218 protein-coding genes, 1 tRNA gene, 2 other RNA genes, 4 pseudogenes and 1 riboswitch (1 of these 226 running past the window's edge) are annotated in these 225,381 nt (G+C 62.7%); of the genes and pseudogenes, 83 read left to right on the top strand and 142 right to left on the bottom strand.

What is annotated here, in order from left to right; all coding sequences use genetic code 11:
* Positions 1-19 precede the first annotated feature (19 nt).
* The 6 genes from GA829_RS18285 to mce form a co-directional block, all read right to left on the bottom strand.
* A complete protein-coding gene (locus GA829_RS18285; RefSeq protein WP_195174102.1) occupies positions 20-1,270 on the bottom strand; it encodes a site-2 protease family protein in 1,251 nt (416 codons plus the stop codon).
* 406 nt (positions 1,271-1,676) lie between these two features.
* Entirely contained in the window at positions 1,677-2,360 is a 684-nt protein-coding gene (locus tag GA829_RS18280; protein ID WP_195174101.1) for an ABC transporter ATP-binding protein, read from the bottom strand.
* The gene (locus GA829_RS18275; protein ID WP_195174100.1) at positions 2,357-3,658 is read right to left on the bottom strand and encodes a lipoprotein-releasing ABC transporter permease subunit; all 1,302 of its coding nucleotides are present in this window, start codon (positions 3,656-3,658) and stop codon (positions 2,357-2,359) included. The genes GA829_RS18280 and GA829_RS18275 overlap by 4 nt, the downstream gene beginning before the upstream one ends.
* Positions 3,655-4,983 carry a proline--tRNA ligase gene (proS, locus tag GA829_RS18270; RefSeq protein ID WP_195174099.1) on the bottom strand — a complete coding sequence of 443 codons (1,329 nt, stop codon included), beginning with the start codon at positions 4,981-4,983 and terminating at the stop codon, positions 3,655-3,657. Before proS ends, GA829_RS18275 begins: the two co-directional genes overlap by 4 nt.
* 682 nt (positions 4,984-5,665) lie before the next feature.
* A complete protein-coding gene (locus GA829_RS18265) occupies positions 5,666-5,950 on the bottom strand; it encodes a DUF1467 family protein (RefSeq protein WP_195174098.1) in 285 nt (94 codons plus the stop codon).
* A complete protein-coding gene (mce, locus tag GA829_RS18260; RefSeq protein WP_195174097.1) occupies positions 5,947-6,351 on the bottom strand; it encodes a methylmalonyl-CoA epimerase in 405 nt (134 codons plus the stop codon). Before mce ends, GA829_RS18265 begins: the two co-directional genes overlap by 4 nt.
* Before the next feature lie 95 nt (positions 6,352-6,446).
* On the opposite strand from mce, the gene GA829_RS18255 reads away from it, so the two are divergent.
* A complete protein-coding gene (locus GA829_RS18255; protein WP_258052345.1) occupies positions 6,447-7,274 on the top strand; it encodes an MBL fold metallo-hydrolase in 828 nt (275 codons plus the stop codon).
* Positions 7,275-7,420: 146 nt separating this feature from the next.
* Here the strand turns inward: GA829_RS18255 and GA829_RS18250 are convergent, their stop codons facing one another.
* From GA829_RS18250 to GA829_RS18165, 18 genes are all read right to left on the bottom strand, one after another.
* Positions 7,421-9,091 carry a ribonuclease J gene (locus GA829_RS18250; protein ID WP_195174096.1) on the bottom strand — a complete coding sequence of 557 codons (1,671 nt, stop codon included), beginning with the start codon at positions 9,089-9,091 and terminating at the stop codon, positions 7,421-7,423.
* 21 nt (positions 9,092-9,112) lie between these two features.
* A complete protein-coding gene (locus GA829_RS18245) occupies positions 9,113-9,934 on the bottom strand; it encodes a biotin--[acetyl-CoA-carboxylase] ligase (RefSeq protein ID WP_195174095.1) in 822 nt (273 codons plus the stop codon).
* Between the two features lie 5 nt (positions 9,935-9,939).
* Complete coding sequence (gene nuoN, locus GA829_RS18240) at positions 9,940-11,376, bottom strand: NADH-quinone oxidoreductase subunit NuoN (protein WP_195174094.1); 1,437 nt, start codon at positions 11,374-11,376, stop codon at positions 9,940-9,942.
* 18 nt (positions 11,377-11,394) lie between these two features.
* Complete coding sequence (locus GA829_RS18235; protein ID WP_195174093.1) at positions 11,395-12,900, bottom strand: NADH-quinone oxidoreductase subunit M; 1,506 nt, start codon at positions 12,898-12,900, stop codon at positions 11,395-11,397.
* Positions 12,900-14,873, bottom strand: coding sequence for an NADH-quinone oxidoreductase subunit L (nuoL, locus tag GA829_RS18230; protein WP_195174092.1), 1,974 nt, complete (start codon positions 14,871-14,873; stop codon positions 12,900-12,902). Before nuoL ends, GA829_RS18235 begins: the two co-directional genes overlap by 1 nt.
* A gap of 11 nt (positions 14,874-14,884) precedes the next feature.
* Positions 14,885-15,193 (bottom strand): NADH-quinone oxidoreductase subunit NuoK, encoded by a 309-nt coding sequence (nuoK, locus tag GA829_RS18225; protein ID WP_019858930.1) that lies wholly within the window; start codon positions 15,191-15,193, stop codon positions 14,885-14,887.
* 1 nt (position 15,194) lies between these two features.
* Positions 15,195-15,815 carry an NADH-quinone oxidoreductase subunit J gene (locus GA829_RS18220; RefSeq protein WP_195174091.1) on the bottom strand — a complete coding sequence of 207 codons (621 nt, stop codon included), beginning with the start codon at positions 15,813-15,815 and terminating at the stop codon, positions 15,195-15,197.
* A 124-nt stretch (positions 15,816-15,939) separates the two neighbouring features.
* Entirely contained in the window at positions 15,940-16,431 is a 492-nt protein-coding gene (nuoI, locus tag GA829_RS18215) for an NADH-quinone oxidoreductase subunit NuoI (RefSeq protein ID WP_013531098.1), read from the bottom strand.
* Complete coding sequence (gene nuoH / locus GA829_RS18210) at positions 16,431-17,474, bottom strand: NADH-quinone oxidoreductase subunit NuoH (protein ID WP_195174090.1); 1,044 nt, start codon at positions 17,472-17,474, stop codon at positions 16,431-16,433. The genes nuoI and nuoH overlap by 1 nt, the downstream gene beginning before the upstream one ends.
* A 2-nt stretch (positions 17,475-17,476) precedes the next feature.
* Entirely contained in the window at positions 17,477-19,558 is a 2,082-nt protein-coding gene (nuoG, locus tag GA829_RS18205; RefSeq protein ID WP_195174089.1) for an NADH-quinone oxidoreductase subunit NuoG, read from the bottom strand.
* Entirely contained in the window at positions 19,558-19,836 is a 279-nt protein-coding gene (locus GA829_RS18200) for a pentapeptide repeat-containing protein (RefSeq protein ID WP_258051670.1), read from the bottom strand. The genes nuoG and GA829_RS18200 overlap by 1 nt, the downstream gene beginning before the upstream one ends.
* A gap of 42 nt (positions 19,837-19,878) precedes the next feature.
* Positions 19,879-20,580: an NADH-ubiquinone dehydrogenase gene (locus tag GA829_RS18195; RefSeq protein WP_195174087.1), complete on the bottom strand. Its 702-nt coding sequence runs from the start codon at positions 20,578-20,580 to the stop codon at positions 19,879-19,881.
* Between the two features lie 74 nt (positions 20,581-20,654).
* On the bottom strand, positions 20,655-21,959 hold the full coding sequence (gene nuoF / locus GA829_RS18190) for an NADH-quinone oxidoreductase subunit NuoF (RefSeq protein ID WP_195174086.1): 1,305 nt from the start codon (positions 21,957-21,959) through the stop codon (positions 20,655-20,657).
* An 11-nt stretch (positions 21,960-21,970) separates the two neighbouring features.
* Positions 21,971-23,095 carry an NADH-quinone oxidoreductase subunit E gene (locus GA829_RS18185; RefSeq protein WP_195174085.1) on the bottom strand — a complete coding sequence of 375 codons (1,125 nt, stop codon included), beginning with the start codon at positions 23,093-23,095 and terminating at the stop codon, positions 21,971-21,973.
* Positions 23,096-24,286, bottom strand: coding sequence for an NADH-quinone oxidoreductase subunit D (locus GA829_RS18180; RefSeq protein ID WP_195174084.1), 1,191 nt, complete (start codon positions 24,284-24,286; stop codon positions 23,096-23,098).
* A 9-nt stretch (positions 24,287-24,295) separates the two neighbouring features.
* Positions 24,296-24,901, bottom strand: a complete 606-nt coding sequence (locus GA829_RS18175; RefSeq protein ID WP_195174083.1) for an NADH-quinone oxidoreductase subunit C — start codon at positions 24,899-24,901, stop codon at positions 24,296-24,298.
* Positions 24,902-24,906: 5 nt separating this feature from the next.
* Positions 24,907-25,488, bottom strand: coding sequence for a NuoB/complex I 20 kDa subunit family protein (locus tag GA829_RS18170; protein WP_195174082.1), 582 nt, complete (start codon positions 25,486-25,488; stop codon positions 24,907-24,909).
* Entirely contained in the window at positions 25,479-25,844 is a 366-nt protein-coding gene (locus GA829_RS18165) for an NADH-quinone oxidoreductase subunit A (protein ID WP_010910112.1), read from the bottom strand. Before GA829_RS18165 ends, GA829_RS18170 begins: the two co-directional genes overlap by 10 nt.
* Positions 25,845-26,176: 332 nt before the next feature.
* Between GA829_RS18165 and GA829_RS18160 the strand changes: the two genes are divergently transcribed.
* The 8 genes from GA829_RS18160 to GA829_RS18125 all read left to right on the top strand — a co-directional run bounded on the left by GA829_RS18160 (position 26,177) and on the right by GA829_RS18125 (position 36,266).
* Positions 26,177-27,376 (top strand): winged helix-turn-helix domain-containing protein, encoded by a 1,200-nt coding sequence (locus GA829_RS18160; protein WP_195174081.1) that lies wholly within the window; start codon positions 26,177-26,179, stop codon positions 27,374-27,376.
* A gap of 29 nt (positions 27,377-27,405) precedes the next feature.
* A riboswitch (cobalamin riboswitch) is annotated at positions 27,406-27,610 on the top strand.
* A gap of 39 nt (positions 27,611-27,649) precedes the next feature.
* A complete protein-coding gene (locus GA829_RS18155; RefSeq protein ID WP_195174080.1) occupies positions 27,650-28,078 on the top strand; it encodes a DUF1636 family protein in 429 nt (142 codons plus the stop codon).
* Positions 28,079-28,080: 2 nt separating this feature from the next.
* Positions 28,081-29,118 carry a cobalamin biosynthesis protein CobW gene (gene cobW, locus GA829_RS18150; protein ID WP_195174079.1) on the top strand — a complete coding sequence of 346 codons (1,038 nt, stop codon included), beginning with the start codon at positions 28,081-28,083 and terminating at the stop codon, positions 29,116-29,118.
* An 18-nt stretch (positions 29,119-29,136) separates the two neighbouring features.
* Positions 29,137-32,619 (top strand): cobaltochelatase subunit CobN, encoded by a 3,483-nt coding sequence (gene cobN / locus GA829_RS18145; protein WP_195174078.1) that lies wholly within the window; start codon positions 29,137-29,139, stop codon positions 32,617-32,619.
* The gene (gene cobG, locus GA829_RS18140) at positions 32,616-34,115 is read left to right on the top strand and encodes a precorrin-3B synthase (RefSeq protein WP_195174077.1); all 1,500 of its coding nucleotides are present in this window, start codon (positions 32,616-32,618) and stop codon (positions 34,113-34,115) included. Before cobN ends, cobG begins: the two co-directional genes overlap by 4 nt.
* Before the next feature lie 2 nt (positions 34,116-34,117).
* Positions 34,118-34,750 carry a precorrin-8X methylmutase gene (locus GA829_RS18135; protein WP_195174076.1) on the top strand — a complete coding sequence of 211 codons (633 nt, stop codon included), beginning with the start codon at positions 34,118-34,120 and terminating at the stop codon, positions 34,748-34,750.
* Positions 34,751-34,752: 2 nt separating this feature from the next.
* Positions 34,753-35,505, top strand: coding sequence for a precorrin-2 C(20)-methyltransferase (locus GA829_RS18130; protein WP_195174075.1), 753 nt, complete (start codon positions 34,753-34,755; stop codon positions 35,503-35,505).
* Positions 35,502-36,266, top strand: coding sequence for a precorrin-3B C(17)-methyltransferase (locus GA829_RS18125; protein WP_195174074.1), 765 nt, complete (start codon positions 35,502-35,504; stop codon positions 36,264-36,266). Before GA829_RS18130 ends, GA829_RS18125 begins: the two co-directional genes overlap by 4 nt.
* Here GA829_RS18125 and GA829_RS18120 read toward each other — a convergent pair.
* Entirely contained in the window at positions 36,230-36,997 is a 768-nt protein-coding gene (locus tag GA829_RS18120; RefSeq protein WP_195174073.1) for a cobalt-precorrin-6A reductase, read from the bottom strand. The two genes, GA829_RS18125 and GA829_RS18120, sit on opposite strands and share 37 nt — an antisense overlap.
* A gap of 1 nt (position 36,998) precedes the next feature.
* Between GA829_RS18120 and cbiE the strand changes: the two genes are divergently transcribed.
* The 8 genes from cbiE (at position 36,999) to GA829_RS18080 (ending at position 43,976) form a co-directional block, all read left to right on the top strand.
* Complete coding sequence (cbiE, locus tag GA829_RS18115) at positions 36,999-38,240, top strand: precorrin-6y C5,15-methyltransferase (decarboxylating) subunit CbiE (RefSeq protein ID WP_195174072.1); 1,242 nt, start codon at positions 36,999-37,001, stop codon at positions 38,238-38,240.
* Positions 38,237-38,623: a cobalamin biosynthesis protein gene (locus GA829_RS18110; protein WP_195174071.1), complete on the top strand. Its 387-nt coding sequence runs from the start codon at positions 38,237-38,239 to the stop codon at positions 38,621-38,623. Before cbiE ends, GA829_RS18110 begins: the two co-directional genes overlap by 4 nt.
* Complete coding sequence (cobM, locus tag GA829_RS18105; protein WP_195174070.1) at positions 38,620-39,384, top strand: precorrin-4 C(11)-methyltransferase; 765 nt, start codon at positions 38,620-38,622, stop codon at positions 39,382-39,384. Before GA829_RS18110 ends, cobM begins: the two co-directional genes overlap by 4 nt.
* Positions 39,381-40,199 (top strand): uroporphyrinogen-III C-methyltransferase, encoded by an 819-nt coding sequence (cobA, locus tag GA829_RS18100; protein ID WP_195174069.1) that lies wholly within the window; start codon positions 39,381-39,383, stop codon positions 40,197-40,199. The genes cobM and cobA overlap by 4 nt, the downstream gene beginning before the upstream one ends.
* Positions 40,196-41,512 (top strand): cobyrinate a,c-diamide synthase, encoded by a 1,317-nt coding sequence (locus GA829_RS18095; RefSeq protein ID WP_195174068.1) that lies wholly within the window; start codon positions 40,196-40,198, stop codon positions 41,510-41,512. The genes cobA and GA829_RS18095 overlap by 4 nt, the downstream gene beginning before the upstream one ends.
* Positions 41,509-42,276 (top strand): adenosylcobinamide-GDP ribazoletransferase, encoded by a 768-nt coding sequence (locus GA829_RS18090; RefSeq protein ID WP_195174067.1) that lies wholly within the window; start codon positions 41,509-41,511, stop codon positions 42,274-42,276. Before GA829_RS18095 ends, GA829_RS18090 begins: the two co-directional genes overlap by 4 nt.
* Before the next feature lie 24 nt (positions 42,277-42,300).
* Positions 42,301-43,311, top strand: coding sequence for a nicotinate-nucleotide--dimethylbenzimidazole phosphoribosyltransferase (cobT, locus tag GA829_RS18085; protein ID WP_195174066.1), 1,011 nt, complete (start codon positions 42,301-42,303; stop codon positions 43,309-43,311).
* A gap of 176 nt (positions 43,312-43,487) precedes the next feature.
* Entirely contained in the window at positions 43,488-43,976 is a 489-nt protein-coding gene (locus tag GA829_RS18080; protein WP_195174065.1) for a DUF417 family protein, read from the top strand.
* 207 nt (positions 43,977-44,183) lie between these two features.
* On the opposite strand, the gene GA829_RS18075 is transcribed toward GA829_RS18080, so the two are convergent.
* Both GA829_RS18075 and GA829_RS18070 read right to left on the bottom strand, forming a co-directional pair.
* Positions 44,184-44,259: transfer RNA gene (locus GA829_RS18075), tRNA-Lys, on the bottom strand.
* Between the two features lie 106 nt (positions 44,260-44,365).
* Positions 44,366-45,274 (bottom strand): PhzF family phenazine biosynthesis protein, encoded by a 909-nt coding sequence (locus tag GA829_RS18070; protein ID WP_195174064.1) that lies wholly within the window; start codon positions 45,272-45,274, stop codon positions 44,366-44,368.
* A gap of 117 nt (positions 45,275-45,391) precedes the next feature.
* Here GA829_RS18070 and GA829_RS18065 point away from each other — a divergent pair, with 117 nt between their 5' ends.
* Genes GA829_RS18065 through GA829_RS18055 form a run of 3 tightly spaced genes read left to right on the top strand, consistent with a single transcriptional unit; the run spans position 45,392 to position 48,604 of the window.
* Positions 45,392-46,678 carry an efflux RND transporter periplasmic adaptor subunit gene (locus GA829_RS18065; RefSeq protein ID WP_195174063.1) on the top strand — a complete coding sequence of 429 codons (1,287 nt, stop codon included), beginning with the start codon at positions 45,392-45,394 and terminating at the stop codon, positions 46,676-46,678.
* 4 nt (positions 46,679-46,682) lie between these two features.
* Entirely contained in the window at positions 46,683-47,387 is a 705-nt protein-coding gene (locus GA829_RS18060) for an ABC transporter ATP-binding protein (RefSeq protein ID WP_195174062.1), read from the top strand.
* Entirely contained in the window at positions 47,387-48,604 is a 1,218-nt protein-coding gene (locus GA829_RS18055; RefSeq protein WP_195174061.1) for an ABC transporter permease, read from the top strand. Before GA829_RS18060 ends, GA829_RS18055 begins: the two co-directional genes overlap by 1 nt.
* A 10-nt stretch (positions 48,605-48,614) precedes the next feature.
* On the opposite strand, the gene GA829_RS18050 is transcribed toward GA829_RS18055, so the two are convergent.
* The 3 genes from GA829_RS18050 to GA829_RS18040 form a co-directional block, all read right to left on the bottom strand.
* The gene (locus GA829_RS18050) at positions 48,615-49,877 is read right to left on the bottom strand and encodes a cation:proton antiporter (RefSeq protein WP_195174060.1); all 1,263 of its coding nucleotides are present in this window, start codon (positions 49,875-49,877) and stop codon (positions 48,615-48,617) included.
* Positions 49,878-49,940: 63 nt separating this feature from the next.
* Positions 49,941-50,684: a hypothetical protein gene (locus GA829_RS18045; protein WP_195174059.1), complete on the bottom strand. Its 744-nt coding sequence runs from the start codon at positions 50,682-50,684 to the stop codon at positions 49,941-49,943.
* Between the two features lie 7 nt (positions 50,685-50,691).
* The gene (locus tag GA829_RS18040; protein WP_195174058.1) at positions 50,692-51,819 is read right to left on the bottom strand and encodes an endonuclease/exonuclease/phosphatase family protein; all 1,128 of its coding nucleotides are present in this window, start codon (positions 51,817-51,819) and stop codon (positions 50,692-50,694) included.
* Between the two features lie 160 nt (positions 51,820-51,979).
* Here GA829_RS18040 and GA829_RS18035 point away from each other — a divergent pair, with 160 nt between their 5' ends.
* Positions 51,980-52,537 (top strand): BA14K family protein, encoded by a 558-nt coding sequence (locus GA829_RS18035; protein ID WP_195174057.1) that lies wholly within the window; start codon positions 51,980-51,982, stop codon positions 52,535-52,537.
* 140 nt (positions 52,538-52,677) lie between these two features.
* Here GA829_RS18035 and ilvC read toward each other — a convergent pair whose 3' ends face one another.
* Both ilvC and GA829_RS18025 read right to left on the bottom strand, forming a co-directional pair.
* Entirely contained in the window at positions 52,678-53,697 is a 1,020-nt protein-coding gene (ilvC, locus tag GA829_RS18030) for a ketol-acid reductoisomerase (protein ID WP_195174056.1), read from the bottom strand.
* 25 nt (positions 53,698-53,722) lie between these two features.
* A complete protein-coding gene (locus tag GA829_RS18025; protein WP_195174055.1) occupies positions 53,723-54,391 on the bottom strand; it encodes a TetR/AcrR family transcriptional regulator in 669 nt (222 codons plus the stop codon).
* 157 nt (positions 54,392-54,548) lie between these two features.
* Here GA829_RS18025 and GA829_RS18020 point away from each other — a divergent pair, with 157 nt between their 5' ends.
* Positions 54,549-54,980, top strand: coding sequence for an anthrone oxygenase family protein (locus GA829_RS18020; protein WP_195179718.1), 432 nt, complete (start codon positions 54,549-54,551; stop codon positions 54,978-54,980).
* 40 nt (positions 54,981-55,020) lie between these two features.
* On the opposite strand, the gene GA829_RS18015 is transcribed toward GA829_RS18020, so the two are convergent.
* The gene (locus GA829_RS18015; protein WP_195174054.1) at positions 55,021-55,476 is read right to left on the bottom strand and encodes a MarR family winged helix-turn-helix transcriptional regulator; all 456 of its coding nucleotides are present in this window, start codon (positions 55,474-55,476) and stop codon (positions 55,021-55,023) included.
* Between the two features lie 100 nt (positions 55,477-55,576).
* On the opposite strand from GA829_RS18015, the gene GA829_RS18010 reads away from it, so the two are divergent.
* Entirely contained in the window at positions 55,577-55,882 is a 306-nt protein-coding gene (locus GA829_RS18010) for a Rieske (2Fe-2S) protein (protein WP_195174053.1), read from the top strand.
* Position 55,883: 1 nt separating this feature from the next.
* Complete coding sequence (locus GA829_RS18005; protein ID WP_195174052.1) at positions 55,884-56,612, top strand: glutathione S-transferase family protein; 729 nt, start codon at positions 55,884-55,886, stop codon at positions 56,610-56,612.
* A gap of 10 nt (positions 56,613-56,622) precedes the next feature.
* Here the strand turns inward: GA829_RS18005 and GA829_RS18000 are convergent, their stop codons facing one another.
* From GA829_RS18000 to GA829_RS17990, 3 genes are all read right to left on the bottom strand, one after another.
* The gene (locus GA829_RS18000; protein WP_195174051.1) at positions 56,623-59,376 is read right to left on the bottom strand and encodes a CHAT domain-containing protein; all 2,754 of its coding nucleotides are present in this window, start codon (positions 59,374-59,376) and stop codon (positions 56,623-56,625) included.
* 87 nt (positions 59,377-59,463) lie between these two features.
* The gene (locus tag GA829_RS17995; protein ID WP_195174050.1) at positions 59,464-60,723 is read right to left on the bottom strand and encodes an FAD-dependent oxidoreductase; all 1,260 of its coding nucleotides are present in this window, start codon (positions 60,721-60,723) and stop codon (positions 59,464-59,466) included.
* Between the two features lie 76 nt (positions 60,724-60,799).
* Complete coding sequence (locus tag GA829_RS17990) at positions 60,800-61,210, bottom strand: winged helix-turn-helix transcriptional regulator (RefSeq protein ID WP_195174049.1); 411 nt, start codon at positions 61,208-61,210, stop codon at positions 60,800-60,802.
* Between the two features lie 136 nt (positions 61,211-61,346).
* Between GA829_RS17990 and GA829_RS17985 the strand changes: the two genes are divergently transcribed.
* Positions 61,347-62,237 carry an SDR family oxidoreductase gene (locus GA829_RS17985; protein WP_195174048.1) on the top strand — a complete coding sequence of 297 codons (891 nt, stop codon included), beginning with the start codon at positions 61,347-61,349 and terminating at the stop codon, positions 62,235-62,237.
* Between the two features lie 65 nt (positions 62,238-62,302).
* Here the strand turns inward: GA829_RS17985 and GA829_RS17980 are convergent, their stop codons facing one another.
* The 4 genes from GA829_RS17980 to GA829_RS17965 all read right to left on the bottom strand — a co-directional run bounded on the left by GA829_RS17980 (position 62,303) and on the right by GA829_RS17965 (position 68,182).
* Complete coding sequence (locus GA829_RS17980; RefSeq protein ID WP_195174047.1) at positions 62,303-63,337, bottom strand: SDR family oxidoreductase; 1,035 nt, start codon at positions 63,335-63,337, stop codon at positions 62,303-62,305.
* Positions 63,338-63,372: 35 nt separating this feature from the next.
* Entirely contained in the window at positions 63,373-65,292 is a 1,920-nt protein-coding gene (locus GA829_RS17975; RefSeq protein WP_195174046.1) for a potassium transporter Kup, read from the bottom strand.
* Between the two features lie 145 nt (positions 65,293-65,437).
* Positions 65,438-67,351, bottom strand: a complete 1,914-nt coding sequence (locus GA829_RS17970) for a potassium transporter Kup (RefSeq protein ID WP_195174045.1) — start codon at positions 67,349-67,351, stop codon at positions 65,438-65,440.
* Between the two features lie 90 nt (positions 67,352-67,441).
* Complete coding sequence (locus tag GA829_RS17965) at positions 67,442-68,182, bottom strand: pyridoxine 5'-phosphate synthase (RefSeq protein WP_195174044.1); 741 nt, start codon at positions 68,180-68,182, stop codon at positions 67,442-67,444.
* Positions 68,183-68,294: 112 nt separating this feature from the next.
* Here GA829_RS17965 and GA829_RS17960 point away from each other — a divergent pair, with 112 nt between their 5' ends.
* Complete coding sequence (locus tag GA829_RS17960) at positions 68,295-68,693, top strand: SpoIIAA family protein (RefSeq protein ID WP_195174043.1); 399 nt, start codon at positions 68,295-68,297, stop codon at positions 68,691-68,693.
* Here the strand turns inward: GA829_RS17960 and GA829_RS17955 are convergent, their stop codons facing one another.
* The 10 genes from GA829_RS17955 to GA829_RS17910 all read right to left on the bottom strand — a co-directional run bounded on the left by GA829_RS17955 (position 68,694) and on the right by GA829_RS17910 (position 81,424).
* A complete protein-coding gene (locus GA829_RS17955; RefSeq protein WP_195179717.1) occupies positions 68,694-69,821 on the bottom strand; it encodes an ATP-dependent DNA helicase in 1,128 nt (375 codons plus the stop codon). It abuts the gene before it with no gap.
* Between the two features lie 509 nt (positions 69,822-70,330).
* Positions 70,331-70,687 carry a nitrile hydratase accessory protein gene (locus tag GA829_RS17950; RefSeq protein ID WP_195179716.1) on the bottom strand — a complete coding sequence of 119 codons (357 nt, stop codon included), beginning with the start codon at positions 70,685-70,687 and terminating at the stop codon, positions 70,331-70,333.
* A gap of 1 nt (position 70,688) precedes the next feature.
* Complete coding sequence (nthB, locus tag GA829_RS17945) at positions 70,689-71,348, bottom strand: nitrile hydratase subunit beta (RefSeq protein ID WP_195174042.1); 660 nt, start codon at positions 71,346-71,348, stop codon at positions 70,689-70,691.
* Positions 71,345-71,956, bottom strand: coding sequence for a nitrile hydratase subunit alpha (gene nthA / locus GA829_RS17940; protein WP_195174041.1), 612 nt, complete (start codon positions 71,954-71,956; stop codon positions 71,345-71,347). The genes nthB and nthA overlap by 4 nt, the downstream gene beginning before the upstream one ends.
* A 76-nt stretch (positions 71,957-72,032) precedes the next feature.
* Entirely contained in the window at positions 72,033-75,197 is a 3,165-nt protein-coding gene (locus GA829_RS17935) for an efflux RND transporter permease subunit (protein WP_195174040.1), read from the bottom strand.
* The gene (locus GA829_RS17930) at positions 75,194-76,477 is read right to left on the bottom strand and encodes an efflux RND transporter periplasmic adaptor subunit (RefSeq protein ID WP_195174039.1); all 1,284 of its coding nucleotides are present in this window, start codon (positions 76,475-76,477) and stop codon (positions 75,194-75,196) included. The genes GA829_RS17935 and GA829_RS17930 overlap by 4 nt, the downstream gene beginning before the upstream one ends.
* Before the next feature lie 248 nt (positions 76,478-76,725).
* Complete coding sequence (locus GA829_RS17925; RefSeq protein ID WP_195174038.1) at positions 76,726-77,322, bottom strand: LysE family translocator; 597 nt, start codon at positions 77,320-77,322, stop codon at positions 76,726-76,728.
* 138 nt (positions 77,323-77,460) lie between these two features.
* Positions 77,461-78,033 (bottom strand): acetolactate synthase small subunit, encoded by a 573-nt coding sequence (ilvN, locus tag GA829_RS17920; RefSeq protein ID WP_195174037.1) that lies wholly within the window; start codon positions 78,031-78,033, stop codon positions 77,461-77,463.
* An 83-nt stretch (positions 78,034-78,116) separates the two neighbouring features.
* Positions 78,117-79,898 carry an acetolactate synthase 3 large subunit gene (locus tag GA829_RS17915; protein WP_195174036.1) on the bottom strand — a complete coding sequence of 594 codons (1,782 nt, stop codon included), beginning with the start codon at positions 79,896-79,898 and terminating at the stop codon, positions 78,117-78,119.
* Between the two features lie 317 nt (positions 79,899-80,215).
* Complete coding sequence (locus GA829_RS17910; protein ID WP_195174035.1) at positions 80,216-81,424, bottom strand: DUF6600 domain-containing protein; 1,209 nt, start codon at positions 81,422-81,424, stop codon at positions 80,216-80,218.
* A gap of 370 nt (positions 81,425-81,794) precedes the next feature.
* On the opposite strand from GA829_RS17910, the gene GA829_RS17905 reads away from it, so the two are divergent.
* Positions 81,795-83,597 carry an NAD(P)/FAD-dependent oxidoreductase gene (locus GA829_RS17905; protein WP_195174034.1) on the top strand — a complete coding sequence of 601 codons (1,803 nt, stop codon included), beginning with the start codon at positions 81,795-81,797 and terminating at the stop codon, positions 83,595-83,597.
* A gap of 41 nt (positions 83,598-83,638) precedes the next feature.
* Here GA829_RS17905 and GA829_RS17900 read toward each other — a convergent pair whose 3' ends face one another.
* From GA829_RS17900 to tmpA, 3 genes are read right to left on the bottom strand one after another with little or no spacing between them, the layout of a single operon-like run.
* Entirely contained in the window at positions 83,639-83,851 is a 213-nt protein-coding gene (locus tag GA829_RS17900; RefSeq protein ID WP_195174033.1) for a hypothetical protein, read from the bottom strand.
* A 23-nt stretch (positions 83,852-83,874) separates the two neighbouring features.
* Positions 83,875-84,465: a (R)-1-hydroxy-2-trimethylaminoethylphosphonate oxygenase gene (gene tmpB / locus GA829_RS17895; protein WP_195174032.1), complete on the bottom strand. Its 591-nt coding sequence runs from the start codon at positions 84,463-84,465 to the stop codon at positions 83,875-83,877.
* On the bottom strand, positions 84,462-85,613 hold the full coding sequence (gene tmpA / locus GA829_RS17890) for a 2-trimethylaminoethylphosphonate dioxygenase (RefSeq protein ID WP_195174031.1): 1,152 nt from the start codon (positions 85,611-85,613) through the stop codon (positions 84,462-84,464). Before tmpA ends, tmpB begins: the two co-directional genes overlap by 4 nt.
* Positions 85,614-85,733: 120 nt before the next feature.
* On the opposite strand from tmpA, the gene GA829_RS17885 reads away from it, so the two are divergent.
* The gene (locus GA829_RS17885) at positions 85,734-86,621 is read left to right on the top strand and encodes a LysR family transcriptional regulator (RefSeq protein WP_195174030.1); all 888 of its coding nucleotides are present in this window, start codon (positions 85,734-85,736) and stop codon (positions 86,619-86,621) included.
* 5 nt (positions 86,622-86,626) lie between these two features.
* On the opposite strand, the gene GA829_RS17880 is transcribed toward GA829_RS17885, so the two are convergent.
* From GA829_RS17880 to GA829_RS17870, 3 genes are read right to left on the bottom strand one after another with little or no spacing between them, the layout of a single operon-like run.
* Complete coding sequence (locus tag GA829_RS17880) at positions 86,627-87,145, bottom strand: GNAT family N-acetyltransferase (RefSeq protein ID WP_195174029.1); 519 nt, start codon at positions 87,143-87,145, stop codon at positions 86,627-86,629.
* A 51-nt stretch (positions 87,146-87,196) separates the two neighbouring features.
* Complete coding sequence (locus GA829_RS17875) at positions 87,197-87,505, bottom strand: hypothetical protein (RefSeq protein WP_195174028.1); 309 nt, start codon at positions 87,503-87,505, stop codon at positions 87,197-87,199.
* A 5-nt stretch (positions 87,506-87,510) separates the two neighbouring features.
* Positions 87,511-88,074, bottom strand: coding sequence for a helix-turn-helix domain-containing protein (locus GA829_RS17870; RefSeq protein ID WP_195174027.1), 564 nt, complete (start codon positions 88,072-88,074; stop codon positions 87,511-87,513).
* Positions 88,075-88,229: 155 nt separating this feature from the next.
* On the opposite strand from GA829_RS17870, the gene GA829_RS17865 reads away from it, so the two are divergent.
* Positions 88,230-90,059 carry an ATP-binding protein gene (locus GA829_RS17865; RefSeq protein ID WP_195174026.1) on the top strand — a complete coding sequence of 610 codons (1,830 nt, stop codon included), beginning with the start codon at positions 88,230-88,232 and terminating at the stop codon, positions 90,057-90,059.
* A gap of 212 nt (positions 90,060-90,271) precedes the next feature.
* Here the strand turns inward: GA829_RS17865 and GA829_RS17860 are convergent, their stop codons facing one another.
* Both GA829_RS17860 and miaA read right to left on the bottom strand, forming a co-directional pair.
* Positions 90,272-91,063, bottom strand: coding sequence for a GGDEF domain-containing protein (locus tag GA829_RS17860; RefSeq protein WP_195174025.1), 792 nt, complete (start codon positions 91,061-91,063; stop codon positions 90,272-90,274).
* 105 nt (positions 91,064-91,168) lie between these two features.
* Complete coding sequence (gene miaA, locus GA829_RS17855) at positions 91,169-92,137, bottom strand: tRNA (adenosine(37)-N6)-dimethylallyltransferase MiaA (RefSeq protein ID WP_195179715.1); 969 nt, start codon at positions 92,135-92,137, stop codon at positions 91,169-91,171.
* Between miaA and serB the strand changes: the two genes are divergently transcribed.
* Positions 92,127-93,014 (top strand): phosphoserine phosphatase SerB, encoded by an 888-nt coding sequence (gene serB / locus GA829_RS17850; RefSeq protein ID WP_195174024.1) that lies wholly within the window; start codon positions 92,127-92,129, stop codon positions 93,012-93,014. The genes miaA and serB overlap by 11 nt on opposite strands.
* Complete coding sequence (locus GA829_RS17845) at positions 93,011-93,583, top strand: GNAT family N-acetyltransferase (protein ID WP_195174023.1); 573 nt, start codon at positions 93,011-93,013, stop codon at positions 93,581-93,583. The genes serB and GA829_RS17845 overlap by 4 nt, the downstream gene beginning before the upstream one ends.
* Before the next feature lie 47 nt (positions 93,584-93,630).
* Here the strand turns inward: GA829_RS17845 and GA829_RS17840 are convergent, their stop codons facing one another.
* The 6 genes from GA829_RS17840 to GA829_RS17815 form a co-directional block, all read right to left on the bottom strand.
* Entirely contained in the window at positions 93,631-95,145 is a 1,515-nt protein-coding gene (locus GA829_RS17840) for a DegQ family serine endoprotease (protein ID WP_195174022.1), read from the bottom strand.
* A 243-nt stretch (positions 95,146-95,388) separates the two neighbouring features.
* Positions 95,389-95,577 (bottom strand): DUF2065 domain-containing protein, encoded by a 189-nt coding sequence (locus GA829_RS17835; RefSeq protein ID WP_195174021.1) that lies wholly within the window; start codon positions 95,575-95,577, stop codon positions 95,389-95,391.
* 6 nt (positions 95,578-95,583) lie between these two features.
* Positions 95,584-96,528: a protease modulator HflC gene (gene hflC, locus GA829_RS17830; RefSeq protein WP_195174020.1), complete on the bottom strand. Its 945-nt coding sequence runs from the start codon at positions 96,526-96,528 to the stop codon at positions 95,584-95,586.
* Entirely contained in the window at positions 96,528-97,646 is a 1,119-nt protein-coding gene (hflK, locus tag GA829_RS17825; protein WP_195174019.1) for an FtsH protease activity modulator HflK, read from the bottom strand. The genes hflC and hflK overlap by 1 nt, the downstream gene beginning before the upstream one ends.
* A 120-nt stretch (positions 97,647-97,766) precedes the next feature.
* Complete coding sequence (locus tag GA829_RS37550) at positions 97,767-98,417, bottom strand: dihydrofolate reductase (RefSeq protein WP_195174018.1); 651 nt, start codon at positions 98,415-98,417, stop codon at positions 97,767-97,769.
* A 195-nt stretch (positions 98,418-98,612) separates the two neighbouring features.
* Positions 98,613-99,614: a DUF4424 domain-containing protein gene (locus tag GA829_RS17815; protein ID WP_195174017.1), complete on the bottom strand. Its 1,002-nt coding sequence runs from the start codon at positions 99,612-99,614 to the stop codon at positions 98,613-98,615.
* Between the two features lie 152 nt (positions 99,615-99,766).
* On the opposite strand from GA829_RS17815, the gene cobF reads away from it, so the two are divergent.
* Positions 99,767-100,543, top strand: a complete 777-nt coding sequence (gene cobF / locus GA829_RS17810; protein WP_195174016.1) for a precorrin-6A synthase (deacetylating) — start codon at positions 99,767-99,769, stop codon at positions 100,541-100,543.
* A 34-nt stretch (positions 100,544-100,577) separates the two neighbouring features.
* On the opposite strand, the gene GA829_RS17805 is transcribed toward cobF, so the two are convergent.
* The 5 genes from GA829_RS17805 to modA form a co-directional block, all read right to left on the bottom strand.
* Positions 100,578-101,510, bottom strand: coding sequence for a phosphatase PAP2 family protein (locus GA829_RS17805; protein WP_195174015.1), 933 nt, complete (start codon positions 101,508-101,510; stop codon positions 100,578-100,580).
* Between the two features lie 179 nt (positions 101,511-101,689).
* Entirely contained in the window at positions 101,690-102,031 is a 342-nt protein-coding gene (locus GA829_RS17800) for a winged helix-turn-helix domain-containing protein (RefSeq protein ID WP_195174014.1), read from the bottom strand.
* Positions 102,032-102,118: 87 nt separating this feature from the next.
* Positions 102,119-103,231, bottom strand: coding sequence for a molybdenum ABC transporter ATP-binding protein (gene modC, locus GA829_RS17795; protein WP_195174013.1), 1,113 nt, complete (start codon positions 103,229-103,231; stop codon positions 102,119-102,121).
* Positions 103,228-103,932 (bottom strand): molybdate ABC transporter permease subunit, encoded by a 705-nt coding sequence (gene modB / locus GA829_RS17790; RefSeq protein WP_195174012.1) that lies wholly within the window; start codon positions 103,930-103,932, stop codon positions 103,228-103,230. Before modB ends, modC begins: the two co-directional genes overlap by 4 nt.
* Before the next feature lie 17 nt (positions 103,933-103,949).
* Complete coding sequence (modA, locus tag GA829_RS17785; RefSeq protein ID WP_195174011.1) at positions 103,950-104,744, bottom strand: molybdate ABC transporter substrate-binding protein; 795 nt, start codon at positions 104,742-104,744, stop codon at positions 103,950-103,952.
* A 189-nt stretch (positions 104,745-104,933) separates the two neighbouring features.
* On the opposite strand from modA, the gene GA829_RS17780 reads away from it, so the two are divergent.
* Positions 104,934-105,143, top strand: coding sequence for a TOBE domain-containing protein (locus tag GA829_RS17780; protein ID WP_195174010.1), 210 nt, complete (start codon positions 104,934-104,936; stop codon positions 105,141-105,143).
* Between the two features lie 17 nt (positions 105,144-105,160).
* Positions 105,161-105,652 (top strand): tRNA (N6-threonylcarbamoyladenosine(37)-N6)-methyltransferase TrmO, encoded by a 492-nt coding sequence (gene tsaA, locus GA829_RS17775; RefSeq protein ID WP_195179714.1) that lies wholly within the window; start codon positions 105,161-105,163, stop codon positions 105,650-105,652.
* A gap of 151 nt (positions 105,653-105,803) precedes the next feature.
* Here tsaA (GA829_RS17775) and GA829_RS17770 read toward each other — a convergent pair whose 3' ends face one another.
* Positions 105,804-106,598 carry a thymidylate synthase gene (locus GA829_RS17770; RefSeq protein ID WP_195179713.1) on the bottom strand — a complete coding sequence of 265 codons (795 nt, stop codon included), beginning with the start codon at positions 106,596-106,598 and terminating at the stop codon, positions 105,804-105,806.
* A 158-nt stretch (positions 106,599-106,756) separates the two neighbouring features.
* Positions 106,757-107,068, bottom strand: a complete 312-nt coding sequence (locus GA829_RS17765; RefSeq protein ID WP_195174009.1) for a DUF2853 family protein — start codon at positions 107,066-107,068, stop codon at positions 106,757-106,759.
* 169 nt (positions 107,069-107,237) lie between these two features.
* Here GA829_RS17765 and ssrA point away from each other — a divergent pair.
* Together ssrA and GA829_RS17755 are read left to right on the top strand one after the other, a co-directional pair.
* Positions 107,238-107,597: a transfer-messenger RNA gene (gene ssrA, locus GA829_RS17760) on the top strand.
* 111 nt (positions 107,598-107,708) lie between these two features.
* Positions 107,709-108,219 (top strand): annotated as a pseudogene (locus tag GA829_RS17755) (AAA family ATPase).
* Positions 108,220-108,317: 98 nt separating this feature from the next.
* On the opposite strand, the gene GA829_RS17750 reads toward GA829_RS17755, so the two are convergent.
* Positions 108,318-109,523 carry a multidrug effflux MFS transporter gene (locus tag GA829_RS17750; protein WP_195174008.1) on the bottom strand — a complete coding sequence of 402 codons (1,206 nt, stop codon included), beginning with the start codon at positions 109,521-109,523 and terminating at the stop codon, positions 108,318-108,320.
* Positions 109,524-109,708: 185 nt separating this feature from the next.
* Here GA829_RS17750 and GA829_RS17745 point away from each other — a divergent pair, with 185 nt between their 5' ends.
* From GA829_RS17745 to GA829_RS17730, 4 genes are all read left to right on the top strand, one after another.
* Complete coding sequence (locus tag GA829_RS17745) at positions 109,709-110,398, top strand: TetR/AcrR family transcriptional regulator (RefSeq protein WP_195174007.1); 690 nt, start codon at positions 109,709-109,711, stop codon at positions 110,396-110,398.
* Between the two features lie 138 nt (positions 110,399-110,536).
* Positions 110,537-111,079, top strand: a complete 543-nt coding sequence (locus GA829_RS17740) for an SspB family protein (protein ID WP_195174006.1) — start codon at positions 110,537-110,539, stop codon at positions 111,077-111,079.
* Between the two features lie 17 nt (positions 111,080-111,096).
* Complete coding sequence (locus tag GA829_RS17735; protein WP_195174005.1) at positions 111,097-111,285, top strand: DUF4169 family protein; 189 nt, start codon at positions 111,097-111,099, stop codon at positions 111,283-111,285.
* Between the two features lie 10 nt (positions 111,286-111,295).
* A complete protein-coding gene (locus GA829_RS17730; RefSeq protein ID WP_195174004.1) occupies positions 111,296-111,520 on the top strand; it encodes a ribbon-helix-helix domain-containing protein in 225 nt (74 codons plus the stop codon).
* 98 nt (positions 111,521-111,618) lie between these two features.
* Here GA829_RS17730 and GA829_RS17725 read toward each other — a convergent pair whose 3' ends face one another.
* Entirely contained in the window at positions 111,619-113,418 is a 1,800-nt protein-coding gene (locus GA829_RS17725) for a chloride channel protein (RefSeq protein ID WP_195174003.1), read from the bottom strand.
* A 156-nt stretch (positions 113,419-113,574) separates the two neighbouring features.
* Between GA829_RS17725 and GA829_RS17720 the strand changes: the two genes are divergently transcribed.
* Positions 113,575-114,012: a MarR family winged helix-turn-helix transcriptional regulator gene (locus GA829_RS17720; protein WP_258051642.1), complete on the top strand. Its 438-nt coding sequence runs from the start codon at positions 113,575-113,577 to the stop codon at positions 114,010-114,012.
* 50 nt (positions 114,013-114,062) lie between these two features.
* Here the strand turns inward: GA829_RS17720 and GA829_RS17715 are convergent, their stop codons facing one another.
* Positions 114,063-118,022, bottom strand: coding sequence for an AsmA family protein (locus tag GA829_RS17715; RefSeq protein ID WP_195174001.1), 3,960 nt, complete (start codon positions 118,020-118,022; stop codon positions 114,063-114,065).
* Between the two features lie 221 nt (positions 118,023-118,243).
* Between GA829_RS17715 and GA829_RS17710 the strand changes: the two genes are divergently transcribed.
* Positions 118,244-119,206, top strand: a complete 963-nt coding sequence (locus GA829_RS17710; protein ID WP_195174000.1) for a Dyp-type peroxidase — start codon at positions 118,244-118,246, stop codon at positions 119,204-119,206.
* Between the two features lie 4 nt (positions 119,207-119,210).
* Here the strand turns inward: GA829_RS17710 and GA829_RS17705 are convergent, their stop codons facing one another.
* From GA829_RS17705 to GA829_RS17690, 6 genes and pseudogenes are all read right to left on the bottom strand, one after another.
* Entirely contained in the window at positions 119,211-119,732 is a 522-nt protein-coding gene (locus tag GA829_RS17705; protein ID WP_195173999.1) for a hypothetical protein, read from the bottom strand.
* Positions 119,733-119,867: 135 nt separating this feature from the next.
* Positions 119,868-120,053, bottom strand: a pseudogene (locus tag GA829_RS37795) (glutathione S-transferase family protein); the annotation flags it as partial.
* Positions 120,050-120,574: an IS5 family transposase gene (locus tag GA829_RS37545; protein ID WP_195179712.1), complete on the bottom strand. Its 525-nt coding sequence runs from the start codon at positions 120,572-120,574 to the stop codon at positions 120,050-120,052. The pseudogene GA829_RS37795 and the gene GA829_RS37545, both read right to left, overlap by 4 nt.
* 86 nt (positions 120,575-120,660) lie before the next feature.
* Positions 120,661-120,819: pseudogene (locus GA829_RS37540) on the bottom strand (hypothetical protein); the annotation flags it as partial.
* 107 nt (positions 120,820-120,926) lie between these two features.
* A pseudogene (locus tag GA829_RS17695) lies at positions 120,927-121,373 on the bottom strand (glutathione S-transferase family protein); the annotation flags it as partial.
* Between the two features lie 85 nt (positions 121,374-121,458).
* Entirely contained in the window at positions 121,459-122,088 is a 630-nt protein-coding gene (locus tag GA829_RS17690; RefSeq protein ID WP_195173997.1) for a TetR/AcrR family transcriptional regulator, read from the bottom strand.
* An 83-nt stretch (positions 122,089-122,171) separates the two neighbouring features.
* Between GA829_RS17690 and GA829_RS17685 the strand changes: the two genes are divergently transcribed.
* Positions 122,172-122,684, top strand: coding sequence for a DinB family protein (locus GA829_RS17685; protein ID WP_195173996.1), 513 nt, complete (start codon positions 122,172-122,174; stop codon positions 122,682-122,684).
* Positions 122,685-122,720: 36 nt separating this feature from the next.
* Here GA829_RS17685 and GA829_RS17680 read toward each other — a convergent pair whose 3' ends face one another.
* Positions 122,721-124,136 carry an FAD-binding oxidoreductase gene (locus tag GA829_RS17680; protein WP_195173995.1) on the bottom strand — a complete coding sequence of 472 codons (1,416 nt, stop codon included), beginning with the start codon at positions 124,134-124,136 and terminating at the stop codon, positions 122,721-122,723.
* A gap of 115 nt (positions 124,137-124,251) precedes the next feature.
* On the opposite strand from GA829_RS17680, the gene GA829_RS17675 reads away from it, so the two are divergent.
* From GA829_RS17675 to GA829_RS17660, 4 genes are all read left to right on the top strand, one after another.
* Positions 124,252-124,731, top strand: a complete 480-nt coding sequence (locus GA829_RS17675; RefSeq protein ID WP_195173994.1) for a thioesterase family protein — start codon at positions 124,252-124,254, stop codon at positions 124,729-124,731.
* Positions 124,732-124,991: 260 nt separating this feature from the next.
* Positions 124,992-125,189, top strand: coding sequence for a hypothetical protein (locus GA829_RS17670; RefSeq protein ID WP_195173993.1), 198 nt, complete (start codon positions 124,992-124,994; stop codon positions 125,187-125,189).
* Positions 125,190-125,530: 341 nt separating this feature from the next.
* Complete coding sequence (locus tag GA829_RS17665) at positions 125,531-126,679, top strand: histidine kinase dimerization/phosphoacceptor domain -containing protein (RefSeq protein WP_195173992.1); 1,149 nt, start codon at positions 125,531-125,533, stop codon at positions 126,677-126,679.
* Positions 126,676-127,125 (top strand): response regulator, encoded by a 450-nt coding sequence (locus GA829_RS17660; RefSeq protein WP_195173991.1) that lies wholly within the window; start codon positions 126,676-126,678, stop codon positions 127,123-127,125. The genes GA829_RS17665 and GA829_RS17660 overlap by 4 nt, the downstream gene beginning before the upstream one ends.
* On the opposite strand, the gene GA829_RS17655 is transcribed toward GA829_RS17660, so the two are convergent.
* A complete protein-coding gene (locus tag GA829_RS17655; RefSeq protein ID WP_195173990.1) occupies positions 127,122-128,015 on the bottom strand; it encodes a dienelactone hydrolase family protein in 894 nt (297 codons plus the stop codon). The genes GA829_RS17660 and GA829_RS17655 overlap by 4 nt on opposite strands.
* Before the next feature lie 85 nt (positions 128,016-128,100).
* Positions 128,101-129,006 (bottom strand): LysR family transcriptional regulator, encoded by a 906-nt coding sequence (locus GA829_RS17650; protein ID WP_195173989.1) that lies wholly within the window; start codon positions 129,004-129,006, stop codon positions 128,101-128,103.
* Between the two features lie 129 nt (positions 129,007-129,135).
* Here GA829_RS17650 and GA829_RS17645 point away from each other — a divergent pair, with 129 nt between their 5' ends.
* The 4 genes from GA829_RS17645 to GA829_RS17630 all read left to right on the top strand — a co-directional run bounded on the left by GA829_RS17645 (position 129,136) and on the right by GA829_RS17630 (position 131,317).
* Positions 129,136-129,513 carry a hypothetical protein gene (locus GA829_RS17645; protein ID WP_195173988.1) on the top strand — a complete coding sequence of 126 codons (378 nt, stop codon included), beginning with the start codon at positions 129,136-129,138 and terminating at the stop codon, positions 129,511-129,513.
* A gap of 47 nt (positions 129,514-129,560) precedes the next feature.
* Positions 129,561-130,571 (top strand): zinc-dependent alcohol dehydrogenase family protein, encoded by a 1,011-nt coding sequence (locus tag GA829_RS17640; protein ID WP_195173987.1) that lies wholly within the window; start codon positions 129,561-129,563, stop codon positions 130,569-130,571.
* Between the two features lie 143 nt (positions 130,572-130,714).
* On the top strand, positions 130,715-130,870 hold the full coding sequence (locus GA829_RS17635; protein WP_195173986.1) for a hypothetical protein: 156 nt from the start codon (positions 130,715-130,717) through the stop codon (positions 130,868-130,870).
* 9 nt (positions 130,871-130,879) lie between these two features.
* Positions 130,880-131,317: a hypothetical protein gene (locus tag GA829_RS17630; RefSeq protein WP_195173985.1), complete on the top strand. Its 438-nt coding sequence runs from the start codon at positions 130,880-130,882 to the stop codon at positions 131,315-131,317.
* 32 nt (positions 131,318-131,349) lie between these two features.
* Here the strand turns inward: GA829_RS17630 and GA829_RS17625 are convergent, their stop codons facing one another.
* Positions 131,350-133,665: a glucose/quinate/shikimate family membrane-bound PQQ-dependent dehydrogenase gene (locus GA829_RS17625; RefSeq protein ID WP_195173984.1), complete on the bottom strand. Its 2,316-nt coding sequence runs from the start codon at positions 133,663-133,665 to the stop codon at positions 131,350-131,352.
* Between the two features lie 183 nt (positions 133,666-133,848).
* Here GA829_RS17625 and GA829_RS17620 point away from each other — a divergent pair, with 183 nt between their 5' ends.
* The gene (locus GA829_RS17620; protein WP_195173983.1) at positions 133,849-136,515 is read left to right on the top strand and encodes an ATP-dependent helicase; all 2,667 of its coding nucleotides are present in this window, start codon (positions 133,849-133,851) and stop codon (positions 136,513-136,515) included.
* A 4-nt stretch (positions 136,516-136,519) separates the two neighbouring features.
* Here GA829_RS17620 and GA829_RS17615 read toward each other — a convergent pair whose 3' ends face one another.
* On the bottom strand, positions 136,520-136,834 hold the full coding sequence (locus tag GA829_RS17615) for a ferritin family protein (protein WP_195179711.1): 315 nt from the start codon (positions 136,832-136,834) through the stop codon (positions 136,520-136,522).
* Positions 136,835-137,129: 295 nt separating this feature from the next.
* Positions 137,130-137,975: a LysR family transcriptional regulator gene (locus GA829_RS17610; protein ID WP_195173982.1), complete on the bottom strand. Its 846-nt coding sequence runs from the start codon at positions 137,973-137,975 to the stop codon at positions 137,130-137,132.
* A 176-nt stretch (positions 137,976-138,151) separates the two neighbouring features.
* Here GA829_RS17610 and GA829_RS17605 point away from each other — a divergent pair, with 176 nt between their 5' ends.
* Genes GA829_RS17605 through GA829_RS17595 form a run of 3 tightly spaced genes read left to right on the top strand, consistent with a single transcriptional unit; the run spans position 138,152 to position 140,261 of the window.
* On the top strand, positions 138,152-139,237 hold the full coding sequence (locus GA829_RS17605; RefSeq protein WP_195173981.1) for an amidohydrolase family protein: 1,086 nt from the start codon (positions 138,152-138,154) through the stop codon (positions 139,235-139,237).
* Positions 139,234-139,614: a Rieske (2Fe-2S) protein gene (locus GA829_RS17600; protein WP_258051639.1), complete on the top strand. Its 381-nt coding sequence runs from the start codon at positions 139,234-139,236 to the stop codon at positions 139,612-139,614. Before GA829_RS17605 ends, GA829_RS17600 begins: the two co-directional genes overlap by 4 nt.
* Before the next feature lie 29 nt (positions 139,615-139,643).
* Positions 139,644-140,261, top strand: a complete 618-nt coding sequence (locus tag GA829_RS17595; RefSeq protein ID WP_195173980.1) for an HD domain-containing protein — start codon at positions 139,644-139,646, stop codon at positions 140,259-140,261.
* Between the two features lie 37 nt (positions 140,262-140,298).
* Here GA829_RS17595 and GA829_RS17590 read toward each other — a convergent pair whose 3' ends face one another.
* Together GA829_RS17590 and GA829_RS17585 are read right to left on the bottom strand one after the other, a co-directional pair.
* Positions 140,299-141,852, bottom strand: coding sequence for a trimethylamine methyltransferase family protein (locus tag GA829_RS17590; protein WP_195173979.1), 1,554 nt, complete (start codon positions 141,850-141,852; stop codon positions 140,299-140,301).
* 13 nt (positions 141,853-141,865) lie between these two features.
* Positions 141,866-144,274, bottom strand: coding sequence for a GcvT family protein (locus GA829_RS17585; RefSeq protein WP_195173978.1), 2,409 nt, complete (start codon positions 144,272-144,274; stop codon positions 141,866-141,868).
* Between the two features lie 272 nt (positions 144,275-144,546).
* Here GA829_RS17585 and GA829_RS17580 point away from each other — a divergent pair, with 272 nt between their 5' ends.
* Complete coding sequence (locus tag GA829_RS17580; RefSeq protein ID WP_195173977.1) at positions 144,547-146,037, top strand: esterase-like activity of phytase family protein; 1,491 nt, start codon at positions 144,547-144,549, stop codon at positions 146,035-146,037.
* A gap of 53 nt (positions 146,038-146,090) precedes the next feature.
* On the opposite strand, the gene GA829_RS17575 is transcribed toward GA829_RS17580, so the two are convergent.
* The gene (locus GA829_RS17575; RefSeq protein ID WP_195173976.1) at positions 146,091-146,882 is read right to left on the bottom strand and encodes a L,D-transpeptidase; all 792 of its coding nucleotides are present in this window, start codon (positions 146,880-146,882) and stop codon (positions 146,091-146,093) included.
* A gap of 251 nt (positions 146,883-147,133) precedes the next feature.
* Between GA829_RS17575 and GA829_RS17570 the strand changes: the two genes are divergently transcribed.
* Complete coding sequence (locus GA829_RS17570; protein WP_195173975.1) at positions 147,134-148,606, top strand: MATE family efflux transporter; 1,473 nt, start codon at positions 147,134-147,136, stop codon at positions 148,604-148,606.
* Between the two features lie 134 nt (positions 148,607-148,740).
* Positions 148,741-149,316: a TMEM175 family protein gene (locus GA829_RS17565; RefSeq protein WP_195173974.1), complete on the top strand. Its 576-nt coding sequence runs from the start codon at positions 148,741-148,743 to the stop codon at positions 149,314-149,316.
* A gap of 6 nt (positions 149,317-149,322) precedes the next feature.
* Here the strand turns inward: GA829_RS17565 and GA829_RS17560 are convergent, their stop codons facing one another.
* Positions 149,323-149,604, bottom strand: coding sequence for a hypothetical protein (locus tag GA829_RS17560; protein WP_195173973.1), 282 nt, complete (start codon positions 149,602-149,604; stop codon positions 149,323-149,325).
* 136 nt (positions 149,605-149,740) lie between these two features.
* On the opposite strand from GA829_RS17560, the gene GA829_RS17555 reads away from it, so the two are divergent.
* The gene (locus tag GA829_RS17555; protein WP_195173972.1) at positions 149,741-150,607 is read left to right on the top strand and encodes an SDR family NAD(P)-dependent oxidoreductase; all 867 of its coding nucleotides are present in this window, start codon (positions 149,741-149,743) and stop codon (positions 150,605-150,607) included.
* Between the two features lie 4 nt (positions 150,608-150,611).
* Here the strand turns inward: GA829_RS17555 and GA829_RS17550 are convergent, their stop codons facing one another.
* The 3 genes from GA829_RS17550 to GA829_RS17540 form a co-directional block, all read right to left on the bottom strand.
* Positions 150,612-151,040, bottom strand: coding sequence for a low affinity iron permease family protein (locus GA829_RS17550; RefSeq protein ID WP_195173971.1), 429 nt, complete (start codon positions 151,038-151,040; stop codon positions 150,612-150,614).
* A 478-nt stretch (positions 151,041-151,518) separates the two neighbouring features.
* Positions 151,519-152,157: a DapH/DapD/GlmU-related protein gene (locus GA829_RS17545; protein WP_195173970.1), complete on the bottom strand. Its 639-nt coding sequence runs from the start codon at positions 152,155-152,157 to the stop codon at positions 151,519-151,521.
* A gap of 42 nt (positions 152,158-152,199) precedes the next feature.
* Positions 152,200-152,688, bottom strand: a complete 489-nt coding sequence (locus GA829_RS17540; RefSeq protein WP_195173969.1) for a CreA family protein — start codon at positions 152,686-152,688, stop codon at positions 152,200-152,202.
* 202 nt (positions 152,689-152,890) lie between these two features.
* Between GA829_RS17540 and GA829_RS17535 the strand changes: the two genes are divergently transcribed.
* The 3 genes from GA829_RS17535 to GA829_RS17525 all read left to right on the top strand — a co-directional run bounded on the left by GA829_RS17535 (position 152,891) and on the right by GA829_RS17525 (position 156,311).
* Positions 152,891-153,469 carry an SCO family protein gene (locus GA829_RS17535; protein WP_308462343.1) on the top strand — a complete coding sequence of 193 codons (579 nt, stop codon included), beginning with the start codon at positions 152,891-152,893 and terminating at the stop codon, positions 153,467-153,469.
* Positions 153,470-153,479: 10 nt separating this feature from the next.
* Entirely contained in the window at positions 153,480-154,352 is an 873-nt protein-coding gene (locus GA829_RS17530; RefSeq protein ID WP_195173968.1) for a 50S ribosomal protein L11 methyltransferase, read from the top strand.
* Between the two features lie 114 nt (positions 154,353-154,466).
* The gene (locus GA829_RS17525) at positions 154,467-156,311 is read left to right on the top strand and encodes an aminopeptidase P family protein (RefSeq protein WP_195179708.1); all 1,845 of its coding nucleotides are present in this window, start codon (positions 154,467-154,469) and stop codon (positions 156,309-156,311) included.
* Positions 156,312-156,445: 134 nt separating this feature from the next.
* On the opposite strand, the gene GA829_RS17520 is transcribed toward GA829_RS17525, so the two are convergent.
* Both GA829_RS17520 and GA829_RS17515 read right to left on the bottom strand, forming a co-directional pair.
* Complete coding sequence (locus GA829_RS17520) at positions 156,446-156,742, bottom strand: AzlD family protein (protein ID WP_195173967.1); 297 nt, start codon at positions 156,740-156,742, stop codon at positions 156,446-156,448.
* A complete protein-coding gene (locus tag GA829_RS17515; RefSeq protein ID WP_195173966.1) occupies positions 156,739-157,467 on the bottom strand; it encodes an AzlC family ABC transporter permease in 729 nt (242 codons plus the stop codon). The genes GA829_RS17520 and GA829_RS17515 overlap by 4 nt, the downstream gene beginning before the upstream one ends.
* Positions 157,468-157,624: 157 nt before the next feature.
* On the opposite strand from GA829_RS17515, the gene GA829_RS17510 reads away from it, so the two are divergent.
* Positions 157,625-158,020 carry a VOC family protein gene (locus GA829_RS17510; RefSeq protein ID WP_195173965.1) on the top strand — a complete coding sequence of 132 codons (396 nt, stop codon included), beginning with the start codon at positions 157,625-157,627 and terminating at the stop codon, positions 158,018-158,020.
* Between the two features lie 6 nt (positions 158,021-158,026).
* Here GA829_RS17510 and GA829_RS17505 read toward each other — a convergent pair whose 3' ends face one another.
* The 21 genes from GA829_RS17505 to mraZ all read right to left on the bottom strand — a co-directional run bounded on the left by GA829_RS17505 (position 158,027) and on the right by mraZ (position 184,337).
* Positions 158,027-158,728 carry a DUF2461 domain-containing protein gene (locus tag GA829_RS17505; protein ID WP_195179707.1) on the bottom strand — a complete coding sequence of 234 codons (702 nt, stop codon included), beginning with the start codon at positions 158,726-158,728 and terminating at the stop codon, positions 158,027-158,029.
* Positions 158,725-160,929, bottom strand: coding sequence for an NAD-dependent DNA ligase LigA (ligA, locus tag GA829_RS17500; protein WP_195173964.1), 2,205 nt, complete (start codon positions 160,927-160,929; stop codon positions 158,725-158,727). Before ligA ends, GA829_RS17505 begins: the two co-directional genes overlap by 4 nt.
* A 254-nt stretch (positions 160,930-161,183) precedes the next feature.
* Positions 161,184-162,854, bottom strand: a complete 1,671-nt coding sequence (gene recN, locus GA829_RS17495; RefSeq protein ID WP_195173963.1) for a DNA repair protein RecN — start codon at positions 162,852-162,854, stop codon at positions 161,184-161,186.
* 186 nt (positions 162,855-163,040) lie between these two features.
* On the bottom strand, positions 163,041-163,910 hold the full coding sequence (locus GA829_RS17490) for an outer membrane protein assembly factor BamD (RefSeq protein ID WP_195173962.1): 870 nt from the start codon (positions 163,908-163,910) through the stop codon (positions 163,041-163,043).
* Between the two features lie 260 nt (positions 163,911-164,170).
* A complete protein-coding gene (lpxC, locus tag GA829_RS17485) occupies positions 164,171-165,121 on the bottom strand; it encodes a UDP-3-O-acyl-N-acetylglucosamine deacetylase (RefSeq protein ID WP_195173961.1) in 951 nt (316 codons plus the stop codon).
* Positions 165,122-165,397: 276 nt separating this feature from the next.
* The gene (ftsZ, locus tag GA829_RS17480; RefSeq protein ID WP_195173960.1) at positions 165,398-167,089 is read right to left on the bottom strand and encodes a cell division protein FtsZ; all 1,692 of its coding nucleotides are present in this window, start codon (positions 167,087-167,089) and stop codon (positions 165,398-165,400) included.
* Between the two features lie 68 nt (positions 167,090-167,157).
* A complete protein-coding gene (gene ftsA / locus GA829_RS17475) occupies positions 167,158-168,465 on the bottom strand; it encodes a cell division protein FtsA (RefSeq protein WP_195173959.1) in 1,308 nt (435 codons plus the stop codon).
* Complete coding sequence (locus tag GA829_RS17470; RefSeq protein WP_195173958.1) at positions 168,462-169,403, bottom strand: cell division protein FtsQ/DivIB; 942 nt, start codon at positions 169,401-169,403, stop codon at positions 168,462-168,464. Before GA829_RS17470 ends, ftsA begins: the two co-directional genes overlap by 4 nt.
* Positions 169,391-170,317 carry a D-alanine--D-alanine ligase gene (locus GA829_RS17465; protein WP_195173957.1) on the bottom strand — a complete coding sequence of 309 codons (927 nt, stop codon included), beginning with the start codon at positions 170,315-170,317 and terminating at the stop codon, positions 169,391-169,393. Before GA829_RS17465 ends, GA829_RS17470 begins: the two co-directional genes overlap by 13 nt.
* Before the next feature lie 300 nt (positions 170,318-170,617).
* Positions 170,618-171,583 (bottom strand): UDP-N-acetylmuramate dehydrogenase, encoded by a 966-nt coding sequence (gene murB, locus GA829_RS17460; protein ID WP_195173956.1) that lies wholly within the window; start codon positions 171,581-171,583, stop codon positions 170,618-170,620.
* On the bottom strand, positions 171,580-172,980 hold the full coding sequence (gene murC / locus GA829_RS17455; protein WP_195173955.1) for a UDP-N-acetylmuramate--L-alanine ligase: 1,401 nt from the start codon (positions 172,978-172,980) through the stop codon (positions 171,580-171,582). Before murC ends, murB begins: the two co-directional genes overlap by 4 nt.
* Positions 172,977-174,104, bottom strand: coding sequence for an undecaprenyldiphospho-muramoylpentapeptide beta-N-acetylglucosaminyltransferase (gene murG, locus GA829_RS17450; RefSeq protein ID WP_195173954.1), 1,128 nt, complete (start codon positions 174,102-174,104; stop codon positions 172,977-172,979). The genes murC and murG overlap by 4 nt, the downstream gene beginning before the upstream one ends.
* Positions 174,105-174,110: 6 nt before the next feature.
* Complete coding sequence (gene ftsW, locus GA829_RS17445; RefSeq protein ID WP_195173953.1) at positions 174,111-175,262, bottom strand: putative lipid II flippase FtsW; 1,152 nt, start codon at positions 175,260-175,262, stop codon at positions 174,111-174,113.
* Positions 175,262-176,662, bottom strand: a complete 1,401-nt coding sequence (gene murD, locus GA829_RS17440) for a UDP-N-acetylmuramoyl-L-alanine--D-glutamate ligase (RefSeq protein WP_195173952.1) — start codon at positions 176,660-176,662, stop codon at positions 175,262-175,264. Before murD ends, ftsW begins: the two co-directional genes overlap by 1 nt.
* An 8-nt stretch (positions 176,663-176,670) precedes the next feature.
* Positions 176,671-177,753: a phospho-N-acetylmuramoyl-pentapeptide-transferase gene (mraY, locus tag GA829_RS17435; protein ID WP_195173951.1), complete on the bottom strand. Its 1,083-nt coding sequence runs from the start codon at positions 177,751-177,753 to the stop codon at positions 176,671-176,673.
* An 18-nt stretch (positions 177,754-177,771) separates the two neighbouring features.
* Complete coding sequence (locus tag GA829_RS17430; RefSeq protein WP_195173950.1) at positions 177,772-179,205, bottom strand: UDP-N-acetylmuramoylalanyl-D-glutamyl-2,6-diaminopimelate--D-alanyl-D-alanine ligase; 1,434 nt, start codon at positions 179,203-179,205, stop codon at positions 177,772-177,774.
* A complete protein-coding gene (locus tag GA829_RS17425) occupies positions 179,202-180,656 on the bottom strand; it encodes a UDP-N-acetylmuramoyl-L-alanyl-D-glutamate--2,6-diaminopimelate ligase (RefSeq protein WP_195173949.1) in 1,455 nt (484 codons plus the stop codon). The genes GA829_RS17430 and GA829_RS17425 overlap by 4 nt, the downstream gene beginning before the upstream one ends.
* A 55-nt stretch (positions 180,657-180,711) precedes the next feature.
* On the bottom strand, positions 180,712-182,439 hold the full coding sequence (locus GA829_RS17420) for a peptidoglycan D,D-transpeptidase FtsI family protein (RefSeq protein ID WP_195173948.1): 1,728 nt from the start codon (positions 182,437-182,439) through the stop codon (positions 180,712-180,714).
* The gene (gene ftsL, locus GA829_RS17415) at positions 182,436-182,834 is read right to left on the bottom strand and encodes a cell division protein FtsL (protein WP_195173947.1); all 399 of its coding nucleotides are present in this window, start codon (positions 182,832-182,834) and stop codon (positions 182,436-182,438) included. The genes GA829_RS17420 and ftsL overlap by 4 nt, the downstream gene beginning before the upstream one ends.
* Before the next feature lie 4 nt (positions 182,835-182,838).
* Positions 182,839-183,867 carry a 16S rRNA (cytosine(1402)-N(4))-methyltransferase RsmH gene (rsmH, locus tag GA829_RS17410; RefSeq protein ID WP_195173946.1) on the bottom strand — a complete coding sequence of 343 codons (1,029 nt, stop codon included), beginning with the start codon at positions 183,865-183,867 and terminating at the stop codon, positions 182,839-182,841.
* Positions 183,864-184,337 (bottom strand): division/cell wall cluster transcriptional repressor MraZ, encoded by a 474-nt coding sequence (mraZ, locus tag GA829_RS17405; protein ID WP_195173945.1) that lies wholly within the window; start codon positions 184,335-184,337, stop codon positions 183,864-183,866. The genes rsmH and mraZ overlap by 4 nt, the downstream gene beginning before the upstream one ends.
* A 409-nt stretch (positions 184,338-184,746) precedes the next feature.
* Between mraZ and GA829_RS17400 the strand changes: the two genes are divergently transcribed.
* Positions 184,747-185,862: a cystathionine gamma-lyase gene (locus tag GA829_RS17400; RefSeq protein WP_195173944.1), complete on the top strand. Its 1,116-nt coding sequence runs from the start codon at positions 184,747-184,749 to the stop codon at positions 185,860-185,862.
* Here the strand turns inward: GA829_RS17400 and GA829_RS17395 are convergent, their stop codons facing one another.
* From GA829_RS17395 to GA829_RS17365, 7 genes are all read right to left on the bottom strand, one after another.
* On the bottom strand, positions 185,863-186,156 hold the full coding sequence (locus tag GA829_RS17395; protein WP_195173943.1) for a type II toxin-antitoxin system RelE/ParE family toxin: 294 nt from the start codon (positions 186,154-186,156) through the stop codon (positions 185,863-185,865).
* Positions 186,153-186,437: a type II toxin-antitoxin system ParD family antitoxin gene (locus tag GA829_RS17390; protein ID WP_195173942.1), complete on the bottom strand. Its 285-nt coding sequence runs from the start codon at positions 186,435-186,437 to the stop codon at positions 186,153-186,155. The genes GA829_RS17395 and GA829_RS17390 overlap by 4 nt, the downstream gene beginning before the upstream one ends.
* 168 nt (positions 186,438-186,605) lie before the next feature.
* An RNA gene (gene rnpB, locus GA829_RS17385) (RNase P RNA component class A) lies at positions 186,606-187,003 on the bottom strand.
* 79 nt (positions 187,004-187,082) lie between these two features.
* Entirely contained in the window at positions 187,083-187,790 is a 708-nt protein-coding gene (locus tag GA829_RS17380; protein WP_195173941.1) for a lytic transglycosylase domain-containing protein, read from the bottom strand.
* Positions 187,791-188,001: 211 nt separating this feature from the next.
* Positions 188,002-188,757, bottom strand: coding sequence for an N-acetylmuramoyl-L-alanine amidase (locus tag GA829_RS17375; RefSeq protein ID WP_195173940.1), 756 nt, complete (start codon positions 188,755-188,757; stop codon positions 188,002-188,004).
* Positions 188,754-189,473: a J domain-containing protein gene (locus tag GA829_RS17370; RefSeq protein WP_195173939.1), complete on the bottom strand. Its 720-nt coding sequence runs from the start codon at positions 189,471-189,473 to the stop codon at positions 188,754-188,756. Before GA829_RS17370 ends, GA829_RS17375 begins: the two co-directional genes overlap by 4 nt.
* A 152-nt stretch (positions 189,474-189,625) precedes the next feature.
* A complete protein-coding gene (locus tag GA829_RS17365) occupies positions 189,626-189,880 on the bottom strand; it encodes a hypothetical protein (RefSeq protein ID WP_195173938.1) in 255 nt (84 codons plus the stop codon).
* A 241-nt stretch (positions 189,881-190,121) separates the two neighbouring features.
* Here GA829_RS17365 and GA829_RS17360 point away from each other — a divergent pair, with 241 nt between their 5' ends.
* Together GA829_RS17360 and GA829_RS17355 are read left to right on the top strand one after the other, a co-directional pair.
* Complete coding sequence (locus GA829_RS17360) at positions 190,122-191,369, top strand: BtaA family protein (protein ID WP_258051636.1); 1,248 nt, start codon at positions 190,122-190,124, stop codon at positions 191,367-191,369.
* Entirely contained in the window at positions 191,366-192,031 is a 666-nt protein-coding gene (locus tag GA829_RS17355; protein ID WP_195173937.1) for a class I SAM-dependent methyltransferase, read from the top strand. Before GA829_RS17360 ends, GA829_RS17355 begins: the two co-directional genes overlap by 4 nt.
* 7 nt (positions 192,032-192,038) lie before the next feature.
* Here the strand turns inward: GA829_RS17355 and GA829_RS17350 are convergent, their stop codons facing one another.
* Positions 192,039-192,980 carry an NAD(P)-dependent oxidoreductase gene (locus GA829_RS17350; protein WP_195173936.1) on the bottom strand — a complete coding sequence of 314 codons (942 nt, stop codon included), beginning with the start codon at positions 192,978-192,980 and terminating at the stop codon, positions 192,039-192,041.
* A 341-nt stretch (positions 192,981-193,321) separates the two neighbouring features.
* Between GA829_RS17350 and GA829_RS17345 the strand changes: the two genes are divergently transcribed.
* Entirely contained in the window at positions 193,322-193,579 is a 258-nt protein-coding gene (locus tag GA829_RS17345; RefSeq protein ID WP_195173935.1) for a hypothetical protein, read from the top strand.
* A gap of 497 nt (positions 193,580-194,076) precedes the next feature.
* On the opposite strand, the gene GA829_RS17340 is transcribed toward GA829_RS17345, so the two are convergent.
* Positions 194,077-195,456 carry a serine hydrolase domain-containing protein gene (locus GA829_RS17340; RefSeq protein ID WP_195173934.1) on the bottom strand — a complete coding sequence of 460 codons (1,380 nt, stop codon included), beginning with the start codon at positions 195,454-195,456 and terminating at the stop codon, positions 194,077-194,079.
* Positions 195,457-195,731: 275 nt separating this feature from the next.
* Here GA829_RS17340 and GA829_RS17335 point away from each other — a divergent pair, with 275 nt between their 5' ends.
* The 3 genes from GA829_RS17335 (at position 195,732) to GA829_RS17325 (ending at position 199,076) form a co-directional block, all read left to right on the top strand.
* Complete coding sequence (locus GA829_RS17335; RefSeq protein ID WP_195173933.1) at positions 195,732-196,526, top strand: glycoside hydrolase family 25 protein; 795 nt, start codon at positions 195,732-195,734, stop codon at positions 196,524-196,526.
* Between the two features lie 119 nt (positions 196,527-196,645).
* Complete coding sequence (locus GA829_RS17330) at positions 196,646-197,827, top strand: lytic murein transglycosylase (protein ID WP_195173932.1); 1,182 nt, start codon at positions 196,646-196,648, stop codon at positions 197,825-197,827.
* A 277-nt stretch (positions 197,828-198,104) separates the two neighbouring features.
* Positions 198,105-199,076, top strand: a complete 972-nt coding sequence (locus tag GA829_RS17325; RefSeq protein WP_195173796.1) for an IS110 family RNA-guided transposase — start codon at positions 198,105-198,107, stop codon at positions 199,074-199,076.
* A gap of 76 nt (positions 199,077-199,152) precedes the next feature.
* On the opposite strand, the gene GA829_RS17320 is transcribed toward GA829_RS17325, so the two are convergent.
* On the bottom strand, positions 199,153-200,373 hold the full coding sequence (locus tag GA829_RS17320) for an alanine racemase (RefSeq protein ID WP_195173931.1): 1,221 nt from the start codon (positions 200,371-200,373) through the stop codon (positions 199,153-199,155).
* Positions 200,374-200,578: 205 nt separating this feature from the next.
* Between GA829_RS17320 and GA829_RS17315 the strand changes: the two genes are divergently transcribed.
* Complete coding sequence (locus GA829_RS17315; protein WP_195173930.1) at positions 200,579-201,496, top strand: DMT family transporter; 918 nt, start codon at positions 200,579-200,581, stop codon at positions 201,494-201,496.
* 402 nt (positions 201,497-201,898) lie between these two features.
* On the opposite strand, the gene metF is transcribed toward GA829_RS17315, so the two are convergent.
* Positions 201,899-202,816, bottom strand: a complete 918-nt coding sequence (metF, locus tag GA829_RS17310) for a methylenetetrahydrofolate reductase [NAD(P)H] (RefSeq protein WP_195173929.1) — start codon at positions 202,814-202,816, stop codon at positions 201,899-201,901.
* Positions 202,816-203,823, bottom strand: coding sequence for an ArsR/SmtB family transcription factor (locus GA829_RS17305; RefSeq protein ID WP_195173928.1), 1,008 nt, complete (start codon positions 203,821-203,823; stop codon positions 202,816-202,818). Before GA829_RS17305 ends, metF begins: the two co-directional genes overlap by 1 nt.
* Before the next feature lie 179 nt (positions 203,824-204,002).
* Here GA829_RS17305 and tsaA (GA829_RS17300) point away from each other — a divergent pair, with 179 nt between their 5' ends.
* Positions 204,003-204,539 (top strand): tRNA (N6-threonylcarbamoyladenosine(37)-N6)-methyltransferase TrmO, encoded by a 537-nt coding sequence (tsaA, locus tag GA829_RS17300; RefSeq protein ID WP_195173927.1) that lies wholly within the window; start codon positions 204,003-204,005, stop codon positions 204,537-204,539.
* Positions 204,536-204,850: a DUF2293 domain-containing protein gene (locus GA829_RS17295; RefSeq protein WP_195173926.1), complete on the top strand. Its 315-nt coding sequence runs from the start codon at positions 204,536-204,538 to the stop codon at positions 204,848-204,850. The genes tsaA (GA829_RS17300) and GA829_RS17295 overlap by 4 nt, the downstream gene beginning before the upstream one ends.
* Positions 204,851-204,856: 6 nt before the next feature.
* On the opposite strand, the gene GA829_RS17290 is transcribed toward GA829_RS17295, so the two are convergent.
* Positions 204,857-205,363 carry a hypothetical protein gene (locus GA829_RS17290; RefSeq protein ID WP_195173925.1) on the bottom strand — a complete coding sequence of 169 codons (507 nt, stop codon included), beginning with the start codon at positions 205,361-205,363 and terminating at the stop codon, positions 204,857-204,859.
* Between the two features lie 147 nt (positions 205,364-205,510).
* Here GA829_RS17290 and GA829_RS17285 point away from each other — a divergent pair, with 147 nt between their 5' ends.
* The gene (locus tag GA829_RS17285; protein WP_195173924.1) at positions 205,511-206,473 is read left to right on the top strand and encodes a D-amino acid aminotransferase; all 963 of its coding nucleotides are present in this window, start codon (positions 205,511-205,513) and stop codon (positions 206,471-206,473) included.
* 140 nt (positions 206,474-206,613) lie between these two features.
* Entirely contained in the window at positions 206,614-207,453 is an 840-nt protein-coding gene (locus tag GA829_RS17280) for an SDR family oxidoreductase (RefSeq protein ID WP_195173923.1), read from the top strand.
* Positions 207,454-207,493: 40 nt separating this feature from the next.
* Here the strand turns inward: GA829_RS17280 and GA829_RS17275 are convergent, their stop codons facing one another.
* A complete protein-coding gene (locus GA829_RS17275; RefSeq protein WP_195173922.1) occupies positions 207,494-208,111 on the bottom strand; it encodes an MOSC domain-containing protein in 618 nt (205 codons plus the stop codon).
* A gap of 4 nt (positions 208,112-208,115) precedes the next feature.
* The gene (locus tag GA829_RS17270) at positions 208,116-208,835 is read right to left on the bottom strand and encodes a TetR/AcrR family transcriptional regulator (RefSeq protein WP_258051635.1); all 720 of its coding nucleotides are present in this window, start codon (positions 208,833-208,835) and stop codon (positions 208,116-208,118) included.
* Between the two features lie 32 nt (positions 208,836-208,867).
* Between GA829_RS17270 and GA829_RS17265 the strand changes: the two genes are divergently transcribed.
* From GA829_RS17265 to GA829_RS17255, 3 genes are all read left to right on the top strand, one after another.
* A complete protein-coding gene (locus GA829_RS17265; protein WP_195173921.1) occupies positions 208,868-209,290 on the top strand; it encodes a tautomerase family protein in 423 nt (140 codons plus the stop codon).
* Between the two features lie 21 nt (positions 209,291-209,311).
* The gene (locus GA829_RS17260) at positions 209,312-209,710 is read left to right on the top strand and encodes a VOC family protein (RefSeq protein ID WP_195173920.1); all 399 of its coding nucleotides are present in this window, start codon (positions 209,312-209,314) and stop codon (positions 209,708-209,710) included.
* Between the two features lie 157 nt (positions 209,711-209,867).
* Complete coding sequence (locus GA829_RS17255) at positions 209,868-210,233, top strand: VanZ family protein (RefSeq protein ID WP_195173919.1); 366 nt, start codon at positions 209,868-209,870, stop codon at positions 210,231-210,233.
* A 25-nt stretch (positions 210,234-210,258) separates the two neighbouring features.
* On the opposite strand, the gene GA829_RS17250 is transcribed toward GA829_RS17255, so the two are convergent.
* Genes GA829_RS17250 through GA829_RS17240 form a run of 3 tightly spaced genes read right to left on the bottom strand, consistent with a single transcriptional unit; the run spans position 210,259 to position 211,493 of the window.
* Entirely contained in the window at positions 210,259-210,474 is a 216-nt protein-coding gene (locus GA829_RS17250) for a DUF4287 domain-containing protein (RefSeq protein WP_195173918.1), read from the bottom strand.
* 45 nt (positions 210,475-210,519) lie between these two features.
* Positions 210,520-210,915, bottom strand: coding sequence for a VOC family protein (locus GA829_RS17245; RefSeq protein WP_195173917.1), 396 nt, complete (start codon positions 210,913-210,915; stop codon positions 210,520-210,522).
* Positions 210,915-211,493, bottom strand: a complete 579-nt coding sequence (locus GA829_RS17240) for a TetR/AcrR family transcriptional regulator (RefSeq protein WP_195173916.1) — start codon at positions 211,491-211,493, stop codon at positions 210,915-210,917. The genes GA829_RS17245 and GA829_RS17240 overlap by 1 nt, the downstream gene beginning before the upstream one ends.
* Positions 211,494-211,666: 173 nt before the next feature.
* Between GA829_RS17240 and GA829_RS17235 the strand changes: the two genes are divergently transcribed.
* The gene (locus tag GA829_RS17235; RefSeq protein ID WP_195173915.1) at positions 211,667-212,233 is read left to right on the top strand and encodes a methyltransferase family protein; all 567 of its coding nucleotides are present in this window, start codon (positions 211,667-211,669) and stop codon (positions 212,231-212,233) included.
* Between the two features lie 17 nt (positions 212,234-212,250).
* Here GA829_RS17235 and GA829_RS17230 read toward each other — a convergent pair whose 3' ends face one another.
* The 4 genes from GA829_RS17230 to ettA form a co-directional block, all read right to left on the bottom strand.
* Positions 212,251-213,372: a beta-ketoacyl-ACP synthase III gene (locus tag GA829_RS17230; RefSeq protein WP_195173914.1), complete on the bottom strand. Its 1,122-nt coding sequence runs from the start codon at positions 213,370-213,372 to the stop codon at positions 212,251-212,253.
* Positions 213,373-213,502: 130 nt separating this feature from the next.
* Positions 213,503-213,841: a hypothetical protein gene (locus GA829_RS17225; protein WP_258051634.1), complete on the bottom strand. Its 339-nt coding sequence runs from the start codon at positions 213,839-213,841 to the stop codon at positions 213,503-213,505.
* A 104-nt stretch (positions 213,842-213,945) separates the two neighbouring features.
* Entirely contained in the window at positions 213,946-214,713 is a 768-nt protein-coding gene (tam, locus tag GA829_RS17220; RefSeq protein ID WP_195173913.1) for a trans-aconitate 2-methyltransferase, read from the bottom strand.
* Between the two features lie 45 nt (positions 214,714-214,758).
* Positions 214,759-216,408: an energy-dependent translational throttle protein EttA gene (gene ettA, locus GA829_RS17215; RefSeq protein WP_195173912.1), complete on the bottom strand. Its 1,650-nt coding sequence runs from the start codon at positions 216,406-216,408 to the stop codon at positions 214,759-214,761.
* A gap of 243 nt (positions 216,409-216,651) precedes the next feature.
* Between ettA and GA829_RS17210 the strand changes: the two genes are divergently transcribed.
* Positions 216,652-217,938 carry a GGDEF domain-containing protein gene (locus tag GA829_RS17210; protein ID WP_195173911.1) on the top strand — a complete coding sequence of 429 codons (1,287 nt, stop codon included), beginning with the start codon at positions 216,652-216,654 and terminating at the stop codon, positions 217,936-217,938.
* Between the two features lie 52 nt (positions 217,939-217,990).
* Here the strand turns inward: GA829_RS17210 and GA829_RS17205 are convergent, their stop codons facing one another.
* Both GA829_RS17205 and GA829_RS17200 read right to left on the bottom strand, forming a co-directional pair.
* Positions 217,991-218,602, bottom strand: coding sequence for a hypothetical protein (locus GA829_RS17205; RefSeq protein WP_195173910.1), 612 nt, complete (start codon positions 218,600-218,602; stop codon positions 217,991-217,993).
* Positions 218,603-218,673: 71 nt separating this feature from the next.
* A complete protein-coding gene (locus GA829_RS17200) occupies positions 218,674-219,687 on the bottom strand; it encodes a ribonuclease T2 family protein (RefSeq protein WP_195173909.1) in 1,014 nt (337 codons plus the stop codon).
* A 190-nt stretch (positions 219,688-219,877) separates the two neighbouring features.
* Between GA829_RS17200 and GA829_RS17195 the strand changes: the two genes are divergently transcribed.
* From GA829_RS17195 to GA829_RS17185, 3 genes are all read left to right on the top strand, one after another.
* Positions 219,878-220,810, top strand: coding sequence for an alpha/beta fold hydrolase (locus GA829_RS17195; protein ID WP_195173908.1), 933 nt, complete (start codon positions 219,878-219,880; stop codon positions 220,808-220,810).
* Between the two features lie 109 nt (positions 220,811-220,919).
* A complete protein-coding gene (locus GA829_RS17190; protein WP_195179703.1) occupies positions 220,920-222,095 on the top strand; it encodes a CaiB/BaiF CoA transferase family protein in 1,176 nt (391 codons plus the stop codon).
* Entirely contained in the window at positions 222,092-223,741 is a 1,650-nt protein-coding gene (locus GA829_RS17185; RefSeq protein WP_195173907.1) for a thiamine pyrophosphate-binding protein, read from the top strand. Before GA829_RS17190 ends, GA829_RS17185 begins: the two co-directional genes overlap by 4 nt.
* A gap of 53 nt (positions 223,742-223,794) precedes the next feature.
* On the opposite strand, the gene GA829_RS17180 is transcribed toward GA829_RS17185, so the two are convergent.
* Positions 223,795-224,238: a CHRD domain-containing protein gene (locus GA829_RS17180; protein ID WP_195173906.1), complete on the bottom strand. Its 444-nt coding sequence runs from the start codon at positions 224,236-224,238 to the stop codon at positions 223,795-223,797.
* Between the two features lie 170 nt (positions 224,239-224,408).
* Positions 224,409-225,381: the 3' portion of a cystathionine gamma-synthase family protein gene (locus tag GA829_RS17175; protein WP_195173905.1), read on the bottom strand. Its footprint extends 311 nt past the window's final position; only the last 973 of its 1,284 coding nucleotides appear in the window; its start codon lies beyond the right edge, outside the window; its stop codon occupies positions 224,409-224,411.

The raw sequence follows: 225,381 nt of genomic DNA, 5'->3' as shown, positions 1-225,381 counted from the left end.
GATAATTTCGCGCGGTGGCTCAGATCAATTGCGCGGATGCCCACAGGACGCCATAGCCATGAATGGCGAATACGGCCAGCAGCGCTCCGGCGATGACAAAACGGTCGACAGTGCGGATCGGCTTCAACTCATGGCGCGGTTTCACGCCGCTCCTCATTGTCAACAAACTGAGAATTGAAAAGACCGCCCCGGCTGCTAGCAGAAAGCCGGAGGAAAAGCCGGCCTGCCAGCCGAGCCCTAGGAATACGGACAACAGGAAGAATGACGCCAGGGCCAGCACGATAGGGCCCGGGCAAATCTGGCGCAGCACCTGGCCGCCGTCGAATTTCCACACCGGCACCAGGTTGCCGATGTTGAACAGAGCGAGAAAGCCAGCCAGCGTCGCCAGCAGAGCTGCGGCGGCCTTATGGCCCTCCCCGCCGGCAAACGTACTGGCGGCGATCGCCATCGGCACCAGGAAGGCGGAAAAGCCGGCGCCCATCAGCGCCACGAAAGCCACTTCGAATCGGCTGTCATAAGGCCGCCCGCCAATCGCGATGCCACCGAGCAGCGGAATGAAGATCATCCGCGCCTTGCGGTGTCCCATCAGGCGAAATGCCGCCATGTGGCCGAGCTCATGCAAGGCCACTACCGAGGTCAGGATCGCGGCCAGCGCCAGCCCGCCTAGATGCAGGCCGAAGAAGGGCCACAGAATCAGCGCCGAAAGTGCGGCGAAACCAACCTGGCTGAGCGGATGCTCAAACCAGCCGCCCTTGCGATACTGCCCGGTTCTCGCCCAGTGCTGCAGCTTGCCGAGTTCACGGCGCATGGCGAAATAGCGGAACACCAGGAAGGCAATCCCGCGATAACGATCCGTCTGGCTCAGCGTCACCCGCGTGCCACGGCCCTCGGACACGAGTTCAGTGGTTTCGCGATAGTCCTTCCAGAACGAGGCATCGAGCGCTGTATCCTCAATGACGCGCATCGAGAACCGACTGCCCTCGACAACCCCTTCAAAGCGAGAGATGCGCTCGATCGGCTGACCGTCGCGGCCTTCCCAGGACAGCACGACGCGGGCCATGCCGTCCCCATCCAGCGCTTCGGCGGACAGAATCTCACCGGACCAGCCGGCGTCGCTTCCAAGCGGCCACAGCGCCTGCCACAGGCGTTGACGGTCCATCACAACCACGCGGCTGAGCCTGACCATGCGCAACCCGAGCGGCGCGGTCATCAGCAGGAAAATCAGCCCGAGATTGGAGGCCACGAGGATGACCGTGACGATGGGCGACACGCGACGCTACTCCCTGTCTTCAGGGCACCCTAACGTCACGGCGGCAAGAAAGACTTAACGGCGCCATCCTGTGCTGGCCACAAAATCGCAGCAGCATGGCGCCGCTGCCTCACATCGCTCCGATCCAGATAGCCATGGAAATCAGAAACGTACTCATGCACACCAACGAGACGACATCCTGAACAAGATCGGTCATAACGCTCTCCTGTTGTTAGTATGTTCGCAATTTGTTCTAATTTTGTTCGATTGTCAACGACCGGAATCCGGCCCGGCCCGGAATCTTCGGGGGGTCAATCCGGCAGGGTTAAGGAAAGGTTGACGAGCCCGTCGGCCGGCATTGGGTGCTGGCCGCCGCTGGCGCGACGGCTGCCGTCCCTCCGCACGGAAGGCCGGCAATAAGCAGGCGCTAAAGAGGTACGACCTTGCCGTCGGCGAGCGTAACGCGACGATCCATGCGCGACGCCAGTTCGTGATTGTGAGTGGCGATCAGCGCCGCAAGCCCCGACTGCTTGACCAGCGCGCCCAGCGCTTCGAACACATAGGAAGCGGTGACCGGATCGAGGTTTCCGGTCGGCTCGTCGGCCAGCAGCACCAGCGGTGCGTTGGCGACGGCGCGCGCGATCGCGACACGTTGCTGCTCACCGCCGGAGAGTTCCGACGGACGGTGCGACGCCCGCTTGCCGATCTGCATGTAGTCGAGCAGTTGCGCTGCCCGCTCGGCGGCATCCTTGCGCGACAGCCCCTTGATGAGCTGCGGCATCATGATGTTTTCGAGCGCCGAGAATTCCGGCAGCAGATGATGGAACTGGTAGACGAAGCCGACATCGTTGCGGCGGATCGCCGTGCGCTCATCATCGGAAAGCCGGCCGCAGGCACGACCTGCCAGGATTACATCACCAGCGTCCGGGCGCTCCAGCAGTCCGGCGGTGTGCAGCAGCGTCGACTTGCCGGTGCCCGACGGCGCCACAAGCGCCACCATCTCGCCGCGCTTCAGCGAGAAATCGGCGCCGTTGAGAATGGTGAGCTTGCGCGGGCCCTGGACATAGTGCCGCTCAACGCTCTTCAGCTCGATAATGGCCTCGGCCATCATTCGTACCTCAGCGCTTCAACAGGATCGAGACGTGCGGCCCGCCACGCTGGAAACAGCGTCGCCAGGAACGACAGCACCAGCGCCATCATGACCACGGAAATCGTCTCGCTGACATCCATGCGGGCCGGCAACTGGCTGAGGAAATAGAGCTCGGGATTGAACAGCACCGTACCTGAAACCCACGAGAAGAACTCGCGGATGCGCTCGATGTTGAGGCAGATCACAACGCCGAGCAGCACGCCGGCCAATGTGCCGACAACACCGATGGCGGCACCTGTCATCAGGAAGATGCGCAGGATCGCCCCTCGCGACGCACCCATGGTGCGCAGGATGGCGATGTCATGCCCCTTGTCCTTCACCAGCATGATGAGGCCCGAGATGATGTTGAGCGCCGCCACCAGCACGATCAGCGTCAGGATCATGAACATCACATTGCGCTCGACCTGCAGTGCCGAGAAGAAGGTCTGGTTGCGCTGGCGCCAATCGACCATATCGATTGGCCGCTGCGCCGCCGTTTCGACCTGCGTTTTCAGCGCGTCGACATCATCAGGATTGTCGACATAGATTTCGATCGTCTGCGCCCGCCCATCCATGTTGAAATAGAGTTGGGCTTCGGAAAACGGCATGTAGACGATGGAACTGTCATATTCGGACATGCCGACTTCGAAGATCGCCGCGACCTTGTAGCCCTTCAGGCGGGGCGTGGTGCCCAGCGGCGTCACATCGCCATCCGGCGAGATGAGGCTGATGGTGTCGCCGAGTGTCAGGCCAAGGTTCTCGGCCATGCGCTTGCCGATAGCGACGCTCTCGCCGGTGTCAAAGCCGTCGAGCGTGCCTTGCTTGATGTTGTCGGCAACGATGGCGATCTTGCTAAGATCCTCGCCGCGTATGCCCCGCACCAGCGCCCCGGTGCCGCCACCGACATTGCCTTGTGCCAGCACCTGGCCGTCGATCAGCGGAATGGCGTATTTGACGCCGGGCACACCGTTGATGCGGGCGGCAACCTGCGCGTAATCCTCAAGCGGCGAATCCAGCGGCTGCACGATCAGATGGCCGTTGACGCCGAGGATGCGGGTCAAGAGTTCGGCGCGAAATCCGTTCATCACCGCCATGACGACGATCAGCGTTGCGACACCCAGCATGATGCCGAGGAACGAGATCGAGGCAATGACCGAGATCACCGTTTCCTTGCGCCGTGAGCGCAGGTAGCGCCAGGCCACCATGCGCTCGAAGACGGAAAATGGACCGGCGCCCGAGGGTCTTGCAGTCGCCGCTGATGGTGCCGCCGCCTGGCTCATGCAGCGGCACCGAAGCGCTTCTTCGCCTCCGCGATCGGCAGCGTCTCACGCTCACCGGTCTTGCGGTTCTTGATCTCGATCTCGCCGGCGGCAACGCCGCGCGGCCCCACGATCACTTGCCACGGCAGGCCGATCAGGTCGGCGGTGGCGAACTTGCCGCCCGGCCGCTGGTCTGTGTCGTCGTAAAGCACATCCTTGCCGGCGGCGACAAACGCCGCATTCAGCTCTTCGCAGACGCGGTCGCAATCGGCGTCGCCCACCTTCATGTTGATCAGGCCAATGTCGAAGGGCGCAACCGATTCCGGCCAGATGATACCGTTGTCGTCGTGGCTGGCCTCGATGATCGCCGCGATCAGCCGCGTCGGTCCAATCCCGTAGGAGCCGCCCGAGACGAAATGATCCTTGCCGTCCGGCCCGGTCACCTTGGCGCCCATCGGCTTGGAATACTTGTCACCGAAGTGGAAGATGTGGCCGACCTCGATGCCGCGCGCCGAAACCCGATCAGCGTCGCCGATCTTGTCCCAGGCCGCTTCGTCATGCATCTCGTCGGTCGCGGCGTAGGGCGTCGTCCACTGCTTGACGATGCCGCCGATCTCGGTGTCGTTGGCGAAATCGGTCTTCTCTCCCGGCACATCCAGCGAAAGATAGTCGCGATGGCAATAGACCTGGCTCTCGCCGGTTTCCGCCAGGATGATGAACTCGTGGCTGAGGTCGCCGCCGATGGGGCCGGTATCGGCCCGCATCGGGATCGCCTTCAGCCCCATGCGCGTAAACGTCCTGAGATAAGAGACGAACATGCGGTTGTACGCCGCCCTGGCGCCTTCAAAATTGAGGTCGAAGGAATAGGCGTCCTTCATCAGGAATTCTCGGCTGCGCATGACACCGAAACGCGGCCGCACCTCGTCGCGGAACTTCCACTGGATGTGGTAAAGGTTGAGCGGCAGATCCTTGTAGGATTTCACATAGGCACGGATGATCTCGGTGACCACTTCCTCATTGGTCGGCCCGTAGAGCATGTCGCGATCCTGCCGGTCCTTGATGCGCAGCATCTCCTTGCCGTAGTCGTCATAGCGCCCGCTTTCGCGCCACAGCTCGGCGGACTGTATGGTCGGCATCAGGATTTCAAGCGCGCCGGCGCGGTCCTGCTCCTCGCGAATGATCTGGCAAACCTTGTCCAGAACCCGCTTGCCCAATGGCAGCCAGGAAAAGCTGCCCTGCCCCTGCTGGCGGATCATGCCGGCACGCAGCATCAACCGGTGCGAGACGATTTCGGCTTCGCGGGGATTTTCTTTGAGGATGGGCAGGAAGTAGCGCGACAAACGCATGGACTGTTCCGTGAGAGAGGATGGCCGCAGCGGAATCAGCGCGGCGCAGGCTTGCTTGCCCCGGCTTCATAGCCATTTCATGGCGGAATGGAAACCCGGACGGGGCGCCGCGGGCCTTGGGGCCATTCCGGCCCGAATTGACAGTTCTCGCGCCTCGGCAATGAAACGGCCCCCGAAATGCAAGCGATCGACAGCAATGGCTATGAATGCCCGACCTCCGGCTCCAATTCTCATCGATAGAACGATTTATTCCTGACCTGGAAGGCTCTCCCCAACCTTATTGTTCGTTTCGAAAGCAAAGCCTGCCATTCTATTGTGCACTGCAGCACGAGAATGCCCGTTTAAGGGCAAAATTCTTCGTGACATTTTAATCCGCCTTAGGCTAGTGTGCCCCGATAACCGAGAGGGTAGAGAAAAATCTGCTCTCCTACGCGGTCAAAGTCTTGGGAGGATGCGATCTAGGCGCGGTTACTCGCTGCCGCCGGAAACCGGAAACAGATCGGACGCGTTTAAATTGCAAGGCCTTGTGCCTTGCATTTTTTTTGCCCAAACATCTGGTTAGCGCGACAAATTCACGAATTGCATGACCAACGGCCAATCCAGGTGAAGCGTGAATCCTCACGGTTCCTCGGGTGGTGCCACGATGACATCCAAGGCGCTGAAACGCGGCCTTTGAAAGCGGCTATTTCGTCGGCGGCTGACCGAATTCCGGCACGATATGCGGGATGTCATTCAGGCTGAGACCAAGCTGGTGCGTCAAGCCGTAGAAAATGCCCATGAGTACGGCCGTGACGATCGTTGTGCGCAGCACCGCACGCAGCATATGCGGGCCGCGCGGCGCGCTCGGAACGGTGCCAAGCGTCACGTCATGATCGTCGTCCTGCGTCTTGACGCTGAACGGCAACACCGCAAACAGCACCACCCACCAGGTGGCGAAGAAAAGCGCGGTGAACGATACCCAGCTCATGACTGCTCCAGTTCAATCAGCGTGCCGAAGAAATCCTTGGGATGCAGAAACAGCACCAGCTTGCCATGCGCCCCGATCTTCGGATTGCCGTCGCCCAGCACGCGCGCGCCGCTGGCCTTCAAACTGTCCCGCGCCGCCAGGATATCGTCGACCTCGTAGCAAAGATGATGCATGCCGCCGGAGGGATTCTTCTCAAGGAAGGCGGCGATCGGCGAGCCCTCGCCCAGCGGCTCCAGCAACTCGATCTTGGTGTTGCCGACGTTGATGAAGACAACAGTCACACCTTGTTCGGGCAGCGGCTGCGGCGCGGTCACCTCGGCGCCAAGCGTATTGCTGTAGGCAGCAATGGCCGCAGCCAGGTCCGGCACGGCAAGCGCAACATGGTTCAGGCGTCCGAGCATATCCGAGCTTTCCCCTCCCAGTTCAGTCAACGGCGTCATACGTCAAATCATGGGACATCAACAGCCTTTGAGGAGGAGCGCACTGTCGCACCTTGATGAACCGCCTTCGGAATCCTTCGAACGGGCAAGAAAATCAAAATTGCGAGCAGGCTATTCCAATCGGCGACGGCAAAGTACAAGCAGCAATGTTTGACGCTCAGCCTGCTCGCGCCCGTGTTTTCACCTTCGGCCTTGGGTCATTCAAGATCGCTGCTTTGCTTGATGCGGTTGATGTTCGCGACAACCTCGTGTCGGCGCTGGCGCCTGGACAATCGCCAATCGCAATGCAGGAACTCGCGGCCTCGAACTTTATCGACCGTGACCGATACGAGCACTGTTTCATCCCAACGCTGGTCGATACGGGTTCAGAAAAAGTCCTGTTCGACACAGGGTTCGGAGACACGGGCAGTTCGCTGCTGGGGTGTTTGCAGGACCTTGGGCTCGGGCCGAACGACATTGATGTTGTGATTATCACCCACGGGCACCCAGATCATATCGGGGGACTTGTGAAGAATGGCGAACCTGTTTTCGGGCGGGCGCGATATGTGTTCGGCGCGGCGGAATTCACCTTCTGGACCGAGGCAAGCACGGTTCGCGAGGCCAGACTGGAAAACCGCGATCTATTCAGGCGAATTTGCACCGGCTTGGCCAGCCAGGCAACATTCATAGCGCCGGGATGCGAGGTTCTGCCGGGTATTACCGCCATCGACGCAGCAGGCCATTCTCCCGGACTCCTGGCATTCCTCGTCGAAAGCGACGGGCACAACTGCTCGTCTGGTCGGACGCCTTCCTGCACTATGCCGTGTCCGTCCAGCATCCAGAGTGGCACGCCGATCTTGATGATGACAAAGAGCAAGCCGTCGAGACCCGCCTGCGCCTCCTGAAGATGGCGGCGGAGCGTCGCCTGCTGGTCGCTGGCCATCACATGCCGTTTCCGGGTCTGGGCCACATCGAATCGGTGAACGGCACTTATCGCTGGGTTCCCGTCAGCTATCAGTTGAACCTCTAGCGATCAGCTTCGCTCCGCTCCCTATCGCGTGACGAACACCGTCACCAGCGGCTTCTTGCCCCAGGCTTCGTTGGCGGCGCCACGCACCGCGCGGCGCACCGCTTCCTGCACCAGGTCGAGATCTTTCCGGCGTTGGCGGGGAATCGAGTCCACCGCACCGACCGCCGCATCGATCATCAGGTCTTCCAGCGTCTCGCCGCTGCCGTCGGCCTCGGCGACGCCGATGGCGACCAGATCAGGGTCGCCGGCAAGTTCGTACTTGTCGTCCAGCACGACGTTGACCGCGACATGCCCGGCAAAGGACAGCTTGCGCCTGTCTCGAATGCCCATTGCCTGGTCGGTGCCGATCAGCCTGCCATCCTTGTAGACGCGGCCGAACGGCACCTGGTCGATGATCGTCGCCGCACCCGGCCACAACCGCAGCATGTCGCCATCACGCACCTGCGCCACCTGGCCAATGCCCGAGGTCGACATCAACGAGCCCTGTGCCACCAGGTGCGCCGCTTCGCCATGCACCGGCACGCCGATCTGCGGCCGCACCCACTCATACATCTTGCGCAATTCGTTGCGGCGCGGATGGCCGGAGACATGCACCAGCGCATCGCCATCCTCGATGATCTTGATGCCGAGATCGATCAGCCGGTTCTTGATCTCGAGGATCGCCCTTTCGTTGCCGGGAATGGTGCGTGACGAAAACACCACCGTATCGCCTGCCGTGAACGACACCGATTTCATCTCGTCGCGCGACAGCTTGGCCAGTGCGGCCAAGGGCTCGCCCTGGCTGCCGGTGCAGATGATGACTAGGTTTTCGCGCGGAATGAAGCCGAAATCCTCTTCGGCGATGAATTCCGGCAAGCCGTCCATATAGCCGAGTTCACCAGCGACATCGATGACGCGCTTCAGCGAACGGCCAAGCACCAGGCACTGGCGGCCGGCGTCGCGCGCCGCCTTGGCGATCGAAACAATGCGCCCGACATTGGAGGAAAATGTCGTGACCGCAACGCGGCCCTTGGCGTTCTGGATGACGCCCTTGAGGCCTTCGCCGACGGCGACTTCCGAGGGGGACTCCCCTTCGCGCATCGCATTGGTGGAATCGCAGACCAGCGCCAGCACGCCCTTGTCGCCATAGGCACGGAAGCGCGCCTCATCGGTTTTGGGCCCGATCGTCGGCTGCGGATCGATCTTCCAGTCACCGGTGTGGATGACGGTGCCGGCCGGCGTGGTGATGGCCAGCGACATCGGCTCGGGAATCGAGTGCGCCACCGGAATGGCCTCGATCTCGAACGGACCGACGGTGAATTTCTCACCGGCGCGGTAGATCGTCACCGGAATCTTCGGCGCGCCCTGCTCGCCTTGCCGCTTGGCGTCCAGCAGGCCGGCGCTGAACGGCGTCATCCAGACCGGCGCCTTCAGCTTCGGCCAGGTGTCGAGCAGCGCGCCATAGTGGTCTTCATGCGCATGGGTGATGATGATCCCGCGCAGATTGGCGAGGTTCTCCTCGATGAAGCGCGTGTCGGGCAGAACCAGGTCGACGCCAGGCAGGCTGGCATCGGGAAACGTTACGCCGACATCGATGACGATCCATTCGCGCGCGCTGGGCGGCCCGTAACCATAGAGGGCGAAGTTCATACCGATCTCGCCGACGCCGCCGAGCGGCACGAACACGAGTTCGGCGTTTTCCGCTTTCGCCATGATATTCCCTTTCCTGGCCGGTCAGACCCTGGCGGATGCGACCGCGCCGAAATGCACATCGCCCGCGGCGATCGTCAGAACCGAACCTTCATCGTCGCGGATCACGAAACGGCAGTCCTCGTCAATGGTTTCAAACACTCCACGCACCACATTACCGTCAATTCTGACAGCAACCTCGCCGCCAAGCCCCGCGGCGCGTGCTAGCCAGCGTTTCCGGATGGCGCCAAGTCCCCGGCCATCATCCCACAGCCGCGCATTTTCGCTCCAGGCATCCGACAATGCCAGGAACAGTGTTTCGGCATCACATGTCGCTCCCAGCGCATGCAAGGATGTCGCCGGATAAGGCAAATCCTCGGGATAAGCCACAACATTGACGCCGATGCCAACGGCCACGCCAAAGCGGCCGCCATCAAGCATCGCCGATTCCAGCAGGATGCCGGCGAGCTTGGCGCCGGAGGCAAGCACGTCATTTGGCCATTTCAGTTCGAAACGGTTGCGCCCTTCGCTGCCGCCATCGAGGCCGATCGCAATCTTGCCCTTCGGCACCACGGCGTCGAGCGCATCGGCCAGTGCCAGGCCGGCGACGAAGCCGAGCGTCGCCGCCAGCCGCAGCTCGGCGCCGGTGATGACGAGCAATGTCGCGGCAAGGTTGCCTTCGGGCGACACCCAGACACGGCCGCGACGGCCGCGCCCGCTTTCTTGCTTTTTAGAGACGACCCACAACTTGCCGGAATCACCGGCCCGCGCATGGTCCAGTGCGACAGCGTTGGTGGAGCCGACCGTGTCATGTGCCTCGAGCCGGAACCCTTCCGCCTCAGAGGTTGGAGCCAGCCGAAATGCCATGCCGTTTAGAAGAATGTCTTCGCGGCGGCTTCGGCATAGGTGCCGATCGGACCACCGATCAGCACATAGAACAGCACGAAGGCGCCGGAGACGCCGAGCACGAGGCGCAATTCGCTGGCCATCGGCACGAAACCGCCGACCGGCTCATCGAACCACATGATCTTGATAATGCGCAGATAATAGAAGGCACCCACCACGGAGGCCAGCACGCCGATGATCGCCAGCGCGTAGAGCCCGGCGTTGATGGCGGCGAGGAACACGTACCACTTCCCCCAGAACCCGGCGAGCGGCGGGATGCCGGCCAGCGAGAACATCAGGATGGTCAGGATCGTCGCCATGATCGGATTGGTCGACGACAGGCCGGCCAGGTCGCTGATCTGCTCGACATTGCCTTCCTTGCGCCGCATGGCGAGGATGAAGGCGAATGTGCCAAGCGTCATCACCAGATAGATCAGCATATAGATGGCAACGCCCCGCACGCCAGCCTGGCTGTTGGCGGCAAGGCCAACCAGCGCATAGCCCATATGGCCAATGGACGAATAGGCCATCAGGCGCTTGATGTTGGTCTGGCCGATGGCGGCGAAAGCGCCAAGCGCCATCGAGGCGATCGAGATGAAGACGATGATCTGCTGCCAGTCGGCGGCGATCGGCTTGAAGGCGCCCATGGTGACGCGCACGATCAGTGCCATCGCCGCCATCTTGGGCGCGGCCGCCAGGAATGCCGTCACCGGTGTCGGCGCACCTTCATAGACGTCTGGCGTCCACATGTGGAACGGCACCGCCGAGATCTTGAACGCCAGGCCGGCAAGCACGAAGACGAGACCGAAGACGAGGCCGAGCTGACGCTCGCCGCTGCCGAGCGCAGATGCGATCTCCTGGAAGCCGGTGTTGCCGGTATAGCCGTAGACCAGGCTGATGCCATAGAGCAGCATGCCGGAGGACAGCGCGCCGAGGACGAAATATTTCAGGCCGGCCTCGGTCGAACGCAGGTTATCGCGGTTGATCGCCGCCAGCACGTAGATCGCCAGCGATTGCAGTTCGAGGCCGAGATAGAGCCCGATCATGCTGTTGGCGGAGATCATCAGCATCATGCCGAGCGTGCACAGAAGGATCAGCACCGGATATTCGAACTTGTCGAAATGCTCTGCCTTGGCGAAACGTCCCGACATGACCAGCGTCACCGCCGAACCAACCAGCGCCAGCACCTTCATGAAGCGGGCGAAAGAATCCTGGACGAAGGCGTGGCCATAGGCGCTGCCCTGCCCGGTGTAGAAGATCATCCAGGCGCCGGCGGCCACCAGCACGGCGACGGCAAGGCCGGTCACCAGGGTGCTGGTGTTTGCGCGCGAATAGGCGCCGACCATCAGCAGCGCCAGGGCGCCGATGGCAAGGATCAGCTCTGGCGTCGAGAGCGACAGGCTGGAGAGAAGGTCCGGCGTCATGATTCGCAAAACCCTTGGTTAATTCGCCGCCGCGGTCTGCGCGGCGCCGATGGATGCAGTGACATTGGTGACGAGCGACTTGACCGATTCGGCCGTCGCATCGAAGACCGGGGCGGGATAGACGCCGAAGAAGATGACCAGAACCACCAGCGGGTAGATGATGACCTTCTCGCGCGGCGACAGATCCAGCAGGCCCTTCAGGCTTTCCTTGGTCAGCGCCCCGAAGATCACCCGGCGGTAGAGCCAGAGCGCGTAGGCGGCCGACAGGATGACGCCGGTGGCGGCGAAGAACGCCACCCAGGTATTGACCCTGAATACGCCGAGCATGGTCAGGAACTCGCCGACGAACCCGCTGGTGCCGGGCAAGCCGACATTGGCCATGGTGAAGATCAGGAACACGGTGGCGTATTTCGGCATGTTGTTGACGAGGCCGCCATAGGCCGCGATCTCACGTGTGTGCATGCGGTCGTAGATGACACCGACGCACAGGAACAGCGCGCCGGAGACGAGGCCGTGGCTGAGCATCTGGAAGATGGCGCCCTGCACGCCTTCCTGGTTCATCGCGAAAATGCCCATGGTGACGAAGCCCATGTGAGCGACCGACGAATAGGCGATCAGCTTCTTCATGTCCTCCTGCATCAGCGCCACCAGCGAGGTGTAGATGATGGCGACGACGGAGAGCGCGAAGACCAGCGGCGCGAACATTTCCGACGCCAGCGGGAACATCGGCAGCGAGAAGCGCAGGAAGCCGTATCCGCCCATTTTCAACAGGATGCCGGCCAGGATGACCGAGCCTGCCGTCGGCGCCTCGACGTGCGCATCGGGCAGCCAGGTGTGCACCGGCCACATCGGCATCTTCACCGCGAAGGAAGCGAAGAATGCCAGCCATAACCAGGTCTGCATGTTGGCAGGGAAATTATGCGTCAGAAGCGTCGGGATGTCCGTGGTGCCGGACTGGTAGAACATCGCCATGATGGCGAGCAGCATCAGCACCGAGCCGGCGAGCGTATAGAGGAAGAACTTGAACGAGGCATAGACGCGCCGCTTGCCGCCCCAGACGCCGATGATGATGAACATCGGGATCAGGCCGGCTTCGAAGAAGACGTAGAACAGCACGATATCCAGCGCGCAGAACACGCCGATCATCAGCGTTTCCAGCAGCAGGAAGGCGATCATGTAGGCTTTGACGCGCTTCTCGATCGATTCCCACGACGCCAGGATGCAGAGCGGCATCAGGAATGTCGTCAGGATCACGAACAGCATCGAAATGCCGTCGACGCCCATATGGTAGGAAATGCCGGAGTCGAGCCAGGCGAATTTCTCGACGAACTGGAAGCCGGCCTGCGAATTGTCGAAGCCGGTCCAGATGAACAGCGAGATGATGAAGGTGACCGTCGTCGTCAACAGCGCGATGGCGCGGATGTTGCGGCGGGCGTTATCGCTGTCATCGTTGATGAACAGGATGAGCAGCACACCAACCAGCGGCAGGAAGGTGACCAGCGACAGAATGGGCCAGGCGGTCATCAGAGCATCATCCAGGTGACGAGTGCGGCAACGCCGATCAGCATCGCGAAGGCATAATGGTAGAGGTAGCCAGTCTGCAGCTTGACGACGCGGTTGGTGACATCGACGACGCGCGCCGAAATGCCGTCAGGGCCAAGGCCGTCAATGATGGTGCCGTCGCCTGTCTTCCACAGGAAGCTGCCAAGGCGCTTGGCCGGCCCCACGAACAGGAAGTCGTAAAGCTCGTCGAAATACCACTTGTTGAGCAGGAAGGCATAGAGCCCGCGATGCCGCGCGGCGAGATTGACGGGCATTTCCGGCGAGCGGATGTAGAACTTCCAGGCCAGCGCGAAGCCGAGCACCATGGCGATGAAGGGTGACAGCTCGACCCACAGCGGCAGTTCGTGGATCTCGTGCAGGATGTGATTGTCCGGCAGCGTGAACAGCGATGCCTTCCAGAATTCCGCATAGCCTTCGCCTATGAACGAGCCGTGGAACATCACGCCGGCAAACAGCGCGCCCGCTGCCAGGATGAACAGCGGCACCAGCATGACCGGCGGCGATTCATGGACGTGATGCATGACATCATGGCTCGCCCTTGGCTTGCCGTGGAAAGTCATGAAGATCAGCCGCCATGAATAGAAGGAGGTGAAGCAGGCGGCAATGACCAGCATCACGAAGGCGAAACCCGCCATCGAATTGTGGCCGGCAAAAGCGCTCTCGATGATCGCATCCTTGGAGAAGAAGCCGGCGGTGCCGATGATGGTTGCCGGAATGCCGAGACCGGTCAGCGCCACCGTGCCGATCACCATCATCCAGTAGGTGGTGGGGATCAGCTTGCGCAGGCCGCCCATCTTGCGCATGTCCTGCTCGTCGGACACGGCATGGATGACCGAGCCCGAGCCGAGGAACAGCAGCGCCTTGAAGAAGGCATGCGTGAACAGGTGGAAGATCGCCGCGCCATAGGCGCCGACGCCGAGCGCCACGAACATGTAGCCGAGCTGCGAACAGGTCGAATAGGCGATGACGCGCTTGATGTCGTTCTGGACCAGGCCGACCGTTGCCGCGAAGAAGGCGGTGAAGGCGCCGATAAAAGTGACCACGGTCAGTGCCGAATGCGACAGCTCGAACAGCGGCGACAGACGCGCCAGCATGAACACGCCAGCCGTCACCATGGTAGCGGCATGGATGAGCGCGGAAACCGGTGTCGGGCCTTCCATGGCATCCGGCAGCCAGGTGTGCAGCGGCACCTGCGCCGACTTGCCCATGGCGCCCATGAACAGCAGCAGGCAGACGATGGTCATTGCCGCCTGCTTGTCGAGCGCATGGCCGAGGAAGGTCAGCACGGCGGCGCCCTGCGGCGCGCCTTCAGCTGGAATGTAGGTCGCCGCGTTGGCGAAGATGGTGCCGAGGTTGACCGAACCGAACAGCACGAAGACGCCGAAGATGCCGAGCGCGAAGCCGAAATCGCCGACGCGGTTGACGACGAAGGCCTTGATGGCCGCGGCATTGGCCGACGGCTTCTTGTACCAGAAACCGATCAGCAGGTAGGACGCGAGGCCCACCCCTTCCCAGCCGAAGAACATCTGCACTAGGTTGTCCGCCGTCACCAGCATCAGCATGGCGAAGGTGAACAGCGACAGATAGGCAAAGAAGCGCGGCCGGTTCGGATCGTGGTGCATGTAGCCGATCGAATAGATGTGAACCAAAGCCGACACGGTGTTGACCACCACCAGCATCACCACCGTCAGCGTGTCGATCCTGAGCGCCCAGGATGCCTCCAGCCCGCCGGACTGAATCCAGCGCAGCACCGGCACGGTGAACACTTCACCATGGCCGAAGCCGATAGTGAAGAAAGCGACCCACGACAGCACGGCCGAAATCACCAGGAAACCCGAGGTGATGTATTCGGACGCCTTGGCGCCGAGCGACGTGCCGAACAGGCCGACGATCAGGAAGCCGAGCAGTGGAAGGAAGACGATGGCCTGATACATGGTGGTTCCCGTCAACCCTTCATCATGTTCACGTCTTCGACCGCGATCGAGCCGCGGTTGCGGAAGAAGACGACGAGGATGGCAAGTCCGATGGCGGCTTCAGCCGCCGCGACCGTCAGCACGAACAGTGCGAACACCTGGCCGACCAGATCGCCGAGCGCCGCCGAGAAGGCGACGAAATTGATGTTGACCGCAAGCAGGATCAGCTCGACCGACATCAGGATGACGATGACGTTCTTGCGGTTCAGGAAGATGCCGAACACGCCGAGCGTGAACAGGATTGCCGATACGGTCAGGTAGTGCGCGATGCCGACGACCATTTCAGAGACCCTCGCCCGATTTGACCTTGCGGATTTCCATGCCTGTCGCCGGCGTGCGGCCGACCTGGGCTGCGATCGACTGCCGCTTGACCCCTTCCTTGTGGCGCAGCGTCAGCACGATGGCGCCGATCATGGCGACCAGCAGGATGAGGCCCGAAATCTGGAAGTAGTAGAGGTAGTCGGTATAGAGGATGTCGCCGAGTGCAGCCGTATTTGTCCGCGTGGCGAGATCCGGAATTGGCTTGGAGACCGTGGAGGCCAGCCGCGGCGCGAATGTATAGCCGCCGAGCACGACGATCAGCTCCGCCGCAAGGATCAGCCCGACCAGCGCGCCGATCGGCGCGTATTGCAGAGCGCCGCTCTTCAGTTCGGCGAAATCGACGTCGAGCATCATGACGACGAACAGGAACAGCACCATGACCGCGCCGACATAGACGACGAGCAGGATCATCGCCAGGAACTCGGCCCCGGTCAGCATGAACAGGCCGGCGGCGTTGAAGAAGGTCAGAATCAGGAACAGCACCGAATGCACGGGGTTGCGCGACGAAATGACCATGAACGCCGATGCCACGGCGACAAAGGCGAAGAGGTAGAAAAAGGCCGCCTCTAGTCCACTCAACATGGGGTTCCCCCGGGTTCCTGTCGGACCGACATTCGTCTGTCCGTTCTCTGGCTTCGTTCCGCCTCCGGTGCCGAAGCCGCGTTGTCCTTAGACGAGGCCCCTCGCCCCGTCCATGCGTCAAATATCAGCGATAGGGCGAGTCCAGCGAGATGTTGCGCGCCAGTTCGCGCTCCCACCGGTCGCCATTCGCCAACAGCCTGTCCTTGTCGTAGTAAAGTTCCTCGCGCGTCTCCGTCGCGAACTCGAAATTCGGCCCCTCGACGATGGCGTCGACCGGGCAGGCTTCCTGGCAGAAGCCGCAATAGATGCACTTCACCATATCGATGTCGTAGCGCACGGTGCGGCGCGTGCCGTCATTGCGGCGCGGTCCAGCCTCGATGGTGATCGCCTGTGCCGGGCAGATCGCTTCGCACAGCTTGCAGGCGATGCAGCGCTCTTCGCCATTGGGATAGCGGCGCAGCGCGTGCTCGCCACGGAAACGCGGGCTGGTCGGCCCTTTCTCGTGCGGATAGTTGATCGTCTCCTTCGGCGCGAAGAACTGGCGCATCGACAGGAAGAAGGCGCTGACGAAATCCTGCAGCAGTAGCGACTTGGCGGCTTGAGAAAGAGCGGACATCACGCAAACCCCGTGATTTTGAGGACGGCGGCGGTGGCCACCACCATGAACAGCGAGATCGGCAGGAACACTTTCCAGCCAAGACGCATCAACTGGTCGTAGCGGTAGCGCGGCACGAATGCCTTCACTATGGAAATGCCGAAGAACATGACACAGACCTTGAGCACGAACCAGATCACGCCGGGCACCCAGGTGAACGGCGCGAAGTCGAACGGAGGCAGCCAGCCGCCAAGGAACAGGATGGTCGCCAGCGCGCACATCAGGACGATGGCGACATATTCACCGAGGAAGAACAGCAGGAATGCCGTCGACGAATATTCGACCATGTGGCCGGCGACGAGTTCCGATTCGGCCTCGACCAGATCGAACGGCGGACGGTTGGTTTCAGCCAGCGCCGAGATGAAGAAGATGACGAACATCGGGAACAGGCATAGCCAATTCCAGTCGAGGAAAGTATTTGGCAGGCCAAGCCGGGTTCCGATCCCGCCCTGCTGCGACAGCACGATATCGGTCAGATTGAGCGAGCCGGCGGTGAGCAGCACGGTGACGATGACGAAGCCGATCGAGACTTCATAGGACACCATCTGCGCCGCCGAACGCAGCGCGCCGAGGAACGGATATTTCGAATTGGACGCCCAGCCGCCCATGATCACGCCGTAAACCTCGAGCGAGGAAATGGCGAAGACATAGAGGATGCCGACATTGACGTTGGCGACGGCCCAGCCATTGTCGACGGGGATCACCGCCCAGGCCGAGATCGCCAGCACCGCCGACACCAGCGGCGCAAGGAGGAACACGGCTTTGTTGGCGCCGGACGGAATGACCGGCTCCTTGAAGACGAATTTCAGCAGATCGGCGAAGGACTGCAGCAAGCCGAACGGGCCGACCACGTTCGGGCCGCGCCGCAACTGCACCGCCGCCCAGATCTTGCGGTCGGCATAGAGAATATAGGCGACGAAGAGCAGCAGCACGACGATCAGCACGACCGACTTCAAAAGAATGATCAGCGCCGGCAGCACGTAGAAGGAGAAGAAGGTTTCCATGCTTATTCCGCCGCCTGCTTGAAGCCGCTCTTGGCCAGCGCCGAGCATTCCGCCATCACGGCCGATGCCCGCGCGATCGGGTTGGTCAGGTAGAAGTCCTTGACCGGCGACGTGAACGTACCCTTGTTCAGCCTGCCACCGAGCTTCGCCACCTTGGCGACATCATCGGCATTGCCGGCCGCAACCTGGTCGATGCGGGCGAGATGCGGATATTCCCCGTAGAGCTTGGCGCGCAGCTGCGGCAGCGAATCGAACGGCAGCTTCTTGCCCAGCACATCCGACAGCGCCCGCAGGATCGCCCAGTCCTCGCGCGCATCGCCCGGCGCGAAGCCGGCGCGGTTGGTCTGCTGCACGCGCCCTTCGGTGTTGACATAGGTGCCCGACTTCTCGGTGTAGGCGGCCGCCGGCAGGATGACGTTGGCGCGGTGTGCGCCATGGTCGCCATGCGTGCCGATATAAACGACGAAAGCGCCGCCGGTCTTGCCCATGTCGATCTCGTCGGCACCGAGCAGGAACAGCACGTCCGTCTCGCCCAGCATGCCGGCAACGTTCTTGCCGCCATCGCCCGGCACGAAGCCGACATCGAGGCCGCCGACGCGTCCAGCTGCATTGTGCAGCACCGCAAAGCCGTTCCAGTCGGCACGGGCGGCGTTGACGGCAGCGGCGAGCTTCGCCGCCTGGCCGAGGATCGCCGCGCCATCCGAGCGCGCCAGCGCGCCCTGGCCAACGATGATCAGCGGATGCGTCGCCTTCTTCAGCGCCTGGAAGAACTTGCCATTGCCATCCGCCAGATCCTTCAGAGATTCCGGACCGGCACCCAGCTGCTCGTAGTCGTAGCGCGTGTCGCCGATATCGCCGATTACACCGACCGGCAGATTGCCGAGCCGCCAGCGCTTGCGGATGCGGGTGTTGAGCACCGAGGCTTCGAAGCGCGGATTGGCGCCGATGATCAGCACCGCGTCTGCCTGCTCGATACCCTCGATGGTCGGGTTGAAGATATAGCTGGCCCGGCCAAGCGACGGATCAAGCGCCGCGCCATCCTGGCGGCAGTCGACGTTCTTGGAACCGAGCGAAGCCATCAAAAGCTTCAGCGCGTAGATTTCCTCGACGGCGGCGAGATCGCCGGCAACAGCACCGATCTTCTCGGGTGCTGCCTTCGACACCGCGTCCTTGATCGCGGCAAAGGCTTCGGCCCAGGTCGCGGGCGCCAGCTTGCCGTCCTTGCGTACGTAGGGGCGATCGAGGCGCTGCGTGCGCAATCCGTCCCAGATGAAGCGGGTCTTGTCGGAAATCCACTCCTCGTTCACCGCTTCGTTGACGCGCGGCAGGATGCGCATGACTTCGCGGCCTCTGCTATCGACGCGGATCGCTGAGCCGACGGCGTCCATCACGTCGATGGATTCGGTCTTGGTCAATTCCCAAGGCCGCGCCTGGAAGGCGAATGGCTTCGAGGTCAGCGCGCCAACCGGGCACAGGTCAATGACATTGCCCTGCAGCTCCGAGGTCATCGCGCTTTCGAGATAGGTGGTGATCTCGGCGTCTTCGCCACGGCCGATCAGGCCAAGCTCGGAAATGCCGGCTACCTCGGTGGTGAAGCGGACGCAGCGCGTGCAGTGAATGCAGCGATTCATCACCGTCTTGACCAGCGGGCCGATATACTTGTCTTCAACCGCGCGCTTGTTCTCATGGTAGCGCGAGGAATCGACGCCGAACGCCATCGCCTGGTCCTGCAGGTCGCATTCGCCGCCCTGGTCGCAGATCGGGCAATCCAGCGGATGGTTGATCAGCAGGAATTCCATCACGCCTTCGCGGGCCTTCTTGACCATCGGCGTGTTGGTGAAGATTTCCGGCGGCTCGCCATTCGGGCCGGGACGCAGGTCGCGCACGCCCATGGCGCAGGATGCCTGCGGCTTCGGCGGTCCGCCTTTGACCTCGATCAGGCACATGCGGCAGTTGCCGGCGATCGACAACCGCTCGTGGAAGCAGAAACGCGGCACTTCCGCACCCGCATCTTCCGCCGCCTGCAGCAGCGTATAGTGGTCGGGTACAGTAATTTCTTTCCCGTCGACCTTGAGCTTTGCCATCAATTGCCCCCGGCGGTCTTCGCCGTCTCATATGCCTTCAAAAGATCATCGAGCCTGATACCATTGATCATCATGCCCGCGACCTCAGCGTTTTCTATCTTCACATTGCTCATGTTCACGTCTGTGAAGTGCGCGTTCGAAAGGTTCGCGTCTTCCACCTTGGCGTTGCTCAGATTGGCGTTCAGGATGGTCGCCCCCGACAGCTTCACGTTGTGAAACCGCGTCTTCGACAGGTCCACATCGTCAAAATTCGAGTTGGCGACCACGGCGCGGCGCACGTCAAGAACATCGCGTTTGTCGTGAACCTCCATCCCGGCCCCCTACTTCCTTGCCTTGGCGGCCAGCGCAAGCACTGCTGCCTGGCGCGCCCAGTCGTCACGCCCGATGCGGCCATTGAACGACAGGTAGTCGTCAACCCAGGCGATCTCTTCCACCGTCCAAGCCGCGATCTGGCCGAAGGTCCAGATGCCGAGACCGTTCAGCACCGTCTCCAGCTTGGGGCCAACGCCCGAAATAGCCTTGAGGTCGGACGGCGCCTCGGGCCGGTCGACGGCCTTGGGCTGCCTGAAATCCTCCGGCATCAAGCCTGTCACGGTCTGGGTCTTTGGCTTGCGCTTTGCCGTCACCGGCTGCACCGCATCCCCGGTGGCAATGTCCGTCACATCCCGGGCAAAAGACTGCGCTTCGGCGATCAGGGTTTTGGTCGCGGCGCGCGCCTTGGTCGAGGAACTTGCCGTGTCTTCAAGGCGCTCGATGCGCGCCTCGAACTCATCTGATATCGGCTGGAAAAGCCGCTCCGAGGCCTCGGCCGCGCCGGAAAGCGCGCCCATCCACACGCCAAAGGCGTGGTTGGCCAGCCCGATGCCGAGTGCCGACATCGCGGCGGCACCCGCCACAGGGTGCGCCAAGAGGTTGACGGCGCTCGCCATCTCCTTCGGCATCATCCTGGTCAGGTCCTGGTTCATCTTCTCGAGCTGGTCCATGTCCGGCATCAGTGGGTAGGGTATCGAATACAGCGCCATTGGTATCTCCTGGTCGTTTCTTCGTATGCCCCGCGCCCGTTATCCCCGTTTGGGCTTTCGCCCGTATGTCTGTTCTATTCCGCCGCCACCATCACTGGCTCGGCTCGATGCGCATTGCGCGAAAACTCGTCGATGCGCCGTTCCACCTCGCCGCGGAAATGCCGCATCAGGCCCTGGATCGGCCATGCCGCGGCGTCGCCCAGCGCGCAGATCGTGTGGCCTTCGATCTGCTTGGTGACGTCGAGCAGCATGTCGATCTCGCGCTTCTGCGCTTCGCCGCGCACCAGACGCTCCATCACCCGCCACATCCAGCCGGTGCCTTCGCGGCACGGCGTGCACTGGCCGCAGCTCTCGTGCTTGTAGAAGTAGGAAAGCCGCGCGATCGCCTTCACGATATCGGTCGACTTGTCCATGACGATGACAGCCGCCGTACCGAGGCCCGACTTCAGGTCGCGCAGCGCGTCAAAATCCATCGGCGCGTCGATGATCTGTTCGGCCGGCACCAGAGGCACCGAAGCGCCGCCCGGAATAACCGCCAGCAGATTGTCCCAGCCGCCACGAATGCCGCCGCAATGCGTCTCGATCAGTTCGCGGAACGGGATCGACATCGCCTCTTCGACGGTGCACGGGTTGTTGACGTGGCCCGAGATGCAAAACAGCTTGGTGCCAACATTGTTTGGCCGGCCAAAGGACGAGAACCAAGCCGCACCCCGGCGCAGGATCGTCGGCGCAACCGCGATCGACTCGACATTGTTGACCGTGGTCGGGCAGCCATAAAGACCGACATTGGCCGGGAATGGCGGCTTCAGGCGCGGCTGGCCCTTCTTGCCTTCCAGGCTTTCGAGCAGCGCCGTCTCCTCGCCGCAGATATAGGCGCCGGCGCCGTGATGCATGTAGATTTCGAAATCATAGCCGGACGTGTTGTTCTTGCCGATCAGCTTGGCTTCGTAGCATTCGTCGATGGCGCGCTGCAGCGCCTCGCGCTCGCGGATGAACTCGCCGCGCACATAGATGTAGGCCGCGATCGCGCCCATGGCGAAACCGGCGATCAGCGCGCCCTCGACCAGCGTGTGCGGGTCGTGGCGCAGGATGTCGCGGTCCTTGCACGTGCCTGGCTCGGATTCGTCGGCGTTGATGACGAGGTAGCTCGGCCGGCCGTCGCTCTGCTTGGGCATGAACGACCATTTCAGGCCGGTCGGGAAGCCGGCGCCGCCGCGCCCGCGCAGACCGCTGGCCTTCATCTCGTTGACGATCCACTCACGGCCCTTGGCGATGATGCCGGGCGTGTTGTCCCAGGCGCCGCGCGACATGGCGCCAGCCAGCGACTTGTCGAAGCGGCCGTAGATGTTGTTGAAGATACGGTCTTTGTCCTGAAGCATTTTTCTGATCCTCAGACCGGCTTCTTGCCGAAGACGCGGATATATTCGGCGACACCGCCCTTGGCGAGCGCCTTGGCCTGCTTGACCCAATCGTCGCGGTCGATGCGGCCGTGGAAGGACAGATAGCCGTCCACCCACTCGCGCTCGGCCTTCTTCCACGATGCGACCTGCGCGAAGGTGAAGATGCCAAGCGAATGCAGCGTGCCCTCGATCTTCGGGCCGACGCCCGAAATCAGCTTGAGATCGTCGACCAGTGCCGGCTTGTCGATGCCGGCCGGGCGGTTCTTGTCTTCAAGCGACGGTTTGGCTGGCTTGGCTTCGGACTTGGCAACAGCTTTCGCTGGTGCCGCCTCTGCAACCGGTGCCGGGGAGGCCTTCGCTGCTGGCGCGGCCATGACAGGTGCCGGCGCGGCCGGCGCAGCTGCAGGCGGAGCAGATGGCACGGAAGCGACTGCAGGGGCCGCCGCCTGAGCGGCTTTGGTCGCCGCCTTGGCTTCCTTGTCGCGGGTCGTCTTCAGGATTGCCTTTTCGCTCTTAAGCGTCGTCAGGCCGCCGACCGGCTCGGATGTGGTGCGGCCGTTCTGCGGGCCGGGCGTCACCGAAGCGCCCTTGCCGTCGCCATAGAGGTCGATGATCTCGGCCAGCCGTTCGGGTGTCAGGTCTTCAAACGTATCCTTGAAGATCATGACCATCGGCGCGTTGACGCAGGCGCCAAGGCACTCGACCTCTTCCCACGACAGCGTACCCTTGTCGTTGGTGTGGAACTGGTCGTGATGGATCTTCGATCGGCACACATCCATCAGCGCTTCCGAGCCGCGCAACATGCAAGGGGTGGTGCCGCAAACCTGGATATGCGCGCGGGTACCGACCGGATTGAGCTGGTACTGGGTGTAGAAGGTCGCGACTTCCAGGCCTCTGATATAGGGCATGTCGAGCATGTCGGAGATCGTCTCGATCGCCGCCTTGGTGACCCAGCCCTCCTGGTCCTGCGCCAGCATCAGCAGCGGAATGATCGCCGACTGTTCGCGGCCCTTGGGGTATTTCTTGATCCATTGCTTCGCCGCAGCCGCATTCGCCCTGTTGAAGGCGAAGGATGCTGGCTGGACGCTTGCTTCTGCGAGACGGCGGACTGACATTTAGCGATCGACCTCACCAAACACGATGTCGAGGGAGCCGAGGACGGCGGTGACGTCGGCCAGCATGTGGCCACGGCAGAGGAAATCCATGGCTTGCAGATGCGCGAAGCCAGGTGCACGCAGCTTGCAGCGGTAGGGTTTGTTGGAACCATCAGAGACCAGATAGACGCCGAACTCGCCCTTCGGCGCTTCGACGGCCGCATAGACCTCGCCTGCCGGCACGCGATAGCCCTCGGTGTAGAGCTTGAAGTGATGGATCAGCGCTTCCATCGAGCGCTTCATCGCCTGGCGTTTCGGTGGCACCACCTTGCCATCAAGGTTCGACACCGGACCGGTGCTTTCCTTGCCGAGCAGAAGGTCGATGCACTGGCGCATGATCCTGGCCGACTGGCGCATTTCTTCCATACGCACGAGGTAGCGGTCGTAGCAGTCGCCGTTCTTGCCGATCGGAATGTCGAAATCCATTTCCGAATAGCATTCATAGGGTTGCGACTTGCGCAGGTCCCAGGGCGCACCCGAGCCGCGCACCATGACCCCGGAAAAACCCCAGGCCCAGGCGTCTTCCAGCGAGACGATGCCGATGTCGACGTTGCGCTGCTTGAAGATGCGGTTGCCGGTGAGCAGCTTGTCAAGGTCGTCGATGGACTTCAGGAATGGGTCGATCCATTTGCCGATGTCCTCGACGAGCTGCCGTGGCAGGTCTTGGTGGACGCCGCCCGGCCGGAAATAGGCAGCGTGCATGCGCGAACCCGAGGCGCGCTCATAGAACACCATGAGCTTTTCGCGTTCGACGAAGCCCCACAGCGGCGGCGTCAGCGCGCCCACGTCCATCGCCTGTGTCGTCACATTGAGAATGTGCGACATGATGCGGCCGATTTCGCAGTAGAGCACACGGATCAGCTGGCCGCGCTTCGGCACCTCGATGCCGAGCAGACGTTCGACGGCGATCGCGAAGGCATGTTCCTGGTTCATCGGCGCGCAATAGTCGAGCCGATCGAGATAAGGCACTGCCTGCAAATAGGTTTTCGCCTCGATCAGCTTTTCCGTGCCGCGATGCAGCAGCCCGATATGCGGATCGACCCGATCAACGACTTCGCCATCCAGTTCCAGCACAAGGCGCAAAACGCCGTGGGCCGCAGGATGCTGCGGTCCGAAATTGATGTTGAAATTGCGGACGGAGGTTTCAGCCATGGTGGCGCCTCAATTCGTCTTGGCTTTTTCGTCGCCCGGCAGCACGTAATCCGTGCCCTCCCACGGGGACAAAAAGTCGAAATTGCGGAATTCCTGCTTCAATTCCACGGGCTCGTAGACGACGCGCTTGGCCTCGTCGTCGTAGCGCACCTCGACGAAACCGGTCAGCGGGAAATCCTTGCGCAGCGGATGGCCGTCAAAACCGTAATCGGTCAAAAGGCGGCGCAGATCGGGGTGCCCGGAGAACAGCACGCCGTAGAGATCGTAGGTTTCGCGCTCGAACCAGTCGGCGCCGGGGAACACGCCGGTAACCGACGGCACCATCGTCTCCTCGTCGGCCTTCACCTTGACGCGGATGCGGACATTCTGCTTCGGCGACAGCAGGTGATAGACAACATCGAAACGCTTGGCCCGAGACGGATAATCGGCGCCGCAGACATCGATGATCGAGATGAACTGGCACTGCGCATCGTCGCGCAGAAAGGTCATCACCTCGACCAGGTCGCCCGGTTCGACATGGACGGTAAGCTCGCCATAGGCGATCGCCGCGTCGCTGACGCGACCGGTCAGCTTTTCACTTAGGTAGGCCGATAGTTCGCTCAGGGATTGAGGCATGCCGCTCACCGCTCGATCGTGCCGGTACGGCGGATTTTCTTCTGCAGCAGAAGAATGCCATAGAGCAGCGCTTCAGCGCTCGGCGGACAGCCGGGCACATAGATATCGACCGGCACGATGCGATCGCAGCCGCGCACCACCGAATAGGAATAGTGATAGTAGCCGCCGCCATTGGCGCAGGAGCCCATCGAGATGACGTAGCGTGGCTCGGGCATCTGGTCGTAGACCTTGCGCAGTGCCGGCGCCATCTTGTTGGTCAGCGTGCCGGCGACAATCATGATGTCGGACTGGCGTGGTGACGCGCGCGGCGCGACACCAAACCGCTCCGAGTCATAGCGCGGCATCGAGGTGTGGATCATCTCGACGGCGCAGCATGCCAGGCCAAAGGTCATGAACATCAGCGAGCCGCTGCGCGCCCAGGTGACCAGCGCCTCGGTCGATGTGACGAGAAAGCCCTTGTCAGCCAGCTCATTGTTGATTTCGAGGAAGAACGGATCGTCGGACCCCACCGGCCTGCCGGTGTTGGGGTCAATGATACCCTTGGGCTTCGGCGCGACGAGTGTGCCGGAACTGTCGTTCAATCCCATTCCAGCGCTCCTTTTTTCCATTCATAGGCAAAGCCGATGGTCAGCACCGCCAAAAACACCATCATCGACCAGAAGCCGAGCATGCCGATTTTCGAGAACGACACTGCCCACGGAAACAGGAAGGCTACTTCCAGATCGAAGATGATGAACAGGATCGATACCAGGTAGAAGCGGATGTCGAATTTCATGCGGGCGTCGTCGAACGAGTTGAAACCGCACTCGTAAGCGGAAAGCTTTTCAGGATCGGGATTGCGGTAGGCCACCAGGAAGGGTGCGGCCAGCAGCGCCAGGCCGACTACCAGCGCCACGCCGATGAACAGGACGATGGGCAGGTACGAACTTAGAAGTGCGTTCATGCTGCGGCTTTCCGTTGGCGCCAATCCACTTTGATTACAGCACCGGACCCTAATGCGGAAGCGTGACAGTTTAACCGCTGAACCGTTTTAGGGGGCCTATGCTGCAACGCGGCGAGGGTTAGCGCAGCGCTTTCGGCGAAGCAAGTCAAACCTTGTTCAAAATGCGGTGCTGGACGGCATTCCGGGGGAAACTGGTCTGATCCGCTCCTGTTTGATTTCTTTCACTTTTTACTCCACTTTTCTCTCCTGACATGGTTGCCGCCAAAACCCTGCTAGCATGGCCTGGAATCAGCCACCCAGACCCCGGTCAACTGCCCCAGAGTGATGCTTGCATGAAGGAAAAGATCTCACTGCCGATGGCCCGGCGCATCGCGCTTGCCGCTCAGGGCTTTCTCGATCCCCGGCCGAGCGCCACTCCTGATCGCCGCCACTTTGCCCGCGTGCTCTCCCGCACAGGGCTGCTGCAGATCGATTCCGTCAGCGCCGTGGTACGCGCTCATTATATGCCGCTCTATTCACGCCTTGGCCCCTACCCGCTCACCCTGCTCGACAATGCTGCCGTCACACGCAAGCGCACGGTCTTCGAGTACTGGGCTCATGAGGCGTCCTTCCTGCCGGTCGAAACCTATCCGCTGATGCGCTGGCGCATGGAGCGGGCCGAGCGTGGCGAAGAAATGTATCTGGGCCTCGCCAAATGGGGACGTGAACACGCGGCCTATGTCGAAGAGATCTATCGCGCCGTCGTCGACCGCGGCCCGATCGCAGCTTCAGCGCTCGAAGGCCAGAAAGGCTCCGGCGGCTGGTGGGGCTGGAGCCACGCCAAGCACGCCTTCGAATGGCTGTTCTGGGCGGGCCGGATCACCACGGCATCGCGTCGCGGCTTCGAACGCTTCTACGATCTGCCCGAGCGCGTGCTGCCACAAGCGATCATCGACCTGCCGGTGCCCTCCGCCAAGGACGCGCACCGCGAGCTGCTCAATATATCGGCCCGCGCCCACGGCGTGGCGACAGCCAGCGACCTGCGCGATTATTTCCGCCTGTCGCCGGCCGATATGAAGGGCCGTATCGAGGAACTGGTCGAGACCGGCGAACTGCTGCCGGTGCGCGTCGAGGGCTGGGATAAGCCGGCTTACCTTCACAAGGACGCCCGCCTGCCTCGAAAAATCGAGGCGCGCGCCTTGCTGGCGCCGTTCGATCCGGTGGTGTTCGAGCGGACACGCGCGGAAAAGCTGTTCGACTTCCGCTATCGCATCGAAATCTACACACCCGCCGAAAAACGCCAGTACGGCTATTATGTTCTGCCGTTCCTGCTTGGCGACCGGATTGTCGCCCGCGTCGATCTCAAGGCCGACCGGCCAAACAGCGTTCTGCGCGTCCATGCCGCCTACGCCGAGCCCTGCGCGCCCGCCGAGACTGCCGCCGAGCTCTTCGAGGAGTTGAAGCAGATGCAGGGATGGCTTGGCCTTGAGCGCATGGAAGTGACGCCTGCCGGCGATTTGGGCCCGGCGCTGGCCGACATCGCCATGTCGTAGCCGTGCGTTGACACAACTCCCCGCAAAAGCCTAAATCCAGTCCAGACGGTCCCCTGCCCGCAACGGCAAGGGCTAAGAGGGAATGCGGTGCGAGATCAAAAATCTCAAATCCGTGGCTGTCCCCGCAACTGTAAGCGAAGAGCCAAGGCCGAAAACCACTGGGACGGTCCCGGGAAGGCGGCACGAAGGCGATGACCCGCGAGCCAGGAGACCTGCCGTCTGCGACATGAAGTATCCGATCGCCCGGCGGGTTTTCCGGGCAAGGAGCATGATTTGGAACGCGACAGCGGTTTTCCGGCTGAAACAACGGATATTTTGCCTGGCCAGGATGATGCCTTGGCCGGCGTCACGATCATCGTCTGCGCTTCCTGCCGCAACGAGACCGGCTCCGACGCCCATCCCCGCGCCGGCGAATTGCTGGCCGACGACACGCGCCGCGCGGCAGCATCTGAAAGCATCAGCGTCCGCAGCGTCGAATGCCTCGGCAATTGCAAGCGCCGCCTCAGCGCCGCCATCCTGCGCGACGGCTGCTGGAGCTATGTCTTCGGTGACCTGACCGAGACAAGCGGCGCCGATCTCGTCAGCGGCGCAAAACTCTTTGCCACCTCTTCCGACGGCCTCATCCCATGGCGCGGCCGGCCTGATTCTCTCAAGCGCGGCCTTGTCGCCCGCATCCCTCCCCTCGACATGCTGAAGGACTGATCATGACCGCCTCCGTTTCCCGTGTTCCCTGTACCGTTGTCACCGGCTTCCTCGGCGCCGGCAAGACGACGCTTGTGCGCCATCTCCTGGAAAACGCTGGCGGCAAGCGTATTGCGATCATTGTGAACGAGTTCGGCGACATCGGCATCGATGGCGAAATCCTCAAGGGTTGCGGCATCGACACCTGCCCTGAGGAAAATATCGTCGAACTGGCCAATGGCTGCATCTGCTGCACCGTCGCCGATGATTTCGTGCCGGCGCTCGACCAGATCCTGGCGCTGACGCCGAAAGTCGACCATATCCTGATCGAGACGTCCGGCCTGGCACTGCCCAAGCCGCTGGTCCAGGCTTTCCAATGGCCGACGGTGAAGAGCCGCGTTACGGTCGACGGCGTGATCGCCGTGGTCGATGGGCCGGCACTTGCCGAGGGCCGCGTCGCCAACGACATGGATGCCTTGCAGGCGCAGCGCGCGCAGGACGAGACGCTCGACCATGACGACCCGGTCGAGGAAGTGTTCGAGGACCAGATCGCCTGCGCCGACCTGATCATCCTTTCGAAGAGCGACCTGATGGACGCGGCCGGTTCGGCGCGCGCCAATGCCATCATCAACGAGCATTCCGCCCGTGCCGTGAAGATCGTGCCGACCTCGCATGGCAAGGTCGATCCTTCCGTGCTGCTGGGGCTCGGTCTCGCGGTCGAGGACGACATCGAGAACCGCAAGTCGCATCATGACGGTGCATTCGACCACGAGCACGACGACTTCGATACGTTCATCGTCGACATTCCCTCGATCGCCAATCCGGACGATCTGGCAAAGCGCGTCGCCACCGCCGCCGAACAGGAAAACGTACTGCGGGTGAAGGGCTTCGTCGAAGTCGGCGGCAAGCCGATGCGGCTTCTGCTGCAGGCGGTCGGACCGCGCGTCAATCATTACTACGACCGCGCCTGGACGGCCCAGGACGACCGCCGCTCGCGCCTTGTCGTCATTGGCCTGAAGGGGCTGAACCGGCCGGCCATCGAGCGTATACTCGCCGGCTGACGCAAACCACGGACCCCGATGCATATCCTCACCACCACCTCCGCCTCGCTCGACGATCTCGCCGAGCCGGTCGATCTGCGGCAGACGCCGGCGGATGTGGTGGCGCTGTCCTTTACCGACAGTGATCTCGCCGGACTGGCGGCAGCGTGGAAGGCCGACGCCAGCCGATTGCCCACCATGCGGCTGGCGGCGCTGCGCGACCTGCGCCATCCCATGTCCGTCGACCTCTGGATCGACAGCGTCGCCCGTCACGCCAAGGTCATCCTAGTCCGCATCCTCGGCGGCTACGATTGGTGGCGCTACGGCTGCGACCAGCTTGCCTCGACCGCCAGGGAACGCGGCATAAAGCTGGCGCTGCTGCCCGGTGAATGCCGCGACGAGGATTTCAGGCTGATCGAAGCCTCGACGCTGCCGCGCGCGGAACTCGACGGCCTGCTCGACTATTTCCGCGAAGGCGGCCCGGCGAACATGACGGCGCTGGTGCATCGGCTGGCAGGGCTTGCCGGGTCGGATGTGGCAATTACCGAGCCCGTCGCGGTGCCGAAAGCAGGCTACTACGAACCCGGTCGTGGCGTCGTCCCCCTCCCCCTCGAGGGGAGGGTCCGGCCGCAGGCCGGGGGTGGGGTCGCTCGTGAAGTGCGCCGACTTCAAGAAGCGCCGCATCCAGCCGCACCGACGCCACCCGGCCCTGCGGGCCACCCTCCCCTCAAGGGGGAGGGATACGCCGCGCCCATCATCCCAATTCTCTTCTATCGCTCGATGCTGCTTGCCGCCGATGTCGCCCCGATTGATGCGCTTTATGAGGCATTGCGGCAGCGCGGCATGACCCCGCTCCCCATCTTCGTCTCCAGCCTCAAGGACCCGACATCCCTCGCCTTTGTCGAAACCGCACTTGCCAAGCTGAAACCCGCCGCCATCATCACAGCGACCGCGTTTGCTTCCGGCGCGGAACCCGGCATTGAAACGCTGTTTGACCGCGCCGGCGTGCCGGTCTTCCAGGTCATCGTGGCGACGACCCGCCGCGACATCTGGCAAAACAATCAGCGCGGCCTGGCGCCCGCTGACCTTGCCATGCATGTCGTGCTTCCCGAATTGGATGGCCGCATCCTCGCAGGCGCCATTTCCTTCAAGGGCGAAACCGATATCGATCCAGCGCTTGGCCATCGCGCACTGGCCAACCGGCCCGAGCCTGATCGCGTCGCGCAAGTGGCAAACCGCGTTGAAGCCTTCATCCGGCTGCAACAGACGGCACATGCCGAGCGCAAGCTCGCCATCCTGATCCCCGATTATCCGAGCGCGCCCGGCCGCACCGGCTACGCCGTCGGCCTCGACGTGCCTTCCAGCGTGCTGGCCATGCTGCATGACTTGAGGGAGCAGGGCTACGCCATTGAGGGGATTCCGCAATCGCCGCGCGAGCTGCTGGATTTGCTTGAGCTTGGCGAACAGGGCTTGGGGCTGGATGATTATCTCGACCTTTCAGCCGCCCTGCCAGCGGACGCACTTGCTGCGGTAGAGGCGGCTTGGGGAAAGGCGGAAGATGAAACGGGTTTGCGCGAGGCGCCCCCCTCGGCAAGATTCCCCTTTCGCGCCGCCACCTTCGGCAACGTCACCGTCGCCCTCGCCCCGGATCGTGGCCGCTCCGCCGACCGCCGCGCCGATTACCACGACCCCACACTCCCGCCGCGCCATGCCTTGCTCGCCTTTGGCCTCTGGCTCCAGAAATCGCTCGGCGTCCACGCCCTCATCCATGTCGGCGCGCATGGCACGCTGGAGTGGCTTCCGGGCAAGACGGTCGCGCTGTCGCAGAACTGCTTCCCCGAGATCGTCACCGGCCCCTTGCCCGTCATCTATCCCTTCATCGTCTCCAATCCCGGTGAGGCGGCACAGGCCAAGCGGCGCATCGCCGCCGTCACGCTCGGCCACTTGCCGCCACCGCTGGCCGGCGCCGGACTCGATGAAGAACAGCACAGGCTGGAGCGCCTGGTCGATGAATATGCCCAGGCCGACGGCCTCGACCGCCGCCGCCGCGACCGGCTGGCAAAGCTGATCGTCGAGAGCGCGCAAAAGACCGGCCTCGCAGCCGAAGCCGGTGTCGCCAAGACAGATGCACCGGACGAAGCCCTGCGCCGCATTGACGCCTGGCTCTGCGATCTCAAGGATTTCGCCATCAAGGACGGGCTGCATATCTATGGCCGCTCGCCTGGGGACGAACCTGACACGATACGCCGCCAAAGCGCCGAGGCCGAGAAGACAGCGTTGCTCGCGGCACTTGACGGCCGTCATATCAAGGCCGGTCCGGCGGGCGCGCCCGCGCGCGGCCGTTCCGATGTGCTGCCCACCGGCCGCAACCTGTTCACGTCAGACCCACGCACCATGCCGACACCAACGGCCTATGATCTGGGCCGAGCCGCGGCAGAGGAAGTCGTGCGCGCCTACATGCAGTCGCATGGCGACTGGCCGCGTTCACTGGTCATCGATCTCTGGGGCTCGGCGTCGCTGCGCACTGGCGGCGAGGAAATCGCGCAAGGCCTGGCGCTGATGGGCTGCCGTCCGCAATGGGATGCCGCGACCGGGCGCATCACCGGCATCGAGGTGCTGCCGCCTGCCGCCCTTGGCCGCCCGCGCGTCGATGTCACCTGGCGCATATCAGGCCTGTTCCGCGACATGTTCCCAACCCAGATCGCGCTGATCGACGCTGCCGCCAACGCCGTTGCCGCGCGCGACGAGGACGCTTCGGAAAATCCGCTCGCCGCCCGCACAAGAACGGACGGCAAGATCAGCCCACGCATTTTCGGCACATCGCCCGGCACCTACGGCGCGGGCGTCGAGGATCTGCTGTCCAGCGGCGACTGGGCCGCGCGCGAAGAGATTGGCCGCGCCTACCTTGACGCCACCTCACACGCCTATGGCGGCGCCGAAGGCGAAGGCATTTCCGCGCCGGGCGCTTTCGAAACCCGTATCGCCGAGGCCGACCTGCTCGTTCACACCGGCGACGACCCCGGCCGCGACATTCTGGAAGGTTCCGCCGATGTCGCCTTCATCGGCGGCTTTTCAGCCGCATTGGCGGCGCTCGGCAGGAATGCCGACGTCATTGTGCTGGACACCACGGATCCGCAGCAGCCCAAGCCGCGTTCGGTTGGCGAGGCGGTGTCGCGCGTCGTCCGCGCCCGCGCTGTCAATGCCCGCTTCATATCCGGCCAGATGCGTCATGGTCCGCGCGGCGCATCGGAATTCGCCGAGACGGTGGACCGCCTCGTCGGCTTCGCCGAGACCACCCATGCGATTTCAGGCGCGCTGATCGAGGCCGTGCACGACGCCTATCTCGGTGATCCCCTGGTGCGCGCCTTCATCCTGCGCGAGAACCCGGCTGCGGCAAAGGTTATCGCCGAGCGTTTCCTGTCGGCGCGCCGGCGGGGCCTCTGGCACCCCTTGCGCAATTCCATCGATGACGACCTTACCGCACTGATCGCCGAAGCCCAGGCCCTTGGGGTCGCGGCATGAACGCCTTCTCGCGCCGTGGCGCTTGCCCGGCTTTGTCGGCGCCGATGCAGACCGGCGACGGGCTTCTTGTCCGGCTCAATCCGGTTGCTGGAGGCCCATCTTCTGGAGGCCGATCTTCTGGAGGATTGCCGCCAAAGCTGTTGATCGGACTCGGTGAATCCGCGCTGCGGCATGGGAACGGCATCATGGAAGTCACCGCGCGCGGCAGCCTGCAGATACGCGGCCTGACCTCGGAGAGCGCACGGCTGCTTGCAACGGAAGTCGACACACTCGGCATCGCGGTGCGCATTGGCGTACCAGTCGAGACCGGACCGCTGGCCGGCATCGACCCACAAGAGATCGCCGACCCGCACCCGCTGGCCGAGCGAATCCAGGCAGCGGTTGACGAAGCCGGTTTGACGCAGCGGCTGGGGCCGAAGGTGTCGGTGGTCGTCGATGGCGGCGGGCAGCTGACGATGGATGCGATAACGGCTGATGTCAGGCTGAAGGCTGTGCGGACGGAGGGTGGGATTCAGTGGCAGCTGTCTGTCGCTGGCGATGGACAGATTGCGAGGCCACTCGTTGTGATCGAGGAAGATATCGCCCGCGATATCGCGGTCGCTGCTTTGAGAATGGTCGCCGAAAAAGGCCGCGAAGCCCACGCAAGGGATTTGTCGGAGAGGCAGCTAGCGTCCCTCGCAGGCTGGCATTCCTTCGCGCCCCCCTCTGTCCTGCCGGACATCTCCCCCGCTAGGGGGGAGATCGGCAGCTCCATTGACGGCGCATACGTAGCAGTGTTGGCGGTTAGCGAAGGCCGCGATGGAAAGCCAATATCCCCACCTGTGGGGGAGATGTCCGGCAGGACAGAGGGGGGCGCGAAGGATCGCCGGCCTATTGGCATTTTCGACCTGACCGCAGCCGGCTTCGCCCTGGGCATCGGCCTTCCCTACGGCAGCATCCCGGCGGAAAAACTCATCGACCTCACCCAAACCGCCCTCACCCTCGGCACAACCGAAATTCGCCTCGCGCCTGGGCGCGCCCTGCTTTTCCTCGGTCAGGCGGCAGCCGCCAACCAGTCCCTTCAGCACGCTGCCGCCACCCTCGGCTTCGTCACCGACCCCGCCGACCCGCGCACACGCATCGCCGCCTGCCCTGGTACACCGGCCTGCGCCTCGGGCCAGATCGCCACGCGCGACATCGCCGACGCAATCGCCTCGGGAAACGCCGACGTGCTCGATCCCTCCGTCACCTTGCACATTTCTGGCTGTGCCAAGGGCTGCGCCCACCCCGGCAAAGCAGCACTGACGTTGGTCGGGGGCGAAAATGGAGCCGGACTTGTCGTGAACGCGACGGCAAAGGCTCTTCCTGACAGCTACAGGCCGGGCTATGACGCCGCGCGCGGCATTGCCCGCGTCGCGGCCAGACTCCGCCGCGAACGATTTTCAGGTGAAACCACCGCCGCCTGCCTGGCAAGACTTGGCGCGGCCGGCATCACCGAGACATACCGACAGGAATGAGCATGGCCGCCTACGACTACATCCATGACGGCAACGCGATCTACGAGCGCTCCTTCGCCATCATCCGCGCCGAAGCCGACCTGTCCCGGTTTTCCGAGGCCGAGGCCGATGTCGCCATCCGCATGATTCATGCTTGCGGCCAGGTCGAGGCTACCAGGCACTTTGTCTTCTCGCCGGATTTTGTCGCCACCGCACGCGCGGCACTTTCAGCCGGCGCACCGATTTTCTGCGATGCGGAAATGGTTTCGCACGGCGTTACCCGTGCCCGGCTGCCCGCCGGCAACGAGGTGATCTGCACGTTGCGCGACCCGCGAACCCATGAGATCGCCAAGGAAATCGGCAACACCCGCTCGGCTGCCGCGATCGACCTGTGGGGCGAGCGCATGGCCGGTTCGGTGGTCGCCATCGGCAACGCGCCAACGGCACTTTTCTACCTGCTGGAAAAATTGCGCGACGGCGCGCCGAAGCCGGCGGCCATCATCGGCATGCCGGTCGGCTTTGTCGGCGCCGCCGAATCGAAGGATGCGCTGGCCGAGAATTCCTACGGCGTGCCCTACGCCATCGTGCGCGGACGGCTCGGCGGCAGTGCCATGACCGCCGCAGCGCTCAACGCCCTGGCAAGGCCGGGCCTGTGACCATGTTGGCAAAAGGACGGCTTGTCGGCGTCGGCACCGGTCCCGGCGATCCCGAACTGTTGACGCTGAAGGCGGCCCGGGCGCTGGCGGAAGCCGATGTCGTGGCCTATTTCGCCAAGCGCGGCAACAACAGCAACGCGCGCGCCATCGTCGAAGCGCGCTTTCGCCCTGACATGATGGAACTGCCGCTGCTCTATCCCGTCACCACCGAAATCGACAAGGATCACGACGACTACCGGTCGCAGATCACCGGCTTCTACGAAGAGTCCGCCGAAAGGGTCGCCGAACATCTCGATGCCGGGCGCATGGTTGCCGTCCTGTCGGAAGGCGACCCGCTGTTTTACGGTTCCTACATGCACCTGCATGTGCGCCTGGCGCACCGTTTTCCGACCGAGGTTATCCCAGGCGTCACCGCCATGTCGGGCTGCTGGTCGCAGACCGGACTGCCGATCGTCCAGGGCGACGATGTGCTGACGGTGCTGCCCGGCACGATGAGCGAATTCGAACTGACGCGCCGGCTTGCCGACACCGATGCCGCCGTCATCATGAAGGTTGGCCGGAACCTGCCCAAGATCAGGCGGGCGCTTGAGGCCACCGGCAAACTGACGCGCGCCGTCTATGTCGAACGCGGCACCATGGCTGGAAGCGTCTCGATGAAGCTAACCGACAAGCAGGACGACAAGGCGCCCTATTTCGCCATCGTGCTGGTCGCCGGCTGGTCCGGCCGGCCTGGCGCATCGGGAGCACAAGCATGAGCGGCCGTCTCACCGTCATCGGCCTTGGGCCAGGCAACGCCGATCAGGTGACGCCGGAGGCCAGCCACGCCGTGGAGCAGGCGAAATTCTTCTACGGCTACAAGCCCTATCTCGACCGGCTCGAATTGCGCGCCGACCAGACCCGCGTTGCCTCGGACAATCGCGAAGAACTTGCCCGCTCCAAGGATGCGCTGGTGAAGGCCGCCGAAGGCCATGATGTCGCCGTCGTCTCCGGCGGCGACCCAGGCGTCTTCGCGATGGCTGCGGCTGTCTGCGAGGCGATCGAGGCCGGCCCGGCCAAATGGCGCGCGGTCGACGTCGCTGTGGTGCCCGGCATCACCGCGATGCTGGCCGTTGCCGCCCGCATCGGCGCGCCGCTCGGCCATGATTTCTGCGCCATCTCGCTGTCCGACAATCTGAAGCCGTGGGAGTTGATCGAGCTGCGCCTGCTGGCGGCGGCTGGCGCCGGTTTCGTCATCGCGCTCTACAACCCGATCAGCAAGGCTCGGCCGTGGCAGTTGGGCCGCGCCTTCGAGTGCCTGACCGCCATCCTGCCGGGCACCACGCCGGTGATTTTCGGCCGCGCCGCAGGCCGGCCGGATGAGCGTATCGAGGTCTATCTGCTGGCCGATGTCGACGCGCAAAAGGCCGATATGGCCACCTGCATCATCATCGGCTCGCCGGAAACCCGGATCATCCGGCGCGGCGACATGCCGTCACTGGTCTACACGCCGCGTTCGATCTCAGGCTCCAGAACATGATCGACCATGGCGGCGAGCGCTTCGATGGTTTCAGCCGAGGGAACGTCCGGCAGGGTCGGCCTGCGGACCATGACCACCTCGATGCCGAGCGCCCGCGCCACCGCGATCTTCCCGTAAGTAGCCTCGCCGCCACTGTTCTTGGACACGACGACGTCGATGCCCCGGTGTTCGAGCAAAACGCGTTCATCAGCTTCCCGGAACGGGCCGCGCGCCAACAGATATTCGGCGTCAGCAACCCTAAGCTTCGGCTCGACCGGATCGACACTGCGGATGAGATAGTGGTGCTGGGGCGCGGCTTCGAAAGCCGCGACCTCTTGCCGGCCCAGCGCCAGGAAGGCGTGGCGCGCCGTTGCTCCGAGAGCCCGAACCGCATCGGCCACGCTATCGACCACTGTCCAGCGATCGCCTTCGACAGGCTCCCAGCCCGGACGGCGCAACGCAAGCATCGCAACGCCTGCCTGATGCGCCGCTTGCGACGCGTTGGCGGAAATCCGCGCCGCGTAGGGATGGGTGGCGTCTATCAGCAGATCGGTGCCGTTTTCCTTGAGATAGACGGCGAGCCCGTCCGCGCCGCCAAAACCGCCCGAGCGGATCGGCACGCCTTGCGCAACCGGATTTTCAGTGCGGCCGGCCAGCGAGAGCGTGACCGACAGATCGGCGCGAGCATCAAGCTTACCCGCCAGTTGCCGGGCTTCGGTGGTTCCGCCAAGGATCAGAATTCGGTGGGTCATCATGCCTGCTGAGGGTCCGCGCAGCGCCAGACACACGTCGAAATGGCTGACGGTTATCGGCATCGGCGAAGACGGTTTAGCCGGTCTCGGCGACGAGGCCAAGCAGCTGATCACCAGCGCTGAATTCATCTTCGGCGGCAAGCGTCACCTCGCCCTTGTAGCGGCCTTCGCCAAGGGTGAGGCCCGTGCCTGGCCGGTTCCCTTCGATGCCGAGATGAATGACGTGCTGGCGCTGGCTGGCCGGCGCGTCTGCGTGCTCGCCTCTGGCGATCCCTTCTTCCATGGTGTCGGCGCCACCCTCGCCCGCAAGGTTTCGGTCGACGACATGCATGTCATCCCATCGCCCTCGGCCTTCTCGTTGGCGGCATCGCGCCTCGGCTGGCCGCTGCAGGATGTCGAGGCGATCTCCTTGCATGGTCGTCCGCTCGACCTGATCCGGCCGCTGCTGCATCCCTCGACCCGCATCCTCGCGCTGACGTCCGATGCGCAAGCACCCGCGGCAATCGCGCGCCTGCTGAGCGAAACCGGCTTCGGCGCTTCGCGGCTGACCGTTCTGGAAGCACTGGGCGGTCCGAGTGAAGACCTTCGCTCGACTGAAGCCAATGCCTTCGACCTCGAAAACATCAATCCACTCAATGTGGTGGCGATCGAAGTTGATTCCGTGCCCGATGCCCGCGTCCTGCCCTTGGCATCAGGTATCGCCGACCATCTGTTCGAGCATGACGGCCAGATCACCAAGCGCGAAATCCGCGCCGTCACCTTGTCGGCGCTGGCGCCAAAGCGCGGCGAACTGTTGTGGGATATCGGCGCCGGCTCTGGTTCCATCGGCATCGAATGGATGCTGGCCCACCCGTCGATGCGTGCGATCGCCATTGAGCCGGATGCAACGCGCGCTGCCCGCATCCATCGCAACGCAACCGCCGGCGGCGTTCCGGGCCTGATTATTGTCGAAGGATCCGCCCCTGAGGCCCTTGCCGGGCTGGACCCGCCCAACGCGATCTTCATCGGTGGCGGCGGCAGTGACGACGGCGTGCTCGACGCTGCCATCAATGCTTTGCCAGCCGGTGGCAGGCTGGTCGCCAATGCGGTGACGCTTGAGATGGAAGTGCTGCTTCTCGCCCGCCACGCATCGCTCGGCGGCGACCTCACCCGCATCGCCATATCCCGCGCCTCCCCGGTCGGTTCGATGCAGGCGTGGCGCCCGGCGATGCCGGTTACGCAATGGTCGTGGGTAAAGCCATGATGGTCGCGGGCATCGGCAGCCGCAAAGGCGTCAGCGTCGAGGACGTACTTGCCGCGATCGAGACCACGCTCGAAGCGCATGGCCTCGCGATGACAGCGCTTTCTGCCCTCGCCACGGTGACACTGAAGCAGGACGAAGAGGCGATCCTGGCGGCTGGGCGCGCCCTGAACCTTCCGGTCATTGTCGCCGACGAAGCCGCGCTCAAGTCGGTCTCGGACGAGACATTCAGCCAGTCCGATCTGTCGCAGGCACTGGCCGGGACGCCGTCGGCTTCCGAAGCGGCCGCTCTCGCCGTTGCCGGCAAAGGGGCGACACTGCTCGGCCCTCGCACCGTGCTCGGCGCGGTCACCTGCGCCATCGCCATCAGCGGAGATGCCGAATGACCGTCCATTTCATCGGCGCCGGTCCGGGCGCCGCCGATCTCATCACGCTGCGCGGCAGCCGGCTGCTGGCAAGCTGCCCGGTGTGCCTCCACGCCGGCTCGATCGTCGCGCCTGAGCTTTTGCAGCACTGCGCACCGGGAACGAAACTCATCGACACCGCACCGATGTCGCTCGACGAGATCGAGGCCGAATATGTCGCCGCTCACAAGGCCGGCCAAGACGTCGCCCGCCTGCATTCCGGCGACTTGTCGGTATGGAGCGCCGTTGCCGAGCAGATCCGCCGGCTGGACAAGCATGGCATCCCCTACACGCTGACGCCGGGCGTGCCCTCTTTCGCCGCCGCGGCGGCAGCACTTCGCCGCGAGTTGACCATTCCTGAGGTGGCCCAGAGCCTGGTGCTGACCCGCATCTCAGGCCGCGCCTCGAAGATGCCGCCCGGTGAAACGCTGGGCGGCTTCGGCCGCACCGGTGCGACACTCGCCATCCATCTTGCCATCCACGCCATCGACCGTGTCGTCGCGGAACTGACGCCCTGCTACGGCGGCGATTGTCCGGTCGCGGTCGTCTTCCGCGCCTCATGGCCGGATGAGCGCGTGCTGACCGGCACGCTGGCGACGATCGAGGCGCTGCTCGCCGCCGATCCGATGGAGCGCACCGCGATCATCTTTGTCGGCCGTTCGCTGGCGGCGGAGGATTTCGGCGAGAGTTCACTTTACGACGCCCACTATCAGCGGCGTTTTCGCGGACGGGATGGATTGTGAGCGGCAACGCCAAAAACAACAGCGGCAACACCGCGCTCGAACAGGCGCTGGCGCGGCTGAATTTCAAGCCCCAGACGCTTGAGCCCGGCCATGTCTGGCTGGCCGGCGCCGGCCCAGGCGATCCCGGCTGCCTGACGCTGGAAGTGCTGGCGGCGCTGACCGAGGCCGATGCTTTGGTCTACGATGCGCTGGTTTCGCCTGATGTCGTCGCGGTGGCTGCCGATGCCGAGCTGTTCTACGCCGGCAAGCGCGGCGGAAAGCCGTCGATGAAGCAGGACGATATCACCGCGTTGCTGGTTCGGCTGGCGCGTGAAGGCCGCCGTGTGGTCAGGCTGAAGGGCGGCGATCCCTATATGTTTGGCCGTGGAGGCGAAGAAGCGCTGGCGCTGGCGCGCGAAACCATCCCGTTCCGCGTCCTGCCGGGCCTGACGTCCGGCCTCAGTGCGCTGGCCGCCACCGGCATTCCCGCCACCATGCGCGGCATCAACAAGGCGGTGATCCTGGCCACCGGTCATGCCGCCGGCACCGATGATGATTTGGATTGGGCGGCGATCGCCCGCACCGGGCAACCGGTCGTCATCTACATGGGCATGGCCAATCTGCCCTTGATCGCCGGCTCGCTGCTTGAAGGCGGGCTCGCGCCATCAACGCCAGCAGCGGTGATTGTTGCCGCGACAACGCCGCAGGAGCGCATCGTTGTCGCGACACTCGCCACCATTGCCGAAGAAGCAGCGGCGGCAGGGCTGGCGTCGCCGGCGCTGATCGTCGTCGGCGGCATCGTCGCCATGCGCGCGGCGTTGGCAGGCAATTCATGACCGCCCGCGCCATCATCATCGGCGCGCCGCGCTCCGGCTCCGGCAAGACCAGCGTCACCATCGGCATCCTGCGCGCGCTGACCCGGCGCGGCCTGAAGGTGCGCGGCGCCAAGTCCGGCCCCGACTATATCGATCCCGGCTTTCACACGGCAGCCACCGGCCTCTCCGGCGTCAATCTCGACAGCTGGGCGATGCCGCCGTCGCTGCTCAACGCGTTGGCCGCGCAAGCCGCCGACGATACCGACTTCGTCATCCTCGAAAGCGCCATGGGCCTGTTCGACGGGATACCGGCAGCACCCGGCCGAACAGGCTCAGCCGCCGATCTCGCCCGGCTCTACGGCCTCCCGGTCCTGCTGGTGCTCGACGTCTCCGGCCAATCGACCACGGCAGCCGCTGTTGCCAAGGGCTTTGCCACCTATGATCCTGACGTGCGCATGGCCGGCGTGGTGCTCAACCGGCTCGGTAGCGAACGCCATCGCCGCCTGTCGGGCGACGCCATCGAGGCGATCGGCCTGCCAGTGGTCGGCGCGATCCTGCGCGATCCCAGTTTGAACCTGCCTGAACGCCATCTCGGCCTGGTCCAGGCCGGCGAATATGATGACCTGATGGCGCATCTCGACCGGCTGGCCGACATGGCCGAAAAATCGCTCGATCTCGACGCGATCATCCGGCTGGCAACGCCTCTCACCCCTGCAGCGGGCGATTTCACTGACGCCTTGCCGCCACCCGGCCAGCGCATCGCGCTGGCCGAGGATGCGGCGTTCACCTTCCTCTATCCGCATGTCGCCGCCTATTGGCGCAAGGCTGGCGCGGACATCGTTGCCTTCTCGCCGCTTGCCGATGAAGCACCTAATGAGAGTTGCGACGTCTGCTGGCTGCCGGGCGGCTATCCCGAGCTTCATGCCGGCCGCCTTGCCGCGGCCAGGAATTTCCAAGCAGGCATGGCGCGTTTCGCCGCCAAAAAACCCATCCATGGTGAGTGCGGGGGCTTCATGGTGCTTGGCGAAGCGCTGGAAGATGCAGCCGGCGAGACGCACAGGATGCTCGGCCTGCTTGGTCACTCAACCAGCTTTGCCCGGCGCAAGATGAACCTCGGCTATCGCGAGGCGCGACTACGCGCCGATTGCCCATTGGGTTCGCAAGGCGCGCTGATCCGTGGCCACGAATTCCACTATGCGCAAATGACAGCAAGCGGCAATGACGAGCCATTGGCCGATCTCGCCGATGGCCAGGGCACGCCCATCGGCGCTTCCGGCTACCGGCGCGGCCACGTCAGCGGCACCTTCTTCCACGCCATCGCGAGGGGCGAATGAACACCCTCCCTTCCCCGCGCCAGCTGCTCGACGACATCGCGCTGTGCCTTGTCTTCTTCACCCGGTTGCCGCTGCCGATCTTTGATTTTCGCGGCAGAACCCTTGCCGAGGCGATCTGGGCCGCTCCGGTCGTTGGCCTTGCGGTCGGTTTGATCGGCGCGATCGTCTTTGCCACGGCGGAACGATTTGGCGTCGCCATGGCGCCGGCGGCGGCACTTGCGCTGGCCGCAACCATGCTCGTCACCGGTTGCCTGCATGAGGATGGGCTTTCCGACGTCGCCGACGGCTTTGGCGGCGGCAAGAACAGGGGCCGCAAACTCGAAATCATGCGCGACAGCCGCATCGGCGCCTATGGCGCCGCCGCACTCGGCCTGTCGCTGCTGTTGCGCTGGAGTGTCATTTCGCAATTCACCGAGCCGACGCAGGCGCTGTTCGGCCTTGTCGCCGCGCATGCCGCCTCGCGCGGCCTGCTCGGCGCTTTCATGCATCTGCTGCCATCAGCTCGCATTGACGGCCTCTCGGCCGATGCCGGCACAGTCTCAAAACGGACCGCGATTGCCGGCGCGGCAATTGGCGCTGTGTCGCTGCTCCTGCTGGGACCGGGCGGCGCTGTCTGCGCCGCCATCCTGATCGGCCTTGTCTTCGTCGGCTTCCGTGCGCTTTGCCTCAATCAGATCGACGGCCAGACCGGGGATACGATCGGCGCCTTGCAGCAACTGGCCGAAATCACAGTGCTTCTCGTCGCTTCCGTTGCCCTTTCCTGACTCTGTCTCGGAGAAACCCTTCCCATGCCATTCAAATCGCTCGATGAATTGCGCGCCGCCTGCCTCGATTTGCCCACAGGCAGCGACACCGCCGCCAATGCGGTCGCCCGCCGTCAGGACACGCTGACCAAGCCGCAAGGCAGCCTCGGCCGGCTGGAAACCATCGCCGCATGGCTGGCGCGCTGGCAGGGCCGCGACATGCCAAAACTCGACCGCGTGAAAGTCTTCGTCTTTGCCGGCAACCACGGCGTTACCGCGCAAGGCGTGTCGGCCTTCCCGTCGGAAGTCACGGTGCAGATGGTGGCGAATTTCGCCGGCGGTGGCGCCGCCATCAACCAGCTTGCCCGCATTGCCGGCGCCGAACTCGACGTCATCCCGCTCGACCTCGATCATCCCACAGGCGACTTCACGCAAGTGCCGGCGATGGACGACGAGGCGTTCCTGACAGCCGTCTCAGCCGGCTACGACGCGGTGACGAAAGACCTCGATCTCATCTGCTTCGGCGAAATGGGCATTGGCAACACGACGCCGGCGGCGGCCATATCGGCCGCCTTGTTTGGCGGCGGAGCGGAAAAATGGACTGGACGCGGCACAGGCGTCGACGACGCCGGCCTGAAGCGCAAGGTGGTCGCAATCGAGGCAGGCCTAAAGCGCCACGCGCAGGCTCTCGCCGATCCGCTTGCTATCGCCGCCGCGCTTGGCGGACGCGAACTCGCCGCCATCTTCGGCGCGACGCTGGCCGCGCGCCACCATGGCATACCGGTGCTGCTCGACGGCTTCGTCTGCACAGCGGCTGCCGCCCCACTGGCCAAGCTGCACCCGACCGGCCTCGCCCACACGATCGCGGCGCACGTCTCCGCCGAATCGGGGCATCGTGGCCTGCTCGAAGCCCTCGGCATGCCACCGCTGCTCGACCTCGGCATGCGTCTCGGCGAAGGCTCCGGCGCCTGCCTCGCCGTCAATGTCGTGCGCTCCGCGCTGGAGTGCCACGCCCACATGGCGAGCTTTGCCGAGGCCGGCGTTTCGGAGAAGTAGGGCTGTGATGCCGATCAGGGCACACCGATTTTTTTCAATTTGAGGATGTAACGAAATCTCTCCGCCGACGAAGTTAGTTGTGTGGCCCTCAAGAGCCCTACAGCTGGCAAAAACCACCGCCGCTGCGGCTCCGTGGTGTGACATATCCCCTCCCAATTGTCGGCAAAGGACGTTGCATGCTTAGAGAGTTCAATATCGCTGAGAAAGGCGTCGGCTCCTATTGGTCGCTAGCCATTCTCAGGTGGGTAATGGTGCTGATTTTCGTGTCGTTCGGGATCCAGAAATTCACACCGCAGTCAGCGCAAGGAATCGCTCTGTTCATCTCCAACAGTCCGTTCGTTTCCTGGCTCCAGATTTTTGGAATTAGGGGCGAGGCCTATCTTCTGGGCTGCGTCGAGTTGGTGACGGCCGCTCTTTTGGCTTTCGGTTCTTTTGTGCCCATCCTGTCTGCCTTGGGCGCATTGATCGGGGTCGGTACGTTTCTGATCACCTGGTCGTTTTTCTTTACGACCCCTGGGGTCGTAGTATGGAGCATTTCCACCGATCCCATTGCGTGGACTCTGGCTGGAGAGTTTCTATACAAGGACATAGTGCTTCTCTGTGTTTGCCTGGTTTTGTTTCTCAACTCTCTTCCAACGGCCTTGATTCGCCTTCGAGAGAAATAGCAGCGCGAGGCGCGCCTTGCTGGGCCGGCCGCAATCCGGTCACGGCTTTCTTCCAGAGCCTTCAGCTTGCGCGCATCGCCATCCAGGCCTGACTTCGGCTGCGCCGTTGCGGAGACACAGAAAAGTCCATGGAACCGGACGGCGCATGCCGCAGACGCGTCAACGCGTCCCGGGCTCGAAGGGTCTTCCACCAATTTTTTGAAAATTTGGTGGGTGCGCACAGGATTGAACTGTGGACCCGCTGATTAAGAGTCAGCTGCTCTACCAACTGAGCTACGCACCCACTCGGCCGGCAAAAACCGGCGTTGGCGGCGATATAGCCGCCACCATCGGTCCTGTCCAGCCCTGCTGGAGTCATTTCCCGACAAATCGCTTTCAGCCCATCGCGATCAAACGAAAAGCTTGCCTTCGGCCACCTTCACGGCGTTGCCGCCGATGCGCGCGGAGGCCAGTTTTCCGGCTTCAGCGGTCAATTCGAGGCGGATTCGCGACGGCCGGCCCATCTCCAACCCCTGCTCGATCCAAAGCTGCGACACACCGTCCATGGGGCGATCGAAATGCATGATCGCGCCGGCAAAGGCCGCCGCCGCCGAACCGGTGGCCGGATCTTCATAGGAAGGGGTGCCCGGCACGATCATGCGCACGTGGAAGGCGCTCTCGTGATTCACCGTCTGGCGGCAATAGACATAGGGGCTGGCGAAGGCCCATTCGCTCTTGCGCGGCGCAAGTTCCGACCACGCCTGGTTGTCCAGCTTGATGCGCGCGGCAACCTCGAGGTCGGCAACGGGTATGGTCACATAGGGTACGCCGGCCGACCAGAACGATACCTGATGATTCTCGAAACCGATCTCGTGCGGCGCGAGCCCGAGCGCAGCGCCGATTCGCACCGGGTCGGCGGCCAGTTCCAGTTGCTCCGGCAGTTTCGCCAGGTCGAATTCGGCAAAGGTCGCGCCATCGTGCTTGCTGACAGCGCAACGCACCGGCCCGATGTTCTCCTCTAGCACGAATATCCCTGCATCGCCCTCCTGCGCCAGTTCGGCGAGTGCGACCGCCGAGCCGACAGTCGGATGGCCGGCGAACGGCATCTCGTAATCGGGCGTGAAGATCCGGATTCTTGCGCGGTGCTTGGGATTGTCCGGCGGCAGCACGAACACCGATTCGGACAGGTTGAACTCGCGTGCGATTGCCTGCATCGCGGCCGTGTCCAGGCCCTTGCTGTCCAGCACGACAGCCAGCGGATTGCCGGCCAGCCGGTCGCGGGTAAACACGTCGTAGAGCAAATAATTGCGTGGCTGCATTTCAAAAAGTCCTCTGCCTCAATCCCAACATGAGCGAAATTTAATTTGATATTCGAACCATTAAGCCTGATCTGTGCACTCATAGGGACATCATTTTCGCTGCTTAAGGGGTCCAGCGTGGACCAGATTGTCAATCTGCCAAATGCGGAATCCACTTCCGCCATCGAGACCGCACTTGGGCTCGACAAGACAGGGCTGCGCAAGAAGCGCCGTCGCGGCTGGTCCTATGTGCTGCTGGCGCTGATCGTCGTTGTCGCGGGCCTGGCCGCCTACCAGTGGTATGTCGGCTCGCCCGCCAAGATCGACTACACGACGACACCCGCCGCGATTGCCGATCTCACCATCCAGGTGTCGGCGACCGGCACGCTGCAGCCCCTCACCCAGGTCGACATTTCCAGCCAGCTGTCCGGCATCATCCGCTCGGTCTCGGCGGAAGAAAACCAGCAGGTCAAGAAGGGCGACGTGCTGGCCGCGCTCGACACGACGAAGCTCCAGGTGCAGATCGAACGCGCCGAGGCTTCGGCCAAGGCGGCCGCCGCCAATGTCGAGGATGCCAAGGTCACCCTGGACGAAAACGAAAAGGCGCTGGTGCGCGCGGCGGCCCTCACCAAGCGCGGCATGGCAACGGACCAGTCGCTTGAAGCCGCTACCGCGACCCGCGACCGCTCCAAGGCAGCGATCGACAGCGCCGAGGCCAATCTCGCCATCGCCAATGCCGATCTCAAGTCGCAGCAGACCGACCTCGCCAACAGCACCATCTATGCGCCGATCGACGGCATCATCCTGACGCGCTCGGTCGATCCCGGCCAGACGGTTGCCTCCTCGCTGCAGGCGCCGGTGCTGTTCATCATCGCCGCCGATCTCAGGAACATGGAATTGAAGGCGGCGGTCGACGAGGCCGATATCGGCGCGGTCAAGACCGGCCAGCATGCCCGCTTCACGGTCGATGCCTTCCCTGAACGGCCGTTCGATGCCGAGATCCGCGACATCTCGTTTGCCTCGGTCACCACCGATGGCGTCGTCACCTACAATGCGCGGCTCGAGGTCGACAACAAAGAGCTTCTGCTGCGCCCCGGCATGACCGCCACCGTTTCTGTCGTCACCAGACAGGCCAAGGGTGTGCTGACTGTGCCAGCCGCCGCCTTCCGCTATCGCCCCGTGCAACAGGCAGCGCGTGGATGGAGCCTCAGCGACCTGTTCACCGGTCGCATGGGCCGTCCCAACCGCCAGCGCCCGGCAACACCGCCGCCGACCGATGGCTCGCGCACACTCTACGTGCTGCAGAACGGCCGGCCGCACGCGGTCAACGTCAAGATCGGCTCCACCGACGGCGAACTCACCGAGATTACGTCGGGTCTGGATGAAGGCGCTGAGGTCATCACGGCGTCGCAGTTGCGGAGCTGACGTCATGTCGGGCTCCGCGCTTATCACCTTCGACAAGGTCTGGAAAAGCTATGGCCAGGGCGAAGCCCAGGTGCATGCGCTGGCCGGCGTCAGCCTTGCCATCCGGCGCGGCGAGTTCGTTGCCATCATGGGTCCGTCCGGGTCCGGCAAATCGACGGCGATGAACATCATCGGCTGTCTCGACACGCCAACCGCGGGCACATACGCCTTCATGGGCATCGATGCGGGCCGGCTCGACCGCAACCGCCGCGCGGTGCTGCGCAATCTCTATGTCGGCTTCGTCTTCCAGGGCTACAACCTCCTGCCCCGCACCACGGCGGCGGAGAATGTCGAACTGCCGCTGATCTATCGCGGTGTTGCCGCCCGCGAACGCCGCAATCTCGCCATGCAGGCGCTGGCGCAGGTCGGCCTCGTTGGCCGCGAGCATCACACGCCGGCCGAACTGTCCGGCGGCCAGCAACAGCGCGTGGCCATTGCGCGTGCCATCGTCACCCGGCCGACGCTGCTCGTTGCCGATGAACCGACCGGCAACCTCGACACCGCGCGCACGCACGAGATCATGGAACTGCTGACGCAGCTCAACACCGAACTTGGCTTGACCATCGCCATGGTCACCCACGAGGCCGATGTCGCTGAATATGCCGAGCGTACGATCCGCTTCCTCGATGGCCACGTGGCTTCCGACACCATGAAACTCGAGGTGGCGTGATGCTTTGGGAAACCGTCCGCCTCTCCTTGCTGTCGGTGCGCCGCAACGTGCTGCGTTCATTCCTCACGCTGCTTGGCATCGTCATTGGGGTTGCCGCCGTCATCGCCATGCTGACCATCGGCTCGGGCACCACGGAGAAGGTCAAGGCCGACATTTCCAAGCTCGGCAGCAATCTGCTCGTCATCCGCTCCGGCCGGCCAGCCGGTCCCGGCGGACCGGGCGGGCTCGATCAGGTCGTCCGGCCGCTTGGCGACAAGGATGTAGCGGCCCTGGTCGCGCATCTCACCGGCGCGCGGGCCATTTCACCGGCCTCGCAGAAGCAGGTTCGCGTCATTTTCGGCACGGAAAGCCTGACCTCCGGCATCACCGGCACCGACAGCGCCTATCTCGAAGCGCGCGACTGGAAGCTGGTTTCAGGCCGCCCGTTCAGCGATTCCGAGACCCGCAGCGGCACCGGCGTCTGCCTGATTGGCGAGACCGTGCGCCAGCAATTCTTCGGCGCCGGCGACCCGGAAGGCGAGATCATCCGCGTCAACCGCACCTCCTGCAAGATCATCGGTCTGCTAGAGCCGAAGGGCTATACCGGCTTCGGCCAGGACCAGGACAATGTCGTGCTGATGCCGCTCGCCGCCTACCAGCGCCGCGTCGCCGGCAACCGCGACATCGACAACATCTATGTCGCCGCCGACGACAGGACGCCAACGACCGAACTCTCACCGCGCGTCGAGGATATCTTGCGCGACGCCCGCCGTTTGACGCCCGACCGTGAGAGCGATTTCTCGATCCGCGACATGACCCAGATCGCCGACGCCATGGCCAGCGCCACCACGACAATGACCGGCATGCTGGGCGCGGTCGCCGGTGTCAGCCTTCTGGTCGGCGGCATCGGCATCATGAACATCATGCTGGTCTCGGTCACCGAACGCACCCGCGAGATCGGCATCCGGCTGGCCATCGGCGCGCATGAAAAGCACATCCTCATCCAGTTCCTGGTCGAGGCAACGGTGCTGTCGCTGCTTGGCGGCATCATCGGCATCCTGATCGGCCTCGGGCTGGCCGGCCTCGCCTCGGCGACGCTGTCGATCCCCTTCGCGCCGAGCCCGGCGGTCATCCTGCTCGCCGTCGGCTTCTCGGCGCTGATCGGCATGGTGTTCGGCTTCTTCCCGGCCCTGCGCGGCGCCCGCCTCGACCCGATCGACGCGCTGCGGCACGAGTGAACAGCTAGGCTCAGATGGCTTCAGGGTCGGTTGTCTTGCCGATCACCCACTTCATCGTCAGCCCCTGCACAATGATCGAGAAGATCACCACCGCATAGGTCGCGGTCAAGAGCACGGGCTTGGCCACGCTGTCGGGCAGTGACAGTGCCAGCGCCACAGAAACGCCGCCGCGCAGGCCGCCCCAGGTCAGCACCGGGATAGAGCCGGGGGAGAAGGTCTGACGCACGGCCAGCAGCGAAATCGGGATCCACACCGAGGCGAAGCGGCCGGCAAGCACGATCGGGATGGCGATCAGCACGATCCAGCCATGCGACGGGTTGAAGGACAGCACCAGAACCTCCAGTCCGAGCAACAGGAACAGGATCGAGTTCAGCATCTCGTCGACCACCTCCCAGAACGCGAAGAGATAGTCCTCCACCGTCTCGCTCATCGCGTGTTCGGCGCCGTGGTTGCCGATCAGAAGGCCGGTCACAACCACGGCGATCGGTCCCGAAAGATGTAGCCGGTGGCAGAGCGTGTAGGTGCCGACACACACGGCCAGCGAAATCAGAATCTCGACGATATGATCGTCGACCGCCAGCATGGCGCGGTAGGCAATCCAGCCCGTGATGAAGCCGAACAGCGCGCCGCCGAGACCCTCATAGACCAGCAACTCCCCGATATCCCAAAGGTCAGGCCGGTGCTGGCCGGCGGTCGCCAGCGCCACCGTCACCAGCACGCCGAAGGCGACAACGGCGACGCCATCGTTGAACAGCGATTCGCCCGCGATCTTGGCCTTGATCGATGCCGGCACGTTGATGGATTTGAGCAGGCCAAGCACGGCCACCGGATCCGTCGGCGATATCAGCGCCCCGAACACCAGCGCCCAGGGCAAGGGAACATTGAAGCCGAGAGCGCCGGCGGCGAACCACAAGGCGACGCCTACGACGGCCGTGGAGATGACGACGCCAATGCTGGCCATCAATGTGATGGCCCATTTTTGTCCTTTGAGCAGGTTGAAATCGACATGCAGCGCGCCGGCGAACAACAGCAGTGACAGCATGCCGTTCATGATCGCCGAGGTGAAATCGATCTCTTCCATGACGGCCTGCAGCGTCGCGGTGATGCCAAGGCCTGGCGCGATTTTCTGCAGCGCCAAAAGCAGCAACGACGCCGCCAGCGCCATGATCAGCAGGCCGATCGTGTGCGGCAGTTTGAGGAAACGCAGGTTCAGCCAGCCGAACAGGGCCGACAGGGTCAAAAGCAGTGCGGCGATTTCGAAGACTGACAGCATGCGGCCCCCGCCGATTCGTCAAACCCGGTGTGAGTGTAAAGGCCGATGCGTCCGGACGGCAACCTACGCCTCTGGGCCGAGATCAGAGGTGCCATCCGCCGCTGCGAAATGCCACTCGATCAGCGGTTTCATATGCGGCATCAGCCCGTCAGGCAGGTCACCGGCATGGCGAATGATGACCGGTCCTTCAATCTCCGGCTCGGCCTCGGTCGCAACGAAGGCACGGATGCGCCGCGCGAGCTCGTCGGCGGATGCGGTCTCGCGGTAGCGGCGGAAGATCACCGTGCCCCTTGGCGTCGACAAGGCGTGATAATGGGTGTCGCGTGTGATACCTGAAAAGTCGAGGCCGGTTTCCTCCCGCACTTCACGGATCATGTTGAAATCGACATCGACCAGGCCGTCGCGGAAATCCATCGGCTCGAAGGAGCCGGCGGCGAAGTAGACGCGGCCGGCATTGACGGTGTGGGCGCCCATGCGGATCGCCACCAGCGCGTTGTCGCCGGCGACCAGCATGGCATGGCCATAGGCGTGCTCGGCGCCTGAACCAGCCCGGCGCTGGCGCCACAGCGTGAAGGTCGAATAGTTGACCGCATGGCAACGACCGACCAAGCGGCGGTCATGCAAGGCAAGCTCCGACAGCAACACCACCGTGCCATCGAACAACGCCGGATTGGCCGCGATCTCGCGTTGCCAATTCTCGGAGATGGCCTGGCCATTGTCGCGTTCGAACGGATGCGGACCCGGGTCGAGCCTGACATCGATTGCATCGACAGGCAAAATGACATTGCGCGGCAGGTCGAAACTCACGCGTGCCTCAAGCCATGTCCAGGGAAATCGCGACCGGGCAATGATCCGAGGCTTTCGGCCGGTCCCAGCCGGCCCGAGGAAAGCGATCGACCTCCTGGCCGGGCGGGAAGATGGTGCGCCAGGGCTGGCCATTTCGGATGATGTCGGGAACCGCCGTCGCATTCCTGGCAGCGAGGCCTTTCGACAACAGGATATAGTCGAGCTGGCAAAGATGCCGCTCGCCGGGGCCGCGTGTATGGTAGAAGCTCCAGCGGTTCATTTCCGGCCGCCGCTCGACCACGTTTTCGCAGAAACCTCCAGCGGTCAGCACATCGATGCAGGACTGGCTCTCGTTGATCACCTCGAAGCGGTAGCCATCGATATTGTCGCCGGCAATCTTCACGCGCTGCCGGTAGTCGTTCATGTCGCCGCAGATCGCCCAGCGCTTGTCGGCGGCCCCATTTTTGTCAGGAGTGTCCTTGCCGAAACGCTCCTCGATGATGCGGCGCACCGCCTGCGCCTCCGCGATGCGCACCGGTATCGTCGCCTCACGGCCATCAAGCCCGTTTCGCGGCGAGCCCATCGACTTGAAATGCACGAGGTAGAGTGTCAGCGGCGCACCGCCGACGGTGACATCGACCTCAAGGCAATCGCGCCTGAAAATGCGCTCGTTGGCCTCGTGCCCGAGTGCCGCCAGTTCCGGCGTATGCAGGCCGAACTGATCGAAGGTGACATAGGCATGGCTGGTCATGCGCACGAATTCAATCGGCTGGCCCTGCGCGGTCTCGGTGCGCATCATCACGGCGACATCGATACCGCGTGAATCATTGCCTGATGTGGTGTATTTCTGCCGGTAGCCCTGCCCCACCATCTTGAACAGATAGCCATATTCGAAGGCCTTCAGCGCCTCGATATTGTCCACCTCCTGCATGCAGATGATGTCGGCCCGGGTCGCCGCGATCGCCAATGCGGTCAGCTGCCGCGTGTCGTCGGATTGCGCGATTGCCCGTGCCTGCTCCAGCATCCTGTATTCGGCCTCGCTCTGGATATCGAACAGTGCCAGCGTGCGGTCTTCGTTCAGCTGGTTGCGATATCCGGAGAAATCGAACCTGTTCATCAGGTTTTCGACATTGAACGTGGCGAGGCGCAGCGACATGCCATGACCTTTGCCCGCAAGCGCATCCGAAGACAAGGCCGCCGCATCGCCGTCATGGTTGATGGAACCTTTCCATTCATCCGCCGTTCAGACGAAAAGCTCCATGAATGCGCTTCTCCCTTTGGGGTATGGCGTGGGGCCTGTTTCTTTGGAGAGTGTTATGAACTCGCTCTTTTCTACCTCGGTAAAATCCGGTCTGATCGCCCTCGGCCTCATATCAGGCCTGACTGCACCTTCTGCCGCGGGTCCGATGTTCCAGCCGGATCTGTCCATTCCCGCAAGCACCGCGGCGCCGACCATCACGCCGGTTCGCGATAGCTGGGCCGGCGGCAACGACCGGCAACTGAACAACGACTGGAGATGGCGCCGGTCGGGCAACTGGAACCGTGGCAACTGGAACGGCGGCAACTGGGACCGTGGCGACAACTGGCGCTGGCGTCACTCCGGCCGCCACTATCGCGGTCGCTACGATGACGGTGCTGGTGCTGCTGCAATTCTGGGCTTGGGTCTCGGACTTGGCCTGGGCAGCGTATACGGAAACAACTATAATTATTACGAGCCGGCGCCTCGCCGCTACTACCGGACTTACAGGACGCAACGCGTTTCCAGCGCGCATGTCCAGTGGTGCTACAACCGCTACCGCTCGTACCGCGCCTTTGACAACACGTTCCAGCCTTACAATGGCCCGCGCCAGCAGTGCTGGTCGCCTTATAGCTGAGCGGGTTGATCCTGAAGATTTTAACGGCGCCGCATTGCGGCGCCGTTTTCATTTTGGCGGTATTTCAGGGCGGCACCATACGTAAGAAAGCCGGCGGATTGCTCCGCCGGCTTGTCTTTAGACAAACTGATTTTGCGAGATCAGTTTTTGGCCTTGTCGACCAGCTTGTTCTTCGAGATCCACGGCATCATCGCACGCAGCTTGGCGCCGACTTCCTCGATCTGGTGGCTGTCGTTATTGCGGCGGATGCCCTTGAAGCGCGACATGCCGGCGCGGTATTCCTGCATCCATTCCGAGGTGAACTTGCCGGTCTGGATGTCCTTCAGCACGCGCTTCATCTCGGCCTTGGTCTCGGCGGTGATGATGCGCGGACCCGAAACATACTCGCCCCACTCGGCGGTGTTCGAGATCGAGTAGTTCATGTTGGCGATGCCGCCTTCATAGATCAGGTCGACGATCAGCTTCACTTCGTGCAGGCACTCGAAATAGGCCATCTCAGGCGCATAGCCGGCTTCCACCAGCGTCTCGAAACCAGCGCGGATCAGCTCGACCAGGCCGCCGCAAAGCACGACCTGCTCACCGAACAGATCGGTTTCGCATTCCTCGCGGAAATTGGTCTCGATGATGCCCGAACGGCCGCCGCCGACGCCGCAAGCGTAGGAGAGTGCGAGATCGAGCGCGTTGCCCGAAGCGTCCTGGTTGACGGCAACCAGGCACGGCACGCCACCGCCCTTCTGGTATTCGCCGCGCACCGTGTGGCCAGGGCCCTTCGGCGCGATCATGACGACGTCGACGGTCGACTTCGGCTCGATCAGGCCGAAATGGACATTGAGGCCGTGCGCGAAAGCGATCGCCGCGCCATCGCGGATGTTCGGGGCGATCTCATTCTTGTAGATGTCGGCCTGCAATTCATCAGGCGTCGCCATCATCATCAGGTCGGCCCATTTGGCGGCTTCGGCCACGGTCATCACCTTGAGGCCGTCGGCCTCGACCTTCTTGGCGGTCGCCGAGCCGGCCTTGAGACCAACGGCAATCTCCTTGGCGCCGGAGTCCTTGAGGTTGAGCGCATGTGCCCGGCCCTGGCTGCCATAGCCGATGATGGCGACTTTCTTGCCCTTGATCAGATTGAGATCGGCATCACGATCGTAATAGACACGCATTTTGTCTTCCTTCCCGTTTTATGAATCAGAGGCCTTGCGGCCCGGTTTTTGCTCCCCCGGCTTTCGAACCGTGCAGAGCGAGAAACTGTTGCGTCGCCCGGGCGGCATCGCCGCCGATAGCCGCTTCAGTCAATTCCAGCCGGTCGCCGAGCAGCAGACGGATCTGCACGTCGCGGGCGACCAGCCCGAAAAAGGTGCGGAACGCCGTCTCGGCATCCGAAAAATCAAGAAGCTCGGCTTCGCGGCCGGCTTCCAGCACCGGCTTCAATCGCCGCGCCAAGGCAAAGCGGCCATTTTCCAGCACAACGGCGCCGAGGTCGTCCTTGCCTGAACCAGCGTGGCCGACCGCCACCCGGTTGAGCGCGATCGATGTGTCGCTCGAGATCACCTTCAGCCAGTCGGAGGCGAAGCGCTCGAGGCTTGCCGTCAGCGAGGCGAGGTCGAGCCCCTTGCGGTCGACGGATGTCACGCGCACTTTCGAGGCCTGCCACTGGACAGTCGCCGTCAGCAGCCCGTCGCGGTCGCCGAACCATTTGTACAGCGTTTCCTTGGAACAGCTCGCCCGCCGCGCCACGGCGGTCATCGTCAGCTGATCGCCCTCCTCGACCAGCAGGCGAAGCGCCGCATCCAGAACGGCCTTCTGCCGCTCCGTCAGCGCTTCTGCATTGTCGATGTCGGGCACGATGTGCAACACGCTCTTCTCTCGGTAGGCAAAGCCCGCCGATCATTGCGGCGAGCCGTACCGTACGTTACGGTTCGGCTTCTCTATGGCGTATTGTCCGCACCGGTGCAAGCCCCTATTTCTACCTTGCTGGCTTCGCCGCTGGCCGCCGACCGAGGGAAACAAGATGATCTTCGGATTGCTTGCCTTAAGCGTGGCCGCCGCCTTCTCGGGCGCCGCGATCTATGTCAGCGTCGCGGAGCAGCCGGCCAGGCTGCGTCTGGAAGACAAGGCCCTGCTGCAGGAGTGGCAGCCTTCCTACAAGCGCGGCGCCGCCATGCAGGCATCGATCGCCATTGTCGCCTGCGTGCTTGGTTTGATTGCCTGGTGGCAGACAGGCGGTCCGGGTTTCCTGGTCGGCGCGGTGATGATCATCCTGCCCTGGCCGTGGACGCTGATAGTGATGATGCCGGCCAACCGGGTGCTGGAGGCAATGAATGCCGGCGCCACCAATCCGCAAGCCCGGGCATTGATCGTCAGATGGGGCAATCTGCATCTGGTGCGGGCGGCACTCGGGGTGCTGGCCACCTTGGCCTTTCTCTGGGGCAGCCACAGCGCCTGAGCTTCACGCGATCTTGCCAATCCGGCGCGATTGATAAAGATCATTCCACCGGCGGATGGCGCAGCCTCCCCAGCAGCGCCGACAGCATGGCCAACTCATCCGGGGCGAGTTTTGCGCCGACCAGTTGCGCGATCGATGATCCATAAACAGCCCACATCTGGCGACGTATCTCACGCCCCCTGGTTGTGATGCGGATGGTTTGCCCACGGCCATCATCGGCAACCGGCAGCTTCTCGACCAGCCCGTCCGTTTCGAGCCGCGCCAGCAGCCGCGAGATATTGTACTGCGCAAACAAGGTGCGCTCGATCAGCTGGAATGGCCGCAACCCGCCCTCGCCTGCTTCGGCAAGCTCATGCAGCACGTCGTACCACGCGAGCGGCGGCAAGCCGCCGGTCTTCAACGCCTCTTCGGCCTTTTCGAACAGCTGGCGCGAAACGCGCATCAGGCGGGCCCAGGCCTTGATGGCTGCCGGCGACGGAACGGTCTTGTCATTCATGCCGGCATCATAGGGGATAGATGCATCTGCATCAAGATTGACAATCAATGCATCCGCATCTAGATAGATGCAACTGCATCAAAACTGGAAAGCAATCCCGATGAAACACGAAATCTGCAAACTCGCCGACATTCCTGAGGCTGGCAGCCTGGTCGCTCCCTTCTTCGGCCGCGAGGTCCATGTCTACCGCAGCGGCGACCGCATCCGTGCCGCCGCCAATGTCTGCCTGCATTTCGGTGGCCCGCTTGACTGCAAGGATGGCAAACTGGTCTGCCAATGGCATGGGGCCTCCTTCGACATGACGAGCGGCGACCGTCTCGACGGTCCGGCCGCGAAGGGTTCGCGCCTGATGTTCCTGTCGACGCGTGTGGAAGATGGCGCGCTGAACTATGTCTGGGGAGAATGAGATGACCGACAAGCTCACCCTCGTCAGCCATCACCTCTGTCCCTATGTGCAGCGCGCCGCGATTTCACTCGCGGAGAAAAACGTGCCGTTCGAGCGCATCGACATCGACCTCGCCAACAAGCCAGACTGGTTCAAGGCCATTTCGCCACTCGGCAAGGTGCCGCTGCTGCGCGTGCAGCATGGCGGCAAGGAAACGATCATCTTCGAATCCGCCGTCATCCTTGAATTTCTTGAGGAAACACAGGCCAACCCACTGCATCCCGCCGATCCCTACGACCGCGCCCGGCACCGCGCCTGGATCGAATTCGGCTCGGCCATTCTCAACACGATCGGCCGCTTCTATTCAGCCTCGACGGAGGCTGCCTTCCTCGCCGAATCCGGTGCGCTGTCGGCAATGTTCAATCGCATCGAGGTGGAGTTGGCGGACACCGCACCAACCGGACCATGGTTCGCCGGCGAGCGCTTTTCACTCGTCGACGCCATCTTCGGCCCGATCTTCCGCTATATCGACGCTTTCGAACGCATCGATGACATCGGCATGCTGGATGGCAAGCCACATGTGCATGCATGGCGCAAGGCACTGAGCAAGCGCCCATCAGTCAAGGGGGCGGCGGCCGCCGACTACCCGGAACGGCTCCATGCTTTCCTGCGGGCCAGGCCTTCGTACCTCTCGTTCCTCATTCTCCAGAACGACGCCGCCAGCCGGCCTCTGTCAGCCAAGGCAGGATAAGGAGGATGGCTCAATTCTCGAACATGACAAAGGCAGCCCACACCCGTGGGTCCTTCGCGCCGGATATCTTGCCGTCACGGGCGTCGCGGCGGGTCTGGCGCAGCGCTTGCGAATAGGTCTGGCCGACGGCGAGATAGTCGTAGAAGCCGATCATGAATGCGGCTGTTCCCGCATCATCCACCGGCCACAGCGTCAGCAGCGAGCGCTTCGCCCCCGCGATATTGATCGCGGTCGGCAGGCCACGCAGGCCGCCGACGAAAGTCTCCTGACCACGCGCGGTCTCGCAGGCGGACAGTACCAACAGGTCGAGATCAGACAGGTCCCAGGTCATGATCTCCATGCCATAGAGCCGGCCATCGTCATCGTCGCGCTTCATCGTTTGCCGATCGCCGGACCGCGATAGCACGACCTCGCTCTGCCACAGGGCATTTACACCGCCCGTTCCACTCTCCTTTTCATCCATGTAGGCGCCGTGCGTGGCAAGATGCGCGATTGTGGCTTGCTCCATGTCCTTGCGCAGCGTCCGCTCGCTCGCCGCATCGCCCGTGAGCACCGTGGCCGAGTATCGGTCGCCGCGCAGGATAGAGGCGATCGCATCGACCTCCTTGCGCGTGCCCGGCAACGGTTCGGCGCCCTTTTCCGCGCCCCGCGCGTAATCCAGCCCCCCGGCCAGCACGGCCTTCCCTTCCTTTGGCAATGTTTGATTGGCGCCCGTGTTCAAGAGCGCCTCTGGCCGCGTTAATATGCGTATCTCGAAGCGATCATCGAGCATTGCTCCCTTGCTGTCCTGCAGCAGCGGAAACGGCACCGAAAACAGCTTGCCATCAGGCACCACGAAAACGGTGTCGGCACCAAGAAGCGCCGGCTCAAGCGGTGCAATCAGGCTGGCATAGAGTCCAACGAACGTTTCATTCAGATCGACGAGCGGCACCGCACCACGCTCCTGCGCGGACCGGCTTGACCTGAGGCTCACCATACGGGTCTCCTTCGCGACAGGGATAATCCGACGCGGGTCACCAAGGTCGAACTGGCGCGGCAGTTGGTCCTTGCGAGTGACGATCGCGTAGAGACGCTCATCCTCCAGCGGATCGGCGCTCTCGCGGTCCGCCCGCCACTTGCGGGTGATAAAATAGTCGACCAGCACCTCGTTCTGCTTAAGCAGCATTTCGGCTGTTGGCAGCGGCTTGTCGACGACGCTCTGATAGAAGCTATACTTGGCGGCAACCCTCGCGAGGACCTTCCGGTATATCGCCTCGACCTGGTCGGGCTGCAACGCGCCTGAATCCTCGGAAATGTCGCTGCTGGAAGCCTCCTCCTGATAGGCCAGCGACAGCCGCATGGCGGATTGGATCAAATGCCGCGTCTCCGTGTCGTTCGGATCGATCAGGCGCGACAATCTGCGAAATAGGTCTCGCTTGCCGTTTTCAAGCGTTGGCCAGCGGCGCACGGCGTCCGCGAATGCTGGCACCACCGACGCATTGTTCTGCGCCAGGCGCGCATAGTCGTAGAGCATGTCGTCGGCCAGGGCTCGGCTGGCTTCAGCGAAGACAGGGCTGCCGGCTGTGCTCACCTGGAACCAGTTCCAGCGCAGCATGTCATTGTCGAGGGCCGCGAAATCCGCTGCCGCCGCATTGGGGTCTGTCTTGGCTTTGAGATTGGCTATCCCCTGCCGCGCGGCGAACGTCAGCGGATGCACCACGCCGTAAGTCGACTTGGCGATATCAAAGGCCCGGTCGAATTGCCGCATGGCGCTTGTTGTGTCTCCAACAGCGGCGAAATGTGCAGCAAGCAGATTGGCGATCTTGATTGCCAGTATCTCTGGATAGTTCGGTTCGGTGGTCAGGGATAGCAGATGCGCCAGCACCGGCCCGTCGAGCACCTGCGAGCCGGACAGCACTCTGGTGTAGAGCAGCCATGCATCGGCCTGCTCTATCAGATTGCCTTCCTGCTTGAGCACAACAGCGATGTCTCGATCCTGCTGGAAATAATGAGAAGCCTCGTCATACTTGCCGAGGTCGAGATAATCCTGCGCGGTGTTGTTCGCGCTGACCAGAACGTTGAAATGGTTGGCGCCGTAGTAGCCGATGCGCTTCTCGAGCACGCCAAGGTCGTATTGCAGGGCGCGGGTTGGCGCACCCATCTGGCGCAACATGTCGGCCAAATTGTTCTGCAGCTTCCAGGTGAAACGATCGTCCGGTCCAAGCACCCGCCCGGCAATCTCCAGGTTACGCCGTTCAATATTGATCGCCGAAGCGATCTGACCGAACGCGGCTACCCCTGTCGCCAGCAAGTCGTTGGCATACAAGAGTTCCGGAGATTCCGTCCCGTTGTAGTGAACATAAAGATTGGTTGCAGTGGCGCAGTTGGAAACGAAGCCCTGATAGTCTTTCTCGGCCTGCTTCAGCATCGCGTAATTGAGATAGAAGTCGGCGCGCTTCGCGACATCCTGCTGCATGGCCCTGGTTTTCAGGCCTTCCGCAAAAATCTCTTCGGCATTGTCGAGAATCTGGTTGTTGAGAAACGTCGCGCCGGCGTTCGAGTAACTCTCGACGGTGAAGTCGTAGAGATCACTCCTGGCTGCGGCGAGCAGCGCTGCCCGCAATTGCGCATAGCCCTCGTCGAAGCGTCCTTCTTCCATCATCAGCTTGTATGCTGCGTCGATGCGGGCTTTCAGAGCCGCTGCGGTGTCTGCCGGCGCATGCTGACTGGCCTCGTCTCGAGTTTGGGCGCGCACCAGAGACAAGGGCAGCGCGACGACCGCCATTGTCAGGATTGACGCCACAATGCGCAACAGACCCTGCGATTTTCGCGCTCTGGATACGACATGCATGAAGATCAACCCGGGCGAGAACTATGCTGCGTTCGTATCATCGTCAGGATTTTGTCCGAAATCCCATCGCGCTTCCCTGAGCCCGATCCGCCTGAACGGGTCGATCACTGTGCCAGCCACCATCGAGGCGAGGAATTGTGGTGCCGGCGGGATTTTCGCGACCGTCGCCACCAGCCTGTCGCGGATGAAGGGCAGCGCGACGGAATCCGACTGGTAGAACGGTGTGAATGCCAGCGATAGCGCCTGGAAAACGCGCACGTGCCAGCGCCGCGCCTGGACGTATGCCTCCAGCGCGGCCTCGATGCTGTTCGTCCGGGACAGTGCATGGCTGAGCGCCGCCGCGTCGAGCAGCGCCATGTTCGCCCCTTGTCCGAGCTGCGGGCTGGTCGAATGGGCGGCATCGCCAATAACGGCCAACCGCCGGCCCGCCGGCCGCTTCATCGTGTGATGGCCGTAGCGCGCCAGCGACAACTGGTCGAAACTGTCGATCTGGCTGGTGAAGGCCTCGGCTTCCGGCCACAGCCGCACCACCCTTTGCTTCCACGCATCGAGCCCCGCCGTTCGGACCTGATCGGCGTCCTCCGGCTTCAGGCTCCAGAAGAAGGCCGCCATTTTTTCGGCACCTGGTTCTGGCCGCCCGATCGGCAGCACACCAATCATCACACTCGCCTTGTCATAGCGCTGCGTCAGTGCGTGCTCGTCGAAGCGGTCATCCCGCCAGCCGAGCGACGCCCAGAACGCACCATAGGCGAGTGGTCTTGGCGCGCCCGCGTTGCCGAGGCTCTGCCGCAGTTTCGAGCGCGAGCCGCTGGCGTCAACCACCAGGTCAAACGGGCCGACCCTTCGCCCGTTGCCGCAAATCAGTGTCGCCTTCTCGCCCGCCTCCAGCGTCTCGATTTCGACACCGGTCTCAATGCTGATCGCCTCGCGCTGTGCCGCGTGAAAAAGCACGCCAAACAAGGCGTTCCGATGCACCGCCAGGCCAAACCGGTGGCTGCTTTGCGCATCATAACGGACGTCGAGCACGGTGCGGCCCGTACTGGCATCGGCGCCATGCAACCGGTCGATACGGCTGCCCAGCGCCAGGATATCGTCAAGCAGGCCAAGATCGGCGAGCACCGTCAGGCCGGTCGGCTGCAGGATCAGCCCGGAGCCGACCGGCTTCGGTTCCTCGAAGCGCTCGAACATGGTGACCCTATGTCCGGCGCGCTTCAGGTAAAGCGCCGTGGCAAGCCCCGCCGGACCGGCGCCCGCTATCGCGATGTCAAGAGAAATGCCCATGCCCCGCCCAGTTCGACTGGCCGGGACAATCCTTCAGCGGCACCCTCAAATCAAGACGTCGTTTGCGCGCGGCGCCTTACACCTGCGCGGCGTCGAAACCGGCGCGTGCGCTGCGCACCGCGTCATGATTGAGTTCGGCCCATTGGATCAGATGATGCAAGGCACTGAACATCGAGCGCCCAAGGTCGGTCAGGCTGTATTCGACACTTGGCGGCTTGGTCGGGAACACTTCGCGATGGACATAGCCGTCGCGCTGCAACTCGTAGAGCGTCTGGGTCAGCATGCGCTGCGATATGTCGGGCACCAGCCGCCGCAATTCGCCGAAGCGATAGGGATGCTCGGCCAGCGCCGACATCAGCAACGAACTCCATTTGCCATTGAGACCCTGGATCACGTCGCGGACTGGGCAATCGGAAAGGTTGCCGCCATTGCTCATGGCCTTGAAGATTTCAAGCTTGGATCTCAAAGTGATGATTGCGCTGTCCACGGCTGTTCCCTGGTGGTTCCCTGCGAGTGCCTACCTCCCGAAAAACTGCCTTCTTTACGGCAATGGGTCAATTCCTATTTTAGTGCTGGTCTCTTTTCAAGACTAGCCATCCCTCCGACCCATGCCAGGATCAGCAATGAGCAAAACCTTTCTCGTCACCGGCGCGTCCGGCCAACTCGGCCGTAGCGTCATCAACCACCTGCTGGACACACTGAAGGTGCCGGCGGCGCAGGTCATCGCCACGACCCGCACGCCCGCGAACCTTGCCGACCTTGCGGCGCGCGGCGTTACCGTCCGCGAGGCCGACTTCGACGACCAGGCCTCGCTTGCCAAGGCATTCGCCGGCGCCGACCGGGCGCTCGTCATCTCGACCAACGAACTGGCGGTTCAGGGCAAGCGGCGCGAGCAGCAGCTTGCGGCCGTCGCGGCCGCCAGGCAGGCGGGTGTAGGCCATCTGCTCTACACCTCGATGCCCAACACCGAGCCAGGTTCACCCGTTTTGTTCGCCCCCGACCATTACGACACAGAACAGGCCATCAAGGCGAGCGGCATCGCCTATACGATCTTCCGCAACGGCTGGTATGACGAGAACCTGTTCATGTCGATGCCGCAGACACTGGCATCCGGCCACTGGTACACGTCGGCCGGCGAAGGCCGCATCTCCTATGGCGCACGTGACGATCTGGCGGCGGCGATCGCCGCCGGGCTCGCCTCGGACAGCAGCGAAAGCACCACCTACACACTGACCGGCCCTCAGGCTTATACAACGGCGGAAGTCGCGGCGCTGGTCACCGAAGTCACCGGCAAGCCTATCCAGGTTATCCAGCTTTCCGATGAAGCATTGACCGAGGGCATGAAATCCGCCGGTCTTCCCGAGCCGATCGCCCGGCTTCTTGTCTCCTTCGATGCCGCCGCCCGCGTCGGCGGCCTCGGCATGGTGACGGATACCGTCGAGAAACTCTCGGGCCGCAAGTCGGTGCCGCTGAAGCAGTTCCTGGAGGCCAACAAGGCCGCTTTGATCGGTTGATGCCAAGCGCGCCGGGGCCGGACCCGTTGGTTCGGCTCCGGTGCGGATGCTATTTCTTCAGCAACCTATTTCTTGAGCAACCCAAGCCGGATCAGGCTTTCGCCAGTCGCGATCAATGCATCCTCGCGCGATCGCGGCGCCCAGCCGAGCAGGCGCACCGCCTTGGCGTTGGTGGCGTTCTTGACCTTGCCCAGTTCCGGCACGAGTTGTGCTGCTTCCGGGTTGAACAGGCCGACGACCCGCACCAGCCAATCGGGAAGCGCCCGCGTCGAGACCCGCGCAGCTGCAGTGCCAAGCCGCGCCTTCAAGGTCCCTGCCATCTCCCGCACGATCATAAAATCACCGGCAACCGCCAGGAACCGTTCGCCCTTGGCGGCGGGATTGGTCATGGCCAGCATATGCAGGTTCGCCACGTCCCGCGCATCGACCACGCCGAAGGACAGGCGCGGCAGGCCCGGCATCGCGCCATTCAACATGCGCTGGATGAATTCGGTCGACGTCGAATGGTCAGCGCCGAATACCGGCCCAAATACGCCCACCGGATTGACCACCGCGAGCTCCAGCGCCCCACCTTGCCTGGCGATGAAATCCCAGGCCGCACGCTCGGCGAGCGTCTTGGATTTGACATAGGCGCTGACCTTCGCAGTGGGGTCGGTCCAGTCCTCCTCGGTGAAGGGCCGGCCGCCGGGCGGCATCTTGCCATAGCCGATTGCAGCGAAGGACGAGGTCAGCACCACACGCTTCACGCCGGCGTCACGTGCGGCCTTGAGCACCCGCAGCGCGCCTTCGCGGGCCGGAACGATCAGATCGTCTTCATGTTTTGGCACACCAGGCGGAAACGGCGAAGCGACATGCAGGACATAGTCACACCCGGCCACGGCCACCGGCCAGCCCGTATCGGCCATGAGATCGGCAATGGCGAAGGTAAGCCTGTCACCCGGCTCGACCCCACCAGCCCTGAGCATGGCGACAACATCGGCCTCGCGCTTGCTGGACCGCACGGTCGTACGCACGCGGTAGCCCGCGTTCAGCAGTTCAAGGATACAGTGGGCGCCGAGGAAGCCGGAGCCACCGGTAACAAGCACCAATTCGCCGCTCATAGCTGCCTCCTCGGCACTTTATGCGCGCTAAACCCTCAGATAGCCACCTGCGTACCGATCTCGACCACACGCCCGGTCGGGATCTGGAAATACTCCGTTGCATCGGCGGCCGTGCGCGCCAGTCCGATGAACAGCCGGTCCTGCCACACTGGCATGCCGGAATTGGGCGAAGCCTTGAGCGAGCGCCGCGACAGGAAGAAGGACGTCGTCATGATATCGAACTTCCAGCCCTGCTTGCGGCAGATCGCCAGCGCGCGCGGGATGTTGGGCTGCTCCATGTAGCCGAAGGTCAGCGTCACCCGCATGAACAGCTCGTTGACCGTCTCCATCTTGACGCGATCGCTGTCAGGCACCACGGGCTGTGGTGCCGTTACCACCGAGAGGATGACGTTCTGCTCATGCAGCACCTTGTAGTGTTTCAGGCTGTGCATCAGCGCGGTCGGCGCGCTCAAGGGATCGCTGGTCAGGAACACGGCGGTGCCGGATACCAGTTGCGGCTTCTTCTTCAACAGATTGCCGGCCAGGAAATCGAGCGGGATTTCGTTGCGGCGGGTCTTGTCGAAGAGATATCGGCTGCCGCGCACCCAAGTCCACATCCCCAGCACGATGGTGAAGGCAACGGCCAGCGAGGCCCAGCCGCCTTCGAACACCTTGACGATGTTGGAGGCGAAAAAGCCGACATCGATGAAGGCGAACAAGGCTGTCAGGCTAACCGCCACCCACAGCCGCCATTTCCAGATACGGGTCATGACGACATAAAGCAGCACGGTGGTCACCAGCATATTGCCGGTCACCGAGATACCATAGGCCGAAGCCAGCTTGCTGGATTCACCGAACCCGACCACCAGCATCATCACCACCAGCGCCAGCAGCAGATTGACGCGCGGCATGTAGATCTGGCCGGACTGTTTTTCGGAGGTGTGCTGGATTACCAGGCGCGGCAGCATGTTGAGCTGCACCGCCTGCCTGGTCAGCGAGAAGGCACCCGAAATCACCGCCTGGCTGGCGATGACGGTTGCGGCGGTTGCCAGCACCACCATCGGAATCAGCGTCCAGCCCTCGTTCATCTCGAAGAACGGATGTCCGACGACACCGTTCTTCGACAGCACGAAGGCACCCTGCCCGGCATAATTGAGCAGAAGGCACGGGAATACGATAGACAACCAGGCAAGCACGATCGGCTTGCGGCCGAAATGGCCGAGATCGGCATAGAGCGCCTCGGCGCCGGTGACGGCAAGAAAGATCGCGCCGATGGTGACGAAGGCGACATCGGGCGAATGGATCAGGAAGGCGACGATGTAATGAGGGCTGATCGCCAACAGGATTTCCGGGTCTGCGACAATGTGGTTGAGGCCGGAAAGACCGATGGCGAGGAACCAGACCGCTGTCACCGGGCCGAATACCAGTCCCACGCCGCCGGTGCCAAAACGCTGCACCGCGAACACCATGGCGAGAATGACGAGTGTCAGCGGCACGACATAGGGCTGGAACGCGGGGGTAACGACATTCATGCCCTCGACAGCCGAAAGCACCGAAATCGCGGGCGTGATGACGGCGTCGCCGAAAAACAGTGAAGCGCCGACGATACCGACGCCGAGCATCAGCGCCGAGCGCTTCGGAAAACTGCCACGCGCCAGCGCCATCAGCGACAGCACACCGCCCTCGCCCCGGTTGTCGGCGCGCAGCACGAACATGATGTATTTGATGGTGACGATGATCGTCAGCGACCAGATGATCAGCGACAGCACGCCCAGGATATCGCCACGGTCGGCGACTTGGCCGCCCGACGACGCCACCAGCGCCTCGCGAAACGCATAGATCGGGCTGGTACCGATATCGCCATAGACCACGCCGAGCGCGCCCAGCATCAACACCTTGGTGCTGTGCTGCTCGGTTTCAGGATGGCTCGATTGGTCGACGGGTTCTGCCTCACTACCAGCATTGGCAAGGGCCATGTAAGACACTCCGATGAACGCGCGGTGCTCTACGCTTGCTGCGGTGCAATATCAAGTGCGCTGACACTATGGCTGCCATGCCCGCAACGCTTTGCTCGGCGAATCGCGATCCATCCGGCGTTCTGGCGCGGAATAGGGTCGCGGGTCAGATCGCGACTTGCGTACCGATCTCGACAACGCGTCCGGTCGGGATCTGAAAATATTCCGTGGCGTCCGCCGCGGTGCGCGCCAGGCCGATGAACAGCCTGTCCTGCCACACCGGCATGCCGGAATTGGGCGAGGCTTTCAGCGAACGCCGCGACAGGAAGAAGGACGTCGTCATGATGTCGAACTTCCAGCCCTGCTTGCGGCAGATCGCCAGCGCGCGCGGAATGTTGGGCTGTTCCATATAGCCGAACGTCAGGGTCACCCGCATGAACAGCTCGTTGATCGTCTCCATCTTGACGCGGTCGCTGTCTGAAACCACCGGCTGCGGCGCGGTCACCACCGAGAGGATGACGTTCTGCTCGTGCAGCACCTTGTAGTGCTTCAGGCTGTGCATCAGCGCGGTCGGCGCGCTTAGTGGGTCGCTGGTCAGGAACACGGCGGTTCCGGCGACCAGATGCGGCTTCTTCTTCAAGAGATTGCCGGCCAGGAAGTCGAGCGGGATTTCGTTGCGGCGGGTCTTGTCGAACAGATAGCGGGTGCCGCGTATCCATGTCCACATGATCAGTCCCATCAGACAGGCGACGGTGATGGATACCCATCCGCCTTCGACGATCTTCACGACATTCGCCAGGAAGAACCCGCTGTCGATGATGCCGAACAGCAGCGCCAGTCCTAGCGCCAGCGAAAGCCGCCACTTCCACATCTTGCGCATCACCACGAAGAGCAGGATGGTTGTCATCAGCATTTCGCCAGTCACCGAGATACCGTAGGCGGAAGCCAGCGAACTCGAACTGCCGAAACCGACGACCAGAAGCATCACTCCCAGCGCAATGAGCAGGTTGACGCGCGGCATATAGATCTGGCCGAGTTGCATTTCGGACGTATGTTGAACCTCGATACGCGGCAGGAGGTTGAGCTGCACGGCCTGCCGGGTGAGTGAAAAAGCCCCTGAAATGACCGCCTGGCTGGCAATAACGGTCGCGGCCGTTGCCAGGCCAACCATCGGCATCAGGGCCCAATCCGGCAGCATCTGAAAGAAGGGATTGGTCGGCCTGCCGCCATTTGCCAGAACGAAGGCGCCCTGTCCGAAATAGTTCAGCAACAGGCACGGGAAGACCACGGAGAACCACGCCAGAACGATTGGCTTGCGCCCGAAATGGCCAAGATCGACATAAAGCGCCTCTGCCCCGGTAACCGCCAGGAACACGGCGCCGACCGTCACGAACGCGGCGGAGGGCGTGCCGGCAAGGTAAGCGAACGCATAGTAAGGATTGATTGCCAGCAGCACCGAGGGATCGTCCATCAGGTGATAAATGCCGGCTATCCCGATGGCCAGGAACCACAACGCGGTCACCGGTCCGAACACAGCCGCCACCTTTCCCGTGCCGAAGCGCTGCACGGAAAACAGGATCGCCAGGATCAGCAGCGTGATGGGAACGACATAGGCGTCCAGCGTGGGTGTGACTACCTCGAGGCCTTCGACAGCTGAAAGCACGGAGATCGCCGGCGTTATGATGGCATCGCCGAAAAACAGCGCCGCTCCGCATAGCCCGATCGCCAGAATGAGTCGGGCCCTTTTCGGGTAGGCGCTGCGCGCGAGCGACATGAGAGATAGTGTTCCGCCCTCGCCCTTGTTGTCGGCTCGAAGCACGAAAGCCACATACTTGATCGTCACGATAATGGTCAGCGCCCAAACGATCAGCGATAGGACGCCGAGCACGTCGCTGCGTGTATCGTTGCCGGGCGAGGCATGAAGCGCTTCGCGGAAGGCGTATATAGGGCTGGTGCCGATGTCGCCATAGACCACGCCGAGGGCACCCAGTACCAAAACCTTGGTACTCTGCTTTTCTGAATGCGAATGGTTCGGCTGTTCGGCGGTTTCCGCCTCGCTACCGCTGTTGGCAAGTGCCATCAACCACACTCCGACAAGCGCGGCGCTCTACGCTGGCTGTTGCGAGATGATAATTGCGCGACGGCTGCCATACCTGCAACGGCTTAAACCCTACCACCCACCAGCCTTCAGGAATCGTCTCACCGTGCCGGCCATGCCATACTCCAACGCATCGGCTGTCAACCCATGTCCGATCGACACTTCCGCCAGTGCCGGAATGCGCTTTGCCAGTGCCGGCAAATTGCTGACCACGAGATCATGCCCGGCATTGACCTGGAGCCCGGCCGCGAAGGCGGCGTCAGCCGTTTTTCCGAGCCTTTCCAGCTCTTTAGCTGCCCTTGCTGAATCTGAATGATAGCCGCCATAGGGGCCAGTATAAAGCTCGATACGGTCCGCGCCGGTGTCGCGCGCGGCGCTCACCCCGGCAGGATCAGGATCGGAAAACAACGACACGCGAAAGCCACCCTTCTTCAAACGCTTGACGATCGGTGCCAGGAACGCGACCTCGGCGGCAAAGTTCCAGCCGTGGTCCGACGTCGCCTGGGCCGGATCATCCGGCACCAGCGTCACCTGTTCGGGCTGATGTTTTTCCACAAGCGCCAGGAAATCCTCGGTCGGATACCCCTCGATGTTGAATTCAGCCTGTGGAAACTCGTCGTCGATCAGCGCTCTGATCTCTGGCAGATCGGAATTTCGTGTATGGCGCTCGTCAGGACGCGGATGCACAGTCAGCCCATGCGCTCCCGCCGCAAGCGCGATACGTCCGATCCCCGTCACGCTTGGCCATGGCAGGTCGCGGCGGTTGCGCAGCATGGCGATGGCGTTGAGATTGACGGATAGTTTTGCGGGCATGGCTTGGGCGTCCGGCTGAATTTTCCGGCATCTATAGCGCCTTTGGCGGGAACAGATAGGAGTTTCCGGTGTTCCAGAAGGGCAACCCTGTCCCGGGAACGGAGGCTCGCCTATGAATTTTCTCGAATCCATACCGGCGATCCGCCGCCTCGACACGGATCGCGATGATCTTTTCGCCATCGATGTCGTTGGTCATGTCTCATCCGCCGACGGAGAGAACCTGTTCGGCCTGCTGGAGGCAGCCTATGCGCTACACCCACGCATAGACGTGCTGGTGCGGGTGATCGACCATGATGGCGTCGACTGGATCGAAATGGCCGACGAGACGCTCAAACAGGGCACGGTCCATGCGTTGCAGCACATCGGCCGCTGCGCGGCGGTCGGCGAGCCGAACTGGATAGCCGATGCCAAGGGCTTTCTGCCTGCCGCATCGCCGATCGAGTTCAGGCATTTCACGACCGAGGATGAGGCTTGGCAATGGCTGGGCGCCAAGCCGCGTGGTTCAGTCTGATTACCGGACGATCGTCAGCCGTTCGGCAGCGCGGGTGATCGCGGTGTAGAGCCAGCGCTGGCGGGTTTCCTTGAACGCCCAGCTTTCATCGAACAGCACGATGTCGTTCCACTGCGAACCCTGCGCCTTGTGCACGGTCAGCGCATAGCCATAGTCGAAATCGTCGAAACGCTTCTTCTGCTGCCACGGAATGTCGGCGTCGGGATCCTCGAACGCCGCCTTGAGCAGCTTGATCTTGGCGACGCCACGATCCGGATCGTCCTCTTCCGGCGATACCAGCAGGTTGATACCGGGCTTCACCGTTTCGCGCGAGGAGGTCATTACCTTCCACAGCGAGCCGTTGAGCAGGCCTTTGGCCGGATCGTTGCGCAGGCAGACGAGCTTGTCGCCGGCTTGCGGGTAATCGGCATTGAAACCCTTGAGCTCGCGCAGGCGCTGATTGTAGCGGCGCCGCGTGCGGTTGGTGCCGACCAGCACCTGGTCGGCTTTCAACACCAGCTCCTGGGTGACGTCTTCCTTGCCGATCACCTGCGCCGTGCCGTAATCGCCGCGCATGAATTCGCGCCCCTCGCGCACGTCGAGCGCCAGCCGCAGGATCGGATTGTCGCGCGCCTGCCGGTGAATTTCGGTCAGTAGGAAATCGGGCTCATGGTCGGTGAAGAAACCGCCGCCCGAGATCGGCGGCAACTGGCCGGGATCGCCGAGCACCAGGATGGGGGTGCCGAAACTCATCAGGTCGCGTCCAAGCTGCTCGTCCACCATCGAACATTCGTCGATGACAACCAGCTTCGCCCGCGTGATCGGGCTCTGCCGGTTGAGCGAAAAGGTCGGCGACATCGAGGTCTTGCCGGTCACCTCATCCGAGACCGATTCCTCGCCCTTGGGCCTGTAGATCAGCGAATGGATGGTGCGGGCATTGACCGCGCCCTTGGAACGCAGCACCTGCGCCGCCTTGCCGGTGAAGGCGGCGAATTGCACCTGGCCATCCACATGTTCGGCGAAATAGCGCGCGAGCGTCGTCTTGCCCGTGCCTGCATAACCGAACAGCCGGAACAGCTGCGGCCGGCCCTCTTTGAGCCAGCGAGCGACCGCCTGCAACGCCTCATCCTGTTGGGGAGAGAATTCCATCAGCGCGACAGACCGGATTCGCAAGGGAAAGACAAGATAGTTGCCACCATATCCACCCCGCCGGCGACGAAACGAGCGCCTCCGACGGATCAGGCTATCAGCCACAAGGCGATTACATATTTGAAAAACCCGGCATGGACACGAAGCCTTAAGCCCTGCTAGGCAGGCTTGCACAGGCAGGATGCGGCACATGAAGCGGTACGAGAAGCCAAGGCTAGACAAGCGCGCTGTCCTTACGGCGGTGACCGCTCAACCCGTTTCGTCAGACGTAGGTACCCCGCCCAATCAGCCACCCAACGGCGGCGACGGCGACCCTATCAATCTCTAAGAACAGCCACCAAACCTGCCCGATAACCAGAGCCATACCTAAAGCGCCTGCAAGGCAGCAAAGGCCATGGCGCAACGGACTTTTCATCATGGTCGATATGGTCGCAGTTTGACCAGATGTCCGCAATGGTGCAGCCGCCACAGCCTACCGGCTCGAATTGCCACGACCTGCGGCCAGGCCGCTACGATCCGCGGTCAAGCTCGCGGGCATTCTCCAGCAAGATCGGCTTGCCGTGTGGCGTGGCATGGGCGGCGCGCTCCCAAGCCTCGGCCAAGGCGTCAACCTCGGCCGTCGGAGCGACGCCTTTCGAGGCCAGAAGCGTTTCCAGCGCCGCCAGCCAATGTTCGTAATAGTCGTGGCCGTCGGCCGCGGCTTCCGGCTTCTTCACTTGCGCCGACAGCGCATCAGCCCACTCGCCCCACGAAAACAGGCCCTTGTCATGCAGCGCCACCGTCATGGCGAAAGCTTCCGCTTGCCAGGGTTCGGCGAACACCGGCGTGTCGACATTAGCGGGTAGTATCGGCGCCGGTGCTTTCATCTCATGCCGGCTCAAGGTAGCTCTCCCAGGCGTCGATCGAAACAGTCAGTGTCGGATCGGCGCCCTCGCCCCAAATCTCGCGGCCATCAAAAACCACCGTGTAAACCCATTTCGGGTCCTCGCCATTTCCAGGTGCGTTGCTGTCGGGAAAGACAAAGCCGTCGCGCACGGCCTCGATTGTTCCCTGCTTGCCACGGGCATAACGCGGCAGGCGGGTATGGCCGGTTGGGTTGAAATTTTTTGTCCGCACCGGGTCGCCCGCCTTGAACCGAGCGGCCTGCGCCATCGGCCGGTCGCAAGGACCGCCCTTGGCCAGCACCGCCGCGACGTTCTCGGCCTTCAGCACCCGTTTGGGTGTCGCCGCCGCGTCGACAGCAGCGCCTGCCTTCAGGTCGCGCTCCGTGATAAACCCGTGCCGCTTGAGCAGGGTTTCCAGCGCCTTGATCCAGATCTCATAGTAGCTTGAAGCGTAATAGTCCGCAGGATGCAGCGACTCCCTGGCATGCCGGCTCTCGTCGATGTTCCAGGCGCCCATGCCACCGGCCGTGAGCGTCACGCCCAGCGCCCGCTTTTCCCACTCGGCGTGGAAATATGGTTCGTCCACTTCCGGGGCCACCGGCCCGAAACCCATCTGGCCACCGAGGTCCTGGGGGCCGTTCATGCCGGTTGCCTCGCCAGGCCGGTGCCGATCATGGCATCGCGGCTCACCAGATCGGCCAGCCGCTCCTCGCTCCAGCCTACGGTGCCATCGGGCCGCATCGGCACGACGAGATAACGCAGCTCCGCTGTCGAATCCCAAACGCGGATTTTCCTGTCCGCTGGCAGCATCAGCCCGAACTCTTCCAGCACACCGCGCGGATCGATCACCGCGCGCGAACGATAGGGAGGCGCCTTGTACCAGACCGGCGGGAGCCCGAGCACCGACCATGGATAGCAGGAGCACAAGGTGCAGACGACGAGGTTATGCGTGTCCGGCGTGTTGAACACCGCCTGCATGTGCTCGCCTTGCCGGCCGGTATAGCCAAGCGAACCGATCGCCGCCGTCGCGTCGCGTCTCAGCCAGTCGGCGAAATCAGCATCGGCCCAGGCTTTGGCCACCACCCTGGCGCCATTGCGCGGACCGATCCTGGTCTCATAGGTATCGACGATGACGTCGATGGCCGCCGGATCGATCAGCCCTTTCTGGGTGAGGATGGTTTCGAGCGCACGGACGCGCGCGGCGAACGGGTCGAGTTCATTGTCGTGGTTATGATCGTGATCGTGTGACATGGCGGCAAACTACGATTGCCGTCCGTTGGCCGCAAGCGCAACGCCTTGGGCCAGCGACACGGCGCTGGCCCCGCGCCTACTCGGCGGCGGCGCGCTGCGGTTCCGGCGACACCTCTTCGCGAGGCTTGAAGAGCGACAGTTGGCCGACGCTATCGTCCGGGGCAGGCGTGCCCTTGCGCTTCGACCACAGGCCGACCAGCCAGCCGGAGAAATTCTCCATGTAGACATAGATCACCGGCGTCACGAACAGCGTCAGCGCCTGCGATGCGATGAGACCGCCGACCACCGCCACGCCAAGCGGCTGGCGCAGTTCAGCGCTTGCGCCGGTGCCGAGCGCGATCGGGATCGTGCCCATCAGCGCGGCGAGCGTCGTCATCATGATCGGGCGGAACCGCATGATGCAGGCTTTGTGGATGGACTCGATCGGCGACATGCCTTCCCGTCGCAATTCCAGCGCGACGTCGATCATCATGATGCCGTTCTTCTTGACGATGCCGATCAGCATCAGGATGCCGATCACGGCAATGACCGACAGGTCCATTCCGGCCAGGCGCAACGCCACCAGCGCACCCAGCACCGCCGACGGCAGGCCGGTCAGGATGGTCAGCGGATGGATGAAGCTCTCATAGAGGATGCCGAGCACGATATAGATGGTCAGGATGGCGCCGCCGATCAGCATGCCCTGGTTGGCCAGCGAATCCTGGAATGTCTTGGCCGTGCCGGCGAAGGTGGTCGAGATCGCTTGCGGCAGGCCGATCTTCTCCTTCAGCGCATTGATCTTCGTCACGCTGTCGCCAAGCGCCACGCCTTGCGGCAGATTGTAGGAAATGGTGACCGCCGGAAGCTGGCCAAGCTGGTTGATGGTGAGCGCGCCGGCAGTCCTGTCGACACGAGCGAAGGCGCCGAGCGGCACAAGGCTGCCGCTGGAAGTCCGCACCTGGATGGCCAGCATCCGCTCGGGCGACCATTCGATCTTCGGATCGAGTTCCATGACGACTTCATAGCTGTCGGCGGAACCGAAAATGGTCGACACCTGCTGGGTGCCAAAACCGCCGTACAGGCTGGAGCGCAGCGTATTGGTGTCAATGCCGAGCGTCGCCGCCTTGTCGCGGTCGATCACCAGCGACGCCTGCAACGCGTTGTTCTGCAGATCGTTGGTGACATCGGCGAAAGTGCTGTGATCGGCCGCCATCGCATCCGAAAGTTTCTGAGCCCAGACGTCGGTGGCACCTGTATCGAGGCCCTGTACAACCAGCTGGTAGGCACTGGCGGACTGACGCGAACCCAGGCGCAGGTTCTGCACCGGCTGCATGTAGGCCTCGATGCCCGGCACATTGGCCAGCTGTTTGCGCAAATCCGATTGCACCTTGTCGATGTCAGGGCGCTGGTCCTTGCTTTTCAGCTGCACGAAGAGCTGGCCCTGGTTCAGCGCATTGCCGCCGCTGCCCGCCGACCAGGCTACATGGTCGACATAGGGCGAGTGGGAGAAGACATTCGCCACTTGCCCCTGCAGCTTCGCCATGGCGTCGAACGAGATGTCCTGGCGCGCTATGGTTGTCACGGAAATCTGGCCGATATCCTCCTGCGGGAAGAAGCCTTTCGGCGATATCTGGATCAGCCAGACCGAGGCGGCGGCTGTTCCGACAAAAACCAGGAAAACCAGGAATGTGTGGCGCAGGCAGAAAGTCAGCAGCCAGTCATAACCGCGCATGAAGAAATTATGCTTCTGCTCCTGATTGTGGGCTGCCTCGCGCTCGGCCTTCGACACCGACAAAAGCCGCGAACACAACATCGGCGTCAGTGTCAGCGACACGAACATCGACGCCAGGATGGCGACCGTCACCACCACGGCGAACTCGTTGAAGATGCGCCCGATGACGCCGCCCATCAGCAGCACGGGAATGAACACGGCGACCAGCGAAATCGAGATCGAGATGATGGTGAAGCCGATTTCGCGCGCACCCTTGAGCGAGGCTTCGAGAGCCGAAAGCCCATCCTCTTCCATATGACGGAAGATGTTTTCGAGCATCACGATGGCATCGTCGACGACGAGGCCGACAGCCAGCGTCAGACCCATCAGCGAGATGTTGTCGATGGAAAAGCCGAACAGGAACATGACGCCGAGCGTGGCGATAAGCGAGATCGGCACCGCCACCGCCGGAATGATGGTGGCCGTGACGCGGCGCAGGAACAGGAAGATCACCATCACCACCAGGGGGATGGTAAGCAGCAGCGTGAACTGCACGTCGTCGACAGCGGAGCGGATCGAGGTCGAACGGTCGTTGAGCAGCTTGATGTTCGCCGCCGCCGGCAACTGGTCCTGGAAGGACGGCAGCATCGCCTTGACGTGATCGACGACATCCACGGTATTGGCGTCGGGCTGGCGCTGCACGGCCATGATGATGGCCCGCGTCCCGTCATACCAGCTTGCTGTCGTCGTGGTCTGCACCGAATCGATGACGCGGGTCACCTCGCCCAGCCGCACCGGGTGGCCGTTCTTGGTGGCGATGATCAGGTTGGAAAAACCCGCTGCGTTGGTCAGCTGGGTGTTGGCGGTGATGGTCAGCTGCTGCTGGTTGTTCTGCAGCACGCCAAGCGGCGTGTTGCTGTTGGCCGAGGCGATCGCCGTCTGCAACTGGTCGATTGAAATGCCGCGCGCAGCGAGCGCTGTCGGATCGATCTGGACGCGCACGGCGTATTTCTGCTGGCCGAAGATCGAGACCTGGGCCACGCCGTCGATCGTCGACAGCGATGGCGAGATGACGTTTTCGGCGAAGGCATCGAGGTCCGTCAGCGGAACGGAATCGCTGACCAGCGACATCAGCAGGATCGGCGCGTCGGCCGGATTGACCTTTCGGTAGCTTGGCGGGCTGGTCATCTCCGGAGGCAGCGACTTCTGCGTGCGCGCGATCGCCGCCTGCACATCGGCCGCGGCGGCATCGATATTGCGGTTGAGCACGAACTGGATGGCGATCGAAGTCGAACCAAGCGAGTTGGTGGTCGAGATCGAATCGATGCCGGCAATGGTGGCGAATTGCTTGATCAGTGGCGTTGCCACGGAAGTCGCCATGGTTTCCGGTGAAGCGCCCGGCAGCGACGCCGAGACATTGACCACCGGAAACTCGGCACTTGGCAGTGCGGCCACCGGCAGGAACTTGTAGGCAAACAGTCCGCCCAGCACGAGGGCGAACGACATGAGCAGCGTGGCGACGGGCCTGCGGATGCAAAATTCGGAAATCATGGCTGCGCCTCGACGGCCCCGGCTTTGGCCGCGGGCTTGTCGGCCTCAGCCACCTTGGGCGCTGCCTGATCACCGCCGCCGGCCTTGCCCTCATGCACGGCCGAGCCATTCTTCAGCTTTGTCTGTCCCTCGACGACGACCTTCTCGCCGCTTTTCAGGCCCTGGCTGATGGCGCTGTTCGCGCCTTCGGTCAGCGCGACCTGCACCGGCCGCATCTCAACCGTGTTGTCGCTCTTGACGACGTAGACGAACGGGCCCTTCTGGCTGGGCTGCACCGCGACAGTGGGTACCGACGTCATCTGCGGCATTGTGCCGGCGTCGAGCACGACATTCACATACTGGCCTGGCCAAAGCGAAAGATCGGAATTGGGCACGCTTGCCCGCGTCGCGATCGTGCCCGAAGCGGTGTCGACGCTGGAATCGACGAAATCGAGCGTGCCCTTGCCGACGGGTGTCGGGCTGCCGTCGGTGGTCAGCGTGACAGCACCTTGTTGCGGGCTCGCCAATGCCTTGTGCAGCAAGGCAAGGTTGCTTTCGGGAAGGTTGAAGTTGACCTGCAGCGGGTCCATCTGGGTGATCGTCACCAGGGGCGTCGCCGTGCTGCTGTTGCCATTGCTGAGCGTGACGAGGTCGCCGACGGCAACGCTGACGGCGCCCAGCCGGCCGGCAATCGGCGCCTTGATCGTGGCAAAGCCGAGCTGGACAGCGTCGGCATCCAGTGTTGCCTTGTCCGCCTCCACGGTGGCGGCCGCGGCCTTCTGAGCAGCGACGGCCTGATCATAGGTCTGCTGCGTACCGGCCTGTTTGGCAACCAGGTCCTTGGCGCGCTGTAGATCCGACGCCGAACTGGCAAGCAGCGCCTGGTCCTTGGCCAGCGTCGCCTGGTCCTTGGCGAGTTGCGCCTTCAATGCCCGGTCGTCCAGCGAGAACAGGACATCGCCGGCCTTCACCATCTGACCGTCCTTCACATCGATCGAGACGATCTGGCTGGACACGCGTGCATTGATGTTGACCACGGCGGGAGACGACACAAAGCCGATGGCGTAGCGGCGGACCGGAAAATCGGCGGTCGATGCGGTGGCCGACACGATCGAGGCCGAGCGCGCGGCGCTTCCGCCGCCGCCGGACTTGTCCGTGGCAGCAGCCGGCTTGTCCGACGCCGCCGCCTGCTTTGCGCCCATGAGTTGCTGCACTTTGCTCATCGCGGTCGGCGAAAGATACAGCCCGCCAGCGGCAAGGCAGGCGACTGCCAGCAGCGAAATTGTGACTTTTCCACGCATCGTCAAAAGACCTCTCCGTCCGACACGCCGTAGCCTGGTGGTCGTATTCTAGCGCAACTCACGGCTTCTTGCCGCGATTTCGCCGAATAGATAGGACGCGCGTGGGGCGGAAAAGGGCCAAAACACGGCATTACGAAGATTTAATGTGCACTGCACAATAGTTGTGCAGCCGGCTTTCGTTCAACCGCCAGAGGGCCGATGGGACCTGGAAGCGGCCTCTCACAGGAAAAGATCGAGCCGTTCGATCGCTAGCGGAGCATCGGCCAAAGCGTTGCCGCCAGCAGCAAACCCATGGCGATATTGAACCATTTCAGCCGCACCGGATCCGACAGGAAGCCGCGCAGCGCCGTGCCAAATGCTGACCACACCGACACACTCGGCAGGTTGACCAGGGTGAATGCGACGCCGATCAGAACCACGGATAGGAACGGCTGCTCCGGATTGGTGTAGACGGCCATGGCGGTGATCGCCATCACCCACGCCTTGGGGTTGACCCATTGAAACGCCGCCGCATCGATGAAGCGCATCGGCCGCGCATTCGCCTCACCCTTGCCACCGAGCGAGCGTGACATGGCGATCTTCCAGGCGAGATAGAGCAGATAGGCAGCACCCGCGATCTTCAAGCCTGTATGCAGCGCTGGAAACGCCGTCAGCACCGCGCCGAGGCCGAAGCCGACAGCCAGCAGCAGCACGAGAAAGCCCACGCTGATGCCAAGCATGTGCGGAATGGACCTGGCGAAGCCAAAATTCACACCCGACGCCAGAAGCATGAAGTTGTTCGGCCCCGGCGTGACCGACGTCACGAAGGCGTAAATCAGCAAGGCAATGAACGCATCGAGGGACATCGACCTCTCCCAAGGTAGGTCAGCAATATTGTCCTTCTCTGCTGGATGCGCAAAGGCCACACCATGACAGCAACCGGACCAGAAAGTTGGACACGTAGGACAGGCTCCGGCCTCGGCAAATCCAGGGGCGCCGACTGACTACATACCTTGCGGGCCGCGGTTCATCGCCGCCACGCCGGTGCGGCAGATTTCGACCAGGCCAAGCGGCTTCATGATGGCGATGAACTGGTCGATCTTGGTGCCCTTGCCGGTGATTTCAAAAATGAAATGTTCGGTGTTGGCATCGATGACGCTGGCGCGGAACGCGTCGGCGAGCCTCAGGGCCTCGACACGGGCCTCGCCGGTGCCAGCAACCTTGACCAGCGCCAGTTCCCGCTCAAGCGGCCGCTCCTGGCCAAACTCCTGCGAGCGCACGGTCAGATCGACCACCCGGTGCACCGGCACGATGCGCTCAAGCTGATGCTTGATCTGCTCCAGCACATGCGGCGTGCCGCGCGTTACGATGGTGATGCGCGACAGGTGCTTTTCGTGCTCGGTCTCGGAGACCGTCAGGCTTTCGATGTTGTAGCCGCGTCCGGAAAACAGGCCGATGACCCGGGCAAGCACGCCCGGCTCGTTGTCGACCAGCACGGACAGCGTGTGGTTTTCCGGCTTCTCGGTTTCCTTGGCGATAAAATAGGCCGAACCGGTCGGTTGTAGCTGTGCGTTCATGACATGAATCTCGATTCAAACTCTTGGAGCTAACTATCTGTTTGCGCACGGCGTCTTGCGACAAGCCCTGCCTCGGCTTGTGACTAGACCAGTTCCCTGCCCTTGGCGTCGATGGCGTTGGCCACCGCTTCATCGGTCGCCTCGTCGGGCAACAGCATCTCGTTATGCGCCTTGCCTGACGGGATCATCGGGAAGCAGTTGGCGAGCGTCGCCACCCGGCAGTCGAACAGCACCGGCTTCTTCACCGAGATCATCTCCTTGATGGCATCGTCGAGCTCGCCCGGCTTTTCGCAGCGAATGCCGTGGCCGCCATAGGCTTCGGCCAGCTTGACGAAGTCAGGCATCGCCTCGGTGTAGGAATGCGACAGCCGATTGCCATGCAACAGCTGCTGCCATTGCCGCACCATGCCCATGTACTGGTTGTTGAGGATGAAGATCTTGATCGGCGCATTGTGCTGCACAGCCGCGCTCATCTCCTGCATCGTCATCTGCACCGAGGCGTCGCCAGCAATGTCGATGACCAGTGCGTCAGGGTGCGCGATCTGCACGCCCAGTGCCGCTGGCAGGCCATAGCCCATCGTGCCCAATCCGCCAGAGGTCATCCAGCGGTTCGGCTTCTCGAAATGATAATGCTGTGCCGCCCACATCTGGTGCTGGCCCACCTCGGTGGTGATGTAGGTGTCCATGTCCTTGGTCAGTTCGTAGAGCCGCTCGATGGCGTATTGCGGCATGATCACGTCGTTGTTCATCTTGTAGGCGAGCGAGTCCCGCGCGCGCCATTTGGCGATCTGCTCCCACCAGGGATAGAGCGCCTTCTTGTCGGCCTTGGCGCTCGCACGCCACAGCCGCACCATGTCTTCCAGCACGCGGCCGACATCGCCGATGATCGGCACTTCGGTGTGAACATTCTTGTTCAGCGACGACGGATCGATGTCGATGTGGATCTTTCGCGAGTTCGGCGAGAACGCGGTCAGCCGCCCGGTAATGCGGTCGTCGAAGCGCGCGCCGATGCAGATCATCACGTCGCAATCATGCATGGCCATGTTGGCTTCATAGGTGCCGTGCATGCCCAGCATGCCCATCCAGTTCTTGCCCGATGCCGGATAGGCGCCGAGCCCCATCAGCGTCGAGGTGATCGGGAAGCCGGTGAGGTCAACCAGTTCGCGCAACAGATGGCTCGCTTCCGGACCGGAATTGATGACGCCGCCGCCCGAATAGATGATCGGCTTCTTGGCGCTGGCCATCAGTTCGACCGCCGCCTTGATCTTCTCCAGGTCACCCTGGACCTTGGGCTGATAGCTGGTCCTCGGCGCGATCTGCGGCGGCACGTAAAACCCCTTGGCGAACTGCACGTCCTTCGGAATGTCGACCACGACCGGGCCAGGACGGCCGGTCGTCGCGACATGGAAGGCTTCGTGGATGGTCGCGGCCAGTTCGTTGACGTCCTTCACCAGCCAGTTGTGCTTGGTGCAGGGACGCGTGATGCCGACAGTGTCGCATTCCTGGAAAGCGTCCGAGCCGATGAGCGAGGTTGGCACCTGTCCGGTCAGGCAGACGAGCGGGATCGAATCCATCAACGCGTCCTGCAGCGGCGTCACCGCGTTGGTTGCGCCGGGGCCTGACGTCACCAGCATGACGCCGGCCTTGCCTGTCGAGCGTGCATAGCCTTCGGCGGCATGGCCGGCGCCCTGCTCGTGGCGGACCAGGATGTGCTCGACCTCGTCCTGCTGAAAGATTTCGTCATAAATCGGGAGAACCGCGCCACCCGGATAGCCGAAAACATGCTTGACGCCGTTATCCTTCAGCGCCTGCACCACCATTTCAGCGCCTGTCATTTCGCGCCGCTCGTTCTGTCCGTTGCTCATCGGTCTGGTCCCGTACTGTCGCCACTTGGGCGTTGCTGGTCGTTTAGTCGTGTTTTGGGCAATAAAAAAGGCCCCCGAGGGAGCCTGTGTCTTGCGCATGGGGGGATTTCGCCCGGCGGTTACACCGCCTTGCCCACGCGCTTTCCTACGAGAATGAGTGCCTTTTTCATGGTCGCGGACACTAAGGGCGGGAAAGGCAGCCTGTCAACGGGAAAAATCACGTCGGCAGCGAACGCGTTCCAGCTTACTAGTCCGCGTCGAGCAAGCGGCTGGCGCCGCCTGCTCCCAATTTGCTTTGCCGGCTCAAACAGACGCGTTCAACCCGGTGCCTTGCAGCGCGAAACGCGCGGATCGCATTTGGCCTCTTTCTTCACTTGCATTGCGGGTGGGCGATGCGGGGCTGCCTTGGCCGGCCCACGATGCTGTTGCGAATGCATCGCCAGCATCTGCTGATGCGGCTTTTGCGGCCCTGCCGCACGGGCAAGATGCTGCGTCGGCGACACCACTTTCGGTGACGCCTGCACGAGGACGCGTCCATTGCCTTTTGCCTTGCCGCCATGAATCTTCAGCACATCGGCTTGGGCCGCATTGCCAGCGGTTATCCGCTTGCGCTCGCCCGGTTTGACCAAGCCGGCTGCCGTGCTGCCTTGCGAAACCATTTTGTCGCCGGGCAGTTTTTTCGGACCTTGGCCGACAACCGGTGGCGGTCCATTCACTTTGGCTACGGCCGCAGCCGGCATGACATGGCCGGCCAGTTTCTTGATCGCCTCCCCCTTGGAGGGATCGAGCTCCGCCTTGGCAAACACGCCCTTGCGCGGCGGAGCGACCTTTGCCGCCTTGATCGATTCTACAACGGCCTTCGGAAACTGCTGCAGCCTTGGCCCGGCATTGATCGCGACAACCTGATTGCCAAGCCGCACATGCGGCGCATTGTTGACCACGACCGTCTGGTTGATGATCGTCGTGTTGCGCACGATTACGATGTTTTCCTGCACCGGCCGCACAACCCTGACAAGATCGACCGCGCCAATTGCCGCCACGGGCACGAAACACCACCGGGCATCGTCGAAGGCAACATCGACATCCGGCGGTGCCGGAGCCCAGCCGACATCGTCGCCACCCTGGCGCCAGACCACCCAAGCCGGTGCCCACTCGTCGCCTGATATCCAGACCCAGCCGAAATCGGGATCATAGGCCCAGCGGCCATAGTGATAGACGACATCGCCGAACGGTTCGGCGGATTCCCAATACCAGCCGTCATCGGTCCACACCCACCTGCCTTCGGTATAGGGGCGCCACTCGGCGCGCACGGTTGGAACCCAGACGTCGCCGAAGCGGCTGGAGGTGCGCCAGCCGCCGTAGCTTGAAAGCCGCTCGCGAATGGTGACGGAAATCTCCGCCGCGTGCGCCGCCTGATATTCGGGCAATACCAGCGGACCGCTCAAGGTCGTGCCGAGCGCCAGGGCCAGAGCCACGGCTGTGGCGCTTGCGCGCCTGATTATCGAATGAATTGAAGGGGCCTGCATGATGTGCTCCAGAATTTCCGCATCCAGAAAATCCCCGAAAAGCACCCCGTCGCCCGCTCACGGCTTCCGGCTTTTCACCAAATGGTTGTCTTCAGCCTCCATGGCGGCAATGCGGCACATGGCCATCACGATTGCGCGACGGGCGCGGCATCACGCCGTTGTTTCAGAATGGGGACACCCAGTCCTCGCAGCGGCTGCCGGGGTATTGCCAAACCTGCGTCATGGCCGCGTTTTGTGGATAAGCCCTTGAAACCACGCGAAACTATGGTGGGGCGTGACGAAGCCTGCCATCTCTGCCGATACTTGATGGCCTGAGTGGCACGTTCGGAGGAGCGGCCATGACGATCTGGATTTCACGGGAGGAACGCTGATGCTCGACAAGGCCCCAAACAAGAAACTGTCCGACCTGCTCGATACATTCGGCGCCGCCCTGGCCGCGAACGACATTGAGAAAGCCGTGGGCTGTTTCCAGGAAGATTGCTACTGGCGCGACCTCGTCACCTTCACCTGGAACATCAAAACCATGGAAGGCCGCGACCAAGTTCGCGACATGCTGAAGAGCCAGTTGTCGAAGACCAAGCCATCACACTTTGCCATCGCCGCGGGCGAGGATGCGACTGAGGCGGACGGCTTGATCGACGGCTGGATCAGCTTCGAGACGGAGGTGGCGCGCGGCTTCGGGCATATCAGATTGAAGGACGGCAAGATCTGGACGCTGCTGACCAGCATGGTCGAGCTGAAAGGCCACGAGGAGCCGGCAGGCTTTGCCAGGCCGATGGGCGCTAAACACGGCTCAGGCAAGAACCGCCCGACCTGGAGGGAAGAGCGCGAGAAGGAAGCCGCCGAGCTCGGCTTCAAGACGCAGCCCTACACGGTCATCATCGGCGGCGGCCAGGGCGGCATCGCGCTTGGGGCGCGGCTGCGGCAGCTCGGCGTTCCCACAATCATCATCGAGAAGAACGAACGCGCCGGCGACAGCTGGCGCAAGCGCTACAAGTCGCTCTGCCTGCACGATCCGGTCTGGTACGACCACCTGCCTTATATCGATTTCCCCAGGAACTGGCCGGTCTTCTCGCCCAAGGACAAGATCGGCGACTGGCTGGAAATGTACACCAAGGTGATGGAGCTGAATTACTGGTCGTCGACCGAGGCCAAGAGCGCTTCCTATGACGACAAGACGAAGGAATGGACTGTCGTCGTCCACCGCGACGGTAAGGATATTGTGCTCAAACCCAAGCAACTGGTGCTGGCCACCGGACAATCCGGCAAGGCGAACCTGCCGAAATTCAAAGGCATGGAGACCTTCAAGGGCGACCAGCACCATTCTTCCAAACACCCCGGCCCCGACGCCTATGTCGGCAAGCGGGCGGTCGTCATCGGCTCGAACAATTCCGCCCATGACATCGCCGCCGCGCTCTGGGAGGCCGGCGTGGATGTCACCATGGTGCAGCGCTCGACCACGCATATCGTCAAGTCCGACACGCTGATGGAACTGGGGCTTGGTTCGCTCTATTCGGAACAGGCCGTGCAAAGCGGCATGACCACCGCCAAGGCCGATCTCGTCTTCGCCTCGCTGCCCTACAAGATCCTGCACGAATTCCAGATCCCGGCCTATGCCGAGATGAGGAAGCGCGACGCGGCTTTCTACAAGGGGCTGGAGAAAGCCGGCTTCATGCTTGACTGGGGCGACGACGAATCCGGCCTGTTCATGAAGTATCTCAGGCGTGGTTCCGGCTACTACATCGATATCGGCGCTTCGCAGCTGATCATCGATGGCGCCATCAAGCTGAAAAGCGGCGTCGACGTGAAGGAGATCAAGGCGCATTCGGTGCTGCTCAGCGACGGCTCGGAACTGCCCGCCGATGTTATCATCTACGCCACCGGTTATGGCTCGATGAACGGATGGGCCGCCGACCTGATATCCCGCGACGTTGCCGACAAGGTGGGCAAATGCTGGGGCCTCGGCTCGAACACCACCAAGGACCCCGGCCCGTGGGAAGGTGAATTGCGCAACATGTGGAAGCCGACCCAACAGGATGCGCTGTGGTTCCATGGCGGCAACCTGCACCAGTCACGCCACTATTCGCAGTTCCTGTCGCTGCAGATAAAGGCCAGGCAGGAAGGCATCGCAACGCCGGTCTACGGGCTGCAGCAGGTCCATCACAAGGGATAGATCCTGTTCCGCGCGGCGTTGCCGCCGCGCGGGGTCGTCTTTCAGACCTCGCGCGGTGCGCCCCTTGCCTTGGCCGCGCGCTCGACGATCCAGCCCTCATTTTGCCGTCGCGAGCCGGTTGCCGAAACCGTACCAAATACGCCACCGGAGCCGGCCGGCAGGGAGGCGAGAGCGCCGGCATCCGGCAGGCGCTCTCGGCATTCATCTGGCCGATATGCAGCAACAGCGCTTTCGCCATCGAAGCAGAAACACATGGCTGTCTCCTCAGATCGGTTGGCTAAGCTGGCTTGTCGGCCGCGAACCGGGTCACCACGCGCTGCAGCAGCGGCACGTAGTCGCGAAACGCTCGCGTCTTCATGTTGGCGATCTTGCCGCCTTCGTCCCAGATGCGCACCCGCACCGCTTCTTCATGGAACGGGTTCTTGCGGAACTCGGCCACCTCATCGGCATTCATCGGGCCGCCTTGCAGCGACAGCGTGTGCACCGAGGCCTGCGACAGCTTGCCGAAATAGCTCGGGTCGGTGGCGCAGAGATAGCGCTTGGCCGAAACATGCAGCCTGACGCATTCGACGATGACAGGCGGAAAGAACGGCGCCAGCACTTCACCGCCGGCCTCGTCATGATGCTTGTCCTCGACATCATCAGGCGAATAGGTGCCGAACTCGCTGGTGTAGTGGCCAATGTCATGCAGCAAAGCCGCCGCCACCAGCTCTTCCGGCGCGCCGTCCTGCTCGGCCAGCCATGCGCCCTGCAGCATATGCTCCGACATGGTGACCGGTTCGCCGAGATAGGATTCGGCGCCCCGGCGTTCGAAAATATCGGCGATGAACTCGACGATATTGCCCGCGTTCAACGATTGCGCGCTCATTCCGCGGCCTCCTTGAACCCATGCTCGATCGCCGCAAGCGTCGACAACAGGCCGTCCTTGTCGGCGTAGCAGCCCTGCAGCCAGCGCTTGCCGGTGCCGGAAAACGCCTTGCGCGCATGCATGACGCGGGTGTTGTCGACGATGAAGGACTGGCCTGCTTCCAGCTTGAACGTCACTTCGAAGGATGGATCCTCGATCAGTTCGGCGAACCGGCGGTAAGCCTTGTAGTAAGCCTCCATGTCGGCGAACGGCACATCGACCGTTGGCGCCAGCGAGCGGTTGTTGAAGCGGATGCAGATCAGCTCACCATCCGGCCCAAGCTCGATCATCGGTCGCTTCGCCTGCAGCCGCACGCCGGAAGAGCCGGCATATTCGAAGCGTGCCGGACATGAACTCAACAGGCGAAAACCTTCCGGATTCTCGGCTTGCAAGGCAGCCGCGACCGCAAAGCCATCGACAACGCTGGACTCACCGCCCTCCACCGTGTTCTCGATGCAGGACAAGATCTGCAGCGTTGGCACAGGATCGCGATAGGGATTGTCGGTGTGCGCCTGGAGGCCGAGATTGGTATAGGCAAGATTGCTTGGATTGACCTCGGCGCGCACCTCGAACCAGCGCCCATAATTGGTCTCCCTGATATAGCCGAACAGATCGGATACCTTGCACAGCGAGCCCGATTCCGCCGGCAGGTCGTCCATGACAGCAAAACCATAAGTCCGCACCGCCGACAGCCATTCCCGCAAGACGCTACGGCTGTTGCTCGCCACCCGATAGCTGGCGCGCGGCACCGAGTTCTGCATGGTCGCCTTGGTCCAAAGCTGTATGGCATCGCCCGTCCAGCCCGGCTGACGCCCCTCGTCTCGGTCATAGGCATTGGCGCTCAGCCATCCCTGGGGAAAGCTCGCTGTCTTCTGTTCGGGAATGAACACGACCTCCAGGGCCCCGTTCCTGATCGAAGCGGCGCCGATCCGCGTATCGGCCGGAATGTCGAGAATGGTGATCAGCCGCTGGCCGTTGCCGGCGCTGCGGGTCTTGTCATCAAGCGCATTGTCGCGCAGCCACATGGCATGGAAGCGGGTGCGCGTGCCGTTCTCCCAACTCAGTTCGATCGTTCTACCTTCGTCGCTGATGAGCGCGTGGGTTAACATGGAGATAAGGTCCTGTCCGTTGCCCCCCGCAGCCAGGTCCGCAGGGTTTCAGTTGCAGCGTGACGCTCCAAGAGGCATAACTCAAATTATCATTTTTTGGCCAATGAGTTGAAAATTCTAATGGCTCGCAAATCCCTCAACGCCATGCCTCCGCTCGACTGGCTGCGCAGTTTCGAAGCCGCCGCGCGGCTGTCGAATTTCACGGCCGCGGCGGCCGAGCTTGGCCTGACCCAGGCCGCCGTCAGCCAGCACATCCGCCATCTCGAGGACCGGCTGAAGACCCCTCTGTTCGGACGGCTGGCGCGCGGCGTGACGCTTTCGCCAGAGGGCGCGGCCTACCTTCCGCACATCCAGTCCGCATTCGCCACCATTGGCAGCAGCACCGCCGAATTGTTCGAACCCCGCGCCATCCAGACCGTCACCATCCGGGTGCCGATCTCCTTTGCCTTGCTGGCGCTGGTTCCCTTGCTGCCCGATCTGTCGGAAACGCTTCCGCAGGTCCAGCTTGATCTGGTGACGATCCACCGGCCCACAGACTATGACCAGCCGGGCTCGGCGCTCGACATCCGTTTCGGCAATGGCGCCTTTCCCGGCCGTGAAGCCGACAGGTTGTCCGTGGAGCGGCTGGTGCCAGTTGCCGCCCAGGCTTTGGCCGATGACACCGACTGGACCACGCAGCCTTTGCTGCTGGTCGCCGGCGCCCGCGAAATGTGGGCGGAATGGTTCGCGGCGGCAGGGCTGGCAGGACATTCCAAGCGCTCGCACCGCTTCGACAGTTTCGTCGCCGCCATGGAAGCCGCCAAGGCCGGCGCCGGCGTCCTGCTCGGTTCGCGGCCGCTGATCGATGCGGCGCTCACCAGCAAGGCGCTGACGCGGCTCTCCGACTTCGAACTCACCAGCACATCAGGGCATTTCCTGACCCGCGCGCCGAGCGCACGCCTGACCAGCGCCGAGCAGGATTTTCGTCGGTGGCTGCTGTCGCGATTCACGGCCTCGGAGCAGGCATAAAGGCCTCAGCCGATCCGCTTCCAGTAGATGAGCGTGCCGGTGAGCCCGCCATGCGGCTTCAGCGCATAGTCGGGAATTTCTCCCGTCAGCGTGAAGCCCAGCTTTTCATAGAGGCGCGAGGCGCCCTCCTCCGCCGCCGTATCCAGAACCAGCAACGTGCGGCCTTTCTCGACCGCGAGGCTTTCAGCGGCCCCCATCAGATGCGTTCCCACGCCTTTGCCCCTCTGGTCGACGCGCGTCATCAGCTTGGCGATTTCGGCCCGATGCGGCTGGTTGGGTGGACAGTCAAGCAGCAAAGTGACGGTACCAGCCAGGATCTCGCCATCCCAGGCGCCCAGCACCACTCTTTCGCCTCGCGCGGCCATCCCGAGCGACTTCTCCCAGAAATCCCTGGCGGCCTCGTGTGCAAGCGGGTGCATGAAGCTGACCGATCCGCCTGCCGCAACCGTTTCGACCAGCAATTCCGCCAGCATCTCAAGCGTTTGCCTGGTTGAAGTGAGCGTTCTGATTGCGAAGGAGCTCATCAATGGGTCCTGTTGAAGGTGATGAAATGGGGCGATGCGCGCGCAACGCCGTCAATCGAGAGCACGCACACGGCGGCGCCTTCGTGCCGCCTTGATGGCGCTGATGCGCTCGGTGTCTTCTTCTTGCAGATGCCGTCCACGCTCCAGAATTTCGAGCGTGTACTCCTCATAGGTAAGGCCCAGGCGCTCGGCCTTGCCCATGCGCGCCAGCGTGATCTCGCGGCTCGGCGGCTTCCACGCCTTGGCGTGTGCGGCCTGCCAGGCAAGGAAGATGTATGGGTCGCCCTTGCCCCATGGCGGCCCCTTGTATTCATCAAGCGGCGGCCCACCATTGTGGGAGCGTTTTGGCCGTCTCGCCATGGTTCTCAGCCCCTGACCAGCGCGACGAGATACTCGGCGCCGGGTTCAAGAGCATGGAAGGTGCAGTCCGACGGCGCGCCGAGCGCCAGGCAATCGCCGACCTCAAGCGTGTGCACCGTATCGCCTTCGATGAATTCGAGCCGACCGGAGATCAGCCATACCTGCTGCCGGATGAAGGCATAGGAGGCAGCCGGGAAACTGACCCTGGCGCCTGCCGGCAATTGCACCTTGATCAACTCGAGCGGCATGTCGGACACCGGCGACAGGTGCCGCCTGACATAACCGGTGGCCGGATCGCGCCAGATCGGCTGATCGCCTTCGCGCAGCAACCCGCCGCCTTGCAGCTCAGCCCGCGCGATAAGGGCCGAAAGCGTCATGCCGAAGGCCGCCGCGATACGCACCAGAAGTGCCGCCGTCGGACTGGTCTTGCCGCGCTCGATCGTGCTGAGCATGGCTTTCGAGACCTCGGACCGCTGCGCGAGTTCGGCCAGAGACCAGTCCCGCATGAGCCTTTCGGCGTGTATTCTTTTGCCGATGGTCGAGGAAATATTGTTCGCTATATCAGCCATAATTTCGATATAGCGAAACTCTCTCTCGGGGAAAAGAGGGCGTTGCCTCGATTCTTCGCCAACGGCTTAACGCTCCCTACACCATCAGGCATCACCCCACCTTAACCCCGTTCCTGTAGTGTCTCCCTCCAAGGGAAACGGGGAATAGCCTGTCCATGTATGTCGAACGCGAAGCCTCCGTGGGAGAACCGACATCGCAGGAGCGCCGTCAAGCCGAGCAGAATGACAAGCGCATTCTGGGCAATGTCGTGCAATGCGACGGCGCCCGAGCCACCATCAGCGCCTATGCCGACGACATCGATGGCTCGATTACCGGCCTGTGGACGGTCGGCAAGATGATTTCCATCAATCTCGGCGGCACGCGAACCGTCGGCCTGGTCTATGAGATCGGCAAGTCGGATCGCGCCTGGAGCAACGAAGGCCAGAACCCGATCGAGGTCAGTGTCGAACTCATCGGCGAGGTCCGCGACGGTGCTGAACCCGGCGCCAAACCGGTCTTCGACCGAGGCATCACGATCTATCCGCATATCGGCGCCGTGGCTCACCGCATCCGCACCCGGGACCTGCAAGCGGTGTATGATCTGGCCGGCCGCCATTCGATCACTATCGGCACCCTGTCGCAGGACGAGTCAATTGCCGCCAACATCGCCATAGACGATACGCTCGCGCGGCACTTCGCCGTGGTCGGCACCACCGGCGTCGGCAAATCCACCGCCGTGTCCCTGCTGCTGCGCAAGTCGATCGCCGCGCGGCCGGATCTGCGCATCCTGATCCTCGATCCGCACAATGAATTCGCGGCATCGCTGCCCGAGTATTGCGTCAGGGTCGATTCCAAGACGCTCGATCTTCCATTCTGGATGTTCAAGCTGGAGGAATTCGCCGAAGTGCTGTTTCGCGGCCGCGAGACCGTGCCCGAGGAAGTCGACGCCTTGCGCGACCTGATCCCTGCGGCCAAGAACCTCTACCGCAATCCCAATTCCGGCGCCTATCTCAGGCGCGGCAGTGATGCCTTGACCGCCGATACGCCCGTGCCCTACCGCGTCGCCGATCTTCTCAAGCAGATCGATGAGCGCATGGGCATGCTGGAGAGCAAGAACGACCGGCCGACCCTGAAGTCGCTGAAGACGCGCATTGAATCGGCGGCTTCCGATCCGCGCTACCGCTTCATGTTCAATTCGCGCCTGATCGAGGACACGATCCACGAGACGATCGGCAATATTTTCCGCGTGCCGCATCACGGCCGCCCGGTGACCTGCTTCGAGATGGCCGGCATGCCGTCCGAAGTGGTCAATTCCGTCTGTTCCGTGCTGGCGCGGTTGGCCTTCGACCTTGCTCTGTGGAGCGAAGGCAAGCTGCAGCTTCTGCTGTTGTGCGAGGAGGCCCACCGCTATATGCCCGCGGACCCACGGCTTGGCTTTGCGCCGACGCGGCACGCACTGTCGCGCATCGCCAAGGAAGGCCGCAAATATGGCTGCTATCTCGGCGTTGTCACCCAGCGCCCAGGTGAGCTCGATCCGACCATCCTGTCGCAATGCTCGACCTTCTTTGCCATGCGGCTCGCCAATGAGCAGGATCAGGCGATCATCCGTTCGGCAATCGCCGACTCCTCGGCCTCGACACTGGCCTTTCTGTCTTCCATGGGTCAGCGCGAGGCCATCGCCTTCGGTGAAGGCGTGGCGACAACGATGCGAATGAAGTTCGAGCGGTTGCCACAGCACCTGCTCCCCGGCACCGCCAAGCGCGAGCCCGATTTGTCATCGCAAAACGGCGACGATGTCGATCTCGTGGCGATCGTCGAGCGGCTGCGCAACGTGCCGAAGCCGCAACAGGCGATGGCCTTTGTCGAAACCGTCGATGCGGGCAGGCAGGCAGGCGACCCGGACTACCGCAAGCCGCCTGCGGTGCGTGCATCGTCGGACGACGATTTCGACGCGCGCTACGGCCTCAAGCCCGCCACCTTCGGCCTGCGCCCGCAGAACGATTGAGGCGGCGGAGCCCTGCGAACAGAGCTCGAATCCGTCCAACACCAATTCGGTCTCGCCGACAAGCTTGGGTAAATCCCATCAGGGAATTCGTCAGGCTGAGTCGCCTGGTGCTGGCTTCGAGAACCGGAGCGGAGCGGACATTCAGTCCGTGAGCACCGGAAGCGCAGAAGCCGACATCAGTCGGCCAGCGTCACGAATTCAATGGTGGGATTTTAGGCGCAGACGCGGTTGCGGCCTTGCCTCTTCGCCTCATAGAGCTGACGGTCGGCGCGACGATAGAATTCCTCGGCCGTTTCCTTGCGGTCCCATACGGCGAGACCGACGCTGGTGGTGATCTTGAGGCGGACATTGCCTGAGAGAACCGACATGTTGGCAACCGCCTTGCGGATGCGCTCGGCGAATTTGGACAGGAGTTCCGCGTCCATGTTGGGGGTAACCACGGCGAACTCTTCACCGCCCAGCCGCGCCACCACGTCGTGATAGCGCGTCATGTCCTTGAGACAGCTGGCAACGGCCTTCAGCACCTCGTCACCGACATCGTGGCCATGGCCGTCATTGACCTGCTTGAAATGGTCGAGATCGAGGATCATCAGCCCCACGGGCTTTTCGATCCGCCGGAATTCCTCGAGATATTCTTTCAGCGCATCGTCGAAATAGCGCCGGTTCTGCATGCCGGTCAGGCCGTCGGTCAGCGCCGCGTGCTCCAGCGTTTCCGAGCGTGCGCTGAGCGAGACCGTCATGGCGCGCAGCTTGCCTTCCTCGGTCGCCTGCTTGCGGATCAGCGGGTAGATGAAAAAGATGCCGAAAAACAGCGCGGTCGCCAGAAGCACCCCGGTCGCGAACAACAGCTTGTTGAGATAGATGATCTTCTCCAGGCCGGATTCCGTATGCAGCTCGGTCGCGAAGGATTGCAGGAGCCCATAGGCATGCAGCGTCACCAGGCCCGCGGCCAGGATCACGAAGATAAAGACGAAAAACGCTGATTCCGCCTTGTGGAAACGCATCTGCTCCCCGTTGGAAAAGTACCCACCGACCTTATGGCACGGGCGGCCTTACGGAGCGTTAATTTGAACAACCACAACGGGAACCTTTCCTTGCGGGTCAACTTTTCAGGTTGCATCCGAGGCAAGCCCTCGGATCGTGGTTTCGACATCGTCACCAGCGTGCAATCTGTGCCATTCCGGCCCCAGCTGATTGCGAAACCAGGTTCCTTGCCGCTTGGAATATTGCCTGGTCGCGATCTTGGCGCGCTCGATCGCCTCGGCAAACCCCATCTCTCCAGCCATGGCGGCTTGCAGTTCGCGAACGCCGATCGCCTTCATCACCGGCAAGGCTGGATCAAGGTCAAGAGCCATGAGCTTCCCGACCTCGTCCAGAGCGCCCCTGTCGAGCATCTGGTCGAACCGTGCATCGATGCGGCGCACCAATGTCGGCCGGTCGGGCTCGATGACCAGGAAACTCGCGGTCTTCCTGTCGATCAGCGGCTGACCGCGCACGGCCTGCCATTCGAGGATCGAGCGCCCCGATGCATCGAGCACCTCAAGCGCCCGCACGATGCGCTGGCTGTCGGTCGGCTTGAGCATCATGCCGACACGCGAATCCTCGCGCATCAGGATGCGGTGCAGCTTCTCCGCACCCTGTTCCTTGAGTTCGTAGCGCCAGCGGTCGCGGATCCGCTGCGGAACGTCGGGCATTTCCGAAATACCTTCCGCCAGCGCCCGAAAATAGAGCCCGGTGCCGCCGACAAAAATTGCCGGCCGCTGCGCAAGCACACCGTCATCAACAAGCTTCATGACGTCACGCAGCCAGGCGCCGGTCGAATAGGCCATGGACGGAGAAACGTGGCCGTAGAGAAAATGCGGCACGCGGGCAAGCTCGGCCGCATCTGGACGCGCCGTCAGCACATCGAGGACGGAATAACCTTGCATGGAATCGGTGTTGACGATGACACCGCCTTTGCGCTCAGCGACATCGAGCGCCAGCGCCGACTTGCCGCTGGCGGTCGGCCCGGCTATCAGGATCGCGTTCTTCACGCGGCCCTCGCCCGCCTTATCGCCGGAATTTTCGATGCCGCTGATTGCCACGCTCGTTTCCCGTCCTGCCGGCAACATACTGTCGCCGTCGCTTGCGAATAAGGCGTCGCAGGCAGTCGGCGCAAGCACTGTTCACTGGCTGGGCGCAGGGATCGCGTGCGATCTGGCACTGCCAGAGACGGCGCAAGCGGATGAAATGACCGCCGGTCTACGCGCTGCCCTGGCCTCCGAGCCGGTCGACGTGATCGTCCAGCCGGCCGAAGCAAGGCGCAAGAAGATCCTCATCGCCGACATGGATTCGACCATGATCGACCAGGAATGCATCGATGAACTGGCCGACGAGATCGGCGTCAAGGATCGTGTCGCCACCATCACCGCGCGATCGATGAACGGAGAGATCGCTTTCGAACCTGCCCTGCGTGAGCGGGTGGCCCTGCTGAAAGGCCTGGATGCCGCAGTGGTCGACCGCATTGTCGCGAACCGGCTGACGCTCGCTTCCGGCGGTCGCACGCTGGTCCAGACCATGCGTGCCAACGGTGCCTGGACAGCGCTGGTGTCGGGCGGCTTCGAAGTCTTCACCACGCGCATCGCCGCCATGCTCGGCTTCCAGGAAAACCGCGCCAACCAACTGCTCGAGCAGGACGGCCATTTTACCGGGCTGGTCGGCGAGCCGATCCTTGGCCGTGCCGCCAAGGCCGATGCGCTGAACGAGATTTCGGCGCGCCTCGGCCTGACGCCCGCCGACGCCATTGCCGTCGGCGACGGCGCCAATGACCTCGACATGATCCGGCTGGCCGGCACCGGCGTGGCGCTGCATGCCAAGCCAACCGTGGCCGCGCAAGCGACGGTCCGCATAGACCATGGCGACCTCACCGCGCTGCTCTATCTGCAGGGCTACAGGCAGGAAGAGTTTGTCCTTTGACGCCGATACGCACCGAACGCCTGATCCTGCGCAACTGGGAGGACCGTGACCGCGAGTTGTTCCACCGGATCAATTCCGATGAGCGCGTCATGGAATTCTTTCCATTCCGCCGTGATCGCGCGCAGGCAGACGCCAAGATGGGCGAGTTGCGTGCCGCGATTGACCGGGCCGGCTTCGGCTTCGCCGCTGCCGAGATCGCCGCGACAGGCCAGTGCATCGGTTTCGTCGGCTTGACCGGTGTCGATCACATGCCGTTTCTGCCCGCCGGAACCATCGAGATCGGCTGGCGGCTGGCGCCGGAATTCTGGGGCAAGGGCTATGTCACCGAAGCCTCGGAAGCCTGGCTCGCCTTCGGCTTCGAAACGCTCGATGTCGCCGAGATCGTCTCCTTCGCGGTCAAGGACAACCTGCGCTCCACCGCGGTGATGGAACGCCTCGGCATGACCGCCGACCCCACTTCCGATTTCGACCATCCCGGCATTCCCGACAGCCACGCATCGCTCAAGCGCCACGTCTTCTACCGGCTGACGCGCACCGACTGGCAAGCAAGAAAAAGGGCGGCTCGCTAGCCGCCCTTTTCTCATTTCAATCAGAGCTTTGTCCGCTTTTGCGGACTCTAATCCATGCGGATCGTCACAAACCGCAATTCGCCGGTCTTCGAAGCCAGCATAAGCAGCGCATTCTTGCGCCCCTGCTCCTTCAGCGCGCCGATCCGGTCCATCACATCCTTGGGCGTGGCAACCGATTCCTGCGCGATTTCGGTAATCACTTCACCTGGCTGGATACCGCGCTCGGCGGCGGCCGAATCCTTGTTGACGTCGGTGATGACAACGCCGGAGACGTCAGCGGCGATGTTGAACTTCTTGCGTGTCTCGTCATTGAGTTCGCCAACCGTCATGCCAAGCACCGAAGCGGTCGAAACTGCCGGCGCCTTGTCACCCTTGTTTTTGTCGGTGTTGCCGTCTTCGCCATTGGCGAGCTTTTCGCCGTCCTCGAGCCGGCCAAGCGTCACCTTCACCGTCTGCTCGACACCCTTGCGCACGATCAGCACATCGACAGCCTTGCCGACCGGGCTTTCCGCGACGACGCGCGGCAGATCACGCATTTCGTGGATGTCCTTGCCGTCGAACTTGAGGATCACGTCGCCGGCCAGGATGGTTCCATTGTCGACCGGTCCGCCCTTGATCACGCCGGCAACCAGCGCGCCCTTGGCTGTCTTCATGCCAAGGCTCTCGGCGATGTCGTCTGTCACCGGCTGGATGCGGACGCCGAGCCAGCCGCGCCGTGTCTCGCCAAACTGGCGCAACTGATCGACGACGCCCGAGGCGAGCTGCGAGGGGATGGAGAAGCCGATGCCGATCGAACCGCCGGATGGCGAAATTATCGCGGTGTTGATGCCGATGACCTCGCCGGCACTGTTGAACAGCGGGCCGCCGGAATTGCCCCGATTGATGGCGGCATCGGTCTGAATGAAGTCGTCATAGGGGCCGGAGTTGATGTCGCGGTTGCGAGCCGAGACGATACCGACCGTCACCGTGCCGCCAAGGCCGAACGGATTGCCGATCGCCATGACCCAGTCGCCAACGCGCATCTTGGTGGACTCGCCGAACTTCACCGCTGTCAGCTTGTGGCCTTTCGGATCGACCTTCAGCACCGCGACGTCGGTCTTGGTGTCGGTGCCAACCAGCGTCGCCTTCAAGGTGATGCCGTCGGAGAAATTCACCTCGATGTCGTCGGCATCGGCGATGACGTGGTTGTTGGTGACCACGATGCCTTGCTCGGCATCGATGACGAAGCCGGAGCCCAGCGACTGCACCTTCTGCCCGCTATTGTCCTTGTCGCCGCCACGGTTCTTGAAGAAATCGTCGAAGAAATCCTGGAAGGGCGACCCCTCCGGAAGCTGCGGCATCGGTACCGCGCCCGGGCCTTCGGTGCCCTTGACCGTCTGCGAGGTCGAGATGTTGACCACCGCGCCGAGCAGGCCTTCCGCTAGGTCAGCGACCGAAGCAGGCCCATCGGCGGCAACCGTCGGCGTCACGAACGCCGGGACGGCAACGGCACCGACAAGAAGAGCGGCCGCGCCGGCGATGAACGTCCGTCGTGCCGCGCGCAAAAGGGTGTTGGATGTCATCGAGAAGCCTCCCGGCATTTCTGAAAGAGAAAAGCGCTGCGGCGAAAACGCCGCGTTGCGCCATGTTGGCAAGAAATACGGCACGTTTGCGGCTATGGCTATCGGCAGAGTGTAAATCCTCCGTTATTCCGAAGCCTCTACAGCGCCGCGCGTGCTTTAGAGCGCGTGAATTACGCCACCGCACTTGGAATTGGCGCACGATCCTTTCCGAGAACTTTCGGAGTCACGCGCGGGCCAATCGGTTCATCCGCCTCGCACCAGCCAGACGATGCCAACGCCAAGCGCGATCGCCACGAGCCCGGCGATCCGCAATGCGTTCTCCGGCAGCGACAGAACCTCGCCGGCGAGCTTCTTGGCAAAGATGGGAAAGCCGCCATAGACCAAGCCCTCGATAACGAGGACCAGGCCCATGGCCGCGAAGAAATCCTCCACCGGCCGTTACTGGCCGGTGGCTGGTTGTGCCGCCGGCGCGGCGGGAGCCGGTTGCGGCGTCGTTGGCGTTTCCTTGCCCTCGGGGTTCCGGAAGAAGCGGAAGAACTCCGAATTCGGCGACAGCACCATGGTCGTCCCGGTGTTGTCCAACGCCGTGCCATAGGCATTCATCGAACGATAGAAGTCGAAGAAGGCCGGGTCGCGCTTGTAGGCCTCCGCGAACGTCGCGCTGCGCTGGGCTTCGCCCTCGCCGCGCAGGATCTCGGATTCCTTTCGCGCTTCGGCAACGATCTCGACCACTTCACGGTCGGCACGTGCCGTGATGCGCTGTGCCGCTTCGTTACCGCGTGCCCGCAGCCGCGCCGCCTCAGCCAGGCGTTCCGCCTTCATGCGATCGTAGGTCTGCTGTGAAACCTCGACCGTGAGATCGGTCCTGCGGATACGGACATCCTCGATCTGCAGGCCGAGCGACGTCGCGTCGGGCCTGAGCTGGTCGCGGACTTCGCGCATCATCACGGCACGCTCTTCCGAAAGCGCCGCCTCGAAGTCGCGCAAACCGTAAACACGGCGCAAGGCAGCGTCGAGACGCGTCCTCAGCCGCGCTTCGGCCAGTTCGATCTGACCCGATACCGCCGCACGGAAGACGCGCGGATCGGAGATGCGATAAGCGATGAACGCATCGACCTCGTAGAACTTGCCGCCCGACACCTGGACACGGATGTTGTCGAGGTCGAAGCGCAGCACCCGGTTCTCGATCAGTTGCACCGTATCGGCGTCGAAGAATGAGAACGGCGCCTTGAAGTAGATGCCGGGTTCGCTCTTGACGTCGACGATCTCGCCGAACCGGAGCACAAGCGCCTGCTGGCGCGCGTTGACCACGAAGACCGAGGAGTAGAGCAGGAACAGGATGACCGCCGCCACGACAGCGATGATTGGGAGACGATTGGCCATCACTGGTTACCTCCCGTAACGCCACCAGCAGGGGCTGGTGCAGGCGCTTTCGGCTGCAATGCCGGCAGCGGCAGGTAAGGCACGACGCCTTGCCCGTTGCCTTGCTCGACGATGACCTTGTTCGAGTCCTTCAGAACCCTCTCCATGGTTTCGAGATAGAGGCGCTTGCGGGTGACATCCGGCGCCTTGGCATATTCGTCGTAGACCGAGATGAAGCGCTGCGCCTCACCTTCGGCTTCCTGCACGACCCGGTTCTTGTAGGCGGCCGCGTCTTCGCGGACCTGTGCGGCCTCGCCGCGTGCCTGGCCGAGCTTCTGGTTGGAATACTGGTTGGCCTGCTCGACGAACTTGTCCTCGTCCTGCTCGGCACGCTGCACCTCGTCGAACGCATCGGCCACCTCACGTGGCGGTGCTGCATCCTCGATCGACACGGCATTGACGTTGAGGCCGGCCTTGTAGCCGTCCAGCGTCGTCTGGATGATTTCACGCACGGATGCCGCGATGCCCTGGCGGTCGTCGCGGAAAATATCCTGCGCCGGCCGGCGGCCGACCGCTTCGCGCATGGCGCTTTCGGCGACCTGCCGCAGCATGCCGTCGGGGTCCGACACATCAAACAGATAGGCGCGCGGGTCGGAGACCTGATAGGCGACCGAAAACTGGACGTTGACGATGTTCTGGTCACCGGAAAGCATCAGGCCGTTGCCGCTGGTGTTGCCGCCGCCGATATCGACGAGCTGCTCGGAAATCTTGGCCGTTTCGACCGTTTCGAGCGGCCACCAATGGAAATGCAGGCCCGGCTGCGAGAGCTCGGCTTTCGGCTTGCCGAAGCGCAGCTCAACCGCGACCTCGTCGGGCTGCACCGTGTAAACCGCCTTGAACGCCCACAGCACTACGAGTGCGGCGGCGATCAGCGCGAAAATGGCCGGGCTTGCACCACCGCCACCCGGCAGGGCGCGCCGCAGCCTGTCCTGGCCGCGCCGGATAATGTCCTCGAGGTCGGGAGGCGAGCCCTGCGGGCCGCTCGGCCCCTTCGGGCCCTGCCCCCAGGGTCCCTGATTGTTGCCGCCGCCGCCACCCCATGGGCCGCCGCCACCGCCGCTCTTGTCGTTCCAGGGCATGAATGTCCTTTCGCTTGGAATTCCCTCAAGCGCCGGTGTTACGGCGCAAAGTCCAGTGTTGTTTCTTCTATAGGGACGCGACAGCGCGCTTTCAACGCGATGCGCTTTTTCTCGGGCAACTTAGAACAGTGATAACTGCTCCTCCTCGACGGAATGCATCTCCGAACGAGCTATCATTGACGAGTATCTGTCCAAGAATGAAGAGACTTCGGGGTCAGCTCGCAACAAATTGTCGGTGGTCTCGTATCTATGCTCCGGCTTTAGCCTAAGCAATGTGGTGATTCTAAAGGGGTAGTCGTCAATCTCAGATCGAGGATATTCTTTTTCCTTAAAATATCGCCAATTTTTTTGATCAAATTCCCAATCGAATTTGGCATCGCCATTTATTCGAGCAAAAACCTCGGTCAAATATACCTTATTTATATATTTCCGAAATTCCCCATATATACGCTCGCCACCAATTACAAAAAATTGCTTTTTGAAATTACAAATCGAGTAGACATCCGCCAAGAGAAGAGCGGTCTCTATGTCTTTAGCCCATTTTATTCCGCGAGCATCCGGCAATGGGGTACGAGAGAGAACTATATTCTCGCGCTTTGGCAATGGCCGACCAATCGACTCGAATGTCCGCCTGCCCATAATTATGGCATGCCCCTCGGTCCTCTTCCTAAAGTACCGAAGATCGGTGCCTAGGTGCCAAGGCAATTTATTTTCGATTCCAATTACGTGGTCTGGATAACTTCTCGCAACGATCGACGTTGCGGAAGGCATCTGAACTCTTTTCGCTACCAATCGCCCATCCCCATACTCAATAGTCGTAGGCTAGGGAAAACGCCGTCAACTTCGATGAGATTGGACCTCTATGTCCTATCAATTTCGATTGCGCCAGTGACGAAGCGCCGCAATTGGACGCATCCCGTCCGATCACGCCGTTCTCGGCGATGGCGACATAGATTGCGACGTGCATCAGTTGCTGTCCGACGGATTGAGAATGAGGATGTCGATATCATGCTCGGGATAGAAATCCTTGGCCGTCATCTCGAAACTCGTTGGCCCGACCTTCTTGACGTTGTCGCCGCAGAACGAGACCATGCTCTTCGGGTTGCCCTTGTCGACCGTCAGCTTGAACTTGCCGATGGTGCCAGCCGCCCAGTTGCCGCCGGTGGTCAGGATATAGGCAATGCGGCTCTCGTAGAATTTGGGATAGCCGTCCGGGTCATCCTTGGCCGCCTTGCGCACCGCGTTTTCGAATGTGTCGTCCATGCAGTAGCGGGTCTTGTAGGCGGCGTACTGCCCCTGGAACTTTCCGTCATAGAAGAAGCTGACCGACGACGTGCCGCCGACGCTCGGCTTGTAGCGGTGCGAGACATGAACCTCCTTGTTGGCAGGAAAGGTCGAGCGCCACCAATAGGTCGAGCGCAATTGCCAGAACGGCGTGTAGACCTTGTTCGCTTCCGAACCGTCGCCCCCGGTATCCTCGATGATGATGCCGCGATTGACCCAGTCATCGCTGACCGCTTTCGGCAACTTGGCAAGGGCGGCCTTGGCCGCATCGCCGAAGGGATAGAACGGCACATTCTGCGCCTTGAGCTCGGCACTGATGTCGATGCCGAGCGCGAACACCTTCTGTTCGAGCCGCGGCTTGGCCGCCACGCCATCGATCGTCACCTCGAAGCCGAGGAAATTGTCGCTCTGATCGTTGGGCAGCGCCGGCCTCTCCTCCGGATCGCCTTCGATGTCAGGCATCGGGAAGGCAACGATCGAGTCCACATCCTTGTCGGTGTTGTTGCGGAAGACATAGTCGACCGTGACTTTGTCCGGCGAGATGTAGAGGTCCTCGCTTTGCATGGCTACGGCATCGTTGCGCGACAGGATCAAACCGCCGGTGCCGAGTTCCGCGGTCGAGTCATTGGCGAACGCGGGTGCGGCGCAGAGCAGCAACCCGGCGGTCAGAACAGTTCGCAACATCGAAGCCCCCTCCGGCAATGTCATTGCTGGACCCTACCGGTTTCGGCGCGACGTTCAAAGCCCCCGCCGGTTCTCGGCAGCGGGTTGACGAGGCGGTCTGGGCACGCGTGGCGGTCTGGACACATGCGGGCCGATCGGGCAGGAGTCCGCGCATGCGCAAAGTTCTCGTCATCGGCATCGGCGCCGGCAATCCGGATCACATGACCGTGCAGGCCATATCAGGCCTCAACCGGGCCAACGTCCTGTTCATTCCCGACAAGGGTGCGAAGAAGAACGACCTCGCCGAACTGCGCCGCCAGATCTGCGACCGCTTCGTCACCAACCCAAAATCGCGACGGGTCGAGTTCGACGTGCCTGTGCGCGCCGAACCAACCTCATCATACCGCTCGACCGTCGACGACTGGCACGAGGCGATCGCCGCCATCTATGAAGGGCTGATCAGCGATGAGCTTTCCGACGGCGGCTGTGGCGCCTTCCTGATCTGGGGTGATCCTTCGCTCTATGACAGCGCGCTGCGCATCCTCGAGCGTGTGCACCTGAGAGGCAATGTCGCGTTCGAGCTGGAGGTCATCCCCGGCATCACCGCTGTGCAGTCACTGGCCGCCAGCCACAAGATGGCCCTGAACCGCATCGGCGATCCTATCCTCATCACAACGGGCCGGCGCCTGACCGAGGAAGGCATGCCGGACAACGCCGGCACTGCCATTGTCATGCTGGATGGCAAATGTGCGTTCAACACGCTGGACGACAAGGATCTCGTCATCCACTGGGGCGCCTATCTCGGCACTCCCGACGAAATCATCATCGCCGGCCGCCTGGGCGACGTCGGCGCCGAGATCGAGAGAACCCGTGAAGAAGCGCGCCACGGCAAGGGCTGGATCATGGACACCTACCTGCTGCGCAAACCTGGCGAGCCGAGGAATAGCTGACCGCGTTACTGTTCCAACTCGCGCGGTCCAGTTATCAAGTCTGCGCCAATCCCATGGACTGCCGTTTCGATGACAGAAAAAGAGCTGTCACGGCGGATGTCGCGAGGCCGGCGACACCAAATCCCAAAATAATATCAACCAGGTAGTGGTTTGCGATGGCGATTGCCGAGACCGCCATTACGGCATTGAGCGCCAATATTGGATAGCGCAGCCATTTCAAATCCCATGCGGCCCAGGCGCACATATATGCCACGCCGGCATGCACTGACGGAAAACATATGAGTCCAGCAGTACTGGCGAGCGAAACGGTGTAAGCCGCATGCTCACGCACGGCGATGAACTCCGGCACCGGAGAGAGAGCAAAATAAGGATAGATGTTGACGACGCTGTCGTAGCCGTATCCGTAGAAGGCATATGTGCCGAGTGCTGGAAAAAACAGTGCGATTGCCGAAGCCAACACGCAGACAATTCCATAGCCGGTGACCATGGCGTAGGCCCGTGGTTGCCTACCGGAAACGACGAGAGCAACCGGGATAAGAGCCAATTGGAATGAGATCGAGCGATAAGCAAGATCCAAGGTCTTGGCCAGGAGAGGCCGAGCATCCACGAAACTGATTAAAGCAAACCAGTCAAAACCCAGAGCGCGGTCCATCGCGTCAAGTTTGGCGTCGGCCAGGGGTAGGTCGAGCGAAATGACCAGATAGGTCAAGAGCAACACGGGAAAGGTAACTAAAAGGCCAAACCCGACTGTCTCCAGCGCCGCGGCCAAGACCGGCATTTCGCGAAAATAGCAATAGAAGGACACGGCGATAAAGATGCCGGCCGGCCAAAAAAGCGGAGTGAAAGACAGCAGATCGACACTGACCTTCGACATCGGCAACGCCGCGACGCTGACCAGGGATATGACAAATATGGAAAATAGGAACAGCCTTCTGGCTTTGTAATTCTCAAATTTGTCCAATGTCATTTCGAACACTCGCGCCGAAATTGGCACAGATTTATTCAGCGAATAGTCTTAAAATGACATTTATCTTTTCGAAAATTTCACTGTGGGCATGCGCCGTGCCTCAGAGGAAACGTGCGCGACTCGCGGGACAAGCAGCAGATGGCGTTGGTCACCCGCTGGGGCAGAGTTGTCAGCCGACCTCAACCCGCGTCGATTTCCGCCTGCAGAGCTTCCATATGCGTCGCCGCCGCCGAAGCAGCCGCCCGTTCGATGGCGCGGAAGCGGCTGACCACGGCCAGGCCCACCGACGTCAGCTGTGCACCGCCGCCTTTCCTGCCGCCGGTTTGTGCCGCGACCAGCGGCTTGCCGAACACACGGTTCATGTCCTCGACCAGGTCCCAGGCGTGTTTGTAGGACATCGCCATGCCGCGCGCGGCAGCCGAGATCGAGCCGAAGGCAGCGATCTGCTCCAAGAGTTCGATCTTTCCGGGACCGATGCGTCCATCGGGATCGAGGTTTATCCGCAAGCTCAGCGAGGGCATTTCCTGTTCTCCGCACTCACGTCCATACTATAACGTCTTCAGCGGAACCGCTATTCCAAAAAGACATAGCGACAGTCCATCCGCGGATCACCCGTCGGCTTCGATCGGCAGGCCGGCTCCGGTATTCGCCCGGTCAAAACTCACTGTCTTGACCACCGCGAAAACTTTCCCCCCAAGCCGCAGGCCTAACGCATGCCGCGACTGCTCGGTGATCCGCGCAAGCACTGTTGCGCCACCGCAATCAATTCCGACCTCGACCGCTGGCCCCTCGCCCGGGCTGATCGCGACAATCGTGCCCGGCAAGATGTTGAGCGCGCTCAAGCCTGTCGGCTGCTGGGTAGCAATCATCACGTCACGGGCGCGGATACGGATGCGCACTGGCGCGCCGGGCGTCACCGCCAGCCGAGGCACCCTGATGTCGCCTGCCGCCGAACCAAGCACGGTCATGCCGAACGCCTCGTCATGATGCAGCACTTTGGTGTCCAGCACGGAACCGCCCTCACCGCGCTCCTCCGCCGGCAACAGATCGAGCCTCTGCATGACCACGCCGGTGGGACCGGACGCGGTAACCTTGCCCTGGCTTAGCATGACCACGTCGCTGGCCAGCCGTGCCACTTCGGCGACCGAGTGGCTGACGTAGACGATCGGAATTTTCGTCTCGTCGCGCAGCCGCTCGATATAGGGCAGGATCTCGGCCTTGCGCGCCTCGTCGAGCGAGGCCAGCGGCTCGTCCATCAGCAGCAGTTTCGGACTGGCCAGCAGCGCGCGGCCGATCGCAACACGCTGTTTCTCGCCCCCGGAGAGCTTTGCCGGCCGCCGCGCCAGCAACGGACCGATGCCGAGCAACTCGACCACCGCATCCATTTCGGCGTAGCGTTCCGCCGCCGGCGTGAACCAGCGTCCGTAGCGCAGATTGCCCGCCACGCTCATATGCGGGAAGAGCCGCGCGTCCTGGAACACCATGCCGATGCGGCGCTTGTGTTTCGGCACGAAAAACCGCGCCTCGGCGTCGGCCAGCACACGGCCGTCAACCGCGATGCGGCCTCTGTCTGGCCGGATGAGGCCGGCAATCATGTTGATCAGCGTTGTCTTGCCGGAGCCCGAGGGACCAAACAGCGCCGTCAGCCGCCCGGCGCTCTCGAAGCGGGTATCGAGGCTGAAATCGCCGAGGCGATGGCTGATATCGACGAGAACGGTCATTCGATGTCCATTCGCCGGCCGACGCGCCGCGCCAGAACTTCGGATGCCACAAGTGCGGCCATCGAGATGATGATCGAGATCAGCGTCAGCCGCAGCGCGCCTTCATCACCGCCCGGCACTTGCGTGAACGTATAGATCGCCGACGGCAACGTCTGCGTCTCGTTCGGGATGTTGGAGACAAAGGTGATCGTCGCACCGAACTCGCCCATCGCCTTGGCGAAGGAGAGGATCGCACCGGCGATCAGGCCGGGCAGGATCAGCGGCAGCGTGATGGTGGCAAACACCCACAGCGGGTTGGCGCCAAGCGTGCCAGCCGCTGCCTCCATCTTGCGGTCGACCGCCTCGATCGACAGCCGGATCGCCCGCACCATCAAGGGAAAGCCCATGACGCCGCAGGCCAGCGCGGCGCCCGTCCAGCGAAATGAAAACACGATGCCGAAATGCTCGGCCAGGAAGGCACCGGCCGGCCCGCGTTTGCCGAAAGCGAGCAGGAGCAGATAGCCGGTGACGACTGGCGGCAGGATCAGCGGCAGATGCACCAGCCCGTTGAGCAGCGTCTTGCCCCAGAACCTGCCCCGCGCCAACAGCAGCGCGATGGCTATGCCTGGCGGCAAGCTGAAAAGCATCGCCACCGTGGCGACCTTTATGGACAGCCGGACCGCATTCCATTCGTCGGGAGTGAGGTCCAGCAGCCAGTTCATGCGTCAGAACGCGACCTTTAGTTGCTAGGCGTCAGGACCGTAAAGCCTTGCGCCTTGAAGAGTTCGGCTGCCTTGGCGGATTCCAGACACTTGAGGAATGCCAGCGTATCCTTGTCCTTCGAATCCGCGGTCTGGGCAACCGGGTAGATGATCGGCGGATGCGAATCCTCCGGGAAGGTGCCAACCACCTTGACGCCCTTGTCGGCATGCGCGTCAGTGGCATAGACGATGCCGAGCGCGGCTTCGCCGGTGGAGACCAGCTTCAGCGCGGCGCGCACGTTTTCGGCTTGCGCCACCTTGCCCTCCACCGACGACCAGACGCCGAGCGATTCAAGCGCGGCCTTGCCATATTTGCCGGCCGGCACCGCCTTGAAGTCACCCATGGCGAGCTTGCCGTCGCCGATGAGCTTGGCAAGGTCAAAACCCTTTTCGATCTTGGTTTCGGCCTTCGAATCCTTCGGCGCCACCAGCACGATCTGGTTGCCAAGCAGCTTCACTTCGGTCTCCGGCTTGGTCAGCTTCTTGTCCGAGAGATATTTCATCCAGTCGAGGTCGGCCGAGATGAAGACGTCGGCTGGCGCGCCGCCTTCGATCTGCTTGGCCAGCGCCGAGCTTGCGGCATAGGACACGGTCGCGGCTTCACCGACATCGGCGGTACAGGCCTTGTTCACCGCATCAAGCGCGTCCTTGAGGCTGGCAGCGGCAAATACGGTGACCTTGTCTTCCGCATGCGCCATCGGCACCGCCGCTATCAGCACCGCCGCAAAACCGCCAACGGCGATCGCCTTCAGTCCGAAACCTCTGCGCGTCATGGAAACTCTCCCTGGGGTTTTGAATTCGACCGGCTCGAAGCCTCCGACCGATATATCCGCATGAACATAACAAGGGAAGGCCCGACGCCCGTTGAAACATTCTATCTGGCGCCCGCGATAGTCTTGGCGGTGGCACCGCGCCATTGTTCTGGTAAGAGGTGCGCAGAACAACTTTGAAAGGAACCTTCGATGAAAATCAGCGCCCGCAACATCCTCAAGGGAACGATTGTCGAGATCGTCAAGGGTGCCACCACCTCGCATGTCAGGATCGACATTGGCGGCGGTGCTGTCGTGACCGCCTCGATCACCAACGAGGCCGTCGCCGATCTCAAGCTCGAAAAAGGCAAGCAGGCCTACGCCGTGGTCAAGGCGTCCGACGTGATGGTCGGCATCGACTGACGAGCGTGCACGAACCCGTGGTTCGCGAAAACGAGATCAGGCCGAGCGAGGTCGCGGTCGATGCGCCGCCCGCGACCGATGCCGGGCTGGTGTTCATCGGCGTTATCCACACGCCCTGGACTTCGCGCATGGCAACGCCCCGCCAGGGCCGTGATGACGGCCCCGTCTGCCGAATTGAAATCTTCGACCCCTGGCGGGAAGCCTTGGACGGCGTCGACAAATTCGAGCGGCTGGAACTGCTCTATTGGCTGCATCTGTCGAGGCGCGACCTCGTAAAGCAAAGCCCGGCCAGTGACGGCACATCGCGCGGTACATTTTCGCTGCGCTCGCCGGTGCGGCCCAATCCGATCGGCACCTCGATCGTCAGGCTCGTCGGCGTCGAAGGTCCGACACTGCTGGTGCGCGGCATGGATTGCGTCGACGGCACGCCCCTGCTCGACCTCAAGCCGGACCGGACACTGTTCAAGCCGATCGCTCCGCCGCAGGCGGGTGATTTCGAGGTTGGATAATACGTGCGTAAGATATGCCGAGATTCAGGTCAGGCTGAGCCGAGAATGATGGCTTTCGAGAACCGGAGCGGAGCGGACATTCGGTCCGTGAGCACCGGAAGCGCGGAAAGCCGTCATTCGCAGGCCGGCATCACCTGAATATCGGCATATCTTAGACTGCGATGGGCGCTTTGATCGATGCGTCGGCGACATAGTTTTCCAGCCGGAAATCCTCGAAGCGGAAGGCAAACAGGTCCTTCACCTCCGGATTGATCCACATCGTCGGCAGCACTCTCGGCGTGCGCTGCAATTGTTCGCGCGCCTGTTCGAAATGGTTCGAGTAGAGATGCGCGTCGCCGAGCGTATGGACGAAATCGCCGGGCCGCAGTCCGGTCACCTGCGCCACCATCAGCGTCAGCAGCGCATAGGAGGCGATGTTGAAGGGAACGCCCAGGAAAATATCGGCGGAGCGCTGGTAGAGCTGGCAGGAAAGCCGGCCCTCGGAAACATAGAACTGGAACAGGCAGTGGCAGGGCGGCAACGCCATGGCTTCCACCTCGGCGGGATTCCAAGCCGAAACGATCAGCCGCCGCGATTGAGGATTCCGGCGTATCTCCTTCAGAAGATTCGCGATCTGGTCGATCGACCCGCCATGACCATCCGGCCACGAGCGCCATTGCTTGCCGTAGACCGGCCCAAGATCGCCATTCTCGTCGGCCCATTCATCCCAGATCGAGACGCCGTTGTCGTTGAGATAGGCGATGTTGGTGTCGCCGGCCAGGAACCACAGGAGTTCATGGATGATCGACTTCAGGTGCAGCTTCTTGGTGGTGGTGACGGGAAAACCGCGCGAAAGGTCAAATCGCATCTGGTAGCCGAACACCGAACGCGTACCGGTGCCGGTGCGGTCCGGACGGTCGTCGCCGTTATCAAGCACATGCTGCAGAAGGTCGAGATACTGGCGCATCGGTTCGGGCTCGATTCGATTGTCTGGCAATCATAGCCGACGGGCGGCTAGACGAACATAACAAACCAGCGTCGCACCTGCCCAGCGCGCGACTGTTCCCCAACAAGATCAAAACTGGCGCGCGGAGGCGCCAGTTTGCAGATGATCCGGCGTTATCGTCAGAGAGAGCCGAGCTTGCCAAGGTCCTTGGCGACCAGATAATAGAAGGTCACCCGGTTCTTGCTGTGGTCGGCGGCCATCGCCTTGCAGACCTTCTCGATCGAAGCATCGGCCTTCTTGTCGTCAGCTATGCCGAGCTTCTTCGACACCCAGCCCGCCTTGACGCGATCGAGTTCCTTCGGATCCGTGCAGGACACCAGCGAGGAATCGCGGTTCCTCAGCGCGATGCCCAGATGCTTCACGATCTTGTCGACCACGTCGGCGCTTGCCCCGGCGTCGTATTTCTTCACGTCTGCAAGATAGTCGGCCATCAAAAACTCCCCTCGTCGGCGCCACGGTCCGATCGATGAGGCTTGTGGCGCGCTGACGCAACTTTTGCGTTAGGTCGATAACGCCTCACCGTTGCAAAGCTTCGGTTGAGAGCGTTGCCAAGTCAACCCATTGCGATGCGGTTTTGAAACGGGGACAAAGTGCCATTGCGGCCTTTCATTTCACGCGATGGGCCCCTATATTCGTTTTGTCGGCTTGACCGACTATGGCGATAAATGGGCGATGAAATAAGCCGTTCGGACCCGGGGGCGGTACCCGGCGCCTCCACCAAAAACCGCTCTTGATGAGAGAGCGGATTTTGATGGGGGCGAAATAGGATCGACGAAGGTGTAAAGATCGTACTTTTGCCCGGCATGGTACCACCGTCATCGGGCTAAACCTGTAGTTGCAAATGACAACTATGCGGAAGCACGTCTCGCCGCGTAAGCGGTGCGATAGCTTCAATTCAAGCCCTAGAGGTTCGCACTTCTAGGCGGGGTTCGGAGGTACCTGGCAACAGAAACCTCCACTTCTCCCTTTCAGATATATGCGGTTCGAAAGCAGGCCTTTGCCTGCGGCGCGTTCAAGCGCCGGCCAATGGCGAAGCCGCTCGCCACACCTTTCCAATCACGGACCAAGAACATGCAAAACGATTCCGATCGATTCTTTGTGCTGACCGGTGGTCCGGGCTCAGGCAAGACTACGTTGATTGAAGCGCTACGCTTGGCAAGCTTCGCCACCTCGGTTGAAGCCGGGCGCGGCGTCATCCGTGACCAGACGGCCATAGGTGGCTCCGCCCTGCCCTGGCAGGACCGGACCTTGTTCGCCGAACTGATGCTGTCATGGGAACTGCGCTCCTGGCACGCGGCCCGCGAGCAGACGGGACCGGTCTTCTTCGATCGTGGCGTGCCGGACACGCTCGGCTACCTACAGGCTGTGCGGCCTGCCACTGCCCGAGCATGTCGAGGTGGCCGCCAAAAGCTTCCGTTATGCGGCGCGCGTTTTCATCGCGCCGCCCTGGCCGGAAATCTTTGCGCAGGACGAGGAGCGGAAGCAGACGCTCGACGAGGCCGAGCGCACCTACCATGCGCTGGTCAGCACCTACACCGAACTCGGCTATGAACTCGTGCCGCTGCCCCTGGGCCCGGTCTAGACGCGGCTGCGTTTCGTGCTGGCCGAGACAGGATTGGCTCAGATGTAGAAAAGGCCGGGCAAGCCCGGCCTTTTCTACTGTTGGTTTGGTGATACGGCCTATTCCGCGGGCGCCTCGACCGCTTCCCGCGAACGGCCAAGCGTCATCTTCGCCAGCGTGAAGGAAATCACCGCGCAGAGCGTGATGCCTGCGACCATCGGCAATGGCGTGCCGTCGAAGAACAGGCCCGCGACACCCATGGCGAGCGCGCCGATGGCGAAATGCAGCGTGCCCATCAGCGCCGAGGCCGTGCCGGCGATCTCGCCATGCTCTTCCATGGCCAGCACCGAGGTGGTCGGAATGACCAAGCCGAGGAAGCCGTAGCCAATGAACAGCAGCGCCGCCAAAACGTCGAGCCGGTCGACACCGGTCGCCATGATCGCGAACAGCGCCACCATCGTCGTCGCATAGCCAGTCACCGCCACCCAGACCACGCGCTTCAACCCGAAGCGCCCGGCGAGCAGGCCGGTCAGTTGCGACATGCCGATGAAGGCCACCGCGTTGATCGAGAAGAACACGCTGTAGACCGAAGGCGACAGCCCATAGTGGTCGATCAGGATGAAGGACGAGCTCGAGAGATAGACGAAGAAGCTGGCAATACCGAAGCCGGCGATTGCTACAAGGCCAAGGAAGTTGCGGTCACCCATCAGGAAGCGGTAGCCGGCAAGCGCTGTGCCAAAGGAGGAACCAACGCGCTCTTCCGCCGGCCGCGTCTCCTTGAGCGAGGTCGCGAGCAGGATGGTCGCCAATGCGGCGGCACCCGTCACCGTCCAGAATACGGCGCGCCAGCCGAAATTCTCGATGATCTGGCTGCCGGTCAGCGGCGCCAGGATCGGCGACACCGAAAACACCAGCATCAGCAGGGACATCAGCTTGGCGGCTTCATTGCCGGTGTGCAGGTCGCGCACGATGGCGCGCGGCACCGCCATGCCAGCGCTGGCGCCAAGGCCCTGCAGGAAGCGGAAAGCGATCAGCCACTCGATGCTGGGCGCGAGCGCCGAGCCGATGCCGCCGGCCATGAACAGCGCAAGGCCGCCGTAGAGCGGCAGCTTGCGGCCAACCATGTCGGAGATTGGCCCGACGACAATCTGCCCGAAGCCCATGGAAAGAAAGAAAATCAACAGGCTCATCTGCACGGCGGAGGTGCCGGCGTGCAGATCCGCGCCGATCGACGGCAATGCGGGAAGATACATGTCGATGGCGAACGGGCCGATGGCGGACAACAAGCCGAGCACGACCGCGATGCGGAGGAATTTGGGGCTCATGATAAAGGCTTCTTTCGAATCTGGTTGCCGCCGGTGACCGGCGGGTAACCCAAGGACGTTCCATCCCCTGAAATTCCGACGCCGGCAGCGAATTCCTTTTCGCTTACCAGGGAAATCCCTTTGCTCTATGTCCACAAATTTAGACAGTCTTGTCTAATTCGTCAATCACCTCTATATAGATTTTCATGAAGCTCGGCGTTTCTCCTGACACTTTCCCGCCACGCGGCCACGAGGCCAAGCGTATCTCCATTGTCGACGCCGCCGCCTCGGTGTTCTGCCGCGAAGGCTTCGCCGGCGCCAACATCGATCTCATCGCCGCGGAGGCGGGTGTTTCGCGCCAGACCGTCTACAATCATCATGGCGACAAGGAAAAACTCTTCGTTGCCGTTGTCCGCGACCTGACAGAACGCTGCAACACCGGCATCTTCGCCACCATTTCCACCTTCCCCGATCAGCCCAGGGATCTCGAAGCCGATCTGATCGGCTTTGCGGTGCGCATGAACCGCAACTGCATCTGCAACCGCGATGGAAAGTTCCTGCGCAAACTGATCCAGACGGAAGGCGAGCGGTATCCGGAATTGTTCGCCGAATGGCTTGAACGGGGACCGGGCCAGACCTGGCCGGCACTGGCGGCCCGTTTCGCCCGCCTCGCCTATGGCGGCTACCTCGCGATCGATGATCCTGACGTGGCGGCGCGCCAGTTCCTTGGCCTCGTCAACGCCGAACTGCAGACCACTTTCATGCTTGGCGGCACGCCACAGGACGAAGACGTGCTGCAATCCGCGACCAACGGCGTGCGCACATTCCTGCGCGCCTTCGGCAAGCGGAAGGCGGCCGCCACCATGGAAAAGCAGAGCGTGCTGGCCAACGCCTGACGCGTTTGCGGAGCGCCTGGCAGATCAAATCGACGGCAAGTGCCCTCGCCTCGGCATGGTACCCCGCTATATCAGGTTTACGCGGCCCTCAAGCTTGACTACAGCTATGCGGACGATTCAACGGAACCCGACCACCACATGGCCGACGACCACATCCGCTACGACATTCTGGCCCAGGAGGCGTTGCGCGGCGTCATGCGCAAGGTCCTGGCCGAGGTCGCGCGCACCGGCCTCCCCGGCAACCATCATTTCTTCATCACCTTCCTGACCGGCGCACCGGGCGTGCGCGTGTCTTCCAGGCTGCGTGAACGCTATCCCGAACAGATGACAATCGTCATACAGTTCCAGTACTGGGACCTGAAAGTGACGGACACCGGCTTCGAGGTTGGCCTGTCCTTCTCCGACGTGCCGGAAAAACTTGAAATCCCGTTCTCCGCCGTGCGCGGCTTCTACGATCCGTCGGTCAATTTCGAGCTTGAATTCGATGTGAAGACGGATGGCGTGGCGGTCGAGGAGCCCGCCGACAAACCTGCTGTCGAGCCGCTGGCCATCGTCTCCGAGAAGAAGCCGAAGGCCGAGAAGAAAGCCGCCGCCGAAGCGGAGAAGAAACCTGCTGCCGCCGCCGACGCCACCACCAAGGGCGCCGAAGTCGTCTCGCTCGACGCCTTCCGCAAGAAGTAGCCGGACGGGCCTGAGCCATGGCCGAGATCATCAATCTTCGTCAGGCCCGCAAGTTGAAGGCTCGCAGCGAGAAAGAGCGCATCGCCGGCCAAAACCGCACCCTGCATGGCCGTTCGAAGGCCGAAAAGGAACGCGACCGCCTGCTCGCCGACAAGGCCGAGGCTTTCATCGCCGGTCATCGCCGCGAGCCCTCGGGCGATAAGTGAACATCTCGACGTGAGCGCGGTCGAAAAACGCTCGGTCACCATTCGCGGCCATCGCACCAGCTATTCGCTCGAAAAGCCGTTCTACGACGATCTCGGCGCCATTGCCGCCGAACGCAAGTTGACGCTCGCCGCCCTTGTCGCCGAAATCGACGGGACAAGGCCGCGCGACACCAACCTGTCCTCCGCGCTCAGGCTTCATGTGCTGGATTGGGCAAAGCGTGGCGCGGCGCTCTAGTGCAATTCCAGGAAAAGTGCGCAGCGGTTTTCCGTCCGGAATTGCGTAAAAACAGGGACTTAGAGCGGGCCAGCGATTCTATCAAACGCTGAACCGCTCTAGGACGAAACGGTACCTTCGCGTTTCTTTCTGCGGGTGCCGAAGCCCAGCAACGCCGAGCGGTCATGCTCCTCCGCCTGTTTCCTGGCCCGCACGCGCATCATGTCCTTCCAGCCGATATAGCCGACCAGCCGGTCATCTTCACGCGCAACGACCGGAAGATGCGAGACATTGGCCATCAGCAGCTTGTCGGACAGGCCTTCGAGATATTCGTCGGGATAGGCCAGCGTCACCTTGCTTCCGGCCAGCAATTCGCCAAGCGTCGTGGTGCGGTGCTTGCCGGCTCGCCGCCAGCTCAGGATCGCCGGCGGATCGATCAACCCGAGCACTTGCCCTTCCGCATTGACCACGGGGAAACTCGGATGCCGTGTCTGCGGCGCCGTCAGGAATGCCGCTGCGCCATGCAGCGTCATCGTCGCCGGCACGCTTTCGACAGCTGATGTCATGACCTCTCGCACCCGGGTCAGGGCGAAAGGATCGACGCGATATTCGCGCACCAGATGATGCCCTCGCCGCGCGACCTTCTCGGTCAGGATAGAGCGCTTCATCAAAAGCACGGTCACCGCATGCGCGGTGGCGCAGGCCGCGATCAGCGGCACCAGCACATGCGTGTCGCCGGTCAATTCGACGGCGAAGAAGGTGGCGGTGAGCGGCGCGCGCATCGTGCCGCCCATTGTCGCGGCCATGGCCAGCAGCGCCCAGAAGCCGGGATCGGCGGCGGGTAAAATGCCGGCAAGCGCCGCGCCCATCGCGCCACCCATGATCAGCAGCGGCGCCAGCACGCCTCCCGACGTTCCTGATCCCAATGCGACCGACCAGATGATCGCCTTTACCACCAGCAGCGTCAGCGCGGCGGCGGCAAGCGTTCGGCCGTCCAGCATGTTGGCGATGTTGTCATAGCCGACACCCAGCGCCTGCGGCTCTATCAGCCCGCCGATGCCAACCACCAGGCCACCGAGCATCGGCCACCACATCCAATGGATCGGCAGTTTCTGGAAGCCATCCTCGCAGGCGTAGACCATCTGCGTCAGCAGTCCCGACAGGAGACCCGCAGCAATGCCGATCAGCACCCAGCCGCCGAGACCGACAAAGGAAACCTCCATGCCGCCATGAAACGGAAAGATCGGCCCGGGAAGGTGCAGCATGGTGCGTTCCACCTCGGCGATGATGGCGGCGACCGCGACTGGAATGAAGCTGCGCGGCGTCCATTCGAAGAGCAGCAGTTCCACCGCCAGCATGATGGCGGCGATCGGCGTTCCAAACACAGTGGTCATGCCGGCAGCCGCGCCCGCGACCAGCAGCGTCTTGCGCTCATTGTCGCTGACCGGCAGCATCTGCGCGATCAGCGAGCCAATGGCGCCGCCGGTCATGATGATCGGCCCCTCGGCGCCGAAGGGTCCACCCGAGCCGATCGAGATCGCTGACGACAGCGGCTTCAGGATTGCCACCTTGGCATCGAGGCGCGACCGCCCGAGCAGGATCGCCTCGATGGCCTCGGGAATGCCGTGGCCGCGAATCTTCTCGCTGCCGAAGCGCGCCATCACGCCAATGATCAGCGCGCCGATCACCGGAACGACCACCGCGGCATAGCCGAGCGGCGTGTCCTGGAGTTTAAGATCGGCGAGCGTGAACTGGCCGAAATAGGCGATGTTGGTGGCGAGCCGGATCAGCTTCAACAGCGCGATGCCGGCGAACAGCCCGGCCGTGGCGACGACGACGGCGATGGCTGCGATCAGCAAAACCCTCGCGTCGGTGGTGAAATCCCTGAGATGACCGGGATTGGGGTGATGGGGCTTCATGGCGGACTTTGCTTCCTGGCGTTGGGCCGTATCGGTTTGGTCGGCACGGTCGAAGCGGCCAGCCGGCATATCGCGCGGCTATGTATCGTAATACGATATAAATATTCAAGCCAGTTCTGCTTGAAAACCGTTTGAGCTTTTTCACGAATGGAACAAATGTCTGGCATGACGCAGCCGCAGAAACCCCGCACCACCATCAGCCAGGCCGACTATCAGCGGCTTTCCGAGTTCCGCTATCTGATCCGCCGGTTCCTCGAATTCAGCCAGCTGCAGGCGGAAGACGCCGGCCTGACCGCGCGCCAGCACCAGGCGCTGCTGGCGATCAAGGGATTTCCGGGAGGCGGACCGGTGACGATCGGTGACCTGGCCGAGCGCCTGCGCATCCGCCATCACAGCGCGGTGGAACTGGTCAACCGCCTAGGCGAAGCCGGGCTCGTCGCCAGGGATCAGGACAAGGACGACCACCGCCGCGTCCTGCTGCAGTTGACCGAGCGCGCCGACGATTGTCTGGCCGAACTGTCGGCGGCCCATCTCGATGAGCTGTCCCGCATCGAGCCGATGCTGAGACGATTGCTCGATCGAAAGAACCCATGATCACACGATTGCGGAGAGCGAACGGTTCGAACCGCTCAGCGCGATAAGCCTTAGCCGCCGCTCAGCGACTTCAACAGATTGTCGATCGTAAAAGGGTTGGCTTTTGGTTTGGCAGGCGCCGGATTTTCATTCGCCGGCGGCAGCGGCGTCCGCTCCACCTTGGGCGCCTGTTCCGCGGCCTTGCGTTCGGCCGCCAGCTTCGCCTTTTCCTCGGAGGCTATCCGCATCGCCTCCTCCACCTTCAGGCGCTGTTGTTCCTCCGCTTGCGCCTTGGCCGCCTCGTCCGCCGCCTTCTGCTCAGCCTTCGCTTCGGCATCCGCCTTGGCCTTCGCGTCGGCATCCGCCTTGGCTTTCGCATCGGCATCCGCTTGGGCCTTCGCATCAGCGGCAGCCTTGGCTTGAGCTTCCGCCTCGGCTTGTGCCTTGGCGTCGGCTTCGGCTTTTGCCTTTGCATCGGCCTCGGCTTTCAGCCTTGCTGCTTCTTCCTGCTTGCGCAGTTCTTCGGCCGCCTTGTCGCGCGCATCCTGCAGGGCCGCGTAGTAGCGCACCTCGCGCCGCAGCCGCTGCTTTTCCAGCAACGCCGCCTGCATCGCTTCGACGCGCTGCTGTTCCTTTTCCAGCGCGCGCTGGGTCAGGAACTGCGCCAGAGGCTCGCTGTCGAACGTTCGTTTGAGGGCGCCGAATGGTCCATCGACGCTGAAATTCACCGCTGGTTCCGAGCCGACCAGAGCCTCGTCGCCAGGCTTGTAAGTAATCGCTCCCTTGGTCGCGACCGTGCCGGCGTTGAAGTCGGCGGTGATGTCGGCGGAAAGCGCCGCTGCTGGATTTTCCAGGCTGACCGGCGGCGCCCGCAGCGTGCCGCCGGCAATCGTGAAGGCGATGTCACTGTCGCCGGCGGGAAAACTGCCGTCAGCCGCGATCTGTGGCGCGAAGCCAGCGGTCTTGGCCACATCGATATCGCGCCCGATGGCATCGGCCTTGCCGATGAAAGCGCCGAAGGCATCCGGATTGACGCCGGCGATCGTCAGGCCCTTCAGCGCGGCCGTGCCCGACCCCGACAATGCGGCCACCATCGCATCGACCGATTTGCCACTGGTCGACAGCGTGGTCGAGAAATCGCCCTTGCCGGTGACGCCTGTATCCGGCAGCACGGCGGCCAGGTCGGCGCCTGCAAGCTTCACCTGGCCGGTGAACAGCCCGCTGCCGTCATTGTTCTTCAACTCGAACAGGCCGGTCAGCGCGCCGCCGAGGAATTTCGCCTTGAGATCCGAGATACGGATGCCTTCCTTGTCGAGCTTCAACGAAAAGGCGGCGTCATAGGCCGTGGCGAAGGGCCCGGCGGCAAGCGCTGCCGTGTTCAGGTCGAGATCGGCGGTGAACGGCAGGCTGGACTTCTGGCTGAAGGGTGCGGCTGGCCATGCGCCGCTCTTGTCCGCGAGGAAGGCAGAATCACCAAACAGCGTCACCGCCATCGGGTCGAGGTCCAGTTCATCCAGTGTCAGGGCGCCGGCCAGATGCGGCACGCCCTCCTTCACGTCGAGATTGACGTCGCCGGAAACCGCCGCTTCGTTGATGGCGCCGCTGACACCGTCCAGCACCAGCAGGCCATTGCCATAGTCGGCCTGCGCCGCGAGCGATGTCGACATGCCGGCGCCCATGCCAGGCAGCCCGATGCCGGTCGTCATCAGCCACGGCTCGATGTCAGTGGCGTCAAGGCTGAGCTTGCCTCTGGCGGATGGACCTTGCGGCGTGTCAGTGAGCGTTCCTTCGAAGCCAGCCTTGAAGTCATTGCCGGCAAGGCTGAAGGTGGTCGCGAGACCACCGCCCAGCGTGCCCTTGGCGGAAATATCCGTGGTGGCCTCTCCGAGCATGCCAAGCGGCAGAGCCGGCAGGCCGTAGAGCGCCAGGAGCGCGGTGGCATCGGGGTTCTTGGCATTGAAGGTCAGCGTCACCGGTGCGTCGAGAAGCTTGTCGGCCGATCCCTTCCCCGATAGCGACGCGGAGAAACCTGAACCACCGGCCTTGCCTTGTCCGCTGACCGCGAGCCCCGTGGTGCCGTCGCCATTGTCGGCCGCGCTGGCGATCAGGTCGACCCGCGCGTCCTGGAACAGGTCGGGATAGGCCGCCGCGCGGCTGGCCAGCCCCTTCAGCACCGCATTGTCGGGATAGTGCTGCGCCGCAACGTCGATCAGCGGCTTGAGGTCGACGGCAACCACCGAAGCATCGAGCTTGCCGGTGGGGCTCGCCGGGAAATCCTTGATCCGGCCGGTGGCGCTGATCGAGGCGCCGGCCAGCCCGCCCACCGAGAGCCGATCGATTTCGAGCAGTCCGTCGCGCAGCCGCAGCGCCGTGTCGACCGTGTCGGCGGTCAGCCCGCCGGCACTGACCGGCCCAGCCTTGATCTGGAAATCGAGATCGCGGTCGGAGAAGCGGTTGGCGCCCTTGTCGTTGACAAAGATCGAGACAAAAGCCGCGAGCCCGTCGACATCAAGATCGCCGCCTTCGAGACGCATCAGCACCGACGGCTTGGCGTCGTCCGGTTGGCTGGAATCGATGCGGCCGGAAAATTTCGCCTTGCCGAGGATCAGTTCGAGATCGCTGAACGCCTGGCGCTTCTCGCTCAGGTCGACCTTGGCCTTGAAGCCGGCGGCGGGCAGTCGCCGAATTGCCTCATCGACATCCTTGGACAGCCACGCAGCAAAACCCGAGGGTTGCGCCACGGCCAGCAACAGCGAGCCGGTGAAGCCAAATTGGCCCTGCACGTTCAGCATGAGCATGCCATCGGCTTCCAGCGTGGTCCGGCCAGGCAATGTCGCGGCAAGCGACTTCACCTTCCAGCCACCTTCGGTCGGCTCGGCCGAGAGATGCACGTCGCGGACCGTGGTGTCGCCGGCCACCACCGCTGGCAGCTTGACCTCGATGGTTCCGGGTATGGCAGGTTTCGGCAGGTCGAGCAGGGCCTGCTCGAGGCCCGCGATACGCTGATCCAATGTCAGGCCCGCCCCTGCCGCAGCACCCACGGCCTCGTCGAACTTCACCTGCGCGCCATTGGCCTCGATGGCGAAGCTCGGCTTCAGGCCAAGATCAACCGAGGCCTTGCCATCGGCGGTGTAGGGATTGTCGAGCGGCCCGGTCTCGAAGCGGAATTCGTCGACGCCGAGTTTTTGATGATCGAGCGCGAACTTGCCGTTGAGCCGGAAGCCGGGATCTGGCTTGCCGGCGCTGACTTTCACCGTCTCGCCATCGCTGCCGCGCAGCTGCGCGGAATTCTTGTCGGCGCCGGAAATCTTGAATTGCCCGGAATAGACCGCCGCACCCTTGACGATACCGGCATTGCCATCGGTCTCGATGACCAGCGGATAGGCATCGGGATCGGCCTTGAGCCTGAGCCGCGTCTGCCCGCTGCCGTCAGCCTTGCCCGTGGACGCAGCAATGGTGGTGCGCAGCCCATCCAGCCGCAACGACCCGTCCATCCGCCACGGCCCAGCCAGCGACTTGGCCGAAATGGTCGAGTTGATTTCGGAAATCAGGTGGCTGCGCCCGCCGGCGGCGTGGCTGAGCGCGATCTCGCCTTCCGTCACCGTCAGCTTCTCGATTGAAATCTGGTTGAGGTCGAAGGGCGAGGACGGCCGCATCGCCCAGTCTACAGTGCCATCGGCCGCGATGTTGATGATTGCCTTGGGCCGCACCAGGCGCATGTCGAAGATCAGCACTTCCCCGCGCAGGAACGGCGCCAACTCGGCATCCATCGAAAACGTCTCGATGGTCATGGCTGGCTGGCCGTTGGGACCGCCGGCAACGGCGACATTGGAGAAGGTCACCGAGGGGAACGGCAGCAGCCGCGCCGTCGCATCGCCCTGCACGGTCACCTTGCGGCCAAGAATGGCGCTCGCCTCGCGCTCGAACTCGGCACGGTAGCCTGTCCAGTCGATAAAATACGGCACCACCAGCGCCGCACACAGCACCAGCACAAAAAGGCCACCGAAGATCACGAACAGGCGAGCGAGCATCAGCTCCGAAACGGTTGATTGAAATTCTGCCGCACTCTACCCGCATCCGCGTGTCGATAAAGAGGCAATTCGGCTGGCACAGCCGCAAGATGTCTGGCGTGGACGCCATCTTCACCAAAACCCCGTCGCGAAGGCGCGGTTGCATGGCCGCTGGCGATGGATATCCTGTTCTTGAGTGTCCTCGCTCTGTCCCAAAAATTCTGGAAAATGGAGACTTTCGGATGTCAGGAAAGAACTGGGACAGAGTGCCGATCGATGCGCAGAGCGTCGACGCACCGCTGTCGCTGGCAGCGGTCTTCCTTGTGGTCACCGTCGCAGGCGACAAGGCCGCGCTCGCCAAAACCGCCTCGGTGCTCGGCGGACTTGACGATCTCGTCAAGACTGTTGGGTTTCGCGACCTTTCAGGCCGGCTGTCCTGCATCGCCGGGATAGGCCGCGACCTTTGGGATCGGTTGTCGACGAATCGCCGGCCGCGGGAACTGAAGCCGTTCGCACCGATCAAGGGCGCGGCTCATTCGGCCCCCTCGACCCCTGGCGATCTTCTCTTCCACATCCGCTCCGAACGCCCCGACATGTGCTTCGAGTTCGAGCGTATTTTGCTCGACAGCCTGGGTGACAGCGTGACTGTCGTCGATGAAGTCTCCGGCTTTCGCTATTTCGACGCGCGTGACCTGCTCGGCTTTGTCGACGGCACAGCCAACCCGACCGGCCTCGACTTGCCCGCGTCGGCGCTCGTCGGCGATGAGGATGCCGGTTTCGCCGGCGGCAGCTATGTCGTGGTTCAGAGATATCTGCACGATCTCGGCGCCTGGGCGCGAACACCGACGCATCTCCAGGAGGAGATCATCGGCCGCACCAAGATCGATAACATCGAAATCGACGACGACAAGGCGCCGCGCAAATCGCATAAGTCGCTCGCCACCATCGAGGATGCCGACGGCAACGAGTACGACATCCTGCGCGACAACATGCCTTTTGGCCGTCCGGGACAAAAGGAATTCAGCACCTATTTTATAGGCTATTCCCGCTATCTCTGGGTGATCGAGAAGATGCTGCAACGCATGTACATCGGTGAGCCGCCGGGCGCCTACGACCGGCTGCTGGATTTCTCGACACCGCACACCGGCACGACGTTTTTCGCCCCGACTCGGCCGATGCTGCAGACGCTGGTTCAGGCCGGGTAGAAACTCACCGCGCGTCGCGCTTTGCCTGCGCCACCTTTGCCGCCTTGCGCTGGCGGCCGAGTTCCATCGGCCGCACAAGGTCTTGCGCCCTCTGGTTTGCCACGGCGCGCATGCCCTGGTGCGCGGTGCGCGAATTGAATGCGGGACCGTCGGCTGTCGCCCTTTGCTTCAGCGTCAGCGCCTTGCGCGCATTGTCGACCAGCGAAAGACGCGCCGCCAATTGCCGGCGCCGTTCGGCCTCGCCATTCAGCCGCCGCATGGCCATCGCCAGCACCGCCAGCTTCAACTGAGAGCCGCCATCGGCCCTGGAGGCGGCGGCACCCTTTGACGCGCCCTTGCCACGTATTTCGCGGCGGCGCTGATGCGCCTGCGTCTGTGCCTTGTCGCGCCGCTCCCGCAACAGCTTGACCAGGCTGGCGAGGTCCGCATCGGAGAGGTTTTGCACCACCGGATGGTGCGACTTCTCCACCAACTCGTGTTCGTCGGCGCTCAGCGCCCGAGCCTCTTCCTTGCGTGAGATTGCCATGACACTGTTTCCTCCGCTTGGCACGCCTGTGACTTCAGGCCTCGGTCAGGAGCCTCGGACCAAACAGCGCTGAGGTCAAGGCGAACCGTTTTCAGCAACGATGGTGCCGCTCTTCAAGGCCCGCATTCGAACAGATCAACCGCCGGAATGTTTGTCGATGCTGTACGGATACACGGGATAATCAGGGCCGAGTGCGTCCCGTACACGGCCAAGCCAAGCCATGAATGCCGGATAGTCCGGGAGAACGAAGCCGCAATCCTCGGCTCGGTGGCTGTACGCATAGACCGCGATATCCGCGATCGATAGCTGCTTGCCGACTAGGCCGTGTGGACGAATTTGATCAAGCATAGGCCTGCGGCGAAGCTTACGATTGAGCGGAAGTTTCGTGCGGTCTTTTCGCATCGCAGGGCAACGCGTTTGAAGCGCTTGAGCCGCCCGAAGCCTTGTTCGATGCGGGCGCGCGCCTTGTAGAGCGTCTTGGCGAAGAAGGCTGGCCTGTTTTTCTCGTTGGCCTTGTGAGGGATCACCGGGGCGATGCCGCGTGTCCGCGCGGCGGCGCGATTGGCCTTGCTGGAATAGCCTTTGTCGCCCAGCGCGGCGCGTGGGGTGATGTCCGGCCCTATGTCGAGCAGGGTCTCGAAGCGGGTTGTGTCGGCAACCTGGCCACCGGTCAGATCGAACGCGATGATGTCGCCAGAATTGTCCGCCTTGGCGTGGATTTTCGTTGTGAACCCGCCGCGCGAGCGGCCGAGCGCCTGGCCTTGCTGCCCCCCTTTGCGCCCGCTGCCGAGACATGGGCGCGGACAATGGTGGAGTCGAACATTTGGATCAGATGGGCCGATGCGCTCATCTCGGCCAACGTGTCGAAGAAGGCTTCGAACACGCCGGCCTTGCTCAGCCGGTCAAAGCGCTTCCACACTGAGTTCCAGTGGCCGAAGCGTTCCGGCAGCGCACGCCAGCGCACATTCTCCACCGTGAAGAAGTGCATGGCTTCCAGAAACAGCCGGTCGTCCGCAGCCTTGCGGCCTCGCCGTGGCAGGCAGGCCCGGAAAACCTCCAGCGTGTTCGCCCAATCCGTTTCCGTCATCCTCGTGGACATCGCCGACCTCCAAATCAGTCGACAATCCATGAATCAGACTGGATTCGTCAGCGGAACCCCAAAACCTATACCTGAGTCAATTCGTCCACACGGCCTAGGAAGGATCCTTCGGCGAGGCTGCGGTTCAGTGCCTGGAGTGTGCGGGCTCCGGCTTCCCGCTTCGCCGCGACAATGGCTTTGTTGCGCTCAAGCCGCCCGGTCAATGTCCAGTATCGCAATGAACCGATGACCGGCTCGACATGATACTGTTCGAAGAACAGCCATTGCATGACCTTCGCACGCTGATAGCGGTCCGCTGGCAGAAACGGCGTGCCTTCGGCGAGGTAAGTCAGGATCGCATTCGACTCGGCGATCGCGCGTCCGTCTTCAAGCTGAAGAACGGGAACCGCGCCCGCCGGATTGAGGTCGAGAAAGGCGTCGGCATGGCTCTCACCCTCGAAAATCGAGACGCTACGGGTCTCATAAGGAATCTTGAGCAGTCCCAGCAAAACGCGGACCTTCCAGGCGTTTTGGGAGGGCAGATAGTCGTGAAGCGTCAGCATGGTGATCCTCTACTTTTGATAGGATCGAGTTCTGCACCCCATCAGCGCCGCGCGCATTCCGATTCTTGCAAAGCCGGATCTAAGCTCAGCGCCCGGACCGATGGCGCAAATAGGCACAGACCATTTCGTTGAGCTCGGTGCGCAAGGCCGGCGAATCGAGTTCGCCGTGCCGTGCCGCGGCATGGATGACCCCTTCGACGGCGGCCGACAGCACACGCCCCGTAATCTCATCGCGTATCGGATCGGGCTTGCCAGGCAACGGTGGAATCACCGCCTGATAGCGCCTGAGGTAGTCCAGCTCGAACGCGTCCTGTTTCGAGCGCGCCGCCAGCGGCACCTCATCGAGCAGGACGCGATGCAGTTCCTGGTCGACCGAGTGGGCAGCGACGACGCCGTCGATCAATTTTGCCACGCGCCGCTCAAGCGTGGCTGCCCCCTCGCCGCTGTCTGAAATGGAAATGGCCGCCAGCACAGCATCGAGATGACGGGCGCGGATTTCCTCCGCCAGCGCCAGCTTGTTGGGAAAATACTGATAGAGCGAACCGATGCTGACGCCGGCCGCCAGGGCCGTCTCATTGGTGGTGAAATCGGCCCAGCCACGCTTTGCCAGAACGCGAGCGGCGGCCTCGAGGATGGCATCCACGGTGGCACGGGAACGCTGCTGCCTCGGCGCCTTGCGCGGGCTTTCGCGTTGCGGGGGAATGCGAGTAGCCATATCGGCGCTTTTTCCGCAAAATGTGAATAGAAGCTCACATTTTACCCAACCGGGTCAGGAGCGCAACACAATCGGAGGCCGCCATGAGCAGCAAGACGCTCCTTTTATCCCTGTTCAAATACAAATCCTGGGCCGATGAGGAACTCATTGTCTCGCTGAAGGACATTGAGAAGGACCTTGGCAAGGAGGGCTTGGGACAGATCCTTGAAACCATCAACCACGCGCATGTCGTCGACAGGATATTCGCCGCCAATGCCCGGAAGCAGAAGCACGACTACAGGGATACGGGTACGGCGGAAACACCGAAGCTCGCCGAACTCTCTGAAGCGATCAGGGATACGGACCGGTGGTATCTCGGATATGTCGAACAGCTGGGTCCCCACGAGCTGGTAGAAACGATCCGCTTTACCTTCACTGACGGCACGCCTGGGGAGATGTCACGCGAGGAAATGCTTGCCCATGTCATCACCCATGCCGGCTATCATCGCGGCGAAGTCGGGCGCATCGTGACCCAGCTGTCCAAGCCAAGCTCCCCCGATACGTTCACTGGCTATCTCCACCGCGCCGAACCCGCGCGCCGTCTTTCGGAACTGTGAGCTTCCGCGCTAGAGACCGTCGCGAGCTCCGGCCGCCTATCCTGCCGCCGGCAGGATTTTCCCGGGGTTGAGGATGTTCTGAGGATCGAGCGCCTGCTTGATCGAGCGCATGATGTCGACGCCGTGGCCGAGTTCATGGCGCAGGAAGCCGACCTTGCCCTGGCCGATGCCGTGCTCACCGGTGCAGGTGCCGTCCATGGCAATCGCCCGCATGTTCAGTCTGGCGACGAATTTCTCCGACAGCGCGATCTCCTTGGGGTCATCGACATCCATCAGCACCAGAACATGGAAATTGCCGTCGCCGGCATGACCGACGATCGGCGCGATCAGCCCCATCTCGGCAATGTCAGCCTCGGTCTCCATAACGCATTCGGCAAAGCGCGAGATCGGCACGCAGACATCGGTCGACAGGCCCTTGGCGCCCGGCCGCAGCGTCAGCGATGACCAGTAAGCGTCGTGCCTGGCCTTCCAAAGCTTGGTCCGCTCCTCGGCAACGCTGGTCCAAAGGAATGGCCCCCCGCCGTTTTCTTCCGCGATCATGCCAAAGGTTTCGGCCTGTTCGGCCACGCCGGCATCGCTGCCATGGAACTCGACGAACAGGCATGGGCTTTCGGGATAGTCGAGCTTCGAATAGTTCTTCATCGCCCGCATCTGCAGCCCGTTGACCAGTTCGATGCGCGCCACCGGGATGCCCATCTGGATCGTCGCGATCACCGCGTTGCAGGCGGCCTCGACGCTAGGGAACGGGCAGACGCCGCCGGATATCGCTTGTGGAATGCCTTGCAGCTTCAAGGTCAGCGACGTGATGATGCCGAGCGTGCCTTCAGAGCCGACCAGCAGCCGCGTCAGATCATACCCGGCCGAGCTCTTCTTCGCCCGCTTGCCCGTGGTCACGACCTCGCCGTCGGCCATAACAGCTGTCAGCGACAGCACGTTTTCGCGCATCGTGCCGTAGCGCACGGCATTCGTGCCCGAGGCCCGCGTTGCCGCCATGCCGCCAAGCGACGCATTGGCGCCGGGGTCTATCGGAAAGAACAGGCCGGTGTCGCGCAGATGCCGGTTCAAATCCTCGCGTGTCACTCCGGGCTCGACCGTGCAATCGAGATCCTGCGGGTTGACCGCCAGAATGCGGTTCATCCGCGAAGTGTCGAGCGAGATGCCGCCGCCGGGCGCATTGGTGTGACCTTCCAGCGACGATCCGACACCGAAAGCGATGACCGGCACGCGGTATTGGGCGCAAGCGCGAACGATCTCCTGCACTTCGGCCGTCGTCTCGGGAAAAGCGACACCGTCGGGCGCCTGCGTCGGGATGTAGGTTGTCGTGTGCGCGTGCTGTGACCGGATTGCCTGGCCGGTCTGGAAACGCTCGCCAAAACGCTGCTTGAGGATGCCGAGCACGGCGGCGATGCCGTCTTCATTGCGCTCTACGGGGTTGAGGTCGCTCAGAGCCATGAATTTCTCCGCGAATGGACCAGCGTCGGCGCTTCCCTGCGTCTATGCTCGTCATGCTTATCGATGCCTAGTCTCACCACCCTGTCCCTGTCCAGCACCATAACAAGGAAGTTCCATGTCCCTGCCTGCCCCCTTCGTCTCCAAACCAATGGATATCGAGAAGGACTGGATCGACTATAACGGCCATCTCAACATGGCCTATTACAACGTCATCTTCGACCGTGGCTCGGACGGCGCTTTCGAAGAGATGGGGATGGGGCCGAACTACGTCAGGGACCGCCGCCTCACCATCTACACCGCGGAAGTCCATGTCTGTTACCTGCAGGAGCTCCACCTCGAGCACAAGGTAACGGTCTCTCTTCAGCTTATTGACCACGACGAGAAGCGGCTGAGAACCTACCAGGAAATCCGCCATGTCGACGGCTGGCTGGCGGCCACCTCCGAAACGCTGTCGCTGCATGTCGACATGGCCGGGCCCAAGGTGGCGCCCTTCCCCGCCGATGTGCTCGCCAAGGTGGAAGCGATGCGTGCCGCCCATGCCACGCTGCCAATGCCGGAACGCGCCGGCCGCGCGATCGGTATCCGCCGCAAGTAGGACAAAGCCGAAATTCGCGCCTTTCCCGGACATAGCCACGCGCTGATTTGGGCTCAAAAGCCACACTGGAAAATCAAAAGAACGGGACCACCGAATTCGGCATGCGGGCGCTTGAAGCGGCTATACGCCAGCGTTAACCTTACCAAGGTTTTAACGTGAACAAGCCAATTGAGCCGTTGAACGACTCAGTCGAGCGGTCGAGAACGATCCGCATCGGGTTGAGATACGGGCGGCGGGGCAAGCCGGTTCGAGGGACGTGCATGAAAACCGACATCAAGGTCGAAGTGGACAGGCTAGCTGCTGATCCGCGCATTACCGACTATGATTTCTGGCGCTCGCTCAAGAACGTCGACAACGAGATTTTCCACATCGCCAACAGCAATGAGCCGATCCCGTTCGACATGATCCGCTGGCGCAGCATCCTGAAGCGCGCGCGGCTGAAGCGCGGCCACGCCTGACAGACGACCTGCTGTCGTTGAACACAACAAGCCTGGGCCGCCTCTCAACGCGCGGATTCAAGGCTGTCGCTTGATGGCGGCCAGAGGCGACCGCGCCACAACCGGCGACGACTGGATGATCCCGGCTTCAGATACTGCCTGGGCATCGCCCTTGTGGTCGCCGGTGTGGCTTTTAACGGCCGGAAGCGCTTTTGATCAGCGGCAACATACCCTTTATTTCCAGTAGCTTACTTTGTTTTCAATGTGGTTCCGTGATTCGTCCGGATGCGACAATACGGCCCAAGATTGAACCATGCCCGGCCTGAGCCGTTGTCTCCCCACGAACGGCTTGGAGAACAAGAATGGACTGGAAACACACCAGGGAGCCGGCTGACGCGTGGCATATGACGGATGACCTTCATGTCGAACATGGCAAAGGTGATCCGTTCGCGGCCGCCATAAGGGCTACCCGCATGTCTATGATCATCACGGACCCAAGGCGGGCCGACAATCCCATTGTTTTCGTTAACGACGCTTTCTTGCGATTGACGGGCTATGCGCGCGAAGATGTGCTTGGCAAGAATTGCCGCTTTCTCCAGGGGCCAAAAACCGACAAGGCGGCGATAGATAAGGTGCGCGAAGCCGTTGCCGCCACAACGGATGTCAGCGTCGATGTTTTGAACTATCGCAAGGATGGTTCCACCTTCTGGAACGCGCTCTATATCAGCCCGGTTTCGAACGGCAGCGGCGAGCTGCAGTTCTTCTTCGCCTCGCAACTCGACGTAACCGATCGCAAGCGGTCGGAGCATCGCATCACCGCTGACAAGGATCGCTTCGAAAAGGCGGTCAAGGAGCGCACGCGAGAACTCGAGGCCGCACTCGAAGCGCAAACCACCTTGCTGCATGAGGTCGATCACCGGGTGAAGAACAACTTGCAGATGATCTCATCGCTGATCGTCATGCAGAGCCGGACCATAAAGGACGAGGCGACCAAACAGTCGCTGACCACCATGCTGGAGCGTATCGAAGCGCTGAGCACCGTGCATCGCCGGCTCTATCAGTCGAAGGATGTCAGCAAGTTCGACGTTTCGGATTTCGCCAGGGATCTCGTCACCGATCTGCTGATGGCCTCCGGACGCTCGGAAATCAAGTCGACGCTGGAGCTGGAGCCGATCGTCATTTCGGCGGAAAAGGCGACGCCGGTGGCCCTTATGGTCAACGAGCTTGTCACCAACGCTCTAAAACATGCTTTCAAGGAAAAGCCCGACGGAACCACCGCTGGCCGCATCGGCGTCAAGATGAGCCAGCCTGACGGCCACTTCAACATCGAGGTGTCAGACGATGGTGTCGGCATGGCCGATGCCAGTGGCGACGCATCCTTCGGAATGCGGCTGATCAAGTCGCTCGCCCGTCAGCTGCGCGCCGACATCGAATGGCGCGATGCCGGCCCGGGCACCAGGGTTGTCATATCGATGCCCAATGAACCGCAGCAGAAGGGGAACATGTCATGATTGAACCGCTGAAGGTCCTGATTGTCGAGGATGAAGCGCTGTTGGCGATGGAGCTGGAAAGCCTTGTCGAGGACGCTGGCCACAGCGTCGTCGGTTGGGCAACCTCCCTGACCGAGGCAAGGAGCATGGTTGATACGACGGATGCCGATATCGCCTTTGTCGACATTCAACTGACCGACGGCCCGACCGGCGTCGAAGTGGCTGAATACATTGGTGAACAGAAGAACTCGATGGTGGTGTTCATGACCGCCAATCCGAAGCGCATTCCTGATCACTTCGCGGGCGCGGTCGGCGTCATCGCCAAGCCTTATACCATGAACGGGCTGATGTCGGCCCTGCGGTATCTGCAGGAAGGTGTGCGCCGCCCGCCGCCTGTTTCGGTTTTGCCGGCCGGCTTCACGCTGTCGCCGGCCTTTGAAACGGTGTGGGCCGCGCCGTCCAGCTAGGCCAGTTTCTGCTTGAGGAATGCGATCGTGCGGCCCCAGGCGAGATCCGCCGCGGCCTTGTCGTAGCGGGCCGCCGACGTATCGTTGTTGAAGGCATGGTTGGCGCCGTCATAGACATAGACCGTGTATTCGACATGCGCCGCGTCGAGTTCTTTCTTGTAGGCATCGATCCCGGCATTGGTGCGTGTGTCCAGCCCGGCATAATGCAGCATCAGCGCGGCCTTGATCTTCGCCGCATCGGCGGCCTTCGGCTGCATGCCGTAATAGGCGACGCCTGCCGCGAGGTCGGGTGCGTCGACGGCCAGCATGTTGACCGTGCCGCCGCCCCAGCAGAAGCCGACCGCGCCGACCTTGCCATTGCCGTCCTTGTCGGCTTTCAGATACGCCACAGTCGCCACCGCATTGGCCGCGAGTTGCGCCGGATCAAGCTTGGGAAACAGGTCGCGCGCCTTGTCTTCATCATCCGGTGTGCCGCCGAGCGGCGACAGGAAGTCCGGCGCCAGTGCCACGAACCCTTCCAGCGCCACGCGCCGGGCAACGTCGCGGATATGCGGGTTGAGGCCCCTGTTCTCATGGATGACGATGACCGTGCCGAGCTTCCCGGCATGGCCGGTCGGCTTCACGAGATAGCCCTTCATCTCGCCGCTGCCGCCGGGATAAGTGACGTCCTCGCCCTTCACGCGGGCATCGTCCTCGGCGACGATCGCCGCCTGCGCGGAATTTGCCGCCAGCAACGGCGCGATCGCTGCCGCCGCCGCACCCGATCCTGCCAGCCTGGTCAGTTGTTCCATGAAGCGGCGGCGGTCGAGCGTCAGATGCGTGTATTCGTCATAGGCATCGACCATTGCCTGCGTGATGGCAGGTGTGGTGTCGGCGTCGGATTTCGTCATGGCGCGCTCCTCGATCTCGGATCTCCCACGCCAAGATAGGCGCGAGGCCCACCTCGTCCAGTCGCGAACGGAAGAGACATGCCTTTCACTTGGCGCGCATGAGCGCGGTGGCTGCATCGATGAAAGCACGCAGCTTCGGCTGTGCCTGGCTGCGGGTCGGAAAATACAGGAACAGGCCGGGCTTGGTTGGCAGGTAGCGCCGCAGCACGGGCTCCAGTGCGCCTGATGCCAGTTCGGATGCCGCAACCTTGTCGGCGGAGTAGCAGAGGCCGACACCGTTCCGCGCCAGTTCGATCATGCTGATATGGTCGTTGACCAAGATGCCACCTGGAGCATCGAGCGAGAACTCGCGGCCATCGCGGGCGAACTGCCATCGATAGATCGTCCTGGCTGTTGGAAAGCGGTAGCGGATGCATTCGTGCCGCATCAGGTCTTCCGGCGTTTGCGGCCGTCCACGCACCGTGAAATAGGACGGCGCGCCAAGCACCGACCAGGTGAAATCAGGCGTGATCCTGACAGCGATCATGTCCCGCTCGATAAAGTCGCCGATGCGAATGCCGGCATCATAGCCGCCCGCCATCAGATCGACGGAGGCATCATCGACATCAATCTCCAGGGTGACATCGGGAAAGGCCTGGCGAAACGCGGGCAGCAGCGGATAGATCACCAGATCAAGCGCTATGCGCGGCACCGACAGCCTGAGATTTCCCATCGGGCGCTGGCTCAGGACCGACAAGGCGTCAAAGGCATCACCGATCTCGTTGGAAGCCGGCTTCAGCCGCGCCAGGAAGTCCACACCGGCTTCGGTCAGCGCGACCCGGCGCGTCGTGCGTTGAAAGAGCGGCATGCCGGCGCGTGCCTCAAGCGACCGGATCGCCTGGCTGACGGCGGCCGGCGTTACACCCAGTTCCGCCGCCGCGGCGCGAAAGCTTGCATGCGCGGCAACGGCGAGAAACTCGGACAGGCCTGTGAAAACGTCGGTTCGCGCCATGAGGTGCTCATTTCATTATATAGATGATCTACATTACCTGTACCGATTTCAGCAGTTTTTCCAACCAATAAATGGATCTAGGGTTACCTCCATCTGCAGCGCATCGCGCTCGAAAACGGAGACAATCCTATGCCCCAAACGATGATCACCACTGAAGAATTGGCGACCCGCTATGTCGCGATGTGGCACGAAACGGACGCCGCCGTGCGCCGCGAGACGATCGAGGATCTCTGGGCGCCGGATGGCGCCAACTACCTGAAATCAGCCGCCTATCAAGGCCATGCCGCCATCGAGGCGCGGGTTGCCGCCTCGCACGACAAGAATGTCATTCAGGGCAAGAACCGGTTTCGCGCCAGGCCGGGTCTCCAGGTCGTACAGAACGGCATGCTTCTGACCTGGGAAATGCTGCCGCAAGGCTCCGACACGGTACTAGCCGTTGGCCTCGAGTTCTTCGTCCTCAACGACGAGGGCCGCATTCTCTCCGACCATCAATTCATCATCTCGTAGTCCGGCTATCGCCAACCCATGCGCTTGCGTTGTCTCAGGAGAACACCATGAAAAGCTACCGTGCCAATCTTGGCGGCGGCATAGACGGCATCGTCATGCGCGATGAGGCGATCCCCTCGCCCGGACCGCACCAAATCCTGGTTGCCGTGCGCGCTGTCTCGCTCAACGCCAGAGAACTGATGATCCTGCAGGGCTACTACCCGCTGCCGGTCAAGCCCGATCTCATCCCCGTTTCAGACGGTGCCGGTGAAGTGGTCGCGATCGGCGACGGCGTCACCCGCGTCAAGATCGGCGACCGTATCGCGGCTTCGATCTTCCCGCGCTGGATCGACGGGCCATTCGGCTGGGATTATTCAGCACAACTCGGCGGCTCACTCGACGGGATGCTGAGCGAATACGCGCTGTTGCCGGAGGATGCCGCTGTGCAAATACCGCCGCATCTGTCCTACGAGGAAGCGGCCACCTTGCCCTGCGCCGCCGTCACCGCCTGGAACGCGCTTTCAGGCGGCGTCCCTCTACTGCCCGGGCAGACCGTGCTGACGCAAGGATCGGGCGGCGTTTCGCTGTTTGCCTTGCAGCTCGCCAGGCTTTTCGGCGCCCGTGTCATCGCCACGACCTCCAGCGACGACAAGGCGCAACGGTTGACGGCACTCGGCGCCGATGCGGTGATCAATTATCGCACGACGCCGGACTGGCATGCCTGCGTCCGCGAAATGACCGGCGGCCGCGGCGTCGACGTGATCGTCGAGGTTGGCGGCGCCGGCACCATGGAACAATCGCTGAAGGCCGTCGCGCTCAGCGGTCAGATCAGCCAGGTCGGTTCGCTGGACAAAAGCGCGGCCTCGATCGGCATTGCCGCCCTCTCCGCCACCGTCACCAGCATCAGGCGTATCGCGGTCGGCAACCGGGCCCAGTTCCTGGCCATGAACAGCGCGATCGCCATGCACGGCCTGCGGCCCGTCATCGACAGCGTCTTCGCGTTCGAGGATGCCGTGGAGGCGTTCCGCTACTATGCGCGTGGCGAGGCCTTCGGGAAAATCGTCATCCGTCACGATTGACCGGCAATCGGCGCCGTCATCACAATCTTGTCATCAGCGAAAAATCTTGATGGTGCTGCCACAATAGTGAGGGAAACTGCCTGAAATCGGCCGCGCGATGGTTTGGCGCGGCTGCGGTCCTGACCTGGAAAGGAATGACGCCGATGACCTTGCCTTCCCCGATCCTCGCTACAGGGTTCCTGGTTGCAGCGGCGGCTTTTCTGGCGCTGGGCTCGATGGTGGTGACCGCAAGCAAACAGTCCATGATCAAGGTTCGCAGCCGCCGGCCGCGTCCAACAGACACGAAACGCAAGGGTTGAGGTGAAGTCATGGACGTCCAGGATATCGTAACCACCGTCTCCCAGAAGGCTGGGATCGATCAGGCCACCACCGAAAAGGTCGTCGGCACGATCTTCTCCGTGCTTGAGCATGAGGCCCAGGGCACAAGCGCCTCCGCCTTCTTCGCCAAGATTCCCGGCGCCGACGCGCTGGCGCAGAAATACGACGTCATGGCCGCCGCTCCGGCCGCCGGTGGCGGCGGCTTCCTGTCGTCACTGCAGGGCGCGCTTGGCGGCGTGCTCGGCGAGAAGGCCGGTGCACTCGTCAACGGCCTGGCGGCGCTCAAGGCGTCCGGCCTCGACATGGCGCAGCTCCAGAAGGCCGGCGCGACGCTGGTGCAACAAGCGGAGGCCGCGGCAGGCCCCGATCTGACCAATCAGGTGATGGGATCGGTGCCCGGCCTGAAGAGCCATCTCGGGATCAGCTAGTCGGATCAGAACGGGCGCCCGGTAACCGTTCGCTACTTCGGCAGCGCGTAGGCGATCACATAGTCGCCCGGCTTGGTGCCGACCGAACCGTGCCCGCCGGCAACGATGACGACGAACTGGCGGCCGTCGGCCACCGTATAGGTCATCGGCGTCGACTGCCCGCCGGCCGGCAATCGCGCCTGCCAGAGCTGCTTGCCCGATGTCAGGTCGTAGGCGCGGAAATAGTCGTCGACGGCAGCGCCCAGGAAAGCGACCCCGCCAGCGGTGATCATCGGCCCGCCAATGCCCGGCACACCCACTTTCAGCGGCAAGGGCAAGGGCGTCATGTCGTAGATGGTGCCGTTGCGGTGCTTGTAGGCGATCTTGCCGGTGCGCAGGTCGGCACCCGCGACATAACCCCAGGGCGGCGCCTGGCAAGGCACGCCAAGCGGCGACAGGAACGGTCCCATCACCACCGCGTAGGGCGCGCCGTCATTGCGGTTCAGCCCCTGCTCGCTGCCCTTGGTGTCGCCGGGCGGCGGCACATCCGCGCGCGGAATGAGCGTCGATGTGAAAGCGAGATAGGTCGGCATGCCGAACATCACTTGCCGGACCGGATCGACCGCCACACCGCCCCAGTTGAAGGTGCCGAAATTGCCGGGATAGATCAACGACCCCTGCAGGGACGGCGGCGTGTAGCGGCCCTCGTAGCGCAGCTTGTGGAAGGCGATGCGGCACGCCAGCTGGTCGAACATGGTGATGCCCCACATATCGGCATCGGTCAGCGGCTTCGGGTTGAAGGACAGGTCCGACACCGGTTGTGTCGGCGCCGTATGATCGCCCTCGATGGCGCCGCCGGGCGCCGGCACTTCCTTGACCGCGATGACAGGTTCGCCCGTGCGCCTGTCGAGGACATAGAGGTCGCCCTGCTTTGTTGGGCCGACCAGCGCCGGCACGACGGTGCCATCGGCTTTGGTGATATCGACAAGGCTCGGCTGCGCCGGCACGTCCATGTCCCACAGGTCATGATGCACCGTCTGCCGCACCCATTTCAGCTGCCCGGTGTTGAGATCGAGCGCGGTGATCGAGGACGAAAACTTCTCGACATTGGCGCTGCGGCCGGCACCGAGCTGGTCCGGCGTCTGGTTGCCGAGCGGCACATAGAGCAGCCCGAGCTTCTCATCGGCGCTTGGCGTCGACCACATGTTGGGCGAGTTGGCCGTATAGGTCTGTCCTGCCGCCAGTGGCGTTGTCTGGTCCGGATTGCCGGCATCCCAGTTCCACACCAGTTTGCCGGTGCTGACATCGAAGGCGCGGATGACGCCGGACGGTTCCTGCGTCGAATAGTTGTCGTTGACCGCGCCGCCGACGATGATCTTGCCGCCTGAGATCAGCGGCGCGGAGGTCGAGTAGTAGTAGCCCGACTTCGGATACGGCATCCCGGTTAGCAGGTTCAGCGTGCCGGCCTCGGCGAAGGCCGGGCAGACTTGCCCATTCGCCGCGTCGAGCGCGATCAGCCGCGCGTCGGATGTCGGCAGATAGACGCGCGAGGCGCAGGGCTGGCCGGCGCCGATGGCGGCGTCGGCATAATAGGACACACCACGGCAGGTCTGGTGCTGGCGGTCCTTGTCCAGCTTGATCTTGGGGTCGTAGCGCCATTTCTCCTTGCCGCTGGCTGCATCGATGGCGATGGCGAAATTGTGCGGCGTGCAGATGTAAAGCGTGTCGCCGATCTTCAGCGGCGTCACCTGATAGGTGGTCTCTCCGACATCGTCGGGGCCCTTCACATCGCCGGTGCGGTAGGTCCAGGCCGGTTGCAGGTTGGCGACATTCTCCGGCGTGATCTGGTCGAGCGGCGAATAGCGCTGGCCGTATGGCGTGCGCCCGTAATAGTGCCACTCGCCCGCCGGCACGGTGCCGCCGAGATCGGCGGCCGGTATCACCTTGTCGGTGTCGAGCTCGCCGGCAATGTCCTTCGGGTCCACCGTCATCGAATAACCGGCGACCGCCAGCGATGCCAGCACCGCGAGAATAAGCGGTGCCCGCGCATCTGGTCCGACAAGCCCTCGCCTCGCCCACGGCGTCAAAAGCCACAGCGCCATCAGCACGATAATGCCGCCGCGCGGACCAAGCTCCCACCAGTCGAAGCCGGTTTCCCAGACGGCCCAGGCCAGCGTGCCAAGCACGATCGCGGCATAGAGCCAAAGCCCGGTGGAGCGGCGGCGGTAGAGCAGCCACGCGGAAATCACGAAGGCGATGCCGACGATGATGTAGTACCAACTACCTCCCAGCGAAGCCAACACGACACCGCCGCTGCCAAGCACCAGACCGATGAGAAAAAGGATGAGGGAGGTGATGGTGACAGCCAAGATGATACTCCTTCGACTGTTGCGTTTTGCGACGCTCGTGGACAGGCCTATGCGCCCCGCCTGTCCACAACACAGCTTTCTCCCGCCCGCCGCGCCTGTCAAGCAGGCCGAAGGCGATCAAAACTGGAACAAAACGTAGACACTTCTGGCCTTTCGCTGCCGAATCACTACATTCGGGGGGAGATGTCCGGCTTTTCCGAAGACATGCCCTTTTTCGATGAACCCAATGCGCGGCCCACGGCCCCGTCGGGCATTGCCGCGCGCGCCATGGCTGCCCGCGGCGGCCACAACAGCGCGACCGACTATCTCAAGGGTTTGAACCCGGAGCAGCGGCTGGCGGTGGAAACCACCGAAGGCCCGGTTCTGGTACTGGCCGGCGCCGGCACCGGCAAGACGCGGGTGCTCACCACCCGCATCGCCCATATCCTCGCCACCGGTCGCGCCTTCCCCTCGCAGATTCTCGCCGTCACCTTCACCAACAAGGCCGCGCGGGAAATGAAGACGCGTATCGGCCATCTCGTTGGCGAAGCGGTCGAGGGCATGCCGTGGCTCGGCACCTTCCACTCGATCGGCGTGAAGCTGCTGCGCCGCCACGCCGAGCTTGCCGGCTTGCGCTCCGACTTCACCATTCTCGACACCGACGATGTCGTGCGACTGATCAAGCAGCTGATCCAGGCCGAAGGGCTGGACGACAAGCGCTGGCCGGCCAAGCAGTTCGCGCAGATGATCGACGGCTGGAAGAACAAGGGGCAAGGCCCGGCCGAGATCGCCGAGGGCGACGCCCGCGCCTTCGCCAATGGCAAGGGTCGCGAACTCTACAAGGCCTACCAGGAACGGCTGAAGACGCTGAACGCCTGCGATTTCGGCGACCTCCTGTGCCACCCGATCCGCATCTTCCGCGCCAATCCGGACGTGCTGAAGGAATATCACAAGCGCTTCAAATACATTCTCGTCGACGAGTATCAGGACACCAACACCGCGCAATACATGTGGCTGCGGCTGCTCGCGCAACGGCCGGATGCAGGGCGAAGCAGCTCAACGTCGACAGACCTGCGTACGGCCGAAAGCCGCAAGCCCGACCGGGCGTCCGAGCCGTTGCGAGGCTCGCGCGGAGGGCCCGCGCCGGCAGGCGCGGAACAGCCCGCGAGCGACAACAAAGTCAATATTTGCTGCGTCGGTGACGACGATCAATCGATCTATGGCTGGCGCGGCGCCGAGGTCGACAACATCCTGCGCTTCGACAAGGATTTTCCTGGCGCCACCATCATAAGGCTGGAGCGCAACTACCGCTCCACCGCACATATCCTGGGTGCGGCCTCCCACCTCATCGCCCACAATGAGGGACGCTTCGGCAAGACGCTGTTCACCGACCGCGACGAACCCGAGGACGGCAAGGTGCACGTCCACGCCGCCTGGGATTCCGAGGAGGAAGCCCGCGCAGTCGGCGAGACCATCGAGACCTACCAGCGGCAGAAGCACAAGCTCAACGACATGGCCATCCTTGTGCGCGCCTCCTTCCAGATGCGTGAGTTCGAGGACCGCTTTGTCACGCTCGGCCTCAACTACCGCGTCATCGGCGGCCCACGCTTTTACGAACGTCTGGAAATCCGCGACGCCATGGCCTTCTTCCGCGTCGTCGCCCAGGGCGCCGACGATCTCGCCTTCGAGCGCATCGTCAATGTGCCCAAGCGCGGCCTGGGCGAAGCCACCATCCGCCAGATCCACGACACAGCCCGCGCGCTGCGCATCCCGATGCTGGAGGCCGCAGCCAAGCTTGCCGAAAGCGACGAGATGAAGCCGAAACCGCGCGCCGCCTTGCGCGAGGTCTCCGCCAATTTCGAACGCTGGCAGAAGGCGCTGGAAACCACGCCGCACACCGAACTGGCCGAGACCATTCTCGAGGAGAGCGGCTATACCGACATGTGGAAGAACGACCGTTCGGTCGAAGCGCCGGGCCGGCTGGAAAACCTGAAAGAGCTGATCCGCTCCATGGAGGAGTATGAATCGCTGCGCTCCTTCCTCGAACACGTCGCGCTGGTCATGGACGCCGAGCAGAACGCCGAGCTCGACGCCGTCAACATCATGACGCTGCATTCGGCCAAGGGCCTCGAATTCGAGACCGTGTTTCTCCCCGGCTGGGAGGAAGGCCTGTTCCCGCATCAGCGCGCGCTCGATGAAGGCGGTCGTTCCGGACTGGAGGAAGAGCGCCGTCTTGCCTATGTCGGCCTCACGCGCGCCAAGAGGAACCTGCACCTCTGGTTCGTCTCCAACCGGCGCATCCATGGCCTGTGGCAATCGACCATCCCGTCGCGCTTTCTCGAGGAACTGCCGGAAGCCCATGTCGAAATCGCCGAAAGCGGCAACAGCTACGGCGGCTATGGCAACAACTATGGAGGCGGCTCGTTCGCCTCTGGCCGTGGCGGCCAGGGCGCTGGACGGCAAAATCCCTATGGCGCCTCGCGCTTCGACAATGTCGGCGCGGAAAAATCCGGCACCTTCTCAAACACTTACGCCACACCCGGCTGGCAGCGCGCGCAAGCGAACCGCACCGAGGCGACCGACCGCAACTGGGGCAGCCGCTCAGGCCATCATGTCGAGCGCATCGGCTATGGCGAAACCGACTCCGGCTACGGCGCCGGCCGCACCTCCGTCAAAGGCCGCACCATCGACGGCGAGCTGGTCGCAAAATCCGTCGCCGACACGCCATCCGCGTTCAAGGTCGGCGACCGTGTCTTCCACCAGAAATTCGGCAACGGCAACATTTCCAACATCGAAGGCAACAAGCTGACCATCGACTTCGACAAGGCCGGCCAGAAACGCGTGCTCGACGGGTTTGTCGCGGCGGTGTGATCGATCAATCCACCTTCTTCTCGCCCCTCTCTCCGGCCTTCACAATATCCCCCGTTGTAAACAGGATCTCCTTCAGTTCTGCCCGCCAGTCTTTCTTCTGGCGCAGCAGGAATTCGAGGTCCATGCCGAAATGCTTGAACTCCTCGCTCTGCGCGTTCTTCATGATCGCCTTGGCCTGCGAGTCCTTTTCCACCGACATGCGCTGTTCGTACCAGCTGATCGCTTCCGCCTCCTCGATCAGCGACGTGATCATGCGGGCGAACGTCCGCACCTTCTGCGACAGTTCCTCGGGCGGTTCGTGATACTGGTCGAAACCCATGTCGTCGTCCTCCTTGGTGATGATTTGTGGATAGGCTGGAGATGCGCGAGAGCGTATTCCCTTGAATGCGCTGGCAAGCCGCTGGTTCCAGGGCATTGCCGCATTGCCGAGCCAAGGAGCCAGACGGTGCACCGTCATCAGCTGGGCCCGCTACGCCGGGTACTCCGCCTATGACGAGGAGAGCGATCTCTTCACGCTCGACAACCCGACATAATCCGGACGACGGTGAATATGGGCCGTCGTCGGAAGTGCCTGTTGCGCACGGCCCGACAAGAGGCGCTCTTGGGCTCGGAGCCTACACCGTCATGAGTTTGAGCGCCTTGAGCAGGCGAACATGAGTATGGGAGTGGTGGTGGCGGACATGCACGGCCGAATAGATCGGATGTGAGATCTTTGGCGCGTCGGCAACGACCTGTGCCACGCCCTCCTGCCGCAATTTCTTCGCCACCGTTTCGGTGACGAAGGCGGTGCCGCCCCGGCTTCGCAGGAGGTAGGCGACGGCACCGCCATTTCCGGTCGAAACCGAGCTGTTTTCGAGCTCCGGAAGCATCTGCTTGTGAGCCCTGTTGAAGAAGGCGGAGTAGTTGGCGCGGATATAGTCCGCTGGCGTAATCCCGTCGAACGCGACCCCGCGCGTGGAGACCATCACAAAACTCTCTTCGGCGATCTGCTCGTAATGCATGTCGGGAAGATGCTGCGGCGAATAGAGAACCGCCAGATCGAGGCTGCCCGTGGTCAGATCCAGGATCATCTGGTTGGAATAGTCGATTTCGACATAGATCGCCATTTTGGGCAGCGTCGCCCGCACCCATTCCAGCCATTCTCCCAGGACGCGCTCGTAGAGTTCGAACTGTATGCCGATGCGGATGAGACGGTCGAACTTGCCGACCGACTGGATTTCGCGACGCGCATCCAGCCATCTGAGCTTGACCGCCCGCGCATGATCCTCGAACCGGATACCGGCGGTGGTGGGCTCGGTTCCGCTCTTGTTGCGGATGAACAGTTGCTTTTCCAGCAGCGCTTCAAGCGTGCGGATGCGGCTTGAAACGGTAGATTGCGTGATGCCCAACCGTTCCGCGGTCCTGTTGAAGTTGCGGGTCTCGATCAGATCCAGGAATGTATCGAGCAATTCAATTTGCATTTGAGCCACCGGACGGATGATCCAGTCACACGGCTATCGCTTTTTCGTCCTGTCCGACAATGGGTAATCGGTTTCTTCGATTAAAGTCCCGCCCGCGAATGCGTTGCCGGGCTTCTCATGGAAGCGCACCTTCGGAGCATCTTTCACGATACCCCCTTTTGGCAGGTGATGCTTCAATGTTTATCGTCGACACGGACGTGCACAACTATTGGTCCAGTGCCGAAGTCCTGCTCCCCTATCTCGATCCCATCTGGCGCGACTTCCTGATCCGGGGCGAAAAGCCCGGGCCGACCGGAAGCTTCCCGCATGGGCATCGCCCATGGCTGCATCCCGAAGGTTTCTCGCGGCATGATATCAAGCCGCAGACCGAGGAGGACAACTACCTGATCATGAAGGAGAAGCACCTCGATCTCTACGGCATCGATGTGGCGATCCTCACCGCCGACGAGCCGTTGGAAGCCTCGACGCTGGCCAACTACCATTACGCCAACGCGCTGGTGAAAGCCTACAACGACTACATGGTCGACTGGTGGTTGCCCAAGGACAAACGGTTCAAGGGTTCGATCGTCATATCCGCGACCGATCCGCACGGTGCCGCGGCCGAAATCAGGCGTCTCGGTGGCCACAAGGACATCGTCCAGGTCCTCGCGAGCCACGGCTCGCAACGCCCTTATGGCGATCCGTTCTACCACCCGATCTTCGAAGCCTGCGCGGAGGTCGGCTTGCCCTTCGCCATCCACTTCGGCGGCCAGGGCGGCGTCAACCACAACGCCGTCGCGAGCGGCCCGACGACCTATTATTGGGAAACGCATGCGCTGCTCAGCCAGCCGGCCATGACCCATGTGGCGAGCATGATTTCCAACGGGGTGTTCGAGAAATACCCCGATCTGTACTTCGTCGTCATCGAATGCGGTGTGTCATGGGTGCCATCGCTGATGTGGCGGCTCGACGCCAATTTCAAGGCACTGCGCAAGGAGACGCCCTGGCTGAAAATGCTTCCTTCTGAATATTGCCGCCGCAATATCCGCTTCAGTACCCAGCCACTCGAGCAGCCGCAAAACGTCAAGCATCTTTGGGAGACGCTCGAGCATATGGACGGCCAGAACACGCTGCTTTTCGCATCCGACTATCCACACTGGGATTTCGACGCGCCGACCAATCTCCATATCCCTTCCGCCTGGCGCGAGAGGGTCATGGGGCTGAATGCGCTTGAGGTCTACAAGCGCATCGAAGCACCGGCCGCCGTCGCGAGGGTCGCATGACGATGCCAGTTGCAACTGCCCCGGCACGGACCTTTGCCTGCAAGGTCTCCGAAGTGGCGATCGGGCACCCCAGGATCGTCACGTTCGGCCGGATGAGTGTCGGCATATTCCTGCTCAACGACGGCTATGCCGCCCTGCTCAACATCTGCCCGCACCGTGCAGGCCAGCTTTGCCAGGGACCGATATGCGGCACCACGAAGCGGACCGACAGGGCCGAGTTCATCTACGAGCGTGCCGGCGAACTCATTCGCTGTGCCTGGCACGGCTGGGAATTCGAGATCAGGACGGGGAAATGCCTCGTCGATGAGAGGCTGAAGGCGCGGACGTTCGCCGTGCATGTCGATGGCGATGACATCTATGTCGAACTGGGTCGATAACGCTTCGACAAGGGCTGGAGACAATGACCATGGACATCGTGAAATTCACCCAAATGAAGGATGGCGACCGCGAGGACTACGCTTTCCTGACCACACATGAGATCGAGTACGCCGCAGGCACGGCCGATCGCTTGCTGACGGCCATGGTCGACCTAGACAAATCGCTATCCGGCTACAAGGTAACGCGCCTTGGCCATTCCCTGCAGGCCGCAACGCGAGCCTGGAACGCGGGTGCTGACATCGACTGGGTGGTCTCGGCTCTTCTGCATGATATCGGCGACATCTACGCACCGTACAACCATGATGAATATGCCGCCGCGATCATCCGGCCTTTCGTGCGGGAGCAATGCGCCTGGGTCGTCGAGAAGCATGGCGATTTCCAGCTGCTCTACTACGGCGAACATGTCGGAGCCAATCCGCACAAGCGGGATGCTTTCCGCGGCAGTGCCTATTTCGACGATTGCGCGGATTTCTGCGAGAAATGGGATCAGTCCAGCTTTGATCCGAACTATCCGACACGGCCGCTGGAATTCTTCGCACCGCTGGTGAGAGAGGTCTTTGCGCGCAAGAGCTATGACCCGGCGATCACCAGAGCCGGAGCGCGTGTTGCGATGTCGGATGACAGTATCGCAGCGAAGCGCTCATGATTCTCGGTCCGCCACCTGATCCAAAATCGCCGAACTCTCACGACACCGGCGCCGCTCCACCCTGTTCGGTGCGGCGCGCGATGAATTCGTCGAGGGTACCAGCAGTGGCGACAGCCGAAGCTGGCGGTTCGAAATCGGCAAGCGCCCGTCTCCACACGCCGGTGGCGCGTTCGGTCGCTGTCTTCGAGCCGCTTTGCGTCCAATTGCCGAAATTCGACCAGTCGGCGACCAGCGGCTCGTAGAACGCCGTGCGGTATCGCGCCATCGTGTGGCCGGCCGAGAAGAAATGGCCGCCCGGCTGCACCTCCGCGATCGCCTCGAAGCCGATGGCATCGCTGTCGCCAGGCGTCGCCGCGCAGAGTTCGCCAACGGTCTGCAACGCCTCGATATCGGTGACCAGCTTCTCAAAAGAGACGCTCAAGCCGCCTTCCAGCCAGCCGGCGGCATGGATGCACACGGTCGCACCCGCCAGCACCGAACCCCACAGCGCGAACTGTGTTTCATGCGCTGCCTGCGCATCCGAAATGTTGGCCGCGCTGCCGCCACCTGAACGCCACGGCAAGCCGGTGAAGCGCGCCAGCTGGCCGGCGCCGAGCGTCGCCTTGACGTGCTCGGGCGTGCCGAAGGCCGGCGCCCCGGACTTCATGTCGACATTGGAGGAGAAGGAACCATAGACGACGGGCGCACCCGGCCGAACGATCTGCGCCAGCGTCAAGCCGGCCAGCGCCTCGGCATGCTGCAAGGTCAGCGCGCCGGCCACGGTGATCGGCGCCATGGCGCCAGCCAGGCAGAAGGGCGTGATGATCGAAACCTGCCCGGCCTTGGCGAAATCGATGATGCCTTGCGCCATCGGAATGTCGAGCTGACGCGGCGAGTTGGTGTTGATGACCGTGTAGCAATAGGCATTGGCGCGGAACGCGTCTTCAGAAAGACCCCGCGCCAACCGCAGCATCTCGAACCCGTCCTCGACCTGCGGCGTGCCGCGCGCGAAGACGAAGGGGAACTTGTCGGACAGCGTCAACTGGGCACGGTTGACGGCATAGTGGCGAAAGCGGTTGTCGACATCCTGCGGCTCGATGCAGGGGCCGAGCATGTGCAGCACGTCATAGTGCTGTACGAGGCGGATCAGGTCCTCGAAATCGGCGAGCGTGCCCGGCCGCCGGCCGCGCTCGAGATCGGTGACGTTGGGCGCTCCGCACCCCGCCAAAAACGTCATCGAGCCGAGCTCGAGCGTCAGGTCGCGGGCGCGCGCTCCGGCATGGGCGTGGATCGACTTCGGCGCCGAGGCGAGCGCCGCCCCCACAACGTCGCGGCCGATGCGCACCATGTCCGTGTCAGCATCGACCAGGGCGCCCGCGCGGGCGAAATGCTCACGCGCCTCAGGCAGCAACACCTTGATGCCGAGCTCCTCCAGCACGCGCAGCGCCGTGTCGTGGATCGCGGCAACCTGGTCGTCCGAAAAGATCGGCTGCGGCAGGAACGGATTTCTCAGCGTGCGATAATCCGGCTTGCGGCTGGTTTCCGACCCGGCTTCGCCGGTTCGCCCGCGCCGGCGCTCGCGCCTGCTGTCACGTGCCGCGTCATCGACCATCAGAAACTCCTCCTCATTGCCGCATCGCCTTGCTCTCGGGGTCGTAGGGCGAGGCCGCGATGACACGCGCCGGCCGCTCCGTGCCGACAATATGCACCGACAGTGCGGTACCCTCGCCCGCGAAATCGCGATCGACAAGCGCCAGCGCCAGGCTTTTGCCGACCGTGTAGCCATAGCCGCCTGATGTCACGAAGCCGACGCGGCGGCCCTGGTGCCACACCGGCTCGAAGCCGCTGGCATCGGCGTCTACGGCCTCGACCTCCAGCGTCACCAGGTGTTGAGCCGTGCCGCCGCGTTCCTTCAGCGCCGCTTCGCGGCCAATGAAGTCGCCCTTGTCGAAGGCAACAAACCGGTCCAGGCCGCTCTGGGCGGGCGTATAGCCTTGCGTGAATTCGCGCGACCAGATGCCAAAGCTCTTCTCCAGCCGCAGCGCGTTCAGCGCGTAGTAGCCGATCTCGGCCAAGCCCAGATCCTCTCCGGCGGCCAGCAGCGTCTCGCGCAACGTGGCATGCATGGTCACCGGGCAGTTGATCTCGAAGCCGAGTTCGCCAGCAATCGACAGACGGGCAACCCGCGCCTGCACCATGCCGATGTCGAAGGCGCCGCAGGCCATGAACGGCAGCGCCTTGCCGGACAGATCCTGATGCGTCGTCCGCTCCAGGATCTTGCGCGCATTCGGTCCGGTCAGCAGGAATCCGCTCATCGTGTCGGAGAGATCGGTGACACTGACGTCCGCCGCCGCATGGCTCTCGAACCACCGCATATGGAACTCCCTGAGATAGTAGGAGCCCATCAGCCAATAGTCGCCGCCGCCCCAGTTGATGACAGTGAGATCGCCCTTCAGCCGGCCATCTGGCCCCAGCATCGGCGCTAGCCTCGCCCGGCCCGCGTTTGGCAGCTTGCAGGCCAGCAGCCGGTCGAGCCATGTCTCCGCGCCCGGCCCTGATATGGCATACCGCGCGTAGGCCGAGATATCGACCAGACCCGCCGCGCTGCGAACCTGCCGTGCTTCGTCGCCGACAATGTCGAAGGCGTTGGAGCGTTTCAGCGCGGTCTCCTCGCGAAAGCCCAGCGGCGCGAAATAGGCCGGGATTTCCAGCCCCCATGACGCCGTCCATTCGCAGCCCGCCGCGCTCATGCCGTCATAGGCGCCGGGACGTTTCAGCGGCCTTCCAGCCGGAAGGCGCTCGTTGGGGAAGGTCATGACGAAACGGCGCGAATAGAACTGGCGTGTCGTCTGCTTGAGATATTCGCGGTTGGCGGCAAAAGCGCCGTAGCGGGCAATATCCATGCCGAAGATATCGGCTTGCGGCTCGCCATGGATCATCCATTCGGCCAATGACTTGCCGACGCCGCCACCCTGGCTGAAGCCGGCCATGACGCCACAGGCGACCCAATAATTCCTAAGGCCGCGCACCGGCCCAACAATCGGATTGCCGTCGGGCGTGAAGGTGAAGGCGCCGTTGACCCATTTGCGGATGCCGGCGGTGGCCAGGCACGGAAAGCGCTCATAGGCCTTGGACAGTTCCGGGCTGATCCGGTCGATGTCCTCAGGGATCAGCTCGATGCCATAGTCCCATGGCGCTCCATCCATGTTCCAGTGCTTCGGGTTCTGCTCATAGACGCCAAGCAGCACGCCCTTGCGCTCCTGCCTGAGATAGGAAAAGCCGTCGAGATCGACCGCGAGCCCCAGTTCCTTGTCGAGCGCGGCGACCTCCGGGATGTCCTCGGTGATGAGATAGTGATGCTCCATCGGCGTCACCGGCAGGTCCACACCGGCCATGCGGCCAAGCTGCTTGGCCCAGAGACCACCGGCGTTGACGACATGCTCGGCAATGATCGTGCCCTGCTCAGTCACGACATCCCAGCGGCCATCGGCACGAGCCTTCAACGCGACGACGCGGTTGCGCAAGATGACATCGGCGCCGCGTTTCTTCGCGGCGCCGGCATAGGCATGCGTGGTGCCGTAAGGATCGAGATAGCCTTCGTTGGAATCGTGGAGGCCGCCAAGGACGCCCGTCACGTCGATGATCGGGCAGATCGCCTTGATCTCGTCGGGCGTCACCAGCCGCGCCGTCTCGATGCCGACGGACTGGAACACCGCCCAGGCCGATTTCAGCCATTCCCAACGCGCCGGATCGCTGGCGATGTTGACGCCGCCGGTCATATGCAGACCGGCATTCTGGCCGGATTCAGCCTCGATCTCGCGGTAGAGCCTTATGGTGTAATCCTGTAGCGCCGCGACATTGGGATCGGCGTTGAGCGCATGGAAACCGGCCGCCGCGTGCCAGGTCGACCCGGCCGTCAGTTCCGAGCGCTCGATGAGCGCGACATCGCTCCAGCCGAATCTCGCCAGATGGTAGAGCACCGAGGCGCCGACCACGCCTCCCCCGATGACGACTGCGCGGTAGTGCGACTTCAAGGCTTCCCCTCCCCGGCTGGTCAGATGCCGGCAACATATACGTACTAGACATAAGTGTCCAGTACGTTGCGAAAGCACCTGACAAGGCTGTTTTCGATCTATGGCCAGAGGCTCGAAAGGGCAGCTTCGTCTGCTGTCACGCGGCTATCATGTTCGCACCCTAGACCGCTTTTGAACGGCCTTCGAAGCGGCGGCCCGCCCGCTCCCAAGGCAACATCCTCAATCTCGTCGATCCGTTCCGGCACGCGCCTGTCCATCAAAGGGAAATCGTCATGAAATATCTTCGTCCATTCTCGCTAAGGCTCGTCGCAGCGGCACTTGCGGCCTCCGCCATGTCGCTGCCCGCGCTCGCTGACAGCGCGGTCACCGTTGGCGGCACCAGCTTCGTCAACAAGGGCCTGGTCGGCGTCGGCCGCATCCCTGCTGCCCAGCGCGACAAATTCGGCGAAACCTTTGGCTCGGGCTCCGGCATGGCGATCGACACCGCCGGCTGGAAGCATGACGCCGGAACGTACAAAGGCTCGCTATGGCTGCTGCCGGACCGCGGCTACAACGTCGCCGGCACCACCGACTACCGCCCGCGCCTCAACACGATCGGCATCGAATTCGCACCGGTGGCACCGGGTGCCGCCCCCGCCGCCGGCCAGGAACAGGCTGGCGTCAAGGCCACGCTGACTGAGACCATGCTTTTGACCGACGACAAGGGCGCGGACGCCACAGGGCTTGACCCGCTGAACGGCGTGCGCGCCGCAAGCGGCGACATGCCTGTTCTTCCGCAGGCCGACAATGGCAAGCTTTCGCTCGACAACGAAGCGATCGTGCGGCTGCCCGACGGCTCGATGTTCATCTCGGATGAATACGGCCCCAACATCTATCGCTTTTCGGCTGACGGCCACTTGCTGTCGGCGACCCAGCCGCCGGCCGCCCTTGTGCCGATGCGCCACGGCGCGGCGAATTTCGCCTCCGACAATCCGGGCCCGGGCGCTGCCGAGCCGGATCCGAAGGATCCCGAGACCGGCCGCCAGAACAACCAGGGCCTAGAAGGCATGGCGATGACGCCGGACGGCAAGTTCCTGATCGCGGTGCTGCAGTCGGCAGCGCGGCAGGATGGCGGTGACTCGCCTTCGACACGCCAGAACACCAGGGCGCTGGTCTATGACGCGTCCGACCTCGGCCATCTCAAGCTGGCCCACGAATATGTCGTGCCGCTGCCGGTGTTCAAGGACGCCAAGGGCAAGACCAAGGTCGCCGCGCAGAGCGAGATCGTGGCGCTGTCGGACAAGGCTTTCATGATGATCGCCCGCGACAGCGGCAACGGCCAGGGCGTGAAGGGTGACGCCTCTCTCTACCGCCAGATCAACATCGTCGATGTATCGGCAGCGACCGATATCGCCGGCGGACCTTTCGATGCCGCCGACAAGCCGGTCGCGCCCAAGGGCGTCATCGACCCATCGGTGACGCCGGCCAAGCTGACGCCGTTCATCGACATCAACGACAATGCCGAGCTCGGCCGTTTCGGCCTGCACAATGGCGCGCCGAACGACCACAACAACCTGTCGGAAAAGTGGGAAGCCATGTCGGCCGTCAGCGTGCTCGATCCGAAGTTGCCCGACGACTACTTCCTGTTCGTCGCCAACGACAACGACTTCCTCGCCCAGGATGGTTTCCAGGTCGGCGCGCCCTACAAGGCCGACGACGGCGCCAATGTCGACACCATGTTCCTGGTCTACCAGGTCACGCTGCCGGGCCTGACAAAGAAGTAACAACCACCGCAAAGGCGGGCGCTTGGCGCGTCCGCCTGTTAGGAGCGTGAAGGCTACTTCAGCATCTCCGCGTCCTTTGGCACGCCGGCATCGATCGGCTCGGCCATCCTGTTCGACACAGCTGTGATCTTGGCGGCGGGCGACAGGTTGGCGCGCACAAAGACCTGCGCCGGGCCGTTGACGCGGCTGTAGAGGTCGATGATGTCCTGGTTCATGAAACGCACGCAGCCGGACGATGCGTTCTTGCCGATGGAATCCCACTCCGGCGTGCCATGCAACCGGTACATCGTGTCCTTGCCGTCGCGGAACAGATAGAGCGCGCGGGCGCCGAGCGGGCTCTGCGGACCGGGCGGCATACCGTCCTTGAATTTCGCCAGTTCAGGCCGGCGCTGGATCATTTCTGGCGGCGGCGTCCAGACCGGCCACTTCTTCCGCGCCTGAACCACGGCGGTGCCGGTCCATCCGAAGCCGGCCTTGCCGAGGCTGACGCCATAGCGAATGGCCTTGCCGCCATCGCGCACCAGATAGAGGAAGTGCTCCGAGACATCGACGACGATCGTGCCGGGTTTTTCGCCGGTCGGATCGGCCACGATCTGGCGCACGAATTTCGGATCGAGCTTGGCGACCGGGATGGCCGGCAGTTGAAAGCCCTCATCGGTGCGTGCGGTATACATTGTCGCGGTATCGCCAAGCGCAGGCCCAGGCGGCGCCGCGGCCACTGGCGGCGGCGTAACCACCTCTGTCGTGGTGCAAGCCGAAAGGGCCACGGAGGCCGCGCCCAAAGCGGACGCACCGAGAAACGCACGCCGGCTCAGGCGCTCAAAAAAGATCGGACTGTCGGACATGAACCCCCCGGTTTATCCATAAGATCTAGTAGGAATACGACCCCACAAGGATCAGTATCCCATTCTGGAAGCTTTGAGAACACGGTGAACAAAGGCATGCGGACTGCCGTGCTCAGCGCATCTGTCGGCGCTCAAGGCCTGGCACGATCGAATGCCGCGACTTCGGCCACTGCTCAACAGCGCGGGGTGCATCCCGGTCCGGCCTGCGATATCGTCGCCGCGTCAGATTCACATTTGCCAGGTTGCTTGTCATGGACGAAAAAATGCCCACGCGCCGGCGGACCGGCGACCTGACCAGCGGCCCGATCCCGCGCACGCTTCTGCTGTTTGCCCTGCCGGTGCTCGGATCCAACGTGCTGCAGTCGCTCAACGGCTCGATCAACGCCGTCTGGGTTGGCCGCTTTCTCGGCGAATCGGCACTCACCGCCACGTCCAACGCCAACCTGGTGCTGTTTCTGATCCTTGGCACGGTGTTCGGCATCGGCATGGCGGCAACCATCCTGGTGGCGCAGTCGGTCGGCGCCCGCGACCTGCCCGAGGCACGGCGCATCGTTGGCACCAGCGCCACCTTCTTCTTCCTCGTCTCGGTGGTATTCGCGGTCTGCGGCTGGATCTGGGTCGACGCCATCCTCAACACACTCGGCACGCCGGCTGACGCCTTGCCGCTGGCCCGCTCCTACCTGCGGATCATCTTCGTCGCCGTCCCGATGATGAACCTGTTGTCCTTTGTCATGACGGTGCTGCGCGGCGCCGGCGATTCACGCACGCCGTTCGTCTTCATGGCGCTCGCCGTCGTGCTCGATATCATCCTCAACCCGTTGCTCATCCGAGGCATCGGGCCGTTTCCGGAACTCGGCATCGCAGGCTCCGCCACCTCAACGCTGATCGGTCAGACGGTCAGCGTCATCGCCATCCTCATCGTGCTCTATGTGCGCAAGCATCCATTGCGGCTGGCCGGCGCCAACCTCGCCTTGCTGCGGCCGGACCCGGCTCTGCTGCGCATCGTCGTCTTCAAGGGCGTGCCGATGGGCCTGCAGATGATCGTCATCTCGGTCTCGGCACTGACCGTGATGGGCATCGTCAATTCCTATGGCTCGCAGGTCGCCGCCGCCTATGGCATCGCCGCGCAGCTGTGGACGTATATCCAGATGCCGGCGCTCGCCATCGGTGCGGCTGTCTCCTCCATGGCGGCGCAGAATGTCGGCGCCGGCCGCTGGGACCGGATCGGCCGCATCGCCGCCTCCGGTGTCGGCTTCAACCTGCTTCTCACCGGCGCCTTGGTTGCCCTGTTATACGTCTTCGACCGTTCGATCCTCAGCCTGTTCCTGAGCAGCGACAGCGCCGCGATCGACATTGCCGCCCACATCAACAATGTCGCGTCCTGGTCGTTCATCCTGTTTGGCATCACCATCGTGCTGTTCGCGACGGTGCGTGCCACCGGCGCTGTCATGCCGCCGCTGATCATCCTGGTGATCTCGGTGCTTTTCGTACGCACCAGCTTCGCCTATTTCATGCGCGGCGTGTTCGGCGTGGAGGCCCTCTGGTGGAGCTTCGCGGCCGGTTCGATCACCTCCCTGGTGCTCGCTGCGGCCTATTATCGCTTCGGCGGCTGGCGCACCATGCACATGATCGAGAACAGGCCCGCAGCCGGCGAACCGCCGGACACCGGCCTCGGCGTCCCGCGCCAGCGCGCGCATCTGTCGCCTGAAACGCCGAACGGCTGAACGCTGTTGAAAGCCCGCCAGGCTTTCGGACCGGCACCTGGCCGGCCACCTAGCCAGAGCGGTAGTTCGCTGCATGAGAGATGGCGTCCTTGAATTTCCTCCCCTAAACCTGTGCCAGCAACCAGGGAGGTTTTATGGGCAAAGGCAGGGTCGAGGCATTCACTGACGGCGTCGTCGCCATCATCATCACGATCATGGTGCTTGAGCTGAAAGTGCCGCATGGCGAAGATTTTTCCGCCCTGGTGCCGCTGTGGCCGATCTTCTTCTGCTACATTCTGTCGTTCATCAATGTCGGCATCTACTGGAACAATCTGCACAACATGTTCCACACCGTGCAGCGTGTTGATGGCCGCGTGTTGTGGGCGAACCTCCACCTGTTGTTCTGGCTGTCGCTGATGCCGGTGACCACGGCCTTCATGGGCGAGAACCATTTCGCCGAGGTGCCGGTCGCCGTTTATGGCGTGGACTTGGCGATGTGCGCGATCGCCTACACCATCCTCGTCGTCATGCTGCACCGGCTTCATGGCCAGGACACGACCTTCGCCAAGGCGATCGGCAGTGACCGCAAGGGAAAGATCTCCATGGCCGCCTATATCGCGGCCATTCCCCTGACCTTCGTCAGCCAGTGGATCGGCATTGCGCTTTATGTAGCGATTGCCGCAATCTGGTTTATACCGGACAGGCGGTTCGCACGGCTTCTGGACAAGTAACCGCCCCTATTTTCGCATCGCTTTGAGCTTTTCCGCCACGGAAGCGGCAAGGTCGGCATAGCGCTCCTCCAGCCGCTCGGCCGCCTTGATGATCGAGAAATCATGGCCGAATTTTTCAAGCGCCATGCGCAACTTCTCGACGAACTCGGCCTGTTTTTCCAATGCCGAGAACAAGGTTTTCACCTGTGTTTCGCTGATGTCGGGATTGGCCAGCATCTGCGGCACCTCACGGCCCATCTGGTCGCCGGTGGCGGTCTGCTGCTTCAGGATTTCGACCCAGTCCGTCAATCAGGAAGTCTCCGGTTTGTCGCGGCACAATGCGCAGCCAGGATCAGCCCGGTCAACCCGCGGGCACGCGAGCAAGACTTGCGTGAACGCCTTGCCGCGCTAAGTTCGGCATCATCAGGACAAGGAAATCATCCCAATGACCACCGACGCCGAAATCCAGACAGCCCTGCCCGCGCTTGGCCCGGGCAATGTCGCCGTCATCACCGGCGCTGCCAGCGGCATCGGCCTTGCCGCGGCAAAGCGGCTGGCGGCCATGGGCATGAAGATCGTACTGGCCGATATTGGCGGTGCGCGCCTCGATGAAGCAGCCGGCGCGGTCGGCAAGATCGCCGGCAGCAGCGCTGTGCTCGCGGTCGCCACCGATGTCTCGCGCGCCGACGAAGTCGACCGGCTGGCGGATCACGCATTCGAAACCTTCGGCGGTGTGTCGCTGCTGATGAACAATGCCGGCGTCGGCAAAAACCCGGGAAAGCCCTGGGGAAACCGCGACGCCTGGAAGCAGTTGCTGGGCATCAATTTCTGGGGCGTCGTGCATGGCGTCGAGGCTTTCGCTCCGCGCATGCTGGCGTCATCCAAGCCCGGGCTGATCATCAACACCGGCTCCAAGCAAGGCATCACCACGCCGCCCGGCAACCTTGCCTATAATGTTTCCAAGGCCGGCGTGAAAACCTTCACCGAAGGTCTGGCGCACGCGCTGCGCAACGAACCCGGCGCCCATATGTCGGCGCATCTGCTCATTCCGGGTTTCACCTATACTGGCCTCACGGAAGGCGCCACCGAGAAACCCGCCGGCGCCTGGACTGGGGAACAGGTGATTGATTTCATGCTGGAATCGCTTGTCCGAGGCGACTTCTACATCCTTTGCCCTGACAATGAGGCCCAGCGCCCGATGGATGAGAAGCGCATGGCCTGGGCGATCGGCGACATCATCGAAAACCGCCCTGCTCTGTCGCGCTGGCATGCCGACCACAAGGATGCCTTTGCCAGCTTCATGAAGTCCTGACGGATCACGCAGCGCGTTTTTTCGGTGCGCGCTTCTGCGTCACGGCCTTCTTCGCGGCCATGTCGGCGATCTTCTCGTCGTGGCGCTTCGCTGCCCGCTCGCATCTGTCGCGGATCTCCTCGACCTCGGATTCGGTCAGGTGCTCGATGCCGATGAAGTGGTTGTGCCCCTCGCTGACGCGGATCAATTCGTCCAGTTTGGCCTGAATCGCCGCACCATCGCGGTTCTGGGTGTTCTGGATGAGAAACACCATAAGGAAGGTGATGATCGTGGTGCCGGTGTTGATGACGAGTTGCCATGTGTCGGAGAAGCCGAAGAATGGCCCGCTCACCGCCCAGACAACAACGATCAGACAGCAGATCGCAAATGTCAGCGGCAATCCTGTGAGGTGCGCAACCCAGTTGCAAACCTTGGTAAAAGTCTTCTCGATCATCGAAGCCCTCAATAGCTGATGTAAAACGTGGGTTGCCGAAATTCCGGCTGACCCGCGCCCGGTTTCCGTTCCGGATAAACATCCGTCAGCCGCTTCCGGTTCCCGACGACATCAAATACAACCAGCACAATTGAATACACGCAATAAGAGCAAGGGACCGAAAACACACTTTATGGGTTTGTCGCGATAGTAACCCTGCAGGCATGAGAGCCTGTTCCTTCCGCTTCACAGCGGTTTAACTCCAGCCCCTTCCGCCGCGCCACCCCCGCATGGCGGAAGGGGTTTCAGTCCGGAGCGCGCGGAGAATGGTTCCCTAAACGCGCCCGGCCTGCTCCACGACAGACAATCAAAGCCCTTACCGCACATTGCCTGGCGCCGCCGGCCTCGGCCTGGAGATGGCTCGTGCCGGCACCGTCGCCAGGGCCGATCCGGTGCCCAATGACACTAGTGAAATAGCCTGGCCCCACAAAACCCGCGATCAGGCGTCATTTTCCCAGCGGTCGAGGAAGGCCTCGATCGGCATGGCCTGCATGTCGGGGATTGACCTGGCGAGTTTCTCGACCGGCCAATCCCACCAGGCGAGCCGCTCGATCCGCGCGGCCACGTCGGCGTCGAAACGCTGCCTGACAGGCTTCGCCGGCACGCCGGCGACAATGGCATAGGCTGGAACGTCGCGCGTCACCACCGCGTTGGCGCCAACGATCGCGCCATTGCCGATACGAACGCCGGGCATGATCACCGCGCCGTGGCCGATCCAGACATCATGGCCAATGGTGACGGCTTTCGCCTGCCGTCGCGCGCGAAAATCCGTATCGACACCCAGCCAGCGGAAATACTCGTTTGGCCGATAGCTGACCTTGTGCTGGGTCAGCCGTTCGATCGGATGCTCCAGCGCATTGATGCGGCTGTTGGCGGCGATCGAACAGAATTTGCCGATCACCGTGTAGATCGCTTCCGCATGCCGCTCGAAATAGGAGAAGTCGCCGACCGTCACCTCGCGCAGCACGACCCGTTCGCCGATCGAGGCGTAGGGGCCGAGCTTGCATGCCTTCAGTTCCGCGGTTGGATGGATGCGCGGCTCGGGATCTTTCAGGACGAGGTTTTCAGCACGGTCCATGCGGCGCATTTACGCCGGCATGGGTTGTCCCGCAAGGCCGGCTTACTTTGGCTTGCCGTTGGTCCATACCACGTTCTGGCCGTAGAGCGGCACTGTGGTGACCGACATTTTCGCCGAACCGTTCTGCACCTGGCGCGAATGCGAGAGATAGATCAGCGTCTCGTTGGCTTTGTCGTAGATACGGTTCACCACCTGCTTCTTCCAGATCAGGCTGATGCCTTGCTTGAACACTTCCTCGCCGCCCTCGCCCATGTCGATATCGCCGATGGTGATCGGACCGGTCTGGCGGCAGGAGATGGAGGAATCGGACGGGTCTTCGAACCAGTTGCCCTTGTGCAGACGGTCGATGATGCCGCGATCGAAATAGGAAACGTGGCAGGTCACGCCCTCGACCTTCGGATCCTTGATCGCCTCGACGATGATGTCATTGCCGAGCCAGTCGACACCAACCTTGCCCACTTCCTCGGCGGCAGCGGCACCAGCGCCAAGAACAACACACGCGGCCAGCGCGCCACCAAGCAGTTTTCGCAAAGGAGCCTCCTGCGGTTCGAGTTTTGCCGATCTCAGGTGGGATAAGCCCGGCCCTATTACAAGCAGTCGCTCTTCTCAACCCCGGAAAGTCCCGCCGGTTGCGGCAACGCGACATCTTTGCCTGAGTGCCGCCGAACCGCTAAGACTGTTCCTCCTGGCGCGGCGGCGTCACCCAATGAAATCGACGAACGGACTTTCCCTGATGATGCGTTCCATCCTGATCGGCATTCTCGTCCTGATGGCGGCCGGCATCGGTTGGCTGACCTTCGACTGGTATCGCGGCCATTACGGCGGCGAACCGTTCGGAGCGTCCTTCACCCTGGTCGATCAGAAGGGCGCGCCGATCACCGAAGCCGCCCTGCGCGGCCAGCCCAGCATCGTGTTCTTCGGCTTTACCCATTGCCCCGAGGTCTGCCCGACCACGCTGTTCGAACTGGCCGGCTGGCTGAAGACGCTGGGCGATGACGGCAAGAACCTGCGCGCCTATTTCGTCTCCGTCGACCCGGAGCGCGACACGCCCGAGATCATGAACGCCTATGTCAGCAATTTCTCCGACCGCATCACCGGCATCACCGGCGACCCTGACAAGGTCCATGCCATGGCCAAATCCTTCGGCATCTACTGGAAGAAGGTCGACACCAGCGATGGCGACTATACGATGGATCACACAGCCTCGGTGCTGCTGCTCAACGCCAAGGGTGACTTTGCCGGCACCATCGCCTATGGCGAGAGTGCGGATACCGCCATTGCCAAACTGAAGCGGCTGGCGGCGAAAGGCTGACACTCCTGATATGACGCAGACGCGGTTCCATTTCACCACCGGCAAGATCGAGGCCGAGCGCATTTTCGCGGCCCTTGAGATGGCCTTCGAGGAAGAAGGCCTTCCCATCGCGGTGCTGGAGGTCGATGAAGACGCCGACATCCACGAAGTCTCGCTCTACACCGAAGATGATGTCGACGCGGTCGAGACGCGGATGAAGGGCGTCCTTGCCGACCTCTCCATCCAAAAATCGATCGAGCGCGAGGCCTTGCCCGACATCGACTGGGTGGCGCGCTCGCTGGATGGGCTGAAGCCGGTCCGCGCCGGCCGTTTCTTCGTCCACGGCGCGCATGACCGCCGCAAGCGCCACAGCGGTGAGCTTGCGATCGAAATCGAGGCCGGCCTTGCCTTCGGCACCGGCCATCATGGCACCACCGCAGGCTGCCTCGAGATGCTGGATCGTGTCGTGCGGCGCGAGCGCCCGCGCAATGCGCTCGACCTCGGCACCGGCAGCGCGGTGCTGGCCATCGCGGTCGCCAAGATGGCGCATATTCCGGTGCTGGCCACTGACATCGATCCGGTGGCGGTCAGGGTTGCCGCGGCCAACGCCCGCCTCAACCACGTCAAGGCGCTGATCGAAACAGTGACGGCGCCCGGCTTTCACCATCCGATCTTCGGCGCACGCGCGCCTTTCGACCTGATCGTCGCCAACATACTGGCGCGGCCGCTGATGCGGCTTGCACCCGAAATGGCGCGGCACATCACGCTTGGCGGCTCGATCGTGCTGTCAGGCATTCTCGACCGGCAGCGCGACGCCGTTGTCGCCGCCTATGTCGGCCAGAATTTCCGCCACGTGCGAACGTTGCACCGCGAAGGCTGGGTGACGATCTATCTCAAGCGCTGAGACACCGCCGCTGGACCAGATCCCGGCTGCGTCTTGTGCAAGGTCCTTTTCCGATTCCGATTCACCTGCCCATGCGCTAGGGTTCGAAACCCGCATCATGTGAGTGACATCGATATGTTCCAGACCTTTGATTCCGCCGGAGATCCCAGTGTCGGCAAACCGCGCGTGGCACTGCTGCGCCAATGGCTTGCGGCCAACGGGCTGGATGGTTTTCTGGTTCCCCGCGCGGACGAGCATCAGGGCGAGTATGTCGCTGATCGCTCGGCGCGGCTGAAATGGCTGACCGGCTTCAGCGGCTCGGCGGGCGTCGCCATCGTCTTGCGCGACCGTGCCTTCGTCTTTGTCGACGGGCGCTATACGTTGCAGGTTCGCCATGAGGTCGATCTCAATGTTTTCTCTATCGAAAGCCTGGTCGACAATCCGCCGCCGCTGTGGCTCCGGGAAAACGTCGGCAAGGGCGCACGGCTTGGCTTCGACCCGTGGCTGCACACGATCAGCGAGGTCAAGGCGCTGCAGACCTCGGCCGACAAGACCGGCGCGATGCTGGTGCCGCTGGACAAGAACCCGATCGACATCATCTGGAAGGATCAGCCAGAGCCGCCGGTGACGCCAGTAGAGCTCCATCCGATCGCCTTTGCCGGCGAACTGGCCAAGGACAAGCTGGCACGGTTGGCGGCCGCCATCGCCAAGGACGGCGCCACCCATGCCGTGCTGACCGACCCATCCTCGATCGCGTGGGCCTTCAACATCCGTGGTGGCGACGTGCCGCACACGCCGCTGGCGCTTGGCTTCGCCATACTCGCAGCCGACGGCTCGCATCAGCTGTTCATGGACAGCCGCAAGTTCTCGCGCATGGTCGCGGCTTACCTCACCCAGCTTGCCGAACTGCACGAGCCCGGTGAATTCGAAGCCGCGATCGCGACCCTGGCCAGGAGCGGTGCCAGGATCGCGCTTGACCCGGTGCTGGCGGCGGACAAGCTTCGCATGCTGGTCGAGGGCAATGGCGGCACCGTGGTTGCGGCCGTCGATCCAGCCCGCATCCCGCGCGCCACCAAGAACCAGGCCGAAATCGCCGGCAGCCGTGCCGCGCATCGCCGCGATGGTGCGGCCGTGGCCAAGCTTCTGTGCTGGCTGGAGCGGCAGAAGCCGGGCTCGCTGGACGAGATCGATGTCGTCACAAGGCTGGAAGAGATGCGCCGGCGGACCGGCGAGGAGACGCAGATGCCGCTGCGCGACCTCTCCTTCGACACCATCTCCGGCGCCGGGCCGAATGCCGCGATCATGCATTACCGCGTGTCGCGCGCCACCAGCCGCAAGCTGCAGGCTGGCGAATTGTTCCTGCTCGATTCCGGTGGCCAGTATCAGGACGGTACCACCGACATCACCCGCACAGTGCCGATCGGCCAGCCGACCGAGGAAATGCGCGAACGCTTCACGCTGGTGCTGAAAGGCATGATCGGCATTTCAACGCTGCGCTTCCCCCCGGGCACGCGCGGTTCCGAGATCGATGCCGTGGCGCGCATGGCCTTGTGGAAGCATGGCTGCGACTTCGCCCATGGCACCGGCCATGGCGTCGGCTCATATCTGGCCGTGCATGAGGGGCCGCAACGCATCGCCCGTACCGGCACCGAAAAGCTGCTCGAAGGCATGATGCTGTCCAACGAGCCGGGCTATTACAAGGAAGGCTCCTACGGCATCCGCATCGAGAACCTGATCCTCGTAACGCCGGCCGAGGCGGTGAAAGGCGGCGACATCGCCATGCACGGTTTCGAGACGCTGACACTGGCGCCGATCGACGTCCGGCTGGTGCGCGCTGATTTGCTGAAGCGCGACGAATTGCAGTGGCTCGACGCATACCACGCATGGGTTCTGGCCGAGATCGGCCCGATGCTCGACGGCGAGACGCTGGCCTGGCTGGAAAAGGCAACCGCACCGCTGCCGCACGACGCCAAGATTTGAGGTAGAACGAAAGCGCGGGTGAAAGCGTCTTTCTCCCCGTCACTATACGGGGAGAAATGCAGGACAATGAGGGGCAGCGCCAGCGATGCGGAACGCGCACGATGTGACCACCGACGGTCGCGGCTGTCCTCAAACTATCCGACAAACTGCCGCGCCAGGATAAGCACCGCCGCTCCCGCCAGGAACATGGCCATCAGCCCACCGCGCAGCGACACGACGGCTGTAACGACCAGCGCCGCCCATTCCGCCGGTCCAGCACTTAGTGCCGCCGGCGCGACCAGCGTTGTCAGCACCGCTGCCGGCACGGCGTTCAGCCCAGCCTCGACGCGCGGATGGATGTTGTCGAAGCGCGAGATGACCAGATGCCCGCCGATACGGGTCAGATAGGTCGCGATCGCGCCGGCAAGGATGATCCAGAATGTCGTGCTCATGGCTTGGCTTTCACGCCGCTGTGGTGCGGCGGCAAGATGACGGCAAGCAGCACGCCGGCAACCGCGCCAATCGAGACGTGCCAGGGCGAGCCTACAGTCTTGTAGGCGATGATCGAGGCGGCGGCACTGGCCATGACCACCGGCAGCCACAGCGGCCGCTTGCGGAAGCCAAGAACCAGGCCGAGGAAATAGATCGGCAGCAGGAAGTCGATGCCCAGCGCATGGGTATCGGGAATAAGCTTGCCGAACACCGCGCCAAGCGCGCTTTCAATGATCCAGAACACATAGACCGGCAGGCCGAGCCCAAGATACCAGCCAAAGCTCACCGTCTGGCCGGACTGCGCCCTCGCCTCGGCGACCGCGAATTGCGGGTCGGTGAGGATGAAATAGCCAAGCGCCTGCTGGACCACCGGCCAATGCGCGATGCGGCGGCCGATGCCGGCCGAATAGAGCACGTGGCGGAAATTGACGGCGAAGATCGACAGCACGATCAGCCACGGCGCGACATGCTGGCCGAACAGTTCGATACCGACCATCTGGCTGGCGCCGCCGAAGATCAGCGCGCTCATCAGGAAGGCTTCGAGCACGGAAAACCCGTTGTCGACCGCGATCGCGCCAAACAGCAGCGCGAACGGCGCAGACGCCACGACGACAGGCATCGAAAGCCGAACGCCTTGCCAGAAATCGCTCTTCACGCTGCTTTCGGAAATTACATCCGACACCATCGACCGCTCCTTTGGGAAGGGCGGTATGTAGGCAGCGCTGTCCGCCTTGTCACACGAATTCGCTTGAGCCAAACGATCAGCGGAAATGATCGCGTTTGCGAGAACGCAAGGATGCCATGTCTGGACAGCCGGCAATCGTTTGTGAATTGATGCCTGCATGACCAGCAATCCAACCCTCAGAGTGGCTCGTCCTACGGACAATCTCGAAGCGGTCATCCATTTCTATGAACAGGGCCTGGGCCTGAAAGTGCTTTATCGCTTTGAAGACCACGACAGCTTCGACGGTGTCATGCTCGGCCGCGAAGGCGCGCCTTATCATCTGGAATTTACCAGGGCGCAGGGCCACGCTGCCGGACGCGCACCAACACAGGATAACCTGCTTGTCTTCTATCTCCCCGATACCGGGGATTGGAATACAGCGGTGCAGTCGATGCGTGATGCGGGCTATCAGCCTGTCCCGGCATTCAACCCATACTGGGATCGCGACGGGCTGACCTTCGAGGATCCCGACGGCTACCGTATCGTTCTCCAGCACGCGGCCTGGACGCGCTGACCCGGACTAGGTTTCCTGCTCATCAGGAATCCTGCCTTCAATCGCCCTGCCCCAGTCGAGCAGCGGCTTTGAACGCATGGCGAAATCGACGAGTTCGTCGACCAGAGCAGCACCGTGAATTCCAACCGGATCGATCTTGTGCCGAACAACGAAATGCCGGTTGCGGATGGCCGCCAGGAGATCGGCATCCGTGACATCCTCGAAGCCACGCGGGGTGCGCTTCATGCTGCCTTCGGCATCCAGTTCGAGGCCGTTTTTCTTCAGTGCCGCCACCATGGACCGGAATTCCGCCGGCCGCGCCCAGATGGCCCGCCGCATCGCCAGCAGCAGGGCCGCTTCCGGCTGCCACCAGGCGATGCCGGAAAAGCAGCCCTCAAGTCCGATATGGAGGTAGAACACGCCCTGCACCGCCTTGCTGCCGTCGGGCGACAGGATCGCCGACAGGTGCCGGTTGTAAGGCCGCTTGTCCTTGGCGAAGCGTACATCGCGGTTGATGCGGAACAGCGACTTCTTGCGGTCGCCACGCAAGCCTAGCCCGGCCTTTGCGAAACGCTCGGTGAGCGTCTCGACCAGATCGCCCATGGGATCGCGCAATTCCTTTTCGAACAGGTCGCGGTTTTCCAGGAACCATTCCCGGCTCTGGTGGAAATCCAGCGCCTTGAGGAAAGGCAGGGCCTTCTGGCCAAAGCCGCTGAACGAGCCAATCATGCCTTGCCGATCCGCGCCAGCCACGCGTCCTCATCGATCACTTCGATGCCGAGTTCGCTCGCGAGCTTCAGCTTCGATCCGGCGCCGGGGCCTGCCACGACCAGGTCGGTCTTTGCTGAAACCGAGCCCGCAACCTTGGCGCCGAGACGCTCGGCCATCGCCTTGGCTTCGGAGCGTGTCATCTTCTCCAACGAACCGGTGAACACGACCGTCTTGCCGGCGACCACGCTGTCGGTAGAGATGTTGACAACATAGGGTTTCGGCCGGACCTGCGCCAGCAGCGCATCAAGCACGTCGTCATTGCGTTCATTGCCGAAGAAATCGCGCAGCGCGTCGATCACCGTGTCGCCGATGCCGTTGACCGACGGGAAAACAGTGTGCGGATCTTCGGCCGCCGCGGTCTCCTTGCCGACGCGGATCAACTCCTCGATGGTCGAGAAGGTGCGGGCCAGAACGGCGGCTGTCGTTTCGCCGATATGACGGATGCCGAGCGCGAAGATGAAGCGGTCGAGTTCCGGTTCTCGGCGCGAATCGATGGCGACGAAGAGCTTGTCGAGGCCTTCGTAGTTACGGTCCTCGACGCTGCGCACATTCTTGCGCGTCTTGCCCGATGCCGCCTCGCGCTGCCTAGCCTGCTCCTCGCGCCGCTCGGCCAGCGCCTTGGTAACGGCAGGCCGACGGTCCCTCAGCGTGAAAATGTCGGCTGCTGTCTTGATCAATCCCGCGTTGAAGAATGTATCGATGTTCTCGGCGCCGAGACCTTCGATATCCATGGCGCCGCGTGACACGAAGTGGCGCAATTTTTCCACCGCTTGCGCGGCACAGATCAGCTCGCCGGTGCAGCGCCGGCGGGAATCTTCCTTGCCGGTCTTCTCGTTGACTTCTCGCGTCGCGGGCGAACCACAGATCGGGCACGTGTGCGGAAACTCATAGGGCACGGCATCCGCCGGCCGCTTCTCGGTCACCACGCTGACGATCTGCGGAATGACATCCCCTGCCCGCTGAATCACCACCGTGTCGCCGATGCGGACATCGATTCCATCACGGATCGGCTCGCCGGTGCTGTCCAGCCCCTTGATGTAATCCTCATTGTGCAGCGTGACATTCTCGACCACGACGCCGCCAACGGTGACCGGCGCAAGCCGCGCCACCGGCGCCAGTGTGCCGGTGCGGCCGACCTGAATGTCGATCTTGAGCACGGTCGTCGTCGCCTGTTCGGCTGGGAACTTATGGGCAATTGCCCAGCGTGGCTCGCCGGTGACAAAACCCCACCTGCGCTGCAGTTCCAACTGGTCGACCTTGTAGACGACACCGTCGATGTCATAGCCAAGTGATGAGCGCTGGGCCTCGATCAGGCGATACTGCGCAACAAGGTCCTCGACCGATTTCGCCCGCACCATCAGCGGGCTGATCTTGAACCCCCAATCCGCGAATTTCTGTACCGATTCGAACTGGGTCGGAGCTGGATCCTCAGTCGTAAAACCCCAGGCATAGGCAAAGAATTTCAGGTTTCGGCTGGCGGTAACGGACGGATCCTTCTGGCGTAGCGACCCCGCCGCCGTGTTGCGCGGATTGACATAATCCTGGCCGCCGACCGCGGCGGAACGCTGCTTCAGCGCCTCGAACTCGGCATAGGTCATATAGACCTCGCCGCGTATCTCGACGGTCTCGGGCCAGCCCGACCCCTTAAGCTTCGCGGGGATGTCGGCGATTGTCCTCAGGTTGGCGGTGATGTCCTCGCCGACGGTGCCGTCGCCGCGCGTCGCGCCCTGCACGAACACGCCGTTTTCGTAGCGCAGCGAGGCCGAAAGCCCGTCGATCTTGGGTTCAGCCGTGAAGGCTATGTCGAGATCCTTGTCGCGGTCGAAGAAGCGGCGGCCGCGCTCGAGGAAATCGGTGACGTCCTGATCGGTATAGGCCTTGGCCAGGCTGAGCATCGGCACCGCGTGGCGCACCTTGGAAAAGCCCTCAGCCGCCGGCGCGCCTACCCTGCGCGATGGCGAATCCTCGCGCACCAAGCCTGGAAAGCGCTGCTCGATGGCAAGGTTGCGTCGCCGGAGCGCGTCATACTCGGCATCCGAGATCGTCGGCGCATCCTCGGCGTGGTAGCGCAGATCGTGGCCGGCAATCTCCTCGGCCAGCCGCGCCAGTTCATCAGCGGCTTCGCTTTCACTCAGCGAATCGACGGGTATTTCGGACATGGCACGGCTTCCTTGACACCAATGCATGTCGCCCAAAAGTGGCCCCGGTTTTGGGACAACGACATGCATAAAAACAAAGGTCTAAAGCGCGGCGCGTGAATCCGTTTCGACGCGACGCGCTTTAGCGCGCGACAATAGATCAGGTTTAGGATCGACGGGAGCTGAATTCTCACAAAACCACGCCGAAACAGCGGGATGGAGCCATATGCTGACTCTCTCCGGAAGCCGCGTTTGTCGAGTAGCCGATAGAAGGATCAGGCGGTGGTATTCTCACGAAGCAGCCGTTCGGCGGCGGCGCGCGCCTCGTCGGTGATGGTGGCGCCGGCCAGCATGCGCGCGATCTCTTCCTGCCGGGCCGGCCGGTCCATTTCGGCGATGCCTGTCGCGACACGGTCGGTGCCGCCGGATTTCGAAATCAGGAAATGGGTTGCCGCCCGTGCCGCCACTTGCGGCGCATGGGTAACCGACAGAACCTGCACGCGCTTCGACAGACGCGCCAGCCGCTGACCGATGGCGTCGGCGACCGCACCGCCAACCCCGGTGTCGATTTCATCGAAGACCAGCGTCGGCGCCGAGCCACGGTCGGCCAGCGCCACCTTCAGCGCCAGAAGAAACCGCGAGAGTTCACCGCCAGAAGCGACCTTCATCATCGGGCCGGGCCGTGTGCCTGGGTTGGTGCGCACCCAGAACTCGATCTGGTCGATGCCCTCTTCCATACGGCTCTCGGCCTCGCTCTTCATTTCGACAATGAAGGCCGCGCGCTCAAGCTTCAGCGCCGGCAGTTCGGCCATGACGGCCTTGGTCAGGCCGGCGGCGGCGGCGTGGCGAAGCGAAGAGAGCTGCGCGGCGGCGATGTCATAGGCCTCGCGCGCCGCCGCGGCCTGCTTTTGAAGCCCGAGCAAGCGCCCCTCGCCGGCATCGAGATCGGTAAGGTCGGCGGACATCGTGTCACGCAATTGCGCCAGGTCATCGACCGCGACGGTGTGCTTGCGCGCGGCGGCACGCAGCGAGAACAGCCGCTCCTCCGCCTTCTCCAGCCGCTGCGGATCATATTCGGTGGCGCGAAGTGCTGCCTCGACGCCCGATTGCGCCGCGTCCAGCGAAAGCATCGCCTCATCCAGCGACTTGACGACATCGTCGAGCAGCCCCGGCACTTCCGTCACCTTGCGCTGCAGCCGCCGCAACAGGCTCGCGAGTTGCGGCAACGGTGACGACGGACCTGAAAGTACGTCCTGCGCATCGTGGATTTCGGAAGCGATCTTTTCCGCCCGCATCATCGTCGCGCGCAATTCGGCAAGGTCGGTCTCTTCGCCCGGCTGCGGATCGAGCTTGGTCAGTTCCGCGACAGCGGCGCGCAGATAATCGGCCTCGCGTGCGGCGGCCGCCACCTTGGCGCTGTGACGCGAGAACTCCTGCTCGCAGGTACGCCAGTGCCGCCATGCCTCGCCGGTTGAACGCACCGCGCCCAGATGGCCGCCGAAAGCGTCCAGCACCTCGCGATGCGCGCCCGGATCGACGAGCGCGCGTTCGTCATGCTGGCCATGGATTTCGACCAGCGCGCGGCCAAGGTCGCGCATCAGGGTCACACTGGAAGGCTGGTCGTTGACGAAGACACGCGTGCGGCCATCCGCCGTCTGCACACGGCGCAGGATGACATCACCGTCATCCTCGATGTCGTTGTCGGCCAGCAACGCACGCGCCGGATGATTGCGCGGCACGTCGAACACGGCGATGACCTGGCCCTGCGCCGCGCCATGACGCACCAGCGTTGCATCGCCGCGCGAGCCGAGCGCCAGCGACAATGCGTCAAGCAGGATGGATTTGCCGGCACCGGTTTCGCCCGTCAGCACGGACAGGCCGGGCGAGAAGTCGATATCCAGCTTCTCGATCAGGACGATATCGCGGATCGACAGTCTGGAAAGCATCAGAACCCGGACCTCAAGCAATTCCGGGAAAAGTGCGCAGCGGTTTTCCGTCCGGAATTGCGAAAAAACAAAAAGCGAGAGCGGCAAGCGACCAAGGGGAGTCGCCGCGCCGCACTATGTTTTTGTTTGCGCATCGGATCAATCCGAAAAGCGCTATGCACGCTTCGGTCCGATACTTCAGACGCCTCAAGCGCCGGTGATCAGCTTCCCGGCCTTGGAAATCCACGAACCGGCATTCTCGCGCGGTGCAAGCCCGTTGCTTTGCAGGAGCTTGTAGGAGTCCTTGTACCAGGGGCTGTCGGGATAGTTGGTGCCGAGCACCGCGGCAGCGGTCTGCGCTTCCGAGGTCAGGCCCATCGCGTAGTAACTCTCGGTCAGACGCGCGAGGGCTTCCTCGACATGGCGGGTGTTGGAATAAGTCTCCACCACGTTGCGGAACCGCTTCACGGCGGCGATGTATTCGCGGCGCTCGAGATAATAGCGGCCGACCTGCATCTCCTTGCCTGCCAGCTGATCGTTGGCGAAGCGCATCTTTTCCTTGGCGTCGCTGACATATTCCGATGTCGGCCAGCGCGTCACCAGATCCTGCATCGTCTGGATGGTCTGACGCGCTTCCTTCTGGTCCTGCGTCACGTCCTTGATCTGGCGATAATAGCTCAAACCAATGATGTACTGGGCATAAGCCGCGTCATCTGTCGACGGATAGAGCGTCAGGTAGCGCTTGGCCGATCCGATCGCCTCGTCGTAGTTGCCCTGGCGATAATCGGCGAAGGCGCCCATCACCATCGATTTGCGGGCGAATTCCGAATAGGGGTGCTGCCGGTCGACGGCGTCGAACTTGCGGCTCGCCTCCTGCAGGCGACCAGCGTTCAGGTTGGCGAGGCCTTGATTGTAGAGCACATCGGCCGGTTCCGTCTGGTCGACATAGGTCGACAAGTCGATATCTTTCTCCGACGACATGCAAGCCGACAGGAAGAGCGATGGAACAACCACCGAAAGCGCCAGGAAAACTGCCCGATGCGGCGCTTTCAATTGACCAACTCGCTTGAAGAACATGATTGGATTCCGCCCTTTCGGCGCTATTTTAACGCGCGTTGCATGTCGTTGTCCCAAACCGGCACCCACTTTGAGCGACATGCACCAGTCAACGGCAGCAGCCATAAACCATAACCGCCTTGCCCGGCAACGCTATCTCCGGCCAATCGCACATTTTTGTGGCGGGCCGGCGGCACCTGCATGCTAACACAATTTCTCTGGCCGGCGATGCATTCCTGCAACACCAGACATCTGCAATGAAGCCCTAAAAACGTTAAGAATCAAATCATCCAAGGCGCATAGAGCGGCGCGTTGACGGCATTCATCTCGGCCGTACGGCCGCGATCACGGCGCGTCGTCTCGACGATCTCGAACGCCGAGCGATCGGACAAAAGCCGCCGCAATGCCGCCGCATTCAGCCTGTGGCCGCCGCGATAGGAACGGAAGCAGCCGATAAACCGCGCGCCGGCCAAGGCAAGGTCGCCCATCGCGTCGAGCGTCTTGTGGCGCACGAACTCGTTGGGATAGCGCAGGCCACCCATGTTGATGACCCGGTTGTCATCGCCGATGACCACGGAATTCTCCAGCGACGAGCCAAGCGCATAACCGGCGGCCCAAAGCCGCTCGACATCCTTCATGAAGCCGAAGGTGCGCGCACGCGCGATGTCATGGCGGAAAACATCGGGATTGAGATCGGAAGCGAAAAGCTGGCGGCCGATGGCCGGGCTCTCGAAATCGATCTCGACTTCGAAACGGGTGCCGTCATAGGGCCTGAACTCGGCCCAGGAGGCGCCGTTCTCGATACGGACCGGCTTGACCACCCTGATATAGCGGCGCTTGACGGACAGCGTCTCGATGCCTGCCTGGTCGATGGCTTCGACGAAGGCAATGGCGCTGCCGTCCAGAATGGGAACTTCGTAGCCGTCGATCTCGATGACCACATTGTCGATGCCGAGGCCGAACAGCGCGGCCATGATGTGCTCGACCGTGGCGATGTGCTCGCCCGCGGGATCACCAAGCATGGTGCAAAGATCGGTGGCGCCCACTTCGGCGACCAGCGCACGAAATTCACGCCCCGGCTCGCTATCGTTTGAAATCTGGAACACGATGCCGGTATCGGCATCCGCCGGCAGGAAGCTGACGGAAACTTCCTTACCGCTGTGAACGCCGGTGCCAATGAGCGACGCGCGCGTCTTCAGTGTCGTCTGATAGTCCTGCAAGACAAACCCCATAAGCCCGAACTGCCCAGGTCCGCTATTACAGCCCGAAGGCGCGGCTCTTTTTATCGGCAGGCTGGGTCAACTCCCCAAATCCCGGCAAACCGACGATGGTAGGCATCGAAGATAATAGCCCGTCAGGGAGACTCCAAATCACGGTTTCTTACTCTTTGTAACCGCGACCTGGAACATGTACGGCTTCGTAAAGCCTTGTTTTCTAAACACTTAAAACGTTAACAGGCAAGCAATCGCTTGCCTGCCTGTTAACAATTATTACAGACCGTTAACGGATCAGTTGGCCTGGCGGCGAAGGAACGCCGGAATCTCCAGCTGATCATCGTCCTGAGTCGCCCGGGTCTGCGGCGTCAGGCGGCCCTGGTCGTCGAGTTGGCCACGGCGCGGAGCGTAAAGCTGCGCATCCTGGCTGGCGAGACGGCGCACTTCGGGAGCGGCCTGGCGCAGCTTGGGTTCGCGCGGCTGAGCCGGCTGCAACCGTGCTGGCTCTTCTTCGCGGCGGGTCAAACCGTTTGTCAGGCGCTTCAGCAGGCCCATCGGGCCGCTGCTCTCATGGTCGGCCGGACGGCCCTTGGCATCCACCTCGGCCTTCACCAGCGGCGGAAAATCCTCGACGCGCGGCATGCGCTGCGGTGCCATGGCAACCGGTTGCTGCACCTCGCGCTGCATCATTTCACGCGGCTGCGGCGCAGGCTGCACCATCTGCTGGACAACGGGCTGCAGCATCGGCTGCGGCTGGGCCGGCGGCGCCTGGAAGATCTTGCTCTGCGGGCGGAAGTCGTCCGCATGAGCAACCGGAGCCGGACGCGCCTGCGCCATGGCCGCGGCGTTCGCCTCGGCCTGCTGGATCGCCTCGGCCACCGGGTCGATGGCGCGGGGTTCGTAGATTGCCTGCTGGACCGGTATCGTGCGGGTCTCTGTCGCCGCTGCGATAGCCGGACGGCTGACCGGCTTCTGCGGAGCCGTGCGGATCGAGATCGGCGCGGCGGCGATTTCAGCCGCCGACTTGTCGATGCCGGTGGCAACCACGGAGACGCGAATCACGCCTTCGAGTTCCTCGTCGAAGGTGGCGCCGAGGATGATGTTGGCGTCCTGGTCGACTTCTTCGCGGATGCGGGTCGCGGCTTCGTCGACTTCGAACAGCGTCAGGTCGCGGCCGCCGGTGATCGAGATCAGCAGGCCCTTGGCACCCTTCATCGAGGTCTCGTCGAGCAGCGGGTTGGCAATCGCCGCTTCGGCGGCGGCCATCGCGCGGCCCTCGCCGGAAGCCTCGCCGGTGCCCATCATCGCCTTGCCCATCTCGCGCATGACAGAGCGAACGTCGGCGAAGTCGAGATTGATCAGGCCTTCCTTGACCATCAGGTCGGTGATGCAGGCAACACCGGAGTAGAGCACCTGGTCTGCCATGGCGAAGGCATCGGCGAAGGTCGTCTTGTCATTGGCCAGCCGGAACAGGTTCTGGTTCGGGATGACAATCAGCGTGTCGACGCATTTCTGCAGTTCCTCGATGCCCAGGTCCGCCGTCTTCATGCGGCGCTGGCCCTCGAAATGGAACGGCTTGGTGACGACGCCGACGGTCAGGATGCCCTTTTCACGGGCAGCGCGCGCCACGACAGGAGCAGCACCCGTTCCGGTGCCGCCGCCCATGCCAGCGGTGACGAAGCACATGTGAGTGTGGGTGAGATGATCCATGATCTCATCGATGCACTCTTCCGCCGCGGCGCGTCCGACTTCCGGCTGCGACCCGGCACCGAGCCCCTCGGTGACATGCGCGCCAAGCTGGATCAGCCGGTCGGCCTTCGACATGGTCAGCGCCTGCGCGTCGGTGTTGGCCACAACGAACTCAACGCCGCGCAAACCGGCGGTGATCATGTTGTTGACGGCATTGCCGCCGCCGCCGCCGACACCGAACACGGTGATCCGCGGCTTAAGCTCGGTGATGTCCGGCTTCTGCAGATTGATGGTCATTGTCTCCGTCCTTTGCCTTTCACGCCGCTTCGCCGCCGCGGCCGCCTATGGGGGGCTACCCCCGTCAATTAGAAACTGTCTCTCAACCACTGACTCATGCGATGCAGTTTTCCGCCCGTACCGGTCATCTTGAGACCGGAAATGCCTTTCGCCGGATGGCTCTCGAAACTCGCCATCTGCGGATAGATCAGAAGCCCGACCGGGGCCGAGAAGGCCGGCCCCTTCGCCGCTTCCGGCAGGCCCGCCACGCCGAGCGGACGGCCGATGCGCACATTGCGCCCAAGAATGCGGCGCGCCGCTTCCGGCAGGCCGGCCAGCTGGCTGGCGCCACCGGTCAGCACCACGCGCTTGCCCACCGCATTGCCGTATCCGGACTTGTTGAGCCGGTCGCGCAGCAGTTCGAGCGTCTCGTCGATGCGGGCGCGGATGATGCGCGTCATCATCGAGCGCGGGATTTGCAACGGCACGTCGCTGTCGTCGCCGATCGGCTGGATCGAAACCAGATCGCGGTCATCGGCACTGCCGGGCAGCGCCGAGCCATGCATCACCTTCAAACGCTCGGCGGCATCGAGCGAGGTTGAAAGCCCCTTGGCCATATCCAGCGTCACGTGGTTGCCGCCGATGGCGATGGCGTCGCCATGAACGAACTTGCCTTCGGCAAACACCGAGATCGTCGTCGTGCCACCGCCCATGTCGATGCAGGCCGCGCCCATTTCCAGCTCATCGTCGACCAAAGCCGCGAGCCCGCTGGCGTAAGGCGTGGCCACCATGCGCTCGACCGACAGATGCGAGCGGTTGATGCAGAGCTCGAGATTACGCATCGGCGCGGCATCGCCGGTCAGGACATGCATGTCGACGCCAAGCTGGTCACCGACCATGCCGCGCGGGTCGCGCACGCCACGCTCCGCGTCCAGCGAGAAGCCGACCGGCAGCGAATGGATCACCTCGCGCTCGGCCTTGAGCGCCTGCTTGGCGCCGGCGCCCAGCACGCGCTTGATATCGGTCTCGTCGGCTTCATGGCCGCCAAGGTTGATGGTCGCCGAAAAGGCTTCGCTCTTGAGCCGGCCGGCCGCCATGTTGACGATGAGCGAATCCACGGTCAGCCCCGCCATGCGCTCGGCGGCATCGACGGCGAGACGGATGGCATGCTCGGCGCGGTCGAGATCGACGACAACGCCCGACTTCACGCCTTGCGACTTCTGATGACCGATACCGATGACCTGGATCCGGTGCGAGCGGCCGCGCAACAGCTTGCCGTCATCGTTCGGCTTCAGCTTGGCCACCATGCAGCAGACCTTGCTCGAACCGACATCCAGCACCGTCAGGATGCCGGACCGGCGCGACGAGGCATCGCCATGACCGCCAAGCCAGCTCATATTTTCGTCTCCGGCTTGCGTTTCAGGCCTTTCGGCTTTTCGTTGAGGGCTGCCTGGCGCTGCGTCGCGGCTTCGGGCGACAACTGAACGACCACGCGATCGGACAGGCGCATGTCGACGGCTGCGATGTCGCGCGACAAAAGCCCGTCGTCCTTGTCCATCTTGACGAGTGCGGCGATCGCCTGATCCTCACCATCCTCGGGAAGCTTCACCGTGACGCCGTTGTCCAGCCTCATGTCCCAGCGCCGGTCGCCGATGCGGATATAGCCTTTGACCCGCGCCGCGAGCTCTGGATATTTCTCAACCTTGACCAGGAAATCCGGCGCCTTGGCTGGAGCTCCGCTACCGACGAGCAGCGGCAACTGTGTCTGGCTGCCACCGGAGAACGGCGCGATGACGGCGCCATCCTTCTCGATGACCGACAGCTCATCGCCCTGCTGCCAGAGCGCGAAGGCCTCGCGCTCTTCAACGCGAACCTCCAGCGTGTGCGGATAGACCTTGCGCACAGCGGCGACCTCGATCCACGGCAGACCGGAAATCCGCTCGCGCGCAGCCTCGGCATTGAACCCGATCAGCGAGGTCCAGCCGTCAAGCTCGAGTCGGTCGAGAATGTCGATCTCGGAAGTCTGGCGATTGCCAACCACCTTGACCTGATCGACGGCGAAGCCGGTGCGGGCGGTGATGCCCTGGACGACGCCATCGATCTCCCCGCCGAGGTAAGCGCCATAGGCGCTGCTCGAAGCGACCAGCACGGCCGAAAGGATCGCAGCGGAGAAACGTGGCGCCTGGAACTCGCCCTCACCCAGCCGCGCCAGGATGCGAACAGGGCGGCGAAGCAGGCGCGGCAGCACGAAATGGTCGAACGACAACGGCAAGCCGAACAGCGCCGGCCCAGCCGCGCCCTTCCCTTTGCCTTGTCCCCATTTCAACGCAGACACGAAGCGTCCTCCACCATCCAACTCAACAAATCGCCAAACGAGTGCCCGGCATGGGCGGCGATTTCAGGCACCAAAGACGTCGGTGTCATACCCGGCTGGGTATTGACCTCGAGCCAAACGACCTCGCCGTTTTCGGAATGACGATCGTCATAACGGAAGTCCGACCGGGAAACCCCCCGACAGCCGATCGCTTGGTGAGCCTTGAGCGCCAGTGTTTGTATTTTTTGGTAAATATTCGGTGAAACTTTTGCGGGGCATTCGTGCTTTGAGCCGCCAGCCACATATTTTGAATCATAGTCGTAGAAGGAATGGCCGGTCGGAATGATCTCGCAGACCCCCAGCGCCACGTCGCCCATCACCGCGCAGGTCAGCTCGCGGCCATGGATGTAGCGCTCGACCATGACGGTCTCGCCATATTTCCACTCCGACGAGCCGATGACCTGCGGCGGATGCGACTGGCCCTCGTGCACTATGACGACGCCGAAGCTCGATCCTTCGTTGACCGGCTTGACCACATAGGGCGGCTTCATCGGATGCTTGTTCTGGATGGCGAAGCGGCTGGTCACCCTCGATTCGGCGACCAGGATACCGACCGATTTGGCGACCCGCTTGGCTTGCTCCTTATTCATGGCAAGCGCCGAGGCGAGCACGCCGGAATGCGTATAGGGAATGCCGAGATATTCGAGAATGCCCTGGATGGTGCCATCCTCGCCAAACGGGCCATGCAGCGCATTGAAGGCAACATCGGGCTTGAGCTCAGCCAGCACCGAGCCGACATCGCGCCCGACATCGACGCGCGTAACCTGGTAACCTTCCTTCTCGAGTTCATCGGCGCAAGCCTTTCCCGAAGAAAGAGACACGGGCCGCTCGGACGAAAACCCACCCAGCAGGACGGCCACATGCTTACTTTTCATTCCCCGTCATCCCCTCTCATGGCGGACTCAAAACCAGATTTTCCGCAACATTGAGTCAGAGTCTCCCGGCAGGTTGCCCCCCCGACGGAAAACGCTGAAAACGCGTCGAACGACTCAAATCAGGAAACGCTTTCGAGCAGAGAATCAGAGAGTTGATTCACTGGCAAGTGCTTACGATTCCGAGAGATTCACTTTCCGAGAAAATGGATGAGAAAACCGTGTCATTGAGTCTTTGGAGCAACGGTCGCGCGCAATTCGGGACCGATTGAAGTTCATGCATTACATGAACTTCAGAGAGAGCTAAAGAAGTTGCCCGAGAAACTCCTGCACCGCGTGGTCCGGCCGGAAATTGCCGATGCGCTTGATCTCCCATTGCAGACGAATGCCTGAGTTTTCGAGAACCCGCGTGCGCACCGTCTCGCCGAGATATTCCAGGTCGTAGCCGGTCGCGGTGCCGGTGTTGATCATGAAGTTGCAATGCATCGGCGACATCTGCGCGCCGCCGATCATCAGGCCACGGCAACCCGCCTTGTCGATCTCCTTCCAGGCTGACGTGCCCTCCGGATTCTTGAAGGTCGAGCCACCGGTCTTCTCGCGGATCGGCTGCACGGTCTCGCGGTGATTTTGAACCGCATCCATGGCAGCCTTGATCGCCGCCTTGTCCTCGGCAAAGCCCTCGAACACAGCCGAGGTAAAGATCAGCCCAACCGGCGCGGCGGAATGGCGATAGGCGTAGCCCATCTCGGCATTGCTCAGCGCTAAGATATTGCCCTTGCGGTCGAGCGCGCGAACCTCGACGACACGCTCGCGTGTCTCCACGCCATTGGCGCCGGCATTCATCCGCAGCGCGCCACCAATGGCGCCCGGAATGCCGTGATAGAAATGGAAGCCCCCAATGCCCGCCTCATAGGCGGCAGCCGCGACACGCTTGTCTGGGGTCGCTGCCCCCGCCCTGATCGTGGTCGCTGACAGAACCTCAGCCTCGCCAAATCCCTTGGCAGAAAGTCGGATGACAAAACCCGGAATGCCGCCATCCCTGACAAGCAGGTTCGAGCCGACGCCAACGATGGTGAGCGGGATTTCTTCGGGAACCGCTTTCAGGAAAGCTGCCAGGTCTTCCTCGTCGGCCGGCTGGAACAGCGCCTCGGCCAGTCCGCCGGCACGGAACCAGGTGATCTTGTCCATCTCGGCATTCGGCGTGATGCGGCCGCGCAGGCCGGCAAGCCGGTCGCCAAGTCTGTCGATCAGTTCCTGGCCGCGCATCATGAGACGGCGAGCTCCTTGGGCAGCGCATAGGCCCATTGGGTGATGTTGCCAGCGCCGAGGAAGACGACGAAGTCGCCTGGCTTGGCGATGTCGCGGATGATTGGCGCGATATCAGCCGGCCCTTCGATGTAGCGGGCGTCGCGATGGCCGCCGGCGCGGATGCGCGACACCAGCTCGTCGGAGGTCACGCCCTCGATCGCCTCCTCGCCAGCGGTGTAGACCGGCGCCACCATCACCGTATCGGCATCGTTGAAACAGGCGGAGAACTCGCTGAAGAGATCGTGCAGCCGGGTGAAGCGGTGCGGCTGGGCAATGGCGATGACGCGGCCTTGAGTGGCGCTGCGCGCCGCCTTGAGCACCGCCGTGATTTCGACCGGATGGTGACCATAGTCGTCGAAAACCTCGACGCCGTTCCAGGAGCCGGTATGAGTGAAGCGGCGCTTGACGCCGGCGAAGGACGACAGGCCCTTCTTGATCGCCTCGGCCGACAGTCCAAGCTCATGCGCGACCGCGATCGCGGCGGTGGCGTTCGAGACATTGTGGCGGCCGGGCATCGGCAGACGCAGGTCGGTAATCGTCGTCTGGCCACGCGTCTTGCGGTCGCGGATGACGACGTCGAATTCCGAGGTCGCGCCCGCCATGCGGTGATTGGTGAAGCGCACATCGGCCTGCGCGTTTTCGCCGTAGGTGATGACGCGGCGGTCCTCGATGCGGCTGACCAGCGCCTGCACTTCGGGATGATCGGTGCACATCACGCCGAAGCCGTAAAAGGGCACATTCTCGACGAACTGGCGGAACGCCTCGCGCACCTTGTCGAAACTGCCATAGTGGTCGAGATGCTCGGGATCGATGTTGGTCACCACGGCAATTTCAGCTGGCAGCTTGAGGAAAGTGCCGTCGCTTTCGTCGGCCTCGACCACCATCCATTCGCCGTCGCCCATGCGGGCATTGGTGCCATAGGCATTGATGATGCCGCCATTGATGACAGTCGGATCGAGCCCGCCGGCGTCAAGCAAGGTCGCCACCATCGAGGTCGTTGTCGTCTTGCCATGCGTGCCGCCGATCGCCACCGCCTGGCGGAAACGCATCAGTTCGGCCAGCATCTCGGCGCGGCGCACGATCGGCAGCAGCTTTTCGCGCGCGGCCTTCAGCTCCGGATTGGATTTCTTGATCGCCGTCGAGACGACAATCACCTCGGCATCGCCGAGATTCTCGGCCTTGTGACCGACAAAGCATTCGATGCCCTTGTCACGCAGCCGCTGCACATTGGCGCTGTCGGCCTGGTCGGACCCCTGCACCTTGTAGCCGAGATTGTGCAGCACCTCGGCAATGCCGCTCATGCCGATACCGCCAATGCCGATGAAATGCACAAGGCCGATCGTTTGCGGCATCTTCATGCGTGCGTTTCCTTCCTGAATTCCGAAACGGTCTTTTTCGCCGCAATAGCCTCTGTCAGGTCGGCAAGCAACCGCGCGGCGTTGGGCTTGCCGGCGGACTTCGCTCCCGCTGCCATCGCCACCAGCCGCTCCGGATCGTCCATGAGCCCGCCGATCAAGGCTGCTATACGTTCGGGCGAAAGCGAGGACTGCTCATGCACCTCGCCACCGCCGGCCGCCGCGAGCGCGGCCGCATTGGCCGCCTGGTCGTGGTCCAACGCATGCGGATAAGGCACCAGCAGCGCCGGGCGTCCGATGACGGCAATCTCGGAAACGGTGGAGGCGCCGGAGCGCGACATCACCAGATGCGCCGCCGCCAAGCGTGCCGCCATGTCGGTAAAGAACGGCGAAACCTGTACGGCGACGCCAAGTTCGGCATAGGCAGCCTTCACCCGCGCGACATCGTCGGCACGGGCCTGCTGCGTGATATCAAGCCGCTTGCGCTGCGCGTCCGACAGCAGCGCGATCGCCGCCGGCACGGCATCGGAGAAGAATTGCGCGCCCTGGCTGCCGCCGAAAACCAGCAGGCGAAACGTCTGTTCACCGCTTGAAGGGGTATAGGGCGTCTTGGCCGCCTCCAGCACCTGCGGTCTGACCGGATTGCCCGTCGTCACCGTCTTGGCGCCGGCCGCACTCGTGTCTTCCGGCAGAAAGCCGCCGGCGATTGCATCAACGCGCCCGGCCAGCGCCCGGTTGGCGCGTCCCATCACCGCGTTCTGCTCGTGGACCAGCGTCGGCACCTTGCGCCGCGTCGCCGCGTAAAGCGGCGGCAAGGTCGGGTAGCCGCCGAAGCCGACAACGGCATCGGGTTTGATCCTTCTGATGATGACGGATGCCTGGCGCACCCCGCTCCAGATTTTCCAGAAGGCGGCGAGCACGGCAATCGGGTTTTTCGAACCCAGTGTCGCCGACTGGATCGGATGGACGGCAGCAGCCGGGAAATGGCCGGCAAATCGCTCGGCCCGGTCGTCGGTGGCGAGATGCACCTTCCAGCCGCGCTCGATCAGTTCATGCGCCAGAGCCTCGGCTGGGAACAGATGCCCGCCGGTTCCGCCAGCCGCGAGAAGGATGACCCCCTTGGACATCCAGCCTCATTCCGCCGGCATGGCGCGTTGCGACAGGGCAAAGCCCATCTGCTTGCGCTTTTCCGGCCGCTTGCGCGTCAGCGCCAGCACCATGCCCATCGAGATGGCAATGGCGATCTGCGAAGAGCCGCCATAGGAGATAAAGGGCAGCGTCATGCCCTTGGCCGGCACCAGCTGCAGGTTGACGCACATGTTGATGACGGACTGCAGGCCGAACACGGTGACAAGGCCGCCGACCGCATAACGGGTGAAATCGTCCTGTTCCTTCAGCGCCGAGTTGAGGCCGCGCAGCACGATGAAGGCGAAGATCGACATGATGAAGAAGCACATGATCAGCCCGAACTCTTCGCCGGCGACCGAGAAGACGAAGTCGGCGTGGCTGTCCGGGATGACCCGCTTGACCGTGCCTTCGCCGGGCCCGACGCCGAACCAGCCGCCATTGATCAGCGCCTCGCGGCCCATGTCGACCTGGAACGTGTCACCCTCGCCGGTGAGGAACTTGTCGATGCGCAGGGCAACGTGCGGAAACACGGAATAAGCGGCGAACACGCCGCCGACGCCGGCGCCGCCAAGCGCCATGATCCACAGCCATGGCAGGCCCGCCATGAAGAACATCACACCCCAGGTGCCGGTGATCAGCATGGTCTGGCCGAGATCCGGCTGCGCCACCAGCAGCGAGACGACCAGCGCAAGCAGCATCATGGCAAACAGGTTGCCGGGAATGTCTGGCTGGCGCTTGTGCTCGGCGAACAGCCAGGCGCACATGATGACGAAGGCGGGCTTGAGGAACTCGGACGGCTGGATCGAAAGGCCGGCAAGCGACACCCAGCGCCGCGCGCCCTTCACCTCGACGCCGATGTAGAGCACCGCCACCATCAGCACCAGCATGATGCACAGCATGACCAGCGCCATGCGCCGGATCTGCCGGGATTCAAGGAAGGAAACGGCCAGCATCACGCCAAGTGCTGGCACGGTGAAAATGATCTGCCTTGTGGCGAAGTGGAAACTGTCGAGGCCGATGCGCTCGGCCACAGCAGGGCTCGCCGCGAAGGACAGGATGATGCCAAGTCCCATCAGCGACAGGAACGCCGCCAGGAACCAGCGATCGATCGTCCACCACCAGGTTGCTACCGGGCTTGTGTCGAGACGGCTCTGCATTATCGTGCCCCTCCGATGGGTTTCACACCCTCGATAGCATTCGCAGCTTGCCTGAAGGCTTCGCCGCGAACTTCGAAATTCTTGAACTGGTCAAAGCTGGCGCAGGCCGGCGACAGCAGCACCACCACCTCGCCGCTGTCATCCTTGGCGGCATCGCGCGCCGCATGCTCGACCGCGGCAGCCAGCGTGCCCGATATCTCGTAAGGCACCGCCTCGCCCAGCGTCGCCGAGAAGGCCGGTGCTGCCTCGCCGATCAGGTAGGCCCTGGCGATGCGCGGGAAGAAGCCGCGCAGCGGCTCGATGCCGCCTTCCTTGGGCAGGCCGCCGGCGATCCAGTAAATACGCGGAAAGCTCGACAATGCGGGTGCCGCCGCATCGGCATTGGTTGCCTTGGAATCGTTGACGAACAGCACATGGTCCTTGCGGCCAACCTGTTCCATGCGATGCGCCAGGCCAGGGAAGCTTTCCAGCCCGGACTGAATCTCGCCGAGGTCGAGCCCGACCTTAAGACAGGCGGCGACAGCCGCTAGCGCGTTCTGCGCATTGTGCTGACCGCGCAGCGAACCGATGCCTTCGAGAAAGGCAACGCGGCTGTAGCGGCCGTGCACGGCTTCCATCAGATCGCTGCCGTCGGCGAAATAGCCATCGGTCAGCGGCAAGCGCTTGGAAATGCGGATGACGTGCCGCCCTGCCCGCTCCAGGCGGTCGGCGATCTGCGCGCACCAGGAATCGTCGATGCCGACGATCGCCGTCTCGCTGCCGGCCACCAGCCGTTCCTTGATCGCGGCGTAGTGCTGCATGGTGCCGTGACGGTCGAGATGGTCTGGTGTCAGGTTGAGCAGGATGCCGGCGGTTGGATTGATCGAAGGCGCCAGATCGATCTGGTAGGACGAGCATTCCAAGACATAGTGCCGGTCGGGCGTCGGTGGATCGAGGGTCATCACCGCGCGGCCGATATTGCCGCCCATCTGCGTGTCGCGCCCGGCTGCCTTCAGGATATGCGCGGTCAGCGCGGTTGTCGTCGACTTGCCGTTGGTGCCGGTGATGGCGATGAACGGGGCTGTCGGCGCGCGCAGGATGCGTTCGCGGCAGAACAGCTCGATGTCGCCGATCACCTCGACACCGGCGCCGCGCGCCAGTTCCACTGTCCAGTGGGGCTTTGGATGCGTCAGCGGCACGCCGGGCGACAGCACGAAACCGGAGAATTTCGACCACTCAGCGCCGCGCAGGTCGCCAGTCTCGATGCCGACGGCGGCTGCCTTGGCGACGCTGTCGGGATTGTCATCCCAGGCCAGAACCTCCGCGCCACCCTCGATCAGCGCGCGCGCCGTCGCGATCCCCGAGCCACCAAGCCCGAAGAGCGAAACGCGCTTGCCTGAAAAGGATGAAGCGGGGATCAAGGGATTTCCTATCTCAGTTTCAGGGTGGAGAGGCCGACCAGCGCCAGGATCACGGCGATGATCCAGAAGCGGATCACAACCTGGCTTTCGGTCCAGCCGAGCTTTTCGAAATGATGGTGGATCGGCGCCATCAGGAACACGCGCTTGCCGGTCATCTTGAAATAGCCGACCTGGATGATCACCGACAGGATTTCGACCACGAACAGGCCGCCGACAATGACCAGCACGATCTCGTGCTTGGTGGCGACCGCGACTGTACCGATCAGGCCGCCCATCGCCAGCGAGCCGGTGTCGCCCATGAAGATCGCCGCCGGCGGTGCGTTGAACCAGAGGAAACCGAGGCCGGCGCCAATCACAGAGCCGAGCACGACCGCCAGTTCACCGGTGCCGGGCACGAAATGGATCTGCAGGTATTCGGCGAAGACCGCGTTGCCGGAGAGATAGGCGATAACGCCGAAGGAGGCCGCCGCGATCATGATCGGCACGATCGCCAGCCCATCGAGCCCGTCGGTCAGGTTCACCGCATTGCCCGCGCCAACGATGACGAAGCACGAGAAAGGAATGAAGAACCAGCCAAGATTGACGATGAATTCCTTGGCGAAGGGAAATGTCAGCGATGACGAGAACGGCGCCTGGCCGTTATGCATGATCACCCAGGCGGCGATACCGGCGATGACGAATTCGAGCGCCAGCCGCGCCTTTCCGGAAAACCCGAGATGCGACTGCTTCGTCACCTTGAGATAGTCGTCATAGAAGCCGATCGAGCCGAAACCGAGCGTCACCAGGAGAACCACCCAGACATAGATGCTGGAAAGGTTCGCCCACAGCAGCGACGAACCGATGATGCCGGACAGGATCATCAGCCCGCCCATGGTTGGCGTGCCGGCTTTCTTGAAATGCGTCTGCGGCCCGTCGGCGCGGATCGGCTGGCCCTTGCCCTGCCGCAGCCTGAGCGAATTGATGATCGCCGGCCCGAAGATGAAGACGATCAGCGCCGAAGTGATCAGCGCGCCGCCGGTGCGGAAGGTGATGTAGCGAAAGACGTTGAAGACAGAGACCTTGTCCGCAAAATCGACGAGCAATGTGAACATGCGCTTCCGTCCCCCGGACTATGCCTGTTTGTTGGTTGCCGATTCCGCCGGAAACTTGCCCAGCAGCGCGTCGACCAATTTAGAAAACCCAATGCCTTTCGACGATTTGACCATCACCACATCGCCCGGCCTCAGCGCGGCGAACAACACCGGCTTCAAATCCTCGGCGCCGCCGCGGTACTCCGTCGTGATCTCATCTGGCAATATCTCAGCCAGCGCTCGCATTTCCGGACCACCGAGAAAGACCGTGCGCGTCTCGGTGCCGACGATCAGTTCGGCAAGTGCCGCATGCAATTTGGCTGAATGCTCGCCGAGTTCCAGCATGTCGCCAAGCACGGCGATGCGTCGGCCCTCGCCCGATACCGGCGTCGCATTGAGCAGCGCCATGGCAGCCTCCATCGAGGCCGGATTGGCGTTGTAGCTTTCATCGATCAGCGTGATCGGCCCTTTAGGATGGCGCAGCACATGGCGCTTGCCGCGTCCGCGCTCCGCCGAGAGATCGGCCAGCGCCAGCGCCACCTTGTCGAGATCTGCACCAACGAGATGCGCCGCGCCCAGCACAGCCAGTATATTCTGCACCATATGGCGGCCCGGCGCGCCAACCCTGGCCGAGATGTCGTGCCCGCCGATCTTGACCGTGATGTCGGAATGGTCGGCGTGGAGTTCACATTTGGTCAGCTTGAAGGTCGAACGCGCGTTCTCGCCGAAACCGAAGACATGCTCGACACCGGCGGCATGCGCCATCTTGTCGAGAAGCTTCCAGCGCGTGTCGTCGCGGTTGAGGATGGCGGCGCCATCCGGTTCGATGCCTTCGAAAATCTCGGCCTTGGCCTTGGCGATTTCATCGAGGTTCTTGAAAAAACCGAGATGGGCGGCAGCGATCATGGTGATGATGGCAACCTGGGGCCGCACCATCTTGACCAGCGGCCGGATTTCATCGGGATGGTTCATGCCGATCTCGAACACGGCATAGTCGCAATCGACGGGCATCCGCGCCAGGGTCAGCGGCACGCCCCAGTGGTTGTTGAACGACTGCGCCGACGCATGCACCTTGCCGACCGCCGACAGCACATGGCGCAGTGCTTCCTTGGTGGTGGTCTTGCCGGCGGATCCGGTCACCGCGATGATCTTGGCCTCGGAACGGGCGCGCGATGCGACGCCGAGCTTTTCCAGCGCGACCAGCACGTCCTCGACAACAATCATAGGCGCCGTCAGCCGTCCCAGCGACGGCAGCTTGCCCTCGGCCACCACCAGCACGCCAGCGCCGGCCTTGATGGCTGACGTCGCGAAATCATGGCCATCCATCGCCTCGCCCTTGATGGCGAAGAACGCATCACCCGGCTGCAGGCTGCGGCTGTCGATCGAAATGCCCGATATACCGTCCGGCAGCGTGCCGATCGGCCGACCATCCATGGCCGCGACCAGCGCCTCGGAGGTCCAGAGATGGGTCATGCGGCACGCTCCCTGAGCGCCGCGCGAACTTCCTCATGATCGGAGAAATGCAAGGTCTCGGCGCCGATCGTCTGGCCTTCCTCATGCCCCTTGCCGGCCACGATCAGCGTGTCTCCGGCATGCAGCATGGCAACTGCCTCATGGATCGCCTGGCGCCGGTCGCCGATCTCGATGGCGCCGGGCGCGGCGGCCAGGATGGCGGCGCGGATCGTCTCCGGCACTTCCGAGCGCGGATTGTCATCGGTGACGATGACGACATCGGCAAGCCGCGTCGCGATCTCGCCCATGATCGGCCGTTTGCCGCGGTCGCGGTCGCCGCCACAGCCGAACACGACAACGACGCGGCCCGTGGTGAAGGGGCGCACCGAAGCCAGCACGTTTTCCAGTGCATCCGGCTTGTGGGCATAGTCGACATAGACCGGCGCGCCATTGGCAGTGGTGCCGACGAGATCGAGCCGGCCCGGCGCACCCTTCAGTTTTTCAAGTGCCATCAAGGCTTTGGCGACAGGCGTTCCGGTGGAGATGGCAAGCCCGGCCGACACAAGCGCATTCGATATCTGGAAATCGCCGGCCAGCGGCAGGTCGATCTCGTAGAGCACGCCATCGGCCTCGACCTCGGCGCGCTGGCGATGGCGCGCGTGCTCGACACGCTTCAGCTTGAGGAAATGGCCTTGGCGGCCAACCGTGAGCACGGCGAGCCCCGCCGCTTGCGCTGCCCGAACCGTCGGCGCCGACCAAGGATCATCGGCGAAGATGACAGCCGGTGCGCCCTTCGGCAGCAGCGTATCGAACAGGCGCAGCTTGGCGCGGTGATAATCCTCGATCGTCGGATGGTAGTCCATGTGGTCGCGGCCGAGATTGGTAAAGCCGCCGGCCGCGAGTTTCACACCATCGAGACGGCGCTGGTCGAGCCCGTGGCTGGAAGCTTCCATCGAGGCATGCGTGACGCCGGCATCCGCCAATTCCTTCAGCAACTGGTGCAAGGCGACCGGATCGGGCGTGGTCAACGAGCCGTAGTCATTGCGGCCAGGCGCCACCACGCCGGTGGTGCCGATCGAAGCAGCGGCATAGCCAGCCTGCTCCCAGATCTGCCTTGTAAACGCCGCGACCGATGTCTTGCCGCTGGTTCCGGTCACCGCCACCATGGTTTGCGGCTGCTTGCCGAAGTAGCTTGCGGCACTGAGCGCTAGCGCAAGCCGCGGGTCATCGACAGCCAGCACCGGAACAGGCAGCCCGGAAAGCGCACTGCCCTTGCCCGCCACGATTGCCGCCGCCCCACGCCTTGCGGCATCCGCCGCGTAGGTCGCGCCATCCGCCTTGGTGCCGGCGAGCGCGAAAAAGACGACGCCGGGTTCTACCTGGCGGGAATCCGACGAAATCCCGGTAACCTCCGTATCGACGGAAGTTGTTCCTTCGACAGGTAGGATACCGGCTAAATCTCTGAGCTTCATCGAGTTCCGTTCACCTGCAATAAAATGGCGCGCTGTCGCCGGCGCGCCCCAAGAATCACTGAGAGGAAACCAGCGTTGCACCATTTTCATGGCTGAAATCTGGCTTCACGCCAAGCATGGCCGCCGAACGACGAATGATATTGCCAGCCATAACCCCGGCATTGTTGGCCGCGACGTCGGTCATCCCTGGCTTTTCCGGGTGCGGCGCATCGGCGATCGTAAACACCAGGTATTGCGGATCGTCCATCGGAAAGGCGGCGACGAAGGTGTTGAAATTCAAGTCCTTGGAGTAGCGGCCGTTGATGACCTTCTCGGCGGTTCCGGTCTTGCCGCCAACGCGGTAGCCGGGGACCCTGGCGTTTCTGGCCGAGCCCTTCTCGGCATTGAGCGTATAGAGGTATCGCATGCCCTCGACCGTCTTGTCGGCGACAACTTTCTTGGCCGCCGCCATCGCATCCTCCTGGCTGCGCACCAGGAATGTCGGCGCCATCAGGAAGCCCCCATTGACCAGCGCCGCGCAGCCGACAGCCGCCTGCAGCGGTGTCGTCGACACGCCGTGGCCGAAGGCGATCGTGAACGAATTGACCTGTTTCCAGACCCTCGGCTCGGTCGGGCGGGCGACTTCCGGCAGTTCGGTCTGCATCTTGTCCAGAATGCCCAGGCGATGCAGGAATTCGCGGTGTCCCTCGATGCCGACCAGTTCGGCCTCCCTGGCCGATCCGATGTTTGACGAATAGAGGAACACTTCCGGCAGGGACAGCACACGGTTCTTGCCGTGGAAATCATGGATGGCCTGATGGCCGACCTTGATTGGATGCGAAGCATCGAAGCGGCTGTTCATCGTTGCCTTGCCGGAATCGAGCGCCATGGCCGAGGTGAAGCTCTTGAAGGTCGAGCCCATCTCATAAAGGCCAGCCGACATCCGGTTCAGCCGGTCCTTTTCCTGCGCATTGTAAGGGTTGTTCGGATCGAAATCCGGCACCGATGCCATGGCGACGACTTCGCCGGTCTTGACGTTCAGCACGACGGCGCCAGTGCCCGTGGCGCGATAGCGCTCCAGGCCGGCGGCGATCTCGTCGCGCACAATATGCTGGACGCGCAGATCGATCGACAGCTTCACCGGCTTCAGATCCTTGGCAATCGCCAGGCCGGATGCCTGCAGGTCGCTCAAGCCCTGCTCATCGACATATTTCTCCATGCCGGAGATGCCCTGGTTGTCGATATTGGTAAGCCCGACAATGTAGGACGAAGTCTCGCCGCTCGGGTAGAAGCGGCGCTTTTCTGTGCGGAAGCCAAAGCCCGGAATGCCGAGCTGCATGATGTCGGACTGCTGCTTGGGCGTCAGCTGGCGCTGCAGCCAGACGAAACCGGCGCCGCTCTTGAGCTTGTGATAGGTCTGCTCGTAGTCGATCTCGGGCAGCACACTCGACAGTTTTTCGATCGCCTCATCCGCATCGACGATGCGGCGCGGCTCCGCAAACAGTGATGCCGTCTTGATGTCGGTCGCCAGCACTTCACCGTTGCGGTCGACGATGTCGGGCCGCGATGCCGTCACCCGGCTCTGCGGTCCGCCCGACATGTCGGGGCTCTGGAAGCCGAGATAGACCAGCCGCCCGGAAATGGTCGAGAAGATGCCGAAAAACACCGCCATCGTCATCACGATGCGTGTCTTGCCCCTGCCACCGGTCGCCTTGCGGGCGCCATCGAGCACGATCGAGCCGTCTTCCCCGGTCCTGACGCGGCGCTTCAGCAGCCCTGTCATTTTTGGAAATTTGCCGATCATTGGGCGATGCCTCCGGTCACCACGGGATCCTTGCCGTCCGAGGGCGCATTGTCGGAATTGTCGGCGGTCATGCCGCCGCGACGTCCAGACAGGATATCCTGGATGTCCAGGGCCTTGGCCGGCAGGTCGCCGAGCCCGACGATCTGGCGTGCGCTGACCGGCTCGAGTTCGAGTTGCGACTTGTAGAGTTCAGCCAGCTTCTGCAGGCGCGACGGCTGGGTGAGCAGGCTCCAGTCGGCCTTGAGGAGGTCGATCGTGTCTTCCTCGTAACGGATCTGTGCATGGATTTTCTGCACCGACGCCAATTGCTCCTCGGCTTCGCGCTTGGTCTTGTAGGTCAAGGCCGCTGCCGCAACCATGACGGCGATCAGAACGATGTCGCTGGTACGAAACACGTGCTTACCTCTCCCCCGGCCGGTCGACACCGGGAAGCTTTGGAAGGCCGAAAATCGAAAAATCGCTGTTGCGCGCCGGCGCCTCGGTGCGGATCGCAGCACGCAGCCGCGCTGAACGGGCGCGTGGATTGGCTGCAGTTTCCGCATCGCCGGGCGTCACGCCGCCACCGGCCTTGCGGAAGGTCGCCGTGCGCGACTGGGCTTCGGGCAAATGGCGCGAGCCGGTCACGGCATCGGCACGGTCCGAGATGAAGCGCTTGACGATGCGGTCTTCCAGCGAATGAAACGTCACCACGACAAGCCGGCCACCCGGCTTCAGCACGCGTTCGGCCGCGAGCAGCGCCTTAGCCAGCTCGCCAAGCTCGTCATTGACGAAGATGCGCAGTGCCTGGAAGACGCGGGTTGCCGGATGGATCTTGTCTTTCGGCGCCCGGCCGACATGCGTTTCGATGGCGTCGGCGAGTTCCAGCGTGCGCTCGAACGGCCGTTTTTCACGGCGGCTCTCGATCATGCGGGCGATGCGGCCGGCATGGCGCTCCTCGCCGAGAAAGCCGAAAATGCGGGCGAGGTCGCCCGGCTTGAAGCTGTTGACGACATCGGCGGCGCTCATGCCGGCCTGCGCCATGCGCATGTCGAGAGGCCCGTCGGCGCGGAACGAAAAGCCGCGTTGCGCCTGGTCGATCTGCATGGAGGACACACCAATGTCGAGCACGACGCCATCGACGCTTTCGGCATGTTCATCCAGCGTCGAGAACGGCGCCTGCACCAGCCTCAGCTTGCCGTCAGATTGCTGTTCGAGCGCCCGCCCGGCAGCGATCGCATCCGGATCGCGATCGATCGCCACAACCGAAGCCCCTGCCGCCAGAATAGCCCTGGTATAGCCGCCGGCGCCGAACGTGCCGTCGATGATGACGTCGCCCTCCGCCGGCCCCAGCGCTTCCAGCACTTCGCCAAGGAGGACCGGAATGTGGCGGGCCAAGTTACCAACGGGGCCGCCAACGGCGTGAAGGTCATCGCCGTCGCCCACCGTCATTCCGGTCGCTCCCCAGCGTTGGTCCCCTGAGCCTTCGTCCCTTGCCGAAGTTGCAAAAGCCGGGCCCGCGCCTGCGCCCCATAGGCAGCAAGCCGTCCCGGCTCCCAGATCTGAAAGAAGTTGCCGCGCCCGACAAAGGCCACTTCCGCCGAAATGCCCGTGTGTTCGCGAATGAAATCGCTCATCGTGATGCGGCCGTCCTGGTCGAGTTTTAGAAACGTGCCGTCGCCGTGGCAGAAGAACGACATGTCGTCCGCCGTCTGCAGGAACGGATCTTCCTGTGCGATGCGCTGCTCGTACCGGTCGAGCAGGTCCAGCCCGCCGACATCCATCGCCGGCAGGTCCAGACAGCGCAGTGCGTAGAGTTCCGAATAGCCGCGCTTCTGCACAACGGCACGGAAATGCGCAGGCACGGAAACCCGTCCCTTCGCATCGATCCTGCTCACCGTATTTGAGAGAAACCGGTCCATCAAACATCACAGCCGCTTGCGCCGCCGCACCCCTCTTCATCTCACCGCCCGCGCTGCCACGATGCGTGCCCTGCCCCGTATCAGCCCCATCCGCAAAGGTAAAAACCGGCAAACGCACAGCCGCCGCGGCTGCCCGATTGGCGTACGCTTTACCCTGACGCGGGACGAAGGCTTGAATATTGAAACGGGATATCATGGGGCACTATGGGCGTCAACGGGAATAGGCTTCACAAACACGCGCACCAAGGCCAATGAGAAGAGCTTTGACGGCACGTCTCGTTTTTATGATCCATTAAGCCTAACGAACCGTTTAGAGCCGTCTGGCCCAACCGGACGCGCCTTGCCGCCGGCCGTTGTCGGGCATAGCGTCTCGCCGCATCCCGACGGCCACCAACAGGATTGGAAATCGATGTCTGAAACAGCAAAGTCTCGCGCTGCGGCACTGCCTCACCTGCGTCGCAGCACGCTTGCCAAAGGCGATTCCATTCCGCTGCCCCTGACCATGGCCGCCATTTTTCATGCCCCCGGCGACGCCGCCGGATTCAACCAGTATGGCCGCTTCAGCAATCCGACATGGGACGCGGTTGAGCACATGCTGGCCCACCTGGAAGATGCGCCTTGCGTTGCATTTCCGTCGGGAATGGCAGCGATCTCGGCGGCGTTCTTTGCCGTGCTCAAGGCCGGCGACCACATCCTTTTGCCTTCGGACGGCTATCACACCACCAGGGCGCTGGTTGAACGCTTCCTCAAGCCGCTTGGCGTTACCTACGATGTGAGGCCGACATCGACCTTCCTCGATGGGGGCTTCGAAGGCTATCGCCTCGCCTTCGTCGAAACCCCCGCCAATCCTGGATTGGACATCTGCGACATCGCCGCTGTCGCCGCGGCCGTTCACAAGGCCGGCGCGATCCTTGTCGTTGACAACACGACAATGACACCCTTCGGCCAGCGACCACTCGATCATGGCGCCGACATCGTCGTCGCGGCCGACACCAAGGCGCCCAACGGCCACTCCGATGTGCTGTTTGGCCATGTCGCCAGCCGCAATGCGGAAATCATCGCCGCCGTAACCGGCTGGCGCGAGGTCTCCGGCAGCATTCCCGGTCCGTTCGAGGCCTGGCTGGTGCATCGCGGCCTGGAAACCCTGGACGTCCGCTTCGACCGCATGTGCTCTTCCGCGGAAGTGATCGCGCGGCGCCTGCAAGGTCACCGGGCGATCAGCAACCTGCGTTTCCCCGGCCTGGAAGGCGACCCGTCGCACAATCTCGCCCGCGCCCAGATGGAGCGCTTCGGCTTTCTCATCTCATTCGAGCTGGCCTCGGAGGACAAGGCCGAGGATTTCATCAACAATTGCGAATTGATGCAGGCCGCCACGTCCTTCGGTGGCGTACACACATCCGCCGAGCGAAGGCTAAAGCGCGGCGACGCGGTTCCGGCGGGCTTTGTGCGCCTTTCGGTCGGCTGCGAACCGGTTGAAGAACTTTGGAAGGCCATCGAGACGTCGCTGACAAAGCTCAGTGGATAATCAGGGGCTCAGGTCATCGGCCTCGATGTTGCGCTTGCCATGCAGCACCCGGATGATTTCGATCGCATCGTCGCCGACACGATACAAGGTGAGATATTCACCCATGATCAGGTGACGGATTCCGGGCGCGATGTCGTTGCGCGGCGCGCCGGAGGATGGATGCAGGGTGAGCAAATTCCATCGCTGTTCCAAGGCATCCACGAGACGAACCGCTGCATTGGGGTTCTGGCCGGCAATGTAGTCGCCGATGTCTTCGAGATCGATCAGGGCCTGAGGAAGCAGGCGGTATTTCACTCCTGGACGCCTTTGGCTTCAGCCATTTTCAGATATTTCGCGCGCAACCGATCCATGATTGGCTGCCCTTCCAACGCATGCCCGCTATCGATCCCCTCCTGCACCAGTTTCCGCAACTCCTCCACCGTATACCCATGCAGGTCGCGTCGGTCTTTCCATTGCCTGAGCGCGTCGCGGATCACCTCGCTGGCCGAGGCATATTCGCCGGCGGCAACCACACCGTCGACCGCCGCCGCCAATTCCGGCGACAGCGTGATGCTGCGTTTATCGACCTGTCCCATGGTGCCTCCTGATAGGATCGTCGAGGCATGGTACGATTTAATCGCACCAATTTCAACAAAGGCGACCTGGACGTAGCAGCGGCAAACGGCGAAATCCTTGAATCAACAAGTGCGCCCGAAAGCGCTACCTGCTGATCACAAGGGATATCTTCTCGATATCGCGAAGAAACTGCCAGCTGGCCTGTAAGCCGGGTTCTGTATGGCCCTCGCCCCTTGCGGCGCGAGAACGTGGCGGCCATTCATCTTGGGCGCATGTTGCCATGCGCCTCACGCAACCTACCCGGACGGTGAGCCGGAAACAGCCCTCGAGGGTTTCCCCTCGCACCGCCCCTATTCGGTTTTGCTCCCGGTGGGGTTTACCGTGCCGCTCCTGTTGCCAGTCGCGCGGTGGGCTCTTACCCCACCCTTTCACCCTTACCACGAAGATCGTGGCGGTTTGCTTTCTGTGGCACTTTCCCTGGGGTCGCCCCCGCCGGCCATTAACCGGCACCGTATTTCCATGGAGCCCGGACTTTCCTCACCCGCGGCCTTTCGGCGATTGCTGGTGCGGCCGCCCGGCCAGCTGGCAGGGCGTATAAAGGGGTTCACGCCACAAAACGCAAACGAAAAAGCCGGCCACAATAGCCGGCTCCCCAAAAGCAGCGGCTAGAGTGCCGCCATCGTCACCTTGACCTTGCTGCAATAGGCGGCGGAAATCGGGTTCATCCGCGTTGCCGCATGGCCGGCATTGTATTTCAGGATCGTGCCGCAGGTCGTGCCGCCGCCGAGGTCCTGCGCCATGCCGAGGTACTTCATGCCGTATTTGATGTTGGTGTCGGGATCAAACAGTCCCCTTGCCGAGCCGCTGTAGCCCATCATCCGCGCCGTCGCCGGCTTGATCTGCATCAGGCCGACTTCGCCGGCGCTGCCGACCATGTTCGGCCGGTAGTTGCTTTCGATCTTGATCACCGCATGCGCCAGCGACACCGGAACGCCGTAGCTGGCGGCATAACGCGCGACGATCGCCGAATACTGGCCGCCGCCGGCAACCGCCGCTGTTGACACCGCTGTGCTCGCACCGCTGATGGACGCCGTTGTCGTCAGGTCGACGGTCTTTCTGCCGCGCTTGCCCTGTCGCTTCGAGACCGGTTTCTTCGCCTTTGCCCAGCTTGCCTTCTCAACCTTGGCGGAAGCGCGAGCGGCTGCTTTCGGACCGTGGCCAGCCTTGGCTGGCGTCGCCTTGCCGCCTTTGGCGGTGGCGGTCACAAAGCCCTGATCAGCCCGTGGGCTGAGTGGTGCGGCATCGGCTGCGGTGAAGGCAAAAGTCATTACGCCGGCAGCAAGAGCTGCCGTTAAAACGGTCAATTTCTGCATGTGATCCTGTTCTGTCTGAACCGCGTGAAGATCTTCACGCGGCAACGCTTAATTACAATCGGAACATCCGGGGGGCTTGGGGTCCGACAACTTGCACGATCGCCGTTTGACGTCCGATTTGGCGCCAAACAAGGCGAGGCAAGTCACTTTGAGTGACAAGTTGTAACTTAAGGACTGGGAAAGGATTACTTGGACACGCCTCTACCCGGGGTCAGGGCCGGATGGAATCGAGCAGCCGCCGCAGCGTCCGCATTGTCGAACCATCGGCAGCGCCATCCACCTTGCGCGGCCGGAAGTGCCGTTGAAAAGCCTCAACGACGATCTCGGTCTGCTTGTCGAAACTGCCTGTTATTTCAACGCCATAACCATAGAGCGCGAGCATCGACTGCAGCGCCTCGACGTCGGGCCCGGCGTCACCGGGGTTCAATGCTGCGCCCCGGCGAACAGGGGCCGCCGCGACAAGATGGCCAACACCGGCCGCGAAAAGGGCCCTCCATGGAAACTTCTCGCCTGGGTCGATCTTGCGCCCCGGCGCCACGTCGGAATGGGCAAGCACCCGTTCAGCGGCGATGGAATGGCGTTTGGCGATACCGGCGCATAAGGCGATCACGGCGTCGATCTGCCGTTTGGGAAAGGCGGGATAGCCCAGCGAATGCCCCGGATTGACGATTTCAATGCCCACGGAGCGGGAGTTGATATCGGTAGCGCCAAACCATGAGCTCTTGCCGGCATGCCAGGCGCGATCGCTTTCCCGGACCATCTGAACGATTTGCCCGTCCTCATGCACGAGATAATGCGATGAAACCTCGCTGGCCGGATCGCACAGCCAGGCCTCGGCGCCCGCCCCCGTACCCATGCCGGTATAATGAAGCACGATCATGTCGGGCTTGAGCGTGTCTCGTCGCGGGCCGAAATTCGGCGAGACCCGGACTTCGGCGCGTGGTTCGTCGGGCGAGAACCCGCTCATGCGTGCCGCAGGCCCCGCTCGATCATCTCGTAGGCAGCGTTGATCGCAGCGACCCTCGTCGTTGCGATCTTGATGAATTCCTGCGGCAGGCCGCGTGCGATCAGCCGATCGGGATGATTGTCCGAGACCAGCTTGCGATAGCGCTTCTTGACCTCTTCGAAAGGCTTGCCGCGCTCGATGCCGAGGACGATGTAGGGATCGCCAGCGCCCAGATTGACGTGCCGCGCCAGGATGCTTTCGTAATGCGCTTCGTCGATGTGGAAGATCTCGGCGATGCGATGCAGGAACGCACCTTCACGCTCATGCACCAGCCCGTCCGCCTTGGCGATGTGAAACAGGCCGTCAAGTATGTCTTCCAGCATCACGCAATTGGAATGCCCGGAACCGCACATCTGCGCCATCCGTTCGGCATAGGTTTCGAAGCCGGCGACATCGCGCTGGGCGAGATCGAACAGCCGCGCCACGTTGCGTGTCTCTTTCGGCGGCACCTCGAATATTTCCTGGAAGGCACGCACCTCATCCTGGGTGACGATACCATCGGCCTTTGCCATCTTGGCCGAAAGCGCGATCATCGCCACGGAGAAGGCGACGCGACGGCGCAGATCGGCGTCGCCGGAAAAAACCGTGCGCACGGCCTCGACCACATCGGCGACACCCGACGAGGCTGAGGACGAAACGCGCGTGATGAAGTCGCCGAGGCGATCCCAAATCGACATGGCCTGCTTCTTAGAGCGACGGCCTCGCGCTATCAAGCCGGGATAACCAACAGGCCTTTGGCGCAGGTTGATCCGACGCAGGCCGCATAACAAAATGAAAAGGCCGGCACGAGGCCGGCCTTCTCTGATCGCAACTCGAAAATACTCGGGACTTACTGCGCTGGCGCAGGTGTTGCCGGAGCCGGTTCAGCGGGCTTTTCGGGCGCGATGCTCTGCGTCGTTGAATTGTCCGTTGCCGGAGGCTTCGCGGCCGGCGGCGTGGCTTCCGGCGTGGCCGGCTTCATCGGCTGTTCGGCGGCAGGCGGATTGGTGCTCTGGGTGGTGGTGTTGTCTGTGCCGCTGTCGCTGCATGCCGCAACGCCAAGCAAGGCAAGAGCCGAAACTGAAGCAAGAATAAGTTTCTTCATAACATCTCTCCTTCTAACAACGCCCCCGCTCGCGGTGACGCTCGGAAAGAAAATGCATGGGAAGCCGATGGGTTTCGTAACGTTGCGTTTCGGCATGTAACATCATTCACGGTTTCGTGAGCATCGGAGCCGGCTCGTGACGAGCCTATGAGCCGCAACGCACGAAGCCGGCTCTTGTCATGCACCTGTCATCACCGGGCGCTACCCGCTTGCGCCAAAGCAAACGGGGAATCAGATTGCCATGACGGACGTTTCCGGAGACTTGGTTTTTCGTCGCGGCAAGGAAGTTGGAAAGGCCGTCTATCAGAACCGCCCGTTGTCGAAGGCCGGCATTTCCGAGCGGCTTTTCGCCTTCCTGTTCTCGGGCCTCGTCTACCCGCAGATCTGGGAAGATCCCGATGTCGATATGGAAGCGATGCAGCTTGGCCAGGGCCATCGCATCGTCACCATCGCATCCGGCGGCTGCAATATCCTCGCCTATTTGACCCGCTCGCCGGCAAGGATCGACGCTGTCGATCTCAACGCCGCCCATATCGCATTGAACCGCATGAAGCTCGAGGCGGTACGCCATCTGCCTTCGCAGGGCGACCTGTTCCGTTTCTTCGGCGCCGCCGACACCAGCCATAACTCCGAGGCCTATGACCGCTTCATCGCCCCGCATCTCGACCCGGTCAGCCGGCATTACTGGGAGCGCCGCAACTGGCGTGGCCGGCGCCGCATCGGCGTCTTCGACCGCAATTTCTACCAGACCGGCCTGCTTGGGCTGTTCATCGCCATGGGCCACCGCACGGCAAAATTCTTCGGCGTCGACCCAGCCGGCATCATGGCCTCGAAGAGCGTTGCCGATCAGCGCCGCTTCTTCAACGAGCAACTGGCGCCGGTGTTCGAAAGGCCGCTGCTGAAATGGGCAACGTCGCGCAAGGCGTCCCTGTTTGGCCTCGGCATCCCGCCGGCTCAATACGATTCGCTGATCACATCAGGTGACGGCACCATGGCCAGCGTGCTGAAAGCCCGCCTGGAAAAACTGGCTTGCGATTTCCCATTGCAGAACAACTACTTCGCTTGGCAAGCTTTTGCCCGCCGCTATCCCGAACCCGGCGAGGCCGCCCTGCCCGCCTATCTGGAAAAGCAGAACTACGAAACGATCCGCGGCAACGTCGATCGTGTTGCCATCCATCACGCCAACCTGATCGAATTCCTGGCCGGCAAGGATGCCGGCTCTGTCGATCGCTTCATTCTACTTGATGCGCAGGACTGGATGACGGATGACCAGCTCAACGCGCTGTGGGCGGAAATCACCCGCACCGCCTCGGCGGGCGCTCGCGTCATCTTCCGCACCGCCGCCGAACCGAGCCTTTTGCCCGGCCGCGTCTCCGCTTCGCTGCTCGATCAGTGGAACTATGAGAGCGAAGCCTCCTGTGAATTCTCGGCCCGCGACCGCTCGGCCATCTATGGCGGCTTCCACCTCTATGTGAAGCGCGCGGCATGAGCACCACCGAGCTGCCGGCCAGCCATGCCGAACTGATGGACGGCGTTTACCGCTGGCAGCGCCACATCTACGACCTGACCCGCAAATACTATCTTCTCGGCCGCGACCGGCTGATCGCGGGGCTGGAAGTACCGGCTGGCGGTACCGTGCTGGAACTCGGCTGCGGCACCGGCCGCAACATCATTCTTGCCGCCCGTCGCTATCCCGACGCCCGCTTCTTCGGCCTGGATATCTCGGCTGAAATGCTGGAGACGGCCGGCAACGCGATCGACCGCGAAGGCCTGTCCGGCCGCGTCACGCTGGCATGCGGCGATGCTACGGATTTCAACGCCACGGCGCTCTTTGGCCGAGCCAATTTCGATCGCGTCTTTGTGTCTTATTCCCTGTCGATGATCCCCGGCTGGGAAAGGACTGTTTCGGCCGCGCTGAAAGCACTTTCACCGAATGGCTCGCTGCACATCGTCGATTTCGGCCAGCAGGAAGGCTTGCCGGCCTGGTTCCGCTGCCTATTGCGAGGCTGGCTCAGAAAATTCCACGTCTCGCCGCACTCGACCCTGCGCGAGGTGCTTGAATCGGAATCCCGGCAAACAGGCGCAACCTTCCGTTTCCGCACGCTTTATCGCGGCTATGCCTGGCTCGCTGTTATTGGCGGGCAGAAGTAAACGGTCATTAAGTCCCGGTCTTGCTGTCCGCCGCGTGCACGACATCCCACGGCGCCAACCAGTCTCCCGCGACCCGCAATTCGACATTGGCGTCATCCTCGATCACCTTGCAGACGGTCATTTCGCCAGCGCCGACACCGTAGCGTTCGCCGGCCAGCTTGAACCGGTCATGGGTCGCACGGGTCAGTTCATTGCGCGTGCCGGTCTCGGCCATCAGTTCCTCGATCAGGCCGAGATCCTTGAGACAAAGCGCGATCGGAAAAGACGGATCGTAGTGGCCGGCAAAGATCGACGGCACGTCATGCTGAAGCACGAAGCTGTCGGCGGCACCACCTTTCATCACCCGCCACCAGACATCAGGTTCCAGTCCTGCGAGCTTTGCGGTGACCATGGCCTCGCCGATCGCCGCGGCATGGATTTTCCAAAGCTGGTTGTTGACGAGTTTGGCCACGTAGCCGTTGCCATACGGGCCGACGCGCCGCAGCTCGCCCATCGCCTCGATGACAGGCCGCACCGCCTCGACATCGGCATCGGTGCCGCCAACAAACATCGGCATATCACCTCGGATCGCTGCGTCCACCGATCCGGTAACCGGCGCATCGACCGGCCCGCCGCCTTTCGCCTGGAATTCGGCGGCCAGCGCACGCATCAGTTTCGGGCCGCTGGTGGTCATGTCGACCCAATACTTGCCGGCACAGGACGCGGTCAGGAAGCCGTTCTCACCCCGCACCACCTGTTCGATCTCTTTCGGGCCAAACACCATCGTCACCACGATATCACTGCGTGCCAGCACATCGGCAGGACTGGTGGCGGGCTTTGCGCCGGCAACCGTCAACGCATCCATGGACTCCGGACGAATATCGTAGACGACCATCTCGAACCCGGCGCGCCTGACATTGAGCGCCGCGTTGCGCCCCATCGTCCCAAGCCCGATAAACCCCACGACCATGATGCATTCTCCCTGTTCCCGGCACGGAGACTGCATCTTCGAATGGGTACGAGATAGCCTGTATGCGAATTGAAAGAGCCTATTTCAGCGCCTTCACAAGCGCGCCCACCATCGTCTGCGGCCGATAGCCGAGCTTGGCATTCGTCACCCAGCCGCACCACCACATCGGTTGATCAGCACCGAAACGTCACGGGGAGGCCTTGGCGGCTGTCCAGGACAATCGACGCAAAGCATGAAAAGCTGTATGTTAGCGATCTCTATTTTACCTCAAGAAGGCGAACATGAGTGCGAGGGGAATCTTTTCTTTAGCTGCCTGCACGATTTTTTTGAGCTCGTCTGCAATGAGACCGGTCTACAATGACGCGTGTCTTATCTCCCCATGCGACGTGTTCGAGGGCGCGCCGCATTCGCTGGCGGCCGATCCTTTGGACAAGGCGACGTTCAAACTGGCCAATGGCAAGGGAACGCAGTGCATGGCCAGTGATCCTGAAAACTGCCAGACCCTTCGCAAATACACGAAGCTGAAATGGGACGACGCGGCGCGCGCCAGCGGTCATACCGAGCTCTGGGAGAAGCTTTTTGCGGCCTCTGCCAACTGAACTACGCAAGTTGATCGGGTATCTTTGTGCAATCGCGATTGCCGCCTACGCGATACATGGCGTCGTCACTGACGATCTGGTCATGCCCTACCGTCTGGGACCTTGGCGCCAAAAACATTTTGAGAATCTCCATGTGCGCGGCATGTGGGCACTTGGAGGCTCGGCCTGCCTACTGCTTGGCGCCGCCGGTTTTGCCGTTCTGGCTTACGGCGTCATTGGAACGAAACCGGGCGCAGATCCCAGAGCGAGATTCTACAGAAATCTGGCTACCCCATTGATCTGTATCGGCGCCGTGTTCTTCCTCGGAATATCATGGTTCGCCGAGTGGTTTGTCCGATGAGGATCGCGGCGGCTGCGCCGTCATATTCGGTGCTCGGCGCTTAACAAGGGAGAATTTGCGGCGATGAGGGGTAAAACGAATTCCGTACAGACACAGATTAACGCGCGTCGCGTTGAAACGGATTCATGCGGCGCGCTCTCAAAACCGGGGACGTGCATTAGTGTAGCGCCTTGGCCAACGCTCCCACCATCGCCTGCGGCCGATAGCCGAGCTTGGCCGGTGTCAGCCCCAGCCGTACGATCACCAATTGCTCCGACGGAATGATGGTGACCGTCTGCCCGTCATGGCCTTCCATCCAGTAGGTGTCCTTGGGCAAGCCCGCTGAAACGCCCGCACCCGGACTGTCCTCATCGCCAGGGCCTTCGATCCACAACTGGCCTTTGCCGTAGACCTTCGAGGCCGGTGCCGGCTCCCGCATCCAGGCAACGAAGCCGGCGGGCAGAACCTGGTTGCCGTTCCAGACACCGTCCTGCAGCAGGAACTGGCCGAACCGTGCCCAATCATGCCCCGTGGCATAGAGGTAGGAGCCGCCGACAAAGGTGCCTTGTTCGTCGGTTTCAAGCACGGCGCTGTGCATGCCGAGCGGCTCAAACAGTGACGCGCGCGGCCACGCCAATGCCTTGGCCTTGTCGCCGATCGCATCCTGCCACAGACGAGAAAGCATCACGGCGGTGCCGCTCGAATAAGAGAACACCTTGCCGACCTCGGCGGCCAAAGGCTTCGCTTCGGCAAAGCCGGCCATATCAGGCTCAAGGTAGAGCATGCGTGTCACATCGGCGACGTCGCCGTAATCCTCGTTGAACTCCAGGCCGCTCGACATCGCCATCATGTCGGCAATGCTGATGCTGGCTCGGCCGTCAGCTTTCCACGGCCCGAAAAGCCCCTGGTTGGTCACCGCCATCTTGCCGTCCTTGACCAGCGTGCCAAGGATCGCGGCATTGACCGTCTTTGTCATCGACCACCCGAGCAGCGGCGTCCTTTCCGAAAAGCCAGCGCCATAGCGCTCGGCAACGATATGGCCGTTCTTGACCACCACCACCGCGCGCATGCCGGCTCCGGTCAGGGCAGTATCGTCCAGCAGCTTCGCAATCACTGGATCTTGCGAGGCATCGACCCGCTCGCCTTCCGGCCACAGCACGTCCTGGCGTGTGGCCGATGGCTCGACATGGATCGCCGTCTGCCGCGCCTTGCCGACATTTCCGTCCGGAGCCGAGGCGCAGCCAAGCCCGTCGCGGGAGACCGCGGTGCTTTTGCCGAGGAAGCCAAACAGGCCCGCCGAAACCGTCCCCCGGTTCTTGTCGACCGACACCTGCATTAGCTTCAGTAACGGATGCCCCGGCGCCTGCACGTCGACGGCAAGCACTTCCTTGGCGTCGCGGCCCGCGATAAAGACGTTCGAGCAGACGATCTTGGCGGAATAGCCCGAACCGACTCGGATCAGTTCCGGCGGCGCGATATAGAGCCAGGCGAACAGCGCGGCGACCGCCAGCACGACCAGGCCGAGCAGCCATTTGACGATCTTGACGACGAACCGCATTTGTTTCCTCCAGGCTCCCGCCTGACATCTATGTCATCGATTTGCCGCCATTGGTTCCGCAAATCATGATGCTTGTCGAGCGCCGTCAACCTAATATCAACCATGATCGGCGATCACATGGGTGGATGTCGCCCAAAACCGCGTCGCGGTTTTGGGACAACGACATGCACGATAGAGATCAGGTGATGCTGTGGGGCGATCGCCTGGAGGGGGCCTGACCGGCCATCATTGCACAGACCCATCAGCGACCGGCTGGTTCCGGCTTGGAAGTTGCGATGCGCCGTCTTGCGGCTCTTTTCATGCTGACGCTGCTTGGCGCCTGCTCGACCGTGGATGATCTCTCGCCGCTGTCGCCGTCAAGTTCGCCGACGGTTGCCGTGCGCGCGCCCCGCTTCGCCGATTCCAAGCCGCACGAATGGGACAGCGGCGCGCCGTGGAACTATGCCGTCCACGGCACCGACGTCTCCAAGTATCAGACTTCGGTCGACTGGCCGGCGGCCAAGGCCAGCGGCATCTCGTTCGCCTTCATCAAGGCAACCGAAGGCGGCGACCGTTTCGACGAATATTTCAGCGAACACTGGGCCCGCACGAAATCGAACGGGATTCCGCGCGCGGCCTATCATTTCTTCTATTTCTGCACCCCGGCAGCGGTGCAGGCGCGCTGGTTCATCCGCAACGTACCCGTCGACCGCTCGGCGATGCCGCCGGTCCTCGACATGGAATGGAACCCGCAATCGCCGACCTGCAAGCTGCGTCCCGACGCCGCCACCGTGCGTGCGGAGATGACCACCTTCCTCGAAATCGTCGAACGGCATTACGGCAAGAAGCCGATCATCTATACGTCGGTTGACTTCTTCGACGATAACGAACTGTCGACCTTCCGAGGCTATCCCTACTGGCTGCGTTCCGTCGCCGGCCACCCGCACGAGAAATACGGCGGCCACCCCTTCACCTTCTGGCAATACACCGGAACAGGTATCGTCCCAGGCATGACCGGCAAATCCGACATCAACGTTTTCAACGGCTCGGAAGCCGCCTGGAACAAATGGTTGCGGCAGAACACCCGTTGACACCGGGGCTTTCGCCTGCTTTTCGACACAGCCAGCGGTAAAGAGTGCAACCGCTGGTAATCCAGAGCGTTGGGCGTCCAGGGGATGCGCAATCTCTGGCTGGTCTCGAAAGGAATCTGATGCGACTGCGTTCCAAAGTCCTCGCGGTGGCGCTCACCCTGTGCGCTACAGCCTTGCCGGCAATGGCGCAGGAATGCGGCGGCGATTTTGAAACCTGGAAACAAGGCGTGGCAGCCGAAGCCAAGGCCGCAGGTGTCGGCGCCGTCGGCCTCGATGCTCTCGAAGACGCTGATATCGACGAGAAGGTTCTGGCGCGTGACCGCGCCCAGGGTGTCTTCACCCAGACGTTCATCCAGTTTTCCGGCCGCATGATCTCGGCCTATCGGCTGAAGCAAGGTGCTGCCAACCTTAAGAAATATGCCGATGTCTTTGCCCGAGCCGATCAGCAGTTCGGTGTCCAGGCACCGATCATCACCGCCTTCTGGGCGCTCGAAACCGACTTTGGCGCCGTGCAGGGTGATTTCCACACGCTGAGCGCGCTGGTGACGCTCTCGCACGACTGCCGGCGCCCGCAGCTGTTCCGGCAGCAACTGGTGCCGCTTCTGGAGCTGATCGATCGCGGTGTGCTGCCGGCCAACGTGACCGGCGCCTGGGCCGGCGAGATCGGCCAGACGCAGATCCTGCCTTCCGACTATCTGGCACGCGGTGTCGATGGCGATGGCGACGGCAAGATCGACCTGCGCAACTCGGTGCCGGACGTGATCATGACCACGGCCAACAAGGTTCTGTCGCGCGGCTGGAAGCGCGACCAGCCCTGGATCGAGGAAGTGCGTGTGCCCGAGAACATGCCGTGGGACCAGACGGGCCGCACCAACAAGCTGCCGCTGACGCAATGGGCGCAATGGGGCGTCACCTACCCGAGCGGCGCGCCACTCGTCGACAACGGCCTCAAGGCCGGCCTTGCGCTGCCGATGGGACGCAAGGGCCCGGCCTTCCTCACCTATGAGAATTTCGACGTCTATCTCGAATGGAACCAGTCCTTCACCTACGCACTGACCGCGGCCAACCTCGCCGCACGGCTGGCGGGCGCGCCGCAGTTCGACCCGCGCAATCCCGAGACCGGTCTCAACAACGACCAGATGAAGGAACTGCAGACCAAGCTCGAAGCCAGGGGCTATGACGTCGGCACCGTCGACGGCATTCTGGGCACCAACACCCGCGAGGCCATCCGCAAGGAACAGATGCGGCTTGGGCTGCCGGTGGACGGATGGCCGACGCCGGAGCTTTTGGGGAAGCTGTAGCGCCTTGCCTTCTCCCCCTGTGGGAGAAGGTGGATCGGCGCGAAGCGTCGAGACGGATGAGGGGTGCTGGAAGGAATGAGGCGTTGGTGTTTCCTGGAACACCCCTTGCATGTTGGGCTGGCGGCTATTTGTGCAAGATAGCTGCACTCCCCGACAGATGGCCGTCCGCCGGGGAGTGGACGGATGGGACCGTACGCCCCTTGGTGTGAACCGCGGATGAGCAAGGTCCATTCGTTCTCGCACTGGTCCTGAACAGATGATGGGGAGCGAGTCCCGCATGCAAGGCAAGGTATTGTCCGAACCGAATGCGACGCCGTCAGTCTATGCCGGCATCGACGTGTGTAAAGAGTGGCTGGATGTGTACGTCCATCCAACCGGCCAGAGTTTTCGTGTGGCCAATGATGGTGGTGGCCTGCGGCGGCTGAAGCGCCGGCTTGGTGATCTCGCAGTGAGGCGGGCGATCATGGAGGCGACGTCCAAATACCATCGTGCGGCACAGCGCTCGCTGCATGAAGCGGGATTGGTAGTGGCCGTCGTCAACCCGCTGCGTGCTCGGCTGTTCGCGGAAGCCTGCGGCCAGCTTGCCAAGACCGACAAGATCGATGCCAGGCTGCTGGCAGAAATGGGGGTCGCGCTCAATCCGGCCGAGACGGTGCCGCCTTCCCTTGCGATGGAGGCGCTGCAGGAGATGATCGGCGCGCGCAATGCCGCCTGTGCCGAACGCATCGCGCTCATCAACCGCTTGGCGACGCTCAAAAGCCCCTTCCTGCGTGCTGAACTCAACCGCAGGCTCAAAGCGCTTCACAGCCATATCGTGCGTCTTGAAGCCGAGACCGGTCGCCGGATCTCAGCTGATCCCGCTCTTGCCCGCCGCTACACAATCTTGATCTCGATCCCCGGCATTGGCCCGATCACTGCCGCCACGCTCCTGGCGGGCCTCGCTGAGATGGGTACGCTCAACGCCAAGCAGGCGGCAATGCTGACCGGCCTTGCTCCCGTCGCCCATGACAGCGGCCCGCGCCAGGGACGCCGAGCTATCAGGGGCGGCCGAAAGGGTGTCAGAAACGCCCTCTACATGGCCGCACTGTCTGCAAGTCGTTACAACAAGGACCTTGCAGTGTTCGCCGCCCGTCTGCGCAAGGCAGCTAAACCCGAAAAGGTCATCCTCGTCGCCGTCATGCGAAAGCTCGTCGTTACGGCCAACGCGCTCGTAACTCAGGACCGCATCTGGAGCCAAATCGCTCCTTGACAACAAACACAGATGCTCATCCGTCTTGCCGCTTCGTGGCAATCCACCTTCTCCCACAGGGGGAGAAGGAAGAAGTTTACCCCGCCATCGTCTCCAGACTCGCGAACCCTTGCGGCGCGTCGCCTTCGTCGAAGGGCGTCGTGACCTCGACGAACGTGTCGGGATAGAAGCCGTTGAAGCGGGTTCTCAGCGACAGCGAATAGGCGCCGATATGGCCGATCTCGATCCAGTCGCCCGTGTCGACGGTTTCCGGCAGCCAGAATGGCCGCGACAGGATATCGACGGAATCGCAGGTCGCGCCGCAGACCTTGAACGGCACGATGTTCTTTTCCTCGCCATTGCGCGAGCGGATCGCTGGATCGGGAATAAAACGCGCCGGCAGCGTGATCTTGCCGGTCCATGAATCCGACAGCGATGCCCAGATACCGTCATTGATATAGAGCCGCTTGCCCTTGCGCAGCAGCACGCGCACGATGAGCGACAGGCAGCGCGCCACGATCACCCGGCCCGGCTCCGCCACCAGCGGCATCTGGTCGAACTGATATTCCTTCAGGTCGCCCGACAGCCGCGACATGATCTGGCCGAGCGATGGCATCTCGACCTGCTTGCGGTTGGGATCGTGGCCGTATTCGGCGGGAAAGCCGCCGCCGACGTCGAGCCCGGCGATATCGAAGGTAACCCGGTTGCGCACCCAGTCGGCGGAAGCCAGCGCCCGCTCATAGGTGTCGGGATCCTCGATCTGGCTGCCGACATGGAAGCACAGGCCGACCTTGTAGCCGGTGCGGTTCAGCCGCTCCGCCAGTTCCACCGAGTAGGCTGGCCCCGCGCCGAACTTCTTCGACAGTTCGTAGGCGGCATGGCCCTTGGTCTGGACCCGCACGAACACGCTGATTGAGCCTGGATCGATGTCGAGCGCCCGCACCACCCGTGTCAGCTTGGTGATCTCATCCTCATGGTCGAGCGAGATGACGCGGATGCCGTATTTCTCCAGCGCCAGCTTGATGTCGGACTGCGCCTTGACCGGATGCATGTAGAGCATCTCGGCATCGGGTGAGACCGCGCGCACGGCGGCGAATTCGCCGGGTGAAGCCACATCGAAGGCGGTGACGCCGGCCTCGACCAGGGTCTTGAGCACCAGCGGTTCCCCATTGGTCTTGACCGCGTAGGCGGTCTTGCCTGGAAACATGCCCATGAACTGCTTGGCATCGGCCATCAGCACCTGTGGGCGGAAGCAATAGATTGGATCATCTGGACGAAGCGCCAGTGCTGCCTCGCGGGCATTCTCGAATCGTTGCATGGACGAATCCTCACCTCGGCTGCGCACAATTAATCCAAGCTAGCGGCTAATGAAAACAATTCTGTGTCTCCTGGCCCGGACCGCATGACGCTAGGTTTGGACAGCTGTGTTTGCCATCGGTCAGGTTTCGGGTGGCCCTTGTCACGGGGTCCGATATGGCTTCTGCCTGAAGCGCAGCGTCAAGCCGTCTGGGAGGACGAACCACATGACCATGACCGCGACTTCAGCACCACGTGGACCGATGGTGCTGAAGGACTGGAGTCAGCTCCTGCTGCTCGGCGCGATATGGGGCGGCTCGTTCTTCTTCGCCCGTATCGCGGTGGCGGAACTCCACCCGCTGGTGTTGGTGCTGTTTCGCGTCGCCATCGCCGCGATCGCGCTGCAGATCTACCTCGGCCTGCGCGGCCCGTCCTTCAAGCTTGCACTGCCGCATGCCGGCCTGTTCTTCCTGCTGGCCTTCACCAACAACGTCGTCCCCTTCTCGCTGATCTTCGCTGGTCAGACCCAGCTTGGTGCCGGCGTCGCCTCGGTGCTGAACGCGACGACCCCGTTCTGGACGCTGGTCCTCGCCAATGCACTGACATCGGACGAGAAACTGTCCTGGAACAAACTGGCCGGTATTGCGCTCGGCATCGCCGGCACGGCCGTCATGATCGGTCCCGGCCTGCTGGCCGGCCTTGGCGGCCCGGTCTGGGCTAAATTCGCATTGATCGGCGCCTCGTTGTCCTATGGCGTTGCGCTTATGGTTGCACGGCGCTTCAAAGGCATCCCCTCGCCGGTCATTGCCACCGGGCAGCTGACCGCCTCGACCATCATCATGATCCCGATCGTGCTGTTCACCTATGGTCCGGCTGGCTTGTTTTCGGCCTCGCCTCCGGTCTGGGCGGCGGTGCTGGCGCTCGCGCTACTGTCCACGGCCTTTGCCTACATCCTCTATTTCAACCTCGTTGCCTCGGCCGGCGCAACCAATGCTTCGCTGGTCACGCTGGTCGTACCGGCCAGTGCCGTGTTGCTCGGCTTCCTGTTCCTCGGCGAAAGGCTGGAGCTGTTCGAGATCGGCGGCATGGTGCTGATCGGGCTTGGCCTCGTCACCATAGACGGCCGGCTGCTCCCCCGGCGGTAGGACCACGGTAGCGCTGCCATGTCACGACAAGGACACCAGTTCGCCATAATTTATTCACAGGCGCGAAGCCACTTTTTGCTTAGGAGTTTCAACGCCTAACCGCAAAACCAGGGTCGTAAATCTGGCATTTACGTCGCAATGCAGCACATTTTCCGCTTGCCTGTGGCACAAATGGACCTAGACTCTGGGCATAGCTCTTTAAGAGGAGGCTATGTCATGGGACTTACGAGGCCAATCAACGCATTGATGATTTGTGCTGCGTTCGCTTTTATCGGGGCCCTTATTATGGGCTTTCTTCCGTAAGACCGCGAAAGCGGGGGAAGACCAGCACCGCATAGTCCAAACTATTGAAAAGGCCGGGTTTTTACCCGGCCTTTTTGCATTTCGGAAGCTTGCGCGAACTTACGCGGCGGCGGAACCCGCCACTTCCGCCTCATGCGAGCGGATGCCGATCATGTGGCAGACGGCGAAGACCAGGTCGGCCCGGTTCATCGTGTAGAAGTGGAAATCGCCGACGCCGCGCTCGACCAGATCCAGCACCTGCTCGGCCGCCACCGCGGATGCGACCAGCGCATGTGTCTGCGGGTCGTTCTGCAGCCCGTCGAACCGCTCGGCCAGCCAAGCCGGAACCAGAGCGCCGCAGCGCGCCGAGAAATTGGCGACCTGTGTGAAATTATGCACCGGCAGGATGCCAGGCACGATCGGAATATAAATCCCCGCACGGCGCGCCCGCTCGACATAACGCTCGTAGAGATCATTGTCGAAGAAGAACTGGGTGATCGCCCGTGTCGCGCCATTGTCGACCTTGCGCTTCAGCATGTCGATGTCGGTCGCGAAATCAGGGCTTTCCGGATGCTTTTCCGGATAGGCGGAGACCGAGATGTCGAAATCACCCGCGCCCTTCAGCGCTCCCACGAGTTCGGCGCCATTGGCATAGCCATCCGGATGTGGCCGGTAGGCAGCGCCGACACCTTCCGCCGGATCGCCACGCAACGCGACGAAGCGCTTGACGCCCATGTCAGCGAATTCCTGGATAACCGCGTCGACCTCGTGACGCGCCGCGTCCACGCAGGTCATGTGTGCCGCCGGCGTCAGGCTGGTCTCCTTCAGGATGCGGCTGATGGTGCGGGCGGTACGCTCGCGCGTCGAACCGCCGGCGCCGTAAGTCACCGAGACGAATTTCGGCTTCAGCGGCTCAAGACGGGTGACCGTATCCCACAGCCTTGCTTCCATTTCGTCGGACTTCGGCGGGAAGAATTCAAAGGAAACCCGCACCTTGTCGCCAATGTCCGGGCGGCGGGAAAAGCGGAACTGGTTCATCAGGCAATTTCCCTTAGCGGCTGGCTATCGTTGGAAGGATCGGCGATCAACAGGCGCCTGTCGCGGCCGAGCCAAAGTTTAACGGTGAGCCTCGGCTCGTTGCCGCCACGCGGTTCAAACTCCTGGGCCTCCTCGAGATCGAGGCCGGCTTCCGCGAACCAGTCGGCAATCTGCCGGTCGGCAAAGCCAAGCCGCATATGCGCGTGTTCGTCGCGCAGGAATTCCAGCGCGTGCGGTGCGAAATCGACGATCACCAACCGCCCTGCCGGACGCAGCAGCCGCGCCGCCTCGTGGATGGCGCGGGCAGGATCGTCGAGATAGTGCAGCACCTGGTGAATGGTAACGAGGTCGAAGGCATCGCGCTCGACCGGCGGCGCGAAAATGTCGCCCTGCCGTACCTGTGCATTCGAAACGCCGGCCTTGTCGAGATTGGCGCGCGCCACGGTCAGCATCTCGCGCGACATGTCGATGCCGACACCGCGCCGGTAGAGCGGCGAGAAGATTTCGAGCAGCCGGCCAGTGCCTGTGCCGAGATCGAGCATCGACTGGAACGGACGCTTGCCGACCAGTTTCAGCATCGCAGCCTCGACTGCGCGATCCGGCACGTGCAGCGAGCGGATATGGTCCCAGCTTGCGGCATTGACCGAGAAATACTCGGCCGCCCTGTCCTGCCGCTTGCGCTTGACAGACCCCAGGCGTTCAAGGTCGCGCTCAACCTGTGGGTCGGCACCTCGGATGCCTGATACGAGCCTGAGCACGAAATCACGTGCGGCATCCGAATCCGACAGCCGGAAAAACGCCCAAGACCCTTCCTGGTAGCGGCCAATCAACCCGGCCTCAAGCAGCAGCTTCAGATGCCGCGACACGCGCGGCTGCGACTGGCCGAGGATTTCAGTGAGATCGGAAACGGTGAGGTCACCGCGCGAAAGCAGTGCCAGGATGCGCAGCCGGCTGGATTCGGCCGCCGCCTTCAATGTATCCACCATGGTGTCTAGCGCGACATGCATCAGCGTATTCTCTTTGAAAAAGATATAAACATATGTTTATGTCGATTTTCATCTCATGGCAAGGCCCATGTCGCTGTTTGACAAGAAAATGGCGCATGCGTGACCCTTGCTCCCACACGGGCAGAAATAGGCGCGGTTCTCTGACAGGATCAGGCGAAATCGCAAAGTGAGTCGAAGCCATGTTCGAAATGCGCGAGGGCGAGCAGAGGCTGGAACAGGATCCGGCGTCGATGCCGGCGGATGGCCAGATCGTCTTCATCGGCTACATCACCTCGCCGTGGACGACACGGGAAACCTGTCCGAAGAACATGCGCGCCGCACGCGAGACGGGGCAGCCGGCGGTGCTGACCATAGACGCACCCTACCGGGCTGGCCTCCAGGGTTTGGAGCGGGCCAGCCATGTGGTCATCCTGTCCTGGCTACACCACGCGCCGCGGAATCTGATTGTGCAAAAACCGCGCCATGCGGCTGAAGCGAAAGGCGTATTCGGCCTGCGCTCCCCTGCCCGACCGAACCCGATCGGCCTGCATGTGGCGAGGCTCGTCGCGCTCGACCAGAGCACCGGGCGCGTCGAGCTTGATGCAATCGATGTGCTGGACGGCACGCCGGTCATCGACATCAAACCCTATTTCGCTTCGACCGACGCCATTGCCGAGGCAACCATTGCCGGCCGGGATGAGCCCGAACGGGAAAAGCCCAAGCGGGATCAACAATGACCGCGCCAACCGGCCGCCGCCGCGCCATCGCCAAGGCGCTGACAGCACTTCTGCCGCTTGCACCCTATGCCGACATGGAAAAGATCCGTGCCGATGCCGGCGCCGTTCACATGAAGACCTTGCCGCCAACCATCGCCGTGTGGCTGGCGACGATTGCCCACATCCGCCACGTCCACACTGACTACGAAAAGCTCCTGAATGAGGGCTACGACCGCGACTCAGCGCGCTTCTTCGTCATCGAGAAAACCAACATCGTGCTCACCCGCTGGCGCGCAACGCGGCTGCTCGATGCCGATGACGACGAGGAATAGCTTCAGCTACTTGCGCGTCAGAACCGCGACGGCGTTGTAGGGCTGGCCATCGGCCTGGCCGACCCAGGTCCAGGACAGATTTCCCTTGAAAAACCTGACGGTGACGGCGCCGCCGTCGATGCATTTGTCCTGACCGTATGTGATGCTCTCATGATATTCCGCCGAGGTGTCGTCCCTGGATGTCTGCGACAGCGAACCGCCGCAGCCGAGCGACGGGTAGTCGATAGACCCGCCGTTCTCGTTGATCGTCATGGTGATTTCCCAATCGGCGCCGCCGGCACCGGCCGGGCTCTGATGGCCCTTGCCAATCCATGTGCCCGTCAGCGACGGCGCATTCACCCCACAAGGGACATTCTGGAAGATCGGCGTCAACTCGCTGCCGGTTTTCTCGCAGCGGTAGGTCTGGCCGCCCTGGCACAATTCCTCGCCTTCGCGCGTACAATCGGCGGCGAAGGCGTCTCCAGCAGCGGCAAGAATGAACAGCGCGACGACGGCGCCAGGCCGAATGCCCATGTTTCCCCTCCGCCCAGACATTACCCGGCAGCCTAGGGCAATTCCAGGCCTCGATCCAGGATGAATGGCGTCATCTGGCTTGGCTCTATGACTTCACTTCCCAGCCGGTAGGTTCTGATCCCAGCGCGTTGAACGAGGGATGTTCGGATGAGCCTGAAGATCGCAACACCGGGCTTGAAACCGCTGCCTACCGTTTCCGAACGGCATATCGATCCGCATGCCTATCCCGAGGGAATCGCCTTTCTCGACGGGCAGTATCTGCCGATGTCGCAGGCCAGGGTTTCGGTTTTGGACTGGGGCTTTCTGCATTCGGATGCCACCTACGACACGGTGCATGTGTGGAATGGGCGTTTCTTCCGCCTCGACCAGCATCTTGACCGCTTCTTCGGCGGCCTCGAAACGCTGCGCATGACGATCCCGTTCGACCGCGACGGCGTGACTGAAGTCCTGCACAACTGTGTCGCGCTCTCAGGCCATCGCGCCGCCTATGTCGAGATGCTGTGCACACGTGGCGCCTCGCCGACTTTCAGCCGCGACCCGCGCCAGGCGATCAACCGCTTCATGGCTTTCGCCGTGCCGTTCGGCTCGGTCGCCAATGCCGAACAGCTGCAGCGCGGCCTGCGCGTCGCCATCAGCGACAAGGTGCGCATTCCGCCGGCTTCGATCGACCCGGCGATCAAGAACTACCATTGGCTCGATCTGGTGCGCGGCCTCTACGATGCCTATGACCGTGGCGCGGAGACGGCGCTTATCCTCGACTTCAACGGCAATGTCGCCGAGGGGCCGGGCTTCAATGTGTTTTGCGTCAAGGACGGCAAATTGACGACGCCCGCCATGGGCGTGCTCCCCGGCATCACCCGGCGCACCGTGTTTGATCTGTGCGTGGAAGAAGGTCTTGCCGCTTTCGCGATGGATGTCAGCGTTACCGCGCTGCGCGGGGCCGACGAGGTCTTCATCACCTCTACCGCTGGCGGCATCATGCCGGTCACGACCATTGACGGCGCGCCGGTGGCCGACGGCAAGGTCGGCGCGATCACCAGCCGGTTGATGGCGCGCTACTGGCAAAAGCACGAAGACCCGGCCTGGTCGAGCCCGGTGGATTATCGCTGATCAGGCCTGATCAGCGGGGCTCCTGTTCAAAAAGATTTCCCCTCGCCTCTGGAAAATCTAGGGATAGGCCGTATATGCCGTAAGCGGAGAAGCCTCCGCTTACATCAAAATCACGCCTGTATGGGCAAGGACTCCACATCATGACATCAAAGGTTTGGTTCATCACCGGATCGTCCAAAGGCTTTGGCCGCGTCTGGGCAGAGGCAGCGCTGGCCCGTGGCGACAGCGTTGCCGCGACCGCACGCGATGTCGGCACACTCGCCGATCTGGTCAAGACCTACGGCGACAAGATTGCAGCGATCAAGCTCGACGTCACCGACAAGGCGGCCGTCGACGCAGCTGTTGCCGAGGCCCACAAGCGCTTCGGCCGGCTTGACGTTGTCATCAACAATGCCGGCTACGGCCATTTCGGCGCCATTGAAGAGGTCAGCGAGCAGGAAGCCCGCGACCAGATCGAAACCAATGTGTTCGGGGCGCTATGGGTCACCCAGGCGGCGCTGCCGATCATGCGCGCGCAGCGTTCCGGCCATATCATCCAGATCTCCTCGATCGGCGGCGTCAATGCCTTCGCCTCGCTCGGTCTCTACCACGCCTCGAAATGGGCGCTGGAGGCCTTCAGCCAGTCGCTGAGCATCGAAGTCGCGGAGTTCGGCATTCACGTGACATTGGTCGAACCGGGCGGCTTCTCCACCGACTGGTCCGGCGCGTCGGCAAAGATCTCCAAGCCGATCGAGGCCTACGCACCTGCCCGCGCCAAGATGGCCGAGCGCCGCGCCAACTCGGTCGCCGGTGATCCAGAAGCGACGGGACCGGCGATGCTGGCGATTGTCGATGCCGCCGAGCCGCCGCTTCGGGTGTTCTTCGGCGATGGCGGCCTGCCGATGATCAAGCAGGAATACGCTAACCGCCTCGCCACCTGGGAGAAGTGGGATCACGTTTCGATCATGGCGCAAGGCGCGAACAAGAACCGCAAAGGCTAGAGGCCAGCGCTTTGCTACGCCGCCTTCGGGCGGCGTAGCGCTAAGCCTTATAAATCCACTGCTCCGGCACCCGCGCCGAAATCTCCTCGCCGGCCCTGATAACGCCCGGCTTTTCGACCCAGGCGACGACCCCGCGCAGCCGCTTCGCCGCTTTCGGGAACAGCAGCGCGCCAGCCTCGATATCGGCCATTCCAGCGTGTTCGGCGATCGACCGGCCGGCGATACGGCATGGTCCGTTCCGCGCGTCGACCTTGATCGTCACGCCGCCCTTGAAAAACAGCAGCGTGCCGGAGGGCAGCATGGAGAGATTGGGCAGGCCTTCGATCAAGAGATTGGCGCCGATCCACTCCGGCTTGATCTCTGCCAGCCCCATGCGTTCGGCGACGATGGCCAGTTCATCCGCCGCCACGATCGACAATTGCCGTTCGTTGCGCATTTCGGTGCCACGCGGATACCAGGGCTCGCGCCCGCCGGAACGCCGCGTGGGGCCGGCATGAAAATCGCCTGATATGCCGTCGAAGCCCAACCGCAACTCGTCCACCGGACGGGTCTCGAAATGATCCAATAGCGCGACGTAGAGCGACGCGGCCTTGGCGGCAAGCTTACGCCCCGGGATGATTTCGATCGGTTTTTCAGCTTCCGGGAAGAGATCCAGCATGGCTTTATTCCTTGGGCGGGGCTTTGTTTTGCCCTTCGGCCGGCAGCGCCGCAAGAGCGATTTGGGCCAAATTGCGCAACGCTTCGACCGATGCGCCATCGCGTGCCTGGATCGACATACCGTTCATGACCCCGGTCAGGTATTTGGCAAATCCGTCAACGGCCAGCCCTTCAGGCAGGTCCCCTATTGCCTTGCCCTTCGCCAGCCGTTCCGCGATCGCCGCTTCACTCGCCTTGCGGTAGGTCTTGAGTTCGTCCGCGATGGCTTGCGCCTGCGGCGAGGTTGCCAGCCCGCCACTGATGAACAGACATCCGCCCGGCTTGCCAGGTCTCGAATAGGCCTCCGCTGCCCCCAGCAACAGCCGCCGAATCGCCTCGCGCGTCGGCACCGGCGCGCCAAGCGCATCCAGCGCGAAACCGATCTCGGTCTGGTGGTAACGTTCGAGCGCCTTGCGAAAAAGCGTCTCCTTGTCGGTGAACGCATTGTAGATCTGAGGCGGCGTCAGCCCCATCGCCTCGCGCAGCATGGCGAGCGAGGTCGCCTCATAGCCATGTTCCCAAAACAGATGCATCGCCGCATCCAGCGCCCTGTCCGGGTCGAATGCGCGCGGCCGGCCGCCTCGGGACTTTTCCAAATTATCCATAATGATCGATACGAAACCTATTGACTCACCTTCTCTCCATAACGTAACAATTGATACGAAACATGGCAAGCCCGACCGCATACCGCGATGGAAGCCTGACAAAGGAGAACGAAATGCCTATCACCGTGACCGCGCCCGAGGGCGTTTTGACCTTGACAGGCAAGCGCGAAATCCTGCCGCGCCTGAGCGCAGCCCTTATCGAAGCCTCCGGCGCTGCCGGGAATGCATTCTTCACTACCATCGTCGGCGGCACGGTGCACATTTTGCCGGCCCATCACATCTATGCCGGCGGCGCCAATCGGCCTGTCGTCATGGTCGAGCTGAAATTGCCGAACATTGGCCTGGCGTCGATCGAGGCCCGTAACGCCTTCATCACCGCTGCCGCCTCAATTGTCGCCGAACTCTGCGCGCCCGGCCACAAACCCGAGAACACCTGGATCAACATCGTCAATGCGCCTGACGGCGGCTGGGGGATCGGCGACAGGCAATATACCGGCGATGCCCTTATCGCCGCCGCAACCGCCGCCGCGTCCTGACCAATGGACGGAAACGCACCCATGCGGCTCTCCCCTTCACTGTTCTACACCACGAATTGCGAGCCCGCCCTGGCCTTCTACGAACAGTGCGGCCTTGGCCGGGCGACGATCCTGCTGCGCTGGGGCGACAACAACATGCCGGTGCGCACCGAAACCATGCGCGCGAAAATCATGCATGCCCGCTTCGAGGGGCCGGGCGTGCTGTTTCACGCCTCCGACAATGATGATGCGGAGCCGATGAAAGGCTCCGCCATGATGCTGGAATTCGATGATCTCGGTCGGATGCGGCGGCCTTTCACCCGCATGTCCGAGGGCGGCCGGGTCACCGTACCCCTGGCGCGGCAAGTCTGGGGAACCAGCTTCGGCATGCTGGTCGACGCCTTCGGGGTACAATGGATGTTCAGCTGTTCTAACGAATGAGCAAATGGTGCGTGACCGCGGACGCCGGCCATTTGCGAGGGATCGGCTCATCACACTTGCTTGAATTCGCCATCCGTTCCGTGGTCATGCCGTCATAAACCCGGCCATTGAAGACGCTGGTCATTGTTTCGCCGACTTGTTCGCCTTACGAGCGGTAATGACGTCCATTTCGCGCATTGCCGCCCTTGTATTGCTCGCCGTGATTGTCTTCGCGACGCTGTCGCCGATTCAATTGCGGCCCCACTTGGGCGATCCGAATTTCGAACGCGCCCTCGCCTATGTCCTGTTCGGCATTGCGTTGGGCCTTGGTTTTCCCAACCGCCTTGCCGGCACTCTTGGCTTTGTCGTCGTCGTGGCCGCGGCCCTGGAGTTCATGCAGGTCTTCGATCCAGGTCGGCATGCGCGCATTTCAGACGGCTCGCTGAAGGCTCTGGCAGGCATCCTTGGAGTGGTCGTCGTTCACGTCGGCCTTCAGCTGGCCAGCCGCTATTGGCCGCGCCGCGCGGCATTGCCGGCGGAATGAGATCCTGACGTCTTAGGCCACCAGGCTAATTGCCCTCAAGCAGGGCATCCCTGATCGCATGCGCCATGAACATGGCGTGCCCGTGCCCCAGGCCAAAATCCTGCTTGAGCCATGCGATCCGCACGCCCGGCTTGATCGTGGGGTCGCCAAGGCCCTTTGCGACAGCCAGGGCCACGAAATCCTTGGTCGTCTTTCCCGTCTTCTTCTCGATTCCAGGCAGGTAGTTCAGGTCGAGTGGCATGGAAGCTCTCTCCGTTTGTGATGCAGCAGCGGGACGTCTGAACGATCAATACCCGGGCTTGGGGCTCGTGATCGACCAGATGACACCGAACGGATCGACCAGCCGTCCAAAGCCGCCGTGAGACATCTGCTGCCAGGGCGTCACGACACGGCAACCCGCGGATTTGCCTCTCGCCATCCAATCACTGCCGTCAGGCACCTCGAGATGCAGTGCGATGCTGGGAGTTGGCTGGAAGGCCGCCATCGGCTCCATGCTGAAATCCGTCAGGAAGACCGGACCGCCATTGATCCGTACTTCCGCGTGGCGCAAGTGGCCATTTTCTTCATATGCCGCGATCTGTTCGGCGCCAAAGGCGCGGCCCCAGATCTCGATCGCTTCACGCGCGCGGCCAGCAAGAGACAGATAAGGCACAACGCCGGTCGGTTCCTGAGTGTCGGTCATCATCCTGGTTCCTTCAATCGCAGTTCGAGATAGTGTCTCAGGTGGCCGAGGCTGCTCCGGGCGCCCTGGGTGCCGGCTTCGGCCTTGGCAATCAGCAGCGACCCCTGAATGGTCGCCTCGATATGTATCGCAAGGTCATGGGCCTCGTCGGCGCCGAGCGCCGCCGCCAGATCCTCTTCCAGCATCGCCGCCTGCGCCAGCAGCGATGCCGCGCTGTCGGCCGCAAGCTCCGGATGCGTGTCGTGCACCTCTTGCAGCACGGTACCGACGTAGCAGGCATAGGTTGCCACCGGGCCGGCGAGCAGCGAGATGCGGAAGTCGACATAGGCCAGCACCCTCGCCGCGGGGCTGTCCGGATTTCGATGACCCGACCCCGCGAAGACCGTTTCCGACTGGGCGGCCCAGTAGATGGCGGCGGCGCGCGCGCATGCTTCCTTGGTCGCGAAATGGTGAAAGAAGCTGCCTTTCGTCACCCCAGCGGCTGCCGCAATGTCATCGACGCGGGTGGCCGCGTAACCCTTGACCCGGATTACGTCGATCGCCGCCGAAAGAAGCCGATCCCTGCTGTTCTCTTCCATGTCACCATACTCGTCGGTATGGCAGGCACCATACCGACGAGTATGGCCCTGTCAACCGGCGCTTCGAAATAGCCCTGCCGAAGTCGCGACGATCCGATCACGATTTTCTGAACACGCCGCCGCATTGCCGCCGCGCCGCGCCGGTCTCATGGTGCCACAGGAGGGCCACCATCATGCGTCCCGGCACAGTGATTGTTCTGCTTTGGCTGATCTGGGTTGTGACCTGGGCCGCCGCCGCCTTCTGGGCCGACCGGGCCGCAAAGCGCGCCGGGGCTCGGGCAGAGGCGCCTTACCGGGCGGTGCTGGTGCTTGGCACTATCCTGTTCTTCATTCCAGCCCACAACTATGTCGGATGGCTTCGCCTGTGGACGCCGAACTTGGCCGAAGCCTGGATCTGCGTCGCGCTCATCGCTGTCGGTTTCGCCTTCTGCTGGTGGGCGCGCGTGCATCTTGGCCGGCTGTGGTCGGGCACGGTAACGGCCAAGGCCGAACATCATGTCGTCGACACCGGTCCCTATGCGCTGGTCAGGCACCCGATCTACACCGGGTTGCTCTTGGCCATCCTTGCCACCATGGCGGCGAAAGGCACGGTCTGGGGCGTTGCCGGCGCTATCCTGCTGACCATTGGTATCTTCATGAAGGCCAAGCTGGAGGAGCGCTTCCTGCGCAGCGAGCTCGGAACCCCTTATGACGACTACGCCAGGCGCGTCCCAATGCTGGTGCCCTTCGCGCCAGCCTGACGCGCAGCAACTTGCGCTCAGAGCATTCTCAGCAAGGCGCCGCCTATGGAATACCCCGCGCCAAAGGCACATAGCAGGCCGAAATCGCCCGGCTTCATATCGGCATGGTTCTCCGACAGGGCAATGATGGCGCCCGCGCCCGCGGTATTGCCCAGCCGCTCCAGCACCATCGGTGCGCGATCGTGGTCAACCTCGTGGCCGAACGATAGTTTCAGGATCATCGCATTCATGCGCGCATTGGCCTGATGCAGCCAGAAACGCCGGACCGCCTGCGGCGTCAGCCCGTGCTCGGCGAGGAATTCGACAATGAATTTGTGACCCGCGACAGTGACTTCCTTGAACACCTTGTTGCCGACCTGCTTGATCAGGTTGCCTTCCAGCTTGATCATGTAGGGATCGTCCTGGGCGGTGCGGGTGTGGTAGCCGAGATTGGTACGGATGTTGTTCGACATCTGCGTCCAGATGCGTGTGTCCAGCACCTCGAAGCGTCCAGGCCGCCTTTCGCCTTGGGAGAGCCCCTCGACGACCATCGACACCGATGCATCGCCGAAGATGAAATGCGTCTGCCGGTCGCGGAAATTGAGGTGGCCGGTGATGATCTCCGGCGTCGTCACCAGCACCCGTTTGTGCGCGCCCGAGCGCACCAGGTTGACCGCCATGTGCAGTGCCGCCGCCGCCGAAGAGCAGCCGAGCCCCATGTCGAAGCCTGCCCCCCTGGTGCCCAATGCCTCCTGCATTTCAATGGCGATGGCTGGATAGGGTCTCTGCTGGTGCGAGGACGAGCAGATAATCAGATCGATATCGGACGGCTTGAGACCTGCGTGGTCGAGCGCCTTCCTCGCCGAGGCGATGCCGAACTCGGCCTGCAGCGAAAGAGCGTCATCCGGCCGCGCCGGAATGCGCGGCGCCATCCGCGTCGGATCGAGAATGCCTTCGCGCTCGATCACATGGCGTGTCTGCACGCCTGAGGCGTGGAGGATGAAAGCGCTGTCCGATTTCTGCAGCAGCGGTTCGACCGTCTCCGCGCGCCGCGCGTTCTCCATGTCGACCCAGGTGTTGAAGCTGGCGACCAATTCTTCGTTGGTGATTTTGGGCTCAGGGATTTCAACGCCGATGCCACTGATGATGACGCGATGCATTTTCAGTCTGTCCCATGCGCAGGCGTTGCGATTTCATGTGGGCGCCGAAACGCTCCGGCGCAACCGTTTTCTCACCAGGTCGGTTTACGCCGCCTTAAGCCAAAAGTTTACGCCCCGCGTGAACCCGGCCTCACCAGGCGCAAAGCTTGGTGTTGGTCTGCGGATTGTTCCAGCAGGCGCCATCATCGCGGCTGCGCACGAACTGCCCCGGCAGCGGTACGTTGCGGCTGCCGAGATTGACGAAGCCATAGGCGAAACCCGGCCCGTCGATCTCCAGGACATAGGACGGGTAGCCCGGCGCTGAAATGCGGAAGCTGCCGGCATCATCGATGCTGCGGTAATTGCATGGGTAATAGCCGTCATCCGTGCTGAAGCATCGCGCCCGCTTGGCCTCGGCCGTCATCGAGAAGGCCAGCAAGGCCGCCGTGCTTACGCCGACGCCGAAAATCAGCTTCTTCAGTACCATCATCCACCCCCAGCCATCAGCAATTGATCGTGATCCAAAGCCATGAAATGCGCATGGTGGTGAAACCGGGTCAAGCATCGGTGATCGGCGCCGCCCAACGTGGCTAATCAGGCCCGCTTGGCGACGATGAAAATGCGGGGGAAGCGCAGAAGCACTTTGCCGTTGGCTGTCTTTGGGTAGGCCTTGGCGATCCTGGCCGTGTAGCTGTCCAGGAACAGCTTTCGCTCGTCCGGGTCGAGCGGATCAAGGAAGGGCTTCAGCCCTGTCGCCTTAACCCATTCGACGATCGCTTCGGCATCGGCCAGCGGGTGATTGTAGGCGGTGTGCCAGATATCGAGCCGGTCGCAGAGCGGCGACAAAAGATCATAGTAGAACGACACCGGCGGCAGTGGTCCGCGCGCCGCACCTTTCAGTTTTGCCGCGAACGGCATCTCCGATGCGGTCTCGCGCATCGTCTGATGCGAGGCCTCGCCAAGATTGTCGGGCATCTGGATGGCAAGCGCGCCGCCCGGCGCCAGACACCCCATCAGCCGCTGGAACACCTGCGGATGGTCAGGCAGCCATTGGAAGACCGCGTTGGCGAAGATCACGTCGACGGGTTCCGCCGGCTCCCATCTGGAGGCGTCGGCAAGGTCAAAGGTGACATCCGGCAGGCGCGCCCTCGCCTTCTCGATCATGTCGGGCGACGTGTCGAAGCCGCTCACCCGTGCATTCGGCCAGCGCTCGACCAGAAGCTCGGTCGAATTGCCCGGCCCGCAGCCGATGTCGACGACGCGGCGCGGAAAATCCACCGGCACTTGCGCGACGAGATCGCGCGCGGGCCGCGTGCGCTCATCCTCGAATTTCAGATATTGGGCGGCGGACCAATCAGCCATTTCAGCTCCTCATATCAGTTGAGAATTCGCCGCCCTGGAAACCCCCTACCGCGTCAGCCTCTTGTAGGTCATGCGGTGCGGGTTGACGGCATCGGGGCCGAGACGGCGGATCTTGTCCTGCTCGTAATCCTCGAAGTTGCCCTCGAACCATTCGACGTGGCTGTCGCCCTCGAAGGCGAGAATGTGCGTCGCCAGACGATCGAGGAACATACGATCGTGGGAGATGATGACAGCGCAGCCGCCGAAGTTTTCCAGCGCGTCTTCAAGTGCGGCCAGCGTTTCCGTATCCAGATCGTTGGTCGGTTCGTCAAGCAGCAGCACATTGCCGCCGGTCTTGAGCATCTTGGCCAGGTGGACGCGGTTGCGCTGACCGCCGGACAGGTTGCCGACCTTCTGCTGCTGGTCGCCGCCACGGAAGTTGAACGAGGCGCAGTAGGCGCGGGTGTTAGCTTCGAACTTGCCAAGCTTGACCACTTCGGCGCCGCCGGAAATCTCCTCCCAGACAGTCTTTGACGGATCGAGCGCATCGCGGCTCTGGTCGACATAACCGAGCTTCACCGTCTCGCCGACGCGGACGGAACCCGCATCCGGCTTTTCCTGGCCGGTGATCATGCGGAAAAGCGTCGTCTTGCCGGCGCCGTTCGGGCCGATGACGCCGACAATGCCGCCGGGCGGCAGTTTGAATTCCAGGCCATCGATCAGCAACGTATCGCCAAAGCCCTTCGACAGGCCTTCAGCCTCGATCACCACATTGCCGAGCCGTTCGCCATGCGGGATGACGATCTGCGTATCGCTCGGGCGCCGCTTGTCGGCGGCATCCAAGAGATCCTGGAACGCCTGGATACGCGCCTTGGACTTGGTCTGGCGGGCCTTCGGGCTGGACTGGATCCACTCGCGCTCGCGGCCGATGGCGCGCTGGCGGGCGTCGTCCTCGCGGCCTTCCTGCTTGAGGCGCTTGGCCTTGGCTTCGAGATACTTGGTGTAATTGCCCTCGTAGGGAATGCCGCGGCCACGGTCGAGTTCAAGAATCCAGCCGGTGACATTGTCGAGGAAGTAGCGATCGTGGGTGATAATCATCACGGCGCCCGGATAGGCGCGCAGATGCTTTTCCAGCCACGCCGTCGTTTCGGCGTCAAGATGGTTGGTCGGTTCGTCGAGCAGCAGAAGATCCGGCTGGCGCAGCAGGAGCTGGCAGAGAGCAACGCGGCGGCGCTCGCCGCCCGACAGCTTGGTGACTTCGGAATCCTTGGGCGGACAGCCCAGCGCTTCCATCGCCATCTCGACCTGCTGTTCGAGATCCCACAGGTTCAGCCGGTCCATCTCGTCCTGGAGCTTGGCCGACTCATCGGCCGTCTCGTCGGAATAATTCATCATCAATTCGTTGTAGCGTTCGATGACGGCGGTCTTGGCGGCGACGCCTTCCATGATGTTTTCGAACACGGTCTTGGCCGGATCGAGCGCCGGCTCCTGTGCCAGGTAGCCAACGGTGGCGCCTTCAGCCAGCCACGCTTCGCCGTTCCACTCCTTGTCGAGCCCGGCCATGATCTTGAGGATCGTCGACTTGCCCGAGCCGTTGGGGCCGAGGATGCCGATCTTGGCGTCGGGGTAGAAGGAGAGATGGACGTTCTCAAGCACCTTCTTGGTGCCATAGGCCTTGTTGAGGCCGGCCATGTGATAGATGAACTGGCGTGCCACGCGCGCTTTCCTTGATCAGAATGAATGGAAGTTGCGCGCTATGTAGGCGATGCGGCGCCGAACGGCAATCGCTTTTGGCGCCTTGAAGCTTTCGCCGGGCTGGAAGCACCCTCTGAGCCGTCGAAGTTTTCCACAAAGGGTGAAACGGAAGAAAGCAGCGGTTAACCCTTCCGCGTCAGAACGGTATCAGGGGTGGGGATTCGCGGGCGACCGCGGCTTCGAACAAAGATCGGATCGACGGCATTGCTGAACGCTTTCCTGCTGCTTGCCGAAGCTGTTCTCTATTTCGGCGTCATGGTCACGCTTTTCCGCTTCAGGAGCCGCATAGGGCTCGGCGTCTTCGTCTGCGCGCTCGGCGTTATGCATTTCCTCGAAACCTATCTCGCCAGCGTGTTTTACGTCGCCTTGCCGTTCGGCATGGTTTCGCCGGGTTCGGCCGTGCTGTTTTCCGGCAAGCTGGTGATGCTTCTGCTGCTCTACATCAAGGAAGACGCCGCAACCGTGCGCCAGCCGCTCTATGGCCTGCTGCTGGGCAACGCGCTGATGATCGGGCTGGTGCTTCTGTTGCGCCTGCACGCCATCGCGCCACTGCCCGACGGCAGGCTGCCCGATATCGGCTTCATCGATGAGATGGGCTGGCTGATGGTCTGGGGCACGACGCTGCTGTTCGTCGACACCATCCTGATCATCCTGCTTTACGAGAAGCTCGGAAAATATCTCCGCAAAGCGCAGTTCACGCGCGTCCTCATCTGCGTCGCCTGCGTGCTCACCTTCGACCAGGCCGGCTTCTTCACCGCGCTGCATTTCGTCGCCGGCGCGCCGATTGGTGTGTTCTTCGGCGGCTGGTTCGCCAAGATGGGCGCCGCACTGGCCTTCAGCACCATGCTTGTCGCCTATCTCCGCTGGTTCGAGGTACGGCAGGTCCAGGCGCCGCGCGGCCTCTCCGACATTTTCGACACGCTGACCTATCGCGAACGCTACGAAGCCCTGGTCGAGCATGTCGGCCGCGACGGCTTGACCGGCCTGCTGCACCGGGGGCGTTTTGACAGCGATGGCGAAGCCGCTGTTCAAGCGAGCCTGCGCACAGCCAAGCCGCTCAGCCTGCTGATCATCGATGTCGATCATTTCAAGTCGATCAACGACCGCTTCGGCCATGCCGAAGGCGACAAGGTGCTTAAGGCTGTCGCGGGCCTGCTTGGCGATCTGGCAAGCGTCGAAGACCAGGTGTTCCGCATCGGCGGCGAGGAATTCGCCATCCTCAGCTCCCGCCCGCACACGGTCGCCAGGCTGTTTGGCGAAAGCATCCGCTACGCGGTCAAGGCTTCCACCAACACCAGCCGCTTCGACCTGACGGTCAGCGCCGGTGTCTCCTCGGTCAGCGAGAGCACAACCAGCCTTGGCGATCTCTTCGCGCTTGCCGACCAGCGGCTTTACAAGGCGAAGTCGACCGGACGCGACCGCGTTGTTGGCGAACCCGGCAGCAACGACGCCGACACGTCAGTCGCCTGGACCAAATCCGCGCAGATCTAGGGCATGATCCCATTCCGATACCCTCGGGACAGGCTCTAGGCGCAAGTGGCTGCTACGACTTCCCCTGCCGCCGAATGCCGGTGATGGTGGAAACGGCCATCAGCGCGATCGCCAGCCATTTCAGCGTGGTGATGATCGGCCCCGCCTGGATGTCATAGGCGATGAACAACAATATGCCTGGCACCAGCAAGCCGCACATGATCAGCATGATGCGGTTGATCTGCCAGGAGACTTTCGCCGCCAGAGGCCCGTCCTCGGGCGCGCTTGCAAGGGCCGCACGAAGTGTCTTGCCGCCTACCATCATGGCTGACAGGCGCATCGAGATCGGCAGCCCAAGCCCGATGATCAGGAAGGCGCAGGCCGCCAGAAGCAGCGAGAATTTCAGCGCACTCGTCTCAGCCGGTATTGGAAACAGCGCCGTCGCCAGGGGCAGGAAAACACCGAAAATGCCGGCGGCGGCAATGGCGATGAAGATCGCCGCGTTGACGAAGGTGAATATCTGATAGGTGCCGGCGCCGATTGGCGCGGACAGCGTGCGCATGCGCGCCCACTCCGCCTCCGTATAGGAAAAGCCTGGCCACTCCATGCGGGCGTCGTTGATCGACACCATGCCCTTGGCCCAGAAAGCCAGCCGCGCCAGTGCGCCACCTGTCACGTCCGCCATCGCCATTCCCCCGCCAGATGATGTGGAGCCCACCATAACACCGCGCCGCGCTGAAACGACAGCCCGGCTGTTTACTGGAAACCTATGGCGTCGACGGTGCCGGTCGGACAGCCGGCCTTGTTGGTCGGTACCGAGGCCAGCAACAGGTCCTTGAGCGTGCTGTTGGGACCGATCGGACCGGAGAGGCCGAGCGTCAACTCGCCGATCAGCCGCCTGCCGTTCGAAGGATCGATGACGCAGGAAACGCGAACCCGGTCCCCTGCTCCGGCGCCAAAAGCCTGATCGAAGGCACCGCGAATCTGGTCCGCCGTCAGCTTGCCGCCGATGTTCTTGGCAAAGAGATCGCGCACGGGCGAAGCATTGACCGCTCGCATCAGGTTGAGCGCGTCGGAAAAATACTCCTGCTGGCTCTTGCCGTAGCAGGTGCCGTGCTTGATCCACTCATGCCGCTCGAGTTTCGACGCAGTGCCCGGCATCACCTGGTCGAGTTCCGAACGCGTCGCCGCTTCCAGGTTGACCGGCGGCAGGTCTTGCCAGTGGGCGGGGTTGTCGTTGGCCTTGTCGCCGGACGCGACCTGGCAATAGAAATTGCCGTTCGGCTGCGGCCACAGCCCGTGCAAGGTGAAATGCGTCGCGTCGAACTCGTTCGGGCTCTGCGCCTTGCATTCCGTCTTGCTCGACTTGGTCTCGCAGAAGGCCGGTTGCCAGCTTAGCGCGAAGACATATTCGGGTTTTCCCGAAGCCGACGCTGGCGGCTTGCCTTGACCGCTAGGCGCTGCCGGCACTGTCGCGGCGCTGCCACCGGCGACATGGCCACAGCTGACCTTGACCCAGCGGCGCTCCGGATCGGCACCCGGCACCAGGACGAGATAGTGCGTCGGCGCGTCCTTGTTGCCTGCCAGCAGCTCGTAGCTCTTGCCGGCATCGGTCGAGACGTTGCCAGGGTTCTTGCCGTTCTTGATCGCCTGCGTCGCCGGACAGGCGGCATCGGCGACGAAAGAACCGCTCATCTTGACGTCCGCATGCGCGGCCCCCGTCATCAACGTCGCCAAAAGAGCCAACCCGAAAGCAAGGCCTGTACGCATCTGATATCCCCGGCTGAAAAATTGCACTGACAGACTGCCCCTGTCTCCGTGTCAGAATTGCGATATTTCACCGGTGGAATGCAAGAAACATCGTCGCGGAAAAGCAGGCGAGGCGGATTGACCCAAAACCGGCGCCGGCGCAAACAAACAGGCGCCGCGAAGGCGAGCCAGGGGTGGAGACCGAGCGGCCATGTCATTCAGCCAACAGCGCATGGTCCGGTCGCCGACCGGCGCGGACCTCAATCTGTTCATCAAACAGGCCGGAGGCGCCGCCCGCGCGGTCGTCCAGATCAATCATGGGTTGGCCGAGCACGCGGCGCGTTACGGCCGTTTTGCTGATTTCCTGGCTGAGCGCGGCTGTCACGTCTATGTCCACGACCATCGCGGCCATGGCGCCACCAAGGCGCCTGATGCGCCGCTTGGCAAGTTCGCCGACAAGGACGGCCCTGCCAAGGTGATCGCCGATGTCGCAACCATCCATGATCTCATCGCCAAGGAGCAGCCGGGCCTGCCGGTGATCCTGTTCGGCCATTCGATGGGTGCGTCCGTGGCGCTCAACTTCCTCCTGGCGCATTCGCCGCGCGTCCACGCCGCGGCCATCTGGAACGGCGATTTCTCCCAGGGCCTGCTCGGCCAACTGGCATTGGCCATCCTGGCCTGGGAGCGGATGCGCCTGGGCTCGGACGTACCATCTCGACTGCTGCCGAAACTCACCTTCCAGGCCTGGGGCAAGGCGGTGCCCAACCACCGCACCCTGTTCGACTGGCTGTCGCGCGACGAAGCGGAGGTGGCGAAATACATCGCCGATCCGCTATGCGGCTGGGACGCCTCGATCTCGATGTGGCGCGATGTTGTCGGGATGGCGCTGAATGGCGGCAGGAACGCCGGCTTTGCCGCCGTGCGGCGCGACATCGCCGTCAGCGTGGTCGGCGGCGAGAAAGACCCCGCCTCCAATTACGGCAAGGGCATCGCCCACCTCGCTGGCCGCATGCGCGCGATGGGCTTTTCGAATCTGGTTTCAAAGGTCTACGCCGGCACCCGCCATGAAAGCTTGAACGAGGTCAACCGCGACATCATCATGGATGAATTCGCGGCTTGGGCCGACACAGTGCTGAAACGCTAGGATTGGCCCATCGCAAGAGCCGTGACAGCGGCCCAAGGTGTTGATAGAGGCTGCGGTTCCGACCAATTCTGGTGATCTCATGTCTGAATCGGCAATGTCTGGATCGGCGATGGCCCTACCTCCGCTGAAAGGCGTCCGCGTCATCGAACTTGCCCGCATCCTGGCCGGGCCCTGGGCCGGCCAATTGCTTGCCGATCTTGGCGCCGATGTCATCAAGGTCGAAAGCCCCGATGGTGGCGATGACACCCGCAAATGGGGTCCACCCTTCGTCATGAGCCATGACGGCGAGAACCTGTCGGCCGCCTATTACCATTCCTGCAATCGCGGCAAGCGCTCGATCGCCGTCGATTTCTCGACGCCTGAGGGCGCGGAAACGGTGCGCCGTCTGGTGGCGACGTCGGATGTGCTGATCGAGAACTTCAAGCTCGGTGGCCTGAAAAAATACGGGCTCGACTATGACAGCCTGCGCAAGACCAACCCCCGCCTTGTCTATTGCTCGATCACCGGTTTCGGCCAGGACGGCCCCTACGCGCCGCGCGCCGGCTATGATTTCATCATCCAGGCCATGGCCGGCATGATGTCGATTACCGGCGAGGTTGGCCGAGAGCCACAAAAGGCCGGCGTCGCCATCTCCGACATTTTTACCGGCCTCTATTCGGTCATCGCCATCCAGGCAGCGCTGCGCCACGCCGAACAGACCGGCCAGGGCCAGCATGTCGACATGGCGCTTTTCGACAGCCAGATCTCGGCGCTCGGCAACCAGAACCTCAACTATCTCGTCTCCGGCAAGTCGCCGGTGCAGATGGGCAATGCGCATATGAACATCGCGCCCTACGAGGTCGTGCCGGTCAGGGACGGCCACATCATCCTGGCGGTCGGCAATGACGGCCAGTTCACCAAATTCTGTGCCGCTGTCGGATTGGACGCGTTGTCGTCGAACCCCGACTTCGCCACCAACCCGGCTCGGGTCGCCAACCGGGTCAGGTTGCGCGAACACATGATCGAGGCGCTGAAAACGCTGGACCGCGACCCGCTGCTGGCCAAACTGGAAGCGGCCAGCGTGCCGGCGGGCCCGATCAACACGATCGGCCAGATGTTCGCTGATCCTCAGACCATCGCGCGTGGCATGCGCCTCGATCTTGACGACGGCCACGGCAATCTCTTGCCGTCGGTGCGCGCGCCGATGGTCATGTCCGGCACGCCGCTCGTCTATGAGCGCCCCTCGCCGCGCCTGGGCGAGCACACGCAGGAAATTCTTGCCGAACTGGAGAAGTCAGGACAATGAAGACCGGCGGACAACTGATCGTCGACGCGCTCGAAACCAATGGCACCGACCGCATCTATTGCGTGCCCGGTGAATCCTATCTCGCGGTGCTCGACGCGCTGCACGATTCGCCGATCCGCACCATCGTCTGCCGCCAGGAGGGTGGTGCCGCGATGATGGCCGACTGCCATGGCCGGCTGACCGGCAAGCCCGGCATATGCTTTGTCACCCGAGGCCCCGGCGCCACCAACGCCTCGGCCGGCATCCACATAGCCATGCAGGACTCCATTCCCGTCATCCTGTTCATCGGCCAGGTCGCCAGCCACGCCAAGGAACGCGAGGCATTCCAGGAAGTGGATTACAAGAGGTTCTTCGGCGACATCGCCAAATGGGTGGTCGAGATCGACGATGCCTCGCGCATCCCAGAATTCGTCACTCGCGCGTTCACGGTCGCCACGTCAGGCCGCCCCGGTCCGGTGGTCATCTCGTTGCCGGAAGACATGCTGACCAGTGTCGTCGAGGCGCCAGCCGCCTTGCCTTATACACCGGTCGAAACCAGTCCCGGTGAAGCCGATCTGGATGCCCTGGAGGCGCTGCTGGCCAAGGCCAAGCGGCCCTTCGTCATTCTCGGCGGTACGCGTTGGGATGCCGGGGCGGTGGCACAGGTGCGGACGATCGCGGAAGCTTGGTCGCTGCCGGTCGGCTGTTCCTTCCGCCGCCAGATGCTGTTCGATCATCTGCATCCGAACTATGCTGGCGATGTCGGCATCGGTATCAACCCGAAGCTGGCGACAGCGATCAAACAGGCCGACCTTGTCCTGCTGATCGGCGGCCGCATGGGCGAAATGCCGTCCTCCGACTATTCGCTGCTCAAGAGCCCCTACCCCGACCAGACGCTGGTGCATGTCCATGCCGATGCCGGCGAGCTCGGCCGCGTCTACCGGCCGACACTGGCGGTCAACGCTTCGCCTGCCGCCTTCGTGCGAGCCTTCGCCAACAGGAAAGGACCGGCATCACCGGTCTGGGCCGGCGAGACGGAACGCCTGCACGCCGCCTATCTCGACTGGTCGACGCCGCCGGAAGCCGGGCCTGGCTCCGTGCAGATGGGGCCGATCATGAACTATCTCGAAAAGGTGTTGCCCGATGACGCCATCCTGACCAATGGCGCCGGCAACTACGCCACCTGGGTGCATCGCTTTCACCGCTTCCGCCGTTTCGCCACACAAGGCGCGCCAACGTCAGGCTCGATGGGTTACGGCACCCCTGCGGCGGTTGCCGCGAAAGGCCTGTTTCCGGAGCGTACCGTAGTTGCCTTCGCCGGCGACGGATGCTTCCTGATGAACGGCCAGGAATTCGCCACCGCCGTGCAATATGGCCTGCCGATCATCGTGATCGTCGTCAACAACGGCATCTACGGCACCATCCGCATGCATCAGGAGCGGGAATATCCCGGCCGCGTCGTCGGCACGGATCTGCAAAACCCCGACTTCGCCGCTCTGGCCCGCGCCTATGGCGGCCATGGCGAAACGGTCGAGAAGACGGCCGATTTCGCCCCCGCCTTCGAGCGGGCGCGTGCAAGCGGCAAGCCGTCGATCGTGGAGATCAGGCTCGACCCCGAGGCCATAACGCCGACCCGGACGATGACCCAAATCCGCGATAAGGCCTGAACGGGAATCCGACAGGACAGACAAGGTGCTGTCCAGCCGGCCGCCAACGCTGCCTACATCGCCTTTTCGATTTGGCCGCGTATTTCGCCGTCCTTGTTGGCCGCTGTATGGATGTTGACGTAATATTTGCCGGCCATCAGGTCGGCTGCCTGCGCGTCGGTCAGCACCGCTGAGCCCTTGATCGGGCTGTCGAGCCCGCCCTTGAACGGGATCACCACCCCGGCGTTTGCACCTTTTGCAGCCGGTCCGTGGATATGCCCAGCCGCCGCAGGTCCGCTGAGGCCGGAATACTCGACCGTCCAGCTCAGCTTCTTGGTGTCAGTGTCGAAACCGAGATCGGCGGTGCCTTTCGCTGTCGACGTCACCGGCGGGTTCTGCTGGCCGCCGTCGAGCGTTGCCGTCATCTTCACCATGTCGGCAAAGGCAGGCGAAGCAAACAGGATGGCAGCCGATACGGCCAGCGCCGAGAGCGCCGGTGAAAGAGATTGGATGCGCATTGAAACCTCCGTTGTGGTGATGACACCCACGCAAGCCTTGTCCAGCGCCACGGGATGTACCGGTACAACGAATGCGCAGGCCGATGTTTCCCGCCCACCGCCGCTTAATTTGCGCTCGAGAAAAGGGGCGGTCACCCGCCCCCTTTCAGATTTGCCGCAAGGGGCAAGCGTTAGGCGCCCGCCAGCGCTTGCGTCAGGTCGGCGATCAGATCGTCAGCATGCTCGACGCCAATCGACAGCCTCACCGTTGTCTCCAGCACGCCGATGCGCTGGCGCACCTCGATGGGAATGCCTGAATGGGTCATGGCCGCCGGGTGGCTGGCCAGAGATTCCGTGCCGCCAAGGCTCACCGCCAACTTGAAGATCTGCAGCCCGTTGAGGAAGGCGAAAGCCGCCTTCTCTCCACCCCTTATATCGAACGAGAATGTCGAGCCGGCGCCGCTGCATTGCGCCCTGTAGACGCGGGCCGCTTGCGTATCCTCGCCAAGGAACGGCAGGTAGTGCACCTTCTCGACCTTGGCATGGTCACGCAGGAATTCGGCGACAAGACGCGCGTTGTCATTGGCCCGCTCCATGCGGATCGCCAGCGTTTCCAGCGAGCGGCCGAGCATCCAGCAGGAATGCGGGTCGAGCTGTGTGCCGATCGCGCCGCGCAACGCCTTGATCGGCTTGGTGAACGCTTTGCTGCCCATCACCGCACCGGCGATCAGATCGGAATGGCCGCCGACATATTTGGTCAGCGAATACAGCGAAACATCGGCGCCATGTTCGATGGGCCGCTGAAACACCGGACCGAGCAGCGTGTTGTCGCAGACAATGATCGGCGTCATGCCTTGCCGGACGCCGATTTCATCGGCGATCTTTCGCATCAGCGCGATGTCGACAAGGCTGTTGGTCGGATTTGCGGGTGTTTCGACCAGGATGACCGACAGGCGCCCTTTCGCCATTGCCGCTTCGGCAGCCGCGCGCACCGCCGCCTCATCGACGCCGTCCACGAAACCGACCGCGCCAATGCCAAGGCCGGCCAGCGTGCGGGTCAGAAGCATCTCGGTGCCGCCGTAGAGCGGCTGCGAATGCAGGACAACGTCACCCGGGCGTGCATAGGCAAGCAGCGTCGTCGCGATCGCCGACATGCCGGACGAG

Source organism: Mesorhizobium sp. INR15 (assembly GCF_015500075.1).
In the GTDB taxonomy this organism is placed as follows: Bacteria; Pseudomonadota; Alphaproteobacteria; order Rhizobiales; family Rhizobiaceae; genus Mesorhizobium.
The sequence above is the reverse complement of the archived record's forward strand: the minus strand, read 5'-3'. Positions and strand labels throughout refer to the sequence as shown.

Excerpts from the sequence above, each read along its gene's own strand:
- GA829_RS18280 (WP_195174101.1), bottom strand. The coding sequence starts at position 2,360 with ATGATGGCCGAGGCCATTATCGAGCTGAAGAGCGTTGAGCGGCACTAT.
- GA829_RS18275 (WP_195174100.1), bottom strand. The coding sequence starts at position 3,658 with ATGAGCCAGGCGGCGGCACCATCAGCGGCGACTGCAAGACCCTCGGGC.
- proS (WP_195174099.1), bottom strand. The coding sequence starts at position 4,983 with ATGCGTTTGTCGCGCTACTTCCTGCCCATCCTCAAAGAAAATCCCCGC.
- GA829_RS18265 (WP_195174098.1), bottom strand. The coding sequence starts at position 5,950 with ATGAGCTGGGTATCGTTCACCGCGCTTTTCTTCGCCACCTGGTGGGTG.
- mce (WP_195174097.1), bottom strand. The coding sequence starts at position 6,351 with ATGCTCGGACGCCTGAACCATGTTGCGCTTGCCGTGCCGGACCTGGCT.
- GA829_RS18255 (WP_258052345.1), top strand. The coding sequence starts at position 6,447 with ATGAACCGCCTTCGGAATCCTTCGAACGGGCAAGAAAATCAAAATTGC.
- GA829_RS18250 (WP_195174096.1), bottom strand. The coding sequence starts at position 9,091 with ATGGCGAAAGCGGAAAACGCCGAACTCGTGTTCGTGCCGCTCGGCGGC.
- GA829_RS18245 (WP_195174095.1), bottom strand. The coding sequence starts at position 9,934 with ATGGCATTTCGGCTGGCTCCAACCTCTGAGGCGGAAGGGTTCCGGCTC.
- nuoN (WP_195174094.1), bottom strand. The coding sequence starts at position 11,376 with ATGACGCCGGACCTTCTCTCCAGCCTGTCGCTCTCGACGCCAGAGCTG.
- GA829_RS18235 (WP_195174093.1), bottom strand. The coding sequence starts at position 12,900 with ATGACCGCCTGGCCCATTCTGTCGCTGGTCACCTTCCTGCCGCTGGTT.
- nuoL (WP_195174092.1), bottom strand. The coding sequence starts at position 14,873 with ATGTATCAGGCCATCGTCTTCCTTCCACTGCTCGGCTTCCTGATCGTC.
- nuoK (WP_019858930.1), bottom strand. The coding sequence starts at position 15,193 with ATGGTCGTCGGCATCGCGCACTACCTGACCGTATCGGCAATCCTGTTC.
- GA829_RS18220 (WP_195174091.1), bottom strand. The coding sequence starts at position 15,815 with ATGTTGAGTGGACTAGAGGCGGCCTTTTTCTACCTCTTCGCCTTTGTC.
- nuoI (WP_013531098.1), bottom strand. The coding sequence starts at position 16,431 with ATGTCCGCTCTTTCTCAAGCCGCCAAGTCGCTACTGCTGCAGGATTTC.
- nuoH (WP_195174090.1), bottom strand. The coding sequence starts at position 17,474 with ATGGAAACCTTCTTCTCCTTCTACGTGCTGCCGGCGCTGATCATTCTT.
- nuoG (WP_195174089.1), bottom strand. The coding sequence starts at position 19,558 with ATGGCAAAGCTCAAGGTCGACGGGAAAGAAATTACTGTACCCGACCAC.
- GA829_RS18195 (WP_195174087.1), bottom strand. The coding sequence starts at position 20,580 with ATGGCGCTGTATTCGATACCCTACCCACTGATGCCGGACATGGACCAG.
- nuoF (WP_195174086.1), bottom strand. The coding sequence starts at position 21,959 with ATGCTTCAGGACAAAGACCGTATCTTCAACAACATCTACGGCCGCTTC.
- GA829_RS18185 (WP_195174085.1), bottom strand. The coding sequence starts at position 23,095 with ATGTCAGTCCGCCGTCTCGCAGAAGCAAGCGTCCAGCCAGCATCCTTC.
- GA829_RS18180 (WP_195174084.1), bottom strand. The coding sequence starts at position 24,286 with ATGGCTGAAACCTCCGTCCGCAATTTCAACATCAATTTCGGACCGCAG.
- GA829_RS18175 (WP_195174083.1), bottom strand. The coding sequence starts at position 24,901 with ATGCCTCAATCCCTGAGCGAACTATCGGCCTACCTAAGTGAAAAGCTG.
- GA829_RS18170 (WP_195174082.1), bottom strand. The coding sequence starts at position 25,488 with ATGGGATTGAACGACAGTTCCGGCACACTCGTCGCGCCGAAGCCCAAG.
- GA829_RS18165 (WP_010910112.1), bottom strand. The coding sequence starts at position 25,844 with ATGAACGCACTTCTAAGTTCGTACCTGCCCATCGTCCTGTTCATCGGC.
- GA829_RS18160 (WP_195174081.1), top strand. The coding sequence starts at position 26,177 with ATGAAGGAAAAGATCTCACTGCCGATGGCCCGGCGCATCGCGCTTGCC.
- cobW (WP_195174079.1), top strand. The coding sequence starts at position 28,081 with ATGACCGCCTCCGTTTCCCGTGTTCCCTGTACCGTTGTCACCGGCTTC.
- cobN (WP_195174078.1), top strand. The coding sequence starts at position 29,137 with ATGCATATCCTCACCACCACCTCCGCCTCGCTCGACGATCTCGCCGAG.
- cobG (WP_195174077.1), top strand. The coding sequence starts at position 32,616 with ATGAACGCCTTCTCGCGCCGTGGCGCTTGCCCGGCTTTGTCGGCGCCG.
- GA829_RS18135 (WP_195174076.1), top strand. The coding sequence starts at position 34,118 with ATGGCCGCCTACGACTACATCCATGACGGCAACGCGATCTACGAGCGC.
- GA829_RS18130 (WP_195174075.1), top strand. The coding sequence starts at position 34,753 with ATGTTGGCAAAAGGACGGCTTGTCGGCGTCGGCACCGGTCCCGGCGAT.
- GA829_RS18125 (WP_195174074.1), top strand. The coding sequence starts at position 35,502 with ATGAGCGGCCGTCTCACCGTCATCGGCCTTGGGCCAGGCAACGCCGAT.
- GA829_RS18120 (WP_195174073.1), bottom strand. The coding sequence starts at position 36,997 with ATGACCCACCGAATTCTGATCCTTGGCGGAACCACCGAAGCCCGGCAA.
- cbiE (WP_195174072.1), top strand. The coding sequence starts at position 36,999 with ATGCCTGCTGAGGGTCCGCGCAGCGCCAGACACACGTCGAAATGGCTG.
- GA829_RS18110 (WP_195174071.1), top strand. The coding sequence starts at position 38,237 with ATGATGGTCGCGGGCATCGGCAGCCGCAAAGGCGTCAGCGTCGAGGAC.
- cobM (WP_195174070.1), top strand. The coding sequence starts at position 38,620 with ATGACCGTCCATTTCATCGGCGCCGGTCCGGGCGCCGCCGATCTCATC.
- GA829_RS18095 (WP_195174068.1), top strand. The coding sequence starts at position 40,196 with ATGACCGCCCGCGCCATCATCATCGGCGCGCCGCGCTCCGGCTCCGGC.
- GA829_RS18090 (WP_195174067.1), top strand. The coding sequence starts at position 41,509 with ATGAACACCCTCCCTTCCCCGCGCCAGCTGCTCGACGACATCGCGCTG.
- cobT (WP_195174066.1), top strand. The coding sequence starts at position 42,301 with ATGCCATTCAAATCGCTCGATGAATTGCGCGCCGCCTGCCTCGATTTG.
- GA829_RS18080 (WP_195174065.1), top strand. The coding sequence starts at position 43,488 with ATGCTTAGAGAGTTCAATATCGCTGAGAAAGGCGTCGGCTCCTATTGG.
- GA829_RS18070 (WP_195174064.1), bottom strand. The coding sequence starts at position 45,274 with ATGCAGCCACGCAATTATTTGCTCTACGACGTGTTTACCCGCGACCGG.
- GA829_RS18060 (WP_195174062.1), top strand. The coding sequence starts at position 46,683 with ATGTCGGGCTCCGCGCTTATCACCTTCGACAAGGTCTGGAAAAGCTAT.
- GA829_RS18055 (WP_195174061.1), top strand. The coding sequence starts at position 47,387 with ATGCTTTGGGAAACCGTCCGCCTCTCCTTGCTGTCGGTGCGCCGCAAC.
- GA829_RS18050 (WP_195174060.1), bottom strand. The coding sequence starts at position 49,877 with ATGCTGTCAGTCTTCGAAATCGCCGCACTGCTTTTGACCCTGTCGGCC.
- GA829_RS18040 (WP_195174058.1), bottom strand. The coding sequence starts at position 51,819 with ATGTCGCTGCGCCTCGCCACGTTCAATGTCGAAAACCTGATGAACAGG.
- GA829_RS18035 (WP_195174057.1), top strand. The coding sequence starts at position 51,980 with ATGAACTCGCTCTTTTCTACCTCGGTAAAATCCGGTCTGATCGCCCTC.
- ilvC (WP_195174056.1), bottom strand. The coding sequence starts at position 53,697 with ATGCGTGTCTATTACGATCGTGATGCCGATCTCAATCTGATCAAGGGC.
- GA829_RS18015 (WP_195174054.1), bottom strand. The coding sequence starts at position 55,476 with ATGAATGACAAGACCGTTCCGTCGCCGGCAGCCATCAAGGCCTGGGCC.
- GA829_RS18010 (WP_195174053.1), top strand. The coding sequence starts at position 55,577 with ATGAAACACGAAATCTGCAAACTCGCCGACATTCCTGAGGCTGGCAGC.
- GA829_RS18005 (WP_195174052.1), top strand. The coding sequence starts at position 55,884 with ATGACCGACAAGCTCACCCTCGTCAGCCATCACCTCTGTCCCTATGTG.
- GA829_RS18000 (WP_195174051.1), bottom strand. The coding sequence starts at position 59,376 with ATGGCGGTCGTCGCGCTGCCCTTGTCTCTGGTGCGCGCCCAAACTCGA.
- GA829_RS17995 (WP_195174050.1), bottom strand. The coding sequence starts at position 60,723 with ATGGGCATTTCTCTTGACATCGCGATAGCGGGCGCCGGTCCGGCGGGG.
- GA829_RS17985 (WP_195174048.1), top strand. The coding sequence starts at position 61,347 with ATGAGCAAAACCTTTCTCGTCACCGGCGCGTCCGGCCAACTCGGCCGT.
- GA829_RS17980 (WP_195174047.1), bottom strand. The coding sequence starts at position 63,337 with ATGAGCGGCGAATTGGTGCTTGTTACCGGTGGCTCCGGCTTCCTCGGC.
- GA829_RS17975 (WP_195174046.1), bottom strand. The coding sequence starts at position 65,292 with ATGGCCCTTGCCAATGCTGGTAGTGAGGCAGAACCCGTCGACCAATCG.
- GA829_RS17970 (WP_195174045.1), bottom strand. The coding sequence starts at position 67,351 with ATGGCACTTGCCAACAGCGGTAGCGAGGCGGAAACCGCCGAACAGCCG.
- GA829_RS17965 (WP_195174044.1), bottom strand. The coding sequence starts at position 68,182 with ATGCCCGCAAAACTATCCGTCAATCTCAACGCCATCGCCATGCTGCGC.
- GA829_RS17960 (WP_195174043.1), top strand. The coding sequence starts at position 68,295 with ATGAATTTTCTCGAATCCATACCGGCGATCCGCCGCCTCGACACGGAT.
- GA829_RS17955 (WP_195179717.1), bottom strand. The coding sequence starts at position 69,821 with ATGGAATTCTCTCCCCAACAGGATGAGGCGTTGCAGGCGGTCGCTCGC.
- GA829_RS17950 (WP_195179716.1), bottom strand. The coding sequence starts at position 70,687 with ATGAAAGCACCGGCGCCGATACTACCCGCTAATGTCGACACGCCGGTG.
- nthB (WP_195174042.1), bottom strand. The coding sequence starts at position 71,348 with ATGAACGGCCCCCAGGACCTCGGTGGCCAGATGGGTTTCGGGCCGGTG.
- nthA (WP_195174041.1), bottom strand. The coding sequence starts at position 71,956 with ATGTCACACGATCACGATCATAACCACGACAATGAACTCGACCCGTTC.
- GA829_RS17935 (WP_195174040.1), bottom strand. The coding sequence starts at position 75,197 with ATGATTTCCGAATTTTGCATCCGCAGGCCCGTCGCCACGCTGCTCATG.
- GA829_RS17930 (WP_195174039.1), bottom strand. The coding sequence starts at position 76,477 with ATGCGTGGAAAAGTCACAATTTCGCTGCTGGCAGTCGCCTGCCTTGCC.
- GA829_RS17925 (WP_195174038.1), bottom strand. The coding sequence starts at position 77,322 with ATGTCCCTCGATGCGTTCATTGCCTTGCTGATTTACGCCTTCGTGACG.
- ilvN (WP_195174037.1), bottom strand. The coding sequence starts at position 78,033 with ATGAACGCACAGCTACAACCGACCGGTTCGGCCTATTTTATCGCCAAG.
- GA829_RS17915 (WP_195174036.1), bottom strand. The coding sequence starts at position 79,898 with ATGAGCAACGGACAGAACGAGCGGCGCGAAATGACAGGCGCTGAAATG.
- GA829_RS17910 (WP_195174035.1), bottom strand. The coding sequence starts at position 81,424 with ATGCAGGCCCCTTCAATTCATTCGATAATCAGGCGCGCAAGCGCCACA.
- GA829_RS17905 (WP_195174034.1), top strand. The coding sequence starts at position 81,795 with ATGCTCGACAAGGCCCCAAACAAGAAACTGTCCGACCTGCTCGATACA.
- GA829_RS17900 (WP_195174033.1), bottom strand. The coding sequence starts at position 83,851 with ATGTGTTTCTGCTTCGATGGCGAAAGCGCTGTTGCTGCATATCGGCCA.
- tmpB (WP_195174032.1), bottom strand. The coding sequence starts at position 84,465 with ATGAGCGCGCAATCGTTGAACGCGGGCAATATCGTCGAGTTCATCGCC.
- tmpA (WP_195174031.1), bottom strand. The coding sequence starts at position 85,613 with ATGTTAACCCACGCGCTCATCAGCGACGAAGGTAGAACGATCGAACTG.
- GA829_RS17885 (WP_195174030.1), top strand. The coding sequence starts at position 85,734 with ATGGCTCGCAAATCCCTCAACGCCATGCCTCCGCTCGACTGGCTGCGC.
- GA829_RS17880 (WP_195174029.1), bottom strand. The coding sequence starts at position 87,145 with ATGAGCTCCTTCGCAATCAGAACGCTCACTTCAACCAGGCAAACGCTT.
- GA829_RS17875 (WP_195174028.1), bottom strand. The coding sequence starts at position 87,505 with ATGGCGAGACGGCCAAAACGCTCCCACAATGGTGGGCCGCCGCTTGAT.
- GA829_RS17870 (WP_195174027.1), bottom strand. The coding sequence starts at position 88,074 with ATGGCTGATATAGCGAACAATATTTCCTCGACCATCGGCAAAAGAATA.
- GA829_RS17865 (WP_195174026.1), top strand. The coding sequence starts at position 88,230 with ATGTATGTCGAACGCGAAGCCTCCGTGGGAGAACCGACATCGCAGGAG.
- GA829_RS17860 (WP_195174025.1), bottom strand. The coding sequence starts at position 91,063 with ATGCGTTTCCACAAGGCGGAATCAGCGTTTTTCGTCTTTATCTTCGTG.
- serB (WP_195174024.1), top strand. The coding sequence starts at position 92,127 with ATGCCGCTGATTGCCACGCTCGTTTCCCGTCCTGCCGGCAACATACTG.
- GA829_RS17840 (WP_195174022.1), bottom strand. The coding sequence starts at position 95,145 with ATGACATCCAACACCCTTTTGCGCGCGGCACGACGGACGTTCATCGCC.
- hflC (WP_195174020.1), bottom strand. The coding sequence starts at position 96,528 with ATGGCCAATCGTCTCCCAATCATCGCTGTCGTGGCGGCGGTCATCCTG.
- hflK (WP_195174019.1), bottom strand. The coding sequence starts at position 97,646 with ATGCCCTGGAACGACAAGAGCGGCGGTGGCGGCGGCCCATGGGGTGGC.
- GA829_RS37550 (WP_195174018.1), bottom strand. The coding sequence starts at position 98,417 with ATGCCTTCCGCAACGTCGATCGTTGCGAGAAGTTATCCAGACCACGTA.
- GA829_RS17815 (WP_195174017.1), bottom strand. The coding sequence starts at position 99,614 with ATGTTGCGAACTGTTCTGACCGCCGGGTTGCTGCTCTGCGCCGCACCC.
- cobF (WP_195174016.1), top strand. The coding sequence starts at position 99,767 with ATGCGCAAAGTTCTCGTCATCGGCATCGGCGCCGGCAATCCGGATCAC.
- GA829_RS17805 (WP_195174015.1), bottom strand. The coding sequence starts at position 101,510 with ATGACATTGGACAAATTTGAGAATTACAAAGCCAGAAGGCTGTTCCTA.
- GA829_RS17800 (WP_195174014.1), bottom strand. The coding sequence starts at position 102,031 with ATGCCCTCGCTGAGCTTGCGGATAAACCTCGATCCCGATGGACGCATC.
- modC (WP_195174013.1), bottom strand. The coding sequence starts at position 103,231 with ATGACCGTTCTCGTCGATATCAGCCATCGCCTCGGCGATTTCAGCCTC.
- modB (WP_195174012.1), bottom strand. The coding sequence starts at position 103,932 with ATGAACTGGCTGCTGGACCTCACTCCCGACGAATGGAATGCGGTCCGG.
- modA (WP_195174011.1), bottom strand. The coding sequence starts at position 104,744 with ATGACGCGCAGAGGTTTCGGACTGAAGGCGATCGCCGTTGGCGGTTTT.
- GA829_RS17780 (WP_195174010.1), top strand. The coding sequence starts at position 104,934 with ATGAAAATCAGCGCCCGCAACATCCTCAAGGGAACGATTGTCGAGATC.
- GA829_RS17770 (WP_195179713.1), bottom strand. The coding sequence starts at position 106,598 with ATGCGCCAGTATCTCGACCTTCTGCAGCATGTGCTTGATAACGGCGAC.
- GA829_RS17765 (WP_195174009.1), bottom strand. The coding sequence starts at position 107,068 with ATGGCCGACTATCTTGCAGACGTGAAGAAATACGACGCCGGGGCAAGC.
- GA829_RS17750 (WP_195174008.1), bottom strand. The coding sequence starts at position 109,523 with ATGAGCCCCAAATTCCTCCGCATCGCGGTCGTGCTCGGCTTGTTGTCC.
- GA829_RS17745 (WP_195174007.1), top strand. The coding sequence starts at position 109,709 with ATGAAGCTCGGCGTTTCTCCTGACACTTTCCCGCCACGCGGCCACGAG.
- GA829_RS17740 (WP_195174006.1), top strand. The coding sequence starts at position 110,537 with ATGGCCGACGACCACATCCGCTACGACATTCTGGCCCAGGAGGCGTTG.
- GA829_RS17735 (WP_195174005.1), top strand. The coding sequence starts at position 111,097 with ATGGCCGAGATCATCAATCTTCGTCAGGCCCGCAAGTTGAAGGCTCGC.
- GA829_RS17725 (WP_195174003.1), bottom strand. The coding sequence starts at position 113,418 with ATGAAGCCCCATCACCCCAATCCCGGTCATCTCAGGGATTTCACCACC.
- GA829_RS17720 (WP_258051642.1), top strand. The coding sequence starts at position 113,575 with ATGTCTGGCATGACGCAGCCGCAGAAACCCCGCACCACCATCAGCCAG.
- GA829_RS17715 (WP_195174001.1), bottom strand. The coding sequence starts at position 118,022 with ATGCTCGCTCGCCTGTTCGTGATCTTCGGTGGCCTTTTTGTGCTGGTG.
- GA829_RS17710 (WP_195174000.1), top strand. The coding sequence starts at position 118,244 with ATGTCAGGAAAGAACTGGGACAGAGTGCCGATCGATGCGCAGAGCGTC.
- GA829_RS17705 (WP_195173999.1), bottom strand. The coding sequence starts at position 119,732 with ATGGCAATCTCACGCAAGGAAGAGGCTCGGGCGCTGAGCGCCGACGAA.
- GA829_RS17690 (WP_195173997.1), bottom strand. The coding sequence starts at position 122,088 with ATGGCTACTCGCATTCCCCCGCAACGCGAAAGCCCGCGCAAGGCGCCG.
- GA829_RS17685 (WP_195173996.1), top strand. The coding sequence starts at position 122,172 with ATGAGCAGCAAGACGCTCCTTTTATCCCTGTTCAAATACAAATCCTGG.
- GA829_RS17680 (WP_195173995.1), bottom strand. The coding sequence starts at position 124,136 with ATGGCTCTGAGCGACCTCAACCCCGTAGAGCGCAATGAAGACGGCATC.
- GA829_RS17675 (WP_195173994.1), top strand. The coding sequence starts at position 124,252 with ATGTCCCTGCCTGCCCCCTTCGTCTCCAAACCAATGGATATCGAGAAG.
- GA829_RS17670 (WP_195173993.1), top strand. The coding sequence starts at position 124,992 with ATGAAAACCGACATCAAGGTCGAAGTGGACAGGCTAGCTGCTGATCCG.
- GA829_RS17665 (WP_195173992.1), top strand. The coding sequence starts at position 125,531 with ATGGACTGGAAACACACCAGGGAGCCGGCTGACGCGTGGCATATGACG.
- GA829_RS17660 (WP_195173991.1), top strand. The coding sequence starts at position 126,676 with ATGATTGAACCGCTGAAGGTCCTGATTGTCGAGGATGAAGCGCTGTTG.
- GA829_RS17655 (WP_195173990.1), bottom strand. The coding sequence starts at position 128,015 with ATGACGAAATCCGACGCCGACACCACACCTGCCATCACGCAGGCAATG.
- GA829_RS17650 (WP_195173989.1), bottom strand. The coding sequence starts at position 129,006 with ATGGCGCGAACCGACGTTTTCACAGGCCTGTCCGAGTTTCTCGCCGTT.
- GA829_RS17645 (WP_195173988.1), top strand. The coding sequence starts at position 129,136 with ATGCCCCAAACGATGATCACCACTGAAGAATTGGCGACCCGCTATGTC.
- GA829_RS17640 (WP_195173987.1), top strand. The coding sequence starts at position 129,561 with ATGAAAAGCTACCGTGCCAATCTTGGCGGCGGCATAGACGGCATCGTC.
- GA829_RS17635 (WP_195173986.1), top strand. The coding sequence starts at position 130,715 with ATGACCTTGCCTTCCCCGATCCTCGCTACAGGGTTCCTGGTTGCAGCG.
- GA829_RS17630 (WP_195173985.1), top strand. The coding sequence starts at position 130,880 with ATGGACGTCCAGGATATCGTAACCACCGTCTCCCAGAAGGCTGGGATC.
- GA829_RS17620 (WP_195173983.1), top strand. The coding sequence starts at position 133,849 with ATGTCCGGCTTTTCCGAAGACATGCCCTTTTTCGATGAACCCAATGCG.
- GA829_RS17615 (WP_195179711.1), bottom strand. The coding sequence starts at position 136,834 with ATGGGTTTCGACCAGTATCACGAACCGCCCGAGGAACTGTCGCAGAAG.
- GA829_RS17610 (WP_195173982.1), bottom strand. The coding sequence starts at position 137,975 with ATGCAAATTGAATTGCTCGATACATTCCTGGATCTGATCGAGACCCGC.
- GA829_RS17605 (WP_195173981.1), top strand. The coding sequence starts at position 138,152 with ATGTTTATCGTCGACACGGACGTGCACAACTATTGGTCCAGTGCCGAA.
- GA829_RS17600 (WP_258051639.1), top strand. The coding sequence starts at position 139,234 with ATGACGATGCCAGTTGCAACTGCCCCGGCACGGACCTTTGCCTGCAAG.
- GA829_RS17595 (WP_195173980.1), top strand. The coding sequence starts at position 139,644 with ATGGACATCGTGAAATTCACCCAAATGAAGGATGGCGACCGCGAGGAC.
- GA829_RS17590 (WP_195173979.1), bottom strand. The coding sequence starts at position 141,852 with ATGGTCGATGACGCGGCACGTGACAGCAGGCGCGAGCGCCGGCGCGGG.
- GA829_RS17580 (WP_195173977.1), top strand. The coding sequence starts at position 144,547 with ATGAAATATCTTCGTCCATTCTCGCTAAGGCTCGTCGCAGCGGCACTT.
- GA829_RS17575 (WP_195173976.1), bottom strand. The coding sequence starts at position 146,882 with ATGTCCGACAGTCCGATCTTTTTTGAGCGCCTGAGCCGGCGTGCGTTT.
- GA829_RS17570 (WP_195173975.1), top strand. The coding sequence starts at position 147,134 with ATGGACGAAAAAATGCCCACGCGCCGGCGGACCGGCGACCTGACCAGC.
- GA829_RS17565 (WP_195173974.1), top strand. The coding sequence starts at position 148,741 with ATGGGCAAAGGCAGGGTCGAGGCATTCACTGACGGCGTCGTCGCCATC.
- GA829_RS17555 (WP_195173972.1), top strand. The coding sequence starts at position 149,741 with ATGACCACCGACGCCGAAATCCAGACAGCCCTGCCCGCGCTTGGCCCG.
- GA829_RS17550 (WP_195173971.1), bottom strand. The coding sequence starts at position 151,040 with ATGATCGAGAAGACTTTTACCAAGGTTTGCAACTGGGTTGCGCACCTC.
- GA829_RS17545 (WP_195173970.1), bottom strand. The coding sequence starts at position 152,157 with ATGGACCGTGCTGAAAACCTCGTCCTGAAAGATCCCGAGCCGCGCATC.
- GA829_RS17535 (WP_308462343.1), top strand. The coding sequence starts at position 152,891 with ATGATGCGTTCCATCCTGATCGGCATTCTCGTCCTGATGGCGGCCGGC.
- GA829_RS17530 (WP_195173968.1), top strand. The coding sequence starts at position 153,480 with ATGACGCAGACGCGGTTCCATTTCACCACCGGCAAGATCGAGGCCGAG.
- GA829_RS17525 (WP_195179708.1), top strand. The coding sequence starts at position 154,467 with ATGTTCCAGACCTTTGATTCCGCCGGAGATCCCAGTGTCGGCAAACCG.
- GA829_RS17520 (WP_195173967.1), bottom strand. The coding sequence starts at position 156,742 with ATGAGCACGACATTCTGGATCATCCTTGCCGGCGCGATCGCGACCTAT.
- GA829_RS17515 (WP_195173966.1), bottom strand. The coding sequence starts at position 157,467 with ATGGTGTCGGATGTAATTTCCGAAAGCAGCGTGAAGAGCGATTTCTGG.
- GA829_RS17510 (WP_195173965.1), top strand. The coding sequence starts at position 157,625 with ATGACCAGCAATCCAACCCTCAGAGTGGCTCGTCCTACGGACAATCTC.
- GA829_RS17505 (WP_195179707.1), bottom strand. The coding sequence starts at position 158,728 with ATGATTGGCTCGTTCAGCGGCTTTGGCCAGAAGGCCCTGCCTTTCCTC.
- ligA (WP_195173964.1), bottom strand. The coding sequence starts at position 160,929 with ATGTCCGAAATACCCGTCGATTCGCTGAGTGAAAGCGAAGCCGCTGAT.
- recN (WP_195173963.1), bottom strand. The coding sequence starts at position 162,854 with ATGCTTTCCAGACTGTCGATCCGCGATATCGTCCTGATCGAGAAGCTG.
- GA829_RS17490 (WP_195173962.1), bottom strand. The coding sequence starts at position 163,910 with ATGTTCTTCAAGCGAGTTGGTCAATTGAAAGCGCCGCATCGGGCAGTT.
- lpxC (WP_195173961.1), bottom strand. The coding sequence starts at position 165,121 with ATGGGGTTTGTCTTGCAGGACTATCAGACGACACTGAAGACGCGCGCG.
- ftsZ (WP_195173960.1), bottom strand. The coding sequence starts at position 167,089 with ATGACCATCAATCTGCAGAAGCCGGACATCACCGAGCTTAAGCCGCGG.
- ftsA (WP_195173959.1), bottom strand. The coding sequence starts at position 168,465 with ATGAGCTGGCTTGGCGGTCATGGCGATGCCTCGTCGCGCCGGTCCGGC.
- GA829_RS17465 (WP_195173957.1), bottom strand. The coding sequence starts at position 170,317 with ATGAAAAGTAAGCATGTGGCCGTCCTGCTGGGTGGGTTTTCGTCCGAG.
- murB (WP_195173956.1), bottom strand. The coding sequence starts at position 171,583 with ATGATGCGCGGCCAGGAACTGATCGACAGACTTGGCGACCGGCTTGCC.
- murC (WP_195173955.1), bottom strand. The coding sequence starts at position 172,980 with ATGAAGATGCCGCAAACGATCGGCCTTGTGCATTTCATCGGCATTGGC.
- murG (WP_195173954.1), bottom strand. The coding sequence starts at position 174,104 with ATGTCCAAGGGGGTCATCCTTCTCGCGGCTGGCGGAACCGGCGGGCAT.
- ftsW (WP_195173953.1), bottom strand. The coding sequence starts at position 175,262 with ATGCAGAGCCGTCTCGACACAAGCCCGGTAGCAACCTGGTGGTGGACG.
- mraY (WP_195173951.1), bottom strand. The coding sequence starts at position 177,753 with ATGTTCACATTGCTCGTCGATTTTGCGGACAAGGTCTCTGTCTTCAAC.
- GA829_RS17430 (WP_195173950.1), bottom strand. The coding sequence starts at position 179,205 with ATGACCCATCTCTGGACCTCCGAGGCGCTGGTCGCGGCCATGGATGGT.
- GA829_RS17425 (WP_195173949.1), bottom strand. The coding sequence starts at position 180,656 with ATGAAGCTCAGAGATTTAGCCGGTATCCTACCTGTCGAAGGAACAACT.
- GA829_RS17420 (WP_195173948.1), bottom strand. The coding sequence starts at position 182,439 with ATGATCGGCAAATTTCCAAAAATGACAGGGCTGCTGAAGCGCCGCGTC.
- rsmH (WP_195173946.1), bottom strand. The coding sequence starts at position 183,867 with ATGACGGTGGGCGACGGCGATGACCTTCACGCCGTTGGCGGCCCCGTT.
- mraZ (WP_195173945.1), bottom strand. The coding sequence starts at position 184,337 with ATGGACCGGTTTCTCTCAAATACGGTGAGCAGGATCGATGCGAAGGGA.
- GA829_RS17400 (WP_195173944.1), top strand. The coding sequence starts at position 184,747 with ATGTCTGAAACAGCAAAGTCTCGCGCTGCGGCACTGCCTCACCTGCGT.
- GA829_RS17390 (WP_195173942.1), bottom strand. The coding sequence starts at position 186,437 with ATGGGACAGGTCGATAAACGCAGCATCACGCTGTCGCCGGAATTGGCG.
- GA829_RS17380 (WP_195173941.1), bottom strand. The coding sequence starts at position 187,790 with ATGCAGAAATTGACCGTTTTAACGGCAGCTCTTGCTGCCGGCGTAATG.
- GA829_RS17375 (WP_195173940.1), bottom strand. The coding sequence starts at position 188,757 with ATGAGCGGGTTCTCGCCCGACGAACCACGCGCCGAAGTCCGGGTCTCG.
- GA829_RS17370 (WP_195173939.1), bottom strand. The coding sequence starts at position 189,473 with ATGTCGATTTGGGATCGCCTCGGCGACTTCATCACGCGCGTTTCGTCC.
- GA829_RS17365 (WP_195173938.1), bottom strand. The coding sequence starts at position 189,880 with ATGAAGAAACTTATTCTTGCTTCAGTTTCGGCTCTTGCCTTGCTTGGC.
- GA829_RS17360 (WP_258051636.1), top strand. The coding sequence starts at position 190,122 with ATGACGGACGTTTCCGGAGACTTGGTTTTTCGTCGCGGCAAGGAAGTT.
- GA829_RS17355 (WP_195173937.1), top strand. The coding sequence starts at position 191,366 with ATGAGCACCACCGAGCTGCCGGCCAGCCATGCCGAACTGATGGACGGC.
- GA829_RS17350 (WP_195173936.1), bottom strand. The coding sequence starts at position 192,980 with ATGGTCGTGGGGTTTATCGGGCTTGGGACGATGGGGCGCAACGCGGCG.
- GA829_RS17345 (WP_195173935.1), top strand. The coding sequence starts at position 193,322 with ATGAGACCGGTCTACAATGACGCGTGTCTTATCTCCCCATGCGACGTG.
- GA829_RS17340 (WP_195173934.1), bottom strand. The coding sequence starts at position 195,456 with ATGCGGTTCGTCGTCAAGATCGTCAAATGGCTGCTCGGCCTGGTCGTG.
- GA829_RS17335 (WP_195173933.1), top strand. The coding sequence starts at position 195,732 with ATGCGCCGTCTTGCGGCTCTTTTCATGCTGACGCTGCTTGGCGCCTGC.
- GA829_RS17330 (WP_195173932.1), top strand. The coding sequence starts at position 196,646 with ATGCGACTGCGTTCCAAAGTCCTCGCGGTGGCGCTCACCCTGTGCGCT.
- GA829_RS17325 (WP_195173796.1), top strand. The coding sequence starts at position 198,105 with ATGCAAGGCAAGGTATTGTCCGAACCGAATGCGACGCCGTCAGTCTAT.
- GA829_RS17320 (WP_195173931.1), bottom strand. The coding sequence starts at position 200,373 with ATGCAACGATTCGAGAATGCCCGCGAGGCAGCACTGGCGCTTCGTCCA.
- GA829_RS17315 (WP_195173930.1), top strand. The coding sequence starts at position 200,579 with ATGACCATGACCGCGACTTCAGCACCACGTGGACCGATGGTGCTGAAG.
- metF (WP_195173929.1), bottom strand. The coding sequence starts at position 202,816 with ATGAACCAGTTCCGCTTTTCCCGCCGCCCGGACATTGGCGACAAGGTG.
- GA829_RS17305 (WP_195173928.1), bottom strand. The coding sequence starts at position 203,823 with ATGCATGTCGCGCTAGACACCATGGTGGATACATTGAAGGCGGCGGCC.
- tsaA (WP_195173927.1), top strand. The coding sequence starts at position 204,003 with ATGTTCGAAATGCGCGAGGGCGAGCAGAGGCTGGAACAGGATCCGGCG.
- GA829_RS17295 (WP_195173926.1), top strand. The coding sequence starts at position 204,536 with ATGACCGCGCCAACCGGCCGCCGCCGCGCCATCGCCAAGGCGCTGACA.
- GA829_RS17290 (WP_195173925.1), bottom strand. The coding sequence starts at position 205,363 with ATGGGCATTCGGCCTGGCGCCGTCGTCGCGCTGTTCATTCTTGCCGCT.
- GA829_RS17285 (WP_195173924.1), top strand. The coding sequence starts at position 205,511 with ATGAGCCTGAAGATCGCAACACCGGGCTTGAAACCGCTGCCTACCGTT.
- GA829_RS17280 (WP_195173923.1), top strand. The coding sequence starts at position 206,614 with ATGACATCAAAGGTTTGGTTCATCACCGGATCGTCCAAAGGCTTTGGC.
- GA829_RS17275 (WP_195173922.1), bottom strand. The coding sequence starts at position 208,111 with ATGCTGGATCTCTTCCCGGAAGCTGAAAAACCGATCGAAATCATCCCG.
- GA829_RS17270 (WP_258051635.1), bottom strand. The coding sequence starts at position 208,835 with ATGCGGTCGGGCTTGCCATGTTTCGTATCAATTGTTACGTTATGGAGA.
- GA829_RS17265 (WP_195173921.1), top strand. The coding sequence starts at position 208,868 with ATGCCTATCACCGTGACCGCGCCCGAGGGCGTTTTGACCTTGACAGGC.
- GA829_RS17260 (WP_195173920.1), top strand. The coding sequence starts at position 209,312 with ATGCGGCTCTCCCCTTCACTGTTCTACACCACGAATTGCGAGCCCGCC.
- GA829_RS17255 (WP_195173919.1), top strand. The coding sequence starts at position 209,868 with ATGACGTCCATTTCGCGCATTGCCGCCCTTGTATTGCTCGCCGTGATT.
- GA829_RS17250 (WP_195173918.1), bottom strand. The coding sequence starts at position 210,474 with ATGCCACTCGACCTGAACTACCTGCCTGGAATCGAGAAGAAGACGGGA.
- GA829_RS17245 (WP_195173917.1), bottom strand. The coding sequence starts at position 210,915 with ATGACCGACACTCAGGAACCGACCGGCGTTGTGCCTTATCTGTCTCTT.
- GA829_RS17240 (WP_195173916.1), bottom strand. The coding sequence starts at position 211,493 with ATGGAAGAGAACAGCAGGGATCGGCTTCTTTCGGCGGCGATCGACGTA.
- GA829_RS17235 (WP_195173915.1), top strand. The coding sequence starts at position 211,667 with ATGCGTCCCGGCACAGTGATTGTTCTGCTTTGGCTGATCTGGGTTGTG.
- GA829_RS17230 (WP_195173914.1), bottom strand. The coding sequence starts at position 213,372 with ATGCATCGCGTCATCATCAGTGGCATCGGCGTTGAAATCCCTGAGCCC.
- GA829_RS17225 (WP_258051634.1), bottom strand. The coding sequence starts at position 213,841 with ATGATGGTACTGAAGAAGCTGATTTTCGGCGTCGGCGTAAGCACGGCG.
- tam (WP_195173913.1), bottom strand. The coding sequence starts at position 214,713 with ATGGCTGATTGGTCCGCCGCCCAATATCTGAAATTCGAGGATGAGCGC.
- GA829_RS17205 (WP_195173910.1), bottom strand. The coding sequence starts at position 218,602 with ATGGCGGACGTGACAGGTGGCGCACTGGCGCGGCTGGCTTTCTGGGCC.
- GA829_RS17200 (WP_195173909.1), bottom strand. The coding sequence starts at position 219,687 with ATGCGTACAGGCCTTGCTTTCGGGTTGGCTCTTTTGGCGACGTTGATG.
- GA829_RS17195 (WP_195173908.1), top strand. The coding sequence starts at position 219,878 with ATGTCATTCAGCCAACAGCGCATGGTCCGGTCGCCGACCGGCGCGGAC.
- GA829_RS17190 (WP_195179703.1), top strand. The coding sequence starts at position 220,920 with ATGGCCCTACCTCCGCTGAAAGGCGTCCGCGTCATCGAACTTGCCCGC.
- GA829_RS17185 (WP_195173907.1), top strand. The coding sequence starts at position 222,092 with ATGAAGACCGGCGGACAACTGATCGTCGACGCGCTCGAAACCAATGGC.
- GA829_RS17180 (WP_195173906.1), bottom strand. The coding sequence starts at position 224,238 with ATGCGCATCCAATCTCTTTCACCGGCGCTCTCGGCGCTGGCCGTATCG.